The organism is Desulforhopalus glucosivorans (assembly GCF_054397165.1).
Window position 1 is genome coordinate 115,344 of sequence record NZ_AP044854.1, and the last position, 230,686, is coordinate 346,029.

193 protein-coding genes, 3 tRNA genes, 2 pseudogenes and 1 riboswitch (2 of these 199 only partly in view) are annotated in these 230,686 nt (G+C 43.3%); of the genes and pseudogenes, 117 read left to right on the top strand and 81 right to left on the bottom strand.

What is annotated here, in order from left to right:
• On the bottom strand, positions 1 to 655 hold the 5' portion of the coding sequence (gene rfbD / locus ACX6CI_RS00530; protein ID WP_458776225.1) for a dTDP-4-dehydrorhamnose reductase. 227 nt of this gene lie to the left of the window's left edge; only the first 655 of its 882 coding nucleotides appear in the window; the start codon lies at positions 653 to 655; its stop codon lies beyond the left edge, outside the window.
• A complete protein-coding gene (rfbA, locus tag ACX6CI_RS00535) occupies positions 652 to 1,545 on the bottom strand; it encodes a glucose-1-phosphate thymidylyltransferase RfbA (protein WP_458776226.1) in 894 nt (297 codons plus the stop codon). The genes rfbD and rfbA overlap by 4 nt, the downstream gene beginning before the upstream one ends.
• Positions 1,546 to 1,684: 139 nt before the next feature.
• Between rfbA and ACX6CI_RS00540 the strand changes: the two genes are divergently transcribed.
• Both ACX6CI_RS00540 and ACX6CI_RS00545 read left to right on the top strand, forming a co-directional pair.
• Positions 1,685 to 3,046, top strand: coding sequence for a phosphohexomutase domain-containing protein (locus tag ACX6CI_RS00540; protein ID WP_458776227.1), 1,362 nt, complete (start codon positions 1,685 to 1,687; stop codon positions 3,044 to 3,046).
• Between the two features lie 103 nt (positions 3,047 to 3,149).
• Positions 3,150 to 4,559 carry a mannose-1-phosphate guanylyltransferase/mannose-6-phosphate isomerase gene (locus ACX6CI_RS00545; protein ID WP_458776228.1) on the top strand — a complete coding sequence of 470 codons (1,410 nt, stop codon included), beginning with the start codon at positions 3,150 to 3,152 and terminating at the stop codon, positions 4,557 to 4,559.
• Between the two features lie 876 nt (positions 4,560 to 5,435).
• On the opposite strand, the gene ACX6CI_RS00550 is transcribed toward ACX6CI_RS00545, so the two are convergent.
• Together ACX6CI_RS00550 and mtnA are read right to left on the bottom strand one after the other, a co-directional pair.
• The gene (locus tag ACX6CI_RS00550; RefSeq protein ID WP_458776229.1) at positions 5,436 to 5,798 is read right to left on the bottom strand and encodes a PilZ domain-containing protein; all 363 of its coding nucleotides are present in this window, start codon (positions 5,796 to 5,798) and stop codon (positions 5,436 to 5,438) included.
• 31 nt (positions 5,799 to 5,829) lie between these two features.
• Positions 5,830 to 6,942, bottom strand: coding sequence for an S-methyl-5-thioribose-1-phosphate isomerase (gene mtnA / locus ACX6CI_RS00555; protein WP_458776230.1), 1,113 nt, complete (start codon positions 6,940 to 6,942; stop codon positions 5,830 to 5,832).
• Positions 6,943 to 7,319: 377 nt separating this feature from the next.
• Here mtnA and ACX6CI_RS00560 point away from each other — a divergent pair, with 377 nt between their 5' ends.
• The 8 genes from ACX6CI_RS00560 to ACX6CI_RS00595 all read left to right on the top strand — a co-directional run bounded on the left by ACX6CI_RS00560 (position 7,320) and on the right by ACX6CI_RS00595 (position 17,750).
• Positions 7,320 to 8,543 carry an ammonium transporter gene (locus tag ACX6CI_RS00560; protein WP_458776231.1) on the top strand — a complete coding sequence of 408 codons (1,224 nt, stop codon included), beginning with the start codon at positions 7,320 to 7,322 and terminating at the stop codon, positions 8,541 to 8,543.
• A 214-nt stretch (positions 8,544 to 8,757) separates the two neighbouring features.
• On the top strand, positions 8,758 to 9,096 hold the full coding sequence (locus ACX6CI_RS00565) for a P-II family nitrogen regulator (RefSeq protein WP_458776232.1): 339 nt from the start codon (positions 8,758 to 8,760) through the stop codon (positions 9,094 to 9,096).
• Between the two features lie 3 nt (positions 9,097 to 9,099).
• Positions 9,100 to 11,685, top strand: coding sequence for a [protein-PII] uridylyltransferase (gene glnD, locus ACX6CI_RS00570; protein WP_458776233.1), 2,586 nt, complete (start codon positions 9,100 to 9,102; stop codon positions 11,683 to 11,685).
• Positions 11,686 to 11,859: 174 nt separating this feature from the next.
• Positions 11,860 to 13,188: a type I glutamate--ammonia ligase gene (gene glnA / locus ACX6CI_RS00575; protein ID WP_458776234.1), complete on the top strand. Its 1,329-nt coding sequence runs from the start codon at positions 11,860 to 11,862 to the stop codon at positions 13,186 to 13,188.
• Positions 13,189 to 13,374: 186 nt separating this feature from the next.
• Entirely contained in the window at positions 13,375 to 13,857 is a 483-nt protein-coding gene (locus ACX6CI_RS00580; protein ID WP_458776235.1) for a DUF721 domain-containing protein, read from the top strand.
• A 107-nt stretch (positions 13,858 to 13,964) separates the two neighbouring features.
• The gene (cysS, locus tag ACX6CI_RS00585; RefSeq protein ID WP_458776236.1) at positions 13,965 to 16,295 is read left to right on the top strand and encodes a cysteine--tRNA ligase; all 2,331 of its coding nucleotides are present in this window, start codon (positions 13,965 to 13,967) and stop codon (positions 16,293 to 16,295) included.
• A 175-nt stretch (positions 16,296 to 16,470) separates the two neighbouring features.
• Positions 16,471 to 16,547: transfer RNA gene (locus tag ACX6CI_RS00590), tRNA-Arg, on the top strand.
• Between the two features lie 315 nt (positions 16,548 to 16,862).
• Positions 16,863 to 17,750, top strand: a complete 888-nt coding sequence (locus ACX6CI_RS00595) for an HDOD domain-containing protein (protein ID WP_458776237.1) — start codon at positions 16,863 to 16,865, stop codon at positions 17,748 to 17,750.
• A gap of 338 nt (positions 17,751 to 18,088) precedes the next feature.
• Here ACX6CI_RS00595 and ACX6CI_RS00600 read toward each other — a convergent pair whose 3' ends face one another.
• On the bottom strand, positions 18,089 to 20,680 hold the full coding sequence (locus ACX6CI_RS00600) for a PAS domain S-box protein (protein ID WP_458776238.1): 2,592 nt from the start codon (positions 20,678 to 20,680) through the stop codon (positions 18,089 to 18,091).
• A gap of 844 nt (positions 20,681 to 21,524) precedes the next feature.
• Positions 21,525 to 22,544: a CNNM domain-containing protein gene (locus ACX6CI_RS00605; protein WP_458776239.1), complete on the bottom strand. Its 1,020-nt coding sequence runs from the start codon at positions 22,542 to 22,544 to the stop codon at positions 21,525 to 21,527.
• A gap of 543 nt (positions 22,545 to 23,087) precedes the next feature.
• Between ACX6CI_RS00605 and ACX6CI_RS00610 the strand changes: the two genes are divergently transcribed.
• From ACX6CI_RS00610 to ACX6CI_RS00620, 3 genes are all read left to right on the top strand, one after another.
• A complete protein-coding gene (locus ACX6CI_RS00610) occupies positions 23,088 to 25,529 on the top strand; it encodes a bacteriohemerythrin (RefSeq protein ID WP_458776240.1) in 2,442 nt (813 codons plus the stop codon).
• A 74-nt stretch (positions 25,530 to 25,603) separates the two neighbouring features.
• Positions 25,604 to 27,904: an ATP-binding protein gene (locus ACX6CI_RS00615; RefSeq protein ID WP_458776241.1), complete on the top strand. Its 2,301-nt coding sequence runs from the start codon at positions 25,604 to 25,606 to the stop codon at positions 27,902 to 27,904.
• A gap of 41 nt (positions 27,905 to 27,945) precedes the next feature.
• Positions 27,946 to 28,731 carry an alpha/beta fold hydrolase gene (locus tag ACX6CI_RS00620; RefSeq protein ID WP_458776242.1) on the top strand — a complete coding sequence of 262 codons (786 nt, stop codon included), beginning with the start codon at positions 27,946 to 27,948 and terminating at the stop codon, positions 28,729 to 28,731.
• 104 nt (positions 28,732 to 28,835) lie between these two features.
• Here ACX6CI_RS00620 and ACX6CI_RS00625 read toward each other — a convergent pair whose 3' ends face one another.
• A complete protein-coding gene (locus ACX6CI_RS00625; protein WP_458776243.1) occupies positions 28,836 to 30,269 on the bottom strand; it encodes a glycosyltransferase family 2 protein in 1,434 nt (477 codons plus the stop codon).
• Between the two features lie 513 nt (positions 30,270 to 30,782).
• Between ACX6CI_RS00625 and ACX6CI_RS00630 the strand changes: the two genes are divergently transcribed.
• Entirely contained in the window at positions 30,783 to 34,442 is a 3,660-nt protein-coding gene (locus tag ACX6CI_RS00630; protein WP_458776244.1) for a PAS domain S-box protein, read from the top strand.
• A 47-nt stretch (positions 34,443 to 34,489) separates the two neighbouring features.
• On the opposite strand, the gene ACX6CI_RS00635 is transcribed toward ACX6CI_RS00630, so the two are convergent.
• The 4 genes from ACX6CI_RS00635 to ACX6CI_RS00650 are packed head-to-tail and all read right to left on the bottom strand — an operon-like array spanning position 34,490 to position 37,741.
• Positions 34,490 to 35,350, bottom strand: a complete 861-nt coding sequence (locus ACX6CI_RS00635; RefSeq protein WP_458776245.1) for a DMT family transporter — start codon at positions 35,348 to 35,350, stop codon at positions 34,490 to 34,492.
• Positions 35,343 to 36,083, bottom strand: coding sequence for a UPF0280 family protein (locus ACX6CI_RS00640; RefSeq protein ID WP_458776246.1), 741 nt, complete (start codon positions 36,081 to 36,083; stop codon positions 35,343 to 35,345). Before ACX6CI_RS00640 ends, ACX6CI_RS00635 begins: the two co-directional genes overlap by 8 nt.
• 57 nt (positions 36,084 to 36,140) lie before the next feature.
• Complete coding sequence (locus ACX6CI_RS00645; protein WP_458776247.1) at positions 36,141 to 36,551, bottom strand: NIL domain-containing protein; 411 nt, start codon at positions 36,549 to 36,551, stop codon at positions 36,141 to 36,143.
• Positions 36,548 to 37,741: a homocysteine biosynthesis protein gene (locus ACX6CI_RS00650; protein WP_458776248.1), complete on the bottom strand. Its 1,194-nt coding sequence runs from the start codon at positions 37,739 to 37,741 to the stop codon at positions 36,548 to 36,550. Before ACX6CI_RS00650 ends, ACX6CI_RS00645 begins: the two co-directional genes overlap by 4 nt.
• Positions 37,742 to 37,970: 229 nt before the next feature.
• Between ACX6CI_RS00650 and ACX6CI_RS00655 the strand changes: the two genes are divergently transcribed.
• The gene (locus ACX6CI_RS00655; protein WP_458776249.1) at positions 37,971 to 38,126 is read left to right on the top strand and encodes a hypothetical protein; all 156 of its coding nucleotides are present in this window, start codon (positions 37,971 to 37,973) and stop codon (positions 38,124 to 38,126) included.
• 65 nt (positions 38,127 to 38,191) lie between these two features.
• Here the strand turns inward: ACX6CI_RS00655 and ACX6CI_RS00660 are convergent, their stop codons facing one another.
• Positions 38,192 to 38,494, bottom strand: coding sequence for a hypothetical protein (locus ACX6CI_RS00660; protein WP_458776250.1), 303 nt, complete (start codon positions 38,492 to 38,494; stop codon positions 38,192 to 38,194).
• Positions 38,495 to 38,777: 283 nt separating this feature from the next.
• Between ACX6CI_RS00660 and ACX6CI_RS00665 the strand changes: the two genes are divergently transcribed.
• From ACX6CI_RS00665 to ACX6CI_RS00680, 4 genes are all read left to right on the top strand, one after another.
• Positions 38,778 to 39,227, top strand: coding sequence for a hypothetical protein (locus tag ACX6CI_RS00665; protein WP_458776251.1), 450 nt, complete (start codon positions 38,778 to 38,780; stop codon positions 39,225 to 39,227).
• 116 nt (positions 39,228 to 39,343) lie between these two features.
• The gene (locus ACX6CI_RS00670; RefSeq protein WP_458776252.1) at positions 39,344 to 39,550 is read left to right on the top strand and encodes a hypothetical protein; all 207 of its coding nucleotides are present in this window, start codon (positions 39,344 to 39,346) and stop codon (positions 39,548 to 39,550) included.
• Positions 39,551 to 39,565: 15 nt separating this feature from the next.
• Positions 39,566 to 39,901, top strand: a complete 336-nt coding sequence (locus ACX6CI_RS00675) for a hypothetical protein (protein WP_458776253.1) — start codon at positions 39,566 to 39,568, stop codon at positions 39,899 to 39,901.
• Complete coding sequence (locus tag ACX6CI_RS00680) at positions 39,898 to 40,026, top strand: hypothetical protein (RefSeq protein WP_458776254.1); 129 nt, start codon at positions 39,898 to 39,900, stop codon at positions 40,024 to 40,026. The genes ACX6CI_RS00675 and ACX6CI_RS00680 overlap by 4 nt, the downstream gene beginning before the upstream one ends.
• A 273-nt stretch (positions 40,027 to 40,299) precedes the next feature.
• On the opposite strand, the gene ACX6CI_RS00685 is transcribed toward ACX6CI_RS00680, so the two are convergent.
• Positions 40,300 to 40,376: transfer RNA gene (locus ACX6CI_RS00685), tRNA-Met, on the bottom strand.
• Between ACX6CI_RS00685 and ACX6CI_RS00690 the strand changes: the two genes are divergently transcribed.
• Positions 40,340 to 40,528, top strand: a complete 189-nt coding sequence (locus ACX6CI_RS00690) for a hypothetical protein (RefSeq protein ID WP_458776255.1) — start codon at positions 40,340 to 40,342, stop codon at positions 40,526 to 40,528. The two genes, ACX6CI_RS00685 and ACX6CI_RS00690, sit on opposite strands and share 37 nt — an antisense overlap.
• Before the next feature lie 158 nt (positions 40,529 to 40,686).
• Positions 40,687 to 41,826: an aminotransferase class I/II-fold pyridoxal phosphate-dependent enzyme gene (locus tag ACX6CI_RS00695; protein WP_458776256.1), complete on the top strand. Its 1,140-nt coding sequence runs from the start codon at positions 40,687 to 40,689 to the stop codon at positions 41,824 to 41,826.
• Here ACX6CI_RS00695 and ACX6CI_RS00700 read toward each other — a convergent pair.
• The 5 genes from ACX6CI_RS00700 to ACX6CI_RS00720 form a co-directional block, all read right to left on the bottom strand.
• Positions 41,817 to 42,758: a LysR family transcriptional regulator gene (locus ACX6CI_RS00700; RefSeq protein WP_458776257.1), complete on the bottom strand. Its 942-nt coding sequence runs from the start codon at positions 42,756 to 42,758 to the stop codon at positions 41,817 to 41,819. The two genes, ACX6CI_RS00695 and ACX6CI_RS00700, sit on opposite strands and share 10 nt — an antisense overlap.
• Before the next feature lie 642 nt (positions 42,759 to 43,400).
• On the bottom strand, positions 43,401 to 44,951 hold the full coding sequence (locus tag ACX6CI_RS00705) for a sensor histidine kinase (RefSeq protein ID WP_458776258.1): 1,551 nt from the start codon (positions 44,949 to 44,951) through the stop codon (positions 43,401 to 43,403).
• A gap of 19 nt (positions 44,952 to 44,970) precedes the next feature.
• Positions 44,971 to 46,260, bottom strand: a complete 1,290-nt coding sequence (locus ACX6CI_RS00710; RefSeq protein WP_458776259.1) for an OmpP1/FadL family transporter — start codon at positions 46,258 to 46,260, stop codon at positions 44,971 to 44,973.
• Between the two features lie 427 nt (positions 46,261 to 46,687).
• A complete protein-coding gene (locus ACX6CI_RS00715; protein WP_458776260.1) occupies positions 46,688 to 47,080 on the bottom strand; it encodes a PaaI family thioesterase in 393 nt (130 codons plus the stop codon).
• A gap of 141 nt (positions 47,081 to 47,221) precedes the next feature.
• Positions 47,222 to 47,707, bottom strand: a complete 486-nt coding sequence (locus ACX6CI_RS00720) for an RNase H family protein (protein ID WP_458776261.1) — start codon at positions 47,705 to 47,707, stop codon at positions 47,222 to 47,224.
• 153 nt (positions 47,708 to 47,860) lie between these two features.
• A riboswitch (TPP riboswitch) is annotated at positions 47,861 to 47,956 on the top strand.
• A gap of 83 nt (positions 47,957 to 48,039) precedes the next feature.
• Between ACX6CI_RS00720 and thiS the strand changes: the two genes are divergently transcribed.
• The 16 genes from thiS to cobC all read left to right on the top strand — a co-directional run bounded on the left by thiS (position 48,040) and on the right by cobC (position 64,957).
• Positions 48,040 to 48,237: a sulfur carrier protein ThiS gene (gene thiS, locus ACX6CI_RS00725; RefSeq protein ID WP_458776262.1), complete on the top strand. Its 198-nt coding sequence runs from the start codon at positions 48,040 to 48,042 to the stop codon at positions 48,235 to 48,237.
• Positions 48,238 to 48,241: 4 nt separating this feature from the next.
• Positions 48,242 to 49,015 carry a HisA/HisF-related TIM barrel protein gene (locus tag ACX6CI_RS00730; RefSeq protein WP_458776263.1) on the top strand — a complete coding sequence of 258 codons (774 nt, stop codon included), beginning with the start codon at positions 48,242 to 48,244 and terminating at the stop codon, positions 49,013 to 49,015.
• Positions 49,016 to 49,172: 157 nt separating this feature from the next.
• Positions 49,173 to 50,282 carry a 2-iminoacetate synthase ThiH gene (gene thiH, locus ACX6CI_RS00735; RefSeq protein ID WP_458776264.1) on the top strand — a complete coding sequence of 370 codons (1,110 nt, stop codon included), beginning with the start codon at positions 49,173 to 49,175 and terminating at the stop codon, positions 50,280 to 50,282.
• The gene (gene thiF, locus ACX6CI_RS00740) at positions 50,279 to 50,824 is read left to right on the top strand and encodes a sulfur carrier protein ThiS adenylyltransferase ThiF (RefSeq protein ID WP_458776265.1); all 546 of its coding nucleotides are present in this window, start codon (positions 50,279 to 50,281) and stop codon (positions 50,822 to 50,824) included. The genes thiH and thiF overlap by 4 nt, the downstream gene beginning before the upstream one ends.
• Positions 50,808 to 51,455 carry a thiamine phosphate synthase gene (thiE, locus tag ACX6CI_RS00745; RefSeq protein WP_458776266.1) on the top strand — a complete coding sequence of 216 codons (648 nt, stop codon included), beginning with the start codon at positions 50,808 to 50,810 and terminating at the stop codon, positions 51,453 to 51,455. Before thiF ends, thiE begins: the two co-directional genes overlap by 17 nt.
• A gap of 367 nt (positions 51,456 to 51,822) precedes the next feature.
• Positions 51,823 to 52,845, top strand: coding sequence for a molybdopterin-binding protein (locus ACX6CI_RS00750; protein ID WP_458776267.1), 1,023 nt, complete (start codon positions 51,823 to 51,825; stop codon positions 52,843 to 52,845).
• Positions 52,846 to 52,949: 104 nt separating this feature from the next.
• A complete protein-coding gene (locus ACX6CI_RS00755; protein WP_458776268.1) occupies positions 52,950 to 55,664 on the top strand; it encodes a molybdopterin-dependent aldehyde oxidoreductase in 2,715 nt (904 codons plus the stop codon).
• Positions 55,665 to 55,732: 68 nt separating this feature from the next.
• Entirely contained in the window at positions 55,733 to 58,030 is a 2,298-nt protein-coding gene (locus ACX6CI_RS00760) for a pyridine nucleotide-disulfide oxidoreductase/dicluster-binding protein (RefSeq protein ID WP_458778415.1), read from the top strand.
• A complete protein-coding gene (locus ACX6CI_RS00765; protein WP_458776269.1) occupies positions 58,027 to 58,236 on the top strand; it encodes a DVU_1557 family redox protein in 210 nt (69 codons plus the stop codon). The genes ACX6CI_RS00760 and ACX6CI_RS00765 overlap by 4 nt, the downstream gene beginning before the upstream one ends.
• Positions 58,233 to 58,937: a DVU_1556 family methyltransferase gene (trsM, locus tag ACX6CI_RS00770; protein WP_458776270.1), complete on the top strand. Its 705-nt coding sequence runs from the start codon at positions 58,233 to 58,235 to the stop codon at positions 58,935 to 58,937. The genes ACX6CI_RS00765 and trsM overlap by 4 nt, the downstream gene beginning before the upstream one ends.
• The gene (locus tag ACX6CI_RS00775) at positions 58,937 to 59,371 is read left to right on the top strand and encodes a DVU_1555 family C-GCAxxG-C-C protein (protein WP_458776271.1); all 435 of its coding nucleotides are present in this window, start codon (positions 58,937 to 58,939) and stop codon (positions 59,369 to 59,371) included. Before trsM ends, ACX6CI_RS00775 begins: the two co-directional genes overlap by 1 nt.
• Before the next feature lies 1 nt (position 59,372).
• Positions 59,373 to 60,722, top strand: coding sequence for a radical SAM (seleno)protein TrsS (gene trsS / locus ACX6CI_RS00780; RefSeq protein WP_458776272.1), 1,350 nt, complete (start codon positions 59,373 to 59,375; stop codon positions 60,720 to 60,722).
• A gap of 63 nt (positions 60,723 to 60,785) precedes the next feature.
• Entirely contained in the window at positions 60,786 to 62,099 is a 1,314-nt protein-coding gene (locus ACX6CI_RS00785) for a DVU_1553 family AMP-dependent CoA ligase (RefSeq protein WP_458776273.1), read from the top strand.
• A 139-nt stretch (positions 62,100 to 62,238) separates the two neighbouring features.
• Positions 62,239 to 63,258 carry an XdhC family aldehyde oxidoreductase maturation factor gene (locus ACX6CI_RS00790; RefSeq protein WP_458776274.1) on the top strand — a complete coding sequence of 340 codons (1,020 nt, stop codon included), beginning with the start codon at positions 62,239 to 62,241 and terminating at the stop codon, positions 63,256 to 63,258.
• Positions 63,255 to 64,358, top strand: a complete 1,104-nt coding sequence (locus ACX6CI_RS00795; RefSeq protein ID WP_458776276.1) for a DVU_1551 family NTP transferase — start codon at positions 63,255 to 63,257, stop codon at positions 64,356 to 64,358. The genes ACX6CI_RS00790 and ACX6CI_RS00795 overlap by 4 nt, the downstream gene beginning before the upstream one ends.
• Positions 64,355 to 64,957 carry an alpha-ribazole phosphatase gene (gene cobC / locus ACX6CI_RS00800; protein ID WP_458776278.1) on the top strand — a complete coding sequence of 201 codons (603 nt, stop codon included), beginning with the start codon at positions 64,355 to 64,357 and terminating at the stop codon, positions 64,955 to 64,957. The genes ACX6CI_RS00795 and cobC overlap by 4 nt, the downstream gene beginning before the upstream one ends.
• Before the next feature lie 2 nt (positions 64,958 to 64,959).
• Here cobC and ACX6CI_RS00805 read toward each other — a convergent pair whose 3' ends face one another.
• Both ACX6CI_RS00805 and ACX6CI_RS00810 read right to left on the bottom strand, forming a co-directional pair.
• Complete coding sequence (locus ACX6CI_RS00805) at positions 64,960 to 66,201, bottom strand: MFS transporter (protein ID WP_458776279.1); 1,242 nt, start codon at positions 66,199 to 66,201, stop codon at positions 64,960 to 64,962.
• Between the two features lie 193 nt (positions 66,202 to 66,394).
• On the bottom strand, positions 66,395 to 66,823 hold the full coding sequence (locus tag ACX6CI_RS00810) for a phage integrase N-terminal SAM-like domain-containing protein (RefSeq protein ID WP_458776280.1): 429 nt from the start codon (positions 66,821 to 66,823) through the stop codon (positions 66,395 to 66,397).
• Between the two features lie 354 nt (positions 66,824 to 67,177).
• Between ACX6CI_RS00810 and ACX6CI_RS00815 the strand changes: the two genes are divergently transcribed.
• The 13 genes from ACX6CI_RS00815 (at position 67,178) to ACX6CI_RS00875 (ending at position 83,066) form a co-directional block, all read left to right on the top strand.
• Positions 67,178 to 69,724, top strand: coding sequence for a phosphoenolpyruvate carboxylase (locus ACX6CI_RS00815; protein WP_458776281.1), 2,547 nt, complete (start codon positions 67,178 to 67,180; stop codon positions 69,722 to 69,724).
• 230 nt (positions 69,725 to 69,954) lie between these two features.
• Positions 69,955 to 70,284: a hypothetical protein gene (locus ACX6CI_RS00820; RefSeq protein ID WP_458776282.1), complete on the top strand. Its 330-nt coding sequence runs from the start codon at positions 69,955 to 69,957 to the stop codon at positions 70,282 to 70,284.
• Between the two features lie 396 nt (positions 70,285 to 70,680).
• Complete coding sequence (locus ACX6CI_RS00825; RefSeq protein WP_458776283.1) at positions 70,681 to 73,020, top strand: ABC transporter substrate binding protein; 2,340 nt, start codon at positions 70,681 to 70,683, stop codon at positions 73,018 to 73,020.
• Entirely contained in the window at positions 73,017 to 73,424 is a 408-nt protein-coding gene (locus tag ACX6CI_RS00830) for a response regulator (RefSeq protein ID WP_458776284.1), read from the top strand. Before ACX6CI_RS00825 ends, ACX6CI_RS00830 begins: the two co-directional genes overlap by 4 nt.
• A gap of 4 nt (positions 73,425 to 73,428) precedes the next feature.
• On the top strand, positions 73,429 to 75,903 hold the full coding sequence (locus ACX6CI_RS00835; RefSeq protein WP_458776285.1) for a response regulator: 2,475 nt from the start codon (positions 73,429 to 73,431) through the stop codon (positions 75,901 to 75,903).
• A gap of 190 nt (positions 75,904 to 76,093) precedes the next feature.
• The gene (locus ACX6CI_RS00840; protein ID WP_458776286.1) at positions 76,094 to 77,314 is read left to right on the top strand and encodes a pyridoxal phosphate-dependent aminotransferase; all 1,221 of its coding nucleotides are present in this window, start codon (positions 76,094 to 76,096) and stop codon (positions 77,312 to 77,314) included.
• A gap of 95 nt (positions 77,315 to 77,409) precedes the next feature.
• On the top strand, positions 77,410 to 77,835 hold the full coding sequence (locus ACX6CI_RS00845) for a putative signal transducing protein (protein WP_458776287.1): 426 nt from the start codon (positions 77,410 to 77,412) through the stop codon (positions 77,833 to 77,835).
• A 400-nt stretch (positions 77,836 to 78,235) separates the two neighbouring features.
• Positions 78,236 to 78,634 (top strand): DUF1499 domain-containing protein, encoded by a 399-nt coding sequence (locus tag ACX6CI_RS00850; RefSeq protein WP_458776288.1) that lies wholly within the window; start codon positions 78,236 to 78,238, stop codon positions 78,632 to 78,634.
• A gap of 478 nt (positions 78,635 to 79,112) precedes the next feature.
• A complete protein-coding gene (locus ACX6CI_RS00855) occupies positions 79,113 to 79,565 on the top strand; it encodes a DUF302 domain-containing protein (protein ID WP_458776289.1) in 453 nt (150 codons plus the stop codon).
• A 251-nt stretch (positions 79,566 to 79,816) separates the two neighbouring features.
• Positions 79,817 to 80,467: a class I SAM-dependent methyltransferase gene (locus ACX6CI_RS00860; protein ID WP_458776290.1), complete on the top strand. Its 651-nt coding sequence runs from the start codon at positions 79,817 to 79,819 to the stop codon at positions 80,465 to 80,467.
• Between the two features lie 63 nt (positions 80,468 to 80,530).
• Entirely contained in the window at positions 80,531 to 81,448 is a 918-nt protein-coding gene (locus ACX6CI_RS00865) for a homocysteine S-methyltransferase family protein (protein WP_458776291.1), read from the top strand.
• A gap of 56 nt (positions 81,449 to 81,504) precedes the next feature.
• Positions 81,505 to 82,365, top strand: a complete 861-nt coding sequence (locus tag ACX6CI_RS00870; RefSeq protein WP_458776292.1) for an SDR family oxidoreductase — start codon at positions 81,505 to 81,507, stop codon at positions 82,363 to 82,365.
• A 56-nt stretch (positions 82,366 to 82,421) separates the two neighbouring features.
• Positions 82,422 to 83,066, top strand: a complete 645-nt coding sequence (locus ACX6CI_RS00875; RefSeq protein ID WP_458776293.1) for a flavodoxin family protein — start codon at positions 82,422 to 82,424, stop codon at positions 83,064 to 83,066.
• 155 nt (positions 83,067 to 83,221) lie between these two features.
• Here the strand turns inward: ACX6CI_RS00875 and fdhF are convergent, their stop codons facing one another.
• A complete protein-coding gene (gene fdhF / locus ACX6CI_RS00880; RefSeq protein ID WP_458776294.1) occupies positions 83,222 to 85,924 on the bottom strand; it encodes a formate dehydrogenase subunit alpha in 2,703 nt (900 codons plus the stop codon).
• 335 nt (positions 85,925 to 86,259) lie between these two features.
• On the opposite strand from fdhF, the gene ACX6CI_RS00885 reads away from it, so the two are divergent.
• From ACX6CI_RS00885 to ACX6CI_RS00930, 10 genes are all read left to right on the top strand, one after another.
• Positions 86,260 to 86,946, top strand: a complete 687-nt coding sequence (locus ACX6CI_RS00885; RefSeq protein ID WP_458776295.1) for a GntR family transcriptional regulator — start codon at positions 86,260 to 86,262, stop codon at positions 86,944 to 86,946.
• Between the two features lie 119 nt (positions 86,947 to 87,065).
• On the top strand, positions 87,066 to 88,070 hold the full coding sequence (locus ACX6CI_RS00890; protein ID WP_458776296.1) for a Bug family tripartite tricarboxylate transporter substrate binding protein: 1,005 nt from the start codon (positions 87,066 to 87,068) through the stop codon (positions 88,068 to 88,070).
• Between the two features lie 180 nt (positions 88,071 to 88,250).
• Positions 88,251 to 89,021 carry a hypothetical protein gene (locus ACX6CI_RS00895; protein WP_458776297.1) on the top strand — a complete coding sequence of 257 codons (771 nt, stop codon included), beginning with the start codon at positions 88,251 to 88,253 and terminating at the stop codon, positions 89,019 to 89,021.
• A 12-nt stretch (positions 89,022 to 89,033) separates the two neighbouring features.
• The gene (locus ACX6CI_RS00900) at positions 89,034 to 90,563 is read left to right on the top strand and encodes a tripartite tricarboxylate transporter permease (protein WP_458776298.1); all 1,530 of its coding nucleotides are present in this window, start codon (positions 89,034 to 89,036) and stop codon (positions 90,561 to 90,563) included.
• A 76-nt stretch (positions 90,564 to 90,639) separates the two neighbouring features.
• Positions 90,640 to 91,605, top strand: coding sequence for a sugar phosphate isomerase/epimerase family protein (locus tag ACX6CI_RS00905; RefSeq protein ID WP_458776299.1), 966 nt, complete (start codon positions 90,640 to 90,642; stop codon positions 91,603 to 91,605).
• Between the two features lie 18 nt (positions 91,606 to 91,623).
• Positions 91,624 to 92,466, top strand: coding sequence for a sugar phosphate isomerase/epimerase family protein (locus ACX6CI_RS00910; protein WP_458776300.1), 843 nt, complete (start codon positions 91,624 to 91,626; stop codon positions 92,464 to 92,466).
• A 37-nt stretch (positions 92,467 to 92,503) separates the two neighbouring features.
• Positions 92,504 to 92,947: an RpiB/LacA/LacB family sugar-phosphate isomerase gene (locus tag ACX6CI_RS00915; RefSeq protein WP_458776301.1), complete on the top strand. Its 444-nt coding sequence runs from the start codon at positions 92,504 to 92,506 to the stop codon at positions 92,945 to 92,947.
• Positions 92,948 to 92,991: 44 nt separating this feature from the next.
• On the top strand, positions 92,992 to 93,990 hold the full coding sequence (locus ACX6CI_RS00920; protein WP_458776302.1) for a dihydroxyacetone kinase subunit DhaK: 999 nt from the start codon (positions 92,992 to 92,994) through the stop codon (positions 93,988 to 93,990).
• Between the two features lie 157 nt (positions 93,991 to 94,147).
• The gene (gene dhaL, locus ACX6CI_RS00925; protein WP_458776303.1) at positions 94,148 to 94,786 is read left to right on the top strand and encodes a dihydroxyacetone kinase subunit DhaL; all 639 of its coding nucleotides are present in this window, start codon (positions 94,148 to 94,150) and stop codon (positions 94,784 to 94,786) included.
• Positions 94,787 to 94,839: 53 nt separating this feature from the next.
• Entirely contained in the window at positions 94,840 to 95,820 is a 981-nt protein-coding gene (locus tag ACX6CI_RS00930) for an AEC family transporter (protein ID WP_458776304.1), read from the top strand.
• 48 nt (positions 95,821 to 95,868) lie between these two features.
• Here ACX6CI_RS00930 and ACX6CI_RS00935 read toward each other — a convergent pair whose 3' ends face one another.
• Positions 95,869 to 96,453 carry a lysophospholipid acyltransferase family protein gene (locus ACX6CI_RS00935; RefSeq protein ID WP_458776305.1) on the bottom strand — a complete coding sequence of 195 codons (585 nt, stop codon included), beginning with the start codon at positions 96,451 to 96,453 and terminating at the stop codon, positions 95,869 to 95,871.
• An 886-nt stretch (positions 96,454 to 97,339) separates the two neighbouring features.
• Here ACX6CI_RS00935 and ACX6CI_RS00940 point away from each other — a divergent pair.
• The 4 genes from ACX6CI_RS00940 (at position 97,340) to ACX6CI_RS00955 (ending at position 102,632) form a co-directional block, all read left to right on the top strand.
• The gene (locus tag ACX6CI_RS00940) at positions 97,340 to 98,488 is read left to right on the top strand and encodes an iron-containing alcohol dehydrogenase (protein WP_458776306.1); all 1,149 of its coding nucleotides are present in this window, start codon (positions 97,340 to 97,342) and stop codon (positions 98,486 to 98,488) included.
• Positions 98,488 to 99,681: a two-component system sensor histidine kinase NtrB gene (locus ACX6CI_RS00945; protein WP_458776307.1), complete on the top strand. Its 1,194-nt coding sequence runs from the start codon at positions 98,488 to 98,490 to the stop codon at positions 99,679 to 99,681. The genes ACX6CI_RS00940 and ACX6CI_RS00945 overlap by 1 nt, the downstream gene beginning before the upstream one ends.
• Positions 99,681 to 101,015 carry a sigma-54-dependent transcriptional regulator gene (locus ACX6CI_RS00950; protein WP_458776308.1) on the top strand — a complete coding sequence of 445 codons (1,335 nt, stop codon included), beginning with the start codon at positions 99,681 to 99,683 and terminating at the stop codon, positions 101,013 to 101,015. Before ACX6CI_RS00945 ends, ACX6CI_RS00950 begins: the two co-directional genes overlap by 1 nt.
• Before the next feature lie 435 nt (positions 101,016 to 101,450).
• Positions 101,451 to 102,632 carry an iron-containing alcohol dehydrogenase gene (locus ACX6CI_RS00955; RefSeq protein WP_458776309.1) on the top strand — a complete coding sequence of 394 codons (1,182 nt, stop codon included), beginning with the start codon at positions 101,451 to 101,453 and terminating at the stop codon, positions 102,630 to 102,632.
• A gap of 359 nt (positions 102,633 to 102,991) precedes the next feature.
• Here ACX6CI_RS00955 and ACX6CI_RS00960 read toward each other — a convergent pair whose 3' ends face one another.
• The 5 genes from ACX6CI_RS00960 to ACX6CI_RS00980 are packed head-to-tail and all read right to left on the bottom strand — an operon-like array spanning position 102,992 to position 108,517.
• The gene (locus ACX6CI_RS00960; protein WP_458776310.1) at positions 102,992 to 104,038 is read right to left on the bottom strand and encodes a hypothetical protein; all 1,047 of its coding nucleotides are present in this window, start codon (positions 104,036 to 104,038) and stop codon (positions 102,992 to 102,994) included.
• A 13-nt stretch (positions 104,039 to 104,051) separates the two neighbouring features.
• Positions 104,052 to 105,161 carry an HlyD family secretion protein gene (locus tag ACX6CI_RS00965; RefSeq protein WP_458776311.1) on the bottom strand — a complete coding sequence of 370 codons (1,110 nt, stop codon included), beginning with the start codon at positions 105,159 to 105,161 and terminating at the stop codon, positions 104,052 to 104,054.
• Positions 105,162 to 105,205: 44 nt separating this feature from the next.
• Complete coding sequence (locus ACX6CI_RS00970) at positions 105,206 to 105,877, bottom strand: ion channel (RefSeq protein ID WP_458776312.1); 672 nt, start codon at positions 105,875 to 105,877, stop codon at positions 105,206 to 105,208.
• Positions 105,877 to 107,454, bottom strand: coding sequence for an efflux transporter outer membrane subunit (locus ACX6CI_RS00975; RefSeq protein WP_458776313.1), 1,578 nt, complete (start codon positions 107,452 to 107,454; stop codon positions 105,877 to 105,879). The genes ACX6CI_RS00970 and ACX6CI_RS00975 overlap by 1 nt, the downstream gene beginning before the upstream one ends.
• Positions 107,444 to 108,517 carry an AI-2E family transporter gene (locus ACX6CI_RS00980; protein WP_458776314.1) on the bottom strand — a complete coding sequence of 358 codons (1,074 nt, stop codon included), beginning with the start codon at positions 108,515 to 108,517 and terminating at the stop codon, positions 107,444 to 107,446. Before ACX6CI_RS00980 ends, ACX6CI_RS00975 begins: the two co-directional genes overlap by 11 nt.
• Positions 108,518 to 108,932: 415 nt before the next feature.
• Here ACX6CI_RS00980 and ACX6CI_RS00985 point away from each other — a divergent pair, with 415 nt between their 5' ends.
• The 3 genes from ACX6CI_RS00985 (at position 108,933) to ACX6CI_RS00995 (ending at position 113,592) form a co-directional block, all read left to right on the top strand.
• Complete coding sequence (locus ACX6CI_RS00985) at positions 108,933 to 110,531, top strand: phospholipase D family protein (protein ID WP_458776315.1); 1,599 nt, start codon at positions 108,933 to 108,935, stop codon at positions 110,529 to 110,531.
• Positions 110,532 to 110,539: 8 nt separating this feature from the next.
• Complete coding sequence (locus tag ACX6CI_RS00990; protein WP_458776316.1) at positions 110,540 to 111,421, top strand: endonuclease/exonuclease/phosphatase family protein; 882 nt, start codon at positions 110,540 to 110,542, stop codon at positions 111,419 to 111,421.
• Positions 111,422 to 111,507: 86 nt separating this feature from the next.
• Entirely contained in the window at positions 111,508 to 113,592 is a 2,085-nt protein-coding gene (locus tag ACX6CI_RS00995; RefSeq protein ID WP_458776317.1) for an AsmA family protein, read from the top strand.
• A 203-nt stretch (positions 113,593 to 113,795) separates the two neighbouring features.
• On the opposite strand, the gene pgaD is transcribed toward ACX6CI_RS00995, so the two are convergent.
• The 4 genes from pgaD to pgaA are packed head-to-tail and all read right to left on the bottom strand — an operon-like array spanning position 113,796 to position 119,764.
• Positions 113,796 to 114,260 carry a poly-beta-1,6-N-acetyl-D-glucosamine biosynthesis protein PgaD gene (gene pgaD / locus ACX6CI_RS01000; protein WP_458776318.1) on the bottom strand — a complete coding sequence of 155 codons (465 nt, stop codon included), beginning with the start codon at positions 114,258 to 114,260 and terminating at the stop codon, positions 113,796 to 113,798.
• Positions 114,257 to 115,522, bottom strand: coding sequence for a poly-beta-1,6-N-acetyl-D-glucosamine synthase (pgaC, locus tag ACX6CI_RS01005; RefSeq protein WP_458776319.1), 1,266 nt, complete (start codon positions 115,520 to 115,522; stop codon positions 114,257 to 114,259). The genes pgaD and pgaC overlap by 4 nt, the downstream gene beginning before the upstream one ends.
• Positions 115,519 to 117,348: a poly-beta-1,6-N-acetyl-D-glucosamine N-deacetylase PgaB gene (gene pgaB, locus ACX6CI_RS01010; protein ID WP_458776320.1), complete on the bottom strand. Its 1,830-nt coding sequence runs from the start codon at positions 117,346 to 117,348 to the stop codon at positions 115,519 to 115,521. Before pgaB ends, pgaC begins: the two co-directional genes overlap by 4 nt.
• Complete coding sequence (gene pgaA, locus ACX6CI_RS01015; RefSeq protein WP_458776321.1) at positions 117,302 to 119,764, bottom strand: poly-beta-1,6 N-acetyl-D-glucosamine export porin PgaA; 2,463 nt, start codon at positions 119,762 to 119,764, stop codon at positions 117,302 to 117,304. Before pgaA ends, pgaB begins: the two co-directional genes overlap by 47 nt.
• Positions 119,765 to 120,201: 437 nt before the next feature.
• Here pgaA and ACX6CI_RS01020 point away from each other — a divergent pair, with 437 nt between their 5' ends.
• The gene (locus ACX6CI_RS01020) at positions 120,202 to 121,380 is read left to right on the top strand and encodes an aminotransferase-like domain-containing protein (protein WP_458776322.1); all 1,179 of its coding nucleotides are present in this window, start codon (positions 120,202 to 120,204) and stop codon (positions 121,378 to 121,380) included.
• 14 nt (positions 121,381 to 121,394) lie between these two features.
• Here the strand turns inward: ACX6CI_RS01020 and ACX6CI_RS01025 are convergent, their stop codons facing one another.
• Positions 121,395 to 124,076, bottom strand: coding sequence for a hybrid sensor histidine kinase/response regulator (locus ACX6CI_RS01025; protein WP_458776323.1), 2,682 nt, complete (start codon positions 124,074 to 124,076; stop codon positions 121,395 to 121,397).
• Positions 124,077 to 124,640: 564 nt separating this feature from the next.
• Between ACX6CI_RS01025 and ACX6CI_RS01030 the strand changes: the two genes are divergently transcribed.
• Positions 124,641 to 125,855, top strand: a complete 1,215-nt coding sequence (locus ACX6CI_RS01030) for an HD-GYP domain-containing protein (RefSeq protein WP_458776324.1) — start codon at positions 124,641 to 124,643, stop codon at positions 125,853 to 125,855.
• Between the two features lie 52 nt (positions 125,856 to 125,907).
• Here ACX6CI_RS01030 and ACX6CI_RS01035 read toward each other — a convergent pair whose 3' ends face one another.
• Genes ACX6CI_RS01035 through wtpA form a run of 3 tightly spaced genes read right to left on the bottom strand, consistent with a single transcriptional unit; the run spans position 125,908 to position 128,618 of the window.
• Positions 125,908 to 126,678, bottom strand: coding sequence for an ABC transporter permease (locus ACX6CI_RS01035; RefSeq protein ID WP_458776325.1), 771 nt, complete (start codon positions 126,676 to 126,678; stop codon positions 125,908 to 125,910).
• A gap of 9 nt (positions 126,679 to 126,687) precedes the next feature.
• On the bottom strand, positions 126,688 to 127,668 hold the full coding sequence (locus tag ACX6CI_RS01040; RefSeq protein WP_458776326.1) for an ABC transporter ATP-binding protein: 981 nt from the start codon (positions 127,666 to 127,668) through the stop codon (positions 126,688 to 126,690).
• Positions 127,668 to 128,618, bottom strand: coding sequence for a tungstate ABC transporter substrate-binding protein WtpA (gene wtpA, locus ACX6CI_RS01045; RefSeq protein ID WP_458776327.1), 951 nt, complete (start codon positions 128,616 to 128,618; stop codon positions 127,668 to 127,670). The genes ACX6CI_RS01040 and wtpA overlap by 1 nt, the downstream gene beginning before the upstream one ends.
• A gap of 369 nt (positions 128,619 to 128,987) precedes the next feature.
• Between wtpA and ACX6CI_RS01050 the strand changes: the two genes are divergently transcribed.
• A complete protein-coding gene (locus tag ACX6CI_RS01050) occupies positions 128,988 to 129,731 on the top strand; it encodes a class I SAM-dependent methyltransferase (protein WP_458776328.1) in 744 nt (247 codons plus the stop codon).
• Between the two features lie 467 nt (positions 129,732 to 130,198).
• On the opposite strand, the gene ACX6CI_RS01055 is transcribed toward ACX6CI_RS01050, so the two are convergent.
• The 7 genes from ACX6CI_RS01055 to ACX6CI_RS01085 all read right to left on the bottom strand — a co-directional run bounded on the left by ACX6CI_RS01055 (position 130,199) and on the right by ACX6CI_RS01085 (position 135,351).
• Entirely contained in the window at positions 130,199 to 130,462 is a 264-nt protein-coding gene (locus ACX6CI_RS01055; RefSeq protein WP_458776329.1) for a Txe/YoeB family addiction module toxin, read from the bottom strand.
• On the bottom strand, positions 130,459 to 130,701 hold the full coding sequence (locus tag ACX6CI_RS01060) for a type II toxin-antitoxin system Phd/YefM family antitoxin (protein WP_458776330.1): 243 nt from the start codon (positions 130,699 to 130,701) through the stop codon (positions 130,459 to 130,461). Before ACX6CI_RS01060 ends, ACX6CI_RS01055 begins: the two co-directional genes overlap by 4 nt.
• Positions 130,702 to 130,890: 189 nt before the next feature.
• Entirely contained in the window at positions 130,891 to 131,757 is an 867-nt protein-coding gene (locus ACX6CI_RS01065) for a restriction endonuclease (protein ID WP_458776331.1), read from the bottom strand.
• Between the two features lie 197 nt (positions 131,758 to 131,954).
• A complete protein-coding gene (locus ACX6CI_RS01070) occupies positions 131,955 to 132,341 on the bottom strand; it encodes a hypothetical protein (protein ID WP_458776332.1) in 387 nt (128 codons plus the stop codon).
• 211 nt (positions 132,342 to 132,552) lie between these two features.
• Complete coding sequence (locus tag ACX6CI_RS01075; RefSeq protein WP_458776333.1) at positions 132,553 to 133,416, bottom strand: DMT family transporter; 864 nt, start codon at positions 133,414 to 133,416, stop codon at positions 132,553 to 132,555.
• Positions 133,417 to 133,550: 134 nt separating this feature from the next.
• Positions 133,551 to 134,363 (bottom strand): helix-turn-helix domain-containing protein, encoded by an 813-nt coding sequence (locus ACX6CI_RS01080; protein ID WP_458776334.1) that lies wholly within the window; start codon positions 134,361 to 134,363, stop codon positions 133,551 to 133,553.
• Positions 134,364 to 134,562: 199 nt separating this feature from the next.
• Positions 134,563 to 135,351 carry a 4Fe-4S binding protein gene (locus ACX6CI_RS01085; protein ID WP_458776335.1) on the bottom strand — a complete coding sequence of 263 codons (789 nt, stop codon included), beginning with the start codon at positions 135,349 to 135,351 and terminating at the stop codon, positions 134,563 to 134,565.
• A gap of 304 nt (positions 135,352 to 135,655) precedes the next feature.
• Between ACX6CI_RS01085 and ACX6CI_RS01090 the strand changes: the two genes are divergently transcribed.
• Complete coding sequence (locus tag ACX6CI_RS01090) at positions 135,656 to 136,237, top strand: DJ-1/PfpI family protein (RefSeq protein ID WP_458778416.1); 582 nt, start codon at positions 135,656 to 135,658, stop codon at positions 136,235 to 136,237.
• 139 nt (positions 136,238 to 136,376) lie between these two features.
• Here ACX6CI_RS01090 and ACX6CI_RS01095 read toward each other — a convergent pair whose 3' ends face one another.
• Entirely contained in the window at positions 136,377 to 138,110 is a 1,734-nt protein-coding gene (locus tag ACX6CI_RS01095) for an SLC13 family permease (RefSeq protein ID WP_458776336.1), read from the bottom strand.
• A 298-nt stretch (positions 138,111 to 138,408) separates the two neighbouring features.
• Between ACX6CI_RS01095 and ACX6CI_RS01100 the strand changes: the two genes are divergently transcribed.
• The 4 genes from ACX6CI_RS01100 to ACX6CI_RS01115 all read left to right on the top strand — a co-directional run bounded on the left by ACX6CI_RS01100 (position 138,409) and on the right by ACX6CI_RS01115 (position 144,684).
• Positions 138,409 to 139,538, top strand: a protein-coding gene (locus tag ACX6CI_RS01100) for an IS3 family transposase (RefSeq protein ID WP_458776337.1) whose coding sequence is annotated in 2 segments (ribosomal slippage) — positions 138,409 to 138,667 and positions 138,667 to 139,538 — 1,131 coding nt in all. Because the reading frame shifts where the segments join, the coding sequence is not laid out codon by codon here.
• A 547-nt stretch (positions 139,539 to 140,085) separates the two neighbouring features.
• Positions 140,086 to 140,748, top strand: coding sequence for an HAD family hydrolase (locus ACX6CI_RS01105; RefSeq protein ID WP_458776338.1), 663 nt, complete (start codon positions 140,086 to 140,088; stop codon positions 140,746 to 140,748).
• Between the two features lie 77 nt (positions 140,749 to 140,825).
• Positions 140,826 to 143,936 (top strand): hypothetical protein, encoded by a 3,111-nt coding sequence (locus ACX6CI_RS01110; RefSeq protein WP_458776339.1) that lies wholly within the window; start codon positions 140,826 to 140,828, stop codon positions 143,934 to 143,936.
• Between the two features lie 265 nt (positions 143,937 to 144,201).
• On the top strand, positions 144,202 to 144,684 hold the full coding sequence (locus ACX6CI_RS01115) for a hypothetical protein (RefSeq protein ID WP_458776340.1): 483 nt from the start codon (positions 144,202 to 144,204) through the stop codon (positions 144,682 to 144,684).
• Between the two features lie 131 nt (positions 144,685 to 144,815).
• Here the strand turns inward: ACX6CI_RS01115 and ACX6CI_RS01120 are convergent, their stop codons facing one another.
• From ACX6CI_RS01120 to pspA, 9 genes are all read right to left on the bottom strand, one after another.
• Positions 144,816 to 145,601: a DUF362 domain-containing protein gene (locus ACX6CI_RS01120; RefSeq protein ID WP_458776341.1), complete on the bottom strand. Its 786-nt coding sequence runs from the start codon at positions 145,599 to 145,601 to the stop codon at positions 144,816 to 144,818.
• Between the two features lie 136 nt (positions 145,602 to 145,737).
• Entirely contained in the window at positions 145,738 to 146,634 is an 897-nt protein-coding gene (locus ACX6CI_RS01125) for a DMT family transporter (protein WP_458776342.1), read from the bottom strand.
• 296 nt (positions 146,635 to 146,930) lie between these two features.
• On the bottom strand, positions 146,931 to 147,122 hold the full coding sequence (locus ACX6CI_RS01130) for a hypothetical protein (RefSeq protein WP_458776343.1): 192 nt from the start codon (positions 147,120 to 147,122) through the stop codon (positions 146,931 to 146,933).
• A gap of 243 nt (positions 147,123 to 147,365) precedes the next feature.
• Positions 147,366 to 148,016, bottom strand: coding sequence for a GntR family transcriptional regulator (locus ACX6CI_RS01135; protein WP_458776344.1), 651 nt, complete (start codon positions 148,014 to 148,016; stop codon positions 147,366 to 147,368).
• Positions 148,017 to 148,121: 105 nt separating this feature from the next.
• A complete protein-coding gene (locus tag ACX6CI_RS01140) occupies positions 148,122 to 148,874 on the bottom strand; it encodes a sulfite exporter TauE/SafE family protein (protein ID WP_458776345.1) in 753 nt (250 codons plus the stop codon).
• Between the two features lie 304 nt (positions 148,875 to 149,178).
• Positions 149,179 to 149,349: a hypothetical protein gene (locus ACX6CI_RS01145; RefSeq protein WP_458776346.1), complete on the bottom strand. Its 171-nt coding sequence runs from the start codon at positions 149,347 to 149,349 to the stop codon at positions 149,179 to 149,181.
• A 309-nt stretch (positions 149,350 to 149,658) separates the two neighbouring features.
• Positions 149,659 to 150,039 carry an envelope stress response membrane protein PspC gene (pspC, locus tag ACX6CI_RS01150; protein ID WP_458776347.1) on the bottom strand — a complete coding sequence of 127 codons (381 nt, stop codon included), beginning with the start codon at positions 150,037 to 150,039 and terminating at the stop codon, positions 149,659 to 149,661.
• On the bottom strand, positions 150,032 to 150,277 hold the full coding sequence (locus ACX6CI_RS01155; RefSeq protein WP_458776348.1) for an envelope stress response membrane protein PspB: 246 nt from the start codon (positions 150,275 to 150,277) through the stop codon (positions 150,032 to 150,034). The genes pspC and ACX6CI_RS01155 overlap by 8 nt, the downstream gene beginning before the upstream one ends.
• Positions 150,278 to 150,319: 42 nt before the next feature.
• Entirely contained in the window at positions 150,320 to 150,997 is a 678-nt protein-coding gene (gene pspA / locus ACX6CI_RS01160; protein ID WP_458776349.1) for a phage shock protein PspA, read from the bottom strand.
• A 187-nt stretch (positions 150,998 to 151,184) separates the two neighbouring features.
• On the opposite strand from pspA, the gene pspF reads away from it, so the two are divergent.
• Positions 151,185 to 152,204: a phage shock protein operon transcriptional activator gene (gene pspF / locus ACX6CI_RS01165; RefSeq protein ID WP_458776350.1), complete on the top strand. Its 1,020-nt coding sequence runs from the start codon at positions 151,185 to 151,187 to the stop codon at positions 152,202 to 152,204.
• A gap of 6 nt (positions 152,205 to 152,210) precedes the next feature.
• Here the strand turns inward: pspF and aroE are convergent, their stop codons facing one another.
• On the bottom strand, positions 152,211 to 153,080 hold the full coding sequence (aroE, locus tag ACX6CI_RS01170) for a shikimate dehydrogenase (protein ID WP_458776351.1): 870 nt from the start codon (positions 153,078 to 153,080) through the stop codon (positions 152,211 to 152,213).
• Between the two features lie 237 nt (positions 153,081 to 153,317).
• Here aroE and ACX6CI_RS01175 point away from each other — a divergent pair, with 237 nt between their 5' ends.
• The 5 genes from ACX6CI_RS01175 (at position 153,318) to ACX6CI_RS01195 (ending at position 161,975) form a co-directional block, all read left to right on the top strand.
• Positions 153,318 to 153,740 carry an iron-sulfur cluster assembly scaffold protein gene (locus ACX6CI_RS01175; protein ID WP_458776352.1) on the top strand — a complete coding sequence of 141 codons (423 nt, stop codon included), beginning with the start codon at positions 153,318 to 153,320 and terminating at the stop codon, positions 153,738 to 153,740.
• 69 nt (positions 153,741 to 153,809) lie between these two features.
• Positions 153,810 to 155,588: a c-type cytochrome gene (locus ACX6CI_RS01180; protein ID WP_458776353.1), complete on the top strand. Its 1,779-nt coding sequence runs from the start codon at positions 153,810 to 153,812 to the stop codon at positions 155,586 to 155,588.
• Positions 155,588 to 156,655, top strand: coding sequence for a hypothetical protein (locus ACX6CI_RS01185; protein WP_458776354.1), 1,068 nt, complete (start codon positions 155,588 to 155,590; stop codon positions 156,653 to 156,655). Before ACX6CI_RS01180 ends, ACX6CI_RS01185 begins: the two co-directional genes overlap by 1 nt.
• A gap of 290 nt (positions 156,656 to 156,945) precedes the next feature.
• Positions 156,946 to 159,639: a hybrid sensor histidine kinase/response regulator gene (locus ACX6CI_RS01190; protein ID WP_458776355.1), complete on the top strand. Its 2,694-nt coding sequence runs from the start codon at positions 156,946 to 156,948 to the stop codon at positions 159,637 to 159,639.
• A gap of 74 nt (positions 159,640 to 159,713) precedes the next feature.
• Entirely contained in the window at positions 159,714 to 161,975 is a 2,262-nt protein-coding gene (locus ACX6CI_RS01195; RefSeq protein ID WP_458776356.1) for a mechanosensitive ion channel family protein, read from the top strand.
• 260 nt (positions 161,976 to 162,235) lie between these two features.
• Here the strand turns inward: ACX6CI_RS01195 and ACX6CI_RS01200 are convergent, their stop codons facing one another.
• The 7 genes and pseudogenes from ACX6CI_RS01200 to tsaA form a co-directional block, all read right to left on the bottom strand.
• The gene (locus ACX6CI_RS01200; protein ID WP_458776357.1) at positions 162,236 to 162,604 is read right to left on the bottom strand and encodes a hypothetical protein; all 369 of its coding nucleotides are present in this window, start codon (positions 162,602 to 162,604) and stop codon (positions 162,236 to 162,238) included.
• A gap of 56 nt (positions 162,605 to 162,660) precedes the next feature.
• On the bottom strand, positions 162,661 to 163,146 hold the full coding sequence (locus tag ACX6CI_RS01205) for a macro domain-containing protein (RefSeq protein WP_458776358.1): 486 nt from the start codon (positions 163,144 to 163,146) through the stop codon (positions 162,661 to 162,663).
• Positions 163,143 to 163,712 (bottom strand): annotated as a pseudogene (locus ACX6CI_RS01210) (DsbA family oxidoreductase); the annotation flags it as partial. The gene ACX6CI_RS01205 and the pseudogene ACX6CI_RS01210, both read right to left, overlap by 4 nt.
• A 225-nt stretch (positions 163,713 to 163,937) precedes the next feature.
• Entirely contained in the window at positions 163,938 to 164,402 is a 465-nt protein-coding gene (locus tag ACX6CI_RS01215) for a YaiI/YqxD family protein (protein ID WP_458776359.1), read from the bottom strand.
• Positions 164,403 to 164,562: 160 nt separating this feature from the next.
• Positions 164,563 to 164,733, bottom strand: coding sequence for an ankyrin (locus ACX6CI_RS01220; RefSeq protein WP_458776360.1), 171 nt, complete (start codon positions 164,731 to 164,733; stop codon positions 164,563 to 164,565).
• Positions 164,734 to 164,780: 47 nt separating this feature from the next.
• Positions 164,781 to 164,960 (bottom strand): hypothetical protein, encoded by a 180-nt coding sequence (locus tag ACX6CI_RS01225; RefSeq protein ID WP_458776361.1) that lies wholly within the window; start codon positions 164,958 to 164,960, stop codon positions 164,781 to 164,783.
• A 154-nt stretch (positions 164,961 to 165,114) separates the two neighbouring features.
• Positions 165,115 to 165,582: a tRNA (N6-threonylcarbamoyladenosine(37)-N6)-methyltransferase TrmO gene (gene tsaA / locus ACX6CI_RS01230; RefSeq protein ID WP_458776362.1), complete on the bottom strand. Its 468-nt coding sequence runs from the start codon at positions 165,580 to 165,582 to the stop codon at positions 165,115 to 165,117.
• Positions 165,583 to 165,850: 268 nt separating this feature from the next.
• Here tsaA and ACX6CI_RS01235 point away from each other — a divergent pair, with 268 nt between their 5' ends.
• The 7 genes from ACX6CI_RS01235 to ACX6CI_RS01265 all read left to right on the top strand — a co-directional run bounded on the left by ACX6CI_RS01235 (position 165,851) and on the right by ACX6CI_RS01265 (position 176,471).
• A complete protein-coding gene (locus ACX6CI_RS01235; RefSeq protein WP_458776363.1) occupies positions 165,851 to 167,755 on the top strand; it encodes a hypothetical protein in 1,905 nt (634 codons plus the stop codon).
• Positions 167,756 to 167,798: 43 nt separating this feature from the next.
• Positions 167,799 to 169,859: a LamG-like jellyroll fold domain-containing protein gene (locus tag ACX6CI_RS01240; protein WP_458776364.1), complete on the top strand. Its 2,061-nt coding sequence runs from the start codon at positions 167,799 to 167,801 to the stop codon at positions 169,857 to 169,859.
• A gap of 49 nt (positions 169,860 to 169,908) precedes the next feature.
• Entirely contained in the window at positions 169,909 to 171,324 is a 1,416-nt protein-coding gene (locus tag ACX6CI_RS01245) for an MBOAT family O-acyltransferase (protein WP_458776365.1), read from the top strand.
• Between the two features lie 4 nt (positions 171,325 to 171,328).
• Entirely contained in the window at positions 171,329 to 172,990 is a 1,662-nt protein-coding gene (locus tag ACX6CI_RS01250) for an alginate O-acetyltransferase AlgX-related protein (protein WP_458776366.1), read from the top strand.
• A complete protein-coding gene (locus tag ACX6CI_RS01255; protein ID WP_458776367.1) occupies positions 172,977 to 173,999 on the top strand; it encodes an alginate O-acetyltransferase AlgX-related protein in 1,023 nt (340 codons plus the stop codon). Before ACX6CI_RS01250 ends, ACX6CI_RS01255 begins: the two co-directional genes overlap by 14 nt.
• Before the next feature lie 187 nt (positions 174,000 to 174,186).
• Positions 174,187 to 175,551 (top strand): PEP-CTERM-box response regulator transcription factor, encoded by a 1,365-nt coding sequence (gene prsR / locus ACX6CI_RS01260; RefSeq protein WP_458776368.1) that lies wholly within the window; start codon positions 174,187 to 174,189, stop codon positions 175,549 to 175,551.
• Positions 175,552 to 175,871: 320 nt separating this feature from the next.
• On the top strand, positions 175,872 to 176,471 hold the full coding sequence (locus ACX6CI_RS01265) for a PEP-CTERM sorting domain-containing protein (protein ID WP_458776369.1): 600 nt from the start codon (positions 175,872 to 175,874) through the stop codon (positions 176,469 to 176,471).
• 71 nt (positions 176,472 to 176,542) lie between these two features.
• Here ACX6CI_RS01265 and prsK read toward each other — a convergent pair whose 3' ends face one another.
• The 5 genes from prsK to ACX6CI_RS01290 all read right to left on the bottom strand — a co-directional run bounded on the left by prsK (position 176,543) and on the right by ACX6CI_RS01290 (position 181,144).
• Complete coding sequence (gene prsK, locus ACX6CI_RS01270; protein WP_458776370.1) at positions 176,543 to 178,639, bottom strand: XrtA/PEP-CTERM system histidine kinase PrsK; 2,097 nt, start codon at positions 178,637 to 178,639, stop codon at positions 176,543 to 176,545.
• Between the two features lie 269 nt (positions 178,640 to 178,908).
• Positions 178,909 to 179,394, bottom strand: a complete 486-nt coding sequence (locus tag ACX6CI_RS01275) for a methylated-DNA--[protein]-cysteine S-methyltransferase (protein ID WP_458776371.1) — start codon at positions 179,392 to 179,394, stop codon at positions 178,909 to 178,911.
• A 12-nt stretch (positions 179,395 to 179,406) separates the two neighbouring features.
• Positions 179,407 to 180,021 (bottom strand): methyltransferase domain-containing protein, encoded by a 615-nt coding sequence (locus ACX6CI_RS01280; RefSeq protein ID WP_458776372.1) that lies wholly within the window; start codon positions 180,019 to 180,021, stop codon positions 179,407 to 179,409.
• Positions 180,022 to 180,029: 8 nt separating this feature from the next.
• Positions 180,030 to 180,530: a thiol peroxidase gene (tpx, locus tag ACX6CI_RS01285; protein WP_458776373.1), complete on the bottom strand. Its 501-nt coding sequence runs from the start codon at positions 180,528 to 180,530 to the stop codon at positions 180,030 to 180,032.
• A gap of 167 nt (positions 180,531 to 180,697) precedes the next feature.
• Positions 180,698 to 181,144: a DUF3465 domain-containing protein gene (locus ACX6CI_RS01290; protein WP_458776374.1), complete on the bottom strand. Its 447-nt coding sequence runs from the start codon at positions 181,142 to 181,144 to the stop codon at positions 180,698 to 180,700.
• A gap of 316 nt (positions 181,145 to 181,460) precedes the next feature.
• On the opposite strand from ACX6CI_RS01290, the gene ACX6CI_RS01295 reads away from it, so the two are divergent.
• The 5 genes from ACX6CI_RS01295 (at position 181,461) to ACX6CI_RS01315 (ending at position 187,867) form a co-directional block, all read left to right on the top strand.
• Positions 181,461 to 182,555, top strand: coding sequence for a deoxyguanosinetriphosphate triphosphohydrolase (locus tag ACX6CI_RS01295; protein WP_458776375.1), 1,095 nt, complete (start codon positions 181,461 to 181,463; stop codon positions 182,553 to 182,555).
• Between the two features lie 586 nt (positions 182,556 to 183,141).
• On the top strand, positions 183,142 to 185,811 hold the full coding sequence (locus ACX6CI_RS01300; protein ID WP_458776376.1) for a valine--tRNA ligase: 2,670 nt from the start codon (positions 183,142 to 183,144) through the stop codon (positions 185,809 to 185,811).
• 9 nt (positions 185,812 to 185,820) lie between these two features.
• The gene (nadC, locus tag ACX6CI_RS01305) at positions 185,821 to 186,657 is read left to right on the top strand and encodes a carboxylating nicotinate-nucleotide diphosphorylase (protein ID WP_458776377.1); all 837 of its coding nucleotides are present in this window, start codon (positions 185,821 to 185,823) and stop codon (positions 186,655 to 186,657) included.
• A 228-nt stretch (positions 186,658 to 186,885) separates the two neighbouring features.
• Positions 186,886 to 187,698: a hypothetical protein gene (locus ACX6CI_RS01310; protein ID WP_458776378.1), complete on the top strand. Its 813-nt coding sequence runs from the start codon at positions 186,886 to 186,888 to the stop codon at positions 187,696 to 187,698.
• Between the two features lie 93 nt (positions 187,699 to 187,791).
• A tRNA-Phe gene (locus tag ACX6CI_RS01315) sits at positions 187,792 to 187,867 on the top strand.
• Positions 187,868 to 187,927: 60 nt separating this feature from the next.
• On the opposite strand, the gene ACX6CI_RS01320 is transcribed toward ACX6CI_RS01315, so the two are convergent.
• From ACX6CI_RS01320 to ACX6CI_RS01330, 3 genes are read right to left on the bottom strand one after another with little or no spacing between them, the layout of a single operon-like run.
• Entirely contained in the window at positions 187,928 to 188,098 is a 171-nt protein-coding gene (locus tag ACX6CI_RS01320) for a hypothetical protein (RefSeq protein ID WP_458776379.1), read from the bottom strand.
• Complete coding sequence (locus tag ACX6CI_RS01325) at positions 188,037 to 188,450, bottom strand: tyrosine-type recombinase/integrase (protein ID WP_458778417.1); 414 nt, start codon at positions 188,448 to 188,450, stop codon at positions 188,037 to 188,039. The genes ACX6CI_RS01320 and ACX6CI_RS01325 overlap by 62 nt, the downstream gene beginning before the upstream one ends.
• Positions 188,419 to 188,727 (bottom strand): hypothetical protein, encoded by a 309-nt coding sequence (locus tag ACX6CI_RS01330; RefSeq protein WP_458776380.1) that lies wholly within the window; start codon positions 188,725 to 188,727, stop codon positions 188,419 to 188,421. The genes ACX6CI_RS01325 and ACX6CI_RS01330 overlap by 32 nt, the downstream gene beginning before the upstream one ends.
• 289 nt (positions 188,728 to 189,016) lie before the next feature.
• On the opposite strand from ACX6CI_RS01330, the gene ACX6CI_RS01335 reads away from it, so the two are divergent.
• From ACX6CI_RS01335 to ACX6CI_RS01400, 14 genes and pseudogenes are all read left to right on the top strand, one after another.
• Positions 189,017 to 189,205 (top strand): hypothetical protein, encoded by a 189-nt coding sequence (locus ACX6CI_RS01335; RefSeq protein ID WP_458776381.1) that lies wholly within the window; start codon positions 189,017 to 189,019, stop codon positions 189,203 to 189,205.
• Between the two features lie 182 nt (positions 189,206 to 189,387).
• Positions 189,388 to 189,618 carry a helix-turn-helix domain-containing protein gene (locus ACX6CI_RS01340; RefSeq protein WP_458776382.1) on the top strand — a complete coding sequence of 77 codons (231 nt, stop codon included), beginning with the start codon at positions 189,388 to 189,390 and terminating at the stop codon, positions 189,616 to 189,618.
• Positions 189,619 to 189,664: 46 nt separating this feature from the next.
• Positions 189,665 to 189,853, top strand: a pseudogene (locus ACX6CI_RS01345) (DNA-directed RNA polymerase subunit alpha C-terminal domain-containing protein); the annotation flags it as partial.
• Positions 189,854 to 190,000: 147 nt separating this feature from the next.
• Complete coding sequence (locus ACX6CI_RS01350) at positions 190,001 to 191,914, top strand: DNA-directed RNA polymerase subunit alpha C-terminal domain-containing protein (protein ID WP_458778418.1); 1,914 nt, start codon at positions 190,001 to 190,003, stop codon at positions 191,912 to 191,914.
• Positions 191,911 to 193,500 (top strand): phosphoadenosine phosphosulfate reductase domain-containing protein, encoded by a 1,590-nt coding sequence (locus tag ACX6CI_RS01355; protein ID WP_458776383.1) that lies wholly within the window; start codon positions 191,911 to 191,913, stop codon positions 193,498 to 193,500. Before ACX6CI_RS01350 ends, ACX6CI_RS01355 begins: the two co-directional genes overlap by 4 nt.
• A gap of 5 nt (positions 193,501 to 193,505) precedes the next feature.
• Positions 193,506 to 194,387, top strand: a complete 882-nt coding sequence (locus tag ACX6CI_RS01360; protein ID WP_458776384.1) for a DUF4007 family protein — start codon at positions 193,506 to 193,508, stop codon at positions 194,385 to 194,387.
• A 37-nt stretch (positions 194,388 to 194,424) separates the two neighbouring features.
• A complete protein-coding gene (locus tag ACX6CI_RS01365) occupies positions 194,425 to 194,853 on the top strand; it encodes a hypothetical protein (RefSeq protein WP_458776385.1) in 429 nt (142 codons plus the stop codon).
• Between the two features lie 82 nt (positions 194,854 to 194,935).
• Positions 194,936 to 198,721, top strand: coding sequence for a hypothetical protein (locus tag ACX6CI_RS01370; RefSeq protein ID WP_458776386.1), 3,786 nt, complete (start codon positions 194,936 to 194,938; stop codon positions 198,719 to 198,721).
• A gap of 5 nt (positions 198,722 to 198,726) precedes the next feature.
• Positions 198,727 to 201,042, top strand: a complete 2,316-nt coding sequence (locus ACX6CI_RS01375; RefSeq protein ID WP_458776387.1) for a hypothetical protein — start codon at positions 198,727 to 198,729, stop codon at positions 201,040 to 201,042.
• Positions 201,023 to 202,462: a BREX system Lon protease-like protein BrxL gene (gene brxL / locus ACX6CI_RS01380; RefSeq protein ID WP_458776388.1), complete on the top strand. Its 1,440-nt coding sequence runs from the start codon at positions 201,023 to 201,025 to the stop codon at positions 202,460 to 202,462. Before ACX6CI_RS01375 ends, brxL begins: the two co-directional genes overlap by 20 nt.
• Positions 202,463 to 202,483: 21 nt before the next feature.
• A complete protein-coding gene (locus ACX6CI_RS01385) occupies positions 202,484 to 203,062 on the top strand; it encodes a hypothetical protein (protein WP_458776389.1) in 579 nt (192 codons plus the stop codon).
• The gene (locus tag ACX6CI_RS01390; protein ID WP_458776390.1) at positions 203,055 to 203,462 is read left to right on the top strand and encodes a hypothetical protein; all 408 of its coding nucleotides are present in this window, start codon (positions 203,055 to 203,057) and stop codon (positions 203,460 to 203,462) included. Before ACX6CI_RS01385 ends, ACX6CI_RS01390 begins: the two co-directional genes overlap by 8 nt.
• Before the next feature lie 13 nt (positions 203,463 to 203,475).
• Entirely contained in the window at positions 203,476 to 204,759 is a 1,284-nt protein-coding gene (locus tag ACX6CI_RS01395; protein ID WP_458776391.1) for a DGQHR domain-containing protein, read from the top strand.
• A 23-nt stretch (positions 204,760 to 204,782) separates the two neighbouring features.
• On the top strand, positions 204,783 to 206,351 hold the full coding sequence (locus tag ACX6CI_RS01400) for a hypothetical protein (protein WP_458776392.1): 1,569 nt from the start codon (positions 204,783 to 204,785) through the stop codon (positions 206,349 to 206,351).
• Positions 206,352 to 206,502: 151 nt separating this feature from the next.
• Here ACX6CI_RS01400 and ACX6CI_RS01405 read toward each other — a convergent pair whose 3' ends face one another.
• From ACX6CI_RS01405 to tnpA, 4 genes are all read right to left on the bottom strand, one after another.
• Complete coding sequence (locus tag ACX6CI_RS01405) at positions 206,503 to 206,808, bottom strand: hypothetical protein (protein ID WP_458776393.1); 306 nt, start codon at positions 206,806 to 206,808, stop codon at positions 206,503 to 206,505.
• A 453-nt stretch (positions 206,809 to 207,261) separates the two neighbouring features.
• Positions 207,262 to 208,857, bottom strand: coding sequence for an IS66 family transposase (gene tnpC, locus ACX6CI_RS01410; RefSeq protein ID WP_458776394.1), 1,596 nt, complete (start codon positions 208,855 to 208,857; stop codon positions 207,262 to 207,264).
• Positions 208,858 to 208,930: 73 nt separating this feature from the next.
• Positions 208,931 to 209,278 (bottom strand): IS66 family insertion sequence element accessory protein TnpB, encoded by a 348-nt coding sequence (gene tnpB / locus ACX6CI_RS01415; RefSeq protein ID WP_458776395.1) that lies wholly within the window; start codon positions 209,276 to 209,278, stop codon positions 208,931 to 208,933.
• Positions 209,275 to 209,598 carry an IS66 family insertion sequence element accessory protein TnpA gene (gene tnpA / locus ACX6CI_RS01420; RefSeq protein ID WP_458776396.1) on the bottom strand — a complete coding sequence of 108 codons (324 nt, stop codon included), beginning with the start codon at positions 209,596 to 209,598 and terminating at the stop codon, positions 209,275 to 209,277. Before tnpA ends, tnpB begins: the two co-directional genes overlap by 4 nt.
• A gap of 424 nt (positions 209,599 to 210,022) precedes the next feature.
• Between tnpA and ACX6CI_RS01425 the strand changes: the two genes are divergently transcribed.
• The 6 genes from ACX6CI_RS01425 to ACX6CI_RS01450 all read left to right on the top strand — a co-directional run bounded on the left by ACX6CI_RS01425 (position 210,023) and on the right by ACX6CI_RS01450 (position 215,353).
• A complete protein-coding gene (locus ACX6CI_RS01425) occupies positions 210,023 to 210,274 on the top strand; it encodes a FeoA family protein (RefSeq protein WP_458776397.1) in 252 nt (83 codons plus the stop codon).
• The gene (gene feoB / locus ACX6CI_RS01430; RefSeq protein ID WP_458776398.1) at positions 210,261 to 212,399 is read left to right on the top strand and encodes a ferrous iron transport protein B; all 2,139 of its coding nucleotides are present in this window, start codon (positions 210,261 to 210,263) and stop codon (positions 212,397 to 212,399) included. The genes ACX6CI_RS01425 and feoB overlap by 14 nt, the downstream gene beginning before the upstream one ends.
• 455 nt (positions 212,400 to 212,854) lie before the next feature.
• Positions 212,855 to 213,037 (top strand): hypothetical protein, encoded by a 183-nt coding sequence (locus ACX6CI_RS01435; RefSeq protein WP_458776399.1) that lies wholly within the window; start codon positions 212,855 to 212,857, stop codon positions 213,035 to 213,037.
• A 3-nt stretch (positions 213,038 to 213,040) separates the two neighbouring features.
• The gene (locus ACX6CI_RS01440; protein WP_458776400.1) at positions 213,041 to 213,376 is read left to right on the top strand and encodes a PqqD family protein; all 336 of its coding nucleotides are present in this window, start codon (positions 213,041 to 213,043) and stop codon (positions 213,374 to 213,376) included.
• The gene (locus ACX6CI_RS01445) at positions 213,369 to 214,217 is read left to right on the top strand and encodes a hypothetical protein (protein WP_458776401.1); all 849 of its coding nucleotides are present in this window, start codon (positions 213,369 to 213,371) and stop codon (positions 214,215 to 214,217) included. Before ACX6CI_RS01440 ends, ACX6CI_RS01445 begins: the two co-directional genes overlap by 8 nt.
• Positions 214,217 to 215,353: a nucleotidyltransferase domain-containing protein gene (locus ACX6CI_RS01450; RefSeq protein ID WP_458776402.1), complete on the top strand. Its 1,137-nt coding sequence runs from the start codon at positions 214,217 to 214,219 to the stop codon at positions 215,351 to 215,353. Before ACX6CI_RS01445 ends, ACX6CI_RS01450 begins: the two co-directional genes overlap by 1 nt.
• 77 nt (positions 215,354 to 215,430) lie before the next feature.
• Here ACX6CI_RS01450 and ACX6CI_RS01455 read toward each other — a convergent pair whose 3' ends face one another.
• From ACX6CI_RS01455 to ACX6CI_RS01465, 3 genes are all read right to left on the bottom strand, one after another.
• Positions 215,431 to 215,991: a hypothetical protein gene (locus ACX6CI_RS01455; RefSeq protein ID WP_458776403.1), complete on the bottom strand. Its 561-nt coding sequence runs from the start codon at positions 215,989 to 215,991 to the stop codon at positions 215,431 to 215,433.
• A 446-nt stretch (positions 215,992 to 216,437) separates the two neighbouring features.
• A complete protein-coding gene (locus ACX6CI_RS01460; protein ID WP_458776404.1) occupies positions 216,438 to 216,974 on the bottom strand; it encodes a hypothetical protein in 537 nt (178 codons plus the stop codon).
• A gap of 75 nt (positions 216,975 to 217,049) precedes the next feature.
• The gene (locus tag ACX6CI_RS01465; protein WP_458776405.1) at positions 217,050 to 217,520 is read right to left on the bottom strand and encodes a hypothetical protein; all 471 of its coding nucleotides are present in this window, start codon (positions 217,518 to 217,520) and stop codon (positions 217,050 to 217,052) included.
• A 328-nt stretch (positions 217,521 to 217,848) separates the two neighbouring features.
• Here ACX6CI_RS01465 and ACX6CI_RS01470 point away from each other — a divergent pair, with 328 nt between their 5' ends.
• Positions 217,849 to 218,844, top strand: a complete 996-nt coding sequence (locus ACX6CI_RS01470; protein WP_458776406.1) for a type I phosphoribosyltransferase — start codon at positions 217,849 to 217,851, stop codon at positions 218,842 to 218,844.
• Positions 218,845 to 218,877: 33 nt separating this feature from the next.
• Here the strand turns inward: ACX6CI_RS01470 and ACX6CI_RS01475 are convergent, their stop codons facing one another.
• The 5 genes from ACX6CI_RS01475 to ACX6CI_RS01495 form a co-directional block, all read right to left on the bottom strand.
• Positions 218,878 to 220,161 carry a cytosine deaminase gene (locus ACX6CI_RS01475; RefSeq protein ID WP_458776407.1) on the bottom strand — a complete coding sequence of 428 codons (1,284 nt, stop codon included), beginning with the start codon at positions 220,159 to 220,161 and terminating at the stop codon, positions 218,878 to 218,880.
• 20 nt (positions 220,162 to 220,181) lie between these two features.
• The gene (locus ACX6CI_RS01480; protein WP_458776408.1) at positions 220,182 to 221,123 is read right to left on the bottom strand and encodes an ABC transporter permease; all 942 of its coding nucleotides are present in this window, start codon (positions 221,121 to 221,123) and stop codon (positions 220,182 to 220,184) included.
• Positions 221,124 to 222,176 carry an ABC transporter permease gene (locus ACX6CI_RS01485; RefSeq protein ID WP_458776409.1) on the bottom strand — a complete coding sequence of 351 codons (1,053 nt, stop codon included), beginning with the start codon at positions 222,174 to 222,176 and terminating at the stop codon, positions 221,124 to 221,126. It abuts the gene before it with no gap.
• The gene (locus ACX6CI_RS01490; protein ID WP_458776410.1) at positions 222,166 to 223,722 is read right to left on the bottom strand and encodes an ABC transporter ATP-binding protein; all 1,557 of its coding nucleotides are present in this window, start codon (positions 223,720 to 223,722) and stop codon (positions 222,166 to 222,168) included. Before ACX6CI_RS01490 ends, ACX6CI_RS01485 begins: the two co-directional genes overlap by 11 nt.
• A gap of 325 nt (positions 223,723 to 224,047) precedes the next feature.
• On the bottom strand, positions 224,048 to 225,040 hold the full coding sequence (locus ACX6CI_RS01495; RefSeq protein ID WP_458776411.1) for a BMP family protein: 993 nt from the start codon (positions 225,038 to 225,040) through the stop codon (positions 224,048 to 224,050).
• An 877-nt stretch (positions 225,041 to 225,917) separates the two neighbouring features.
• Between ACX6CI_RS01495 and ACX6CI_RS01500 the strand changes: the two genes are divergently transcribed.
• From ACX6CI_RS01500 to ACX6CI_RS01510, 3 genes are all read left to right on the top strand, one after another.
• The gene (locus ACX6CI_RS01500) at positions 225,918 to 227,972 is read left to right on the top strand and encodes a TonB-dependent receptor plug domain-containing protein (protein ID WP_458776412.1); all 2,055 of its coding nucleotides are present in this window, start codon (positions 225,918 to 225,920) and stop codon (positions 227,970 to 227,972) included.
• A 78-nt stretch (positions 227,973 to 228,050) separates the two neighbouring features.
• On the top strand, positions 228,051 to 228,569 hold the full coding sequence (locus ACX6CI_RS01505) for a YfiR family protein (RefSeq protein ID WP_458776413.1): 519 nt from the start codon (positions 228,051 to 228,053) through the stop codon (positions 228,567 to 228,569).
• Between the two features lie 3 nt (positions 228,570 to 228,572).
• A complete protein-coding gene (locus tag ACX6CI_RS01510) occupies positions 228,573 to 230,573 on the top strand; it encodes a response regulator (RefSeq protein ID WP_458776414.1) in 2,001 nt (666 codons plus the stop codon).
• Between the two features lie 79 nt (positions 230,574 to 230,652).
• On the opposite strand, the gene ACX6CI_RS01515 is transcribed toward ACX6CI_RS01510, so the two are convergent.
• A protein-coding gene (locus ACX6CI_RS01515; protein WP_458776415.1) for an ABC transporter permease subunit crosses the window boundary here: on the bottom strand, positions 230,653 to 230,686 show its 3' end. The gene runs 887 nt beyond the window's last position; the window shows 34 of its 921 coding nt (coding positions 888-921); the start codon falls outside the window, past its right edge — the gene reads right to left on this strand; the stop codon is at positions 230,653 to 230,655.

The window sequence follows — 230,686 nt, forward strand, 5'->3', positions numbered from 1 at the left end:
ACCAGGTTGAATAGCCGTCTGATGTGGTATGCATAACTCCGGTTAAATCTGAATTCAGGAGTTTTTGGATCTGCAGGGCGAGGGTGTAGGACCAGGTGAGTGAACCGAACTGGTCGTCGACTACTTTCAGCTCTCTTTTGGGGTCCTGGGTAACCAGTTTAAGCATGGTTTTAAGAAAGTTTTTACCTGTTGCAGAATAGAGCCAGGCTGTTCTGAGAATTACATTGTTGCTACAGTACCGGGTTACAGCTTCTTCTCCTGCAAGTTTACTTTTACCGTATTGCGAAAGTGGATTGGGGGCATCTGTTTCAATATATGGCGCTGGAGCAGGTCTGTTTCCGTCAAAGATGTAATCTGTTGAGACCTGAATAAGGCGACTGCCAAGTCTGTCTGCAGCCTGTGCTAGATATTTGGGTCCATCAGCATTTACCTTCCAGGAGAGGTCGAGTTCAGATTCGCATCCGTCAACGGCTGTGTAGGCAGCGCAATTTACAATCACCTCCGGGCTGACTTCGTTGAGGTAGCTGTCTACATTTTCTTTACTGGTGATGTCAATTTTAGGGATGTCACAGCCGGTTATTTCATTTTCGGCAGCCAGCAGGGAACAACAGTCTGAGCCCAACTGACCTTTTGAACCAATTATGAGTATTTTCATTTCTGCAAATTGTCCTTTTCTTTCTTTTCAGCAATAAATTCGGTTAAATACTGACCATATTGATTTTTTAACATATCAGAGGCCAGGTGGGTCAGTTGGTCAATGTCGATATATCCCAGGTCATAGGCTATTTCTTCTACGCAGGCAACTTTGAGTCCCTGCCTCTCCTGGACAGCCTGTACATAACTTGAGGCCTGTTGTAATGATTCATGGGTTCCGGTATCCAGCCAGCAAAAACCTCGACCAAGGGGTTGTACCTTGAGTTTTCCTCTTTTGAGATATTCATTGTTAATATCTGTGATTTCAAGCTCACCCCTTGCAGATGGTTTGACAGCCTCTGCAATTTCGATCACATCGTTATCGTAAAAGTAGAGGCCGGGAACGGCGTATTTTGATTTTGGATTGGCAGGTTTTTCCTCAATTCCGATAACGTGTCTCTGGTCGTCAAACTCTACAACACCATAGCGTTTTGGATCTTTGACGAGATAGCCGAAAATCAGCCCACCGTCTTTCAGTTGAGAGCTTTGGGTGAGGATACTTGAGAATCCGGGACCGAAGAATATGTTGTCACCGAGGATGAGAGCAACAGAATCGTTACCAATAAATGGTTTGCCGATGATAAATGCCTGTGCAAGTCCTTCGGGCTTAGGTTGCTCCTCGTAGCTGATTTCAAGCCCAAGTTGGCTGCCATCTCCAAAGAGTTCTTTGAAGTGGGGCAGATCATGGGGCGTGGAAATGATAAGAATCTCTCTGATGCCAGCAAGCATGAGTACCGAGAGAGGGTAGTAGATCATTGGTTTATCATACACAGGTATCATCTGTTTACTGATTACCTTAGTGAGCGGATAAAGACGGGTTCCGGAGCCTCCGGCGAGGATAATTCCTTTCATAAGACTATTTTACACAATTTTTGAGGGATTTGTTTGTTTGGTCGTTGATGTTATTTGTGGAATCCGATACATTTTGAGCCAATATCAGTTGCACAAACAAAAGAATATAACGAAGCCCCATCAAAAAGGAAAAGGAAAAATGAGCCAACAACTACTCCCATGCTTTAAGGCCTATGATATTCGGGGCAGGGTACCCGATGAACTGAACCCTGAACTCGCAAGAAAAATAGGTCAAAGCTTTGCTGCTGTATACAGCTTGAAAAAGGTTGTTGTTGGTCGAGATATTCGTCTGTCCAGTGAAAGTCTTGTGGATGCACTTACCCAGGGCCTGCTTGATATGGGATGTGATGTGCTTGATCTGGGGCTAACTGGTACTGAAGAAATGTATCATGCCACCTTCAGTCTTGAAAAAGATGGTGTTGATGGTGGGGTTGTGGTGACTGCCAGTCATAATCCATCCGACTATAATGGAATGAAGTTTGTGATAGAGGGGGCACGCCCCGTAACCGGAGAGTCCGGTCTGCTGGCCATGTCAAATATGATCACTGAAGGGAGCATTCCAGCGCCTGCAAAAGTCCGCGGAGTTTGTGTCCCATTGAGTAGTAAAGACGCCTATGTTCAGCATCTCTTGAGCTATGTTGATACCAAAGGACTGCGGCCCCTTAAAATTGTAGTAAATAGCGGTAATGGTTGTGCCGGCAATGTCATAGATCTACTTGAATCCCATCTACCTTTTACCTTTGTAAAAATTCAGCATGAACCCGATGGGACCTTTCCCCATGGGGTTCCCAACCCTCTACTTCCTGAAAATAGAGAATTAACAACTCAGGCGGTGAAAGAGCATGGCGCAGACCTTGGGATAGCCTGGGATGGTGATTTTGATCGCTGCTTTTTTTGGGATGAAAATGGTGATTTTATAGAAGGGTATTATGTTGTGGGCCTCCTGGCTCAGGCAATGCTTACCAAGGAGGCTGGAGCCACAATTTTGTATGATCCGCGCCTTACCTGGAACAGCTATGAGTTAATCAGTCAAAAAGGTGGTGTGCCCGTTATGACCAAAACCGGTCATGCTTTTATAAAAGAGAGGATGCGTAAAGAAGATGCCCTCTATGGCGGCGAGATGTCAGCCCATCACTATTTCAGGGACTTTGGCTACTGCGATTCGGGAATGATCCCATGGTTGCTTGTTGGGTCACTCTTAAGTGCAGGCGATGGTCTTAAACTGTCGTCTCTTGTAGAGGAGAGAAAAAATGCGTATCCTGTCTCGGGAGAGATCAATAACAGGGTAGATGATCCCGATGCGATAATTGCAGCGATTGAAGAAAAGTATGCAGCAGGAGAGAAGGATTACACCGATGGACTTTCTGTTGAGTTTGACGATTATCGCTTCAATGTTCGCAAGTCAAATACAGAGCCGCTGCTGAGACTCAATGTCGAGACCCGTGGTGACAAACAATTACTTGAAGAGAAGACCCGCGAGTTGTTAAGTCTCATCTGTTGATTTTTTTGCTACACTCCGTGTCGAAGTAATTTTGTGAAGGTATTTATCCTGACTTACCTCCCCGTTGACTGGGGAGAGTCTTTTTTTTATACATGAGGTAAACGTGTCTATTATTCAACCGATTATTCTGGCAGGTGGAACAGGTTCAAGACTTTGGCCCCTTTCTCGGGAGTTGTATCCAAAGCAGTTATTGCGGCTCACCGAGGACACCTCGCTTTTGCAGACCACCTTGTTGCGCGTGGCTAAGATTCCTGGTGTTTTACCTCCAGTAATTGTAGTGGGAGAAGATCACCGGTTTATTACCCTTGCGCAGATAGAAGATCTTCCTGCTATTGGAGACTTTTCGATTTTGTTAGAGTCCGAAGGTAGAAATACAGCCCCCGCAATATGCGGAGCTGCGCACTATTGTAAAGATATGGGCGAAGATGTCGTGTTGCTTGTTCTCCCTGCAGATCACATTGTGGAAAAGGAAGAAAACTTTGTGAAAGCTGTAGAGGATGCGGCCAGGCTTGCGCTCGACGGGGCTGTGGTAACCTTTGGTATTCAGCCCACCTCTCCTGAAACAGGTTATGGTTATATTGAGCAGGGAGAGGGCGTCTCAGTTGCTTCATTTAAAGAGAAACCGGATGAAGAGACAGCGAAAGGCTATCTTGAAAGCGGAAACTATTATTGGAATAGTGGGATGTTTGCTTTTTCACAGAAGACAGTGCTGAGTGAAATTCAAAAATATACTCCCGAGATTTTTGACGCAATGGAAAAGGCTGTGGCAGAAGGAACGAGCGATGGTCATTTCTTCCGTTTTGCAAGTGAGTTTATGGCGAAGTGTCCAAGTGATTCCGTTGATTACGCCCTCATGGAAAAGACTGATAAGGCATCAGTTGTTGTCGCAGACCTGTCCTGGAGTGATATAGGTTCATGGAAAGCGCTGTGGGACGTGCATGAAAAAGATGAGCATGGCAATGTTGTTAAGGGGGATGTCATCTTAACTGAGACCAAAAACTGTTTTGTCAGGTCGGAGAGTCGCCTGGTCACGACCGTGGGCATGGAAGATACTCTGGTTGTGGAAACTTCAGATGCTGTAATTGTTTCACCGCTATCGAGGTCTCAGGATGTTAAAAAAGTAGTGACCAAGTTAAAAGAACAAAAACGGGATGAGTTCAGTGTTCATCTTACTGCCTACCGTCCATGGGGAAGCTATACTGTCCTTGAGGAGCAGGAGCGTTTTCAGATTAAGAAAATAACTGTAAATCCTGGGGCAAAGCTTTCTTTACAAAAACATCATCATCGTAGTGAGCACTGGGTCGTCGTACGTGGTACTGCTGAGGTTACTAATGGTGATGAGGTGTTGCTGCTGCATGAGAATCAGTCGACCTACATCCCCGTTGGAACAAGGCACCGTCTGGCTAATCCTGGAGTGATTGAGCTTGAATTGATTGAGGTGCAAAATGGGAGTTATCTCGGAGAGGATGATATCGTGCGTTTCGATGATGTCTATGGTCGCGAGAATGATTAGAACCCTACTCCGTTAAAGCAGTAAGGTGCAAAATATTTGAAATATATTTTGAAATCGGAATGTTGGAGGGATCTCTAGGGTTCTTATCCCGGCGTTTTTTGCCGGGGCTAGGCCCTACTCCGTTAAAGCAGTAAGGTGCAAAATATTTGAAATATATTTTGAAATCGGAATGTTGGAGGGATCTCCAGGGTTCTTATCCCGGCGTTTTTTGCCGGGGCTAGGCCCTACTCCGTTAAAGCAGTAAGGTGCAAAATATTTGAAATATATTTTGAAATCGGAATGTTGGAGGGATCTCCAGGGTTCTTATCCCGGCGTTTTTTACCGGGGCTAGGCCCTACTCCGTTAAAGCAGTAAGGTGCAAAATATTTGAAATATATTTTGAAATCGGAATGTTGGAGGGATCTCCAGGGTTCTTATCCCGGCGTTTTTTACCGGGGCTAGGCCCTACTCCGTTAAAGCAGTAAGGTGCAAAATATTTGAAATATATTTTGAAATCGGAATGTTGGAGGAATCTCCAGGGTTCTTATCCCGTCGTTTTTTGCCGGGGCTAGGCCCTACTCCGTTAAAGCAGTAAGGTGCAAAATATTTGAAATATATTTTGAAATCGGAATGTTGGAGGAATCTCCAGGGTTCTTATCCCGTCGTTTTTTGCCGGGGCTAGGCCCTACTCCGTTAAAGCAGTAAGGTGCAAAATATTTGAAATATATTTTGAAATCGGAATGTTGGAGGGATCTCCAGGGTTCTTATCCCGGCGTTTTTTGCCGGGGTTAGAACCCTACGTTGGTATGACAGTAATTGAAATTGTGGAATTAAATCATATCTAGAAATCTTATCGTTAGAATACTCTCCCCTCTATTCTGATAGGAGAGAGTATTCTTAGATGTCGGCCTGTTCTTTCTGTCGTTGTCGAAAGGCTTCAACATACTTAGCAAAAATTCGACGACCTTCTTTAGTGATTTTAATAAACGTTATACCTGAGAGATGTCTGCCGTTAAAGGGATTAGCGTGGGTCGTTCGACCCTTTAGTTCAATAAGATCATCCTCAATCCCCACTGTTACAGCAAGAAGTGTGTTTGCATCAAGGGGTTGAACTGTTTCCAGTTTCAAACCATCGACACTCACATCAATAGTTCTGCCCATTGAATACGTTCCTGGGTTGCCTTCGTCGTCAATAACCAGATAGTCCAGAAGGTGCAACGAGTCGTAACGTATAAATTTTCGATGTTCAGCTGGTGTCATCTGTATCTCCAAATTCTTGTCGTGATTAAATTTATGAAGAGCCTTCGGGGAACAGGCTGTGTATTTCTTTTTTTTCGGCTGCTACAACACCACGCTCTGTAATAAGCCCGGTAACAAGTCGAGAAGGGGTGACGTCAAAGCCATAGTTAGCTGCCTTGGTCCCTGGGGCGGACAGTTGCACGGAAATTATTTCGCCACTGTCACTCAGTCCCATAACTGTGGTTATTTCATCCTCCTCCCTTTGTTCTATAGGAATATCATGCCCTTTGTCAAGTTCCCAGTCAATTGTTGATGAGGGGAGGGCAACATAAAAAGGAATATTATTATCTTTTGCAGCAACAGCTTTCAGGTAGGTGCCTATTTTGTTAGCTACGTCGCCCGTATGGGTCGTGCGGTCGCTTCCCACAATGACAATGTCCACCATACCGTGCTGCATCAAGTGGCCACCAGTGTTGTCACAGATAAGGGTGTTGTCTATACCTTCCTGCTGGAGCTCCCATGCAGTGAGTCTTGCTCCCTGATTCCAGGGGCGGGTTTCATCAACCCAAACGTGTACAGGGATACCAGCATCCCGGGCTGCATAAATTGGTGCAGTGGCGCTACCATAATCTACAAAGGCAAGCCAGCCTGCGTTGCAGTGGGTGAGGATGTTTACCGGCTTGCCATTTTTTCGCTTACTTATTTCTTTTATAAGCTCCATGCCATGTTCGCCAATTCTTCTACAGTAATCTGCGTCTTCATCAGCAATTTCACAGGCTGTGGTAAAAGCAATTTTTCTTTTGTCTTCTACGCTAGCTCCTTTTTCCATGGATTTTATGACACGGTCAATGGCCCATTTTAAATTCCTGGCAGTGGGACGACTGTTGTTAAGGTCTATGGCGTAACCTTGTATGTAGTTATCAAACGCAATGCTATCGTCAGGGGCACTGAGTGAGGCAAGGTACATACCAAACCCAGCAGTAGCACCTATCAAACCGGCACCTCGGACTAGCATATCTTTTATGGCTGCTGTCGCCTGTTCCTTGGTGACAAGTGTTTCTATGGAAATTTTATGGGGCAGGATTCTTTGATCGATAATGCAGACTTCTGCCTGATTTTCAGGGTTGGGCCAGATTGTTCTGTGTGGAATGTTGTTAATTTTCATAGTTTTACGGTGTTTGATGTTTTGTTACAGCTGTTTGGGGCGCCTGTCTGGATGTACTTATCTTATTATAATAACAAGCATATTATCTGTGTGAGTTCTTGTAAATATATTCTTTGCATAGTCGGTCTAATCTTTATGGTTCTACATGTGAACGGAGTGGACATAATTGTAATAAAAAACCCACAATGTGACAAAAATGTAATTTACCTCCTTCTTTTTGGTATGAAAGATTCACATAGATACGCTTGTGTCATGTTTCCTGGGAGGGTGATGGTTTTGGCACGAAGGTTGTAAAGGCCACTGGAGGTAAAAATAAAAATGAAATGGTGCGCTGAATTGAAAAGTGCAACACAACAGTAGATTACAGGGAGATTGTAATGGACAAAGCGGATACCGCGTTTATTCTGGCAGCATCTGGGCTTGTATTGCTTATGACCCCGGGGCTTGCCCTTTTTTATGGAGGCATGGTTCGGAGAAAAAATGTGCTCGGCACTATCATGCAGAGCCTCATTCTCATTTCCCTTATTACTATGGAGTGGGTTTATCTCGGTTACTCAATGTCCTTTGGTCCAGATGTGGGTGGTGTTGTAGGGGATCTTTCATGGGTAGGTCTTGCCACGGTAACAAATGAGCCAAGTCCTGACTATGCGACGACAATTCCTCAAACTGTCTTTATGATTTTTCAGTGTATGTTCGCAATTATAACTCCTGCGCTTATCACAGGTGCATTTGCAGAAAGAGTGCGATTTGTACCGTTTCTGGTTTTTACAATTTTCTGGTCAATTCTTGTCTATAACCCTGTGTGTCACTGGGTGTGGGGAAAGGGTGGTTGGCTTGGTGGTCTCGGGGTACTTGATTTTGCAGGCGGTCTTGTTGTTCATGCAACCTGTGGTGCGGCGGCGCTTGCAGGGGTGTTGGTTCTTGGAAATCGTAGAGGTTTTGGCCGCTCGAGTTTTATGCCGCACAATCTTCCCATGACTATGCTTGGTACGGGTATTCTCTGGTTTGGATGGTTTGGGTTTAATGGCGGTTCCGCCCTTGCCGTTGACGGTGTTGCCGCAACAGCCTTTGTTGCAACCCATCTTGGTGGTATGGCTGGTATGTTTATGTGGGTTGTAATGGAATGGATCACCCAGAGAAAAGCGACTACCCTTGGAGCTGCATCGGGAGCCATTGCAGGGCTTGCGACTATAACACCAACCGCGGGTTTTGTTGGTCCGAACAGTGCAATAATTATTGGTTGTCTGGCTGGTATTGTATGTTTTCTTGCTGTAAATGCAAAGACACGAATAGGTCTTGATGACTCCCTTGATGTTGTGGGAATCCATGGAATCGGCGGCATCGTAGGTACACTTTGTCTTGGGATTTTTGCATCCACTTCGGTAAATCCGGGAGGCGTGGATGGTTTGCTCAGCGGGGGCGGTATAGCACAGTTTGGTAAGCAGCTTTTTGGTGTTGTTGTGGTGAGTGGCTACACTTTTATTGTGAGTTGGGTCCTGTTTAAGGTGATACATAGTGTGATGGGGATGCGATTGGAAGATGATGCAGAGGTGCAGGGAATGGACTCTACAGAGCATTCCGAAACTGCCTATAATAACTAACCCTAGGTTAATCCGCCTCTTGCACTATTCGCCTTGTTCGCAGCGAAGGTGGAGTTGCAATGTGCAGATTTTGATCTATTGTGTTACTTTTATCTGGGTTTAGCCTCGATGTGAACTCTGTTGTGTTGTTGTAGGTATTTGATACAGCAGGGTTAATTTCTGTACTCTTGTTTAATTACCTACGAGATTCACTTTAGCCATCAAAAAGGAAACTATGAAAAAGATAGAAGCAATCATAAAGCCATTTAAACTCGATGATGTGAAAGATGCCCTTAACGGTATAGGGATAACCGGTATGACAATGTCCGAGGTCAAGGGCTATGGGCGGCAAAAAGGGCATACCGAAATTTATCGTGGTGCAGAGTATGTAGTCGATTTTATTCCGAAGATAAAGATTGAGATCGTGGTTCCTGCCGATCGGGTTGATGAGGTTGTCGATACTGTACGAGTGGCCGCAAACACGGGTAAAATTGGTGATGGAAAAATCTTTGTCCTCCCCATTGAACGGGTTGTTCGAGTCCGCACAGGTGAAGAAAATCGGGATGCGGTGTAATCGATGATTGAGGACTTTCGCGCTGACCGCGAAGCATTGAAGACGAGTTGGGACACCTCTATGGATGGCGGACAGGTTCTGTCTGGTCATACTGATGCTGTTGACAGGTATATAGAGGAATGTTTTGCCAGGATAGAAATTGATGGGGTGAAGGACGATGTCGCCCTGGTGGCTCTTGGGGGCTATGGTCGAAGAGAGTTCTTTCCCTCATCTGACATCGATTTGATGATTCTCTACAGGCCTCGTGCTAAAAAGAAAATCAGTAAGATTTCTGATGCTGTTCTCTACCCTCTGTGGGATACAGGTCTTGATGTTGGTCATGGTGTTCGTACGGTTACTGAGTCCATTACCCATGCAAAGGAAGAATATTTTTTCCTCGTGGCACTACTTGATGCAAGACTGATCTGCGGTTCTAAGGATCTCTTTGATGAGTTGGTCGCAAAATATCGATCTAATTATGTGGATGGGCATCGCGAGAGTTTTGTCGAGAGGATGAAAGAGTATCGGGGTGACCGTCGGGATCGTTATGGTAGTCATAGTTATTTGTTAGAGCCGCATATCAAGGAAGGTCGCGGCGGGATGCGTGATATCCAGGCGATGATATGGACTGCAAGGGTCGTGTTTGGCTTGAACGGTCTTGAGGATATACAAGGTGCTGGACTATTAGTTGCAGACGAACAGCAGGAATTTCGTGAAGCTATAGATTTTCTTTTTAAGCTCCGCTGCGCCCTGCATTACCTTACTAAAAGAAAAAACGACCAACTCTATTTTGAACATCAATCTGATTTGGCCGTTTTTTTTGGCTATAAGGATACGGCCAGTCTTCTTGGTGTAGAACAGTTTATGCGGGACGTGTACGGCGCCCTGCAGACTGTTACGATTATTACGGACCTCTTTTTTGATCATGTAGATGAGGTCTTGGGTCTTGTGAGTAAGCGAGTCAAGGTTAAGGATAAACTCATCGAAAAAGGTATTGAGATAAAGGCTGGTAAGATACATCTTACCGCTTCAAAGCAGGATGTCCGGGCAAAGCCGCAGATTCTTGTTCGTGTTTTCCTTGCAATGTCTCGAACGGGCCTTGGCTTACATCATCGCTCCCGTAAGCTTGTCGCTTCGCAAGTTGAACTTATCACCGATAAAGAGCGAACTTCGCCACGGTTGTCCAGGACCTTTTTTACCTTGATGATTGAGGCAAAAGATATACTGACGGTGTTGAGCACCATGCTCGAAACCGGTGTGCTTGCAGCTGTCATTCCTGAATATTCACGCATAACCCGCCTCGCCCAGCACGATTTGTATCATATATATACCGTAGAGCGGCATTCACTTCAGGCTGTCTATGAATTGCATGAACTGGTCAGGGAGTGGCCCGCTGTTGTTGAGAATGTCTCGGAGCTCAAGGTGCTGTATCTTTCTGCACTTCTTCATGATATTGGCAAAGGCTCAGGCAGGGATCACTCTATTGAGGGCGCTGAGGTCTCTTCAGTTATAGGCGGCAGGTTTTGTCTCACGGCTGAGGAGTGTGAGGTGTTGAGTTTTGTTGTCAGGTATCACCTCTTCATTCCCGAGAATGCGTTGCGTCGAGATCTTAATGACCCCACTTTCATTCAGCGATGTGCTGAGACCATTGGTGATCAGAATATTCTTGCTATGCTCTATCTACTCTCTGTTGCAGATTCCAAGGCTACGGGCCCATCTGCCTGGAGTGACTGGAAGGCAACACTTATGGAGGATCTCTATCTTAAGGTGTATCCGCATCTTGATCAGTCCCACGGCGGGGTGACAGATGTCGGGGCCCATGAAGAGCAGGGAGTTGAGTGGTTGCGGGAGCAGATCCATTTACAGCTTAATGGCCATGAAGGCTTGAAAATTGATTATAGCGCACTTAATGCCGACTATATACTCACTTTTTCACCTGAAGTTATTGCTGAACATGTTCTTACCCAGCGGGATAAATACCAGCGCATCAGGCAGAAATCCCTCATTGTTGCCAGCGAACATAGAGGCGAGGAGGGTGGCTGGCAGCTGCTCATCATGACAGTGGATCGTCATGGCCTGCTTGCCAAGATCTGTGGTGTGATGACCCTGAATAATCTCACGGTATCAAAGGCACAGATTTTTACCTGGAGTGATGGAACTGTTGTTGATGTAATTGATGTTCGATCGACAGATGGCCTGAGTTTTGCAGAGAAAGATTGGGAGGGGTTGAACGATCATCTCGATTTGGCAATTGAACATCGGATGGGACTCAGTCACCGTTTATATACGAAACTCTCTTCTGGGTTCAGGCGACGTAATCAGATAGTAGGGGATGTTTCGTCTAAGGTTGTCATCGATAATGATGCCTCGGAGGTGTATACGGTTATTGAGGTATACGCCCCTGATATCCTTGGGCAGTTGTATTATGTAACCCAAACCATGGCGGATTTTGGCATAAACATACATAAGGCTTATATAGCAACAGAAGTTGAGCAGCTTATTGATGTGTTTTACGTCTCTGATTCCCAGGGAGGAAAGATTGAAGATGAAGACTTCTGTAAGGAGATAACCCGGGGTGTTCTTCACGCCATAGGCAATTCCGGGATGTAATTAAAATTTTATATGTACCACGGTGTAAAATTGTGTCGTTAAAATGACAAACATGTAATAAAAGTTCAATTACATGTTGCCAAAAATGTCAGAATTGTTATTTTGCTCGTTGTTGGGCGCAGTGTGTAATCAACAATGAGAAAACTATTACCGAATAATAAGGAGATTGTACAAATGACTAGAGAAGAAATAATGCAAATCATTGAAGACGAAAATATTCAGTTCTTTCGTCTCCAGTTTGTCGATATCTTCGGATTTATGAAAAATGTTGCACTTCCAAAAAGCCAGATCGAGAAGGCTTTGGATGGCAATATGATGTTTGATGGTTCTTCCATTGATGGTTTTGTTCGTATCAATGAATCAGATATGTACCTGAAGCCTGACTATGATACCTTCACCGTTCTCCCTTGGAGAAATAAGGAAGGTATTGCTGCAGCCCGTATTATCTGTGATGTACATAAGTCGGACGGAACCCCATTTGAAGGGTGTCCTCGTGTAAATCTCAAGCGCGTTCTTGCTGAAGCAAAAGCACTTGGTTACACCATGAACGTAGGAACTGAAGCTGAATTCTTTCTCTTTGAAAAAGATGAAAACGGAAAAGCGACCACTATAACTAACGATGTTGCTGGTTATTTCTCTCTTGATCCTGAAGACACCGGAAATGATTGTCGTCGTGAAATCATTGAGACCTTGGAAAAAATGGGTTTTGAGATTGAAGCATCTCACCATGAAGTTGCTGAAGGTCAGCATGAGATCAATTTCAAGTATGCTGATGCCCTCGCTGCCGCAGATAACACCGTAACTTTCAAGTGGGTTGTTAAATCCATTGCTGCAAAATATGGTCTGCATGCGACCTTTATGCCAAAGCCAATTTTTGGTATCAACGGTTCCGGTATGCACACCAATCAGTCTCTGTTTAATCTTGATGGAACCAACGCTTTCTTTGATGAATCCGGCCCTCTCCAGCTTTCAAAAGTTGCCTACTCATATATTGCTGGATCATTGAAAAATGCCCGTGCTTTTGCGGCAGTTACCAATCCACTGGTTAACTCTTATAAGCGTCTTGTTCCTGGGTATGAGGCTCCTGTTTACTGTGCATGGTCTGCATCAAACCGTTCAGCACTGGTTCGTATTCCTGCGTCCCGTGGTATTTCCACCAGAACTGAAATTCGTTGTCCAGATCCAACCTGTAACCCATATCTTGCCCTTGCAATGATGTTGAATTCAGGCCTTGATGGTGTAAAGAACAATCTGACACCACCGGATTCTGTAAATAAAGACATCTTCAAGATGACCTCGGATCAGATGGCTGCTGAAGGTATTACCGTATTACCTGCAAACCTCAAAGAGGCGATAGATGAATTTGCTGCAAACCCCATTTCCAAGGAAACACTTGGCGAACACATTTTTTCTAAGTACATCGAGGCAAAAGAAAAAGAGTGGGATCGTTTCAGAACTGCTGTAACAGACTGGGAAATCGAAGAGTATCTTGATGTATATTAGTCTGAGTTTGTAGTCCCTGCCGTAGTTAGCCCGAATTCTTCATACGAAGAATTCGGGTTTTTTGTTTTCAAGGTGTGGCCATTGTTGCCAATTGAATTAATTCTATGTAGAAAGTAATGTTATTTCTGGTTTGACCCAGTTCTGTAGTTCCATGGTTTTCAATATGCCGTTGCTTTAAGGTTGTGAATGGTAAGAAATAAAAAAAACAGCTCTGTGAATGTTGCTGCCCTGTTGCCAAGCCTTGTCCGACACAAGGGCTGGGAAAAACAGCTGGACCTTCATTCTATTTTCCCAGAGTGGAGTACTCTTGCAAACGAGGATTTTGCTGAACATGCACGGCCGTTGAAGATAGAAAGAGATGTCCTGTGGCTTGAGGTGGAAAACTCGGCCTGGTTGCAGCAGTTTCAGTATGGAAAGTATGAACTCCTGGCCGATTTGAATGATTTTCTGCGTTTAGGTCAGTTGAAAGATATTAAGATGGTGCTCCCCTCTAAAAAAGACAAACTGTCTTTTAATCCGGATGAAAAGGGGCAGCCTGTCTGTTTTGAACGTCCTGCTCCAGAGAAAGTCGAAGCATTCCAGGAGCAGGTGAATTGTATTGAGGACGAAAAGTGCAGAGAGGCTCTTATGCAATTCTGGTATTTGTCTAACGCCTGTAAGAAAAAGTAGTGCGTATTGTTTTGGGTATATTTTATAAAAAGAGCGCTACATAGATAAAAAGCGCAGGCTTTTGGAAACAAGATTTCTACATTGCTAAAGAACGATCTAGGTTGATAATGCTACACGATAATATATTAGGTGCTGTAGGTGGAACTCCCCTTGTTCGGATTAATCGTCTTTTTGTAAAAGATGGTGTGTCTATTTACGGGAAGATTGAATCCTCTAACCCCGGTGGTTCTGTTAAGGAGCGGGTTGCTCTGTCAATGATTGAAGCGGGTGAGGCGAGTGGTGAATTAACCAAGGATAAAATTGTTCTTGAGGCAACAAGTGGTAATACCGGTATTGGTCTTGCCATGGTCTGCGCTGCAAAGGGCTATCGTTGTGTTCTGGTCATGCCTGAGTCCGCAAGTATTGAACGTAGAAAGATAATGCTGGCCTACGGGGCGGAGATTCTCTTAACCCCTGCAGATCGCGCAACAGATGGTGCCATTGAAAAATCATATATTATGGCACGGGAGTTTCCCGATAGATACTTTCTGACTGATCAATATAATAACGATGCTAACTGGCGTGCCCATTATAACAATACTGCACCTGAAATCTGGGAGCAAACAGACGGGCAGTTGACCCATGTTGTGGCAACGCTAGGCACATCGGGTACCGTGATGGGTCTTTGTGCATGGTTTCATGAGCACCAGCCCCATGTAAAGGTCATAGCTGTTGAGCCTCATCTGGAGCATAAGATTCAGGGGCTCAAAAACATGAAAGAGTCCTATAAACCAGGTATCTTTGATAAGAATGTCCCCAATGAAATTGTAAATGTAGACGATGAGCCTGCCTTTGATATGGCCCGTGCACTTGCAAGCCAGGAAGGGATTCTAGTCGGTATGAGTAGTGGCGGTGCCATGTCTGCGGCCGTTGATTACGCTGGGTCCCTTGACAAAGGGTTTGTGGTAGTCCTCTTGCCTGATGGCGGTGAGAGGTATCTGTCCACACCGCTTTTTACTCCTCAGGAAAAAGAGAGTCAGAAAAAGAAACGGCTTCGCTTTTTTAACACAATGACCAAGAAAAAAGAGGTCTTTGTTCCCCAAAAAGAAAAGCATATAACCTTTTACTCGTGTGGACCCACCGCCTACGAACAGTCAGATCTCTCGCTTTGCAGAAGGTTCATTGTTTCTGATCTGATCACAAGGACCTTAGAGTCAAAAGACATGCAGGTTGATGCCTACATGAATTTTACAGATATCGACGATAACACCATAGCTGGTGCTGAAAGTGCTGGTAAAGATCTTAAGGAGTTCACTGAAGAGTATATTGATGGCTTCCTCGAAGATATGGACACCCTTGGAGTGAAGAGAGCTAAAGGGTATCCGAAAGCCTCAGAAAATGTCGGCTCTATGATTGAGATCGCCCATGAACTGCTGCATAAGGGATACGCCTATGAAAAGCATGGGTCTATCTACTTTGATATTTCAAAATTTAAGAAATATGGCAAACTTTCAGGCGTTGATCTTAGTAAGATACAGGTGGGTAAAACTGTCGATCTTGATAACTATGAAAAAGATAACCCAAGGGATTTTACCCTTCTTAAACGCTCCACTCTCGGAGAGCTGAAAAAAGGGATCTTTTTCGAAACAGACTGGGGGAATGTAAGACCCAGTTGGCATGTCGAATGTTCAGCCATGGCGACAAGAAACCTCGGTCCAACCATGGATATTCACACTTCCTCGAGGAATTTGATTTTCCCCCACCATGAAAATGAAATTGCTATTGCCGAAGCCTTAACGGGTAAACCTCTTGCAAACTATTGGCTTCATTCTGAACTGGTTATGGCCGATGGTAAAAATATGTCGAGTGATGCTGGCAATAATATCACCCTCAGGGAACTGCTTGCACTGGGATATACCGGTCGTGAAATTCGATTCATGCTTCTTTCGGTACACTATAGAAAGCCACTTAATTTTTCCATTAAGCGCCTTAGTAACGTAAGAACCGCTTTGAGGAGACTTGATGAGTTTACCTGTAAGTTAAACTGTCTGCATTCTGGCCGTCCCCATCCTGAGGTTACTGCATTTGTCTCAACAATGAAGGAGCAGTTCTTCCAGGCAATGGATGATGACCTTAATGTCTCAAAGGGAATGGGAGCAATCTATAACTTTATCAAAAAGGTTAATCCTATTATTCAGATGAACAACCTGGATAAGGATCAGAAACATTATATTCTTGAAAATCTTGATCGCGTCAATAATGTTCTGGGGGTATTCAGGCTGGGAGGGTGTCCGCTGGCACCAGATGTGGATGCTCTGATTCAGAAAAGAGAGCAGGCAAGAGTCGATAAGGACTGGGCAGCGGCGGATCAGGCGAGGCTTGAACTGATAGAAAAAGGCATTGTGGTGATTGATACGATTAATGGCCCTGTCTGGAAAAGAATAAATGATAATGCCTAGATCTGTGTAAACATAGGGTAAGTTGGCTAAATACCTTCGGGAAATTCATCCATATAGCAAGAGAAATGAATTTCCAGGGTACTTGCCTCTAAATTCAAGTTGCTTTTTATAAAACTTTGAGTATTATGTCACTCCTTGAGTTGCTTTGTAACTCATACCCCTCTTCGCATTATATGCGCTCGTAGCTCAGCTGGATAGAGCATCGGCCTTCTAAGCCGAGGGTCACAGGTTCGAATCCTGTCGGGCGTACCATATATATTAAGGGATAACAGTCATTTAGCTGTTGTCCCTTTTTTGTTTCCTACCTTCCTTTGAAAGCTGGCCCTGTCTCTGGCCCTAAAGCTTTATGATGATCGGTGGAGCTCTCAACAAAGGAATCAACAGAATTTTAGATTCTACCATTTTAATTTTGCTGCAAGAAAAACACGTTGTGTTGTACCCCTCCTCTTCAATGTATTTCACTCCCTTAAGTATATATGATAGACTTATTAGGTAACATGAATAGTCACCTATAGACTGCTATTTTTATAGTTTTAGCAGCCGAATCCAAAGCACCAACAGGCTTAAATGACAAATCCAAAACCACTTTCCATTGCCCAACAGGTTGAATCATTTCCTCTAATGCCCATTACAGTTTCAAAGGTAATTGAGGTTACAAATAATCCAGAAAGCTGTGCCAATGATTTAGTAAAAGCTGTTTTGCCTGATCAGACCATGTGCATTGCAATTTTAAAGATGGCAAATTCAGCACTCTATGGCCGGCCTAAAAAAGTTGCATCTCTTGAGACTGCCGTAACAGTCCTTGGGTTTAATGAAGTTCAAAATATCGTTCTTGCTAAGGCCACAGTAGGAGCGTTCAAACAAATCCCCAAGAAATCTAAACAAGATGTAGAGCTTCTCTGGAGTCATTCATTTACATGCGGTCTTTCTGCAAGAATAATTGCAGAGCATATCAACCAAGATTCTGGGCTCTTGTTTATTGCTGGCTTACTACATGATATTGGTAAGCTTGCTATGATGTTAATACTTGAAGATAGATACGAAAGTTCAAGGTGGCTACCAGGGTTGAGTAGCCAGTCAAAACTTGATGCGGAAAAAGAAAATTTCACACTAACCCACGACGAAGTTGGTGGCCGCCTTTTAAAGCATTGGCAGTTTCCTGATAGGCTGATAGAAGCAGTTAACTACCACCACACCCCTGTTCTTGGTCCTGGAGAACACATCTTTCCTTTGATTCTTCAATTAGCAGATTTCTTGTCACTTATGTACGAACATAACGAGGCGGCGGATGAAAAAACATTGAAAGATGCTCTGAGTTGGCATCTTCCGGATTTTGAGGATCACTGGCGCCAGCAAAAATTACCACTGGAGGATATCTCTTTAGAGTCCTGGTACAATTGGCTTAAAGTTGACATCCGTCACGGCAGTGAAATTCTGGATATCCTTGCATTCTAAATCAATTCCAGAGGCCTTGTTTCTATGAAAACTTCTCCACTCTTTAGCTTGATAACTCACAATACCGCTTTGTTGAAGTGCACCGACATGCTGCGTTGAGGTACATTCATTGTTTCGAGTAATTCACAAGGTACTTATCCCGTTTATCGGGTTAGGCTGACCTCTTGTTTATTTTCATGCCTGCAGAGATTTTGGATGTTTCTATTCTGGGAGGTAGTGACGTGATATCTTGCAGCCTGCCTAGCATCTCAACAACCAGATTCCAATATTTACCAGACGAAGAGATAGAACCTTACGTTTATGATTCATGACAAACGAAGACCTTCTATACGGCAATCTCATACTAAAGACAACTGATTCGTATCCAGAACCTCTCTGATGGTTTTGGCCAAATCAGCTTTATTAAGGGGTTTGTAAATAAAGGCTTCTATTCCAACTTGTTTTGCCATCAAATTATTAATTTTATTACTATATCCTGTGCAAATAACAATTGGGATGTCTTGTCTGATTTTCCTCACTTCCATCGAAAGCATATCTCCGGTCATAGAAGGCATCGTCATGTCAGTTATGAGCAGATCGAAGGCCTCTGGCTTTTCCTTAAATAGCTCAAGAGCCTCATAACTACTCGTGCGTATAGTCACTATATATCCAAGACTCTCAAGCATGCGGCTTCCCATTCGAGCCAATGGAGGTTCATCATCGACTAAAAGAATACGCTCTGTTCCTGAGGCGACTGGACTGATTGGGGCAAAATCCTCTTTCCTTTTGCCTGTTACCATAGGAAGTCTGATTGTAAAGGAAGTTTTTTTCGATAGCTCGCTATGCGCCGCGATATCACCGCCATAACTCTCCACGATGCCCTTAACCATCGCCAACCCCAATCCCGAACCTTCTCCAACTCCTTTTGTCGTGAAATACGGTTCGAAAATATTGTCGATGATTGTCGGATCAATTCCTGGTCCATTATCAGTAATAGTGAGTTCAACATACTCACCTGAGGGTATTCTTGAGGTTTCAAGTTCAGAATCTTCTACAACAATATCCCTCAGAGCGATTTCAAGAACGCTACCTGATTTTTCCAACGAATGAATCGCATTGGTACAAATATTCATGACGATTTGGTGCAGCTGTGAATCGTTGCCCATTACCTTTGCTGTGCTATTGATGGTTGTTTTGATGTCAATAGTGGTTGGAGTTGATGGCCGAAGCAGTTTGAGCGTTTCAGCCACAACATCACCTAATTTAACTGGGATGGTCTCTTTTTCTGACTGTCGGGCAAAAGCCAGAATCTGTTGTACAAGTTCTTTTGCTCTATTTGAGGCTGTGAGTACTTCCTCCAGGTCCTCTTTCTGGGATGAACCTGCTGGAGCTTCATCTAGTGCCAGTTCCGTAAAGCCGATAATTGCTGAAAGGATATTGTTAAAATCATGCGCAATACCGCCAGCGAGGTTGCCGATGGATTCCATCTTTTGGGCTTGCTGGAGTTGTTTTTCGAGATGTTCCTTTTCTGCTTCAGCCTGCATAGACTCAGTGATGTCCGTAATTGAACCCGACATGTTCATTGGCTTTCCCTGCTCATCTCTCTCGGCCATACCGCGAACATGAAACCATTTGTACTCACCGCTTTTTGTCCGTAGTCGATGTTTGATATCATAGGGAGTACACTGCTCAAGATGGGCGTCAATTGCCTTTTGAACACGTGGCACATCATCAGGATGGACCCTGGAGAAGAAGGTGTTATACTCATTGGTCAGTTCATCTTCATTAAAACCGAGTAGTTCTTTCCAGCGTGGCGAAAGATAATCCTCATTTGTTACGACGTTCCAATCCCAGATACCGTCGCTGGTACCACGAACTGCTCGAGCAAAACGGGTCTCGCTCTCTAAAAGATCATCCTCAGATTTTTTTCGGTCTGTGATATCTCGGCCTACCGACTGTATCTCTAGTAAGTTTCCTTCTGAATCGAAAATACCGCTATTGCTGAAGTGCATCCAATGAATCTCACCTTTACCCGAACGCACTCTGTTTTCAATCTCTACCGTTGGATTTTTGAATGATAATGCCGATAATTTTTCATTGATAATATCGAGATCATCATCTAAAGGCAATGGCTGCCACTGTGAGCCAATGAGCCTATTTTTGGACATACCAAAAAAATCACAGTAAATATCATTGACAAAACTGAAGTGTCCATCTGGTGTAAAACGACAGACAAGGTCGGTTTGGTTTTCAATTAATGAGCGATAGCGTGCCTCACTTTCCAACAAATCCTTACTGATCGAATTTTGCCTTTTGATAACCAGATATGCAACCAGGAGCGAAGAGAGTATTCCTGCTATCAAGAAAAGGATAGATGTTATTCTTAATCTTCTGTGTGCTCTTTGTGTGTCTGCATTAAATAAAGAAGCTTTGGTTCGTGCGTAGTTGGTTAACCCTACCATTTTTTCTTCTAGCAGAGCGACATGGTCAGCTCCCTTTCCAATGGTAATATTCGCTGCTCTATCACTTTGATTATTATTTACTGAATCAATCACTTCGCCTCGAATGAGTCGCCATGCATCGAACAACTGCCTGGCTTCCTCTTCAAGATATTTTCCTTGTTCACCAAGAATATTATCTCTTACCTCATTGAGATGCTGATACACCTTTTTTTCTTCCTCATCGACGGCCCTAATGAATTCGCGAATTTTTGATGATGATTTAAACAGAACAACATCCTTCATGTTGCGGTGCATTTTTGCAATAGACGTGTTTGCTTGAAGAGCAGCATTTGATACCACCAAAGGATGGTCATATATTGTACGGCTCAGATCAGCAACTCTCTGGATATCGAACAGAACAAATATGCCATAGATGATAAAGATGACAATTAATATGGAAAACCCTAACTTCAAGCCTAGAGTTTGATCTGGCCGTTTTGTTTTGTCCATCCACTGCTCCATTGGTCGATTTTACAATAGCTTTTTGATATCATATCATAAAAAAATTGGTATATGTAATACTACTCTTATGGATTGATAGATTAGGTAACGCGTTGATGACGTTACACTCTCAGTGTGAGCCTATGTGGATGTTTACGACGGGAAGTATGTTTTTCCCAAATCGTCTCCTCCATGAAAGCTCAATTTCAGCTTTCTCGAACAAGCGAATGCCTACTGTTTTTTCTTGTTGTGACAACGGCAGTTGGTCTTTACGACAGAGTGTAACGAAACTGAATCAACGAAGACCTAAGGGATGATATGAATTCAATCCGAACTCTGTGTAACGTTCAGATCAACATAGGGAAGCTATTCTACCGATTAGCGTGAAGAGATAAATCCTGATTTCAATACTCAGTTATTAGATGATACGTCTCACGCCTCCGTGATCGGCGAGCTGCTAGATGAGATGGTCACCGGGAGAACCGATGAACATACGATGGGGAGGGAGCTGCCATTTTTTAGAAAACTCCATAATAAGTTCGGGACTGAAAGTAGCTGTAAACGGCACAAATTCAATGTCGATATCAGGATAAGGTCTGGTGTTGTCATACCTAAAAGTTCATTGGGGTTGTCCTCAAGCATTTGACTGATTGCCTGGTTCACGTAGATCAGCTTTTCTTTAGAGCCACTTGCAAAAGTGTCCTTGCGCCCAATTTTTTCGTTTTGTTTAAAATTTTATCCTCGCCATATTAACTATATGCCTGTGGTAAAATTTATTACAAGCCTCAATCTTGAACGAAAATCCTAGTTTTGCAAAAGGCTCTTTAGTGTTTGTTTTGTCTTACGATTGTCGCTACTGCCGATTTCTAAAACTTGTTTTTGCAAGTTTCTGCATATCTTCAGTAATGTCGGTTTCATCAACAATCTCTTTTCCGAGCAAGGTCTCAATCCCATCCTCCAGGGTGACGATTCCAGATGTCTGGCCATATTGATCTTCCACGAGGAAAATATGCTCTTTACGATCAATAAATTGATCAATCAAATGCAGAACCGGTAAGTCCAAAGGGATTCGGTGGAGAGGTTGAGTAAAATCACCGATTTCCTTATCGCCTGCACCTTCGCGCTCTAATTCAAGGAGATTACGGTTGTTAATTATTCCAATAGCGTTGTCAATTGTACCAGCATACACAGGAATACGAGTAAATCGTTCAGTCAGTTCGTGATTGAGTGCCTGACTCACTGTGGTTGTTGAATCAAATGCGTGAACAACAGACCGAGGTGTGAGGATCTGTTCAGTGGTTGTGGCTTTTAATGCCAGTATGTTTTCAACCAGCTGGTTCTCTTGCTTCCCGAGAACTCCACCTTTGTAGCCAAGAGATGCGAAAGCGACTATTTCTGCTCTGCTTACACTATCTTTATCTTTCTTTTTAAAGAGATTGTTTACAAAACTTGAAAGCCATACCAGTGGATAAACCAGTTTGATCAAAAGTGAAATTAACCTGGCTGCAGGCACTGCGAGACTTCTCCAATATGATGCGCCTAGGGTCTTGGGAATGATTTCAGAGAGGTACAAGATTGCAAGGGTGAGTAGTACGGCGATGAGACTCTCCCACTGTGTACCGAACAGCTGAACAGCCTGAGATCCTACTCCCGCAGCACCCATTGTATGTGCAAACGTGTTGAGAATGAGAATAGCGGAGATCGATTGATCAAGATTGTCCTTGACGCGTTTAAGTCGTTGGCCTCCTCTAGAGTTCTGTTCTATTTTTGACTCAACAAAACTAGGGGTAATTGAGAGCAATACTGCCTCAAGGATTGAACAGATAAAAGATACGCCAATAGCAACGAAGAGGTATAATATGAGCAAGGACATGAATGTATATTTAACTTTTCCTACTGGTTTAGTGAGAAACCCTGCAGTAACTCAGGATTTGTGAAGTTTGAGATGAAAAACTATATAGATAGAGATGATATGTGTCAATACCAGTTAACTACTCTGGCCTTTGTTCTATACACATTAAGATCCTGCACATTTCATTAATACATCAACCCGTCTCCGGGAAGCTGGCAAAGCCTTGTTGATAGACATTGCCCTCTGTCTAACCAATTACCATACGATTTGCTGGAGTATCTCGATACATAACAGCGTAGAGGATTCTGACTAAAGCGATCTTCTCAGTTTTTTTTGTATTCCTCCTCATAAACTGCATATTAAGTAACTTTTCCTGGTCATAAGGTGACGGGATAATTCCATGGACAGTGCATTGTAACAGTATCTCTTTAATGGCCTATTTGACAGGAAAAAAAGAAAAAATTTGAATCTGAAATGTCACTACGATAAACTTATGGTGAGAGAGCTTTGTAGAAGACCAATTATGAAATGTATTTTGACGAAAGAGGGGACCTGATTAAGAAAATGATCACATTAATTAATAAAAACTTAACGTTAAAAATTATATTGGCCCTGGCTGCAATTATCATAATTGCATTTGTAATACTCTGTATTTCCATCATAAATAAACAGAATAGCTTGCTGGGAACCATGAGCGAAACAGTGCAAACCAAACTTGAAGTGAGTGCGAATGAGGCGAGTGAGCATTTCAACTCACTGGAGAAAAATGTTGATTCCGCGCTTTCGACCATGACTGAAGCAACGATTACCAATCTCTCAGTTGCGACGGAAAAATCTCTGTTAACAGAAGAAAAAGATATCCAGATCGGGATGGAGGGTTTGCTTAAAGGTAATGCCAATGCGGTCATTTCTTTACTGGCTAGTATTGTGCCCGATCCGCTCATGGCAAAAGAGTATGACCAGCTACGTAAGTTTAGTCAGGCTGTGGCGCAGACGAAGGAAGTTGTCTATGTCGTTTTCCAGGACGATAAAGGTAATAACCTGCCAAGTTTTCTCAATTTTGTTGATGACCTGGTCCTGTCCTATATTGATAACCGGGAAGAGGATGAGGATGTTGACCGGGTTCTTAACGGCTCTAAAGAGGACCCTAGCGTAATGTTGTTTGAGCATACTGTTGAGTATTTCAATTTGCCCATAGGTAAAATTATTATCTGTATGGACAAGTCGGTGGTGACAAAAGAAATGGCGGCTCTGGCACTACGTTTTGAAAATCTGAGAAAGTCCAATGGGGAGGCTATCCAGAGTGTATTGTCGGGAGAGTCCAGGAAAGTTGTCGAACAGATTCGAGGAGATCTTGATCAGGTTGGTGCGGAAAATGTTAAGGCTCAAGGGGAAACCATTAAAATTGTGCAACAATCACTGGATGAGGTCGTCTCTGACACCACTAAGGTTGTGGTCTACATAGGTATAGCTTGTTTTTTTGGGATTCTGTTTTTGATTTACGTTCTCTTGCGCGTCGTTGTGTTAAGCCCCATGCATACAATAACAGAGGGGCTGCGAGATGCCGCTGAAGGGGAGGGGGATTTAACTAAACGACTTAATAGCCCAAGAATTGACGAAATAGGACTTCTTGCGGGTTGGTTCGATTCCTTTGTTGAACGTCTGAATAATATCATTGTGGAAATAAACGGAAACTCTGAGACGGTGACCAGCTCAGCCCTTGAGGCACTGACAGCTTCAGAGGATATGCATGATGAAGCGACTAACCTCAGTGAAAAAACGTCTAATTTAGCTCAAGCGTCTGAGGAAATGAATGCAAACATGGCCTCCGTTGCTGCTGCAAGTGAGGAAGCGTCAACCAATATTAGCATGGTCGTAGGTACTGCCTCAGATATGCGTAATGCCCTTGAAGGTGTTGCGACCCATTGTGACGAGGCTTCAACTGTATCAAATAAGGCAACAGAGCAGGTTAAAAAGGCAACTGAGAAGGTTACTTTGCTGGGTGGTGCTGCAGATGAGATTAGTAAGGTCACCGAGGTGATTACTGAAATTGCTGACCAGACAAATCTATTGGCACTTAATGCAACGATTGAAGCTGCACGGGCTGGAGATGCAGGTAAAGGTTTTGCTGTGGTTGCCGGAGAAATAAAAAATCTTGCCAACCAAACCCAGGAGGCCACTAAGGAAATTAAGGAAAAAATTGACGGTATTCAGGACTCAACCAGTGAAACCATCGCCGAAGTTGAGGCGATTACAGAAGTAATTGATCAGGTTAATCAGATAATGTCAGATATTTCTAAAGCTATGGTAACCCAGTCTGAAAGTGCCTCCGAGGTCGTTCTGAATATTGAGCAGGCCTCCCTTGGGATTGCAGAAGTTAATGAGAATGTGGCCCAGAGTTCTTCCGTTTCTTCACAAATAGCCCATGAGATGGATGAGGTGAGTTCAATTGCTATCTCAATGTCTAATAGCAGTGTCAACATGAGAGGTAACTCTGAGTCATTAAGTGAACTTGCCAATCAGTTGCGTAGCATGATTAGTACCTTTAAAATTTCAGCAGGCAGTCAGAAGATTGGGGATGCTGGATATGTTGAGGTGGAGCAGAAAGAACTCATCCCGTGGTCTGCAAAACTGTGTATTGGGATAGACAAGATTGATGATCAGCATAAAGAATTGGTGCGCTTGGTAAATCAGCTCCATAGTGCTATGAAGGCTAAGGCTGGAATTCAGGAATCTTCGAAGATTTTAGAGCAGCTGGCAGATTATACTGTGTACCATTTTGGTTTTGAAGAAGAGATTTTTGATGCACATAACTATGAAGACAGGGAAGAACATAAAAAATATCATAGGGCCTTTGTTAAGAAGGTCGTCGATTTCCAAAGCGATCTGAAAGCTGGAAAAGCTGGCTTGTCCATGGACCTGATGCACTTTCTCACCAAGTGGCTCAAGGATCATATCCTTAAAACAGATAAGGCCTACGTCCCGTTTCTCAAAGATAAAGTATAAAACGAACTCTCTATTGTTTTTTCCTGCCTGAATCTCCTGGTAATTGATTTCTGCCAGGAGATTTTTCAGGGAAAATGTTACAGGCTGAATGTCCTATGAGTGCTTCTCTTCGTAACAGTCTTGCTGTAAGATTTCTCCTGACCATTGCTATTATAACATTCGTTGTGATGGGAATTGGCACTCTTATTTCTTTTACTATCACCAATCGTACCATCACTGCATCAACTAAGATTCAGCTGCAACGGCAGGTTGAAGGGGCTATTCAGCATATGGAAATGTGGCTTGAGTCGGAGCGAGTCCAGATTTCCGCTCTTGGAAGAGAAAAAACTTTCTGGCAATCCCTTGGGAGCGATCAGGAGCCAGGGGAAGCGAGGCAACTTGTCGAAAGCAGGCTTTCGTGGCTGGGGCTCTCTTTTGCATATTTTTCCAGTGTAAACTTGTTTGATGCTGCAGGGGAGATTGTGGTGTCTGATCTTCTCGAGGAGGAGTTGCCATTACTGCAGGTCAAACAACCACTCATACAAAGAGCGCTTGCAGGTGAACTGGTAGTAACCCCCGTATTTAAAAGCCAGCATAATGACAGGTATGTTTTCGCGATCTATTCTGCGGTTACCCACCAGGGAGATACTAATGGCGTTTTATACTTTGAGTATGATCTGGTAGCCATAAGTGATCTGTTTTTCAAAGAGCTTAAAACTGGAAGAGAGGGTTACACGTTTGTAATTGACTCCAGTAACGATGTGATTATCCAGCCCGATGAGAAGGTCATATCATCCAACGAACTAGCTACCCAGTTCGGAGATGCAACACAGATTAAAGAACGGTTTCTGAAATATGTTAACGGCAGCAGCGAGATGTTTGCATATGCAGGGACAATTGACTTTCTTGACTGTAGTCTTCTGTTAAATATCCCATATAGTGAAATACTTGAACCAGCAAGGGAACTCGGGAAGGTCAACCTGCTCAATACTGTTGTAACTCTAGTTCTCATTGTTTGTATGATCACTCTTTTATGGCGTAAAGAAATCGCCACTCCCATTGCAGAAATAACCAGAGGCATTGATGAGTTTCACAATGGCAGGTTAGAGTTTCCAGTCAGTACACAATTTAGAAACGAGTTTAAAACTGTTGCAGAGAGTTTCAATTCAATGGCTGTGGATATCGAGGAGTCAACAGTATCAATCGAGCTGCTCAAACAGGAGCAGAGAAATCAGCAGATTATTTTAGACTCAATGATCATTGGAATTCTCATTGTGGATCAGAATGAAAATGCCATGATGATCAACTCTTCACTTCTACGCATACTTGGGAGAGAAGACGAAAAAATTGATATTCGAACCCTGTTTGAGCAGACAAGAGAAGGCTCTCAGATCTTTAGAGACTTGAAAACAAATAAACACCAGGAACTGGAGTTCATTAACGAACAGGGAATTGAGTACAGCCTTCTTCGAGTTGTTCAGTCAATTTCTCTTAGTCGGGTGGAAGTATTTCTCACGATGTTTGTGGATATTACGAGCCAAAAAGCAGCAGAGAAAGAACAGAAACAACTGGAACAAGATATCCAGGCAGCAGGTCGTCTTAAAGCTATTGGTACTCTGGCAGCTGGGGTCTCCCATGAAATTAATACGCCAATACAGTATGTAGGAGATAATGTACGTTTTTTATCAGAGGCGATGGCAGATTTGATGGCAGTGGTTGAAACTTATAAGGCGGAGTTTAAAGATTGTAAGGAGCGAGGTCGTTGCAGTGCGAAGATAAGCGCAATTGAGACCAAAGAGGATGAGGTTGATTTAGAGTTTTTACGGGAAGAGATCCCCTTGTCACTGCAGCAAACTCTTGGTGGTCTTGATAATGTCGCACGAATTGTTCTTGCCATGAAAACGTTCTCCCATCAAGGTGATGAAACCATGGCACCGCTTGATGTTAACATGGCAATAGAGAATACCCTTATTCTTTCTAAAAATGAGTGGAAGCTTTTGGCAAGGGTTGAATATATTGCAGGCAAAAATATTCCTGAGCCTAATTGCTTTGCAGGTGAGATAAATCAGGTCGTGTTGAATCTCATAGTCAATGCCGCCCATGCCATCGAGGCGAAAGGGCTGGAACAGCCACTTGAGACTGAACGGATCACAATAAAAACCTTTGTCGATCAGGGATATGTTTGTATAACAGTCTCCGATACCGGAATCGGAATGACAGAGGATATTAAGGCCAGAATCTTTGAACATTTTTTTACTACTAAAGAGGTCGGGCGAGGGACAGGGCAAGGTTTAACCCTTTCGTATCAGGTTGTTGTCGAAAAGCATAAGGGGCAACTTCTTGTGGAGTCGAGTCCTGGAAATGGTTCAACATTCACGGTCAAACTTCCCCTATAATAGTCCTTATACATTTATCGTTTTTATAGAGAAAGAATACCTTGCAGTTATTTTCACGCACAATGGGAAGCGGTCCGCCGCTGGTGATACTTCATGGCCTTTTTGGCATGTCTGATAACTGGCTTGGTGTAGGTAAAGCGTTGGCAAACCATGGTTTCAACGTTCATCTAGTCGATTTAAGAAATCATGGGCGATCGCCACAACGAGCGCCACACACATATATGGAAATGTGTGCCGATCTTGCTGCCTACTTTATCCAGAAAAATCTTACCAAGGCGATTTTTGTTGGACATTCCATGGGTGGGAAACTCGCCATGGCTTTTGGTTTACTCCATCCGGAGAAACTCTCCCATATCGCTGTGATCGATATCGCACCCTCAGATTATAGTCGACATAGCCCTGGATACCATCTCAATATTATCCATAACCTCATGGCTGTTGATCTTAGTGCGCACACAAGCAGGAAGACGCTGATAGAAGATGTCAGGCGGCGGTTGCATGACTATCGCCTTACCATGTTTCTTGGTAAAAGTGTTGGGCGTGGTGAGGATGGACAATTTTACTGGCGACTTAATTTGCCCGTTTTGCTAGAGAGTTTACCTGATGTTTTAGCTGGTTTTACTACGTTGGATGATTACGCTCCAGCAACAGTACCGACTCTTTTTGTGCGGGGTGAAAAGTCCGATTATATACAAGATAGTAATGAGGGTGATAGACTGAAGTATTTTCCTGATTCTGAAGTCGTGAGTGTTGTTGGGGGCGGACACTGGCTGCATGTAGAACAACCGGATAGGCTAATAGAAAAACTACTCTATTTTATTCAATAGAAAATTATTCAGTAGAAAAGAAGACGCCTCAATTGATCATGTCAAAATCAATAGAGGCGTATCTGCTACAAAACACAAACCATCTATTCCAGCCTGTTGTCCACTTATTTAAGGGGATTTCTTATTTCGGTTAGTGCTGCCAGAACGGCACTAAGTTTTGCTGGTGTTACCTGCCTTTTATGGGTTGCCTGAGGAAGATCCCGGGTAAGCCATCCTGTTTTTTGCATTGTTAACAGGGCGTATGGTGTTATCCAGGCAAGGGCGCAAAAATGAAATACACCATAGCCGTAGGCCCAAAGTGCATCACTCGTTTTATAACGGCTGGCATAGAAAAGTGCTGAAACAGAACTCCACATAGCTCCTCCGCCAACGCTGGCGACAATAAAGGGGACAGGAAAGAGAATGACGAGGCTCAGCAACATACTAAAAAGTATTGGCGAACATGCACACCATAGACACTGGATAACCCATAACACTCTGGCACTTACTCTGTGGTGGCTTCTAAAATTCCCACAGATAAACGTTCCCATTTTGATACTTTCTCTTACATTACTCCTACCCCAGCGAATAAGCATCTTGCAAAGACCTTTGTATTGCTCTGGTACATCTGTGTAAACTGTTGCATTACGCTGGAATAAGACACTTTTCCCTTGGCGCAAAATCAGGTTTGTGATGGCCCGGTCCTCCCCTATATTTGCTTCTTTGCCCAAAAATGTCTGGTTGACCCACTCTTCTAGAACATTCATGACAAGATCAGTTCTGTAGGCCGCAAGAGCGCCAGGTGTGCAAAAAACTGTACGTAATCTACTCTGTGCTGCTCGGACAAACTCAAAGCTGAAAACGAAGCTAACCTCCAGCATACGCGGGATTACAGCGTTTCGGTTAAGGACTCGTACATTTCCTGCAACCGCTCCACAATCGTTGTCCCCTACAAATGGACTGACTAAATTTCGTAAGGTATTTTTTTCAACCACGGAGTCACTGTCTACAGTCACTAACACATCGCCCGTAGCTCTTTTAAATCCTTCGTAAAGCGCCCTTCGTTTTCCTGCATTTGTTAATTGGCGGATGGTCATGACTCTTCCTGGAAATTCTTTTGCCGCCTTCTCAATGTATGACCAGGTGTCATCTTTGCTACCATCATCTATAGCAATGATTTGCAGCTTTTCTTTAGGATAATCACCAGTCGCCAGGCTCCGCAGAGTCTCCTGTACAATTTTACCTTCGTTGTACGCCGGCACAACAACGGTTAGGGGGGGGAGAAGCTCATCTGCAGCACCTGGGACTGGCTTGTAGAGAAACGCGTTATAGGCAAGCCAGAGGTAAAATAGTGTGGTTGCGATAACGATACAAAAACCAAGTATGGCAATTGGGTGTATCCAGGGTGAATTGGCAAGTGTTGAGTGTAATTCCTGCATCATTGCAGGAGAAAGCCATATGGTGGCAAGCCCGAGAAGAGAACAGAAGAAAAAAGAGTATTTAAGAATAGTAATACGACGTTTCTTGAGAAAGTCTTTACAGGACGCAATACTTTGCATACACAACGCTCCTTGGATATATGTTGGGACTTATTTAAATTGTAAATAAAGATCTGTTGACGATCATGGGGCCTCACCATTGTGTTCGCAATTCATACATTATTTAATATTGAAACATTGTGGTTTGGGCCAATGGCAGTAGCAAAAGCATGTTTCATGCCATCCTGCAAAAGTGCGGTAATATGGGGTGATGGGCGTATGCTTGTTAGGTTCTCTGGGCCTGTCGTGCTGAAATTTGCGCAGTAGTGTGCAAAAAATATGCATGATTTCTATGGTTTACCTAATAGACCGGGCCAAATCGATTAGTGGTACAACGTTCAAAGGACAGGGGGCAAGAAATGAGTTTGTATTTGCGACCCTTAAAATCAACCTGGCAGATTCTGTTATTCTTTACGCTGTTGTGATAATATTTTAGAAACTGATGAAATAAGCTGTTATCAGAGTTTTAATATAATGCCTAAACAGCACTGTTTTGTAGATCATAGTCGAGACAACCTTGAGATTTAGATTGAAATGAAAGATAACTCCACCCAAGGCAGTAATGCGTATTCTGATCCTGATCAGGCCATTTGTAGTCATGTGCCAATAGCACTTTTTAAGGCCGACAGAGATGGTCATATTCTGGATTGTAATCCCGCGTTTGTCCTTTTCTTTGGTTATGAGGAAAAGTCAGCCCTTCTTCGTTCCCAAAAGAGCGGTCCCTTGCTCGCATTTATAGCTGAATATCTTAAAGCTGGTAACAATGGAATTGAGTCGTCTGTGCGTCTGAGCGGTAGTGCTCTGGATCAAAAGGGTACGCTGCTTGGAGTAACTGCCTTGTTCTCAATTCAGCGGGATGGAGCAGGGGAAATAACAACCTGCACTGGATCTGTTGAAGCGGCATCAGGTAGAGAGGATGGTTCAGGGATGGATTCTCAACTTCTCAGGATAGTTGTTGAAAAAAGTCCGATTGTGGTTTTGCGCTGGAAAAATATTGAGGGCTGGCCGTTGGTTTTTGTCTCAGAAAATGTCAGTATATTCGGATATTCAGCCAAAGATTTAACCTCCGGGAAGCTTGATTTTGCCTCAATTGTATACCCTGATGATCTGCATCGGGTGGAAATGGAGGTAAAGGATTTTACTGAAAGAAAATTCGATAGTTTTACCCAGGAATATCGTCTTGTCACAAGTTCCGGAGATATTCGGTGGATCAAAGATTTTACCAAAATTGAATGGGGTGATAATAGAGAGCCTCTCTATTATCAGGGGGTTATCTTTGATATTTCAAAAGAAAAAGAATTTGAGGCGGAGCTAAAGCTCTTTAACAGTGCAATTGAAAATGCCACAGATCTCGTGGGGGTTGTAGCCCAGGAAACACAGCAGCATATCTATATGAATCCTGCCGGTATTGAATTGCTTGGTTACGAAACTCTTGATGACATTCTTGGTTTACCAATCTCCTTTTTTCATACAGACGAAGATATGAAATGGATGGAGAGGGAGGTTCTTCCAGTTATCATGAGAAATGAGATATGGAGGGGAGAGAACCGGATTCTACGAAAAGATGGTTCAATTATCCCTGTCCAGCAGAGTTTATTCCTGATTAATGATCCTGATCGTGATAGTAAAATGATTGCGACTCATATTACTGATTTGTCGGCGTATAAAAAGGCTATGGAGGTGATACAACTCAGTGAAGCACGTTTGGAAACACTTCTTGTACTCAATCAAATGAGTGAGGCCAGCATTGAAGAACTTTCGGATTATGCTATAGCTGAGGCAATCAGGCTAACAGGGAGTCAGGCAGGCTATCTTGCCTGGACAGGTGATAGAAAACTGAGTTGCTGGCTGCGAAATTGTGAGGCTACGGAGCCAGATGCAGACCTCATAAAAGTTCCTGTAGATAATACAGAGTATTTCGATACATTACGGGGGGATCGGATCCCATCTCTTGTTAATAATCCTGCTGAAGTGAGGCCAGATGTGAGTTTTTGGCCGGAAAAAGGGCTTACGATTGATCGATACATGAATATCCCCATTTTTGATGGAGCGGATTGTGTCCTGTCAGCCGGCGTTGTTAACAAAAATTCTCCCTATGATGATAAGGATATTCAACAACTGCAGTTGCTTTTGGAGGGGATGTCCAGAATTGTCAGGGAGCGTGAAGATCATGATATCCTTAAGGTCAGCCAGGAACTCCTTGCCGAGGCTCAAACCCTGACAAAGATGGTTGTCTGGGATTACGATGCAGAGGAGGGCGTCTTACGTTGTCCAACGAAGATTTCAAATAGTCTGGGGATTAAAGCCGTGGCAGAAGGTCATATTGATCCAAGGGCAACCTTGGACACCTTTGCTCCTGGAAATGAGATGCTCGCTCAGGATGCTGTGAGTAGGTCCCTTGCGGGTGAGCATGTACGCGAAGAGTTCAGTGTTGTTGATAAAATGGGTCATGAGCGAACCTATCTCGTTTCGATGAAAGCTATTTTTAGCGAAGATAGACATCCTGTACGATTAATTGCCATAGGAAATGATATTACAGAACTCAAGCGCGTAGAGTTTGAATTACGTCAACATAGGGACAGTCTAGAGAACCTGGTAAAGGACCGCACTTCAGCATTAAGTGAAGCAAAGGATCAAGCTGAACAGGCAAATGCCGCAAAATCAGCATTTTTCACCAATATGTCCCATGAACTGCGCACACCGCTCAACTCAATTCTTGGTTTTTGCGGTCTGCTGGAAAGAGACCATACACTCCACAGCGGCCAAAAAGAACAGGTGCAGATGATTCAGAAAAGTGGTGAACACTTGATGGCACTGATCAGTGATGTACTTGATATGGCAAAAATTGAAGCAGATGAGCTTGAAGAGAATCCTATAAATTTTCCTCTGGCCCTCTTTTTAGAAGAGACAGCCGACATGTTCAGACAGCAGGCTAAATCCAAAGGGCTGCAATTTAGAGTTGAACAGGATGTTGAGGGCTTATGTATTCGCTGTGATCGGGATAAACTACGACAGGTGTTGATTAATATTCTTGGTAATGCAATGAAGTTTACCACATCGGGTGAAATTCTTTTGCACGTAGCCCTCCAGGAACATGCGGAGGTTCCGGCTAATGTTCTCAGGTTGATGGTTTCTGATACTGGCAAGGGGATTTGCGCCCTGAAATTACCAACTATATTTACTCCCTTTACGCAAGCGGGCCAGTCTGCAACTGATACCAAGGGGACGGGGTTGGGACTCGCCATTACCAAAGCCTTGATCGATAAAATGGGTGGCGAAATTGAGGTAACCAGTAGAGAAGGAGAAGGAAGTTCCTTTTTTATCACGCTTCCCGTTCGGATCGTTGATTCTGCTGAGGTTGAGACTATTGTCAAGAAACGGGTAGTCGGTCTTGTTCAGGAGAATAATCCCCCCAAAATACTCCTTGTTGAAGACAATGAAATGAGCAGATTGTTTCTCAATAAATTACTCACTGATGTTGGTTTTGATGTTGGTGAGGCGGTTCATGGAGTAGAGGCTATAGAACAATATAGGGCATGGAAACCTGAGTTAATCCTTATGGATATTCGTATGCCGGTGATGGATGGCCTGGAAGCGACCAGACATATTAAAACTCTTTGCCAGTCAGGTGAGGATACACCTATTATAGCTCTTACAGCGCAGGCCTTGAAGGAAGAAATTGCTGCTATTATGTCTGCTGGTTGCGATGACTTTATCCCCAAACCATTTAATGAAGATCGACTTTTTAGTGTGTTGCAGGAACGTCTTGGAGTCGAGTATCTCTATGAAGTGGATGGTCAAGCAGTGGAAACTGCAGTTGCTCAAACTGTTGTAAGTAGTGAGCAAAATGAGATTCTTACAATTGATATTCTTGATACCAGTGGTCCCCTTGAGCAGGTGAGTGGGGATGACGAATTTTACAGGGTGCTACTCACAAAATTCTTAGAAGATTTTACAGATGCAGATAAGGCAATTCAGTTCTTTATTGATGAAAAAGATCTTGAACAAGCGACATTACAGACCCACACAATCAAAGGGTCATCGAGTATAATAGGCGCAAAACGTCTGTCTGCTCAAGCTGCTTTACTTGAACATGCGCTTCGCACAGGGGAGGAAGGCTTGGACGAATTTAAACACTTTACCCAGATCTTACAAAAGACTGTGGGGGTAATTTCAGCCTATATCGAGGGGTGAGTTGAACGTGCTCTGGTCCTGATGCGTTTTGGAACCCGCTCGTTGTGTCATTTTCTGACAATGGTGAGAATCACTGCCACAATGATCATTGAAGCTCCAAGATAGCCAAAGAGGGTGAACTGTTCCCCAAGAAAACAATATGCAGTGATTGCTGCCACTACGGGCTCTATTGTTGCCACGATGGACGCCTTACCCGCCTCAAGTTTTTTAAGTCCCAGGTAGTAACACTGGTTGGCGATAAAGGTTGATACAGAGGCCACAAGGAGCAGTGCTAGCCAGGCGAGGGGACTTTTTGGGCTGAACTGAACAAATGGAAGAATACCAAGGACTCCAATGGGCAGTATGTACAGGAATAAGTTCGCAGAGGAGTATCGGCCAGAAAAGTGTTTACCAATGGTGTAGTAGAGGGAGTAGCAGAAGCCTGCCGTGAGTCCACTGAGAATTGCCAGTGGGGTGAGAGGGAGTGTTGAGTTACTGTTACCCCCACTGTTAGAGATAAGGAAAACACCTGCAATAACTAGGAGAATTGCGGAAATCTTGGTTAGTGTCAGTCTCTCTTTGTAGATAACAAAAGAACAGGCAACAACCCATGCAGGAGCTGTATATAACAATACAGAGGCAAGGGCCGCCCCCCCGGAATTAATTGCATAGAGATAGGAGGTATAAAAAAGAGAGATTCCAAGCAGACCAAAAATGGTTAAGAGAGGAATGTCTCGTAGATTTACCGTAGTCTCTTTTCGGATAAAGGCCTGTGTCGCAAAGAGGCCCCAGGCAATGAGTGCCCGCCAAAAGGCAACTTCCAGGGGGAGAATACCTTCAGAGAAGGCAAGGGATGAAAAAATCCCTATTAAGCCCCAGGAGGACGCCGCCGCAATAATAAAGGTATAACCGAGTAACATGTTATTCATTTTGAAAACCTGACCGTGGATCTCTTGTGATTTTGTTAAGAGTGGTTTTATCCTGATTACGGACGAGTTTTGGTAGATTACCCCAGAGACCTATCTTGGCGTCTTTTACAACGAGAATCCCACGTATTCCTTCAATTTTACCTACTGTATCCAAGACCTGTTCCACGTCGATGTTACTAGAAATCGAATTGCATACCAGTGTTGCCGCAGAATCTGCAAGTGCACCGTCTTTTGCAATAACTGTTGCCAGTTCGCAATCGCCGAAGCTAAGGGAATGTCCCATCTTACTTGAGGAAGAGCAGATGGCCAGGGGGAGTTCTTCTGGGGTTAACTGAAACGCCAACTGGGCCCCGATGGAATTTTTCCCGGCATAAATTCCTATGGTTACGGGGGTGTTTGACATTACATACATGTCGCCTCCATTTTCTACGATGGCTTCGCCGCAACCTGCATTTTTAGCAGCTTTTACCCCAGTCTGAGCTAACGTGCCCGCAACGGAGGCCATGGGCCCGAGGCCTGTCGCATGGGAGGCCTCGGTCATATCGATTGCAATCTGTGGAGCATTTTTTAAGAGATCGACTGGAGTTAAGGACGTTTTGAATTCAGGATGGCGAAGGATATATGTCTCAAGATTTTTTCTCTCCTCTACTATGGCGCTCGTTATGAGTTCAAACTCAGAACCATAGACCTTCAAGTGAGTGTCTTTCCACGAGAATGTTCTAAACCTACGCATTATAGAGAATGCGGGTGATGCGTAACGTTTTTCTCACTGACCTTTACCCGTTGCACCTTAAAATGCAGAGCTGCAAACATCGTAGGGACAATTACTAATGCAGGCGAGACATTCAACGCATTTATCCTCATTGAAACTGACAGTTCTACTTGTCTTGTCAATATAATCTAGAGCCCCGGTGGGGCAGTGGACAATGCAGTTCCCACAGTGGGCACAGCGGTCCGCATCCCACAATAAACCAATATTTCCAGAGTGAATTGTTACATCAAATTCAGAAAGATAAGTGAAACCACGTTCCATGTTTGCTTCTGTTCCGCTGATTTCCAAGGAGAGATATCCCTCCTCTTCCGGGGTGACTTTGGCTCTGTAAATATTGACTACAAGATCGTATTCTTTAATCAATTGGTAAACAATGGGCTTGTCGGTTTCGCTTTTGGGGAAGTAGAGATATACCTTTTTGGTGATCATTTTTTCGGCCCCTTTACTTCCAGCCCATTCATACCTTGACCTAAAGGCAAACGTTGACTGGGTTCTGATATTAAAAATTTTCCATCCTCAATTTCAGCCTTGAGAATGTTGCTGATTTTTTGCGCCTTGTGGTAGGAAGACATGGAGGATACCTTGACTTTTCTTCCGTCCAGTTCAACTTCACCTGAGCGAAGCTGTTCATAGGTGTATCTGGCGAGGATCTTGCCGGTCTTTTGAGGATAATCTACCGAGTAATCAGTGACACAGCCGATGATTTCACTGTCCCGTACCGTTGTTGCTTTAAGAATTTCACTGTTGAGGATAGGAATAGGTATGCCGACCCCAAGAGACAGGGATACACCGTAGCCTTTAAAACTGACGCCCCGGACAAATTCAGGGTCCATGTCTTTCATATTGCCACTTAAGGCAAGGGTTCCAGCCCCTTCAACAGGCACCCCATTTTCACCCCGTTCAACTGCACTGCAATGCTGGGTGCCTTCGGCGTAGACAATCCCTTGTGCTCCTGCAAGCCACACCTTGGTGCCGAGCCCAATGGTCTGATAATGTGGATCATTGAGCAGGGGAGATAATTGCCCCGCCGAAGAGTAGGTCATGTTCCGCATATTCGGCTTAAGGGCTCCCATGTATGTGTAGACAGTTTTATCCGAGGTATTGACTGCAACATTGTAATTTTGATAGCAGTTTCTCGGGTTAGTCATGGTTGCCTGGTTGAGATCATTGATGTCAAAGGTGGTTCTGATCTCTCTTCTGGGGTAATCATCAGTGCCGTAGGAAAGACCAAAGAGTTGCAGTTTTTTGCCTGCAATCAGATCTTCTATAACATGACCTCCACCGTAGCGGAATTCCCCCGGATAATACATGTTTGCAGGATCGTTATGGCGGAGTTGAGTCGCTCCAAGATAGACATCCACTGCCGCTATACCGCAGTACGCCTGGACATCACCAATCCATGCCTCGGTCATGCGTATTTTAGGTGTAGAGTGGCCAAAGTTAAGAACACAGCCGGAGGAACACATAGGACCAAAGGTTGCTGTGGTAACTACATCAATCTCTTTTGCTGCAGCCTCAAGTCCTTTCTTATCCACGTATCCGATGACTTCTTCAGCCGTCAGGACCACCGCTTTACCAGAGGCGATTTTTTCGTTAATTTCGGCGTAGGTTTTGGCCATTGTCTATTTCCTATATCACTTATGGCTACCTTGAAAAATTGGTCCTTTGCCCAACTTCATTGTTGCACTCAAAATTTTATCCTCGGAATATCAGTTATATGCCTGTGGTAAAATTTTTCACGCATCCCGAATTTGAATGAAGGACCTGATTTTTCAAGGTACCCTTATATTTACATTAACAAATGTATCGTCTTTTCGTTGCCATGCAATAGTAATAAGGTAACAGAGCATGAATGAAAAGCAAATAAAACTCCTGGTGCCGTGTACGATTAATGAAATGTTGTATCTCCGGTTTTTTTCTGTGGCTCAGTGGAGAAGGGGGGCGTTGATGGATGTTGACTGGGATGAGTTTGAGTTGCGGAATCTTGTGTACAAAAGGCTGTAAAAGGCTTGAGTCACCAGGGAGAAACTGTCACGTCTCTTCCTGGTGTACTATTCGATATGCTGGACTTAGTCTCCGATACCAGCCTTCATTTTTGTCAGATAGTTATCGATGACATGGAGCGCTTTTGCCTTTTTCTCCTCAGGACTGAAATTTGAGTTGCTGTAGATAGCATCAAGTTTATCAGTGATGGCATCAGAAGAATGACTCAGGTGCTGTTTGAGATGTTCTTCGTACTGTTTGTGTGCTTCATGGTCTGGACAGTACCAGTCATGTCCAGTATCGCTCGTGCTGGCCATAGCAGGGCTGATGAAAAGTGAAACAAAGAAGAGTGAGCAAATTATTCTAGATATGCGAGTGGTTGTTAGCATTATTGCCTCCATATGCATGATGTAGAACGAACAGTTTAGACATAATGTTACAATATGCCCTATAAATAATATTTTGCATATACCCAATATTCTGTTTCCAGAATACTGTCAGTCGCCTCGATCTGTCAATATAATAATTCGCTTAAATACAGAATATTACATTTGGTTGTATGGGGTAGAGTCTGGGGAGTGAACAGCTCGGGAGTATTGGGGCTGAGGTACAACTATGATCTGTAATAAAAATTTATGGGGCTGTCTAAAAATGGTAGAGCGATTATAATATATGGCTATGTTAAACCAAGCATCGATATTCGTCGTTAGCAAGCGAAGATTGCGGCAACTTGCAGCCATGACATGGTACGTGGGAAGCATTGTTCTGCTTTATAAGGCTGCAACATTACTGCTGGAGGCTTTTGCCCTTGTACCGGGTGAAATCTGGCCATTAATAGGTGCAATAATAGGTGTCTTCATTGGGCTTATCAAAGCGACCTATCTTTTTAATACAAGTTGCAGGAAAAATCTGCAAAGAATAAACTCACTTAACACTCCTTATGTCTGGTTGTTTTTCCGTCCAGGTTTTTTTCTTTTTCTCACCCTTATGGTTATAGCAGGTGCAACGTTATCACGGCTTGCCCAAGGTAATTATTCTCTACTTATATCGGTTGCAATTATTGACCTGAGTATTGGTGTTGCACTGTTGATGAGCAGTAGGGTCTTTTGGCTAAAGCATTAATCTAAAAATCAAACAACTTAATCGCCTAAAAACCACTTGACGCAATAACCTAAAAGTGACTGAGCTTAATGGCCTAAAAAATAAAATTACGTATCTCTCTAATAATAGGCCGTACAATGTCGACACCACAAGAAAGACTTGCACAATCTTTAGCCATTTTGAAGAAGCTTCAGGATGAAGGAATTGCCGCAATTCATACAAGAAATATGACACGCACTCATCGAGAGCGCTTGCTAAGTAATCGTTTCATAAAAGAAGTCATTAAGGGATGGTACATTCCTGTGCGCCCTGATGAACCTACTGGTGAAAGCACAGCCTGGTAAGCAAAGGCACTATCCATGATTTCTGATGTTTCTGAAGTTTTACCCAAAATTCTTGAGGGCGGACACAGCACAATAGCTGGGCGGCTTGCTGGAGCATTTCGAAACATAGGAAGAAGTACGATTGCTGATAATATAATCGAAACAATGAAGTCTGCTGGGTACAGTATTGCAGAGAATGACCCGTTTGAAGAAAGGGCAGCTATTGTTTTTGGTGACAGAGAACTTTCTCCATACGTTAACCGAATGCGGATGAACTGGGTAAATATGCGTGATATTATGTTGGAAAAATTCCCGGCACCTCCTACCTCACAGATGCCTATCATTCACTTTCTATTGAAGGATATCGTGTGAGCGAAGAACTTATTGAGCGCGTACGCTCTGGTAGCTGGAGTCCCGAAGACAACTGTAAGGATGAAGAATATGCAGATACTTTGGTCGCGCGGAGTACATGGCTGCTCCAGAAGAAGCAAGCGTAAGAAAAAACATAGAACCATTTGCCAGATTTCTAGCAGAACTTGTTCAAAAAGGAATGGTACAGTAATTGATATTGGATGATCTACCTGGGGCATTCAGGGCTTCTTGATATCTTATTAACTCGGCGGGCACTTGTTTTACAGCCATAGGGCGTTGTTCATACGCTCTTTTGCTACTGGTGGTAGAAATAAACCAAGAGTAGGATATAAGGTAGGTAAATTTTGACAATAAAAAAAGGAGTTAGCCGGAAAACCAGCTAACTCCTTGAAATATCTTGGTAGCGGGGACAGGATTTGAACCTATGACCTTCGGGTTATGAGCCCGACGAGCTACCAGACTGCTCCACCCCGCGTTAAGTTCGGCCACTATACACCCTTAAAAACTATTGTCAACGATTCAAATCGTTATTGTAAATATAGTTTGGCGATAGTTGATTATATCTCTTTTACCCCTGATACTTCCAAAATGAATGGGGTGAATGCCGAGCTGGTCCATGACCGGTAAAAAGACAGGCGTGAGGATAACCTCCATAGGATGTGAAAAAAGTTCTCTTTGGAATTAATGTAATGTGCAGGGAAGGTTGTGTTAGTGTATTTTCAATTCTTCTTACCGAGTCGTTAGATAATTTTCATCAAATTCAGTCTGTACAAGGAACATTCAATATGCGTAATTTTGAACTGGAAGTTCATTTTTCTAAGTGGGAATTTAAGGCCAGACACCATATGACTGCATCGGATGTGGAAAGTATGTCAATGAAAGATCTTATGGCTATAGCAACGCCAAAAGAAAAAGCAGGTTTTGAAGATTTGTGGCTTGGCTACACTGAGACTTGGGGTGATGAAGAGTTACGTCAACGTATTGCTACCACATATTCTTTTATGGCAAAGGAGAATGTGCTCTGTTTTTGTGGCGCTGAAGAAGGAATATATGTGGCAATGCGTGTTCTGCTGCAAAAAGAAGATCATGCAATTGTTGTTGTTCCAAATTACCAGGCGGCAGAAACTTTACCTCTTGAAATATGTGAAGTGACAGGAGTTGCTCTTCAACAAAATAATAATTGGAGTCTCGCTCTAGATGATGTGGCGAAAGCCATTCAGGTCAATACCAAACTGATATCTATTAATTTTCCCAATAATCCAACGGGCGCGACAATGCCTGTAGATGAGCTCAGGGCACTGGTTGCGCTTTGCAGAAAGTATGATATCTACCTGTTTAGCGATGAGGTGTATCGCTTATTGGAGCTTGATGAAAGAAAAAGGATGGTGCAGGTGGCAGACCTGTACGAGAAGGGATTTTCTTTAAATGTTTTGTCTAAAGCCTATGGCTTTCCGGGTCTACGAATAGGGTGGATTGCATCACAGGATAAGGAGATGTTACTTAAATTCGAAAAATACAAACACTATCTGTCTATCTGTAACTCTGCCCCAAGTGAATTTTTTGCAAAAGTTGTGTTGAATCACCGGGAAGAAATTTTGAAGCGTAACCGGAAGAGGTTAGAACACAACTTGAGTGAATTAGAAAATTTTTTTAAAGATTATCCTGATATTTTTGACTGGTATAGACCTGACGGTGGATGCATTGCTTATCCCCGTTATAAAGGAAGGGGAACAGTTGAAGATCTTTGTGAAGCTCTGTTAGAAGAGCACGGATTGTTTCTTCTGCCTGCTTCGATATATCGTTCAGAGTTAATGGACACCCCAAATGATCGTTTTCGTATCGGCTTTGGCAGGCGTAATATTGAAGAGGGCCTTGCTGTGTTTCGTAGGTTTCTTGACAGCACAAATCTAACGCCTCATTCATGATGTACGTGTTTCGTCACCACTTTTTGCAACATTGTTATTAAAAATTTTTGAAATGTTTTTTCAGTGAATGTGGGGACTTTATCCTCTAATTGGATCAAGGAGATTGTGTTGATGATCTCTTTTTTGCCGGTGGAAATGGCTACGAGATTATCTGAATCCATTTGATTGGATGTGATAACCCCAAGACCAACATCGTTTTCAATGGAAGCAAGGACTGCTTGAATACTATCAACCGTTAGAACTGTATTGGTTTTTACAGACTGCCTGGCAAAGTGGTGACTAAACCAGCCATTTATGGCAAGGGAGTTATGGTCATAAGATATAAAATCCTGCTGAATCAAATTTTCATAAGAGAGATCACCCTTAATATGGTGTTGAAAGTAGGTCTTTGAACAGGCAAGGATGATTTCTTCATCCATAATGGCTTCAACGTGATACTGGTCAAGCCTGTCCTGGTATGACTTCTGATTAAGAAAAAGGTCAGTTAAGGCAAAGTTCAACTCCCCTGTGGCCAGCATATTCAGAAGTGTCTCTTGATTTCCCAACTCAAGTGAAAACGTAACAGCTGGATATTTTTTTCTAAACCCACTGATTATCTTAGGCAAATACGCCTTGCCAAACTCAAAAGGTGCTCCCAGGTGTAACATCCCGTGTGGGGTATTCTTGCCGTGGATGAAATGTTTTAAACCATCTTCGAGCTTAAGGAAAAATGGTTCTAGTATCTGGATGAGCTCTTTTGCCTCGGATGTTGGAACGAGTTTGTTGTGTATCCGGGTAAAGAGGCGGGTTTGTATTTCTCCTTCCAGGTTTTTCAGATTTTGGCTGATTGCAGATGGTGTAACATTGAGTTGCCTTGCAGCACCGCTGATACTGTTACACATGTAGATATAGTAGAAGACCTTAAATTTATTCAGATCGACGGTTCTAAGCATGACTTACCCTGTGACTGATTGTGCTTTAAATCAATTTATCCATTAACAATGCTGAATGGTCAATTATAAACCGTAATTACTAGCTGTTAACAGCGGTAGGGAGAGGAGTAAGTATATATCCTTTAATATTTACCTACAGCCGTATCAAAATATACCATGACAAATCTCCAACACGTAGTAACTGAGAAAATTTGAGTACTTGATGGTGAAACAGTGACCGAGATTCAATTTGTAGATATCCCCGTATCAGCCTGGGAGGAAAAGTGGGGATACGACAAGATCCTCAACATTACCCTACCTGATGCAGTATAAAGCATTCACACAACATATTTAAGTGCCGGTGCTGAATATCATAACGCTCTTTTCCTCTATCGTTGGGGGAACGGTGCTAAAGGAGCAAGCAATGGAGAGAAACAACAGCAATTTGACGAAAATTCTGGCCCATTTATGAGCCGTAAGGGTGGTTGCCAGGCGCTGTATTAACCGTGTAATATATCCATCCTGTCTCCGAAAAGGCTATTCATATCTTTGGCTTTCCAGGTTAAAAAAAACAATCCCCATCCAAGTCTTAGTGAATGAGGCTGGATACTTTGCTGCGTGAAAGTAGAAGTTGTTGTGATGTAAGGGATCATGACAACCCCGTTATTCACCATCTTCCTGAGGGATGGAAAAGGTTATTCTGGAACCTTTGCCTGGTGTGGAAATTATTTCAATTCCAGCACCAATTGATTCTAATCGATCACCAAGAGCGGATAAACCGAATCCTTTTTTCAGGTTGAGTGGGTTAAAACCAATGCCGTTGTCTTCAACTTCAATTTTTGCTACTCCTTCTTCTTTGAGGACTACAACTGATGCATAGTTGGCCTTTGAATGCTTTATGCAGTTGATCACAGTTTCCCGTGCGGCTCTATAGAGTGTGACCTTTTGGTAATCATTGAGCTGTAAGGGATGGTCGATAAGATTGATACAATCCATTTCAATCGGGTAACGACCCGATATGTCCTCAACCAGCCAGGCGAGGGCGGCTTCCAGCCCAAAGTCGTAGAGGACAGGTGGGCTTATCTGGAAGGTCAGTGAGCGGGTATCGGCAAGAGCTGTCTCAAGGTATTCCTGTACATTGCCCAGGGCATCATGGCCTGGATTCGTGCAGTTAAAACTCTTGAGATTTGAAATGCTTAAAGCCAGAAGTTGAGTGACGCTATCGTGCAGGTCTTCTGCGATAGCCTTTCTTTCACGTTCTTCTGTCGAGATTAATTCCGCTGAGAGAGTTTCGAGCTTTTTCTCAATATTCATTCGCTCGGCATCCATGAGGTTTTTCTGGATATTTACAAGATGGTTTGTCTTCTCGGCAATGATTGCGTCCCGGTCAAGTATCTGCTGGGTATGTTCAATCTCAATTTGTTCTGCACCTTCAATGAGTTGTTGTACCGCAGGAATAGAATAGAGTATTCGATTCCAGATCCTTGGTATAAAGCCTGGATCTTTAAAGGTGAATTCAAAATCATAAATAGCCTGTCCTGATTCACCGTATCGCTGCGGTCCTTCTTGTACGCAAATAACTTTCCCTTCTATATCAGTTACTCCAGAGAGGCGGGCATAGGATTCAAATACCCCAAGATGCCACATCATACCAAAGTCCTTCATGATGATATCCGGCTTATGGATAAGCCTGACCACTGCGTGACCACGTGTAATAGAGAGGAGTAAGGCTTCTTTGGTTCTATTATATTTATCGTTTTCGCTGACAAGTCTTTTTATGAGTCGATATGGGCCAATGAGCGGGACACCAAGTGCTATTTTCAGGCTCGACTGGGTTTTGTAGAAGGTTGAACCACACTTGTAGGCGAAGCCGGGATCATCAATATATTGCTCAATGGTAGTATACAGGGCCATCATGAACATGTTGGAAAACCAGTAGTCCCTGGTTTCGAGATGGGTGAGCTCAACCAGTTCGCAGTGACCTGTCCGAAGATTCTTTATATAGAACGGGCCCATATCTCTTGTCTCCCGCACAATATTTTGCAGATCGACCTCAGGATGATAGGTCCTGATGCAGTGAATCAGCCATAGGGTATTCATGCCTGACAATTGCTTTGGCATGGGTTCTTGGCTATTGTGCGTAGCGGAGCGATGAACAGTGTCCCACCAGGTTTGGTTATCCGTGGTTGATGAGAGGGATCCTTGGGAGGCCATGGCAGACGAATCCTCTAATTTATAATTGCCAGGCAAGACTTACGATAAGCATCTGATTGGTTTGGCTCTGGGTTCCATTTACAAGAGATGCGGTGCCACTGTTGGATATTTCTCTGTCTTCATAAAAATCATGAGCGTAACTTATTTTCCCCGTGATATTCTTAATCTGCTTCCCTAAACCAACTGTAAGTGTATGTTTGTTAAGTCCGCTGACTCCAGGCTCAAATGTTTCGTCCGGGACCGGATTTTCCTCAAAGATATATCCCGCTGAAAAACGATAACCAGCGTCGGTCTGATAGCTTCCCCCAGCCATATATCCCCAGACATCATCCCAGTTTTTTTCTATGGTTCTGGATGTTTGTCCGGCGATGGGGGCTTCACTTGTAACCGAAAGCTTCTCGTAACATGAATATTGTTCGAGCCTTGTGGCAACTTCAAAGACCCACTTGGGGGAAGGTTTGTATGCCACACCCAAAAAGAGTTGACCAGGAAGGTTGAGTTCTGACTCAGCACCAGTATCAGGGAAGAGGCTGGTTAATAAAGGGCTACTTACGGGCAGAGAAAAACTGACGTCGCCATCAAGCTCAACATCCACTGGACTCCTGTAGGAAGCACCTATTGACCAGCGTTCTGTTGGTGAATAGGTCGCACCGATATTCCAGCCATATCCTGTACCGTCCGCTTCAAAACTCTGCTTTCCGTCTGGCAGACCGACGCTTTGCAGTGGAACCATTTGCTGGAGCGACGCCTCCGTGTAAATAACTCTAAATCCAGTCGCAATTGCAAACTGATCACTGAATTTAAAGCCAAGAGAGGGGTTGATATCCCATGTCACCAACTCAGATTCAGTTGTAATATATTTGAAGACTGTATCGTTGTCGAAATCACTGCCGAGACCAAAACTGTTATTGACGGTAAAACCTAATGAGATGGTGTCTGTTGTCCTGTATGTGGCGGCAAAATGGACAGGAGAGTATATTTTAGAATTTGATTCGTAGGTTTCACCCGTAACGGAGGAATCAAGTGTTTTTTCAGGGCTAAGCAGGGAAAATCCGCCCTCTAGATTGAGGCCTTCAAACTCAAGTTGATGGACCGGATTGTAGTATATCGATGAGATACCTTCCGCATGGCCAATAGTTGCGTTACCAACACCTACGGGGCCCGCACCTTGGGTGAAGTTTGAAAATCCCGCCCCATAACTTGTGCTGCCAATGAAAAGGCAGGTAAGGGTGAGGAGTGCTGTCTTTTTGTTTGTTCGCCTACATTGAGGTGGAGTTTCGCAGGTAGTAAAAGGTTGGAGATTTTTCATAGGTATCAGATGTGAAATGTTTTTATGAACTGTTTCGTCGGAAATGTCTTGTCGCTTTACGGAGTTGATTTTACAGCTAGTTTCAACAACAAAACAGAGAATCTATCTGAATGAGAATGGAATTTCAACTAAAGAAATATTGATTTTGCATGGGGAAAACTTCATTCCTCCCAAAGTGTTCACCATGATAACGGTGGGCTACTTGGATGTGTTCATCATAATTACAGTTGGAACAACTGTTACCAGGGGCGGGCCCGTTTTCTCATGGAGATAGAATAACTCAGCCTCATTCTCAGGCCTGTTAATCCATGCTGGATAACGTGGTGAGATAAGCCAGGTATGGCTATTCTTTTTATATATTGTGGGACGATTTTGATATTAATTCGTGGCAGATGCTTGCTGAGTAAAGACGGCTGTGAAGACTATGTTACAGGACTTTCCAAATCCCTTCAGCAGTTGCAATGAGCCGTTCACCACAGCGTAATTCGCCCTGCATGAAGACTATGGATCGTGTTTTTCTAAGGACTTTGGCTTTACCAAAGAGTAGATCCCCAGGTTTTGATGCAGAGATAAATTTGACGTCAAAGGAAATTGTTGCAGCTCTTCCACCCTCACCAAGTACTCGATGAACAGCTGTTCCCATTCCAGAGTCCATCAGGCTCATGATAAAGCCGCCATGGGTAATACCACCTGGGTTCAAGTGAATGTCTTGTACCATGGTTCTGAATTCGTAGGCAGTTTTAGAAATTGTTCTGAACTCCAGACCGCCGTTGTGTTTCATAAAGCCAACAAGGCTTATTTGTTGAAATGTGTCGTTCATATTTTTGTGGTGATTGTATTGTATATAGTGGAGAATCTCTTACAATCCGGCTGATGATACTTGTATCAGTATTTTTCGATAACCTCAAGGAGGTCAAGACATGATATGGGACTTATATTGCCATTATTTCACTTTGCGGGACTATACAAAAAACTCTGGGTTGGGCTTGGTGGAGTAGTTACGTAGAGCATTGCGGGATGCACGGTCAACCAGGGAGAAAATCAGCTCAATCTTGCTCTTGTTTTTGGCTGGTGCATGGCCTCTTACCTGGTTAAAAGTAAGATCCAAATTATCAGTATATTGGAAAAATTGCTTATAGAGTTCATGGTTGTTCAGTAGTTTTCCGGTTTTTGCGTAGTAGTGGTTTGCTTCCAGTCTTTTTCTTCGCGCGTTCAGTCTGACAATATTTTGGGAATCTGTATATGAGATGATCTCAGTTGCGGATATTTCTGATAAGGCCCATAACAGTGTCTGTAGTTCCAATTTTGTGGAAGAGGTGTCAGCAAATTGTTTAATTTTTATCTGGTCAGTTTGTGGTTCGCCGTCTTCAGGTAATACCAGATATGCCCCATAACCAATCTTTAATTTTGTATTCACACTTCCATCTGTAAAAAGCGATATTTTCATACTACTCCAAAATTCAAGGTGTGAGGTTTAAAAGCGTGAAGTGTGTTTTTTTTGTTAGAGACATGTTTATACTCTGAGCGCTGTGTGAAAACGAATGGGCATCTTCTAGAATATACACGTATTGCAAATTTTACAGGAGACTGTTACATACATAGTCATCGCTAGGGGTGCTTCTTGCTGAGAGGAAAAATCCAACCCTTGGAACCTGATCCGACTAATATCGGCGAAGGAAAGCGGCGTTATAAAAATCATCGTATCTGATCTATATATAATGATAAAGCCGCTTTTCCAGTAATTAGGAAGGCGGCTTTTTTTATTGTAATGGAGGATAAATGAACATTCGTGTTAATGGCAAGGTTGAAACTGTTGACCCGTGCACCATCGCTGAACTTGTGAAGGCAAAGGGCTTGGCCGCCCAGTCACTTGTGGTGGAACATAATCGTGAAATTGTAAAACAAGCGCAGTGGACAGAGGTGTCTCTTCAAGAAGATGACCAACTGGAATTGCTCAGTTTTGTAGGAGGAGGTTGAGAAGATGCAGGATACAAAATTAGTTCTTGGAGGGGTGGAATTTGATAGTCGCCTACTCACCGGAACCGGAAAGTTCAGTTCAAACAGTCAGATCCCTGCTATGCTTGAGGCAAGTGGCTCAGGGATGATCACAGTGGCACTTCGTCGTATCGATCTCTCTTCGCCTGTTGAAAATATTCTCGAATTCATACCAAAGCATGTGACCTTATTACCCAATACGTCAGGGGCGCGTACAGCGGATGAGGCTGTACGGGTAGCTCGTATTGCAAGGGAAGCCGGCTGCGGGAAGTTTATTAAGATAGAGGTTATCACAGATATGAAGTACCTGATGCCGGACAATATTGAAACCTTGAAGGCCACCGAGATTTTGGCAAAAGAGGATTTTATTGTTCTTCCCTATGTGATGCCAGATCTTCCTCTTGCAAAACGTCTGGAGGGAGCAGGTGCTGCTGCTGTAATGCCCCTTGGATCGCCTATTGGTACGAATCGAGGTCTGGAAACAAAATCGATGATTGCCCAGCTCATTGAAAACTGTAGTCTGCCTATTGTCGTCGATGCAGGAATTGGCAGGCCTTCCCAGGCAGCAGAGGCCATGGAAATGGGTGCGGATGCAGTGCTTGTGAATACTGCAATTGCCACTGCTCAGGACCCGGAAGCTATGGGACGTGCCTTTGGCCTTGCTGTTCAGGCTGGTAGAATGGCATATCTTGCTGAGATTGCAGGTGAGAGTCACTTAGCCAAGGCGTCATCTCCGTTAACAGGCTTTTTAGCACCTTAGAAATTCAATTCTTGTTTTTTATGATTGAATTTTGTGAAGGTACGTATCCAGGCTTATTTTCCCGTTCACCGGGGTTAGATTGATTTTTTATGTGAAAAGTATCCGGAGCGTCTAAGGTCTAATTCTCGAATGTAAGTACTATACCTGAGGAATTGCTGTGTCATTTTATAATATTGTTAAAGAGTATGAGGACTTCGATTTTCAGTCGTTTTTCGCATCGGTGCAAAATGCTGATATTGAGCGGATCCTGGCCAAAGAGAAATTAACAAACCTCGATTTTCTCATGCTGCTGAGTGAAAAGGCGGCGGATTATCTTGAGCCAATGGCTGCTAAAGCTCAGAAGTTGACTATTCAGTATTTTGGTCGAACAATTCAAATGTTCATTCCACTCTATATCTCAAACTACTGTTCAAATGAGTGTACTTACTGTGGCTTCAACTTGAAGAATAAGATAAAGAGAAGAAAGCTGACCATTGAAGAAATCGAGGTGGAGGCCCGTGAAATTGCCAAGACCGGTATTCAGCATCTGTTGCTCCTCACAGGTGAGGCAAAAGAGGTGACTCCGACGGCCTATCTGGTGGAGGCGGTTCGCTGCCTGAAAAAATATTTCGCCTCGGTATCCATTGAGATATTTCCAATGGATGAGCCGGATTATCGGCAGCTTAAAGAAGCAGGCGCTGACGGTCTTACTCTCTATCAAGAGGTGTATGATCAAAAAATGTATAAAAGCGTTCACCTCGCAGGTCAGAAAAGTAACTATGAATATCGCATTAATGGGCCGGAACGAGGAGCAAAGGCGGGGTTTCGGGTGGTTAATTTAGGGAGCCTCCTGGGGCTTGGTGAGATGAGGAGTGAGGCGTTTTTCACAGGGCTCCATGGGCGCTATCTTGACGATAACTATCTTGAAACTGAGGTCGCTTTTTCCTTACCCAGGTTTAATCCAGCTGAAGGTGACTTTAGTCCTGAGAACTGTGTTGATGACAAAACCTTTGTACAGTTTCTCTGTGCCTTTCGTCTATTTATGCCAAGGGCTGGTATTTCTGTATCAACGCGGGAGTCTGCTGCCTTTCGGGATAATCTCATCCCTCTTGGCGTCACCCGTTTTTCAGCAGGATCATGTACTGGGGTAGGCGGCTATGTGGACGAAGATCAGTCTTCGACACCGCAGTTTGAAATAACCGATGAGCGCAGCGTCGAAGAAGTCGCTGATGCTATTGTTAAACATGGATATCAACCGGTGTATAAAGATTGGGATCTCATCGCATGAGGGTCGGGATAGCAGGTGTTGGCGGAATTGGCTCAAATGTGGCTGTAAACCTTGTTCGCAGTGGTGTCACAAAGTTTACCATTGCCGATTTTGATACTGTGGAGCGTTCCAACCTTAATCGACAATTTTATTTTGAAGATCAGATAGGTGAGCCCAAGGTTGCCATGCTCATGGAGAACCTGCTTCGTATCAATCCCAGTGTTGATATCAAGGTGTTTCCTGAGCGTTTGGACAATTTCAACATTGTTGATGTTTTCAGTGATTGTTCCTTAATAGTAGAGGGCTTTGACGGTAGTGGTGACAAGAAAATGTTGTTGGAATTATTTGCAGGCGACAGTCGTACCATTGTTTCAGCAAGTGGTATTGCCGGGAGCTGCGTGGATAATCTTACAAGCCGCAGGTTAGGGAATAGTTGGATCGTTGGCGATTTTGTAAGCGATTGCAATGATGCCAAACTGTATGCCCATAAAGTCATTGCCGTAGCAGCGATAATGACAGATAAAATATTAACAGAATGTGGTCACTATGATGGAAAAGAGTAGTAAACAAATCCTTGCAGAGGGTATCTACGGGATAACTGCGGAACGGTTTTCTTTGGGGAGAACTAATCTGGAAGTGGTGAAGGAGATGATCCGCGGCGGCATTACAACAATCCAATACCGAGAGAAAAAGCATCAAAAACATGTCGGGGAGATGCTGGTTGAATGCCAGCAGATCCGAGAACTCACAAGAAAGCATGGTGTCACCTTTATAATAAATGACCATGTGGACCTTGCTCTTTTAGTGGATGCGGATGGTGTCCATGTGGGGCAGGAGGATCTTCCGGTTGCGGCTGTTCGAAGTCTTATGGGAGATGATAAGATCATTGGGCTTTCAACCCACAACCCAGAGCAGGCAAGAGAGGCTGTTAAGGTGGGTGCAGATTATATTGGTGTTGGCCCGATTTACACCACCGAGACAAAAGAAGATGTATGTGCCGCTGTGGGACTGGAATACCTTGAATACGTTGCTGCAAACTGTCCGCTGCCCTTTGTCGCCATTGGTGGCATCAAAGAACATAACATTGGCGAGATTGTCTCCCGCGGAGCAAAGACAATTTGTCTGGTCACTGAGATTGTGGGCAGTGAAGATATTTATTCCACCGTTGTTGGCCTGCATCGTCAGCTGAAGTAGTAAAAGTTCCTTCCTTTTCTGCCAACTTGTTTTGCTCGTTGGCAGAGTCATATAGTTGCTGTTTTTTGTCCTCTATTTCCCTTCAGTTGTTCTTCTTATTCAATCTATTTCTACTCTCTGTTATAGCCTCGTGGGTCATAATGAACCACAAGATTCATGGATTTGTGTGTCAAAATGACCCCGGCTGTTAGTGGCCTGAACTGTTTTATGTCAGGCAATGTCATGTTTGGTCATTTTAAGAAAAAAACAGAGAGAAAAAAACGTTAGGGGTAATTTAGTAAGGCTAATTTTTGCCTCAACATATCCTGTAATATGCTTGTTTTGCATATCTACATCAACTTGTTATTACAAAATAAAGGGCAGTAGAATGAAGGCAATTCCCGTAGAACAATCTGTAGGTACAGTACTCTGCCATGACATTACTCGAATAGTGGTTGGAGAATCTAAAGGACCAGCGTTTCGGCGTGGTCATGTGGTCACTGATGAAGATATTCCGACCCTGCTCGATATTGGTAAGGCCAATCTCTATGTCTTTGATCCCAAAGATGGATATGTCCATGAAGATGATGCAGCTATTCGTCTTGCAGGAGCCGCCGCCGGCTCAAATCTCACCTTTACAGGCCCCACGGAAGGCAAGGTAACTCTCACCGCTGCAATCGACGGTCTTTTGTCTATAAATGTTCCGGCATTAACTGATCTGAACTGCATTGAAGATGTAACATTTGCCACAGTCCACAATCATCAGTTTGTTAAAAAAGGCAGGGCTCTTGCCGGCACCAGAGTGATTCCACTGGCGGTTCCTGAAGAGATTCTTGTCCAGGCGGAAAGTCTGTGTGAAAAAGTTGGTCCTGTCATTGAGATAAAGCCCTTAATGGCTGCCCGGGTGGGAGTTGTTACCACTGGTAGTGAAGTCTACTCAGGCCGAATAAAAGATGGTTTTGGTCCGGTACTGCAAAGAAAATTTCGTAATCTTGGTTCAACCATTGAAGATCAGGTCTTTGTCTCTGACGAGGTGGAGATGACAGTTAATGCCATACACTCGTTTAAAGAGCAGGGTGTTGATCTTATTGCGGTGACTGGAGGTATGAGTGTTGACCCGGATGACCAGACACCAACTGCAATCAGGGCCACCGGAGCAGATGTAGTCAGTTATGGAGCACCAACGTATCCGGGAGCCATGTTTATGCTGGCTTATCTGGGTGGCATTCCTGTGGTTGGTTTGCCTGGCTGTGTCATGTATCACAAGGCCAGCATCTTTGATTTAGTCATTCCACGTATCCTTGCGGGTGAGAAAATAACACGCCGTGACATAGTTGCATTTGGTCATGGTGGATTCTGTGAAGGTTGTGACACTTGCCGATACCCCATTTGCGGGTTTGGGAAAATATGACGCCTAAAATTTGTAGTCATACAATATGAAGTTTGACATTCAATCTTTAGTTGATACACGCAATTCGCGTATATGAAGTGTAAATTGAAAACGGAGGATCGAACATGATCAAGAAGGAACTTGTTGTAAATGGTGTTATGCATAAAATGGTTGTTAATGCAGAAGACACCCTATCAACTGTTATTCGTGAAAATCTTGGAATGACAGGCACAAAGGTCGGTTGTAATGAAGGTCAGTGTGGTGCCTGTAGTCTGATTATGGATGGTAAGGTTATACGGTCTTGTGGTCTTAAAATAAGACGTATTAAGGATGGCGCAAACATAACTACCATCGAAGGTATCGGTACTCCTGATAACCTCCATCCAATTCAAATGGCATGGGTTGCACACGGTGGTGCACAGTGCGGTTTCTGTAGCCCCGGTTTTATCGTTTCCGCAAAAGGCCTGCTTGATACCAACCCAAGTCCAACCAGAGAAGAGGTTCGTGACTGGTTTAACAAGCATCGTAACGCCTGTCGTTGTACAGGTTACAAGCAGCTTGTTGATGCGACCATGGATGCGGCAAAAGTTCTCCGTGGCGAAATGACCATGGAAGAGTTGTCATTTAAGATTCCTGAAGATGGTCGTATCTGGGGAACGAATTACCCACGTCCTTCAGCGGTTGCGAAAGTTACCGGTACCTGTGACTATGGTGCAGATCTCGGTTTGAAAATGCCAGAAGAGACGCTGAAGTGCGCACTGGTTCAGGCGGAAGTGTCCCACGCCAAGATTCACGCTATCGATACTGCTGAAGCAGGGCTCATGCCGGGTGTTGTGAAGATTGTTACAGCCAAAGACATCAAAGGTAAAAACCGTATCACCGGACTTATCACCTTTCCTACAAATAAGGGTGATGGTTGGGATCGTCCTATTCTATGTGATGATAAGGTGTTCCAGTATGGTGATGCACTTGCAATCGTTTGTGCACATACCGAAGAGCAGGCAAAAGCTGCTGCGGCAAAGGTAAAAGTTGAACTGGAAGCTCTGCCAGAATACATGAGTGCTCCAGCTGCCATGGCTGATGATGCAATTGAGATTCATCCAGGTACTCCAAACGTATATTTCACTCAGAAAATTGCCAAAGGTGAAGAAACCACCCCCATTTTTGATTCAGCTGATGTTGTTGTTGAGGGTGATTACTTCACAACAAGACAGCCACATATGCCAATTGAGCCGGATGTCGGTTTTGCCTATATGAATGACGAAGGAAAGCTGGTTATCCACTCCAAGTCCATTGGTCTGCATCTGCATCTGTACATGATCGCTCCAGGCCTCGGTGTTGATCCTGAAAATATGGTCCTGGTTCAAAACCCTGCAGGTGGAACCTTTGGTTATAAGTTTAGCCCAACCATGGAAGCCCTGGTTGGTGCGGCGTGTCTTGCAACCGGGCAGCCTGTATACCTCGGTTATGACTGGTACCAGCAACAAACATATACCGGTAAGCGTTCACCACAGTTTACTTCTGTTCGTTTGGCTGCTGACAAAGAAGGCAAAATTCTTGGTCTGGAAAGTGATTGGACCGTGGATCATGGGCCATACTCTGAGTTTGGTGATCTACTCACTATTCGTGGCGCTCAGTTTATTGGTGCAGGTTATAACATTGATCACATCCGTGGTGAAGGGCGTACTGTGTGTACCAACCACGCATGGGGATCTGCATTCCGTGGATACGGCGGACCTGAAGCTGAATTTCCGTCTGAATCACTGATGGATGAACTTGCTGAAAAGCTTGGTATGGACCCATTCGACCTCCGTTACAAAAACGTCTATCGTCAGGGTTCCACCACTCCAAGTGGCCAGGATCCTGAGGTATATTCCCTACCTGAAATGATGGATATGATCAAGCCTAAGTATGACGCTGCTAAAGCTAGAGTTGCTGCAGAATCAACAGATGCTGTTAAGCGCGGTGTTGGCCTTGCTGTTTCAGTATACGGCGCAGGTCTTGATGGCCCTGATAGTTCTGAAGCAGACGTGGCACTCAATCCTGATGGTACTGTCACTGTGTACAGTTGCTGGCATGACCATGGTCAGGGGGCTGATATTGGAACCCTCGGTACAGCCCATGAAGCTCTGCGTCCACTGAACCTTACTCCAGACCAGATCAAACTGGTTCTGACAGATACCAGTCAAACCCCTAATGCGGGTCCTGCAGGTGGTAGTCGCTCCCAGGTCATGGTCGGTCAGGCGATTAAAAATGGTTGTGAACAACTCATTGAAGCGATGACCAAGACGGATGGTACCTTCCGCAGTTATGACGAGATGACAGCTGAGAAGTTAGAACTTCGCTATAATGGTAAATTCACTGCGCCTGCCAAAGAGATCGATGAAAACGGTCAGGGAAGTCCATTTGCCTGCTATATGTACGGTGTGTTCCTCGCTGAAGTTGCGGTAGAAATTGCCACAGGTAAGACCACCGTTGAGAAGATGACCATGGTTGCCGATGTTGGTAAAGTGAACAACTTCCTCGTGGTCGATGGTCAGATTTATGGTGGTTTGGCTCAGGGTATCGGTTATGCCCTGACTGAAGACTATGATGATATTAAGAAACACTCAACCATGGTTGGTGCTGGTTTCCCATACGCAAAAATGATCCCGGATGATATGGAGATTATGTATGTTGAAACTCCACGTGGTGATGGTCCTTTTGGTGCATCGGGTGTTGGCGAAATTCCAATTTGTGGTCCAGCCCCTGCCGTTCTTAACGCCATCTACAATGCTTGCGGTGTGCGTATTAAAGAATTACCTGCTCTCCCAGAGAAGGTACTTGCCGGCCTGAAGTAAGTTGGAGTAAGTAGCTGCCTTCGGACACTTTCTGTGTCCGGAGGTTTTTTTGCGTTTGTATCTTATCAATATTTAAAAATTCAGGTTTAGGTATGGATCAGAAGGATCTTCGCGACTGGGAAGCACGCTGTACTCAGGAAGAACCAACCGCCTGTAAGGCAGGATGCCCACTAGGGGTTGATGCCAAAGGTTTTGTACAGGAAATTGGTAAGGGAAATCTTGCTGCGGCAAGGGCAATCCTGGAAAAAAGTACACCCCTTGCAGGCATTGTCGCGAGGATGTGTGAAGCCCCATGTGAGAAATATTGTTTACGAAAGGGCCTGGGCGGTTCTGTTGCAATCGGCGCCCTTGAGCGAATGTGTATAAAAGCAGTACCCGCCAAATCCAAGTTTTTACGTTTGCCGCCACGTCCTAAAAAGGTGGCTGTTGTGGGCAGTGGTCCAAGTAGTCTGACCGTAGCCTTTGATCTTGGTAAAAAAGGTTACCCGGTAACTGTCTTTCATCTTCCTGGCGGACCCGGTTCCTGGCTTCGAAACGTTGCAGAGCCAGTTCTTAGTACTGAAACACTGGAGCAGGAACTTACCAGACTAGCGACCCTTGGTGTTACGTATCAAGTGGCTGAATCCCTGGATGACTCTATACTAAAAGGATCCGAATTTGATGCCATCTATATAGGTCAGGATGATGTTGTTGCAAAAGAATTACTGGCTAAGGTTGGCAGGTGTGATCCAACCACTCGGGTCATCAAAGGAACACGATGGTTCACAGGTGGAGAGAGTGCAGAAGACCACGAATACAGGTTTATAGCAGATGTCTCAGAGGGAAGAGAGGCAGCAGTATCAATTGACAGGTTTTTGCAGGGTGCATCGCTTACCGCAGCACGGGTTCCGCTGCGCCATGGAAAAACTGATTTGTATACATCCCTTGACGGAATAACTCCCAAAGAAACGATTGTTGCAGCAAGTGACACTGGTTACACACTCGATGAAGCAAAACTTGAAGCTATGCGGTGCATAGAGTGTGAGTGTCTTGAGTGCGTTAAACGCTGCGAATTCTTAAAAGATTATGGTGCGTATCCAAAGACCTATGCAAGACGGATTTATAATAATTCGGCGATAGTCCGAGGCAATCACCAGGCCAACACATTTATCAATTCATGTTCGTTGTGCAGGCAGTGTGAAACGGTGTGTCCCAATGATTTTTCCATGGCAGATCTGTGTCTTGAAGCACGCAGGACCATGGTTGTTGAAGATCGTATGCCTCCTTCAGCCCAATGGTTTGCCCTTGAAGAAATGCGCTCTGCAAGAACAGAAGCCGCTTTAGTTCGCCATGCACCTCAGAAAACTTCCAGCACAAGGCTGTTTTATCCAGGCTGTCAACTGGCGGGAATACGACCTGCGCAGACACAGCGTCTGTACAGTTATTTGCAGGAGTTGGAACCGGACACAGGGTTCTGGCTTGACTGCTGTGGTGCTCCCGGTCACTGGGCAGGAAGAGTTGAAGAGCTTGGGGGTATTGTACAGGAATTAAAAAAGACCTGGTGCGAAATGGGAGAACCTCTGGTTCTTACGGCGTGTTCCAGCTGTCTGAAAATGTTCCGCGATCACATACCGGAGATGACGGTTGAATCTGTCTGGACAGTTGTTCAAGAGCAGCCACCAGTATCAGCAAAAGCAGGTATTGCCATGGCACTATCCGACCCTTGTACTTCACGAGATGATTATACAACCCAAAGAGCTGTACGAGACATGCTTGGTTCTTTTGGCCAGCCCCTCTCGGATCTTCATAATTCGGGTGAGATGACAGAGTGTTGCGGTTTTGGCGGACTCATGGAAAATGCCAATCCGGAGGTTGCTAAAAAAGTGACAACCGCGCGCGTGAAACAGACTGAAAACGAAATGCTCACCTACTGTGCCATGTGTCGTGATCAATTGGCAAGGGCAGGAAAGCCTGTATCCCATGTGCTGGACCTGTTATTTCCTGATTGTTCCCATCCAGCAAAAGAACCGTCTGCAACGATATCGGCAAGAAGGGAAAACAGAAGAGAGCTGAAAAATCAGATTCTAAATGAATTAGGGGAAGAAGGGCGAGTAGCAAAAGTGTGGGAAGGTGTGATCCTTCATTTTGATTCAAAGGTGAAAGCCCTTCTTGAAGAGAGAAGGATCTTGCAAGACGATATCCGTCAGGTACTTCATATGGCAAAAGAACAAAAGGCATCGCTTGTTCATGGAGGAAGTGAGAGTAGAATAGCCTCTGCTAAGCTTGGGCAGGTAACCTTCTGGGTAGAGTATAGGGAAGAAGGTGGGGAGTACCATATTCAAAGCTGTTGGTCCCATCGCATGACAATAGTAGGAGGTCACTCATGAAACTCAGTTTTTTACCCCCGGATATGGACTGGACCTGTGAACCTTGTGGTGAAAAACTGCAGCCGGGTGAAGTCGAACTCAAGTACGTCGGCGCTGTGTTTAGGGTTGAACTGCCGGTTTGTCCACAGTGTAGAAAGGTACTCATCCCTGAAGACCTCGCCCTTGGTCGGATGCTTGAGGTGGAGCAACTACTCGAAGATAAATGAAACCACTCTATCTGAGCCAACCGGTACGACAAAGCCTGGGCAGTTGCCTGAGACCCGGAGGGACAAAGCTTACTCAACGGGCTATTGAGTTCTTAGGTCCCCAAATAGGTCCTGTTATTGTGGATGGAGGTTGCGGGGCTGGGACTGGTTTAAGGGTTTTGTCTGAACTGGGATATGCTGCCTTCGGTCTTGATCTTGAGATGGGTTTGTTGTCAGAGGCCAAAGAGATCGGTGCTCCTCTTACCCAGGCGGATCTCTCCCTGTTGCCGTTACAGAGCAGTAGCGTGGACACTGTTTTTTGTGAATGTGCATGGAATCTTACGAAAAAAACTGAGACCCTGTCAGAATTCTACAGGGTGCTGAAACCAGGTGGAACTCTGGTGCTGAGCGATATATATCTTCGCACACCTGGCACGGGCAATAATGGTGACAGTTGGCCTGTTACGTCCTGTTTTTCCTTTGCAACCGGACTTACAGCAGTACGTGAAATGGTTCTGGAAAACGGCTTTCACGTGGAGCTTCTGGAAGATAATATTCAGCTTTTCAAACAGACTGCTGCTGAGTTTGTTTTTGCCCATGGTTCATTGCAAACCTTCTGGAATGCGGTTCTAGGTAATGAACATATGGCGGAGCGAGCCTGTAGTCTATCTGCCAGCACGAGGCCTTCTCTTTTTCTGCTTATAGCAAAACGGAGTAAATAATGAATGAATACGATATAGACATTCTGCGACTTGCCGGAGCGGGGTACTGCTGTTCTCAAATTGTCGTGCAGTTAGGTTTAGAAGTTCAAGGTACTGTGAACCCGGGTCTTGTAAAAGCAATGGCCGGTTTATGCCACGGTTTTCCAGCAATGGATGGCAGTTGCGGGGCTGTCAGCGGCGCTGCCTGTCTTGTCGCTTACTATGGTGGTAAAGGGTCACCGGATGAGGACGAAAGTGATCGTCTTCCCCTGATGCTCTCAGAACTCTCAGGGTGGTTCAAAGAGTACGCTACTTCCAGATTCAAAGGGATCAGATGTTCTGATATTGTTGAAGATGGGCAGCTTGATGCAGCCATTTGTGGTGGTCTTGTCGGTGAGTGCTATGGTAAGGCTTTGACAATTCTTGTGGAAAATGGCTTTGACCTGGAGGCTTGAGATGGCAGAGTTTATTCAAAATGTTGAGAGTGTCTGCCCCGAATGTCTCCAGCGGCTTACCGGTCATTTAGTACAAAGTGGTGATAAGATAGTCCTGGAAAAGAGTTGCTTTGAGCATGGTTCCTTTTCCACCACTGTCTGGAAGGGTGAACCGTTCTTTGACTCATGGTACCGGCCTAAGTTTCCATACTTTGGGGGAGAGCGACGACAGACAGGGAAAGGCTGTCCGTACGACTGTGGTCTTTGTGAACATCATACCCAGCGAACCTGTACTGCTCTGGTCGAAATAACCTCACGGTGTAACCTGCAGTGTCCGGTCTGTTTTGCCGATGCAGGGGGCACAGAGCTGGATGTTGATCTTGAAACTCTTGCCCAGATGTTTGAGTCAATTGTTGCCCAGACTGGTGGTTGTAATTTGCAACTCTCAGGTGGGGAGCCCACAGTTCGAAAAGATCTTGCCCTGATTGTACGGATGGCAAGGGAGGCGGGGATTGATTTTGTGCAACTCAACACCAATGGTTTGGCTCTCGCAAGGGACCCTGAACTTGCAACTGAGCTTAAAGAGGCTGGGTTATCCTCAGTCTTTTTACAGTTTGACGGTGTAGATGATGATGTATTTTTTCCACTCCGCGGGCAACCACTGTTTGAAGTAAAATGTCAGGCCATAGAGCATTTGAGTGCTGCGGATATTGGAATTGTTCTTGTGCCAACGGTTGTTCGGGGAGTAAATGATCATCAACTCTGGGACATTGTTCGCTTTGGACTTGAGCGCCAGCCCCATGTACGTGGTGTACATTTTCAACCCATCAGCTATTTTGGCAGGTTTCCTGAAGAATTCACTCCTGATCATGTGACTCTTCCTGAGATAATGACGGGTGTAGCGCAGCAGAGTGGCAGTACGATACATGCTGAAGATTTTCGTCCGCCGGGTTGTGAGCATGCTCTTTGTTCTTTTTCTGCAAAATATTTAATGCGGGAAGATGGGGAGTTAATGAAGCTTGGCAGCGATAGCTGCGATTGTAAGCCAAAACCTGCTGAGGAGGGGGCTTTGACCTCCATTGGCGTCACAGCACGACAGTGGGGATCGGCACCAGTGCTCAGTGACAATGCAGAGCAGCCCATGGATGATTTAAGCAAATTTTTACAACGGGCACGCACCCATATATTTTCAATTTCCGGCATGGCCTTTCAGGATTGCTGGAGTCTAAATCTTGATCGGCTGCAGGGGTGCTGTATCCATGTGGCCCAGCCGGGAGGCAAGCTCATCCCATTTTGCAGCTTTAACCTTACAGCAAGAAACGGTCGTCCCTTGCACCGTCCCACTGGTCAGCAAACGAGTCTGGTGGCATGAGAATATGAGAGCCAAATGGAGAGCTAGGTGGAGAGCTAGGTGGAGAGCTAGGTGGAGAGCTACATGGAGAGCAAGATGGTAACAATTGCACGGACAACAGTGGATTCGATGGTGGCAGATAGGTTGCATCTTTCATCTTCTTATACAAGAAAAGAGTTGGAAGACACTCAGATGAGCCTTGTGCGAAAGACAGTCTCCTACGCTCGTAATAACAGTTCTCTTTATGGGAAACGTTTCGCAAATACAGATGTTAACAGTTTTAAAACCATTGGTGATCTGGAGCACCTCCCTTTTCTTACTGCAAAGGATGTGATCGATCACGGGCATCTGCTCCACTGTGTTTCCCAGAGTCAGGTAGCTCGCATTATCACCATGCACACCTCGGGAAGTACCGGAAAACCAAAACGGTATTCTTTTACAGCAGCTGATCTGGCGGCGACATCTGAGTTCTTTCTCCGTGGTATGGCAAGTCTTGTAACTGAGACAGATCGGGTGCTGGTTCTTATGCCCTTTGAAACAGAGGCGAGTGTCGGGGAGCTGTTAATTGGAGCCTTATCGCGAGGGGGGATTTTTGCTAAGGGGTTCTGGCCGCCCCCTGAGGCCGTAATGACATCTGGGCTGATAGCAAAAGAAAAAATTACCTGCGTGGTAGGCTTACCTCAACATTTACTCGCCCTTTCTGAGGTTGTTCCCCATGGAAAACTGAGATCCATGCTGCTCGCCTCTGATTACGCCCCGAAGTCATTGCGGGATCGGATTGAGGAAAATTGCGGTTGCGAAACGTTTTTACATTACGGTGCAACTGAGTCGGGGCTTGGCGGGGCAGTGGAGTGTGGAGAGCACTGCGGTTTACATATCCGTGAGTCTGATCTGTTACTGGAAATAATCGATAGAAAAACAGGACGGCAGGTAGCTGATGGCGAGGTGGGGGAGGTTGTGTTCACAACCCTTGGTCGTGAGGCTATGCCTCTTATCCGTTATCGAACAGGGGATTTTGCCTATCTCGATAGAAGTAAGTGTAACTGTGGTGGTGTTACTGCACGGCTTTGCGCCATTAGGGGCAGGCTAAATGAGTGTCGTCTGGCTGATGGATCACTGCTCCATCATCAGAGTCTTGATGATATCCTCTTTCAGGTGCCTGGGCTTTTGGACTATCGAGCCACATTGGATCATAAGGGTGTTGACAGATTATCTATTGAATATATGTCATCAGCACATCACAGAAGCATTGCTGATACCATGCATCAGTTAATATCAACTATCTCTGAAATATCCGGTGCTGAAGCAATGGGGATGTTGCACGTTGATAATTTTACACATGTAAAACGTTTTGCACCGTCTCACACGCTTAAACGAACCATCCTCGATTTACGCTAATTAAAAAACGTAAGTTATATTGGGGACGGGAAGAGTTTGTATATTGACAAAGTTTTTGGGATTGAAGTAGTAACGTTAAACTGGTTCAGTCAAGTACCCAAAAGTTCATGGACATCTGAACTATAGAAGGAGATGTGGAATGCAGTATATACTCGACAGCCTGATCTCAACCCTTGAGCAGGGTGAAACCGCTGTTATAGGAGCAATCGTACGGAGTTCCGGTTCTGCTCCGAGGACATCCGGGGCCAGAATGCTCGTTCGTCTTGATGGAACTCTGGTGGGAACCCTTGGTGGTGGCGCTCTTGAAGGCGGCTGTCTTATGCGGGCAAAAGAGCTTATGACAGGTGCCCATGGGGAAACATTTGCCGAGTTGCACTTTGATCTCACTAATGCTTCTGCTGCGGCGGAGGGTATGGTCTGTGGTGGAGAGGTTTCTGTGCTTCTCCAGAAAATAACACCAGCTGAGCTGGCCAGTTTCGTACAAATGCGTGATGATTTTTATCGGGGTATCCCGGCCATGCTGGTAACGGGGCTGCCGACGGACGGCCTTGGGCCTCAAATGTATTTTCTCCATGGTTCGACGGATTGTGATTTGCTGGTTCCCCTCCGAAATGAAATCCAGCGAAAGAACAGGCGCTCAAAGTTTATTATTAGCCACGAAGAACAAGACTATTTTGTCGAACCACTTATCAACCCTGGGACGGTTTACCTTCTTGGTGCAGGCCATGTGGCCCTGGCAACCGCTCATCTAGCAACCTTTACCGGTTTTGAAGTAGTGGTTATAGATGACCGTGAAGAGTTCTCTAATAGAGATCGTTATCCCGATGCTAAAGAGGTGATTGTACTGGAGAGTTTTGATAACTGCTTACCACAACTAGGGCCGGATGATTTTGTTGTGATCGTGACCCGTGGCCATCTCCATGACAGGGATGTTCTGGCCGAGGCTCTTCGAACTAATGCAGGGTATATTGGTATGATAGGTTCCGCAAAGAAGCGAAAAGGTGTTTACGCATCTCTTCTTAAAGAAGGCTTTACCCAGGAAGATTTGGAGCGGGTCTATAGCCCAATTGGACTGTCCATTGGGGGTGATACTCCAGAGGAGATCGGACTTTCCATCGTTGCAGAAATGATCAAAGTTAGAGCAGAGATGAAAGTGTGAAGATTGGAACTGTAATTTTATCCGGGGGCTATTCGTCCAGAATGGATGGGTTTAAACCACTCATGAAGCTTGGGAAGAAGCATCTGCTTGAGCATGTGGTTGAGCTGTTTCGTGGGGCTGGGGTCGATAAAATTGTTGCTGTTACAGGTCACAAGAAAGGTGAGGTAAAGGCTGAAGCTGAAAGGCTCGGTATTAAATCCACTCATAATAAAGATTACGATAGTGGCATGTTCTCATCCGTTTGTGCAGGCGCAAAACAGATGAAGCAGGTGGATGCATTTTTTGTTCTGCCAGTGGATATACCCCTTATTCGTCCTTCTACTGTTTCTACTCTTATAAAGCAAAAGTGTGAAAAGTATGTGGTTTATCCCACCTTTTTAGGGGAGCGAGGCCATCCTCCGCTTATCCCTGCAAAGCTCATTGCCCCAATACTTCAATATAACGGTAAAGGTGGGCTGAAAGGCTTGCTAGAGCAACATTCAAGCCTTGATGTACCTGTCTGGGATGAAGGAATACTTCTGGACGCGGACACTCCAAAAGACTTTTCGGTTCTCAAAAAAAGGCTGTCTCAGATGGATATGGGGAGCCGGGCTGAGGTGAAGGCACTGAGCCAGCTGGCGATGAGGAAAAGAGGTCAGGATCATGGCATGGCTGTGGCAGACATTGCCTGCAAGATTGGCAAAGCGATGAACAAAAAAGGCTACAGTCTTGATATGGAGCTTCTATATAATAGTGCACTCCTCCATGACATTGCTAAAGGGAAGTCACACCACGAGGAAAAGGGCGCAGAGTTGCTCACTGAGCTGGGTTTGAACCGTTTGGCAGATATTGTTGAGGCCCACCGGGATGCTACATTACCAAAGTCGGGAAGATTGACGGAAAAAGAACTGGTCTGCCTGGCCGATAAAGTCGTGAGAGGAACAAACAGGATGCCTGTGCAAAGTCGTTTTGGTGAAAAACTTCAGATATACGCAAAAGATACTGAGGCGTGTAATGCCATTAAGAAAAGACTGGCCCGGGCAAAAGAGCTTGAAACTGTTGTCGTAGATTGTATCGGTTGTTCCCTTGAAAAACTGCTTGATATAGGGAAGCGCAGGTGAAGACAATCTATTTGATTCGTCATGGTGAGATAGATGCAGGAAAGCCGAGGAGGTTTATTGGCAGGTCGGACTTGCAACTGACGGGTAGGGGAAGAGGGCAGATTGCGGAATTGAGTAATTTTCTTGGGGGTATGTCTTTTGATCGAATGTTCTGTAGCCCCCTCATTCGTTGCAGGGATACTGCTGAAATTATAGCAGAAAATCTGAATGTGGGCCTGGATGTTGAACCTGGTCTTGCTGAGATTAATCTCGGTTGCTGGGAAGGGCTTACCATATCAGAAATAAAAGAAAAATTCCCCGGAGAATATGAAAAAAGGGGAGAAGATATGGCCGGCTACAGGCCACCCGGTGGGGAAAGTTTTACTGATCTGCTCTTGCGGAGTAAGCAAGTATTACAGCATATCATAGAAGAGACTGTTTCACAGTCTGTAGTGGTCTCCCACGCCGGTGTTAACCGTGTTCTGTTGTGCCATATCCTTGGTATGCCTTTGCAAAATATGTTTAGATTAGAGCAGGGGTATGGTTGTTATAATATCCTTCATGTAATAGATAATTCTATTAAGTTGGCGAGTCTTAACTCATGCCTAACATCCCGGTAATGTTAAGGAAGTTGAGAAAGTATCGTTCTTGCTGAAAATGAAAAAGTGGTGAGGAGGATTGCCGCAATCAGGTAGAGGCATAGGTAGAAAAAGAGTTGCTGCCCGTTGATTCCCCCGTCTATTAAGATGCCAAAGAGTATTGGTGACGCCGCAGTGCTTAATACCGCCAGTGAAGTGATAAGTGCGCGTATGGAGCCAAGATGTTTGGTCCCGTATACTTCGGCCCACAAACTATTCACTATTGGATTTGCAGAACCTATGGAGAGGCCGAGCAGCATCATCAGCAGATAGGCGAGCCATTCCCCTGAGTTAAAGGCACAGAGGACAATCCCCAGTAACATAGGGACCGGATAGAACTTAAACAACTGCACCCCGCTAAAACGGTCCACAAGAGCTCCGACATACATTGAAGAAAACCAGTGTGCGATGCCATAAAACACGAAACCACTGGCAAACATGTGCGGTGTCCAGCCCATTTCGGGGAGGATAAAGCCCTGATGAATAAAGATTCCTGTAATGATAAATGGGGCTGCAAGAATGGCCGGTAGAGCAAGCCAGAACCTGTAGTCTTTGAGCAGGGTTCTTCGTGAACCTTGTTGTTTTGGTACGTGCTGTTTCTTTTGACCAGAAGATACCGTTTCCTCCCTATATTTATCCAGACTACTTTGACGTAATAGTAGGAGGGCTATGGGAAGAAAAATAAAGGGTATTGTGAGGCCAACTATCAGCCAGCTTTTCTGCCAGCCAAATGAGGCGATGAGTAACAGGGCAAAAGAGGGCAGCAGTATCTCTCCTAAAGGAACGCCGGTGCTGGCAATACTCACAGCCTTGCCCCGGTGTATTGTAAACTCCCGTGCCATGGTCGTGATGCCTGTATGGGGTAATAACCCCTGACCAAAAAACCTGAGCATAAAGAGACAGACAATGAGTCCTGTAAGTGTTGTGGTCTGGGATAGACTGACGGCACCAATAAAAAGGCCGGTTCCACTCAAGACAACAAACCAGTGCAGTGGCACCCTGTCTATGGTAGCTCCGACCCACATAAGTAGAAGTCCACTGGCAAGGGTGGCTGTGGAGTAGGCAGATCCATACTCTGTTGCAGAGAGCCCCAGAGAGTCCTGAAAACTCTCACCGAACCAGCTTATAAAAAAGGATTGGCCGAAATTACCCCAGAAAACTGTGAGCATTCCAAACATCAACAGAGGCCAGGAACGTTTAATAAAATGAAAATAGTCGTGAATCATTGATTTGCTTAGTGGGGTTATAAATGTGGTGTATGAAGAGAACTCTGCCTTGCAAACAGTGGACTGGGGTTCAAGCTATAGCACATAGGTTTTAGTACCATACTCAGGAAAAGCTGTCATAAAAAAAACAAGAAATTGAGTGTTGGAAAACTTGCCGATATCGCACCATTTCCATGGTATTTATCCAGCTATACTAAAAAATTCCGTTTGTCGGGTTAGATAAATAGACCTTTCCATAGCCCTCGGCTAAATCCCTTCTGTGAAGTTCTTTGACTTGCTTGATGTGTAGACGTAATTCTTGGTTTTGTATACACGGCAAAAAGGTAACCCTATCTTTACCTCCTTTTCCCCCAAGGTCGAAAATTTGGCATTGTCCAAAATTGATATCCTGTCTGCGGAGTTGAATACACTCCATGAGTCGAATACTAGATCTATAGATCAGCTTAGCCATTAAAAGATGAGGTCCATTTATTTCGGCAAGAAGGTTCAGTATTTCCGCTTCCGTTAGTACAGTAGGTGGGTGGCGTTTTTTATCAAAAAAATAGATGTAACGTAAAATCCATTGGCAATATGTTTTTTCTGTTGAACGAGCGTAATGGCAGTACCTCAGGGTCTCACGCACTTAATTCATTAATTTTACTTGAGGATTTGGGGTAATTGTGTGTTGCCTTCCATAACATTAACCCGATGGCCAAATAGGTCCAGAAATGTTATATTGTGATCATGAAAAAACATATATTCAACAGAAGACTAAACCGAGTTTTATACATTTTTTAATGTCAAAAAAATAAGTATATCCAGAAGCATAGTAAAAGGTTCTAGAGGGGTCACAAGAGATTGTCGCTTCTGGCCAAAATCTAAAGTGAAGCCCATGAAGGAGCAAATAGAACGTTCGCTTGTCTTTGCTTTAAGCATTAATACAGTTATTGAATGAAGACTCCTTGTACCTCCCCCCCCCTAAAAGAGGTAGTCGTCCATGAACAGCTCTCCGAGAGAAAAAGAATATAAAAGATCCGTAGAAAATAAATTTAATATTTATAACAGTTTATTTTTGAGCCTGCCGTTTCAGAAAATCACAAACGTAGGCATCCTTATTCCTTTACTGAAACAAGAGTGCAGAAAGGGACTTGAGGCAGGGAAAGAACCATTGGAAATATTGGATTCTTTTTTCAGGCTTCACACAAGTTTTGATAGTGAAGAAGAGAAAATTGATTTCATGTTTCGGGTAATCCAGTTTGTTGAACGGCAGGTGGTGCTGTTTGATAGCGCTGAAGATGCGGCATTTGCTCAATTGCTGAAAGATGGCGACTACATGTCGCTCCCAACGTGTATTGAAATTGCACAATTAAAAAAGGATACAGACTTTCTGCATGAGAAGATGTCTGATTTTAGCGTTCGAATCGTATTTACCGCACATCCTACCCAGTTTTACCCTCGATCAGTCCTTGATATCATTGAAAAGTTAAGAGTTCTTGTTCGTGAAAATAAGATAGATGAAATTGATCTTACTCTGCAGCAGCTAGGGCTAACATCAATCATGAATGCAAAAAAACCGACACCGCTGGATGAAGCGAAAAATATCATCTATTTTTTACGTAGTGTCTACTATGACGCGGTGGGAGATTTGTATGCCCGCATCAAAGAAAATTTGCCCACCGATAATTTTGAAAATCCCGATATAATTCAGCTTGGATTCTGGCCTGGTGGAGACCGGGACGGTAATCCCTTTGTCACTGCCAGGACCACCGAACTTGTGGCGGATGAGCTACGAATGACATTAATGAAATGTTATTACCATGAAATTAAAGGTTTGGAGCAGAAACTTACTTTCAAAGAGGTGGAGGAGGATATTGCCCGCTTGAAAGCACAACTCTATCTAACGATGTTTGATCCTTTGAAAACTCTATCGGTAGATGACATACTCAATCAGCTTAATCGGATTAAAGAGTTATTACTGCATAATTTCAATGGTTTGTATATTGGAGAGTTGGAGCGCTTTATCGATAAAGTAAAGATTTTCAAAACACATTTTGCAACGATTGATATCCGGCAGAATCACGTTGAGCATGAAAAAACAATTACACACATTCTTAAAAATGAAAATCGGATCAGTAACAGCCTGAAAGAACTATCAAAAGATGATTTAGTTTCAATTCTTGTTCATGAGAGATTTGATCTACATCCCGATGATTTCACAGACGAGATGGTCAAGGATACGCTTTTAACCATTCAGCAAATCAAATCAATACAGGAAAAAAATGGAGAGGCTGGATGCAACCGGTATATCATCAGCAATTCTGAAAATATTTTCTCTGTCTTGTACGTTTTTGCCCTGCTGAGATGGTGTGGCTGGCAAGATACAACAATACCCGTTGATATCGTTCCATTGTTTGAATCAATGGACGGTATGAAACATTCAGAATCGATCATGCAGGAGCTGTTTGATATTCCTGAATACAGGGGCCATGTCAAAAGTCGCAATGACATGCAAAACATCATGCTTGGATTCTCTGACGGAACAAAAGATGGCGGATTTTTGCAGGCTAACTGGTCTATATTTAAAACGAAAGAACAGTTGTCAGCCGTCTGTAATCGTTATGATATCAAGGTTATCTTTTTTGATGGCAGGGGTGGACCTCCCGCACGGGGTGGCGGGAAGACGCACCGGTTTTATGCATCTCAAAGCCGGAGGATTGCTAACCATGCCATCCAACTCACCATCCAGGGCCAGACGATCACCAGCCAGTACGGCACCCGAGCCCATTTTATTCATAATTGTGAACAATTATTGACAGCTGGTCTGTCACACGGATTATCTGGGGAAGAGGTTGATATCTATAAAAAATCCCGGGATATTTTAGAAAGATTGGCAGAAATCAGCTATGAAAAATATGTGGAACTCAAAGAGCATAAACAGTTTCTGCCATATCTGGAGCACAAGAGTACGTTAAAATATTATGGTATGGCTAATATCGGCAGCCGACCTGCCAAAAGAGGTACAACAGAGAAGCTTACATTACAGGATTTAAGAGCGATTTCTTTTGTGGGGTCATGGAGCCAACTCAGGCAAAATGTGCCTGGTTATTTTGGTATTGGAACAGCCTTGAAAGCGTTGGTCGATGATGTTGGCATCGACATGTTGCAGGAATTATACAGGGAGGTTCCATTCTTCAAAGCTTTGATTCTCAACAGTATGATGTCCATGTCAAAATGTTATTTTAACCTAACTTCATATATAAAAAGGGATGAAGAATACAAAGATTTCTGGAATATTTTATTCGATGAATTTGAACTATCAAAACAGATGGTTCTCCTTGTATCCAAAAACCGATTCCTGATGGAGGAGGAACCGATCTCAAATCGGTCAATTGAAATCAGAGAAGATATTGTTCTGCCACTACTGACAATCCAGCAGTATGCATTCCAGAAAATTCACGAAAAATCGGAAGCTACTGAGTCGTATGAAAAAATAATTCACCGTTCATTGTACGGCAATATCAACGCCAGCAGGAACTCTGCATGAGTATCACATGAACGGAGTAGGCTGCTGCCGCAGTCAATTTCCTCAGCTGAGTTGTTAAAGCAGTTGCCCATATGGCTCTGGCGCTGTCGAGTACCTCCAATGTACTTGATCTGTTCCACGCTGCGAAATCCACATATCAATTACGGATGGAGTCGACTGCGATTCTCCCGGCTCAACAGCGCCCGTTATGCTACGATTAGAAAGTCAATCCCGACTGGAGGTAAATCGCTGTGAGAAAAATAATTGGTTGTCTCGTGAGAAGTCTACCTGTCGCAGCAGGGCTTATTGGCATCGGATATGTAATTGTCTTGTTTATCATTAAAAACCCACAACAATTTGACTTTGCTCTTTTTGTTGTGGGAGCAATACCAATAACAATATTCCTGCCAAGTGTTTTCAGCCAATCAAAAAGTGGAGCTTTACATACTCCAAAAGTAATCTTCCGAAAAGTTGAGTCTCTTGAAATCAAAGAAAAACAGATATCAGAAGACATATTTCCAGCGCTAAGTTACGTTCTTGCAGGATTTTTGGTTTGGATATTCAGTTGGTTAATATATTAAGACAATTAAGCATAACGACTAAGGATAGGAATTGACCAACAATATATGGCAACAGTAAAAGGCAGGATAAAGCGTTAATAGGTGTCCGTGGATTTCCACAGATGTCTTAGACACTTGTGTGCTTTTCCCGGAGAAGTAAATGCATATTGCCGTATGCAGGGGAACTATGTCGTCTCTTTTATTGGCAATGATATGGTAAACTATACAAGTTAGAGAAAAACAGATTCCCTGTTAATTTTTCCCATGGATTCTTGAAGTATGGGCAAAATTCTGCATAATATATAAGAGTGGAAAATTATAAAGGTCTTTCCTGTGATGGGAAACCTGTTTTTGACATCGATAATGACAGGAGTTCTTAACACAAAATCTTTACGGGTAATATCAGCAAGGCTCTGTATGAAAAGATCGCAGCTTGGTGTTGTATATAAAGATTTTAGAATTGTTTTGTGTATCTGTCTGCTATTTGTTGTCACCCTCAGTTTGTTCCTTAACGCAACCTCTGTTTTTGCCGCCAAGTCAGATTCTCAATCCCACGTTCTGTTATTTAATTCTTACCACAAAGGGTATATGTGGAGTGATGAAATCACCCGCGGTGTTGAGGAAAATATAGCAGATTCCGGTGTTGTTTTACATGTGGAATACATGGACACCAAAAGACATTTTAATGAAGAATATCTTTCACTTCTTAGTGAACTTCTCTCTCTTAAGCACAGTAAATATCAGTATGATGTGATCATTGTTTCTGATAATAATGCCTTTGATTTTATAAAGGATCGCGGAAAAGAAATTTTTGGTGATACCCCCATTGTTTTTTGTGGACTGAACTATTTCACCACAGATGATATTAGTGGGATGGAGCATGTAACCGGGGTAAATGAGCAAGCTGATCTTGATCGTAATATCGATTTGATCAAGCTGTTGCACCCGGATCGTCACAAGCTTGTTGTTATCACGGATAGCACCATAACCGGTGAAAAAATCCAAAAGGAAATACTTCGTATACAGGATGCGGGCACCCATAGTGAACTTGAGTTGGAACTTGTCTATGATGTTACTACAACCGAACTCATTGAAAAACTGAACTCCTTAGATGAACAGACATCTGTTCTGTTTACCTTCTTTTTCAGGGACCGCGAAGGTGTGTTTTTGGAATATGATGAGAGTATTGCATTGGTGCTGGAGAGTACTGAGGTTCCTGTTTATGTGAGCTGGAAGTTCAGTATGCGGGAAGGGGTTATGGGTGGTTATCTCACCAGTGGCTATGATCAGGGTGTTGAAGCAGTTGAAAAGGTAAATCAGCTCCTTGCTGGTGTCTCTATTGAGGATATACCTGTTACCTGGAAAAGCCCCACACGGTTTTGTCTCGATTATGGGAGTTTAAAAAGATTCAATGTCGCCTTTGGTAATATTCCGGCAGATGCGGATATCTTAAATATTCCACTGACATTTGTTCAGGAATATAAAGCACTCATAGTCAAAATTGGAATTATTATCGGTGTGCTCATACTGCTGATAATTGTACTTGCCTACGGTCTCATACGCTCAAAGCGTGCAGAAGATACGCTACGTAAAGCTGAAAATTTTATTTCAAACATTATCAACTCCATGCCGTCGGTGTTGGTGGGAGTGGATTCTAGTGGTAAGGTTACCCATTGGAACAGCAGGGCAAAGGCTGAAACGGGAATGACCTGTAATGAGGCTCTTGGTCAGCCGTTAGAGCTGGCTTTTCCAAGGCTTGGCTCTGAAATGGAACGGGTACGTGATGCGATGAGCAGTCGTGAAGTTGTACTGCAACCAAGAAAATCCCACAATACAGATAATGAGACCTGCTATGAAGATGTGACGGTATATCCCCTTGTGTCAAATGGTATTGAAGGTGCAGTTATCAGGCTTGATGATGTTACCGAAAAGGTACGTCTTGAAGAGATGATGGTACAGAGTGAAAAGATGCTCTCCGTAGGCGGTCTTGCTGCTGGTATGGCCCACGAAATAAATAATCCGCTTGCAGGAATGATCCAGACCGCAAATGTGATGAAGGACCGGCTTACCAATGAGAATATGGCAGCTAATATACGCGCAGCAGAAGCCGCAGGTGTTGAGCTTACAGTAATCCACGAATATATGTTGTCCCGCGGTATCCCTAAGATGCTTGATCGTATTTGTGAATCCGGGGCCCGTGCAGCAGAAATTGTCTCCAATATGCTCCAGTTTGCGCGTAAAAGTTCCAGTACTGTTTCAACCCATGATCTGCCAGAGATACTTGACCAGTGTCTGGAGCTTGCGGGAAGTGATTATGATCTGAAAAAACGATATGATTTTCGTCAGATTACCGTGGTTAAAAAGTATCAGGAAAACCTCCCTCCAATCCCGTGCGAAAAAAGTAAAATTCAGCAAGTCATACTCAATATTCTGCGTAATGGTGCTGAAGCCATGCAGGACAATCAGAGCCAGGTAAACGATGAGCATATTTTTACTCTGCAGGTGACGCAGACCGATCCTGATTGGATTTGTCTTGAGATAGAAGATAATGGCCCAGGTATGGAGGAGGCTATTCGTAAACGGGTTTTTGAACCATTTTTCACAACGAAGGCGGTGGATATGGGAACGGGGCTTGGCCTTAGTGTTTCCTACTTTATAGTCACCGAAAATCATGATGGCCGGATGAAGGTGGAATCCGTTGTGGGGCAGGGTGCTCGCTTTATTATCGAGCTTCCTGTGAAGGGTAAAAGAGTATGACTAGCGTAGCTCCGACAATACTGATCCTCGATGACGACGATGCTGTACGGGAGAGTTTTCAATACTATTTTGAAGACCTAGGCTGGGATGTTCGTGAAGCAGAAACTGCAGAAAAGGCGCTGGAAGCAGTAAAACAGGACCCACCGGGAGGTGTCGTTGTTGATATCAGGTTACCGGGTATGGACGGTAATAGTTTTATTCTGGAACTTGAAAAAACGCACCCCAATGTTGTCTGTGTTATCTGTACTGGCTCACCCGAGTATCAACCTCCAGAAGCTGTACTTTCACGGCCACAGGTTTATAGCAAGGTTTTTGCAAAACCGGTGACGGACCTGGAGAAACTTGCGGAGTCGATTATGCAGCATATAAGCCATTGCAATAATAGGCCATTTCATGGGGAGTGATAAGTTGATAAAGATCCTTATGGTTGATGATGAGGAAGTCTTAAGGGAATCAGTTGCTGATTTTTTAGAAGATAGGGATTTTCAAGTTATCACTGCTGAAAATGGTTTTCAAGCTCTGGAATTGTTTGAAAAGGAACAACCAGACCTGATTTTAAGTGATCTGCGTATGCCTGAGATGGATGGGCTGGAACTGTTGCAGAAAATAAGTAAAGTTTCGCCTGAAACGCCCTTTATCGTTGTCTCCGGAACCGGGAGGATTAGTGATACGGTCCAGGCATTACAACTGGGTGCGTGGGACTATATCTTGAAACCGGTACAGGATATGAACATCATCATCCATGCGGTTGATAAATGCCTCGAACGTTCACAACTCCAACGTCAAAATAAGAGTTATCAGGAGGATCTTGAGGCACTTGTCTGGGAGCGAACAGGAGAACTGGAAAAAGCCAACACCCATCTTGAAACCATTAATGCCCGCCTGAAAAAAGTACTTCAAACGACCAAGAACCTGTCGGTGTGTACAGATGTTGTTCGGTTTGGTTCGACTCTGCTTGAAGAATTCGCCGAACATATGGCTGCAACAGGGGGGAGTCTTTTTCTTAGTGAACCTGATGGACTACGCCTTATACACAGTCTTGACGTGGAACATGTTCCCTCGTTTTTACCCTTTCCTCTCCTTGAAAATTCGATTCTCAAAAAGGTGATGGATGCCAACAAACCGTTCCTGAATGAAAATATAAGTCAGGAATCAATGGTGGTAACAAGTGGCTGGCAGGGGTACCGGGATGGATCTATGTTAATATTTCCTCTCCAGGGTGATAGTGGAGAGGTGATTGGTATACTCACCTTGCATAATAAAACGTTTCCACCCTTTGTAGAGCAGGATCTGGAAATTGGGACCATCCTCGCATCATATAGTTGTGAAACCCTTCGGGCAATCTATGCCACTGAAAATCTACGCTCCAGTGAATCCCGGTTTCGTGAACTTGCTGAGATGCTGCCGGAAGCAGTCATCGAGGTTGATTTGAACTTTATGGTCAACTATGTCAATGTTCGGGCGGTGGAGCTTTTTGGATACTCAGAATTTGAGTTTCTCACCCATTTCAACATTTTAGAACTGGTGGATGAAGATCAGCGGGAACTTGCGAGTCTGGCACTTACTGAGCCGTCTGAAACATCTGGTGATAAACCTATTGAATATAGAGCGCTTAGAAAAAATGGAGAAGGTTTTCCGGTTCTCTTGCATTGTGCAGTTGTAAAGGACAATGGTTTGCCAGTGGGCTATCGATCTGTCATTGTTGATATTACGAAAATAAAACAGGCAAATGAAGAGCGGGCACGCTTGGAGGAACAGTATCATCAGGCGCAGAAGGTTGAGTCCATAGGGCGTCTGGCTGGAGGTGTGGCACATGATTTAAACAATCTTTTGACTCCGGTTCTAGGTTATGGTCAGCTCATGTATAATGATTTTGACGAGACAGATAAACGAAAAGGTTATCTTGAGCAGATGATGCGTGCAAGCGAAAGAGCACGGGATTTAGTGGGACAACTCCTTGCCTTTAGTCGAAAGCAGACCCTGCAGTATCAGCCACTTAACGTCAATAATGTAATAGAACGATTTAGCAAGCTTCTGCGCCGTACTATCCGTGAAGATATAGAGTTGATATTCAAGCTCGATGATGGCCTTAAAACAGTTGAAGCGGATATGGGGCAGATAGAGCAGGTGTTGATGAATCTTAGTGTTAATGCTGCCGATGCGATGCCAGGCGGCGGCAGTCTCACCTTTGAGACAGCTATGGTGGATTGCCATGAAGATATGGTCCGCTGTGGTCTGAATTCGGCAAACAAACATATGGTGCTGATGGTTCGCGATACAGGGTGTGGAATGGAGGGTGACCTTCTTGATCATATCTTTGAACCGTTTTTCTCAACCAAAGGTGATAAGGGTACGGGCCTTGGACTTGCAACGGTTTATGGTATTGTTTCCCAACATGGAGGGCACACCAAGGTTGAAAGTGAGGTTGGTAATGGGACAACCTTTAAAATATTTCTCCCTGTAGTTGATATGGTCAAAGCCAAAGCCCAGGATAGCAGTAAGGAGTTGAAAAGCTTTAATGGTAGCGAAGAGATTATGCTTGTCGAAGATGATCTGGTAGTAAAAGAGATGGTCGAAGAGCTGTTAGGGCAACTCGGTTATACGATTCGGGCGGTTGGGAATGCTCCCGATGCCTTGAAGATACTTGAAAAAGAAACAGTTGATCTGCTGTTGACCGATGTTATCTTGCCAGGCCTCAATGGTAAAGAGTTGTTTGTGTACGCCAGATCTCTACATCCTGAACTGAAGGTTCTGTATATGTCTGGTTATGCCGATGAGATAATCGGGGAAGGGGGTGTCTTAGATGATGATGTTGCCTTTATTCAAAAACCCTTTACCATAGATACACTTGCCGCTAAGGTGCGCACCGTGCTCGATCAGTAATGAGACGCTTGCAAAAGTTGTTTTGCTCCAATATTTTCGCAAAATGCTCATATTGTTTAAATTTTTTCCACTCCTAAGCTGTATCCTTGTTCTATTCCTTGCTTCGTTTCCTGCAAAAGTGTAACTCTTCAGATATAGATAATTTGGCTTGTTCTTATATTGGTGGAGTCGGTGGATTCGAAGGATTTGTATGAGTATAAACGAGATGGAGAAACGTATGAAGTTGGCAGACAGGGTTGAAAACCTCGGTGTAGAAACGGCATTTATGGTGGCGGCTCAGGCAGCGCAGCATTCAGCAGCAGGCAACAGGGTGTACCCTTTTCATCTGGGTGACATGAACCTGCCTACCCCTGCAAATATCATAGAAGCGGCCCATAAAGCAATGCGGGATGGAAAAAACGGCTATACACCAAATGCGGGTATTCCTCAACTGCGTGAAGCGTTGGCAGTAGAGTTTAATCGTAGCCGGAAAACAGCATACACTCCTGACAATGTGGCGGTACAGCCAGGTGGTAAGCCGGTCATCTCAAAATTCCTTTTAGCACTCATGAATCCAGGCGATGAGGTGCTCTATCCAAACCCGGGTTTTCCTATTTACGAGTCCCAGATTCGTTTCCATGGTGGTAGAGCTGTTCCATATCCTATTATTCCAGGAGAGACGAATTTCTCCTTTGATCTGGATGCTCTGGAAGCTGCAATTACGGAGCGAACGAAGCTTCTCATCGTAAATGATCTACACAATCCAACCAGTGCCGAATGTAGTGCCGAGGATCGTAAACGAATAGCTGAAATTGCAGTGAAATATGACCTTAAGGTTCTGGTTGATGAAGCCTATTTTGATGTGCGCTATGAAGGACAATCAACCTCTCTTATTATGGAACCTGGTATGGTTGAGCGCAGCGTAATCCTCCACACCTTTTCTAAAAAATATGCAATGACCGGTTGGCGTGTAGGGGCAGCACTTGGACCAAAGTCGATCATTGATGTAATCACTAAACTCAATGTCAATGACGAGTCCTGTACCAGCCATAGCAACCAGTATGCAGCCTGTGAGGCGCTGACAGGCAGTCAGTCGGGTGCAGCGGAGATACTCGCGACCCTTAAAGGTAGAAGAGACTGTGCCGTTGACCTGCTGAACAGTATTGAGGGGATAAGCTGTTATCGCCCAAATGCCACCTTTTACCTCTACCCTGATGTGACAGAGGCTATGACGAATTGTGGTTATACAGACTACCAACCTTTTCTTGATGATGTTCTTACGAATACAGGGGTCTCTCTTTGTGCTAGAACTCATTTTGGGACCTCGCTTAATGGAGAAGATCGTAAATATCTGAGGCTTGCATATTCAGGCATTAATCTTGATCAAATTGAAGAAGGTTTGAGTAAGTTGAAAGAGTTTTTGCAGCGATAGGATAGCAGGGTGTAACAGGTCTGTTGTTATGCGCTCTATATTAACAATGTGATAAACAACGACTCAAAACTTGTGCATGTAATGTCATAGAATAAATGTCCAAATTTAAAACCGTCATAAGCTATTTTGACCTCCCATTAGCGGAATTAGCCAAAGCTAAACTCGAATCTGAAGGTATTCCCTGCTTTCTGTTAAATAAACATCATGTGGGGATGAACTGGATGTATTCCAATGCACTTGGTGGGGTTAAGGTACAGGTACACACTGAAAATTTTGAAAGAGCGATGGACATATTAACCACTGATGAGTCAGCCATTCTCTCAGAAATAGATCAGGAATTTCCTGAAGTTGAGAAAAACGATATATGTAGAAAATGTGGTTCAGCTAATCTTAGTTACATTAATCTGTCAAGAAAAGCGGGTGCGCTGTTTTTACTGTTGAGTCTTCCACTGTTTCTTTTCGGAATTCGCTACAAATGCAAAGATTGTGGCCATAAAATGAAACCAATGCAAAAGTCATAGGAAGGCGTTTGGTCCACTTTCCTGCGCTTTATTTGGATTGGCTGAAGTATGAAAAGAATTGGTGCTGATCAAATTGAGTGTTGTATAGAGAATATGAAAAAAACTATGTCTTTTTTTAAGTATAAGTCTCTGTAGTTGGCTTGGCTGGAAACTCGGAGCTTCTATGGGTGGTATCATGACAGCATATTGGGTTAGTTTTGCTGGTAGCCTGATCGGTGTTTTCTTGGGGGTTTTTGTAAATCGACGGTTTCTCGATTATTGATCACTGAGACTGCGATCAAAAATAGCAGCAATTATGTGAGTCTCTTTATGCAGGCACTGCAATTGAAGGAGCAGGGTAATGACAAGACAAATTCAAGTTGTACTTTTGAGCTTAATACTTCTTACAGGATGTTCATCGATGTCACCAAAATTAGGAGTTGAAAATGGGCAATTGACTCCATGCTCGACTAAACCAAATTGTGTAAATAGTTTTGCAGAAAACACAAAGCAGTACATCGATCCCATTGTGATGGCGGGCACGGCATCAGAGGTGAAAACGGGTATCCTGAACATTCTTAATGGGTTGAAAAACGCCAAGATTATAACAACTGAAGATAATTATATTCGAGCTGAGTTTACATCTAAAATTTTTCGGTTTGTAGATGATGTGGAGTTTTATTTTCCAAGTACAGACACAAATGAAATAACCATACATGTTCGATCAGGGTCAAGGGTCGGACATTCTGATTTTAATGTGAATCGAAAACGCATTGAAATGATGCGAGAGAAACTGACAACACTTAACAACGAAAACTAAATCCTAACCAGTTGGTGGCTTTGTTTGCTGGTTATCCTGGTCGTGCGGAACCAGAGGCTAGTATCACTGCGCTAAAAAAATGTAAAAAATACATTGTAACGATGGCGTATCTGGAATTCTGAGGTGGTCTTGTGTGTTCTCTCCATCTCTTTTTTTGATTGTTTTTTGGAGTTATTAACAATTTGTTAACAAAGTTATCAGCAGGTTATCAACAGGCTTATTCACATCTTTATCAACACTTTTTTCAAAGGCGGATCTACTGAGAAAGATTTCTGTTTTGCACACTACATCTTCATAATAGACAAGAGGCACTTGCCAGATAGGAAATGGTAAGTAATATAACCTAAGCTGTCGAATCATACCGGGGCGTTTTGGGTGTCATACTGTAAAAAATCCTGTGTGCCTTACGTCGTAAATTCATAACTAATATTGAGCCGCTCGTTAGGTAAAACATCTACCAATGAAAAAGGAGGATACAATGAAGCAATTAATACTCACTATTCTGGTGGTATTCACAATGGCTGTTTCCAGTTATGCCGCCGAAGGCATGATTGACGTTAAAAGTATGTCCGGAGTGACTGAGACAGGTGATACATTAGAACGAATCCTGAAAGAGAAGGGCATGACCATCTTTAATAGGGTTAAACACTCTGAAGCAGCTAAAGCTGTGGGAGTTGAACTACCAGATACAGAGCTTATTATTTTTGGCAATCCAAAAGTAGGAAGTCCTCTTATGATGTGTCAGTTAAGCGTTGCTATTGATCTACCGCAAAAAGCTTTAATCTGGAGTGATAAAGATGGTCAAACATGGATATCATATAATGATCCAAGGTATTTGCAAAAAAGGCATGATCTCTCAAATTGTGAAGGGGTGATTGTGAAAATAGAAAAAGCACTTGCAGGTATTACAAAGGCTGCAGCCACACAATAGACAGTATGTCAACAGTTGTACAGGGACACATACTGCAGGCCCATATTCTGTACGTCTTGCTACTTCCTTCTTGCATAAAAGTCTCACCGGAAACCTGTTACGCTAATTTTCAAGGTTATCGGTGAGTTTGTTGTTTAATAGTACTTATATTATGTAACAATTTTATGCTCTAGACAGATTAGTGGACACTCCCTAGGTCTTGTAGCTGAATTCACTGCTTAAGAAGTGTAAACATGTATTGTAGAGAACAGATGATATCTTCACATAGTCTTCAAACCATAAGTGCATATGATAAGAACTCTGAAAAATATGCCGAGAAGTTCGATGATTACGAAATCTATCAAAGAAGAATTACTGATTTTCAACAAAAGTATATTGCACAAGGATCGCATATCCTGGATTTAGGTTGCGGCCCTGCTAATAATATCAGAACGATCTTAGAACAGGATCAAACCTGTTCATTCGACGGTATTGATCTTTCTGAGAAGTTTATTCAAATTGCCAAACAACGTTTTCCGCAATTCACCTTCCTGCAACAGGATATCAGTAATTTAAATGTTGAGTCACAATATGCAGTTATCATTGCCTCTTTTTGTATCGTTCACCTGACAAATGAAGAGACTGCAAAGGTTTTCAAAAGCATTGGGAAGCATCTGACCTCAGATGGATATCTTTATTTGAGCTATATGAATGGCACCCGTTCAGGATTTGAATCTGCGTCTTTTTCCAAAGAAGAAATATTTTTCAATTACTATCAAGATCAGTTTATTATCGAATTACTCAGTAAAAACGACATTGAAATTGTAGAGATAGGCAAGGAAGAATACATTGAGTCTGATGGCTCGATTACTGTGGATTCATTTGTTTATGCAAGGAAAATAAAAAAACGTGAGTATTTATAGAATATACCTCCGGAAAATAGAGGATGAGGCAAGGTTTTTAGATAAGAGTGAAGGGAGTTATTGATGACGGCGGGAAAGATTACCATTTTAGATGGTGGTATGGGAAGGGAGCTTGAAAAACGTGGAGCGCCGTTTAAACAACCTGAGTGGTCTGCATTGGCGATGATGGCTGCGCCAGAGCTTGTAAAAGATGTGCATAAGGCCTTTATCTTAGGCGGGGCTGCAGTGATAATGACCAACAGTTACGCCCTGGTACCATTTCATATCGGTGAAGAAAGATTCAAAGACCAGGGTCTGGCTTTGGCTGCGTCTGCCGGAGAGATGGCACGGGCAGCAGTTAATGAATCGCAGACTGCTACTCGTGTTGCCGCTTCTATTCCTCCACTGTTCGGTTCATACCGTGCAGATCTGTATCAGCCTGAGCGCTTGGTTGAAGTGGCAACACCTTTAATTGAAGGCCTTAGCAGCTATGTGGACTTATGGCTCTGTGAAACACAGAGTTTAATTGACGAGCCCATCCGTATCAAGTCATTGATAGATGGGTTGGATAAAGAAAAAAAGCCGTTCTGGGTTGCTTTTACCCTGGAAGATGTACAGCCAACTGATGAGCCTTGCTTGCGTTCAGGTGAAACGGTAGAAGATGCTGTTAAGGCCATGGTGGGTATCGGGGTTGATGCTATTTTATTTAACTGTTGCCAGCCGGAAGTGATCAGTCAGGGCATTAAGACAACCAGGCATGTGTTGTCACCTCTGGGTGCTGAAAATATCGAGATCGGAGCCTATGCAAATGCATTTCCACCGCAACTTGCGGATGCAACAGCAAATGAAGTGATGAATGAATTACGTGAAGATTTAACTCCAATATCATATCTGGATTGGGCAGAGCAATGGGTTCAAGATGGGGCGACTTTAATTGGTGGTTGTTGCGGAATTGGTCCTGAGCATATAGCATTGTTGTCAGAAAAATTGATTGAACGTTAACATCTCAGTTAGTCAAAATGTGAAACATTGTAAATATAACGTAAGGTGATCGCCCTATGGAAAGATTACTCGTTGCAGGGGCAACAGGATATCTTGGAAGACATATTGTTGAACATTTAGTTGCTCAACACTTCAAGCCCAATGTTTTGGTTCGAAATACTGCGAAATTTGAAAGCTTTGGCTTGCCGGTCAACAAGTTGATTCAAGGGGAGGTGACAGATAGTGCTTCATTGCGCAATTGTTGCGATGGTATTGACGTTGTCATTTCATCCGTTGGCATAACGAGACAGTCTGACGGGCTTACCTATATGGATGTTGATTATCAGGCCAATGTAAATCTGTTGAATGAAGCCAGGAAAAGTGGGGTGAAAAAGTTCATTTACGTGTCGGTCTTAAACGGAGAAAAGCTTACAGCGCTTAATATTTGTGCTGCTAAAGAAAAATTCGTTGAGGAGCTAAAACAGTCAGGTTTAGAGTACTGTATAATCCGTCCCAATGGCTTTTTTTCTGATATGTCTGAGTTCTATAATATGGCGCAAAGGGGGCGGATATATCTGTTTGGAGATGGCAGTTTGAAATCGAACCCTATCCATGGGGGTGATTTGGCTCAAGTGTGCATTGATGCTGTAGCCCTGGATGAAACTGAAATAGAGGTTGGCGGCCCCCAGACGTTACGCCAGGTCGAAATAGCTGAACTGGCCTTTGAAGCGGTGGGTAAACCAGTTAAGATCAGCTATATTCCAGACTGGGGAAGACGCTTGGCTCTGAAACTTTTAAAACTGATACTGAGCAAACAGAAGTACGGACCTGTCGAGTTTTTTATGAGCGTTATGGCTCTTGAAATGAAAGCACCAGAGTATGGAGAGCAAACCCTGAAAGACTATTTTATAAGCCTGAAAAACAAAGCAAGTTTATAATCTGCTGTTAACCCGCTTACTATCCAATGAGGGTAGGGGACAACCTGGAAAAACAGATGAAATTATCACCCATATCGTCACTAATGGATCCTGCTGTAACCTTAAAACCTGAAAATAAAGTTGTCGGGTTTAGTGGGAGCCCCAGAGTAAATGGTAACTCCGATATATTGCTTAAAGCAATCATGTCTGAAATATCTAAAGCGAACATTATCTCTGAGTATATCAATTTAACCAAGGTGCAGTTTCAGGGTTGTATAGGCTGTGAAAAATGTCGAAAAGATAAAATTTGTACAGGCTTGTTGGATGGTATGTCATCAATCTATGAACGCATTATTTCATCCAGAGGTCTTGTCCTGGTTTCACCGACCCATAACTATAATATTACATCATGGATGAAAGCCTTCATTGATCGTCTCTATTGTTTTTATAATTTTGAAAATACGGTACCGAGAAGCTGGTCCAGTCAGCTGGCAGGGCAGGGGCGTAAGGCTATAATCGTTGGGATATGTGAACAGGAAAACAAAGAGGATATGGGGTTTACACTTGAAGCAATGAGAACACCCCTTAAAGCCCTTGGCTATGATGTTATTGGAGAGCAGGCAGTGTATAGAATTTTTAATAAGGGAAAAGTGAAAGGCGATCAAGAAGCAATCGAACGGGCACAGGAACTGAGTCGGCAATTAGCGCTGGAACTTACGTAAGAGTTGTTATAATCATCAATGAGCGTTCGTTGCTTGAGGATGACGCTATTGCAGTGAAGATCCTTTGCGGTTCCGATTACTCCATCGCCGAAAAAAAAGGATACGCAGAACCCCTTTTGGAAGGTTTTAAAAAGGGGTTCTTGCTGGTACTCTCTTTATGCAGGTTCTGTGAATTTTTCTACTTTGACAGCGCAGGATTTATACTCAGGCGTTCCGGCAATTGGGCATCGGTGTTCTGATGTGAGATCATTGGTGAGTGCATTATCATGATGGAAGGTCATAAACACATTGCCATCCTGTGATCGGTTGGTCACCTTAGCCCGCACTTTTACTTCTCCACGTCTCGACGAAACGAGCACCCAGTTACGATCTTTGATACCCAGATTCTCAGCATCTCCCGGGCTGATTTCAACCCGTTCAGCTGGAACAATCTGGGCGATTCCGTGGGACCTTCGGGTCATCGAACCATTATTGTAATGCTCTCTGATCCGGCCTGTGATGAGAACCAGTGGATATTTATCATCAGCAATTTCCCCGGAGCCGATATGGTCAAGAGCAAGGAATTGGGCGCGGCCACCGGCCCTTGAAAAAAGGTCGGTATAAAGAGTCGTGGTGCCGGGATGATTCTTGTCCGGGCACGGCCACTGGATACCTTTTTCTTCAAGGCGGTCGTAGCTGATTCCACCATAGATGGGAACAAGTGAGGCAATTTCATCCATGATATCTGCAGGACTATCATAACTCATTGGATATCCCATGAGTGTTGAAATCTTACACATTGATTCCCATTCTGCCATTCCTGCAAGGGGCTCAATCGCTTTACGAACCCGTTGTACCCGGCGTTCACCATTGGTGAATGTGCCGTCTTTTTCGGCAAAACTTGCTCCAGGCAGAATAACATCTGCAAAGCGGGTTGTTTCGGTATGGAAGAGTTCCTGTACCACAAGAAAATCAACAGCTTTCAAGGCGGCTCTTACATGGTGGAGATCAGGGTCAGTTTGAGCCGGATCTTCTCCAAGAATGAAAATACCTTTGAAGGTGCCTTTTACGCACTCGTCGAGCATTTCAATTGATTTAAGACCGGGGGCTTTGGGGATTGTAACGTTCCACGCCTTGCCAAATTTTTCACGAATTTTTTCGTCAGTGACAGCCTGGTAACCTGGCAGAGTTGAGGGGATTGGACCAAGGTCCGTTGCTCCCTGAACATTGTTCTGACCGCGAAGTGCCATGATACCGGTTGATGGGCGACCGATATGACCACAGACCAGAGCCAGGTTGGAAAGAGCCATCGCGTTTTCGGTGCCCGTCCTGTGCTCCGTGACACCCAGGCCATAAACGATCATGGCTTTATCTGCATGGGAATACATGCGAGCAGATTCGATTACCTTTTCAGGGGTAACACCGGTAAGTTTTTCAACTCGTTCAAGATCGTATTCCGTTACTTTTATACGAAGTTCTTCTATATCTTCAGTGCGTTCAGCAATGAATTCTTTGTTTTCCCAGCCATTTTCAAGGATAACGTTGATGAGCCCATTGATGAGAGCAATGTTACTTCCCACCTTAAGGTTCATCCATACGTCAGCACGTTCAGCCATCCATGTTTTTCGTGGATCACTGACAATGAGTTCAGCACCGTTTTTCAATGCCTTCTTCAGATAGAGGCCAACGATGGGATGGGCCTCCGTTGGATTTGAACCAAAGAGGAAAATTGTATTGATACCTGGCATCTGAGCCAGGGAGTTTGTTGCAGCACCAGCACCTAATGTTGTGGACAGACCGGCCACGGTTGGAGCGTGTCAGACTCGTGCGCAGTTGTCAACGTTGTTCGTCCCCACTGCTGTTCGTACCCACTTTGCAAGAAGGTAATTTTCTTCGTTGGTACATCTTGAAGATGAAAAACCACCCACAGTGTCAGGGCCGTGTTCTTGTATTATTTGATTGAATTTATTTGCCACAAGTTCTAGGGCTTCGTCCCAGGAGGCCTCTCTAAAACCATCACCTTCTTTTATAAGTGGTGTGGTTATTCTATCTTTACTGTGAACAAAATCGTAACCGTAACGCCCTTTGATACACAGGTTTCCCTGGTTAACAGGAGCGTCATAATCAGAATCAACGCCGATTACTTTTCCGTCGTGGACTTTTAGAAAGAAGTTACAGCCTGTACCGCAATAGGAACAGGTTGTTTTAACTCTTTGTACCTCTGCAGATCTTCCAAGACCTCGGCTCTTTCTGTCGGTAAGTGCACCGGTAGGACAGGCGGAAACACATTGGCCGCAGAATTCGCAATTTTGTAACGAGCGGGGTTTGTTGAACGCTGTATCCGGCATTGCGGTAAAACCACGGCTGGTCATATCTATTGTGCCGGCCATTACAACCTCATTACAAATCCTTGTACAACGACCGCAAACGATACATTTATTGGGTTCAAAGGTGATGAAAGGATTGTCTTGTTTAATAGGCAGGTCCCATTTTTCACCGGGGAATTTATCAAGCGAGGCGCCGTATAAATATGCCATTTCCTGGAGGTCACACTTTCCAGTGGCCTCGCAGCACATACAATCGTTGGGATGATTTGAGAGCAGTAGCTCTATGATTGTTTTGCGCAGGCGGCTGAGTTTTGGGCTCTCTGTGGTAACGACCATTTTGTCAGTAGCCGGGGTCGTACAGGATGTCAGGGGTTTTGGGACTCCTGCCACTTCGACGATACAGAGACGGCATGCCCCAAACGGTTGCAACCGTTCGTCATGGCACATGGTCGGGATATATATACCAGCCTCCCGACATACCTCTAAAATTGTTTGCCCTTGAAGAAAGTTGACCTCACGGTCATTTATCTCCATACTCAGTTTTTGATCCATACTAACGATCTCCCGAAAAGGTTAAAACAACAATGATCAAAGCTATTTAATAGGTGAAAAAATGAACAATATTCATTTGAAAAGAGACGATACCATACCATTACTTTATGTAATATGCAAATGTTGCATAATAGTCTCACCGATAAAAAAGTGAATGAATAATGTCCAAAATCCAATGGCTGCAAATGTACGTTACCAGTTTGTTGCGAATCAATTGCGGGACTGAATGTGTAAATTTTTAGAATAATTGTTGACAGGTTGCCATTTAAAATGAATATTGTATTTTGTATTCAAAATACAATTCAATCTTAACATTACTTAAATGTTTATCGCTTATGGAAAATCTTGGCACCAAATACGAAAACCTTGATCAGCAGGTATACCAGGTAGTTAAGCAGATGATTGAGGAAAGAAAAATGCTTCCCGGGGAAAAAATTCCCCAGGAAAAACTGGCCAAAGAGCTTGGTATCAGTAGAACTCCGCTGATTAGTGCCCTGAAATTTTTAGAACATGAAAAGCTTGTTGAGGTAAAACCACGGCGGGGATTTTTTGTTCGTCTCTTCTCTATTGAGGAGATGATCTCAATCTTTGAAATACGCGAAGTATTAGAAGGCTTATCTGCAAGACGGGCTGCTAAGTATATAACTGATAAAGATGTGACTGCCCTTCGCGCTATTTTTGAGCCGTTTAAAGAGAGTGAAAATACCATTGATCTTCACGCTTATTCCAAAGCTGACAAACACTTTCATACCTTCATTGCAGAAATTGGTTCCCGTGAATTTCTTACCACGATTCTGCAGACCCTGAATATCGTCTCCCTGGCCTATCAAAATGTTGCCAGTGAAGGGTTGATCAGGGAGCCGAGTAAAACAATCCATGATCACTTAAAAATCGTAGAGGCTATCTGTACTCACGATCCGGAAAAAGCCGAGGAAGCCATGCGCTGCCATCTTCGGAAAACCATATTGCAGTTAAAAGAAAAGGCACCCGAGCAATCCAGTTTGTCCCATGGTGGGGAGTAAGAATCAAAAGACTTCAGGAGGTGACCACTTTTTAAGAGGTGTAGGAGGGGATATGTGGCAGACAAAATAGTTGGCTGTCGCAAATTGCATACGTAACCAGTTGTCAGAGGAGAAGTAAAATGAAAAGAATATTAGCAATCATGTTTGTTGTTTTTTTCGCCTTCACTACCGGGGCTATCGCTGCAAAGAAGTTTCCTAGTAGAAATATAACGGATGTTGTTGTTTGGGGAGCAGGTGGTGGAACAGATACCTGTAACCGCATAATTACCGCAGAAATGGCAAAAGTTCTTGGTGTGAATATTAACGTAATCAATAAGACCGGTGGTGTTGCCGGTTCTGTTGGTATGAGTCATGCCTATAAGATGAAGCATGATGGTTACACCCTGTGTGGATTGTCAGAGTCTAATGTTACTGCCGGTGTTCAAGGTGGTTGGGATCAAAAATTTGACGTTTGGGATACCTTTATAGTGGGTGGATCGCCGGATGTTATTTCTGTTACTCCTGATACTCCGTATAAAACTTTAAAAGACCTGATTGAAGCTGCTAAAGCTAATCCTGGTAGCATCAAAGCTGCAGCAAGTGGCGCAGGTTCTATCCATCACTTGAATCTTCTCGCAGTTGAGAACGGTTCTGGTGCTAAATTCAGTTTTATTCCTTACAAAGGTTCCAGCCCTGCACAAAACGCGGCTATGACTGGTGAAGTAAACGTTGTTGTTACCTCTCTTGCGGAGCAGCAGCAGCTTCTTCGTGGTGGTAAGCTTCGCGCACTTGGAATGTTGATTCCAGATTCTTTTGATGTAGAAGGTCTTGGAACCATTCCTTCTTCTTTTGATTCCTATCCAGGTCTCTCTGAGTATCTGCCAATTTCACAGGCAATCGGTTTTGCAGTACCTGCTGATGCTCCTGAAGAAGCAAAGGCTGTACTTGTTGATGCATTTAACAAGGCGATGGCTACCGATAAGGTAAAAGGTTGGGCAAAAGAGAATTACTACCTGCTTTCCGGTAAGACCGGTGCAGAGTCTAAAGCTGTTTTTGACGCCCTTGAGTCTAATTTCGCATGGACTCTCTGGGAGCTTGGCGCTGCTAAAGTTAATCCTGAGACCTTAGGGATTCCAAAGCCGTAATCTTAGGGTCATCGAAAGAAAAGCTGCTTTCCTCATGGGAAAGCAGTTTTGAATTACTTGGTTGAGTTTGTTGGATTGGGGCTTGTCTGCTCGGGGAAGTTCTAACACTCGTTTGTTGATGAAAAAGTAGTGATGGGTTGTTGCAGCGCTTAAATTTATTGAAGGTGAGAAGTAAACGTCATGATGGAAAAAGACCAATTGCGAAAAGCCGATATTTTCTCAGGCTCTCTAATCGCTTTACTGGGATTATTTATAATCAGTCAGGCCTTCACGATGCCGATGAAGGATTCATGGGGTGGGGTGCAGAATGTTTGGTATGTCTCTCCTGCACTTTTTCCACTGCTTGTCGGTGGAATGCTCACCTTTCTTGGTCTTGTGCTTATCTCTATCGCCTTTAGGACTGTAGGAGCGGTAGGTGTTAAAAGTGTGTTGGCTTTTTTGGCAAGTAGTTCTTTTGTTCAGTTTTTAAGGCAGCCAGAGGTCATTCGATTCTATGGGGTTGTCGCTAACCTGATGGTCTTTGTTTTTGTCCTGGTGCCACGTGTTGACTTTTTTCTGGGAGCAGTACTTTTTCTATTAATCAGCTTTTTCATGTTTTACCTACAAAACCCTGTACTTCTTTTGAAGATACTTTGGTTTACCCTGTCAGCTGCTGCATTTCTTGGTCTCTTCTTTCTTCTCGGTCTGGGAGAATCTGTGTTTGCTGGTCTTGAGTTTGCTCAGGACTGGATCGTTGTGGGTAGTATCATCAGCTTATGTGTCTTTGTTGGGCGCAGTGTCAGGGGGCAGGAAGAAGTTGTAAGAAAATACAAACGCAGCATGATAATAGCTTTTGTTGCTCCGCTTACGATTGGGGTGATTTTTAAATACTTTCTGTTGGTACCAATGCCATTCGAAGGGCTGATTGTTCAGCTGCTTGACGGTATCTGGTATGCAGATATGTGGTCGTAAGGGGGACATGATATGATGATTTTAGAACGACTCGGTAGTTTTTTTGGAATTGTGGGAGGGATTATTTCCGATCCGGTTTCAATTGCTATACTTTTTGGTTCTGTATTCTTAGGCATCTTGTTTGGTGCGATGCCGGGGTTGACTTCGACTCTGGGGGTGGCACTGCTTACAGCGCTCACCTACAGTATGGATACCCCCATGGCTATGATTTGCCTTCTCGCCATTTATGTGGGTGGTACCTATGGTGGGTCCTATGCCTCTATTCTTATAAACATTCCAGGAACAGCTGCCTCTGCCGCCACCGCTCTTGATGGCTATCCCCTTGCCTGTAAGGGTGAGGGTGGAAGAGCCATTGGGCTCACTACCACTGCATCAGCCATTGGCACAATCATTAGTATGCTCTTTGTGGTGAGTATTTCACCACTTATTTCAAAATTTGCGCTGGAATTCACATCCTTTGAATTCTTTCTGCTGGCCTTTTTTGGTATTTTAATCTCTGGAACACTTACAGCACCCGACCTCGTTATTAAGGGATGGATCGCAGGTTTTCTGGGCCTATTCCTCGCCTGTATTGGTAGGGATCAGCTCCAGTTTTACCCCCGCTTTACCTTTGGAATTCCTGAACTGGATAGTGGGATTGAGGTGGTTCCGGTTCTTATTGGTGCCTTTGGTATTCCTCAGATTATTGAAGTGCTGCGTAACAAAACACAGATGGCTAAAGCCAAAAAACTGCAGCGTATCTTACCTGAAATAGGCACAGTGATTCGCAATATTCCTGCTATCTGCAGATCCGCACTCATCGGTGTTGGTATTGGTGCAGTCCCTGGTATCGGTGAGGACATTGCCGGTTGGGTATCATATGGAACTGCAAAAAATACCTCAAAAGAGCCTGAAAAATTCGGTAAAGGTGAGATCAAGGGACTCCTTGCAAGTGAAACGGCAAACAACGCCTGCGTGGGTGGAGCGATGATACCTCTGCTTAACCTGGGTATCCCGGGAAGCCCGCCTGCGGCTATGCTTTTGGGTGCCCTGATGCTTCATGGCGTGACGCCGGGGCCAATGATTTCTTTTGAACATCCGACCTTTATCCTTGAAGTGGCTGCCATCTTGTTGCTTGCCTCCATGGCAATGTGGATGACCGGAATGGTGCTTGCCAAGCAGGTGGTCAAGGTGCTGCAGATACCAACTGAGCTGTTCATGCCGATTATTGGTGTTCTCTGTATCATTGGCTCTTACTCACTTGGCCTGAACATCTTTAATCTTTACCTCATGCTACCGGTGGGGATCATCTGCTATTTCCTCACCAATATGGGCTATCCCATAGCGCCTCTGGTAATTGGGGTTATTCTCGGCCCCATGGCTGATGAAAATCTACGTCGCGCATTGATGGTTTCACAGGGAAGTTTTATGCCGATTTTTGAACGGCCTGTATCACTCATACTTTTTATTATCATTGTCTGGACAATTTGCAGTCAATTCGGCTGGTATAAACGAGGCTTTGCGGCCCTAAAGAGTAAATTAGCGAGAGCCTCAGAAAACTAGAGGATCAAGCCCATGTCCGGTCAAGACCGGTATATGTAACACGTGAGAATTCACGAACCAATCTGGAGATTTAAATATGTTAAAACTTGCAATTATCACGAGCTTTCTGTCCCAGACCAAAGACAGATTTCATGAATATAATTCGCCTCTTAATGTTGAAGATAAATTCAAACTTATGACCGAGATTGACGGCTATAAGGGTGTTGAGATTGTCTATCCATATGAGGTCAAAGACGCGACTGAAACAAAGGCTATCTTAGGTAAATATAACCTCGAAGTTGCAGCGGTAAACGTTAATGTTAAAGCAGAACCCGAGTTTCGTAATGGTGGACTCACCTCCCTTGATCCCGGAATTCGTGCAAAAGCCGTACAGTTTATAAAAAACGCAAAAGACTTTGCAGCAGACGTTGGCGCAGACAAGGTGACCTGCTGTCCCTTAGGTGATGGATATGAATTCTCATTTCAGTATGATTACGCCACTGCCTGGAAAAACTTGATTGAAACTTTTTCAGAGGCAGGAAGTTATAGGCAGGATATTCCATTGTTTATTGAGTACAAGCCCAGCGAAACTCGAGGGTCCTGCTTTGTCGATACTGCCGCCAAGGCTCTTTGCCTCTTAAATGACATGCAGGTTGATGCTATGGGAGTAACCCTTGATTTTGGTCACTCCATGTATGGTCAAGAGAATCCTGCGGAAGCAGTAGCGCTTCTTGAGGCGAGTCGTTTTGCCTACTACGTCCATATCAATGATAATGATGGTAAGTGGGATTGGGATTATTTTTGCGGAACCAAGCACTTCCTGGAATATGTCGAGTTTCTCTATTACCTGAAAAAGTATAAGTATAACGATTATTTTACCTCAGACACCTCTCCGACCAGATGGGATATTAGGGGTACCTTTGAAGCAAACAGTCGTATGACCCTCAAAATATGGGACCTGCTTGATAAGATCGATCTACCTCACCTTGAGTCATTAATGGCCGGTGGAGATTATCTTGCAACCTGGCGTTTTATAGAGTCTGAAATTTTTAAATTAAAATAGTGGTCCCAGGAGAATAGAGTGGTGAATTCTTTAATTGTCAGTACCGCCATCTACGATGGATATAGTTTTGAGGAGGCCTTTGCGTCTTTACAAAAACTCGGTGTGAAGTGTGTTGAACTGGCCTTTATTGGCGGTTACACCGAAGCCTTTACAGAAGATTATTTCTGCCCGGAAAATGTTGATCTTATTGTAGAGCAGATGAAAAAGACTGGCCTTACCTGTACCTCGTTTAGCTCCCATGTGGATCTAACTGCAGGCGGTATTGTTGAAATTTTTAAAAAGAGGATGGATTTCGCTAAATCAGTTGGTGCTGCAACCATCGTAACAAATGCAGCCCCTGTTGCTAAAGCGGATGTCTTCTATAAAAATATGGAAGAACTCGCAGGACATGCCGAGAAACTTGAGTTGATGATTGGCCTTGAAAATCCTGGAGATGGTGCTGCCAATGTTGTTAATCAGGGCGAGGGGTCCACAGAAGTCATTGAAAAAATCGGTAGCAAGTGGGTGGGTGTTAACTATGACTTCGGCAATCTGGTTTCCCACTGTTTTGAAAAGGTGCAACCGGAAGAAGATTATCTGGCCTGTCGTGAAAAGATTGTACACTATCACATAAAGGATGTTCAAAAGGATGCTGGAGGATGGCACTTTACTCCAATTGGGGCTGGATCAATTGATTATGCCTCTGTTCTGGCGGATATCGCGAAAAATGAACCAAATACTCCCGTCTCCCTTGAAATTCCACTGAGACTGCGTCGTGACACAAAGGCTCAACCGTCAAGACTCGAGACTGCTGTACCTCTTGAGACGATTGAATCAGTGCTGAGAGAATCCATAACATTTGTTGAAAAAACTATGGCTTAGAATGTTGTTTTGTATGTAATTTTTAGGAGAAAATGTCGTGAAAACTATAGCTATTGGTTGCGACCCAAACGCAACTGACTTGAAGGTTGTCCTTATGAAGCATTTGGCAGAAAAGGGCTATACCTGCGCGGATTTTGGTAGTGATGATCCCATTTATGCCAATGTTGCAATTGATGTTGCAGAGGCTGTCGCTGCAGGAAAACATGATAGAGGAATTCTGCTTTGTGGTACAGGGATCGGAGTGTGTCTTGCGGCAAACAAGGTGCAGGGAGCCTATGCTGCAACCTGTGCAGACCCGTATTCTGCTGAACGCTCTGTTCTCAGTAACAACTGTAATATTATGACCATTGGTTCTCAGGTAACAGGTCCTGAGGTTGCCAAAAAACTTGTTGATATCTGGATTGAGGCTGAATATGTCCCCGGTGGACGTTCGGAACCAAAAATCCAACGGATTGTTGATTACGCAAACGATAAAAAATGATGGTGTTTACCATAGTCCTATTTTTTTCGTAAGGAGAACGAGCGATGAAAAAATTTATTAATGATCCGTATGATACGGTTGATGAAATGGTCGAAGGCTTTGCCCTGGCCCATGAGAATACGATCAGAAAAATTGATGGTGTAAGAACACTTGCCTGTAAATCAGCCCCGGTGAAGGGGAAGGTTGGTTTGGTTTCAGGTGGAGGTTCAGGCCACAAACCAGCATTTATTGGCTATCTGGGCGAGGGGTTGCTGGATGCTGTGGCTGTTGGAGAGATATTCACATCCCCACCACCTAATGCTTGCCTGGAAGCTGCAAAGGCTGCTGATAGCGGTGAGGGGGTCTTGATTCTCCTTGGCAACTATGCGGGCGATGTTATGAATTTTCAACTTGCAGCTGATCTTGCCCAGGCTGGGGGGATTAAAGTCTTACAATCTGTTTCAACCGACGACGTTTCTTCTGCGCCAAAGGGTGAAGAAGACAGGCGTCGCGGAGTTGTAGGTTCACTGCTTTGCTGGAAGGCTGCTGGTGCAAAGGCTGCTGCCGGAGGGACGCTTGAGGAGTGTAAGGAGATTGCTGACAGGGTGAACAGCAAGACCAGAACCATAGGTGTTGCCCTTTCTCCATGTACAGTTCCAGCGAAAGGTACTCCGACTTTTACCCTTGAAGATGATGAGATGGAATATGGTGTTGGTCATCACGGTGAGGCGGGCATTGAAAAAACAAAGCTCACCAGTGTTGATGAAGTTGTAGACAGGATGGTTAAGCAGATTGTTGAGGATCTGCCATTTACATCAGGAAATAAGCTGGCCCTAATGATCAATGGCCTTGGCGGGACGCCCCAGTGCGAACTATATCTTGCATACAGAAAGGCCAGGGAGTTGGTTGAAAAAGCGGGTATGTCAGTTGAGATCTCCATGGTGGGAGAATTTTTCACCGGCCTTGAAATGGGTGGATTTTCTGTGACACTGAGCCAGCTTGACGATGAAACCACACAACTGTTGAAGGCTCCGGCTAACACCTGTATGTATAAAGTAATTTAGTGTTCTTACAGGAATGGCTTTCACACCTAACTCTTTGTAGCGCTACAAGTTTTTTCCTCGGTATATTAAATATATGCCTATGGAAAAATCTATTCGCGCGCCTCGATTTAGATGTGAAATCATATCCCTGTATATTCACTACCCAGGAGGAATATAAATGGCAGAACAGATTACAGCCGTACAGTTTCATACGGCATTAATAGGATTATGCGATACAATAGAAGAGCAAAAAGAGTATCTTTCAGACCTTGATGGTGCCATTGGCGATGGAGACCATGGCGTGAACATGGCAAAGTGTTTCCGAGGGGTTAAGAAGAATCTCGAAGCGCTTGAGGTAACCGATGTTGCTTCAGTTATGAACTGTGTGGGGATGGAGGTTATGAATTCTGTAGGTGGTGCCATGGGAGCTCTGTATGGGACTCTGTTTCTTAAAATGGCTACATCATCAGTTGCTAAGAATGAAGTGGGCCTGGAGGAATTTGCTGCAATGCTCACAGAGGCACTGAACGGTATTCTTACCATCGGCAAAGCTACAGTCGGCGATAAGACACTTGTGGACACTCTGACTCCTGCTGTTGAGGCGGTTGTGAGTGCAAGCGAGAATGGAAAAACTCTCACTGAAGCATTGACTGATTTTGAAGCTGCTGCAAAAAACGGAATGGAGTCCACTAAAGATCTTATCGCAAAAATTGGACGCGCCTCCCGTCTTGGAGAGCGAACGATAGGACATCAGGATGCTGGGGCTACCAGTTGCTTTTTTATCCTGCAGTCCCTCGCAAAATCGACTCAAGCATAACCAACTAAACTGCGTAGAAAATTTCTGCGCAGTTTGAATAAAGAGGATGTTGCATGGATAGGCTGTTTTTTTCACTTGGACTCATTGCAAGCGGCCTGACCCTTGGGTATGTCATTCAACTTATGGATAGAAACGGTACAGTTACACTGCCGCTGTCCATCGAACTACTACGAAAGACGCTGCAAAAAATAGGGTTGCTGTTCTTTATGCCCATTTCCTTTCTCGCAGCTGTCTGGGCCGTTTCTTTTGGTGATATTCGTGTTGCTTTTCTTCCCCTTGTTGGCGTATTTGCTCTAACTGTTGGTGGTCTTTTAGGACTATTGTTTGCAAAAATCATGAAGCAGCCGGACAAACAGACCGGCGTACTTTTCTGTTGTGGTTCCTTTACTAATATTGGAGCCATCGGTGGACTTGTCTGCTTTATGTTTTTGGGGGAGGCCGGTTTTGCTCTTATCGCGCTCTACAAGATGTTTGAAGAAATTGTCTACTACACCATCGGTTTTCCCATAGCACGATTTTACTCTGGTGATAGAGGGGAGCAGCGCACTCTCTTTGGACGAATTGTGGGGGTGGTCAAAGACCCTTTTGTTGCGACCGCCTTAAGTGCCTTTGGTATTGGCCTGACACTCAATCTTCTAGGTGTTACACGACCCGTATTTCTTGAAACTGTAACGGCGGTATCTGTTCCGGTGGGCACCTTTGTTCTCATCGTTTCCATCGGCCTTGGAATGCGCTTTTCAAGGGTTGGTAAGTATATACCTGTCTCAACAGGAATTTGTGTCATTAAATTCTTTCTTGTTCCCTCTCTTGCCTGTCTTTTTGCCTACCTTCTTAACTTTCACCTGGTGGCGGAGGGACTTCCCTTTAAAGTCGTTCTGGTACTCAGCTCCATGCCGGTTGCTTTTAACGCTTTGGTTGCTTCCTCAATCTACGATCTGGACCTTGATATGGCGAACAGTTGCTGGTTAATAACAACGGGTTCGCTCCTGGTTGTTATGCCTTGTCTTTATTTTATCCTTTCTGCTCTCAATTAGTCTGAGGGCCTCTCAGGTTACGCGATGAAGCTAGACTTGCTGAAGCTCTTATTCCGTATCACACTGTCCAGAGTGCTTTCCTGAAATTCCAGAATATAACGAGCGAATTTGAGCAATATCCGTTTCAGCATCCCCTGTTGGCTCAAAGGTTGATAAAAACCCACCCTTTTTATTGGCGTAATCAAGAAAAGCAAGAGCAATAGGGACTTTTGCACCAAGAGCTATGTAGTAGAACCCGGTTCTCCATTTATCTACCTTAGAGCGTGTGCCTTCAGGTGGTACTGCAATGACTAAACGTTCACTTTCATTAAATTTTTCAATGGTTTGCTCAACGACATTGTTTGCGGAGGATCGTATTATAGGGATTCCACCCATCCACCTCATAATGGGCCCACGCCAACCTTTAAATAGTGAGTCTTTTCCCATCCAGTGCATGTCAAAGCCATAGACAAAGGCCATTGATAGAGATATAGGGAAATCCCAGTTGCTGGTATGTGGGACGGCGATTAATACATATTTAGGCGCTGCAGGGGCGTCTCCTTCTAACGTCCATCCGGCAAGTTTTAGCGAAAATTTACATATAGGGGTGACAATAGCGCGAAATATCTTGGAATTGTACATCGTTGGATTCACAAAATACACCTGTGGTAAAGATAAAATGGCTCTTTTTTGTAATGAGTTACCTTGAAGGATAGCCCTGCCCTGCAAGTGCCAAGAAATCATTTACCTGACAGTGTTTGAGGTTATCACTTAAGTCACATAGTTGAAATGATTAATTCGTACAAATATATCCGAAGGTCTTGGTCACCCTATGAGTTGGGGTTGCATAATACTCTGGAAAAGCTTTGCGAGATATTTCATATCTGACAAAATCAGAATTGTAATCAAGGTAATCCAGCTTTGAGTCATTACACCATTTCTACAGGTACCAAGAAGTGTTTTTATTTTTAAATTGAGCATCTTTCTTGAGCTGGGTGATTAAGAAAATATATTTTGATTAAGGCTTGAAAGTCATGCATAGTCGATGCATCATCTATTAGATGTAACTTGATTACTGGCCTCAAAAGCGTTCTGGTTTTGGTATGGTATTAGCCTGGATTCAAGATTGTATTGAATATGGGCCAGTAGCTGTTTGAATTCTTGGAATCGTAGAGGTTCTTTTGTTGATTACATCCAGCGAGAGGTGTAGGTTAATGTGTCATTATGACCCGTTTGGATTTGGCCGGATTTCGTTAAGTTGTTGATAGTGGGTCGTTGTGATTTATGGAATGTTAATTGCTATTACTGCTTTATACATTCACTCGAAGTCTGCGCTTATCTGAAGTCTGCGCTTATCTGAAGGCTCTGCTTATTTGAAGTCAGCCTTTAGTTGGAATGAATGTATTAAAGGTATTGACCCTGATGCACGTTTCTTAGTTGGGGTAAGAGTCATAGCTGATTGTTTTTTGGAAAAATTGTTTTTGAAGTTAAACGAGAATGTAACTTGTTATTAAAGCTGCTTTTCTAAACGAGAGCTAATATGGATATTACGAAATTTGCCATTCCAGAGATGATATTTGGCAGGGGAAGTCTAAACCATGCTGGACAGTGTGCTTTGAGATTGGGTGCTAAAAAAGTATTCCTTGTGAGTGATGAAGGCATTGAGGAGGCTGGCTGGGTACAACGTTTAATGGATATCCTCAAAAAAGAGGGGATTGAGTGGATATATTACCCTGGAGTAAGTTCTAATCCCAGGGATTATCAGGTGGAGCAGGGGGCAGAATTTTATACCAAAAATAATTGTGACGTTATCATTGCGATGGGGGGTGGAAGTGCCCTTGATACTGCAAAAGGTATTGCTATTATAGCAAGTAATGGTGGAAAAATTCGCGATTATGAAGGAGCAAACAGGGTGCATCGCCCACTTCCACCCATGGTCCTTATTACAACCACTGCGGGCTCAGGGTCTGATATCTCCCAGTTCTGTATTATTACAGATGTTGAGCGTTCGGTGAAGATGTCCATCATCACAAGAACCCTTGTTCCTAATATCTCCATTATTGACCCGCTGATACTCAGGACTAAAAGTGAGACTCAGATCATTCAGTCGGCAGTGGATGCTTTAGCCCATGCAATCGAATCCTATACCTCAACTATTGCCTCTCCATTTACAGAGATGCAGTCACTGAAGGCAATAGATCTGATTATCCGTAATCTTCCCCATGCGGTGGAGACCAGATCCCTTGATTCGCTGGAGCAACTGAGTATTGCCTCGGTCTCTGCTTCCATGGCATTTAGTAATGCAAGTCTTGGTGCAGAACATGCCCTTGCCCATTCGCTTGGCGGGCACTTTGATATGCACCATGGCGTCATTCACCCAATATTGCTCACAGCTATTATGCGGTATAATCTAGACTGGGCAGAAGAAAAATTTTCAAATATTGGTCGTGTGATTCTTAATAAAGACCTGGGCTCTGCTAAAGACAATGCTGTTCGGGGTATTGAAAAATTGGATGAATTTTTTGCCTCCTTTAATGTGCCTCTAAAGTTACGGGATGAAATTAAAGATGAGGATAAACATTTTCTGGAACCGATCTGCCGAATGGCAGTAAACGACGCGTGTAATCTCACCAACCCTCGGCCAGCATCCTGGCGCGAGCTTATGGCAGTATGTGAAGAGGCCTGGTAATGAAATCGATAGCATCACTTGAGGACCTGGTAGGTATTGAGCACTGTAAGCTCGGATTTTACCAGGACCTTCAGCAGAAAGTAGAACAACTTAAAACGTCCAATGATGAGTTAGAGAAGAAGCGTCAGGAAATTCAGGCAGTACTGGATGGGATCACCGATCTGATGCTGGTGCTCTCTGATGACCTGAAAATTCAGCGGGTTAACCATGTTTTTACTGAATGGTTTCCTGGAGTAGATCCCATTGGGAAGTATTGTTATCACGTGTTTCGAGGAAAAACATCAAAGTGTACAGATTGTCCTGCAATTCGTTCGCTTGATCTCCATGAAATTGTAAAGGACTACTGCATCTATAAGGTGGATGGCAGGTATAGGCATTTTGATATAATTGCCTCACCACTTAAAACCGGCCCCACTGGTGAACGTAATGTTCTGCTCTTTAAGCGTGATGTGACGAGGGATAAGGAGTTGCAGGCTCAGTTTAATCAGGCTGAAAAAATGGCTACAGTCGGCGCACTTGCAGCGGGTGTAGCCCATGAGATTAATAATCCACTAGCAGCGATAAGTGGTTTCGCCGAAGGTTTGCAGCGGAGAATAAAAAAAATTAAAGATACGGTGGAACCGGATATTGTTGAGGATTTTAATGAATATACCGAGACCATTGTAAAAGAATGTTTTCGCTGCAGGGATATTGTTCAGACCCTGCTCACCTTTAGTCGTCCCATCGCGTCCCCCTTAGGGCCTGTGGATATTAATAAGTGTGTAAGTGATACTCTATTTATTTTAAAACACCATTTTAAGGAACAACGAGGAGTTGCGCTTAAAACCAATTTTGGTGCGAATCTACCCATAATAATGGGTGACGAATCCCAGCTAAAACAGGTGATCATCAATTTATTCAGTAATGCCTTTGATGCAACAGGGGAAGGTGGCGAAATCTCTGTGAGCACACAGGTAAAAGAAGATGGCGGTGTGGAGCTCATTGTTGAAGATAGCGGTTGTGGAATCGACGCAGAGCATCTGGATAAACTGTTCGAACCGTTTTTCACCACCAAAAAAGTTGGTCAGGGAGTAGGGATTGGTCTTTCAACCTGTTATGCAATAGTCAATAAACACAATGGTGAAATTAACGTGACCAGTCAGCCGGGTCAGGGATCTACTTTTAAGGTAACACTTCCAGAGGTTGGGCTGTAATGAAAGGGGAAAAATGTACAATCCTGGTTATTGATGATGAACAATCGATCAGGCGTTTGTTAGAAAAAGAGCTGGAAACAAGTACAAGAGATGTCCTTACCGCAGGTACTGGCAAAGAGGCAAGGGCTATTCTTAAAAGTCACTGGGTAGATGTTATTGTAATGGACCTGCGTTTGCCGGATGTGGAAGATCTTGAGTTGTTGATCAAGACCAAAGAGTTGGTGGCTTACGTTGAAGTCATCATGATTACGGGACATGGTGATGTTGATAGCGCTGTTGAGGCAATGAAGTATGGGGCCTACGATTTTATACAGAAACCTTTTAATCTTGAACGGTTAGAGCTGGTAATTGAAAAGGCCCACCAGCGTGTGTTACTTAAAAGAGAGAACTCAATTCTAAAACATAACCGTGATCTAAATAGAGAACAGGTTCAGTTTATTGGTAAATCGGAGGCAATTCGCGACATAAAATTTTTAATCAATAAGGTCGCTCCTGCAAGAATCCCTGTTCTCATAACGGGGGAGTCTGGTTCAGGAAAAGATGTTGTTGCCACAATGATCCACCATAGATCCGCTTGCTCAAGCCGTGAGCTTATTATAAAGAACTGTGCATCTCTGCAAAAAGAACTTGCCCGCAGTGAGTTGTTTGGCCATGCTAAAGGCTCATTTACTGGAGCCAATGAATCAAGGGAAGGGCTCATGTCCTATGCCCATGAAAGCACCTTGTTCCTTGATGAAATCGGTGAATTATCCATGGGGGTACAGGCTTCATTGCTTCGCGTACTTGAGTCTCAAAGCTATAGGCGGGTTGGTGAAAAACTTGAAAGAAAAGCTAATGTACGACTTCTTTTCGCCACAAATCGAAACCTGGCTGAAGAGGTGGAAGCCGGGCGCTTTAATGAGGCTTTTTACCACAGGATAAATGCCTTTAACATTGAGATCCCCCCCTTAAAAGAGCGTAAGGAGGATCTACCGTTGTTGGTGGATTACTTTCTTGCTCGCCTGAGCCCCGATAACAGCTCCTATAAGATTGTAGATCGGGCTATGAACTGTATTCTACGATACCCATGGCCAGGTAATATACGTGAACTTCGCAATGTTATTGAGCGCTCCATAATACTTGCTGAAAACAACATTATAACAGAGCGGTGCCTTCCAAGAGAATTGGTTTCAGCAGCCGATGAATCCCATGCGGCCCTGTCCCTTGATCAGGTAGAACAAAAACACATTCTAAAGATGCTCCAGTTTTTTGATGGAAATCGGCAAAAGACTGCTGAAATCCTAGGCATTAGCAGAAAAACCCTCTATCGAAAACTTGCCCAGTATTCTTCTTGATAATTAATTTCCTTTCTTCCTCATCAGGTTAGATCTCTATAGTCATCACAATTCGGAGGTGACTGTCTTTATTATATAAATATAGATAGTTATGCTGTTTTACGATGCTTTGAATGTTGAGGGTCAATATGACCCGTTGACGGTTTTGTGTGTTTCTTTTTGACCCATCTCCTCTGAAACTGTTGCTATGTAACGTTTTTGGAAACCAACTGGTGACTGTGGCATGGGGAAGACATCTTTTTCAGTGGGTAATTATGGGACATTTTGTCCACGCACTGATTTTGTTGTGCTCTTAAGTGACTGTAATGTCGTTTTAATATCATGTGGCACGACCTTTGCTTTACAGTATACGTGTTAAGGAAAAACCTACACCTTAGAAGTTTGGTTGTTAAAGATGTACACTAAACCCTAATTCAAAGAAGGAAGGTATTAATTATGGCTATTCGTGAAGAAGTCTACGGTTACTTTATTCCTAGTGTTACTCTTATTGGAATTGGCGCTGCTAAAGAAATCCCTGCAAAAATTGCAGCGTTGGGCGGAACCAAACCCCTTATTGTTACCGATAAAGGAATCACTGCTGCAGGTATCACCAAAGAGATCACTGATCTTCTTGATGCAGCAAGCATGAAATATGTTGTATATGATGAAACCATTCCTAATCCTACTGACATCAACGTACATGATGGTGTTGAAGTATATAATAAGAACAAGTGTGACAGTCTTATTACTCTTGGTGGTGGTAGCTCCCATGATTGTGGTAAGGGTGTTGGACTGGTTGTTGCTAACGGTGGAAAAATTCAGGATTATGAGGGTGTGGATCAGTCAACCAAGCCTATGCCTCCATATGTTGCAGTAAACACTACTGCAGGTACCGCTTCTGAAATGACTCGCTTCTGTATCATCACCGATACCTCCAGAAAAGTTAAAATGGCTATCGTTGATTGGCGTTGTACCCCAGGTATCGCTCTTGATGATCCACTCCTTATGATGGGTATGCCACCAGCACTTACCGCTGCTACCGGTATGGATGCACTGACCCACGCTGTTGAAGCTTATGTTTCTACAATTGCAACTCCAATGACTGATTCAGCTGCTGAAAAAGCAATTGAACTCATTGCACAGCATTTACGTCCTGCAGTTGCTAATGGACAGGACATCGTAGCTCGTGAAGGTATGTGTTACGCGCAGTACCTTGCTGGTATGGCATTTAACAATGCAAGTCTTGGTCACGTACATGCTATGGCGCATCAGCTTGGTGGTTTCTATGATCTGCCACACGGTGAGTGCAACGCGATTTTACTTCCACACGTTAGCAAGTTTAACCTGATTGCCAAGATGGATCGTTTTGCAAAAATTGCTGTACTCTTAGGTGAAGATATTGTTGGTCTTTCCACCCGCGAGGCAGCTGATGTTGCACTTGAAGCCATCAAGACGCTTTCCACCGATATCGGTATTCCTGCGGGTCTCATCGCTCTTGGTGAGAAGTATGGCAAGAAAGTTGATGCTAAAGATATAGATACCATGACCGTCAACGCACAAAAAGATGCGTGCGGCATGACTAATCCTCGCACCCCAAGTGATGAGGATGTTAAAGAGATTTATAGGGCGGCCCTATAATATTGTAGTTTGATTCGTTGCGTTGTGGAGGGGCTCAGATTGGCTGAGCCCCTTTTTTTATTGCTTGTTGCTTGAGTGATGCAGGCAAAGTATAGAGCCGTCCTCCACCTCCCCGCCTTTCCTAAGTATCTTCCCTGTATACATCAATATAAGCTGACACTTTATGTGTTATCACTGTCGGTTCTGCTGTTCTTTTTCGTGTCTATGTTTGTGAAAACTAATTCATCAGTACTTGTAATGATATTCCTTTAATTTCAGAAACTCATTGGATGCGTATTAAAAAAAGGAAGATAGTACGGCACCCCACGTAACTACTGATACCTTCAATACGTTTCGAATTTAAATCAAGACCGGGTAGATCAAATGAGAAGTTTTCGATAGAGCCAGCGCATAAGGCTTCTGCGTGGCCTGGAAATATGTTCAACCACAATAAGTGCACCGAGGGTGAACATCCCTGCAAACAATACCTGGGCTATGCGCAGGTAAAAGTTGGTGCCGGCAGACTGGTCAACACCAGTAGAGCTTCCAAGAAGAACCAGAAAGGTTGTCAGGCCGGAGCTGAATGCCGCGGTATGTTGTGATCCTCCAAATATCTTTGAACTAAAAAAGAGAAAGAATACAGAAGAGAGGATGATAAGAAATGGATAAGTTGGAACGGCTACAAGAAGATTGTAAGCGATAATAACAGCTATACCGCCAATGCAGGTTGCAGTGGCGTTGGCTTTCATAACAACAACAGATGCGTTTGTGTTGGGGGTTCCCGCCATGAAACAGATATAGATCATCGCTAGAGCATATTGGGAGAGGTTAAGAGCAAAGAAAATGATAACCGCACTGGTTGCCACAATTGTGCTGGTCATTGCTAAGCGTATTCTCTCGCTGTCGTCTGGAAGTACGGGGGGCTGAGGTGGCGTGGGGGGGGGATGTTCTGTTGGCGGTAGCGCTAAACTGTTTGGAAACAGCAGGTGGAAGAACCAGGCAAAGAATAGTCCGGCTGACATATTCATCAGCAGGTAGTGGGCAATAACGTGTGAAACGGCAAGTCCTGAAAAACTCATGATGGGTATCATCGTCACAGCCAGAGTCATAAACAGGGTGGACATGGGCGGAGCCGTCGGAGTGTCATTATAATAAATGATAAAGAAGATCAGACCATACAGGGGAATACAGAGTAAAGGATATTGCAGGAAGAATTCTGCAATGATGATTCCTATGATTAGAGAGTAGGCGAGCCGTAAAATGAGCTCTAATGCCATTTTCCAACCAGGCCACCCCGGCATCGCCAGAAATAAAAAGGTAAATATTGGTGTTAGAAAAAAGAGCATCCATGCAGCACCATAGGCCACCACAACCGAAGTGGTAAGACCTATGCTTAATCTCATAATCTTTAAGGTTCTAAGTTGCATGTAATCGTGCGTTCTAATAGATGTGAGAAAAAAAACTGATAAGACGTATCCAGATCTTACCAAGAGTATTCAGAATAGTATTTGAACCTGTATAGACTATAATGTTGGCCTGACCTCCAACGCGTTTGAACCCTTTTGATTCGTCGTCCGTAAACGTGATGAGAACTGGAATGTGCTGAGCCTGTCGCAGCCAGCCCTGGGTTGGCTCAACTGTTGTGAGGCTTCCAAGGGTGTTTCCCACGTTGTCAGATACACCGTAGCCAACACTCTGAACTTCTCCTTTAAAAACATGGCCAGGGGCTGCATCGAGTACAATCTCAACGGGGTTGCCCTTTTCTATGTTGATAAGGCTGTTCTCTCTCATATCCGCTTGAATCCAGATTGATTTAGTTGAAATAAAGGTCATAAGTGGTGACCCCGTACTCGCGTACTGTCCAACATCTATGGTGAGGTTAGTTATAACCCCATCGGAAGGAGCGGCAATAAAGCTGCGTTGTAGATCAAGTTCAGCAATTTCGAGGGCTGCGATTGCAACCTTTACCTGAGCATTGTCTTTGCCTGTGTTTCCTAGTTTGCTCTTTGCTTTTACCAGTTCAGATCTGGCGCTGGCAAGTTGTGCCTTGCTTGCCTCAATGCGGGAACGTGCATCATCTGCTCTTGAAACAGAGGCTGCACCTTTTTTAGAGAGACCAATGATGCGCTCACCCTTTACTTTGGCATTTTTCAGGTTGGCTTCAGCTTCTGCCACACGTGCCTGGGCTGTTGTAACACCTGACATATCAACGGCTGACGCCTGGGTCGCCTTTTCAAGATCTGCTTTAGATTTTTGCACCGCAAGTTGATATTTCGATGAGTCAATTACTGCCAGGATCTGCTCATTTGAGACGATCTGGTTGTTTTTAACATTGACCTCAGTGAGAACTCCTGATACCTGTGGGACAATAGGTACAACATAGGCTTCAATGCGTCCGTTGCTGGTGTAGGGCGTGTATTTATCTGCCAGAATATGTCCGGTGAAAATGAGCAAACATATAAAAAGTGTGATTCCGGTCCATGTTTTTACCGGATTTTTCTCTGCGGATATCTGGTCGTTGTTATCTGTTTTGGCGTTGTCTTCTGACATAATCGTAGTTGTGTTGTTTCTCTTATTAATAGATGGTTATCAGCTTATTTTTTAGCCTTAGACGATGCATAGGTACCAACCAGCCAGGCAATGACGACCGCCGTAAAAAATTGACCAACAATTGCTTCTAATTGACAGAGTGAACTGGCTTCAAGAGTCTGGGGTGTAATATCTCCATAGCCCAGAGTGGTTAGTGTAACGATGCTGAAATATATAAAAATACCAAACTTATGAGCATCATGGGTGTTCAGCAAGGTGCCTGCGTATGATCCCGGAATCATTTCGTCGAGTAGTGCGTAGAGGGCTCCCCAAAAAAGACCAATAATGAGATAGAGGCACAGTGTTGCTATGATGGTGTTAAGCGAAACGGTTTCGAATTTACTGATTTGTGTGGCAAAAACTAAGACCAAAAGACCGAGATAAAGACTGAGTAATATGTAGGATAATATTCTGCCATGGCCGATAAGATCATATAAGGCACACCAATAGAGTACAAGAACGGGAAGAAGAAAAATCATTGCTGTAGTTCTAATACCTTGTTCCTTTCTTATTGCAGAGACACTAAGCAGCAAAGAGATGGACAAACATAGATGGGCAAGTATGGAAAGAGATGGAAAGTTGGACAAAAAGGGGCTGCCAAATATGTAGAGCAGCAGAAAGAAAAGTAAGTTTCTAAAGCCATACTTTTCGGTGAATGTCTGTTGCGCGGTGCCCATTATTCTTTTTCCCCGGATTGTGTAATGGGGAGTTGGTTCCCCCAGTCTGTTCTTGAAGACATTTCGTTTTGTATTTCTTTAGATAGGTTGCCCTGCTGTCTCGATATTTCCCAGCCACCACCAAAGGCTTTGTAGAGTGCAACAACAGAGGTGGCGATTTCTCCCTGGGTCTGTGCGTACTGATCCTGCTTGGTGGTGAGCGACCTGGTTGCATCGAGAACCCGCTGGTAATCGGAAAGTCCTTCCTGGTATTGGAGCATGGAAAGTTCTGTGGATTTTTTAGATGTTGTTATTCCCTCAAGCAGATACTTTGCCTGATCGATGGTATATGAAAGGGTACTGATAGCATCTTCAACTTCTCTTGCAGCATTAAGGACGCTGTTCTGATATGCGAGGAGCGCTTGCTGGTATCTGGCATCCTGAACACGAACCTCATTTTTCAATCGTCCATAATGGAATAGGTTCCATTGAAAAGATGGACCAAAACTATATGAAAAACTATTGGAGTTAAATATATCGCCAAGGCTGTTTGTACCTCTATCGTTTGCACTCCAACCGACGGATCCAAACAGGGTGAAACTTGGAAATAGTTCTGTCCTGGCAATTCCTATCTGCGCAGCTTGTGCTGCTGCCTGCATTTCCTGGCGTCGGATGTCGGGTCGTCTGCGCAGGAGGTCTGCGGGGATTTCCATTGCCATGGCCTGTTCCATTTTGGGGATTCCATTGGGTTCGCCCAAAATCGTTGGAATCTTTGCGGGCAACTCTCCAATAAGAACGGCAAGACTGTTTGCGTATGTAGTTCGTATTGCCTTAAGGGAGGGAATTGTAGCTTTAGTGGATGAGAGTAAGGTCTTGGCCTGGAGCACATCAAGCTCGGTTACCACTCCTGCTTCAAGCTGAAGATTAACGAGTGCGAGAGAGTTTTCCTGTAATTCTGAGTTTTTATGGGCCAGTCGTATCCGCTCATCGATGGTGCGAATGTTAATGTATGTTCTTGCAACTTCTGCTGTTAAGCTTATCAGAAGGTCATCGTAATCAGCAATAAAGGAGAGGAGACTCGCGTCTGCTGATTGCACCCCACGTCGGAATTTACCCCAAAAATCAATTTCCCAACCGAGATCAAAGCCAACTGAAGCAGTATTATAATACCTGTCGTCGGCAGGACCGGTAGAACCAATGCTGGAAAGGTCACCATTCATTTCCTGGTATTGTGGATAGAGATTACCCTGCACCACATCCAACTGGGCACGGGCCTCCAATATACGAACTGCAGCACTTTGGAGGGTAAGATTTCTGGAGTAGGTTAATTCGATGAGCTTGTTTAATGTTGCATCATCAAAAGAGGTCCACCAGGCTGCCTGTTGATCAGAGGATGGATACTTAAAGAGTTCGCTCTCTTTTGCACTCCATTCAAGAGGAAGTTTCACCTCTGGGGTCGTGTGGTCGGGGCCAAGCATCGTACAACCACTTTGCATAAGAACTAAAAATGAAATAGTGATCCAACGGAATAGTCTTAAACGGACTGTTTCGGGCCACCGGTTTTTGTGGCTGCTGTGTGGTGCGATTTTATTCAACATCAGTTACTTCCTCATTGATCCAGGACATAAAGAGAGTATAGCTTATTGCTACTATGACGGCGCCTACGAAAAGGCCGATAATACCAGAGAGCATCATCCCCCCGAGTGCGCCTATCAGGATCACGAGCATTGGAGCGTCAACGCCTCGTCCCATAAGCACAGGCTTTAAGAACCCGTCACAACCGCTGACGACCAAGGCCCAGATGAGAAAAATGACGGCAGGTGTTGTATCAGCAAAATTGAAAACCCAGCCTGCGATAGGGCCCAAAACAATTATTGGTGGAAGTTGTATTATTGCAAAAATCAGAACAAAAACGCCCCAGAGTCCGGCAGCAGGAACTCCAACCAGAACCATGCCGATGACGGAAAGGATGGCTTGAATAAACGCAACCCCAATGACACCCTGCATAACGCCACGAATAGTAGCAGTTGAAAGAGTATGGAATTCGGGTCCTTTTTTACCTGCGATTCTGCCTATGATCTTATGAGCTATCTCATTTCCCTTATCTGCTGTTGCCAGAAGCGCTGCAGATATGGCAATTGATATAATAAACATGAATACTGTTTTTAACCCACCTCCTGCCTTTGCCAGTATGAGAGTTGCGAAGTCTTTTATCTGTGGGCTGAATTTTTGCAATGCTACCTCAATATTAGTAGAAGCAAGAGTCCACGACTTATAGAGAGGTTCTCCTATAACAGGCCAATCTGCGACTTTGGCTGGCGGTGGAGGAACGGTGAGTTGCGATTCTTCAACTAGAGTAAGAACAGCTTGAACAGCATCTATGGATGAGGTGATTAGAAGAACGGAAGGGACGATCAGGGCTGCAATCACAATAAGGGCATAGAGGGTGGATATCATCTTCCTTTTGCCGCCCATCTTCCTTGAAAGCAAACCAATGAGTGGCTCCATCGCAACAGCAATGATTATTCCCCAGGCGACAGGCATGATAAAAGGGGAAATAATACGAAAGGTCGCTACAATCATTATTCCAATTGCTACGAGCCTGATGACCATGTCTATGGTCGCATTATGTTTTGACTCCTTACTTGTTGCTTGTGTCATAGATTTTACTTGAGGTTAGGGTTAGTGTGTGAGCCCTCTGAGAAAAAACGACGAGATAAAATTAATCTCTGTAAACTATGGTTTGGTCATTAAATCTTATAAACTCTTTGGTAGACGATTGGTCGTCTTGTCCTCACGTATATATAGTGCTGAATGATGTATTCTTTAAAAGTGAAGATGTTTGTAAATAAATAACATTTCACACAAAAGGTTCTCATTGTATGCTACTATCTGTACTATGCTACAAAATAGACCAATTTTTCAACAGCTCAATTTGTTTTTCAGGAATTAAATGCGAAATGTATGAGTTGTGTTGTGATTCTTTTACTTCACCCTACATGAAATAACTCCTATGGTTACGGTGTGAAATTGCCCTACTCAGGCAAGGGAACTGATAGAAAATGGAGAGTTTTATATGGTAGTGATCAGTCGATTAAGCTCATTTTTCGTGAGAACTATTTTTCTTGTTATGTCGGCGTTGTCTTGCCTGTTAGGGGGCTGTGCGACGCTTCCTCCAAATAATCATGAAGAGATCAGTATCGCTCCGACAGATACAGGGAATACAACGCTAGGTAAGCGGATTACATTGCGAATAGCCGAGAACAAGCCAGGCGAGAATCAGTCCGGAGTAATTCTACTGGCTGATGGTATTGATGCATTTGCCGCTCGTGTAGCTCTCGCGCAAGGGGCCGAACGAACAATTGATGCACAATACTATATGATTCACGCCGATTTGACCGGAGCTCTGTTTACTCATCAGCTCATTGAGGCTGCTGATCGGGGAGTGAAGGTTCGTTTATTAATCGACGATATGGATCTGGAAAACAGGGATGAGGGATTGTCAGCCCTTGATCATCACCCCAATGTTGAATTGCGGATTTTCAATCCTTTTAGTCGGAACACACTCCGTCTATGGCAGTATTTGAGCAGGCTTGGTTCAGTTACCCGGAGGATGCACAATAAGTCTTTTACTGTGGATAACATGGTGACTGTTGTTGGTGGGCGAAATATTGGTAATGAGTATTTTGACGCCGATCCGGAACTTGCTTTTGGAGATCTTGATATGCTTGCCATCGGTCCTGTTGTACAGGATATTTCAAATTCGTTTGATGAATATTGGAACAGCAGTCTCGCCTATCCCGTAGACGTGCTCCGTCCAGATCTTGTTACGAGTAAAGATTTAAAAACATCCCGCAAGAAACTTGAAAACTATTTATCCTCGGATGATGTTCAACAATACATCCGCAAACTTAAAGGAAATACGCTCGTTGAGAGAGTGGGGAACGGTAGTCAACCTTTATACTGGGGACCGGCGGTCGCTTTAGCTGACAATCCGGAAAAACTGGAAAGCTATAGCACCACCAGAGAGTATTCAATGGCGCCCAGCCTCCATCCATTTTTTCAAAATCTTAAAAGTGAACTCATCATTTTTTCTCCCTACTTTGTCCCTGGTGTTGAAGGGACAAAACACTTAAGTGAATTAAGTCGCAGGGGCGTCAAGGTTAGAATCCTGACTAATTCTCTTGCCTCAACTGATGTAGGAGTTGTTCATTCAGGATACGCAAAATATCGACGGGCATTGCTTCGGGCAGGCGTTGAACTGTATGAAGTAAATAAAAAGATGGAGCGAGATCAAAGGAAGGAGAAAAAGGGAGAAACCGGGAGCTCGAAAGCCAGTTTACATGCAAAGTCCTTCGTTCTTGATCGGCAGAATGTCTTTGTAGGCTCGCTCAATTTTGATCCCAGGTCCGTTACAGAGAACACCGAAGTCGGGATCATGCTCACCTCCGATGTAGTTGCCGAAGGTATGGTAGAGGCATTCGATCTAATCGTTAAAAAAGCAGCATTTCGTTTGGAACTGAAAAAAGACAATCAAGGTCTGGAGTATATTATCTGGCACGGGATGGAAAATGGTAAGGAGCGAACCTGGGCGCATGAGCCTCATACCGGATTCCTGCGTCGTTTAGGTATAGGATTATTGAAGTTTGTACCATTCATTGAGTCTCAACTGTAGAGGGCTAAATGCGCTATTTTCAGTTCAGCTCATATGTCTTGCTTCTACTTATCACTTTGGCGGGCTGTGCCAGGATTCCTGTGGAAACCCAATTTGTATCTGTGCACAGTGGTTTCAAAGAGATTCGTAATGCAGGAGTGTGTGATAATAAAAGCTTTAAAACTGATGGAGAAAAAAAAGAAGCTGCCCAGGACGGTCTTTTCGCAGATCGTATTCCGATACTAAGTTGGAATATTTATAAAGGGCTGGAAAAAGGTTGGCAGGAAGATCTGCAGACTTTTGGAGGAAAGAGTGATCTTGTACTTCTGCAGGAAGCTCTTTTTAGTCCTCTATTTGAATCTTTTTTTGAGGAATATGGGTTCAGCTGGAATTTTAATAGCGCCTTCAGGTACAACGGTTTTGAAAGCGGGGTGCTCCTTGCCTCGCGTGTTGTTCCTCTACAAAGTTGCGGTTTACGCAGGAGTGAGCCAATAATAAGAATCCCAAAAACTATTGTGGTGAGTAGCTTTGCCATTAAGAACTCCACTAAACAGCTCTTGGTTGCCAATGTGCATGCCATTAATTTTACCTTGGGAACCGTTGCCTACAAAGAGCAATTCGAAACCTTAGAGAAGGTACTCGAGGTGCACAGTGGCCCTCTATTGCTTGCAGGGGATTTTAATGACTGGAGTGATGAGCGGAGCTTGATTATTGCCCGTTTGGCCGAGGCCCTGTCATTGACTGTATTACCCTTTATGCAAGACGATGACAGGACAAGATTTTTCGGTGAGCCGGTAGATCATATTTTCTACCGGGGCCTTGAACCAGTTCAGTTTGATGTACATTCGGTCAGGTCGTCTGATCATAACCCAATATTTGTGGCATTTCGGGTAAAAGATGAGTTGAAATAGATGTTTTGTGACCTGTTAGGTGGGGTCGGTGTCTTGGTACTCTATGAATAATATTCGTTATCAATGAAACACACTGTGAGGGTAGAATGAGAAAAGTACTACGCTGGTTGCTTGCAATTGTCTTGGGGGCTATTTTGTGTCTTGTTTTATTTCTTGGAATTGTGACAGCCTTTGCCATCCCCATTGAACTCACCCGCTTTAAAGCTCCCCTTGAAGATATGGCAGCAAAGTTACTCGGCAGACCTGTAAAGATTGAAGGATCTGTTGTTGTGGCAACCTCCTTAAATCCCACGTTTACCTTAAAAGGTTTGCGTATTCAAAATCCCCCCAAATTTGCCCAACCAGATTTTCTACTCATGAAGGAGGTTCGGCTTCAAGTTAGTGTGCTGCCTCTTTTCGGGAAAAAAATTCATATCCCTGAATTTAAAGTCCATGGTCTTGCAGTGACCCTGGAGGAAAATGAGCAGGGCGATGTGAATTGGATCTTTAGCCCTGAAAAGAGAGTTGACACGCTTGAAAACACCAATCCGCCTGCAGATATTTCGAAACCGACTGTTGCAGAAAGAGAGACGAACACCGATATTGCTGAGAAGGGCAAAGCAGCCGTGAATCTTGCTAATGATACCTTTGTTGTAGGAAAACTTGATTTTCAGAAAATTGAAGTTTCTTTCTATGGAAACGATAAAGAACAACCGTCCAGATTTATTCTATCAAGTTGTGAAGGGGCAATGGCTGTCGGACAACCCATGCGTCTTGATATAGAGGGAAAGGCTGGAGAACATCCGTACACAGTTGATGTTTCGCTGGCCTCTCTTGAAGAGTTCATCAGTGATAATAAAACATGGGTTGATATTAATCTTGAGATAGCCAAAACATCTTTTGACCTGAGCGGTAATCTTGATCTGGCAACAGCTGCACAGTCTTTGACACTTTCAGCTTCGGTGGGAGGCTCCAATCTCTCTACCCTCGGCGATCTGTTTTTCCTGGACCTGCCACCTTTTGCACCATATGTGGTTACAACACAGCTCCATCTTACAGAGAATGTTGCTGAACTGCAGGAATTGAAGGTAAAGACTGGGGTAAGTAGCCTAACCGGTTATGCTCGGATTGAGCGTGAAGAAGCTAATATTACAGCCAATATAGATTTACATTCTCCTCTTATACAGGTGGATGATTTTGTGTTTGATGAATGGTCCTGGCAGGATGAAGAGGTTCAGGGCGAGAAGGAAGAGCTAAATGAGGATGCGGATTCAGAAGTAGTCGCAACAACAGATGAAAAACCGGTGCAGGGAGAAAATAAAAAGCTTATTGATCCACAGGTGTTGAAACGCTTTGACTGCACTTTACATGTTGTTGCAGACAAGGTTGAATCAGGAAAGGATTTTCTTGGTAGCGGGGAGATGAAGGCTAGCTTGAAGGATGGTAGAATAAGTGTAGACCCTTTATCGATAACCTTACCCGGTGGCGCCATTGAATTTTCTGCATCACTCAAACCAGGGGATGAAAAATCAGAAGGATCAATAAAGGTTCTGATTGAAAATTTCGATATCGGGATTCTCGTCCGACGCTCTCAACCTGATTCAGATATGGGCGGCAACGTTAATCTAAACATGGATTTGAGCTCTACGGCTGGCTCAATCTCTGAGCTGATGGGTGCAGGGAATGGTTACTTTGATTTCTCTGGTGACCTGACTAACTTTAAGTCCGGTATTATTGATCTTTGGGCGGTGAATCTTGTTTCTGCAATACTCTCAACTGGTGAAGAAAATCAGTCCAATATTAACTGTGCGGTTGGGCGCTGGTCCGCAGAGAGTGGAGTCCTCACTTCGGAAGCTTTTTTTGTTGATACCAGCAAAATTCGTATTTGTGCAGAGGGCGAGGTCAACCTTAAGGAAGAAAACATCAATATTAAAGTTGCTCCACAAGCAAAACGGGCTGAATTTTTTAGTCTTGCAACTCCTGTTAAATTGAAAGGATCGTTTTCAGATTTGAATGTCAAGGTTGGAAAGGGTGCTATATTCGGCACTGCTGTTAAAATAATCATCAGTCCTGTTACAACCCCACTTAAACGAATGTTTAACAATAAGATTCCCCGCGACGGTAGTGATGTCTGCGGGATGGAGTTAGGGCCGGAAAACCGTGAAGAAATTATTGTTCCGGGTTGTAGATAGGGTGCCTTAGCTCTAGCCCAAATTTTTCATGAAAAGCATCTGTAGGTAGAAGAAATACTTTGGCATGTAGTCTGTACCTGAGACAAAATATTACCTTCACCCTTGGGGCGAATCGGAATGATCAGCTATTTGAGCCAATGCAGGTGTGGATCAATATTGAGTTGTCTTCGTGGCGATTGTGATAGTCTTGTGATGTCTTGTGCTTAGGTGGGTGTAGTAACTGAAAGAATCTGGCCTGTATCGTCTATGCTGACGGTGACAATTTTTTCTTTGCGCCATTTTCTCACATCTTCCTCACTGCACCCATAGGATTTCACTTCTTTTCTCAACCTTAGCTGGGGGACGTTGATACCTTCAAGACGCTGTGTACGTCTAAGAAGGAGTAGGTTTGATATGGCCCATGCAGTTATAAATGTGAGGACGCTGCCGCTAAAGAGAAAGCTGATTCTAAGGTTCTTTGCAAACAGCGCCCAGTCTAAATCGTTAAGCGGATCAGTATCGAATTCGTGCAAAACACCATATGTGAGTTGCAGGATAAAATCCCCACAGAGGTATATAATCAGAAACCATGCCAGCAGAGTGAGAACTATGTCGCGCAGAACTATAAGCAGTGGAAGCTTTTTCGTTGATTGTATACGATAGTTCTGATTTCTAGATATGCGATTCATCGTACTCCTCTGTCCGGGCTCACCCAGGTGGCAAGTTTCTTTCGGCCTGTAAAAATTGCCTTGTATAGACCGACTACGGCAGTTACAGCCATTATAGCCCAGTATGCCATCGGGTACCAGATCATCCAGAAGTAGTATTGAAAGACACGTGGTTCATACCTATACTCCAGTATCATTGAAACAAGAGACTGGAGCATAAAGGTCATACCCAGTAAAACCGCCCAGTGAGATGGTACAATATCTTCTAGCCCGGTCTGGCCACTATAACCAAAAACAATTTCAATAAGGCTGAAAATGATGGTGATGATGACGCAGTGCGCCCAGATAATACTCATTCCATATTCAATGAGGATAGGGAGCATTCGTCTGCCTCGTTTCGTGAAAAAAGAGAAACCATACTTCATTGCAGCCTCTGCTGACCCTTGTGCCCAACGCAAACGCTGATTCCATAATCCTCTGAGGGTCTCTGGCATCAGTATCCAGCAAACTGCAGTGGGTTCATACAGCACATACCAGCCAGCTCGTTGCAGCTTCCAGGTAACGTCAATATCATCGGTTACCATATCCGGGCTCCAGTAGCCCACATCATGTAAAGCCCTTTTACGAAAGGCGGCGATGACGCCAGCCATGGTAAAAATTTTACCATAGTTCATCTGGGTGCGCTTAATGAGGCCGATAATCGTGGTAAATTCACCGACCTGGAGTTTGCCGAGCAGGGTGCGTCGGTTTCTGATTCGGGGGTTACCGGTAACACCTCCAATCTGTGGCCGCATCTGCAGGCGGGAGGCAAGCCAGGCAACGGCATTAGGCTCAAGCAGGGCGTCACCGTCGATGCAAATGAGGTATTTTCCATCGGCAAGTAAAGCACCTGTCCTGAGAGCTAATGCTTTTCCTTTGTTTTCAGCAAGGTGCACGACTCTTAAGAAAGAATATTTTTTTGAGAGAAGATTGAGCTTTTCTGCGGTGCTATCTCTACTGCCGTCATTAATGGCAATGGCCTCCCATTCTCCGGGATAGTCTGTTTTTTCCAGGGCTGCAATTGTTTCGTCTATCTGTTCTTCTTCGTTATGGCAGGGAATGAGTATAGATACCTTTGGTGTATACGCGAGTTCTGGCTGGTTATCCGGTCCTGACCTTTGCCTCTCCCTTAGGATATAAAACAGTAGTCCGCCGACCATCCATATCCAGGACATGGCAAAAGGATAGAGGAATACGATTTCTTTTGCGAAACGAAAAATATGAGTTAAGAAATCACTTGTCATTTTGGAATAAAGGGATAACTGCGTGTTGATATAACGGGGATGATGTCATTTTCTCTGGGGTTGTTATGGGTAAAATCATCAAAACTGTAGCCATAGTCAATTATACCATGCGCCTGTAGTTGTCTCAGTTGTGTTGTCAGCTCTTGTGACGTTTTATCTGCATTGAAATTGACCATGACTGGAGCGTAGGGAGGCACCTTTTTAAGTAGTTTAAGTTCAACAATTTTTTCTCCAATCTGAGACGCTTTATCTATCGTCTTCGCATCAACCATTATGTAGTCGAAGTATATCAGAAGTTTCTTCAAAGTATGAGCATCATTATGCTCGATTACTGATAGTGGAATGAGAAGACCGATGTCAAGAAAGGGTTGCCAGTACTGGAAGGCCTCGACAGCTCCTAAAACGGTTTGTAGTGCAGTTGATTTTGTCTCTTTTATCAGCTGCTGTCTGTAGTGTCTGGTAAAGTTGGGGTTCCACGTTGGTGGTGGATCAGATAGTAGTGTACTTGAACCTGCAGTGTCTAGGAGAAGAGACAGAAAATTCGAGTGATCAAGTAGTAGGCCACTGCAAGGGGCAGAGCGGCCCATGTCACTTAAAAATTGAACAATTTCTTCTTGTTGGACAGATTGGAATAGTTGCTCCGACAGGGTGATATGAACTTCGGTTCCGGCCCGTCTGTTGGTATGCCAGGTTAAGCGCAATAGTCTGTCTTGAATTGTTGGCAGGACCTTGTTTCTAAAGATAGTGGCTATCTTTTCATCTTTTTCTATAACCGGATCAAGATAAATTCTGCCCGGGGAAATGTTTTTTACTCGCTCAAGAAATGTACTAAACAAGATTTCTTGAGAATCATTTTCCTCTAAGATGTCTGTAGTCTTAATTTGGGCAAATCGTCTGAGTGGTGGACGATTGGGATCGAAAAATGAGTACTTAAACGAGCCGGTTTCAGGGTTGAGTGTAGGGTAGGCCCTTGGAATGCTGTTCAGCTGATTGAGGCTTGCCGCAACAGGGTCAAGGGTGAGGGTGATCGGCATGCCGACTTCCCTGGCAACATCAATTGCGAGTTGATTATAGCGGCCAAAGGGCCAAACCATTGCCCTGGGGGATCTGCCTGTTTTTTCTTCTATTAGCCTGTTGTTTTTTTTCAGATCTTGGGTGATTCGTTTTTTCATCGCAACATCTGATTCATAATCATCTGTTGTAGAGTCATATATATGGGTGATGGTAGCGGGCAGAATATCACCATATTCATCGGCTAATAGGCCTTTGTGCAGGTTAAACGAGTGGGATGCAATCTCAACAAGATCTGAGTTTGAAATTGCACGGATTTGTTCCCAGGAAAGAAATGTTTCTCTGGCGACATACGTATCACCATACAGCACCATTTCTCCTTCTGCTTTCGTCATCCAGCTCCCTACAAGTGCAAGCAATGCCGGATAATTATAGGCTTTTAGCAGAGGAAGGACATGGGTGTAAAAATTACTGTAACCATCATCCCAGCAGAGGAGAACAGCTTTGTCGGGCAGGGGGGTCGTACCTTTTTCTGCATCAATAAGCTGATCAATACTGACCGGATTGTAACCATTGGCATGTAACCATTCAAAGTGGTTCACAAGGGTTTCAATGGTTATATCATCGCTTGACAGGGAGGTATTGCTGCTTGCAACACCATGATAGGCAATTGCATGAAATGTGGAGGCGCCCGCCGTTACCTGTAGCACCATGAGTGACATGGCAATAGCAGAAACAAGAATTAAGAGGCTTTTGATATGGAGTTGTTTAAAACCTTGCATGAATAAGAAAAGTAAATTTGTAATAAGGTTCATCTTCACCGTCATACCTGTTTTGCCCAATTTCTGTTCCTAGATCAGTTTCAATCCATGGATAGTAGTTGTATCGTACATTATAACCGATACTCGCAGTGGGGCCGGTACTGTAATTTTCCTGGGAATAGAGACCTAGACTCCCAGATAGCTTTTGAACAAGCGATTTTTCGTAGGATCTGTAGATAATATGTTCTGCTGTTACCCTGCCTTTAGTGCTGAAATCGGATTCCGGGTTAAAATATGGGGCATCATCTCTCGTGTTGCTGGAGCCGTAAAGATCAAGGCCCAAGTCGAGGTCAAATCTCGGGATATCAATAACACGCTCCGTAAAACGCATACTGCTCTCAATTCGATCGTTATCATCGGTAAACCATCCGGCACCGATACTAAAAAAGAGTGATCTGCTCTCATGCCACCTGTAGGCGCCGGAACCGAGTAATCTCTCTTCACGAATACCGTAGTGTAGAGCTCGTAGTGGTGTGGCATCAGAAAATCGTTCTCCCTGCAGGCTGATTGACCAGTGATCATCTGGCGTCCAGTTTCCGCGGAGTAGTCCACCAACTTCATCGAGTGTCGACTCGTTGTATTGGAGCAGGGAGAGTAGGGAAATTTCATCTCCTATATATTCCACTCCTCCACCGTAGGTGGTTCGAGATTCTTCACCCTCAAGCAGTTCACTCCAGGCATAGCCAGCCTGCATGCTTAAATGGAGGTGATGATTGATTGGGGCGGAGATAAGTTCACTGGTAGCTTTGATTCCGTCACCAGACTGCTCCGGACCTTCCGCGTAAGATAATTCAAGATCTGCCCAAAAATTTGGTAACTGAGCAAAGCGTAGATCTTGATCCAGCCTGATCGTTGACCGTTCAAGCGGACTGTCCTCCTGCAAGGTACTATATATTTGATGAGCCTCTTCGTACCGGTGCAATCGGATGTCGCTCTGTGCCATACCTGCAAGTGCATTGGTGTTATCGGGGTTGAGCTTGCTGGCGGTTTGAAAAAGTGTGTAGGCCTTTCTGGGCCAGTTTCTGGCAAGTGCTGATTCTCCTGCAACGTGATTGAGCCAGTTATTCGCTGGTGCCTGCTTTTTTAGTGCACCTATTTTTAGCCATGCCTCTTCAAGCTGATCTCCGTAGAGCCGTGCCTGGCAGGCAATTGTTTCAAGATCAAGTCGTTCATCATTTCTGTATTGAACTGATGAATCGGTAAAGGATTTGAATTTTGGTGTATTTTGAAGCCTTGTGTCGATAAGATCATAGGCTTGTGTAAATTGTTCACTTTCGATAAGCGCATAAAAGTGAGTCAGATCAGTTTGATAATCCTTTGGAACATCCTGCGGTAACAAGGTTAATAATTCGAGGGCCTCATCTGGTCTATGTAGAGCAAGCAGTGCTTCTGCAGCAGATCGTGTTACATAGTTGGGAACAGGCTCTGTATTTTCACGTAGTTGAGTAAAAAGTTCGTAGCTCCTCGCTGGTTCACGTAGATTTGTATGGGCTACAACCAGGTCATATAAAATACTTTGTTTAAGATGTTGGTGTTCGGGCTCGTTTCCGATGAGTGCAAGCGCTTCCTGCAATAGATTATAGCCTTTTTGCGCATAGCTCAGAGACTCTGCAGCGTCTTTGGAGCCATGGGAACTCCACCTGAGTAACAGTGCTGCCTTTCCCTGAAGATATGTTACTTTTCTGGTTGTCTCTTCTTTTATCTTAGGGTCCAGTGGGTACAGCGATGCAGCATATGGCGCTCCAAGATGTACAAGCGCATCAGCTCTTCCCAGCAGAGCTTCTGGGTCTGAAGGTGTTATTGCAAGAATTTTCTGATAGTTGGCAAGGGCTACAATCCACTTCTCAGTCGCTGTATAAAGGTAGCCTGCAACCTTCAACAAGTTTTGATCTTTAGGGAATGCTGCAAGAGACTTTTCTAACTCTGAATTGGCCTCTTCATAACGCTGGGTGTCGACCAATAATTGGATTCTCTTGGTTTGTACTGCGAGGCTGTCTCTAGACTTCTCTGGCATGTCGGCCAGAAATATTAAGGCCTTTTCACTCTGGCCAAGGCTACGGTAACTGGAGAGGATGGAGATCAGAACATATTCGGGGTAGGCAGTGCGGGGATAACTATAAAATAAGTCGATAGCTTTTTGGTGTTCACCGCTCCACACATAGACGACAATAAGATCACTTATGAGAGGAACATTACCTGGTTCTGTTTTCAGATAGGAGTTAAGTTTATCAATACTTTCTGTTGTTTTTCCCTCTCGAGCAAGGCGCACCGCGTGCTCTCTCAACTCATCGATACTTGCTGTACCCAAAACGTTATGTGCAGGGAATAGCAGAAGGGCGATGATTATGAGAATGGGTAGAAAGAGAATGTGCGCTGAATAAAAGGCGTTTTTGAGAGTTCTGAAAGACATAGATTTATCGCAGAGGCAGATCATTACGTATTATTGTATCAACCATTGTTTCCATATCTCTGTTGGCAGCCTGGAATACATATATCATGTACCGTAATTGGAGTCTTGGAGTCCTTTTTTTGTATTACTGTAAGGCTTTTTCCTAAACCATTTGCTGGGAATATAGCAGAAAGATAATGATATAACATAATTAAAAATGATTTTTCTGGCTACTTTCTATCAACACTGTTGCAAAATAGAAGTGGAGATCTTTCTGAATCTGAATCGTAAAATTAAAAACATCACCGAAGCTCTTCGTGTGAAAAAAGGAGAGTGACAATAGGCCACAAATGTACATGATGTTTACCTCCATTTGAAATGGTGGTAGAGTGCTGTTCTTTATCTCATTTATTCTATCATATTTGTTTTGTCTGAGTCTTAATTCGTCGAGGTGCAACATGGAAGAATTATTTGCAGAGCGTATTCAAGGAGTACCGCGTTCATTTATCCGGGAAATATTAAAAGCATCACTTAATCCGGAAGTGATTTCATTTGCCGGTGGTCTGCCAAATCCTGCGTTTTTTCCAGTAAAAGAAATTGAAGCAGCAACAACAGCTGTCTTTAATCGTGATGGCGCGAGTGTCCTGCAATATAGCAACTCAGAGGGGGAAATTGGGCTGAGGGAGTATATTTCTAATCGTTATAAAGAGAAAAAGGGCCTCGATATACCTGCAGAAAACATAATTATTACCAACGGCTCCCAGCAGGGGATTGATCTGCTTGCCAAGGTTTTTTTGAATTCTGGGGATTCTGTTCTCATTGAAGAACCTGGTTATTTAGGCGCTATCCAGTCACTTTCCCTGTATAAGCCTCGGTTTTGTCCAGTACCTGTTGATGAGCGCGGAATGGAGGTGGATGCTCTTGAAAAAAGGAGCAGTGAGTCGGGTGCTAAGATGCTTTACATGGTACCGTCTTTTCAAAACCCTTCCGGTATTACATACTCCAATACAAACCGTAGGGGTGTCGCAGCTGTTGCCGAAAAAAACGGTTTTATCCTGATTGAGGATGACCCATACGGGGAACTGAGATTTTCGGGGGAAGATGCGGACTCATTTGTTACATATCTGCCGGAACAGACTGTTCTGCTTGGCTCTTTTTCAAAAGTTGTAGCTCCTGGTTTTCGCCTTGGCTGGATCGCGGCACCAACTTGGATATATGAAAAGCTTCTCATTGCCAAACAAGCAGCAGATTTGCACACCTCAAGTTTTACCCAGAGAATAATTCTTGAATTCCTGCAAACCCATAATCTCGATGACCATATTGCTAAAATCACTGAAGTGTATGGTAAGCAATGTCAGGCGATGATTGATGCAATAGAACGTTTTTTTCCTGATACTATCACTATAACCAGACCCGAAGGAGGTATGTTTCTCTGGGGGAAATTGCCAGCAGGAAAAGACTCCATGGCCTTGTTTGAAGAAGCTGTGCAGGAAAAGGTTGTCTTTGTTCCCGGCGATCCTTTTTACACAGCAAAAGGGAGTACGAATAGTTTCAGGATGAATTATTCATGTGTTGATCCTGATACAATCGTCGTGGGTGTTGAAAGAATGGCTAAGGCCATCAAACGTTTTTGGTAACTTTTCAAAAAAACCTAGTACTGTTTCTTTGACATGCTGGGTTTGTTATCTAAAACAGTGCGGATCTTGCTGGACATGGATTGCAGAGAAAATGGTTTTTGTAAAAAGTTGATACCTTCATCAAGTACACCCTGCTGGGCAATGATATCCGCGGTATATCCAGACATGAAGAGGCAGCAAATGTTTGGATATTGTGTGATGACCTTGTCTGCCAGATCTCGACCATTCATTTTGGGCATGATCACATCAGTGAGAAGAAGGTCAATGTTCTCACTATTTTGATGTACATAAAGAACCGCCTCTTCAGGGTCATTCATCGCAACAACTGTATATCCAAGTTCTGAGAGCATCTGCTCACTCACCTTGAGTAATTCAAACTCATCTTCAACCAGAAGTATGGATTCGGTGCCACGTTGGATGTTGTTGGTTGATGGGATCAAGGCTTGCTCTTGATCACCTGTATATCTGGGCAGGTAAATATTAAAGGATGTTCCTTGATCCACCTCGCTGTAGATATTTATAAAACCTCCGTTTTGTATGACGATTCCCTGCACTGTTGCCAGACCAAGACCTGATCCTTTTTTTGCCATTCCTTTTGTGGTGAAAAATGGTTCAAATATCTGCTGCTGTGTCTCTGCATCCATACCACAACCGCTATCACTTACAGATATACGGACAAAATCTCCCGGCAGGAAGTCTGACATGTTAGCATAATATTGTTGATCCAGAGTGACGTTTTGAGTTTGGACAATGATCCTGCCCAGACCGTCAATTGCATCCCGGGCATTGAGACAGAGATTGGTTATAATCTGTGCCATCTGGTCAGGGTCTATCTTTACACTCCACAAATCCGTTGATGAGGAACGTGTTAGATCGATACGTTCACTGATGAGGCTTTTTAACATGTTGAGCGTTTCGTCCAGCAGCAGATTGATGTCGACAACCTGAGGTGCAATTGTTTGCTTTCTTGCAAAGGCGAGGAGTTGGCGGGTTAGGTTGGCTGAATGATCGGCCGCTTTTTTAATATCAACAAAGAAGTCGTAAAACTTGTCAGTTTTATCCATTTGCATGAGTGCAATTTCTGACTTGCCTATGATAACAGAGAGGATGTTATTAAAGTCATGGGCAACACCACCTGCAAGTTTTCCTACAGCTTCAATTTTTTGAGACTGGGCCAGCTGGGTTTGCAAAGTCGCTCGCTCTTCTTCTGCCTTAATTCTGTTGTCGATATCGTTTATGTGGGACTCAACTCGCAATGGTTTGCCATTATCGTCTCGAATAAGTGTGATATCTATGGAAACCCAGAGCGGTTCACCCCCTCGTTTCTTGAGTTGAAGTTCCTTATTTCTGAGCCGGTCACATTCTAGGAGTTCTTTCAGTAATAGGGTTCGATCTTCAGGTTTGACGTACATGGAATTTTGAACGTTGTCTGTTTCTTTGAGCATTGCCTCAAGAGAGGAGTAACCCAACATCTGAATAAAGGCGGGATTGGCATGGAGTACGGTACCATCCATCTCAACTTGAATAATGCCAACAAGTGAGTTCTCGAAAATTGATCGATATTTATCCTCACTGTCTTTTAAGCCATGAAGTGTAGAATTGAGGTTTGTTATCATCAGGTTAAAGGCTTTAGAGAGTTTACCTATCTCATCTTCTGATTGTATTTTAAGCTCAGGTATATCCATATTGCCCGATGACAACTCCTGTGCGTGGTCAGCCAGGGTTTGTAGAGGCTTGGTGAGGTGATTCATGGCAAATATTATTGCAAATCCAACAAGAGTGGCAAAAACTATTGTGATTGTAAGCAGGATTTTAACCATGTTGACTGCTGGGGCAAAGAGCTCAGATTCTGGAAGTACTGAAGCCACTGCCCAACCGGTAAGAGGTACGGGAAAAAAGAGAGCCACCATCGCCCTGTTGTCCTCAACAAAGGTGTAAATACCTGATTTACCGGCAACCATCATTCTTCCAAGCTTATTAAGCATCGGATTGTCGAGTTCTGTGATCTTTGACTCCATGATGAAAGATTCATGAGGATGATAAATATACGTTCCATCGTCGGCTATTATAAAGCCGTAGCCAGTGTCTCCAGTTTTGAGATCCTTGGCAATATGTTGGATGTAAGTCAAAGAAATTCCGGCACCAATAAGGCCAAGTGGCTTCCCATCATCACTCAGGATGGGTGATACCATGAAAATGGTTGGAATACCGGTCGTCCTAGAGATAAGCGGTGGCGTGAGTTGTGTCGGCCCACCAGCCATTATCGACTGAAAGTAGGGTCTGCTGTTGATATTACCTTTGTGAATACTGTAGTTATCTCCTTCCTGGATTATTGTGTGATATTCCCCCTTACTATTGGCTGCATAAATATCGACGAATATGTCTGAGTGATTGGCATGGAGTTTTTTATGTCTGTAGAGGTTCTGACGATCGAGTAATTCGAAGTTTTCATTAATGTTTTTTGCAGCAGGGGTGGAAGCCATAGTTTCAGGTTCTAGCACTATGGTTGCCAACCAGCGGTTAATGGATTCAGCGCTTTTCTCAACAGATGAAAGCATGCTTTTGGAAAGCTCTTCTTCAATGACATTTTTAAAATAGAAGTAGGCACCAGAACTTACTGAAACGAGTCCCGTAAGGATAATGGGCATGAGCCAGATAAATAATTTTGCCCGTAAGGAGAGAAATTGTTTAAACATTTGAGTTCTTCTCATCAGTATAACAAAGCGGACCTTAAACACGAAACAAGAGTGAAACGCTGATATTACGATAAATTCCTTATTAGTTTAGGCCGTATGATTCTGAAAATCAAACGGATAATAGGTAGGCACTGTAGTGATGGAGGCTTGAGGATGTTAGGTTCTGGAAGGCAAAAGGAGGACTAGAGAGGTTAATAAAGAGAATCCTGTTGAATAAATGGTGCGAAAGTTGTGTCAAGTGGGTATTTTTTGTTCAAGTAGTAGAACATATTATGCGGAGTGTTATGCTTCTAAAGGTAATATATATGAACCAAATATTTGTATTAAATTTACTGAGTTGGTAAAATTAGAATTGTTTGTGTAGAAAAACAAATCTACTCTTTGTCAAGTTATAGAATATTTTTTTTTCATCATTTTTATAGAAATAAACATAGTTATAGAATCACCTGTTACCTGCATGACGACAGTTTGATAAGGTGAGCGGACTCAAGAAATGAGGGTGTCCGAATGAGTGTCCGAATTATGTGTGCATTGTCAGCGTGATATTTTACTTGGAAGAGAGCTATGGAAATCGATTTTGGTCAATTTATTAATGCCTTATCTGATACAGTAGATCTTGTGGGCATAGATGAACTCTATCATAGTAAAAGAGTTGCTTTTATGGCCGCTGAATGTGTGAAAACTTTTGGTGGCAATAGATCTCAGCAACTCAAGGTATTTAGGCAGGGTCTTTTACACGATTGTGGTGTTTCCTCCACCAAAGTTCATGATTTACTCGTCAACGAGTTTGAATGGCAGGATGCTGAAATGCACTGCCTGGTCGGGGCTAATCGGATGAGGACTTTTGCCCCTCTTGAGGAGTACGCTGAAGTTATCAGATATCACCATACACGTTGGGAAGATTTACGACATGCGAACATTGATGAGGAGGTTAAAGTGAATGCGAATCTAATTTATCTTCTTGACAGGGTGGATGCGCTGAGCGGTGTTGCTTGTGCCGAGAATAGATTGTCTTGCAGGAAAGAGGTGTGTGAAAAAATTGTGACCTATCGGGATTCACATTTTAAGCCAGAACTTGTGGATGCGTTGCTGAGTACCGCTGAAAAAGAGGCGTTCTGGATAACACAGGAGAGTAGTCATCTGACCGACTATCTTAGATTGAACTCCATTAAGTATGAGAATATTCTTCTTAATAATGGACAACTCAAGGATATGGCACGAATATTTGCCCAAGTGGTTGATGCAAAAAGTCCATATACGGCTGAACATTCTTTTGGTGTGTCGAGGTTGGCGGGTTTTCTCAGTCAACAGTGCCAGCTCGATGAAGAAACGTGCACAAAGATTGAGGTGGCAGGACTACTGCATGATCTAGGCAAGCTACAGGTGCCTGACCGAATACTTGATCATGATGGTGGTCTGGATGATGATTCTCTGGCGGTTATGCGCCATCATAGTTATGTAACCTATATAATTTTGAGTAAGATCGGTGGACTTGAGGATATAACCGTTTGGGCCTCAGATCACCACGAGAAGCTTGATGGCAGCGGGTACCCGTTTAAAAAAGTGGCAGATGAACTCCCTGTTGAGTCGAGAATTATAATGGTGGCTGATATCTTTCAGGCTCTAGCCCAGGATAGGCCGTATCGAAAATCCCTCACCGCAGAAAATATCGTAGAAAATTTAGAAAGTGATGTTGAAAAGGGCAAGCTGGATAAAGAGATAGTCAGGATAGTGGCCTCTGATCCTGTCGAGAGTTATTCTAAGGCCGTTAGCTGGTGATCACTCTTAGAAAAGAGCATGTATTGGTGCGGGGCTAAATTAAAAAAATCGATCATGTCTTCTGTCTGTTATTGATACCTCGAATCAATAAGAAGGTGGTCATGGAAAATGTTATCATTACAGCCGCGACGGGGGCCGAAAAGGCAAGGCCATAGCTGTTAAAGCGGTCGTATATGAGTACTGGTGCAATCATTGGGTGGTAGGCGATAATTACTACGGCACCGAACTCTCCAAGTCCTCGACTCCACATCATTAGCATTCCGTTGATAATATCTTTTTTTGCATTGGGTAGTACAACACGAAAAAACACTGAAAAACGTCCCGCTCCAAGAGTTCGCGCTACATTTTCAAGCTTAGGATCAACATTCTTAAACCCCTCTTTGGCACCGTTGATGAGAAATGGTGAGGAGAGGAACATCATGGCGAGCATAATTCCTGTCTCGGTGTCGATAATTTGAACCCCAATGGAGTCGAAAAACTTTTTCATCCCTCCTTGGTTAAATGCCATCAGCAGGGCAATTCCGGCTGCTGTATGGGGGATCATAACAGGAATATCTATTATGCTTTCTATGATCGATTTGCCGAAGAAATGATTCCGAGCAACAAAATAGGCAAGGGGTAGGCCAAAAAGAAGAGTCAGACAGGTACCAAGAAACGAAACTTTCATGGTCAAGATGACAGAGCGTATGATTTCCATATCGGAAAAGGACTCTATCAAACCGCTCCAGCCAACACCGCTGAAAAGACCTACCAGAGGAATAATTATGAAAAGCAGAACAACAGATGAGAGAATAAAAAAGGTAATATTAAACAGATACTTCATCGAAAATTCCTATTCCCTGAAGCGGGAAATTGCAGACTTGGGAAAACTGAGATGAACTAAAGTACCAATCTGGGTAATGGCTGGATCGTAGAGCTGTTTGGGGATTTTTGTAAAAACAGGACAACCGTCCACATCGAAAAGGATCTTGAAATGATCCGTATCTTCTTTTATCTCAAGACAATGGCCGCTGATGTTGTAGTCCCGACTGAGAGGTTTGCGGCTGATGCCTACCAGTGTCGGGTTTATTGAAAAATAGAGCCCCTTGGGATCAGAGTCGATCAGTCTGTCGGGAAGAATGTTTTTAAAACCAAGAAATTTGGCAACGGGAATGGTGCGGGGCTGTTGGAGAACATCTTGGACCGACCCCTCTTGAACCAGTTCACCATTTATCATGATACCTATTTTGTCAGCCAGGTAAGCCGCTTCACGAAAATTATGGGTCACATGAACCACAGTAATGTGAAAACGGTGATTGAGTCCCTTTAGATTCTCCATAATAGTATTTCTAAAACTGGGGTCAATGGCACTGAGAGGTTCATCTAAAAGTAGGATGTCGGGACGGGAGTAGATGGCTCTTGCAAGGGCTACCCGTTGTCTTTCACCACCGCTTAAGTGATGAATGTTTCGGTAAAGAAGATTTCCCAGATCGAGGAAAGCAATTAATTCATCCCATCCAGTATCCGTTGTTTTTTTATGATAACGATCGGAGAAACGTATGTTTTTGATAACCGACATGTTCGGGAAAAGAGCAAAGTCCTGGTAAACAAAACCGATTTTGCGTTTCTCCGGCAAGATATTGGTGATATCCCATTCGTTATAACAAATTGTACCTGTATGTTTCTGGAGCCCGGCAATGGTTTCAAGCAAAAGTGTTTTTCCACTGCCGGTTCTTCCAAGAATCACAAAGTACTCGTGGTCCTGTACCGTCAAAGAGACTTCCTTTAAGGTGAAGGACCCTTTTTGCAGGTATATATTACTCAGTGAAAGCATTATTTCAGAATGGAAGCATCCCCGGTGATAACAGCTGGAGCGATAACGCCCTGACCATTGTCAGTCATTATCTTTTGTCCCTGCTCTGAAAGAACGTAATTAACAAACAGAACAGCGCCTTTCTTATTTACAGGTGAATTGTTGTTTTCTGCCACAGTGATGCCATAAACCATGGGGCCACCTTTTTTTGTAATCCACTCACCAGGTTTTTTACCATTAATCTGGAAGGTTGCTGTTTTGTATTGATCGGCAAATTTGGCACTTTTCAGCGATACTTCTTCTGGTAATTCCAGATATTTCAAATGATGCTGTTCTGCCACAGACTTGTAGATGTAGAGGTAATCGTACATTCCGGCTTCGATAAGTCCTAAAAGGTCGGTTTCTTTTGGGCGGACAATAACTTTACTGCTATCCTCTTCACCCGTTTGGTAGGACTCTCCATAGCCGAACAGTTTGTCAAAAAGACCTGGAGTCTTGTAGTACGTTTCAGCAAGTTGGGTAACCAGCATGGAGCGGTAGCCACAAGGGTCCATATTGGGATCGGAATGACCAACTTTTACGCCATCTTTTAGGAAAATTTCTGTCCAGTTCTCAGCTGTGATCTCATCAGCATATTTGGCTTTTTCGGTAAAAGCGATGGCCATTTCATTGGTTGCAAACTGAGCGTTGAATTTAGCGTGGTTTGGGATCATCAGGTTATCGATTACTTTATAATCTGCACTGGCCATGACATCAGCAGGCTTGTTAATATCAGTAATTTTTCTGGCGGCAGCACGGCTACCGGAGGCTTCCCGCTGTACATCGTACTCCGGGTATTCGGCTTCAAACGCCTTTTCAATTTCACCAAAAGGAACAGACAGGCTACCTGCATGGTAAATCACAATCTTTTCCTTGGCATAGGCAGTTGTGGCCATTGCTAATATTGCTAGTGTAATTACAATTTTTTTCATTTCTTTTCTCCTGCTAACATGGTTTTTGTATGTTTAAAAATATTGCTCATCAGAGAACATATGGTTGCCTGTAATCCTTCAAAGATATAAATAAATATATTCAGTTACATTTGGTTCATATGCACAAATAGTCTGTTCTAACAAAATGATCAAAAAAAACAATACATAACATTCGTTTCTTTGAGAAATTCTATCAAATTAAATAAGCTTTGATCGATATTGGGATGCAACGGTTTAAAGAAGCAGAAAAAATACTCATCTGTACTCACTTGCCATTGCAGATAAACGGTATTGATCGAAGTTTGTTTGTGTACTATGACGAATCAATAAAAAAATATGAAACATCTTGGGAGCGAACTGGACGGGGTGATGGCAAGATCAATATTAGACAAAGATAAAGACCCACTTGGCACTATGCTGAGTGACTTTTACTGTGGTGATTCAGAGGCCTTTCTCAATGTTTGGTCCTCAACGCTTGAAATGTCCACCATGCAGGGAACTACAATGTTTCGCGGCGTTGAGAGTATGAATGAGGTCGAAAAATGTGCTCTAGCAGCCTGTCGGGGACGGATTCTCGATGTCGGTGCAGGAGCAGGTTGCCATAGCCTTGTTCTGCAGTCGCGAAATCTGGATGTCGATGCCATTGATATCTCCCCCGGCTGTGTAGAAGTAATGGGGAGAAGAGGTGTCACAAATTCGCGTCTTGGTAATATTTGGGATCTAGGAAATACGAGTTCTCGTTCCCATTATGATACAGTACTCATGTTAATGAATGGGATAGGAATATCAGGTTCTCTCGATGGTCTGAACCTCTTCATACAGAACCTTGATTCTCTACTCGCACCGGATGGACAGCTACTTGTGGATTCAACAGACCTGACTGGGGCATTCATACAGAAAGGTGAGGCAGTCTATACTGATGAGGGTGGCTATTGCGGTGAAACTGATTTTGTTATGATATACAAAGGATTGCGATCCGATCCTTTCAGTTGGCTGTATGTGGATTTCGAGTTGTTATGTACCATCTGCAGTTTCCACGGATTTCAGTGCGACAAACTCATTGAAACAGATGAAAACCAGTTTCTGGCAAGGATATATCGCGGCCTTGATTGAGGCTGAGAATGTTGTTGTTTCATACTTAATCGCTTACCAATATCTTCTTCTCTTAAATCTTCTTAATTCAAGTTTGTTCCTTATTGTAGAAGGTAATCGCACTGTTGACCTGCACTGTGTTTAGTGCAATCAAGCGCAGCTTTTTTGTGATAAATACGGTGTCAGATCGGATACATTGTTCTGCTGCGTAGTCTGCGTGAACATTGAATTCACTGGATTTTTCCTAAGAGCATGTGCGACTGCAAGCAATGGCGGTATTGCCGCACCAAGGTTCGGGAGCTGGTAAAGCTCGGTACGTTTCTGCGAACCGCTATCTCTGCTGGTCTAAGCAGGAAAGGTCCATGGCGACTGTCTCGCACTTTGGCTACCCAATAGGGCATGACTAATCAATGGCTCAAGGAGCAGGGTTTGCTTTCTGTCAAAGACCTGTGGGTAAACATCCATTACCCGGCTACCCGATTATGTGATTATTCATAGTGTGTCCACATTCGAAGAACTTTAACAACTTTTTCTTCACGAAGTATCTGATAAACTATTCGATGCTGTATATTAATTCTACGAGAGTATGCTCCCAATAAATCACCAATTAGTTTTTCATATGGAGGAGGATTTTGAAATGGGTTTTCTTTGAGTATGTCAATTAAGGAAAGTGCTTTATTTTTGAGACCAGAGCTTGCTAATTTCTTTGCATCTTTTTGAGCCGGCTTTGTAAAAACAATCTGCCACGTCACCAGTCAATGTCCTCGGAGCAATCTTCAATGGGAGTTTTAATTCCTTCAATTATAGATTCTCTCATTCCAGGTATATTTACAAGGAACAATGTTTCTTGTATTGCTCTCCAGTCACTTTCGGAGAGAAGAACAGCATTTCCACGCTTACCGGTAATTGTAATGGGTTCATGAGTTGAGGAAGTTTCATCAATTAATCGGTATAAATTTTTTCTTGCTTCTGTTGCAGATAATGTTGCCATGTTGCACCTTTAATTTTTTGTTTAAACAAAAGGTACGCCATTCCGTACGTATTGTCAAGGTTTTACACATAACGCTGAGTTCACGGGCCGCCTGATTTGAAGCCAATTAATTTGGATATAATTTGCACTATTTTGGTGCCAATAAACCTGAAACAACCGACACCTCAGGCGGTCCGGTGGAAAGGCTGATTAAATGTCATTGAACCAAGATTTTATAATGGTTACTTCTTCTCGTATTTCAACGGCGACACCTAAACTTAATTCTTTAAGTTGTTCAGCAAAGTCGTTACCATCTACTAGATCAATAGGAGGAGCACCGTCTCTATGTGCTTCACGCTTAGCATCGCGAGTGAATGTGCCAGTTGTTATGAATAACCCTTTGTCTGCCCGTCCAATCATTGCACCACGGAAATCTCTGATAGCGGATGACGAAACAGAGCCTGAATAGCGCTTGCATTGAAAAACAACGTGAAATGAAAGAACACCACCGAGTTTGATAACACCTACACCATCAATGCCACCATCTCCAACTTTGCCTGTAACCTCAACATTTACAAAACCAAGCTGTCTTAAAAAACGTTGGGTTAGGCGCTCGAATGCACTTGGGGCCATGCTTTTTAGAACATCAATCAGTTCTTCTTCCCATGTAAGTTCTGTTATTTCCTCGGACTCTTTCAGTGATGAGTTTGTGGAATTGTTGGAAGTAGAGGGCTTTGTGTTTTCTTTTTCTACCCCAGATAGATTTTTAACAATTTTCTTTGCTTCTTGCTTGTCGATGCTTTGGGTGTTCAACCCTTGATAAGTTAATGCCCATAAGGCTCTACCTGTATTTTCAATAAGCCCTAGACGTTTTAAATAGTTTCTTGCCCATGCTGACCGATAAGAGAGTTTTGACGTATTCCCGCGATGTATATCTTCCACCTGTTCATCACTAAGTTTTAGTATCTCAATGACCTTCTCTTCGACCTCATTATTTGTGCCAGAACCGCCAAGTTGATGAAGAGCTTGAAGAACAGGATTAAACAATTCATCATATTTATATTTGAATAGTTCCACAGTTCTCCTTTTTAAACATTTAACATGCATGTTATATTGCCCGCTACCTTGGCAGCGGTAACATATTTTGTTTTATAATTCAATAATTAGCGGATAATTTATGTTAGAGCGATTCCCATAACCAGCGGGCCACCGACCTTGACCGTCAGGCCGCAAACGTTCTTTCCGTCTGCGTTTATGGGCTGGTTAGGCGAATGTTATCTGTCTTGTAATAGCCACTTTTTTGCATCGTCTAAATTCCTAAAAATTTGTATTGATTGTGCGAGTCCCTCGATTTCTGAAAAAATTTGGTACATTCTTGTCATCCCAAAAGACAGATCAGAACTTACAACATAGGCTATTTTTACATTTCCTCTACTAATATCAATGTCTTTCCGTATAGCAATTACTCCTTTTACAAAATTACTGTCGATTGAATCAAAATCTAGTTTTCGCAAATCCCATATTGTACTTACATCAGGGGGGTACTCTATTGATGAAATTATTTCATTAATTGTTTGCTTAAACATTTCCATCGTCGCCGGACTTTCTACAGTTGCGATTAATATATTGAGGTCACGTAAATATTCCAATTTGATAGGCATATTTCCTCCCTAAAGCCTAACTAAGTTATTGTACAGAAACTGGTTAACACTCTTTCTGGATGTTATACAGAAGAAGGCTGTGTTAGGCAAGGGACCATGGTACCACGGCATCTTTGGCCACCAGGCAAGAGGGCAAGAAGTGCGAGTAACGTATATACTTAATTAAGAAAAACCTAGTCTAATTGAAATTAAAGAGTCTTTTCCATCAAGTTTATGTCTTGCCCAGTTTTGAAAGAGTAAATTTACCACTAATAGACGCTATGACAATGATACACATACCAACTATGACTTGGGGTGAGATTGTTTGGCGATGAACAATCGCCACCAGGAGTACTGCAAGGGGAGGTGTCAGGTAGCTCAAAAATCCGATGATAACCATATTACCGCCATTGATAGCCCTGTTCCAAAGGAAAAAGGAAAGACCCAATGGTATAGCACCAAGATAAGCGGCACTGAGAAGTGCTGACGTGGATGGTAGGTTATGGGGCATGGTGAATAGAAAGAGTACGGCTGATGCAAGGGCGGTTAAAATTGTGAAACCGGTCATCGGCTCTATTTTGAGTCTAAAGAGTGGAAGGCCAACAGAAAAACTTGACCATATAACACCGCAGATAAGGGCAAGCAGATACCCTTGCATATGTGTAGATTCAAACGAGATTTCTTTACCAGCGCCAATTACAAGAGCTGCTCCGCAGAACCCGATAATTGCAGCACCTAGAATGGATGGCGCAAGCCTCTTGAGCTGTAGAATGGAGGAAAATACCACGATCCACAGTGACCATGTGGTTGCGAGTATTGCTCCTTCAGCAAGGGGGGCTCTTTCAAGAGCCATATAGTAGATATAATGATAAAGAAATATGCCGCCAAAACCAAAGAGGCAGGCTTGTATACTCGGGAAATGTACCTTTAAACTTTTACCTAAAAGTATGTCCTGGATGTAGAGAAAAAATGCTGCTATGGAAAAACTGTAGAACATCAGTTCTTCTGTGGATAATTCATTCAGGCCAGAACCGGTTGCTGCCGGAAGACTCGCCCAACAAAGAATAGCACCTAATGCGTATATATAATGTTTCACCTGTCCCTTTTCCTCGTTTAAGAAATATTAACTTTGAGTAAAGAGTAAATGACTTGGGCTGAGCCGTCTTGAACAAAATTGACAATTGGAAAAAACAGGAAAAATATGTGATAAAGTTGAGAAGGAGAAGCTATTTAGCCGTTATTTTGTCCACTGTATATACCGGGTGTAACCCCGTAACGCTTTTTAAAACGTCTCGTGAGATGGCTCTGATCTGAAAAACCGGCGAGTAGTGCAGCATCGGTGAGATTATGCCCTAGGTCAATGAGGTCTCTTGCTCGTTCAAGTCGTAGCTGGATGAAGTAGGCATGGGGTGACATGCCTAGTGTATTTTTGAATAAACGTATCACATGGAATGGAGTACACTCCACAAGGTTACCAAGTGTATTTAGAGAAACTTCACAGGCAAGATGACTTTTCATATACTCAAGGATTTGTTCTATTCTTTTGTTTTTAGAAATGAAGAGTGATTTCTGCAAACATTGTGTTGATTGCGGGTCAGCAAGTTTGGTAAAAAGCTTGACTGCTCGCTCTTGGATAAACAGCTTCTCCTGATTTGTAACGACAGCTTCATGGAGCAACAGGGCGTTCTGCCAAAATCTTTTGTCACTAAATACTTTTGTTGGAAGGTTGAACTTCTCTGTTGCTGTTCCCGAAACAAGCCGCTCCAGATATCTGAAAAAATCTTCTTCCAAGTACAGGCTTCTTAGATGTCGTTTGCCATTTGCTGATGGTTGGTTTGAGTGGACTACACCAGGCTCAATGACACTTACAGTGCCGGGTTGAAGAATAGATGACTGCCCTTGTACCTGATACAGCTCTCCACCCTCGGAGTTAAGCCACAGCACATGTCCGGAATGGATGTGGTTCTCAAATGCAAAATCATTAGAGCATGAGAGTGCATTTAAGCCGGGAAGAGGTGGTGATGTGTAATACAGTTTTTTCAATGTGTGGAAAATATCCGTAAAATTCTTCTGTCGTAAAAGTACCTGTGATTAACCAGTTGGATGAAAACGGTTATGTTATCGTTTTCACCAACCAGATAATTCCTAAGAAGATACACATCAATTCTTCAAATGCATACGGCTATCTTGTTTTCCATCTCAAATGGTCTGAAATATCGAAATACCACATTAACCTTTTGATTTAGATAAAGAGTTCAGGCTCTTTTCGTGTTTGGCAGTTGGTGTGGAGCGCTTCTGCTTTTTCTGCCATTGGAGTGTTGGTAATGGTAATGCATGTAACTGGGCAGGTTTTGATGCAGGCGCAGCAAAAGGTGCAGTCTTCTGGATTAATCTCAATTGTATCTTTTAGTTGTATAGCTCCGGTGGGGCATACGGCAAGACACTCTTCACACTGGGTACAGTTTTCGGTGTCAACGATGGGAGCAAAAGGCAGATTAGGCATCCCATCTTTATAGGGGATATTTCCGGGGACAGTAACTGGTGCAGCTGTTTGGGACTCCGTCAGTTTTTGCATTACCTTTGTGCCAAAATCATGGGCAATACTCAGATCAATCTCGTCCGGGCGGTCGTTTGCTATTGGTAGTTCTGCTGTAGCAAAAGAATGTTCTCCTATAAAAGCAGATGCTGCAATAACGTTAAATGATTGCGCTTCTACTATATCTTTTAGCTCAATAAGGGCGTCTTCAAATTCTCGGTTACCATAGAGTACAACAAGGATCGCAGGGGAATTATTACCTGTAATATTGTTTAATCTCTCCCGTGCGACAGGTGCTACTCTTCCTGCATAGACTGGGACTGCTATAATTGCCAGTTCATTTGCTGCAACCGTTGCCTTGACCTGGCTTGGCTGGGTGAGATTAATCTGTTGTACAGATTGGTTAGTTGTGGCTCCTGCACAAATTGCCAGGGCGATTTTTTGGGAGGTTTGAGTCGGTGAATAAAATACAGTTTTGATGGCTGATATATCCATGTTGTATCCTTGAAATGTTTTAGGTATATGTTCAATATGGAGTTGCTAATGTAGTGTCCTCTGGGTAATAATTCAAGAAATATTGGGCGATAGTATTGTTTTCTGATGAATTATTATAATTTTCTTTTGGAAGCTCAGCTTACTTGACCTTTAAGGAATCAGCTCCAATAGTAATTTTTGTAATTTTTGTAATTTTTGGATTGTATAAATGCGTATGGTTGTCCAACAAGAAAATTGTATGGAGAGCCAGCGAGTTGTTCTTGGTATAGATATCGAATTAACCATTACACTAGAGGTGAAAACTATGTCTGGGAAAAAACTACTGATGATTGTTGGTGACTATGTTGAAGATTATGAAGTGATGGTACCATTTCAGGCATTGTCCATGCTGGGGTATGAGGTTGATGCCGTCTGTCCGGATAAGAAAGGGGGCGACTTTGTCCGAACTTCAATCCACGATTTTGAAGGAGATCAGACCTACAGCGAGAAAAGAGGGCACAACTTTGTTTTGAATGCTGATTTTAGCGAGGTAAAAACAGACAACTATATCGGACTTGTGATTCCTGGAGGTCGCGCTCCTGAGTATTTACGCCTCGATGAGAATGTTCTTTCAATTGTTAAAGAGTTTGCCGAGGTAAGAAAACCAATTGCTGCAATATGCCACGGTGCACAGTTGTTGTCAGCCGCTGGAGTTCTGCAGGGCCGAGAATGTTCAGCCTATCCAGCATGTGCCCCTGAAGTGACTTCCGCTGGAGGAAAATATGTTGCCATTGACATTGATGCGGCACACACCGAAGATAATTTGATTACAGCTCCAGCCTGGCCGGCACACCCTGCCTGGCTGGCTGCCTTTGTGAAAAAACTCGGGGCAAAAATTGAAATTTAGCGGGTAGGGGAAGCCAACCAGTTACTCTTGGATAAGCCTGGGGTAATTGTGCTAATACGAGACTTCACAGATCATTATTTTATATGAGAAGACATCCTTATATAGAATAATGATCTGTTGTTTGGTTACTCGCTGACGCTTATTGGCCTGCAGTTACCCAGTCTGGGACAACACCAAGTTCAATACCAAAGAGTGGTATAACAATAGCAAAGGTGATTGCCACGGCAAGAAAAATACCAAGGATATTCAGACCGAATCCGCTCTTTACCATCTGGGGTATCGTCACATAGCCTGAGCCGAACACGATGGCATTAGGTGGAGTTGCCACCGGAAGCATAAAGGCACAGGATGCAGCAATTGCAGCCGGAATAATAAGAAGAAGCGGGTTTTGTCCAAGGCCTATGGCGATTGCTGATAGAATAGGCATAACCATAGCTGACGTTGCTGTGTTTGAGGTCAGTTCAGTGAGAAAGATGATAAGGGTCGCTACAGCCAGAACGAGCACTAAAATCGGCGCAGTATCAAGTAGGCCCACCTGGCTGCCTATCCAGTTTGCAAGTTGAGTAGCTTTAAAACCGGCAGCCATAGAAAGACCACCCCCAAAGAGAATAAGAACTCCCCATGGCATTTTAGCTGCCCAGGTCCAGTTCATTACAAATTCATTCTTTTTAATATTAATTGGAATGGCAAAGAGTATAAGTGCTCCAGCCATGGCGATGGTGGCGTCCGTTATCAGTTTTGGATCGGGAAATAAGAAACCAATATTTTTTCTAAATATCCAGCCAAGTGCAGTCATGCAAAATACGATCGCTGTCCAACGTTCTCCGGCACTCATACTTCCCATGAGCTTAAGTTCCTGATTAATCATATCTTTACCACCGGGAACTTTCTTCAACTTCATCGGGTTGGCCACTTTAATGAGCCATAACCAGCAGAGTGGTAGAAAGATAACAACCAGAGGAACACCTACGAGCATCCAGTTGGCAAAAGTAATTTCATAACCGTAGGTCTTGGTCAGGTAACCAGCAAGAACAGTATTGGGTGGGGTGCCAATCAGGGTCGCGATTCCACCAATTGAAGCTGCATAGGCAATACCGAGCATCAGGTTGAGACCAAAGGCAAATTTCTCCGGTGAAAAATCAATATAGGAATCAAGACCGTCCTTTTTGCCTTCTGCAATGACGTGATGAATAATAGCGAGACCGATAGGCATCATCATAACAGTGGTTGCTGTATTGGAGACAAAGGCGGACAGTGCGGCGGTTGCAACCATAAAACCAAAAATAAGTCTGCTGGGGGAAAAACCTACAATTTTCACGATATTCATCGCAACACGCCGGTGCAGGTTCCATCTCTGCATGGCGAGGGCTATAATAAAGCCTCCCATGAAGAGAAAGATAAGATGGCTGGCATAGGGGGCTGCTGCTGCCTTGGTGTGCATTATACCAAGAAGAGGAAACAGTACGATTGGTAGAAGACTGGTTGCCGGAATGGGTATTGCCTCGGTCATCCACCAGGTGGCCATAAGAAGCGCGACCGCTGCCATTTTCTGAGCAGCAGGTTCCATCCCGCCAGGGGTAGGCAATATGAGCATGAGAATGAACAGTAATGGGCCAAAGAGTAAACCGGCTTTTTGACGCCTGGTGTAAGCATGTGGCTCTTCCTCATTAACACCGCCTGGTCCTGTGCGCAGTCTTTGTGTGTGCTCTGCCGGGGCTTCTTCCAGCCTTTCAACGGGATGAGTTTCATCCTCTTCTCTGTGAAATGTACTCTCTTTTCTGGACTGTTTGATCATCTCCAAGGGTCTGAATAGGACGAGAGCCTTGGTTTCGTCATGCATCTGCCATAGACGATCTAAAAATAGTGTCGACATTGGTCATTTCTCCTTCAGGTAGCTATCAACCTATGGGTTGTTATTTCCTCCTGCTGTTATCGAGTCTGCAATCCTGTGTAGCGTGGTAAGGCAAGGTGCTATGTCTCTTCCTCCTGTTGTTGTAAACTTTTATGACAATTGGTTTAATACCATTTGCATCCTGGGGGTTATTTAAGGTTTTGAGTTGAAATATGTTGAGTGAATATCTAGAGCTGGCTCCGTAAATTTGAACAAGCTGTTAAGTGGAATACCTGCTACATATTGAATGACCAGATGGTCACAATTATGGAGCACAACAATGGCAAAGAGAGGACGTAGAAAACATTCAGGTGCCTTTAAAGCGAAAGTAGCTTTGGCAGCTATGGCTGGAGATAAAACTGTTGCTGAATTGGCGCAGCAATATGAAGTCCATCCAAACCAGATTACTCAATGGAAAAAGCAACTTAATGATCAGGCAGCTGATATCTTCGACAAAGGCAAAAAGGTCGAGCCGGAAATAGACATAAAGACCTTGCATGCTAAGATTGGCCAATTGACGCTTGAGAATGATTTTTTAGAAGGGGCGCTCACAAAGGCGGGGTTGCTGAGCGCAAAAAAATGATTGACCGCAAGCACCAGCTATCTATAAGCCGCCAGGCGAAGCTGCTGAATATATGCCGAGGCAGTGTGTATTACCAGGCAAAACCTACTAGTAATGCAGATCTTGAGCTTATGCGTAGGATAGATGAGTTGCACTTGGAGCATCCCTTCATGGGAGCTCGAATGTTGCGTGACCAGCTTAATAGATTGGGTTTCAAGGTTGGTCGTAGACATGTCAGTACACTGATGAAGAAGATGGGAATCGAAGCCCTTTATCAAAAACCTCGAACGAGTAAGAAGCACCCAACCCATAAGATCTATCCTTATCTGCTGAGAGGTAAAGTCATTAACCGCGCCAATCAGGTGTGGGCGCTTGACACAACGTATATTCCAATGGCTAAGGGATATGTATATTTGATAGCTGTTGTTGATTGGGCAAGTCGTAAAGTACTTGCGGCAAAGGTTGCCATTACCCTGGAGGCTGTTCATGCAGTTGAAGTACTACAAGAAGCCTTCCATCGGCACGGCAAGCCTGAGATCATCAATACAGATCAGGGTAGTCAGTTTACTGCGTATGAATTTGTTCAGGCTGTAAAAGATGCGGGTTGTCAAATCAGTATGGATGGAAAAGGTGCCTGGAGAGACAATATCTTTGTTGAAAGATTATGGAGAACAGTAAAATACGAACGAGTATACCTCTATGCTTATGAGTCAGTTAAGGAGGCACGGATGTCAATTATGCAGTATCTTGCCTGGTATAATCAATCGAGGCCGCATTCAAGCTTGGAGAAAATGACACCAGACGAGGCATATGGAACTATGCTGCCGGCGGTACCCTTGGCAGCATAAAGTAGGCAGGGATTCCACCTAAGGAACACCAGGTAATTGTTCAAACAAACTGAACCACTTCTATCTATTCATTATTAGGTATGAAAAACATACCGCAACTGGAGGTGAGTGGCAACTTTTATAGTTAAGTTGAAATGGTACAAATTGCACAATATAGTGTAAGTTCTTGTTTGTTCGAATTAATTATATCTGTAGTGGCCTGGTATTAATATGAAAAACATATAATATTAATGTGTCATATATTTATAATTTTATGAGGTCCACTGCTCTTGGTTCTGGCTGTAGGTAAGGTTATTGGTGTGGTGTTTGTGTAGTCCAGGGCCGGTGTGCATCTTATTTGATGGGGGTAGAGTGTAGAAGGGATGATCTCACCTCTGTAAACAGGACAACAAGCCAGAAACAGTAGTATGGTTATTGATTGTCTGTTTTTTTGTATAGTTTTTCCAGAGCGGAGTACTCATGTAGCTATCCTGGTTAGAGAGGTGTATACAATAAATGAGTGATTGTTGGATTGAAATACAAAAAGTGAACATGAGAAAGAGAAACTATGAATACAAGCGATGAAGCCACTGTGAAAGCAGTTTTTTGGGATATAGATGGTACCCTTATAGACAGTGAGGAGCTCCACTACCAGGTCATTGCCGACTGGTGTGAGGATCTTGGTTTTCCCCTTAAAAAAGAAGATAACGACTCGCTTCTTGGGAAATCCATGGTTGAAAAGTGGGAGATCCTCTCTTTAAAGTATCCCCTTAAATCAGATGAAATGAGTTTTAAGGAGGAGTGTGCCAATAGATATTGTGCAGCGGTGAGCCTGGATCTTGAGCGAAGGGACCTCACTGCAATTTTCCGTGATGTGGCAAAATCATCAATTCCTCAAGCCTGTGTCTCAAATGGTGATATGGTCGTCGTTGATGCAAATTTAAAGGTTCTAGGGCTTTCAGATTTGGTATCTTTTAATATTTCAGGGGACGATGTTAAAAATGGTAAGCCCGACCCTGAGCCATATCTTGCTGCTGCAAAAAGGCTGGGTCTCCAGGCTGCTGATTGTCTGGTGGTAGAGGACTCAGTTGTAGGCGTTGCTGCGGGTGTCGCTGCCGGTATGAAGGTTGTTGCCTGGCCCGAGGCGGGTACTTCAAAAGATAACTATTTAAAGGCTGACTATTTTGTGACCTGTCCGGAAGAGTTTCCGTATCACCTTATAGCTTTATAGAGTTTTACGGTAAGATTGGTAGGTTAACCCGATAGTGTGGAAAATACGTTTTTACAACAGATTCAGCAACGTTACTTATGACGACAAAGTATTCCAGAATATTTTTTGATAAAGGCGATTATCAGCTTTTGCAAATTGTGGAGGATGTGCTGGAGGGTGGTAGTGAGTCGAAAACGCTCAGGTCATTGCTTGTTGAGCATATGCACCCCCATGGCATCAAGGAGATGGCCGCTTCCCGTGGACTTCGTATTGCCTATGCGACCGTATCTCTTCTCGGTTCATTTAATAAGGGGTTGTCGGGAGATAGGTTGAAGGCTCTGCGTTCTCTTCGAGATGAGGTGTTTTTATCATCAAACACCTACTATCAAAAGAATACAGCCAGGGTACTTCTTCAGATAATGAAAGAGCTGGTACGATGCAGGAGTAATGAGTTACAGCAGTTAAAGCTGGCCCATGATTTCCGTATTGTTTCTACCGGGTCCCCCTTGAAGGTGAGGGCTGAACTGTGCAAATATCATCTCGTTGAAATGCCAGAAGAATGGAATCAGGTAGCCTTTGATGATCATGTGCATGATGCTAACACCAAGGGACGTAAATCACCAACACACCTGATAATGGATGCCTGGATTAAGGGTATTCGATTTTTAACAGTCGTTTATTACAACTACGTCCAGCCTAAAGTTATAGAGGAATTAATTGAAGCAAGCAGTTTGCTTGGCATTAAAGTGCAGGTTGGAATTGAGATGTCCACCAGGTTCCGGGATAAGTATGCACGTTTTACCTGGGAGCCTCGCGGTTTTAATGACAATAGATCCCTGATCAAATTTCTTCGTGACGACGGAGTTAAGGCTCTCCTGGATGAGGGGCGGGAGGTGTCGAGTTATCAGCAGAAGTATGTTTTTGATGTGCTGACGGTCTTTAATAGTCGTCATCGCAGTGTAGTAAAGGATGAGTTCGCAATTAACCTGGAGCCATTAGATCCCCGTGAGTTTAAAACATTTGTTGGTACGGGCCAGCCATCAATATTACACCTTGCTCGCTTTATACATAATGCGATACAGGCTGAACTGGCAGGTAGTAGCGGGGATTCAGGATCTCATAAAGATGTGGCTCAATCACCTTCAGTTACAACTATTATAGACCGATTTCTTCTCCCCATACATAACCCTGAAGTGCATAATCCCACTGTTCCAGCCCAGAGTGATACGCTACCTAAGTTACTACAGTGTGGTCTGAAAGAGTTGTTACAGCGACTTCTGTCCCTGCACTCTAATTCAAATTTCACTCTCAATCTGAGTAACCTTTCCATTCAGGATACCCTGGAACTTCTCTATGCAGGTTCGGGGCTGGTTACCCATGTGGAGGCGTACAACCTGAAGAATGCAACCCATGGCATGAGTTCAGGGGTAACAGTTGCCGGAGGAAAACAGCTGGGGGAAACTGTTGATCTGAAAAGCCCGAATTCTCACTATAAACTTGTGGGAGAATTGCAAAGAGCCCTCAATGATGACAATGTTATCAGTCTAAAAAGAGTGATTCGTGCAATTATCTGGGACCACGAAGAGCAGCAGCTTAGCATGCGTGCTGGGCTAAAACGGTTGGTCGTGGGGGACGAGGAGCGTGCAAGCCTTGCTGCAGAAGTTGCAAAGATGCAAGTGAGAAAACTTGAGCTTATAGATATTCTTTATGATCTCGAAGCCTTACATAATTTTTATAAAAAACGAACACTTGGCTCACGGATTGGCTCAGGGTCAACCGGTCAGGCTGAGCACCAGTATGGAATGGGGCTGGTTGTTTTGGACACAATACCGGCTCGGGCTCGAAAAGTTTTTCGGCGGGCTAAGGTACAGGGGGGGCTTGTTATTCCTGTCAGTGCCCTGCTCACTAAAAACTCCCACTCCAGGCAATATATCCTGCCTGTAGCTTCAGGTAAAATCGGCTTTGTAAAACGATTTCTACCAATTAAGAACAAAAATACCAGCTTGTGGACGGATTGGACGCTGGATGGCTATACCCTCCATGATGGTGAGTCTGGCAACATTGCGAAACTTGGTGGCTTAACTGGGCGTCATACCACGTATAGACAACATAATGGGAAAGAAAACCAGATTAGTCTGCGGGAGCGGTGGAAGTATCTTGACACCAATGTAAAAAATGTACTCAAGGTGACCCTGGGGTTTATTCCAGCCTTTCTTACCTTTAGTTTAACCAAGGACTGGTGGCTGCTTGCCTACCTGGGGGCGTTCATCTGGTTTGGCATCACTGGTTCGAGAAATATCATACAGTCGGTGCTTGGGGGCGGAGGATTACGTCGCTCACCACTCTTGCCCTGGAACTCTCTTGTGAGTTGGAGCAGGATCTCTGATTCTTTGCTGTACACAGGCTTTTCAGTTCCCTTACTAGATTTTCTGGTGAAAACCGTTTTGTTGGATAATACCTTTAATGTAACAACGAGTACCAACCCGATTCTGCTCTATTCTGTGATGGGTCTTGCCAATGGTATTTATATCTCCAGCCATAATGCGATACGGGGATTACCGAAGGCGGCAACTGTTGGGAATTTTTTTAGGTCTATACTCGCTATTCCCATGGCTATTTTGCTCAATACTTTGATTGGTACAGTATTGGGGGGCGTTGGTGTACCAGATGTAACAGGTGCCCTGCAAAAATGGGCGGCTATTATCTCAAAATTCGCCTCTGATTGTGTGGCTGCGATAATTGAGGGTCTTGCTGATCGTCAGACTAATGTCAAAGCTCGTCTTGCTGCCTACAAGACGAAAATTTCACAGGTTTTTACAGTTTTTTCAAGACTCGATCTTCTCTTTCCGGAAGAAGATGTTCTTGAGATGCTGCAGTCGCCAAAAATCATGATGAAGACCCTCAATGATGAGGCGCAGGAGTTAGAGACACTGACCATCGTTAATGCCCTTGATCTGATGTATTTCTGGATGTATAAACCACGCGCTCAAAAGGCTCTGGTTACAATGATTGAGGATATGTCTGATGAGGAATGGCTCATTTTTTACAGGTCTCAGTTGGTGTTGAAACGACATAGAGAGATTAGCCAGATCTTCGTCGATGGACTGGTTGGTAAACATTTTTCGAAAGCTCTTTCATTTTATCTGGATCAGTCTGAGCAGTATCTACGAGATCTACAGGTTCTCGGGGACAAACGAGCAACAACCTAGTGCCTTACTTCTGAAAGCCTGTCATACATAACAGGTTGTGTTTTGTTTGTTGTAGATTTCGCTGAGATCTGATCGATATGAGATGCTTACCTAATATTTATTTTATACCGTAACGTATTGATTACAAATGATAATCATTATCGATAGAAGTTGATAATTACATAAAAACAATGTCTTAGCTTGATTTTTCATATTTTTCTCCATACAATTAATTACACAGGGTGGCGTATCCAGCGCATTCGGGGGGATTACTTGGAGATTAGATATGGCTATCAGGAGAAAATCGAGAAAAATAGTTAACTTGAAAGACGTGGCCTTTGAAAGAGACATGGAAAAGGCAAAAGATGAGTTAACAGATTACTTTGTTAAGAAAAATAGACAGGTCAAAGCCGCTCAACTGGAAACTGCTTTTAGGAGCAGTTTGAGAAAGCGTCTGTTTTCGGTGACAGAGGCAAAAAGACTGACTGAGTATCTTGCCATTAAGTTTGATATTAGGCGTCCTGCCATCCAATATGCCCAGGCGGGTTATCTCGCACCTGGAGCTACGGTCAAAAATAATAGTAATAAGGCGGAGAAAAAAGTGGAATTAAGACAAATTAAAAGAAAATCAGAGGGTATTTTTGTTGAACTCTTTCAAAGATTACAGGCCGCAGTACAGGATAATTTGCTCGATTATAATGGTGCAAGGGTACTCGTGCGGGAAACAGTTGACTATTATCCTGTAGCTCAGGATAAATTAAGAAGATAGAAATCAGACCGATACATTTGTACGCAAGTTGTCGTTGGCAATGAAGCGGTAGAAGTGCTGTCGGTCTGTTGCCAGTTCCAAGTGTTCTGTTTTATTGATTATTCTAACTGCTGTGAGAATATAAGTAAAGTTTATATTGTCACAGGTTCTTGCCGGATGCCAGCTGCAACATGCTCGATTTCCGCCCAGTTAAGTCCCAGAAAATCACACGCCTTCTGGTCCACCGTCCAAGGGTTGTATCCTGCAATAATTTTTCCAACAGGCGGGTTGCAGTGGGGGCCACCAAGATGATATTCCGCCATTCCAATACTACAATCCATGATTGATACGTCTGGACTAATGTGCAGGCTAAGATCTATAAGAGACTGTTGCATGTTCTGATGGAAAGCCGCCTTTTTCCACGATCCATAGCTTCCAGAGTAGTGGCTGGGTGGGACAAAACCCATCATGTTTTTAATTGTCCCTGTTACTCGTGCGAGGGAGTGGGCTTTCAGTACGGGAACGGAGATTATGTAGTGTGTAAAGGCAATTTCTGGCAGGTAGATTTCCTTTAGAAATGTACCTCTCTCATCTGAAACACGCTGAACTGGTTCATGGTTCAGGTCTATGAGGTCTATGTTATATTTCTCTGCAAGATCTGTGTAACCGAGTGTTTCAAACACCTCCTGTGTCTCCATGTTAGCGGCTCCACAGCCTTCGGCAATCACCACTTTGGCGGTTGAGTGGTGTAGCACATACTCCAGTACAGCTTCACAACATTCAGGTGATGTGGTTATGGGGTGCGGGGAGTTGTTTATGAGGTTGGGTTTAATCAGTATTGCATTTTGCCCCGCAATCGATTCGTGGGCACTGATGTTGTCGAGTGCCTCCGTGATAGATTGTTTAAATGATACAAAGTCTACGCTTGTAAATTCCATAGTTGTTTCCGTACTTGTTATTCTATCTCACACGTCTATTGTCCATACAGCATTTCGAAATCTAATTTCTACTACAGGTATTACTACTTTCATATCTTAGCAAGGTTTTGTTCTGTAGTGGAATGTAAACAATATTTCATTTTTTTTGTTCGATTTTGCTGGTGACCCCCATATAGATGGCAGCAAGGGTAATGGCAAGGCCGGTCCAGTTGAGGAGGCTTGTTGGACGGTCAAACAGCAGGACATCCCAGGTAAAAGAGAGAGCAGGTTGTAAAAGTAATATCAGTCCAGCCCGTGATGGTGGGATGAGGGGTAGAGCATTAGCGATGAGGACCCAGCCAACTGTCTGGCTGAAGAGACCAAGACAGACGAGAGCCGTGAGGCTTTGGAGATTAGGAATACTAAATGAGTCTCCGCTATATATCATCTTTATTGCAAGAAAGATGGCGGTGCATGCAGAGACGAGCATAAGAGAGAAAAATGGGCTCTGCTTGTCATTTGATTGAATTTTTCTAAGGCTGAGCAGGAAGACCGTGTAACAGACTGCAGTAAGTAAACCGAAGATTATGCCGGTTATGTAATTATCTCCCAAGGTACTTGATAGAACATCGACAATGAGTAGTAGCCCAATAACCGCGAGGGGTATGGCAAGGTAGAATCTGCCACGACTTTTTTCTTTGAAGAAGAAGATTCCAATTCCGGCGAGTAGAAAAACCTGAAAATTACCAAGTAAAGTGGAAAGACCTGGGCCAATATACTCAATGCTTTGATGCCAAAAAAACAGATCCAGTGCAAAGGTAAACCCGCAAAAAACAATATACCACAGCAGGGCTGGTTTGGTTTTTTTGAAATCTTTGAACCATAGTGAGGCGCACAAGAGAAATATCGAACCAAAAAAGACCCTGTAGAAACCAGAGGTTGTTGGGGAAACATCAGAGATCTTGACAAAAACCGCTGAAAAACTAATCAGGATGGCTCCAAGAGATATCTTTATAGTTGGTATTGGTAGATGCCGAAGATCTTTACGAGCCATGGTGGACGTTACAGTGATAAGAGTGATTGGTTAAGATAAGAGGTGTGACGCGTGTTGTTGGGTTATTTCTTGCCCGGGATTGCAGGACTTCCCCATACCAGTTGTAATTGTCGATACTGCTTTATTTATACATAATCAGCAATCAATAAAGTTAGCCAATTGAAAAACTGATTGCAGATGAGTTCAGAAAATATAGGTCGGACCGGTGGGGTGGTTTCAGTGGGGGGCTGGTATCTCAGAGGTATCCGGGGGATTGTAAAACATGAAATCCCCCGGGAAAAAGCAATTACAATATTTTACCTTGGCGAAGTGTGGCAAGGTTGCTGCTTTTCATTTTCAAAGAAAGTTGCAATTCTCCGAAAGAACCGTGCCAGGAACCTCAGGATTTCTTCATCATGCATGTGGTGGCATTTTCGGCAAAGAACATCGAGTTCTTCAAGGCTTAACTCTTTTTTCTCAGTACCTAAATTATACGTATTTTTGTTCATAGTTTCCTCCTTATCGATTATCGATAATTTGAGAGAGCAATTCTCTCCACAATGTAAATACTCTGTAACTCCTTGATCACCTAAAGTAATGCAAGGTTCCCTCCTCCCCAGGGGGATGTTTTCCAAAAATGAGCCTTTAGCAAATGGCTCAAACGGTTCAAACGGTTCAAATGGTTCAAATGGTTCAAACGATAGCTTAAGTCTTACATTGGTAATTTCTGTTTCTTTAAGAACCAGAGGATATCAGTCTTCATTGGCATTGCTCCAGAATATTCCAATTTGTCGGTAATGTTCAGCTAAAAAACGTCCTGCATTTTCCCGGTGCTCTCGTTTGAGTGAGGCTACAATTGGTGGATGCAGTGAATATAATTTTTCCAGTGGCATGGCTGTCTCGAGTATGGTCGCAGCAACCTGTAATTGAATTCTTAGAGAATCCCAGATGGCCAGCATGCTCATGTTTTTGGAGTAGCGGACTATCGTTCTATGAAAAAGATTGTCGGCAAGAGTAAATGCTTGGATGTCATTCTCTTCCACCGATTGTTTCATTGTATTCAGGTGCAGTGTCAGCTCGCCTATCAACTGAGCCAGGTCTACGTTGGCTAAAATTAAGCAGTGTCCCTCCAGTGCCTCCCGAACCTGATGGGCTTCTTCTATTTCTTTGTGGCTAAATGTTTTTATCAACGCTCCCACGTGGGGAATGTGCTCCACATAGCCAAGGGCCTGTAAACTGCGTATTGCTTCACGAACAGGTGCCTGGCTGGTCCCAAACTCTTCTGCGATTTGCAGTTCTTTTAACCTGTCCCCAGGGCTCAACGTACCATCCATGATTCTGTCAATGAGGATGGACTTAATCTGTTCTGTGAGGCTTTGTCTCTGAATAACTCTCTTTCCCATGTCATCTCCTTTATCTATTATCGATAATATATACTTGTGTTTGGTTTGTCAACATAAAGTGTGTAGGTGGGAATGGTGAACAATTGGAGCCTTGGGTGATTCGAGTTAAAAAAAGGCTCTAATAACGATATAAAACCCTAGAATCAGCATAAAAATAAAAAAGAGTTGTCTAAAGAGTGCATCTGATATTCGGTGGCGAATTCGTACACCAACTAGCATTCCAATGTAGGCGGGAACAAAAGAGAGAGCAGAGAGCTGTAGTAGCTCTGTTGTGAGTAGTTCGTTTTTTTGCAGGGCAAAGGCAAGGGTTGTACTTGAGGTGAGAAAAAGGAGTCCCATGGTCTGTACAAGTCGGTGGCGACCCAAATCGAGGCTCTGGAGGTAGAGAACACCAGGAATAACTGACGAGCCGGTCATTCCTGTCAGTAGACCGTTAATGGCACCCACCAGGGGGGAGAGCCACTTTTCAGCTTTTTCAGGTTTGGGAAGTTTTTGTGCTGCCAGCCCAAAGGCTGAATAAGTAAGAAGAATTACCCCCAGTAAACCTGAAAAGAATGAAATGTCGATTATTGCAAGAAAACCTGCACCGATCCAGATGGTTATAAAAGTTGCCAGCAAAAATGTCCAACTCCGTTTAAATGTGTATTTAAGGTGCCCTCCAAAGAGCCCCTGTTGGATGTTGGTGAGGATAGAAGGCAGAAGAATTATCGCCATTCCTTCTCGTATGCCTATGGTTGCGGTAATAAGAGCGAGGGCGATAGTTGGCAGGCCTGTACCGATGACTCCTTTAACAATTCCTCCAAGAAGAAATGCGAAGATCAGCAGGGTAATTGTTTCTGTACTCCAGGTGGGTGGCATCGTTTTGTAATCGTAGTCATTGTTTAACCGGGCATATCGTTTGTTTGCTGCGATTAGTGATACCAGCTATAGGAGATGTCTTCTATAAAATAGTTACAAATAGAGTGAGTTTTGGTTACAACCTGCAATTTAAATTCCTGTGGCGCTGGTGCTGTCGACAGGGCTCGTGCGGTTATGGATAGAGAGCACTCTATTTGTGAAGAGGCGTAGAAAAAAGAGCTAATTCGCGTGAAAAAATGAATTCCTGACCGAAAAAATAAAAAAGAGTTAGGCTGAGATACTCAGGATACTAGAGGTGATCTTCCTATAACGATTTTACTGCAGGGTCTTGCTCCAGTGGATTTTTGCTGACCGATTCACTCCAGATACTAATGGGTTCACTGTCATAGGGTGTTTCGTAGATGAGGACGTTACGGATTTCTGCGCAGACAAAGACAATAAAAAGCAGTGCAAAATAGTGAATAAACTGGTTCATGATTTTCTCCTGGTGAAACGTGTTGCATTAATAATTTACGGCTCTCTTAAAAGAGAGAGCGATATACATAATGCATAAAAGAGTGTAAATCATCTTTAAATATTATAAGTTCGACTGATAACGAAGTCTAGTTTTTTTGATAGGTGTTAGGTTTTCACCCACCCGTTTATACAGGTTTTTAGGTGGGTGAAATTAAGGCGAGGGTGCTTTCAATTCGAGAAAGACACTGGGGTGTAGCGCTTATCTGTTGTTTTCATATATAAATTTCGTGAGAGATACTTCTCTTCGATTATTATCGGTTCGCCCGAGTTAAGAGTTAAAACGTCGTTCCCAATCGTATTCCCGAGCGGTAACTTCGTCCTCCATTCTGCGAATTCTTCTGTCGAGGTCTCTGAACTTTTTTTTCAGCCTATGTGCTGCAGTGCGTGGTGAGTTGACATAGGAATCGTAAAATTCACGTTCCCCTTCAGAGGTGATCGGCTTGATCGGTTTTGGTTTCATGAAAAAGGCTGCAACTAAATACACCCCAATGACAGGCCAAAAACCACTAAAAATAAAGAAGACGACCATGCCCATTCGAATCCAGAATAGGGAAAAGTCAAAATATTCTGATATTCCTTTACATACCCCAAGAAAGACACCATCTCTCGCCCGGTAGATTCCTCCCTGTTTATCGTAATAATTACTCATTGTTTCCTTCCTTCTCCTTGTTGTCCATAAGGATAGTTTCAAGTGATTCTATTCGTTCTTCCATGCGCCCAAGTCCCTGATAGATCTCCTGGATTGTCTGGGCCTCGTCCTTATCCCCGGCTCCAGTCGCTTGATTTCTGCTTCTGGTTTTAAGGACAATCAGGATGGTGCCGCAAATGAGTGCAGCGAGGGCCACAATGGAACCAAAGACAATTGATACAATGATAATGTTGATCATGGGTAAAACTCCAATTTTTGCAAAAATCTCTGGTGGGTTACATTATGCCGCTTCATTATTTTTACTGTATTGAGCCGCCTTGATGTTTGCAAGTTCCTTTTCAATTTCATCATCCATGGCAAGGTCTTCAAATTCTTCGGCTACCGTAGGCTTTTGTGCCATGTTGACCATATCTGCTTCAGCTTCCATCTGTTCGATTCTGCTCTCAAGTTTGTCAAATCGGGCCATGGTATCGGCGCTATCACTACGACGGATGTCCTGCTGAGCCCGCTTTTTACCAGAGGCACGTTTATGGCGTTGAACGAGCATGCGTTTTTTCTCTTTAGCGCTTTTTAACTTTTCTTCCAGTTCTACGATATCCTCATGGTACTGCTGGAGGAGATCCTTGTAATTTGCAAGTTCAGTCTCAAGTGCTTCAGCGCTTTCACTGAAACGGCGTCGTTCCATGAGCGCTTCCCGGGCAAGATCATCCCTGCCTTTCTCAACAGCAAGTGCCGCCCTATCACTCCAGAGGGAAACCTTCTCTTTTACGCCCTCAAATTTACGTTCAATTTTTTTGCGTCCGGCGATAACTCCGGCACACGAAGATTTAAGCTCTATCAAGGTGTCTTCCATCTCATGGATCATAAGTTTGATCATCTTTTCAGGGTCTTCAGCCTTATCGAGCATTGAGTTTATGTTTGAACTAACGATATCTCTAAAACGTGTAAAAACTCCCATGGTATCCTCCTGGGTTTGGTTTGTATGGTCATTTTATATTAAGCAGTATGTGTGCCTGTTTTATGAAATTTTTAAAATAACGGAATTACATGGGCTTGGGTTGTTGCATTAGTGGGGTTGTGTGGTTATTGTGACGACTAGTTGGTTATGTGAGCCATAAGTAGGTTAAATTAACCTGGTGTAGCGTGTGCGATCAAGTAAGGAGGCCATTGGCCAGTCGGAATCATTTCTAGAATTTCAGGAGAAACTCTCACGGGTCGCTCCGGTTGAACGTCCTGTTCTGCTATTAGGTGAGCGCGGGACAGGAAAAGAACTTGGGGCTAAACGTCTGCATTTTCTCTCCAAGCGCTGGGATGGACCCTTTATAACCCTTAACTGTGCGACTCTTTCTCCGCATCTGATAGAATCGGAGCTTTTTGGCCATGAAAAGGGTGCCTTTACAGGGGCCGACAGGAAAAGTGCTGGCAGGTTTGAATTGGCTGATGGAGGGACCTTATTCCTCGATGAGGTTGGTTCAATTCCCCTTGAGGCCCAGGAAAAAATATTGAGGGTTGTCGAGTACGGTTTTTTTGAGAGGGTTGGGGGAGAAACACCGGTTGAGGTGGATGTCCGCATAGTTTGCGCCACTAATGCTGATCTTATGGTGATGGCAGAAAAGGGAGAATTTAAAAAAGATCTCCTGGACAGGCTTTCCTTTGAAGTGTTGTTTTTACCACCTCTCAGGTTTCGGAGAGAGGATGTAATGTTGCTAGCAAACTATTTTGGCTCACGTATGTCCTATGAGCTTGGCAGAAGTGGTGTTGTTGATTTTTCTGGTGAGACAGTTGCAGCCCTTGAAAAATACAGTTGGCCTGGAAACATACGTGAATTGAAGAATGTGGTCGAGCGAGCTGTATATCAGGCTGAAAGCAGTTATATCTCCTCTGTTGTGTTTGATCCTTTTGTTTCTCCCTTTGCAAATAAATTGGCAGGGGAAGATCATGGGAGTGTGTCTTCTATAAACGGGCCAGAAAGTGAAGATGGTCACCAGATATCCGGCTCATCTCTTTCACTTGAAGAATCAATTCGCAATGTGGAAATAACAATGATACGGGATGCCTTACAACTGCATCGCCATAACCAAAAGAAAACTGCTTCTCATCTAGGTTTGAGTTACGATCAACTGAGGGGCAGGCTGCGTAAGTATGGTGATGAGGTGTTCTTGTAGGCAATACTACTGTCTTTTAAGCATTAGTTGCTGCACATGCTCTTGCATTTCCTTAACCGGAGGCTTTACACCTGTCCATATGGTAAAGGCGGCAACCCCCTGATATATAAGCATGCCAAGCCCCGGTACGGTGGTGCAGCCTTTAGCTTTTGCCACTTGTAATAGTTTTGTTTCATGGGGGTTATAGACAATGTCTGCCACGATATGATCCGGAAGAATAAGGGATGCATCAATGGGCAGTAGATCAACATCCGGATGCATTCCAATACTCGTGCTGTTGATAACGACATCACAACCTGTCAAAACCTTTTTCTGGTCGGCGTTCTCTGCAGGTACTGCTTCTGCACAAGGGCGGATTTTCTTATTTATCTCTGATGCGAGTGTCGCGGCTTTTGACGCGGTTCTGTTGGAGATGAAAATCTTCTCTGCGCCTTTAAAGGCAAGAGTCATAGCGATTGCCCGGGCAGCGCCGCCACAACCAATGATAAAAAAACGTTTTCCCTGAACTGAAATTGAGGCTTCTTCTTCAAGGGACTGAATAAATCCCTCACCATCGGTGTTAAAGCCTTTTGTTTTACCATCTATAAAACAAATGGTATTGACCGCTCCTATAGTTGCTGCAACCGGGTCGAGTTCATCAAGGTGATCTACTATATTTATCTTGTGTGGGACTGTGACGTTCATGCCCCCCATATTCATTTTCGAAAGCCCTTTAAATACAGTTCCCAAATTTTCAGTTGAGACTTCAACAGGGAAATAGCAGCTATCCATATCGAGCTTTTTAAAGGCAAGATTATGCATGGGGGGAGATATGGTGTGGCCGAGAGGGTTACCGAGGAGAACATAGAGCTTTGTTGCAGTTGTAAGAGATTTCATCTTTTTATCGTCAGGTTGTGGTCGTGAAAAATGGTGTAAGATTTGGAATTGCTATTGTTATTACCAGAAAATCAGTGGTGGGCCAAGTAAAAGAGCGTCAATTCTGACCTGTCTTTTCCTGAGTTGGATGACGGATTTTTAACCATTTATAGGCCATTTTATGGTACATGGAAGGGGCAGAGGTGAGTGGAAAATTTTTTCTAAATGATGTTATTAACAACGTAAATGGTTCTTTCTATGTCTTTTATGAGTATTGGTGTTGCGTTTCTTGTGTTGTTGGCAGTGGCTATGACCTGGTTTTTTATCTACTATTATGCAAACCCGGTTTTGGATACTCCGGATGGTATTGCGAAGGTTGTCGGCAATTGCGGCGACACCATGGAGATTGGACTAAAGTTTAAGGATGGTCATGTTGCTGAAACCCACCATTGGACTAACGGCTGTTCCTTTAGTAAACACTGCGTGGAAGCGGCCGCAGTCCTTGCCAAAAATAAGAGTATTGACGAGCTGAAAAAAATAAACATGATCACCATTATGGATGTGACAGGTACCTTGCCAGATACACATCTGCACTGTGCACAGCTTGCAGAAATAACCTTGCAAAAGAGTCTTGAAAACTATTTGACTGGCGGTCCTAAAGAGAGTGACACATTGTCGTAATTGAAAACCATTCTTATTTACAGTATTTTATCAGAAAATTAAATTGTTTATATACGTAGAGGAGGAATTATGAATTATCCTGTCTGGTATCTGCCGGAAACAGGAGGCGGTTTACTCATTGCCTTAATCGCTGTTCTGCATGTTTTTGTCTCTCACTTTGCTGTGGGTGGAGGGCTCTATCTGATTTATGCAGAGAAGAAGGGGCTGAAAGAAAAAAGTCCGGCTATTCTTGAGTTTGTAAAAAAACATGCAAGATTTTTTCTGCTTTTGACCATGGTGTTCGGCTCCATTACAGGAGTTGGTATCTGGTTTATTATCGCCCTCGTCAGCCCGGCGGCAACGTCATATCTGATTCATAATTTTGTCTTTGGCTGGGCGGCGGAGTGGGTCTTTTTTGTGGTGGAGATCGCCGCAGCCTTTGTCTATTTTTATACCTTTGGAAAAATGAATTCTGCCACCCATATTAAGGTTGGCTGGGTCTATTTTATTGCCGCATGGATGTCACTGTTTCTTATCAACGGTATTATTGGAGTTATGCTGACTCCTGGGCTTTGGGCTGAAAATCTTGATTTTTGGGTAGGTTTTTTTAACCCTAGTTTCTGGCCATCGCTTTTATTTCGTACCTTTATCGCCATTATGATAGCCGCCTGTTACGGCTATTTTAGCGCATCATTTGTAACGGATGTTGAGGTGCGTGAGTCCATGACCCGTTTTTCTGCAAAGTGGGCAATTATCAGTCTTCTGCTGATGATCCCATCTGCGATATGGTACATTTCAGTCCTGCCGGAGCCAGCTCTTGATCTAGTGATGGGTAAGTCTCCAACCATTTCAGGTATTATGCCCTGGGGTCTTGTGGGTCTTATCGGTGTTCTTGTTGTGATGCTTGCAGCAGGGTTGTTTCGTCCTGAGTTTAATAAGAAACCCGTGGCTATTGTATCCCTCTGTTTTGCCCTGGCTGTTATGGGAAGTTTTGAGTGGATTCGGGAGGCTGCCAGACGGCCCTATGTCATCAATGAGGTCATGTATTCCAACGGCATATTGAAAAATGATGTTGAAAGACTGAGTGGTGAAGGGTTTCTGAAAAATGCTCTCTGGGTCGAAAACAAGGAAGTACATAGTGATAATATGTTGCAGGCGGGGGAAGAGATCTTCATCCAGCAGTGTTACATCTGTCACACTGTGAATGGCATTAATAATGATATAGTGGCGGCCAGTAAGAGTATGAGTTATCGCGCTCTTACGAAATATATTGATAAGATTCACGAACGTCGCTATTTCATGCCTCCATTTGTGGGCAATGAGATGGAAGTGCGGGCCCTGGCTGCCTATATAGCAGGAAGCCTGCACGGAAAAGATATAACCGAACCAGAGGAAAAAGGTTCCGCAGATCTTGGCGCTGCAGGCCTTGCCCTTTTTGAAGAGCATTGTTCGTCGTGCCATGGCGCGGAGGATCTGACTCCCGCTTTTGAAGGTGTGGCTAAGGAAGACATCCCTGAAATGCTTCTTACACTGGATGAAATCTCAGATGAGATGGAGCCGTTCTCAGGAACAGATAAAGAGGTGCAGGATCTATCTCTATATCTTGATTCACTGAATAATCCGTTACCGACAGAAACCTCTGATACTAATGATATGGCAGGTCCTCTTCTTTTTGAGGATCATTGCTCATCCTGCCACGAATTTGATGAGATGAAAGGGATTGTTGAGGGGCAGGGAAAAGAAGAAATTGTGAATATGCTTGGAAGTTTAAATGAAATTTCAGATGAAATGGAACCCTTCTCAGGAACTGCTGAAGAGGCGGATGTGTTAGCTGAATTCTTAGCAGGTGGAAATGGAGGTGCTCAATAATGGAAACTATCATTATTCCACAAGCGGACATGATACCTGTGAGCTGGGGTTGGTTTCAGTTCCTGTTGTTGCTCACCTTTCCCCTTCATCTGCTTGCAATGAATGCGATGCTTGGTGGCTTGGCCATAGGTATAGTGCAACATATGAGAGGAGGCGAGGTTCGAAGAAGACTTGCCCATCGAATTGCTATCGCGTTACCCCTTGTAATCGCCTTTGTTGTTAATTTTGGAGTGGCCCCACTGTTGTTTCTTCAGGTTCTGTATGGGCAATTTGTCTACTCTAGTTCAGTTCTTATGGGGTCGTTCTGGATTCTGATTATCCCCATACTCATTGTTGGTTATTATGGGGCTTATCTCTATGATTTTAAATTTAAAAGTCTGGGCTTTTTTGGGCCGATAATTGCGATAGTTGTGTTCTGTTTTCTTCTTGTGATTGGCTTTTTCTTTTCCAATAATATGCTTCTGATGAGTTTGCCTGAACGATTTTCTGATTATTTCGCCCAGAAAAATGGAACCATACTCGCGTATGATCATGTAACATTTTGGCCAAGATATCTACATATGGTCTGTGGGGCTCTTGCCGTTGGTGGGCTCTTTGTTGCTATGCTTGGCCGTTTTAAACGATATGAAGACCGTGAACTGGCACGCCATAGTGAACGTCTGGGGATGATGACCTTTCTGGTATTGACCCTGGCAAATGTAGGTGTTGGAGTCTGGTATTTGATTTCTTTACCCAAAGAACAGATGATGCTGTTTATGGGTGGCAATATTGTGGCTACCGTTGTATTTGCACTTGGCCTCATTGCCGTACTTGGTGCCCTATATGTGGCTTTTAAGGGTAAGTTCTGGCTCACATTTTTCCATGCTGTTCTGGTTGTGGTGCTTATGACGTTTATGCGAAGCTGGTTACGAAGTGATTATCTCAGTGAGTATTTTACCTTGGATCAGCTACAGGTGGTGCCCCAGTATCAACCGTTTATAATGTTTTTAGTAACCCTCCTGGGAGGCGTTGTCTGTATTGCCTGGTTACTAAAGAAAACAGCAGACACATTCGCCTCACCTAAGTAACAGATTCTCTATCTTCTGAAATCCAGGTCTCTTTGTTGTCTCAAAGAGATCTGGATTGTGTAGCTGTTACCTCTCTTATCTCCCGTTTCGCATCCTTTTCGTATCGTTTCTCGGTCTATAAAATTGACCAATCATTCATTTTTAACTTGAATAGTGATGGAGACGGTATAACATAAAATAGAACCTTTGCAGTTAAGGCTCTGTATCCCCCTCGGTAGAAGTCTATGCTTTTGTGATTACAGCTGATATAGGAGAGCGCCCTGCGTTACTTTTTAACTCACACTCAAACTATGCCGTTACCTGTTGAAGACTTATCAGTAAGTGGCAGTGCTATTCAAAAGATTCTTTACTACGGTTGTGTCACTTTCTCTTTACTATTCTTTCTTGTCTTCCGACCCTTGTTTCTTGTGGCGGGAGAGCAACACAATGTTCTCATACTCAACTCCTTCCATCACGGAGAACAGTTTCAGGATGATATGGTCTATGAGCTTGAGCGTTACCTGAATACGCACTTGCCTGGAACCATGGTTTTTCAGGAATATATGGATTCAAAGCGTTTTCAAGTAGGTCCTGCGCAAGAGCAGTTATTCATAGAGCTGTATGGTTATAAGTACAGAGATAAGAAGCCTGATGTGCTTGTTGTTTTGGATAATGTTGCCTTGCATTTTGCATTGAAACACCGTGAACTACTCTTTCCATCCATTCCTATTGTGTTTTTAGGTATTAACGGTTTTGATGACAACACCCTGGGTGGACATACCAATATAACAGGGATCGTTGAAGCTGTTGACTATCAAAAGAATTTTGATCTGATACAGAGCCTGCATCCCCATGTGAAAAACGTAATTGGTATAGTAGACTCTTCACTTACCGGTAGCCTGCTGTTGGAGGAGTTTCGCCGTTTTAAAGTGCCGGAACGAAGTGGTTGGGATAAACTCGAATTTGCTGGATTACCCCTTGAAGATCTTCGAGAGGAATTATCTCATTTCTCTACTGAAGATACGGTCTTGATACCGATTTCCTATTTTTTAATGCCTGATGGCAGGATGCTGACAAGTGAAGAATCAAATGGCTTTTTCAATAAAAGCGGTTTCCCTACATATTCAGGGTACGGCAGTTATGTGGATGCTGGGCTTTTAGGAGGAGCTGTCATGGATGGTACAGTCCACGGGCGGCTAGGGGCAGAGGTTATTCTGCAAATTTTGCAGGGTACTCCAGCAGATGATATACCAGTCTTGCGCAACAGTCAGGTGACCTATAAGTTTGATTATGCCCAGCTCGCGCGGTTTGGCATCAAAAAAAATGATTTGCCTGATGGTGTTATTTTCGTCAATGGTCCCAGGCGTTATCAAAAAGATTTTCAGAAAATTATCTGGACCGGGAGCATTGTCTGTCTGATACTAGCCATGATAATTACCTTTCTTATACGGAGTATGATTGCGAGGAAAAAGGCGGAAAAGAGGTTAAGGGAAAGGGAAACACATCTTGCGACCCTGCTTGAAACCATACCTGATCTTGTCTGGCTTAAAGATGTAGATGGTGTATATCTGGCCTGCAACTTGAGATTTGAGCGATTCTATGGTGCAAAACAGGCAGAGATTATAGGGAAAACTGATTACGATTTTGTCGATAGGAAGCAGGCTGATTTTTTTAGAAAGCATGATAAGGCGGCCATTGTGGCCGGGGGCCCATGTTCAAATGAAGAAGAAGTCGTTTACGCCGATGATGGCCACACAGAGCTGCTCGAAACCCTGAAAACCCCAATGTTTAATAGATTTGGGGAGGTGATAGGTGTTCTTGGAGTAGGTAGGGATATTACCGAAAGAAAGAAGATGGAAATGAAGCTGCAGCAGTCCCAGAAAATGGAAGCCATTGGGACATTGGCTGGTGGAATTGCCCACGACTTTAACAATATATTAACTGCTACCATAGGATTCTCAGAACTTGCCTATGAGGTCGCAGAACCGGATACCACTGTTTCAGAGTGTCTTAGACAGGTTATAGGGGCCAGTGAACGTGCAAAGGATCTTGTGGAACAGATTTTGGCCTTTAGCAGGCAGGGTAGTAGTGAGGTCGCACCCTTAGATATGAAACGAGTGGTGGAAAAAGCTGTTAGTTTTCTAAGACCATCTCTACCCACAACAATAACAATTGAAACGAAGATTGATTCTGAGACAGGTATTGTCTCCGGAGATGCCACCCAGCTGCACCAGATCCTGGTGAACCTGTGTACAAATGCATTCCATGCAATGGAGCAGGATGGGGGGACTCTTACCATTTTACTCACGCAGGTAAAGCTCTTACAAGAGGCCTTGCCCCAGGAATGGGATGTGGAGCCAGGGGATTATGTGCTGCTTTCTGTTGAAGATACCGGGGTTGGTATCGGCAAAGAGGAAAAAGAACGTATTTTTGATCCCTATTTTACGACCAAGGAACCGGGTAAAGGTACTGGGATGGGGCTTTCTATTGTGCATGGAATAGTAACAAGTATGGCCGGTTTTGTTGCTGTTGAGAGTGTTCTGGGAAGGGGAACAATCATTAAAGTGTATCTGCCGGTTAAAGATCCGGAAGAACTGATAGAAAACTCCTTTGATGAAACCATCCCCCTTGGCAATGAAAAAATACTCTTTGTGGACGATGAGAAAATGCTGGCTGATTTAGCCGGTAAGATGCTAAAAAGATTAGGATATCATGTAACTATTTGTACGAGCAGTGTAGAGGCCCTCGATATTTTTCGTGAGAGGGCTGAGGATTTTGATCTGGTGTTAACAGACCAGACCATGCCGATAATGGATGGGGCCAGGTTGTCCATTAATATGTTGCAGATACGAGCAGATATTCCCATAGTGCTTTGCACGGGATATAGTTCTGTTATTTCAGAAAAAAGAGCAAAGGACCTTGGTATAAAAGAGCTCGTCTTCAAACCACTTCGGACAAAGGAAATTGCTCAGGTGCTCAGAAGAGTTTTAGGTGAAGCGTCGTAAGCGTTATAGCTAGTGAGTCTTTTCCAAGTGGCTCGGGCGTTTGATGTATAATTATTATCACAGGAGATGTGGAAATGAATCGTAAAGTATTAACCGTTTTTTGGGTTGTTCTCAGCCTATGGTTACTGCTTCCAGCACTGTCTTTTGGGGCTGAAAGTGAAGGGGGGGATGATTCTGCACAGATAGAAAGCGTGGAAGTCGATTCTGCCATGATGGATGACGCAAATGTTGCAAATATTCCAAATGTTCCGAGGAAACGTTTTTTAACAAGCTGGCTCCACATGTTGGATGGTGGGACTGAAGATAAAGATGCAGCGGCCAGCGTACTTGCTTTTGGGCCAAAGGTTCCAGGGGATATTGCCCGGGTTTTAAATAAAACAGGTGGAGACACCGGGTTTTTAGGCTTTCTTTTTGTCCTGGTTAAAGCTGTTGTTGCCATCGCTCTTGGTTTTCTTTTGAGTTTCTTTCTGAAAAAAATGTTTGGTGAGCGCCTCGATAATATTAAACATCTTGCTCCTCCTGAAGGCGAGGGTGGAACAAAACTTGTAGCTGGGCTTTTACGCAGTCTCCCGGACATGGCCTCGCTTTTTGTCCTTGCCGTTTGTTCAACCCTATCATTTCTTGTTATCGCAGGAGATACTCCCCTCGAGGGCAGGATGCTGTATCAGCTCATCTTAGGTGTTGTGCTGATATATTTTCTCTTCAGGGTTATTGCAGAATTACTCTTTGCACCCAATGATCCTGCGGTTCGTCTGGTTGCTATCGATGAGTCGCTTGTTAAATATCTCCATGTCGCGTTCTCAGTTACATTGACAGTACTTGGTTCAGCACTTCTTGTTGGGCGTGGTTTTAAAGAGCTGGGCGCCCAACCCCAGACTCTTGCCTGGATCGCCATAGTGCTTGGCTCAATTATCCTTGCCATTATGGCAGGTCTCGTTGTTTTTCTACGCAGTGCGGTGTCTCAATATTACCAACAAGAGGTCGACGGGGCTTCCGTTGGTTGGATGCGGCAGCAGTTTGCGTCATACTGGCATTTACCTGCGCTCCTGTATGTTGCAATAGTATGGATCGTTTGGGTGGGACAAGTGTCCACTGGTACTGCAGCCGGTAACGGGTCGTTTATAGTAAGTGTTCTTGTTGTTCCACTCTTTTTTGTTCTCAGTTATTGCTTTAGACTCTTAATTGCCGCTGTGGTCGACTCCTTAGGTCTCGGTAAGATGGGTGTAAACGCCCAAGATGATGAGGAAGGTCCCACCGAGGAGGAGATTAAGGACAACAATCGAAAGCTGGCTCGTAAGGTTCATTCATTTTTTAACTATTTACTCGGCTTTATTCTCTTCTCATGGCTTTGCAGTCTCTGGGGATATAATTTCCCATTTGCCCACCAGGCAATGAAGGCTATCTTTGAGTCACTGGTCACTGTGGGACTGGCTCTCATTTGCTGGCGCTACGCCTCATCGTATATTGAAGCCAAAATGGCGGAGAACGAGGTGGATGAGGTAGACGAGAACAAGGATATGGATGACGAGTTTGGTGGTGCCGCTCCCAGAGGGCGTAGTCACACTCTGTTACCACTTTTGCGTAAGGTCCTTGGTTCTACGCTGGTCTTGATGGTTGGTTTGATTGTGATTTCCTCGCTTGGCGTAAATATAGGACCGCTATTGGCCGGAGCTGGTGTTTTAGGGCTTGCTATTGGTTTTGGAGCTCAGAAACTTGTCTCAGATATACTTTCCGGGTTCTTTTTTCTCCTCGATGACGCCTTTCGGGTGGGGGAATATATTCAGGCGGGAAAAATTCGTGGAACCGTAGAATCAATTACCCTTAGAAATGTTCTTTTGCGTCATCACCTGGGTATGCTCCAAGTGGTTCCCCATAGTGATCTCGGGGCAATCACAAACTATATGAGAGGTGGAATAGTTATCAAATTTCCTCTCGAATTTCCATATGATACCGATATTGACAAGGTCAGAAAGATAATAAAGAAAGTCGGTCAGACGATGCTCACAGACGAGGAAATCGGCGAAGATTTTCTCCAGCCTGTAAAATCCCAGGGTGTCAATGAAATTACAAATTCTGTTATGGTTATACGGGTTAAGTTTACCGCGAAACCTGGTAAGCAGTTTGTGATCAAGCGTGAAGCATTCAGGCGGATAACAGAGGCGCTGAATGCCAAAGGAATCTACTATGCCCATCGTAAGGTCATCGTTGATTTTCCAACTGATGCACCTAAGGCAGCATTAACTGAGGAAACCCGAAAGAAAGCTCTGGAGGCAGGCGCTGCTGCTGTGGTTGCAGAAGAGGTCATGGCCCCAAAAGTTGAAGAAACCAAAGAGTAGTGATGTGTTTATTTTGCCTGTAAAAATGGGCTAATGCGCATATCCCACAAGTAGTACTGCGTTATTCATACAACGTAGTACTACTTGCTCTGGATCATTGATATACCTTTTAACATTGCGAACTTTAAATTACTTCCAGATAAGTGAACGTACTGAGACCTTCGAGGTACTTATCCCGTTTATCTGGGTAAGAGAACTCCTTGATTCAAAAAACTAAGCTTTGTCTCGATCTACGAGAGTCTACCTGATAGCATTTACTATTACGGCAACTCAACTGTAATGGTCTTGCCACCATAGAGGTGTACAGAGTCGTGTGCCCGGACTGTCACTTCTTTAATCTCTGGTGGAATCTGTACGCCTGAGAGACTACGACTAAAAGGTTGCTCTGAGACATGAGGGTGATGCAGGGTGCGGGTTCCGTAGACTACTCCCTTATTGTCTCGTATCTCCCAGCTGTCTGCGTAATGATCCCATCCCTCATCACCATGTGAAACTGTCACCTCAAAGTGGAATGAACCGGGATTCTCTGGTGTGACTTTTACTGCTGTAACATCAGCTTTTCCCGCATAAACAGGAGTCGAAAGGATAACGATAATACATAGAATAAGAACATATACTGTGTATCTCATGTCACACCTCATACGGTCGTAAAGATTAGAGCATATGGAGAACTGATGACTGCCAGCTATCGCTGATAATTGACGAGAGTATGGTGTTCTCCTGCGAGTTCCTGGTCTATAATCTGTTCTATTCTGCTCCAGTCTCCTCCAGCAAGCCCTGCACCTATTTTTGGATAACCAATACGTTTTCCTGTGAATTCCTTCTTAACCCTTCTAAACAGGTTTTTTACGGCATCATAGTCAACAAGTGGCGGAGGTCCGGAGTGATGAAACTGTGTGTAACCGTTTACTATGGTTATGCTATGGTTATTTTCTGTGATGGTTGCTGAGGAAAAGAACCCCAATTTATTTCTGTCCCCCCTGTTAGTCATTAGATCAGCAGCGAAGGCTTCGGGAAACTGTTTTTGAATGGAGTCGGCAATACCTGCTCCCATGGTGCAGAAACAGTTACAGCCATGTACGATAATGTCAAAATTTCCTTGAAGGGCTAGAGTAATGAGGTTTCCTTCACGTATCTGCTTGTGCGGTTGGTCTAAAGTAATTTCAGTCACGATAGCTTTTTCTGAGGCACATTGTATAGCGCCATCAGCTCTTCAAATATTTCATAGTTTTGAGCCCCGGTCAGTTTGTGCTGGCCCATGATAAACGTTGGTACTGCAGTTACTGATTTTAGTCTGGAGTCTGCCCAGTCACGGTCCACACGCTGCTTATAGCTTCTGTTATTGAGGACCTCTTCTGCCTCCTCTCTGTTAAGGCCAACTTTTTCAGCGATTGTAAGGAGCTCAGGTTGTAATGCCAGATTAATACCATCTGCAAAGTAAGCGTGGAAGGCTGCCATGTGAAATGCGTCTCCGTATCCCTTATCCTCGGCCCATAAACCGAGTTCCTGAGCGAGTCTTGAGTTGTAGGTTTTGGGTCTGGCATTAAATGGCAGGTCAAGGCTCTGGGCTGTTTTCCGTAACTGTGTAATCATCTGTCCTATGCGTTCTTCAGATGTATTAAACAAATCAGTCAGCAGGGTACCCTCTTCAGGGGTCTCAGGGTGCAGGGGGAAGGTTCGCCATGTGACTGAGATGTCAAAGTTTTGTTTCAGCTTTTCAATACGCCCGGTAATGAAGTAGCAGTAGGGTCATATATAGTCAGAAAATATTTCCAGAGCATGTGTCGTGGTCATTGTGCATCCCCAGTATTTGTATATTACTGATGGCTTAGAGCCTTTTTTTCTTTGTAGTTTTAGCCTGTTTGATTTTACATTAAGTGCAGATTCCGGAGTTGGCAATAGGAGAGAGTCGTACAGGGTTGAAATATGGGGAGGGGAGATATTCTTCTGAAGAATACATATTCATTGCTTTAGACTCTTGGTAAGTATGCGGTCCAGAGCATTTGCAAAGGTTTGTTGATCTTTTTTGGTAAGTGGTGGAGGGCCACCGGTTTCAAGGCCGTTTGCTCTCAGATTATCCATGAAATCGCGCATACTGAGTCTGTCAGCTATATTCTCTTTGGTGTATAATTGTCCCCGAGGATTAAGAGCCTGACAATTTTTCTCAAGAACTTCAGCAGCCAGTGGGATATCACCAGTAATAACAAGGTCGTTATTACTCATATGTTCCACAATGTAATGATCGGCAACATCATCTCCTGCTGGAACAAGTACAGAGGTGATAATTGGTGATGGAGGGGTGCGAAGTACCTTGTTGGCAACTAAGGTAATAGGGGTTTGGGTTCGCTTTCCTGCACGAAAGAGGATCTCTTTGGCAGCATTGGGGAATGCGTCTGCGTCAACCCAGATTGTGAATGTGTTTTTCATGTAGAGTAAAAAAACCTCCCAGTTGCCATGGGTGGCAGATGGGAGGTTATAACTTCTATAGTATGTCGCCCCGATAAACGGGATAAGTGCCTTGAAGATCTCTCTACACTACCTGTTTTTTAACGAAAGCCCATCAGGAGTAAGGCACTAATCAGCCTTGTTACTCTTCGTAACCTTTACCGTTACAGGTAGGGCAGACTTGATCTGGCGTACAGTTCATATCGTCAGCGTCATCACTAGTTCCGCTCCACTCTGAACTTGTCTCACAAACTCCTTCAATGATTTTCTTACCTTGGCATGTTGGACATGGTGGGCGTTTTTCTTCAGTCATCTAGTTCTCCTTTAGCATGAATGTGGGTTGGTTATACAATACAACTCTTAAGGAGTATCTTCCTCAAGATAGTTTTCTAATTTTTTAAGAAGTGAATCAGGAAGCTCTTTGTTGTACATGAAAGCTTCTGCTTCCTCACCGCTAATCTGCTCTTTTATCTCAAGGGGAAGAGAGCGTAGCACTGCTACACGTTTTGGGTCCGGTTTCTCAGTTTTATTGTTATCCATTGCTTTCCCGTATTGAGTAGTCTGTCGTCTGCCATGCAAGGTACATGAGCTACTATACGACCTGTTATATGTCCTGTATAAATTGTATTTTCTTTGCCCTTATGTCAACAGTAATGATAACTTTTTTTGAAAAACCAGATGAAAAAGTGTTTTATCAGACAAAACGGTCATCAGATCTTTTTTGGGCGACTTCATCAGTTGTTGCTTTCATCCATCCAGAACGACTGTTCTTAACAGCATCGAAGGATGCAATATATGGTTTGATATCAAGTAGAGGCGTGCCCTCAAGTATGTCAATCCCGCGAACTTTTACCAGGTTTTTCTCTACGCCAACCAACTCTACGATGGATAAGCCTATGTGATTAGGTCGTAAAGGGGACCTTGTGGAAAAAACTCCCCGGGGGGTTGTGTCCATAAATGGTGTCACTGTGAGAGACGTTCTTGCCGCTTTGTGGAATGAATAGAGAAGGTAGATATGGCTGAAGCCTTCGAGGTCGGCCAGTCCTTCTGTGTACTCAGGGGCGAGTTCAATGGTGCCAATTGTGTCTTTAGCACCCTTTGGCTGGATAGGCATGTCCTTGAGGTTTGTGAAGGGACTGTGAATTGTTCCAATTGCCTGCATTACTGTCCTCTGGATGAGTTATTGTGCTAGGTTCTGATGGAGAGGCTCTTAACCCCAAGATTTATAATATATCTGACTGCTTGTAGTATACAAGCTTTCATCAGATAGCTCAGTTTATAATGTAAGAATTACAAAGCGTGAGTTAAACGGGGAATTCACCATCATATCTTTGTAAAATATCGACCAGTTATAGTATACAAACCGAAGCCTTTTGGCTATAGTGGATCGCTAAATCGACAAAAATGACCTCTTAAAACCAAGGATTGAGATGATTGCTGTTAGCGAATTAAATGGAGAATTAGAAGAGGAGAGCAGATTCTTTCCTAAGTTTCTTGTTGCTCTGTTGGCGTGTGTTGTCACGTGTGCAGGGTATTATGCCTTTGTGGTGAATACTGCGCGTGTAGAGGTGGATATAGAGGTGTCTCAAACGAGTCGGTTTGCTATCTATTGGGCTGAAGAAGGTCAGGGCTATTCGCAGAACAATATGGCCACAGTTCGTGCCCATGCTGGTAAACGCAACTATTCATTCTACCTCACCAATCTCTCCAAAATTCACCGGCTTCGAATCGATCCTCACACTTATCTTGGTGAAGCTACTATCAAGCAGTTGCAAGTTGCTCAAGAGGGCTATGAGCCAATTATACTCAGTAATTCTGATGAATTCAAACGGCTGGTTCCTTTGAATCAAATTGAGACAACTCGGGTCGACGCAAATGGTTTATGGCTGCGTTCGACAGGCCAGGATCCATATTTTGAACTGACTATTTCGCCTCAGAAGATCGGTTTTAATACATTGTGGTTGCTGGTTCGTATGCTTGGGGTTGCACTCATAACCTTAGTGATCGTGTATTCTCTTGCACCACTGGTTGAGAAACTCAAGATAGTGCCAATTTTACTTTTTGGTGTCTGGATTCTTATTCTTGTGATGGCGGGGATAAGCAAAGAGAATGTCCATCCAGATGAGTACGTTCATATAGCTGCAACATCATATTATGCCGAAAACTGGTTGCCGCCTGTTGTGGATGATCCCTCAGTTCGAAATACCTACAGCGTTTATGGTGTGTCCCGTCTCAATTATGGGGAAATATATTATTTTTTCTCAGGTAAAACCTATAAGGTTTTACAGTTTTTTCAGATGCCTGCAACATTTGCGTACAGGTTTTTCAATGTTGCTCTTTTTGGAATCATTTTTTTCCTCTCGGTTCGAAGTGTGTATGCTAGGATTGCAGCCATACCTTTTCTTGTGAGTTCCCAGGTGTGGTATATCTTCTCGTATTGCGGGTCTGATGCATTTGCTCTCTTTATCGCGTTTTTAGCCACCTACTTTCTCATTAACCCTGAGAGTCTTTTACATAAATACCTGAAGGGTGGGGGCGCTTGGTTTCAGTTTGGCGCTGCAATGATATTGGCTGTTTTTTTCGGTACAGTTTTCATCCTGAAAATGAACTACTATCCCTTTGTTGGGCTGGTATATCTGATTCTTGGGGTACGCATATTCTTTACTGAGGACTATTCCTGGCAGAAGAAAGATGCTGTCAGGCGTCTTATTATAATAACTCTTTTAGGTGCCAGTTTTCTCGGGATTCGGATGAGTGCTGATTACGTGGTGAATGGTTTCGATAGAAATGATAAAATTGCCGCACTACAGGAAGAGTTAAGTCATTATAAGTATAAAAAAAGTACACCTCCTGAAGAGAGGGTCCCTACAATATATATGAAGGACAGGGGGGTGGCCTTTAAGGACCTGATTTCAAAGTATCACTGGGGCATCACGACAATCCAGTCTAGTTTCGGTGTGTTCGGCTACCTGTCAATCACGAGCCCTCATCACTATTATACCATCGTCAAGTGGGCAGGTTCTGCGCTGCTCTTATTCATTCTCATCTCAAGTTTAACTCGAGGTGGAATTATGGGGGCAGGAGTTACCTCAGTTGTCTGCGGTCTTTCGCTGGTGCTGATTCTTGCAGCTATTTATCGTTCCTGGGTGGTTGATTTTCAGCCCCAGGGACGTTACCTGTTTCCAATAATTCCAATGTTTGGAATTGTATTGGGCCATAATATAGCAGCAATAAATAAGAGAGTTTTAGTATTATTGGTAGGAATAATGTTTATGCTTGGACTTTACAGTTATATTTTTCAAGGCTTGCTCAAGATTCCAAGGCTGCCATACTAATTTGCTTAAGAAGGTATTTATCCCGTTCATCGGGCTTAGAATTATGAAACATATAATATTGCGTCTTTCACTGTTAGCTCTTTTCATCTTTGTCTTAGTTTCTGCTGGCCAGGTCGTTGCAGGTACGGGTGCAGGCAAAAGTTTGCAGGATTGGACCGGGAAGCATTCGAGGCTCGTTTGGGTGCAGGATCAAGGAGATGGTTCTGATACCTTTGCCCGCAGTAAAAACCTTGCTCTGTACGGATACGATTCGCTGGATGGAAAAGGTGAACGTCTCCTTGTTAATGGTAATCGGAATTTCTATAAACCGATATTTACCCCTGACGGCCAGAAGGTTATTTTTAGTGATCGAAGAGATCGGCAGATGTTTGTCCTGGACTGGGATTCCGGGAAGGTTGAAAAACTTGGTTCTGGGGTTGCTGTCGCTGTCTGGAAAGATACAAAAACGAGTTTTTTCCTGAAAAAGAGCACTCTCTGGGTCTACTGTTTTGATGGTTTGCAGCCTGAGAATACATATGGCACCGGTCAGCCGCTTTATAGATTCCCTCTTGGAAAGCCTAAAAAGAAAGAGTTGATCTGGGATAAGAGTAACATGGCCTGGTCCAACGTTCAGTTATCCAGAGATGGTGAAGTCTTGGGTGGGCTCTTCCCTTGGCCCCATGGAGGTTTCATTCATCCGGAAAATAAAGAATTTAAGCGGTTGGGTAGAGGGTGCTGGACTTCTTTAAGTCCCGACAACTCAAAACTGCTTTGGATTTTTGATGGATTACATCGGAATATTCAGATCCATGACCTGGAAAAACAGGAGAGTTGGAAGGTCAATATTAACAGTGCACCTGGTGTGGGGGGCTTTGAGGTTTATCACCCCAGATGGTCCAATCATTCCCGTTATTTTGTCATTACTGGCCCCTATGAAAAGGGTGAGGGTGGAAATAAGCTCAGGGGTGGGGGCGAGAAGGTTGAGGTGTATGTCGGTCGTTTTGATCGCAATGTTAAAAAGGTAGAGGATTGGATTCAGGTCACAAACAATAAACGTGCTGATTTTTACCCGGATCTTTGGGTAGATGGAGGGGGAGAGTATAGTCTTTCCGACCAGGAACCTGCAGAAACTGTAAAAAAAGACAGCCTGGCCTGGCCTCTGGACAGCAGCAATGTGTTGTATGTCTGGGAAGATATGAAAGCGAGTAATCAGCTTGCTGAAACAAGTCCGGTTGGCTTCTATCAGTGTAATCTTACCCTGAGAGGAAAGGCATTATTCACAAGAGACCTTACTCTCAACACATCAGGAGGGTGGGGCGATACTGGTGATGCTGGTGCGAAAATTGGAATGGCTCTTGCCAAATCCAAGCAAGTGACGTTTGAAATAGTAGCTACACCCGACAAAGTGCAGAAGGGAGAGGTAATATCACTACAGGGTTCTGAAGGTTCTCGTTTGTCAATTCAGCAGAATGGTGATTCCCTTATCGTTGAAAACAGTGTGGCGCAAAAAGATACTCAACGCCTTTACTGGGATGGAGTCTTCTCAGCCCATGAAATAAGCCATTTGGTCATAAGTGTATATGATGGGCAGATGGAAGTTTTTAGAAACGCCAAAAGTTTGGGAACAAAAAAAATACACATTGATTTTTCTTTGTATAACGAGAGTCAATTGATTCTTGGTGATAGTTCAGGGAACTGGGATGGTACTCTTGCTCAGATAGCACTGTATCAGGTTCCTTTAACACCCCGGCAGCTTGAAACAAATAGTCGTTATGCCTTTAATAAGTATAACGTAAATAAGCCTGTACAGCGGCTGGTGGTTGAGGCTTCTCTTCTTGAGACAACTGAAATTCCTGCCCCTGATTCCATAGGAGCATACCGCCGTGCTCTGGTCGTTAATAGCTATGGGGTTGATACCGTTGTTGAAGGGGAATATGCCGAAGAAAAAATTGTTATAGCTGAATGGGCAGTACTTGATAGACAGATTGTTAAAAAGTATTCTGATGATGTTATGAGTGAACGACTTGTTTTGGAGCTATTTGATGACCATCCGGAACTCGAAGGTGAACGGCAGATGATGGATATTTTTGAGCCTGATCTCTCTATGTACTATCGTTTGAATTAAACTTAAGGACCCTTTCTGGGGTTGGTTTAGCCCACATTTACGCTATTTTATGGTTTTTTCGTCTCATATTTTTCTCTTTTATTTTCTGCCTGCTGCGCTGTTGTTGTATTACAGTATGCCAAGACGGGGGAAAAATCTGGTATTGACTGTCATTAGTTATATTTTCTATGGCTGGTCAAATCCGCTTTTTACTCTGTTAATGTTCTTTTCAACATTGGTGGACTATTGTTGTGGTCTGGTCATCGGAACCACCCCCGATAATCAACAGAGAAAACGAAAGATTGCGCTCTTTGTTTCCATCGCAGCAAACCTTTCTTTGCTTGGATTTTTTAAGTACACAGGGTTTGCCCTTGAAAGCTATAATCAGCTTTTCACTGTATTAGGAGTCGAAGGAGCCGAGCCTGTTCATGTACTCAAGTTTTTGCTTCCCTTAGGGATTAGTTTCTACACCTTCCAGTCAATGAGTTACACCATTGACCTCTACCGCCGAGATGGGACCTATATAAAAAACTTCCTGGATTTTGCCTGTTTTGTCTCTATGTTTCCTCAACTTGTTGCAGGCCCAATTATCAGATTTCAGGAAGTGGCAGATCAACTGGCTGGTCGGGTACATTCTCTTGAAAAATTTTCCAGAGGGGTGGCGTTTTTTTCCATGGGGATGGCAAAAAAAGTTCTGCTTGCAAATTCGTGTGGAAAAATTGCTGACATGGCTTTTTCTGCCGGCAGCTTAAGTGTCATTGATAGCTGGTTTGGTGTTGTTGCGTACAGTTTTCAGATTTACTTTGATTTCAGTGGTTACTCCGATATGGCGATTGGTTTGGGGCTGATGTTTGGCTTTGTGTTTGCTAAAAACTTTGACTCACCCTACCTCTCCGCCTCCATCACTGAGTTTTGGCGTCGCTGGCATATCTCACTTTCAACCTGGTTGCGAGAATACTTATATATTCCTTTAGGCGGTAATAGAAAGGGTGGTGGCAGGACTGCTGTTAATCTTGCCATTGTAATGCTCTTAGGCGGGCTGTGGCACGGTGCTTCCTGGAACTTTGTAATATGGGGTGGAATCCATGGTGTTTTACTTGGTTCAGAGAGACTTTTGGGGAGGAGGCCGTTTTACCACTTCCTGCCGAGGTTTTTAAGAATAGGAATGACGTTTGTTTTCGTTCTTATCGCATGGGTCTTTTTTCGTGCGGAAACTTTTTCACTGGCACTTGACTATCTCGGTTCTATGTTTGGTTTTGTCACAGTTCCAGATTCATCGCTTTTGTTGAGCGGTTTGCTCTATTCTCCATATCATCTGATTTCGATGGCTATAGCTTCTGTTGTTGTATGGAAAATGCCCCAGACCTGGGATTATACGAAAGAATTGTCTGTGGCGAAGGCATTAAGTATTGTGGTGGTATTCATTGTCTCTGTTGCAGTGCTGAGTATGCAGTCATATAATCCATTTATCTATTTTAACTTCTAGAACTATGGGTAAAGAAAAACTAAGCAGAGAAGCTATTGCGCATATTGAAATAGGCTCGACTGTGGTTTTTAAAAACACAGCCTGGCTTTTGTGCGCTTTTTTTCTGGTTTCAATTTTCTCCGTTCCTCTCATCCAGTATGGGGTCAAATCTGCGGGCCCTGTTGTCAGTGATGCCTGGTCTGTAGCCCAGGTAGAACCAAAAGAAGATGACTCACTTTTTAATCGAATAGATCAGAAGAATACCTACTTCCTCAAAGGCCTTGATGTACTGGAAACACGCCTTGAGGAGGAAAGCTTTTTACGATCGATGTTCCTGCCTCCGCTACAATCATTGCTGTTAAATGTTCTCGGTCAGGGAAATGAAAAGGTTGTGGCAGGTAAAGGAGGGTGGTTGTTTTTTCGACCTGGAATAGATGCTATCACTGGCCAACCGTTTCTAGACGAGAGTCAGCAGCAAATGCGATATGAAGGTCATGAACTCTGGGAAAAACCTGTTCAGCCGGATCCGCTTCTGGCGATAACCGATTTTCACAGACAACTTCAAGACATAGGAATTGAACTTATTCTTGTACCCGTACCAATTAAACCATCTATTCACGCAGAAAAAATTTCATCCTATGATTTGAAGAGTCCTCCTAACAATCGAAGTTGGAACGATTTCCTGGCAAGACTGAAAGAAAACAATATTACGGTTTTTGATGGTCGTTCCATATTAACGGACTATGCAAAAAAACATGGACAGGCGTACCTTACAACGGATACGCACTGGCTTCCTGGCGCGATGGATTATGTTGCAAAAACTCTTGCTACAGAGATTGCCGTTGAGTTTTCTGATTTGACCGGTACGGGTGATTACATTGTACAGCCAACTACCTTGGAGGGGGAAGGGGATGTTTCCAGAATGCTTACCCTTCCAGCAACTGCTCCTCGTCACCTGCAGTCAGTTGAGATACAACAGGTCATGAATAGAGAAAATGAACTCTGGCAACCAGAACGTAATGCCGAAATTCTGCTTCTTGGAGATTCGTTTACTAATATATACTCTACCATGTCACTTGGGTGGGGACGAAGTGCAGGTTTTGCTGAACATGTAAGTTACTATTTAAAATCGCCCTTGGATCTTATTGGTAAAAATGACAGCGGTGCATATGTGACCCGTGAAATTTTAAGTCAGGAGCTTGCAAGGGGAAGAGACAGGCTTGCTGGTAAAAAGCTGGTCATCTGGGAGTTTGCTGAACGAGAGTTAAGCCTTGGTGACTGGAAGTTGATTGACCTGACCCTCGGTTCGGCATCTGAAAATGGTTTTTTTGCTGCTGAGCCAGGAATGAGCAGCCATGTGGAGGCTGTGGTGGGTGCAATTTCAAGATCACCACGACCTGGATCTGTTCCCTATCGTGATAACATTTTGACAATACATCTTGTTGACCTCAAAGGAGAAGATGTTAGTTTAGAGACAGATCAGGCCTTAGTCTACGGCTTGGGGATGAAAGATAACCAGTTGACTGACATGGCGAATCTTCGGCCAGGAGATAGTGTGAGTATGACTCTCACAGCCTGGGAAGAGGTTGAAGGAGAGTATGGAAGTTTTCGTCGAAGTCCACTCGATGATGCAATGCTGGAACTTGAACTGCCAAATTGGGGAGTTATAAAAAATGAGAAAAACTAAAGCTGTAATCTTTCTGACACTCTTGCTGAGTGCCGGAATGGTCTTTGCCGCACCATTATTAAAAGAAGTGTGTATTGATCTGGCGCAGAAAAATGAAGGTAAAAGTGCAGTTGAAGGAGCTGATGGCTGGTTGTTTTTAAAGGACGAGCTCATTCACTTGAGTTCTGGTCGTTTCTGGGGAGAGGATGCTGCACAGGTATCGCGCTCAAAAAAGAAAGAATACGCCGACCCACTGCCTGCTATTATACGTTATAACGAGGCGCTGGCAGATAAGGGGGTGACGTTGTACCTTATGCCGGTTCCCCCGAAGGCGCTGGTTTACCCTGATAAACTTGTAGATGGTGTTGTTCCGGGTGGTGTTGAAGAAGAACGTGCACTCTACACAGAGTTTTATAGACAACTTCGTGAAAGTGGAGTGAACGTTATAGATCTTCTTCCTGAGTTGACGCTGCAGGCGGCAGAGAAAAATGTGTACTGTAAGACCGATACACATTTTTCAGGTGACGGGCTGGCTCTTTTTGCCGCAGAAGCTGCTAAGGCTTTACGGGCTGAAGCATGGTACGAATCTTTACCGCAACAGGAGTTTGTCAAAACAGACCAGAATGTTTCAATTGTTGGAGATCTCAGCCAGATGCTTGGTAAAACCGATACAGAGGAGCTTACCCTGTCACTTGTAACAAGCAAGGCCACAGGTTCCGCTGTTATAAGCGATGAAAACAGTCCGGTCGTGCTTCTCGGGGATAGCCATACGCTGGTTTTCAGTGCCGGTGGTGATCTTCACGCCAAAAGTGCTGGTTTGTTTGATCACCTCTCAGCTGATCTTGGTTTCCCTCTTGACCTTTTGGGAGTTCGTGGATCCGGAATAACTCCTGCCAGGGTAAAACTGTTTCAAAGATCAAAAAAGAATCCAGACTACCTGAGTGGAAAGAAAGCTGTAATCTGGTGTTTTACTGCAAGAGAATTTACCGGGACAGGTGGCTGGAGAGAGATTCCTGTTGCTGGTAAATAATGATGTAAGTTGATTGTTGACCCATTGCATTGATTGCCCCTCTAAGGAGGGGCATTTTTGTTAGTATTGCCTGACATTTAATAGCCTTTATGGTATCGTTTGTTATTGCTAGGAGTCACTCATGTGATTTTTATTCGCATTGTTGATACGTGTACCCCACAATTTTTAGCTTAATTGGAATAGGTAAATGAAGAAAAAGCTTCTGATAATTGAAGATGAAAAGTCCGTTGCCAAACAACTCCGCTGGGGCTTGGATAAAGAATATGAGATAACCATTGCATCAGACCCTGAAAAGGCAAGACCTCTACTACAATCAGGTGCATTCCCCGTTGTTACTTTGGATTTGGGTCTACCTCCTTCTCCCGATACACCAGAGCAGGGGCTTGCTCTTCTAAAAGAAATTTCAAGCATCTCCCACCCTATCCATGTCATTGTGATAACGGGAAACGCAGAAGAAGAAAATGCTATTACTGCTGTAGGGTTGGGGGCTGCTGATTTTTACGCCAAACCAATTGACTTAAAAATATTAAAAATCATACTGGACCGTACCTATCGAACATATGAATTGGAAGAAGCGAATCGGAAACTGCAGGAAAAAAGCAGCCAGGGAGGTTCTCTTTGTGGAATGATAGGTATATCTCCGGTAATGGTTGAAATGTTTAATCGTTTAAAACAAGCGAGTAAAACCGATTACCCAGTACTTATCACAGGAAGTACTGGTACCGGTAAAGAGATGGCTGCCAAGGCCTTGCACAGCCTCAGTGATAGAGGAGAACGGCCTCTTATAATCATTAACTGTGGAGCCATTCCTGAAAATCTCATCGAAAGTGAGTTGTTCGGTCATGAAAAAGGTGCTTTTACAGGAGCGTCAAAACGCCAAATTGGGAAATTTGAACAGGCAAACAGTGGGACGATTTTTCTGGATGAAATAGGTGAGCTCCCCCTGCACTTGCAGGTTAAACTTTTGCGGGTTATTCAAGAGTCTACTGTTGACAGACTCGGTGGGACTAAAACAATCACTGTGGACGTACGCATTGTTGCAGCAACTAATATCGATTTGGAGCAGGCAGCTAAAGACAAAACCTTTCGTGAAGACCTGCTCTACCGCCTTAACGTAGTTCCTATAAGAATGCCCGATTTAAAGGAACGGTCAGAAGATATTTTACTCCTGGCACATCGTTTTTTAAAGGAAGAAGGGAATAATTTAGGAAGGGCACAGATATCATTTTCCCCATCTGCTCTAAGCGCTATGGTAAGTCATTCTTGGCCAGGTAATGTTCGTGAACTACAAAATCGCGTGCGAAGGGCTTTGGGAACTTCTGCTGGTAATACGTTGCAATCAAATGAATTGGAGTTGGAGTGTTTTGCATTGGAAGGTGGTGATGAAAAACTCTCTACCCTCAAAGAAGCTCGCGAAAGGGCGGAAAAAGAGGTTATGCAAAAGGCTCTTGGGCTAAGCGGTAATAACATCAGTCAGGCAGCGAAAATGCTCGAAGTAAGTCGTCCTACACTGCATGATCTTCTCAAGAAACACGGGATGGGCGCGAATTAACCTTCATTGCCTTAGGTCGTTTGCAATTCACTTATTATGTAAAAAAAACCGACATCTCTATGGAACCATATGGAAATGATTCCGGCACAATCTTTGAGCTTTTCTCATTTTATCAGTAATATTAGCCTCTTTGATAAAAGGCTCTAGTTTTTGGGATACCTGGTTGTTTAGTTGTATGTCGATTTACTTTACATCTTGTCTGGACTAATAAATCGTTGATGTATATGTTCTTTGTTAACAGTATGTTGCGTGTGTGGCACGAACTATGCATAGTCTCTTCGTGAAATGAAGTTCGTTATTTTTAAACTTAGGAGAGAAAAGTGAAAAAAATTATTTTAACTACAGCCCTATCTGTTTTTGTTTTGGCTGGTACTGCAAGCGCTAGTTTGTTCACCAATACCGTAGATGTGAATGTTACCCTTGCAGAGGGGCCCTTTGCAGGAATAGTTTACTCAAGTACTGAGACCTACTATCATCAGACCCCCGTAGACTTTGAAGTCCCATGGGATATTGTAAATAGTGCCTCATTGACGATTTCAGGTTATTGGATTGATGGGAATAATGATAGCGTCGCGGTAGAAGGAACTACTGTAGGGACATTAACCGCGGGTGGCACTTATGATGTAAATTGGAGTTGGTCTTCTTGGTCATGGGTGACTAGTAATTATATTCCCTCAATTTCAACATTTGATATTGCATCAACTTTTTCAACTTGGTCGACTGGTGATGATTTTGCTGTGACTCTCGCGTCAAATGGTAGTTGGGGTGATGCGATTCTTCAGATTAATCAGTCAACATTTAATCTTGATTATGACAACCAAACTGCCCCTGTTCCTGAGCCTTCCACCATGTTGCTTTTTGGCACGGGTATTTTAGGTCTAGTTGGGTATAGCCGTAAGCGCTCGAATAAAAAAGCGTAATATACAACGGCGTTGATTAGAAGTCTCCCTTGAGAATAATCTCAAGGGGGATTTTTTATGTGAGTGTAAGATTATTCGACACTGCTTTTGCTTAGTAGCTGTATCGTGAATTTTGCTCCTTTCTCGGGTATATTCTCAGCCTGAATAGTACCCCTCATATTTGAGATGAGTTTTTTTACCTGCCAAAGTCCTATTCCACTCCCACCCTCTTTCGTTGTTTTAAATGGTTCAAAAAGTGCTTCCGGTAGAAGACTCTCATTTATTCCAGGACCATCGTCTAATATTTCTATATTCACGCTATCTTGCATGGTGTTCATTTGAGTCTTAATTTGTACGTCCCCTCTGTTTCCCTGTGCCTGAGAAGCATTGAGCAGTAGATTTTCCATAATCGAATTGAGTAATATCGGATCACAAAAAACGTGGAGATTTTCATTAGACTCTATGTGAAACTCGATGTGAGGTAATCTCTTTTCCATACGCTGGATACATTCAGATAGGACTGGTTTCAATTGGACTGTTTGTAAGTCTGGAGTCTTTTCATCTTTAAGTGCTATTAACCTCTCTTCAACCCGCTTCATTCGTTTCAACGTATCGTCCACGAGTTCCAGCATATCCTTCTGAAACTCCGGTTCATGAATATGCTCCGGGGCATTTGCCTGTAGAAGCGAAAGCATAGTTGCAGCGTTTTTAATGTCATGGAGTACAAAGGCAGAGAGTTTGTTCCAGGCCTGTTCCTCACGTGCTTTTGCAAGTTTTTCTGCCATGCGTATGGCAAGCAGGGTTGCAGCTGTCTGGCTTCCAAGCGCTGAAAGCAGGTCGAAGTCATCGTAACTGTACTCCCCGCCTGTGTATTCAGCACCTAAACCGATCAGCCCGCAGATATGATTGTTAATTGAAATCGGGGTGATGATTTTTAGTTGAAGGGATTCCATAAGGTCTCTATTCTGATCCTTTACTTCTTTCCACTCTGCTAACTGCTCTTTTTCATCGAGATAAAAATAGGAGTTTTCTTTGAGGTGGTTCACAAGAATTCCGCCTGAACGTATAGTCGTTATGTCTCTATCCTTGAAATCACCAGGGCTGGAGACAAGTTTGAAGTCTTGACTATTTTCAGAATCACCCAGCCAGATAAATATTTCAGCCGTATAGAGGCTTTCTTGCAATATTATATGTAACGCCTGTACAACCTCCTCTTCAGTTTGCGCACCTTCGAGGCTTTCTGAGAGATGTAACCACTCGTCTCTATATTCATATTTGTTGGTGTAAAAATGTGTGCTGATGAAAAAGTGCGCGCGTCGACGTATTTTACCTGAAAAACCGAAAAGCATTACACCGACTATTCCTGTAACGACCAGGAGCCATTTGATGACAAAAGACATCTCGAGGCTGAACATATTCATCACAAGAGATATGAAACCAAAGGCTAAAAAATATACTGCAAGGAGAGTTGGAAATACAAAGGAGTAGACTGCTTTTCGAGAGATAAAAATTTTTCTGTTGAGCAGCCTGTTGTTGGTAACATCGTAAACCATCATTGCCCAGCCAAGGCATAACAGGGTAAACAGAAGAAGAAAGTGTTCTTTATACACCACCATATAGGTCAGTCTGTAAGAAGAACTCCATGCAAGAACACCGCAAATAAGAAAGCTACCGACGATCAGGAATTTGTATCTCCAACGCTCTGCTTTTCTCATGGATCTCCAGAATTCTTCAATTTTCCATGAGCTGTACAGGACGATGAAAAGAACTAAAATACTTAAACAATAGACCGCGCCGTATTTAGGCAGGCCGATGTTTGTAGCAAAGAACTCGAAAATCAATTGTGTTTCTATGATGTAACCGGTCAGGATCAAAAAAAATGATCCTGAAAGTATTTCAAACAAAAAATTATTTTTAATCGCTGTTTCTGGAGTCTCGAGATTCTGGCGCAACCGTTTTGCTAGAGACAGCCAGATAAGAATAAAGACGGCTTCAGAGAAAAAAATGAGTTCTCCTGTCTGGTAATAAAAATGATAGGCAAAGTAGAGGTACTCACTGGCAAGAAGTGGTAGGAAAAATAGTGCCTGGACAAGGGATATGGCTAAATGGCCATCGTCATTTTTTTTACGAAAATGTAGAAAGGTCGATAGAAACAGTACAATGTTCAGACCGTAGAATACAATTATCATATCTGAATACCAGGCTCGTGATGAGTTGACCGCCAGTGCTGTCTTTTCGTTAGGGTTGGGGTGGCGGTGAAATCTATATTAATTGAAGCGTCTGTATCTATAATTTTCCTAAGCATAGGAAAAGAAACAGATATATGAATAATTTGTTTTGCAGCGAATGTGTAGTTTAATTTGAAGAATGTTGCAGGACGTTTCTTCTATGAGTATTTGAATGGGAAAAGCGAGTGGAAGGGGCGGGGCTGTTATTGCTTAAATTAGGATGAAGACGGTCACGTGAGGTTGGACTGCTCGATGTGTAATAATTGCTGTTTTACCTCAAGGCCTCCACCAAAACCTGTGAGTGTTCCATTTTTTCCAATAACGCGATGGCATGGGATGATGATTGGGATAGGGTTTTTTCCATTGGCCATACCTACTGCGCGGTATCCTTTGGGGTTATTGATCTGCTCTGCGATTTCTGCATAACTCCGTGTACTGCCGTAGGGTATTTTCGTAAGCGCTTGCCAGACTTTTTTTTGAAAGCTGGTGCCGGTGGGATCGATGTTTACGCTAAAGGATTTCCTCGCACCTGTAAAATATTCATCCAACTGAGATCTCGCTTGTGCAAATACCTTGCTGTTCATGGAGTAGTCGGCTGTATCTGCCATTGTCCATGCGTTTTCAAAGCGAATTTCTGTTAACACACCTTCCTTGCCAAGTAAAAGCAGATCTCCGATTGGAGTGTTGTGGATGCAGTAGTAGGTCGTCATAGACATTGTATACTTTGATCAGCCATGAAATGATTTTTGAGCGATCAGTTGGACCACAGCTCCTAAGCCCTTGTGTAATTTGCCTTCCTGGACATTACGCTCAAGCTCGAGACCATGAAGAATTGTTAATGGGGAGATCTCCTCTGTAATTTCGCTGAGATTCATTAATAATTCAACGATTGGTGGTCCACCTGTTCCATATTGTAGTTGCTTTGGAGTGTACCCTTCCAATACGTATATCCCCCCTTGTTTCAAACTATAAACCACTGACTGATGTACAGTTTTTCGTAAAGGCGGTGGCAGATGACAAAAAATGGAAATAATTGCGTCATACTGGTTTGGAGTAAAAGTAAACCTCGATAGATCATCGACAACGGTCGTAACCTCAACACCGTGTTGCTCTGCAAGTCTCTGGGCCTTTTTCATGGCAACAGTCGATGAATCAACCGCAGTCACCTCAAAACCTTGACGGGCAAGAAACACACTGTTACGACCCTCTCCGTCTGCCATGCAAAGTACATTACCGCCAGTGGGTATATATTTCAGCGAAGCCGCTAAAAAATCGTTGGGATCAGTGCCATAGGCGTAACCTGGTTCACTATAGCGCTGATCCCATTTTTTTGTGTCACTCATCTAAGCTTTTAACCTATAGCTTTTAGCGCACTTTCATAGTCTGGTTCCTGGGTGATCTCCGGAACCTGTTCTACATACTTAACAGTACCTGTTGCATCAACGACCACAACGGCACGGGCAAGCAGACCTGCAAGGGGGCCAGTGGTGATAGTTTGGCCGTACGCTTCGCCAAAGGCTGCAGATCTGAACACTGAAACAGGGACGACATCTTTTAATCCTTCAGCTTCACAGAATCTGCCATGGGCAAAGGGGAGATCTGCCGAAACACATAGGACAACAGCGTTATCAACATTGCTGGCTTCACTGTTAAAACGTCTGGTTGATGCCGCACAAATCCCCGTATCAATAGATGGGAAAATATTGAGAACAACTGTTTTACCAGAATAATCTTTTAGGCCTACCTCAGCGAGTTCAGTTGTCACGACGCTAAACTCAGGAGCTTTGCTTCCTACGGCAGGGAGGGCTCCGATGGTTTCAATTTCATTTCCCTTCAAAGTGATTTTTGCCATGTCATTCTCCTGTTATATAGATGTTTAAAATATTTTGGAATTACTGCAGTTAGCAGATAGTAATTCTTATTGTTCTTATAGTTGTCAAGTAGTAGCTGATGAAAAACGAAGGATCCTGAATAACCACACTATAGTGTTAAGCGTTACTAAACGAGCATGATAAACTTCTATTTGTAGGTCTTTCCCTTATGTTTCAGCCATCCTTCCGGGTGTTTTTTTCTGGGGTCGTGATGGGTCCAGTGAACCACGCCACCCTTATTGTTATACTCGTATTCTCCGTTAAAGATGACTTCATCCCCTTTTTTAAGAGAGTTGATTCTGGGTGCAAGGTCTATGTTGTGGGCAATGAGAATAGTAAGATCCTTAGAAATTTTGATGATGAATTTTTGATGCTTTGCTCCATGGAGGTCATCTGGAAGTATTTTGACAACAACTCCTCTTCCCATTACCTGTACAGACTCTTTCTTGTTGTTATAGGCTTGTTCTATTGCAGTGCTATTTTTAGCAGACGGCAATGGTGTAGAATTATTTTTTGTGTAGTAGTCGGCAATAAAAAAAAGTAAAGCAATAAGGAGTAATATTATTGCTCTCTGTGGGCTAATTTTCTTTCTCATGGAGGTCTGTCAGGTAAAATTTTTTAATTTTGTGCAATAGGTGTTTTTGAAAGTTGTTAAGGCGCTACGTTCCTCAAAATTACTATAATAAATGTACCTGAAAAGTGTAAGCTAATAATATTACAGTCTAATGTGTTTTCTCATCTGAATGTAGATTTGTGGCTATGAACATACAATTACCTCCCATGTAATGAAAATGCATGGGTAAGTAGTTGAAATCATAAGTCGGGCATGGTTTAACTAGGTGTAGTGGTGTGGGGATTTCATCAGGATATGTGATGGCCTCTCAATCGAGACAATCAGCCAGCAGAGAATAATGTCATTTGTACCGGTTATAGGAACATCTATTAAGGATCAGCTTGAGCTGAGAGAAGAAAAGATATTATCACCTTTTGCCGCTCTCAATAAAAACTCTTCAGGCAGGCATGTTGAGGAAGAAGAAGATGTCGCAGATATACGACTTTCATTTCAGCGTGATCGCGATCGTATCACTCATTCAAAAACATTTAGACGATTAAAGCATAAAACCCAGGTCTTTCTCGCTCCCACTGGTGATCACTACAGAACCCGCCTGACACATGTTCTCGAAGTTTCACAGATTGCACGCACTATCGCCTCAGCGTTGTGCCTCAACGAGCCACTTACTGAAGCCATTGCGCTTGGCCATGACTTAGGGCACACCCCATTTGGTCATGCGGGGGAAGCAACTCTTAATGATCTGCATCCCAGTGGCTTTCGCCATTATGTGCATAGTTTACGGGTTGTGGATTTTTTAGAAAATGGTGGAAAAGGGCTTAATCTTACCTTTGAAGTTAGAAATGGAATTGTTCGTCACTCAAAGGGGAGAGCCGATATCCTGCCGAGTGATAAGTCAGAAATTGCAGTGACTCTTGAAGGGCAGGTCGTTCGTCTTGCGGATATCATTGCCTATGTTAACCATGACTTAGATGATGCCCTGCGAGCGGAAATACTAAAAGAAACGGATCTGCCTGCTGCGATAAACAATGTCGTAGGAGAGAGGCATTCAATACGTATTGGTGCAATGGTACGAGATCTCATCGTGGAAACCCTGGCAGCAGACGATGGAAATTTGCATATCAGTGATACAATGCTTGAGGCAATAACAAATCTGAGATCATTTCTTTATGATAATGTGTACACCTATTATAAGGTGCACAATGAATTTACTAAGGCCCAGAGAATAATCCGCGATTTATATAATTATTTCCTGGAAAATGGGCTAGTTCGCATACAAAAAGGAGAGTGGGTGGTCGGTGCAGGTAGTGATGGTTGGGCCGATGATAAAGAAGCCCATCGCACGGTATGTGATTACATTGCAGGTATGACAGACAGGTACGCACTTTCAGTGTATGAACAGGTGTTTTTACCCAAGCCTTGGAGTGTCAAATAAACGTTATCTTTTTTGTCTTTTTGTTGGGCAAGAGCAGGTAGCCGTACCCTCAGGATGGATACCATCATCATTGAGAGAATCACACATTTTCTCAACTTCTGCTAATGGGGCCACAAGAATTATTCAATTTTTCTCCGCAGGCTTTCGAATCATGGGGTTGTATGTATTTGAAATGAGGACTTCCTGATTTCTCTGATCACTCGGTGTGAGTGATGAAAGCACCGGGGTACACCTTTTGTCTTTGCGGTGCCGATCATTTATTACAGGTTCAGCTTAGTTGTTAGCCAGAGGGATTCGCCGGTGTTGCTTTCTGCACCTGCGTTTTTGATAAAGAGGTCTTATTGTGTCCTCGGTGGAAAGTACAGTTTGTAAGCCTTGCCTGTCCAGCGTAGTGATTGAATTATCTGCAGGTCGTAGTCACGTTGTAGGCTTTTTTGATCATAAATCTCAAAATATTATAAAAAAAGAGCTGCTTTTTTCCCACAATGACCGATAACTGTTGAATTCTCGCTGTATCATAGTATTTTTCCAAATTGGTGCGCCCAAAAGGTATGATTAATAAATCTATATAAAAGAGTAGTACATTATGACTATAAAAGACGAAAAGCTATTGAGTAAGGGATATGAATTTGCCGCCGTTGAAGAAAAATGGCTGGAGCAGTGGCAGCAGAGCGGCAGTTTCGCAGCTAAAATGGAGGATGGAAAACCCTCCCATTCAATAGTTATTCCTCCACCCAATGTAACGGGTGTTCTCCATGTTGGGCATGCGTTGAATAATACTCTCCAGGATATCCTGACACGCTATAAGAGAATGTGCGGAGATAATACCGTCTGGGTGCCCGGGACAGATCATGCAGGTATTGCCACTCAAAATGTTGTGGAACGACAGCTGGCCACCGAGGGGAAAACCCGTGATGACCTTGGTCGTGATGCGTTTATTGAAAAGGTTTGGGAGTGGAGAAAAGAAAAAGGTGGAACCATCATTCATCAGCTCAAAAAACTTGGAGCTTCCTGCGATTGGGAGAGAGAGCGTTTTACCATGGATGAAGGTTTGTCCGATGCTGTTAAAGAAGTGTTTGTACGCCTCTACAAAGAAGGGCTGATCTACAAGGGCGACTACATTGTAAACTGGTGCCCCAGATGCCACACTGCGCTTGCCGATGATGAAGTTGAGCATGAAGATACAAAGGGCAAGTTGTACCATATTCGTTACCCATATGCTGATGGTTCTGGTTCTGTTGTTGTTGCCACAACCAGACCGGAAACCATGCTGGGAGATACTGGTGTTGCCGTACATCCAAAGGACGAACGCTATCAGCATTTAGCCGAAATAGGTATTAAGCTGCCGCTCACTGACAGAATTCTGCCAGTTGTTTTTGATGATCATGTTGATCGCGAATTTGGTACTGGTGCACTAAAAGTTACTCCTTCCCATGATCGTGACGATTATGAAATTGGTCTCAGGCACTCTCTTCCACGTCTTAAGGTAATGGACGATAAGGGTGTGATGAATGAAGCGGCCGGTGAGTACTGCGGGCTTGATCGTTTTGAGTGTAGAAAGAAGATTGTGGAAGACCTTAAAACACAAGGTTTTCTTGAAGAGATCGAAGAGTATGATCACGCTGTTGGTCACTGTTATCGTTGTAAGACCGTAAGCGAGCCAACCACGTCCCTGCAATGGTTTGTTTCTGTGAAGCCCCTTGCTGCGAAAGCTGTTGACGCAGTACAAGACGGACGCATTAATATTTATCCTAAGACCTGGTATAATACCTTTTACAGTTGGATGGACAATATCAGGGATTGGTGTATTTCCAGACAGATTTGGTGGGGGCACCGAATCCCAGCCTGGACCTGTAATGACTGTGGTGAACTCATGGTCGAGACCGCAGCTCCTGATTCATGTTCTCAATGTTCATCAAAGAACTTAACCCAGGAAACAGACGTTCTCGACACCTGGTTTTCTTCTGCTTTGTGGCCATTTTCAACAATGGGTTGGCCAGAGAACACGAAAGAACTTCAAACGTTCTATCCAACCTCAGTGCTCATCACAAGCTTTGATATCCTCTTTTTCTGGGTTGCCAGGATGATGATGATGGGTCTGCACTTTATGGATGAGGTGCCCTTTAAGGATGTGTATCTCCACGCCCTTGTTCGGGATAAGCATGGCAAAAAAATGTCCAAGTCCACAGGTAATGTCATCGATCCCCTTGTTGTGATGAAAGAGTATGGTACCGATGCCATGCGCTTTACCCTGACAGCCTTTGCAGCCCAGGGAAGAGAGATTAAACTCGATGAGGACAGGATTGAAGGGTATCGCCATTTTATAAATAAGATTTGGAATGCAGCGCGTTTTGCCCTTATGCATGTTTCAGACTGCGATGATTCAATCAAATCTGTTGTAAATAATCCAAAAGATTTGCCTCTGGTACACCAATGGATTCTCAGTAGAACTGCAGCGACTATTAAGAATGTTCGTTTAGCCCTTGATGAGTATCGATTCAATGATGTGGCATCTGTAAACTACCATTTTATCTGGCACGAGTTCTGTGACTGGTATCTGGAGTGGATTAAGGCGGATCTTTTCAGCGATGACCTTACAGCAAAACAACAGGCTCAGGGTGGATTACTTGTTGTCCTTGAAACAATTTTAAAACTCATTCATCCGATCACACCATTTGTTTCCGAAGAGATCTGGTCAGCCCTGCCGGGTGAAAGAGAGCTGCTTGTAACAAGTTCGTTTCCTGAACTGCAACCAGCGTGGGAAAACGATAAGGTTGACGCAGAGATGGAGACTGTCATGGGGATAATCACGGGAATCCGAAATATTCGTTCAGAGGCGGATATCCATCCATCTACTAAGATTGATGCACTCATCCTGTGTGCTGATGCGACCCAAGTTGAGCTGCTTAAGGCTCATAAGGCAGCAGTTTCAGATATGACACGGCTCAGCAGCTTCACAGTGAGCCATGACGCTGCAAAACCAGATGATGCAGCAACGTACATTTACCATGATATGGAGATTTTTGTGCCCCTTAAAGGCCTTGTGGATGTTCAGGCTGAACTTGATAAGCTTGCAAGGGAAGAAAAGAAAATAGATGGAAAATATAAGCAGATAGCTGGAAAGCTTTCCAATGAAAAATTTCTTGCCAATGCACCAGATGCTGTGGTGGAAAAGGTTCAGCAGGAAAAGGCCGCTTTAGATGCAAAGCTTGCTAAGATTGCAGAAGCAAAAGAACGTCTCAAGAAAATGGCATAGGAATCACGAATGGATAAGAACATGTTGCATGAAATGATTCGTGGTTTCCTCCGTGAGGATGTTGGTCGTGGTGATTTAACCAGCGAGTCTATTTTTTATAAGGGTGAGACCGGAACTGCAAAACTGGTGGCCAGAGAAGAGTTCGTTGTTGGTGGCATGGAAAGAGTTGCTTCTGAAGTGTTTAAGGTACAAAATTCTCAAATCGTGACTTCATCGGCAGTTGCTGATGGTACGGTGGCAAAAAAAGGTATGGTGTTGCTCGAGGTCAGTGGTTCTGTCGTTGATCTGCTTAAAGCTGAGCGGGTAGCTCTTAACCTTGTCCAGAGAATTTGTGGTATTGCGACTCTTACCCGTGAATTTGTAGATAAGGTGCAGGGCACAAACGTTAAAATCACTGACACACGAAAAACAACTCCAGGCTTACGCGTTTTAGAAAAATATGCAGTTCGCGTGGGGGGTGGGGCAAATCATAGATTTAATCTCACTGATGGTGTGATGATAAAGGACAATCATATTGCAGCCTGCGGCTCAATCAAGGATGCGGTGTTGCGGGTTCGGGAGGAAATCCCACACACTATACGCATAGAGGTGGAAACTGACACCATAGAGCAGGTTGGGGAGTGTCTTGAGTGTGGTGTTGATATAATAATGCTCGATAATATGACCAACGAGATGATGATAGAAGCAGTTCAACTCATTGGCGGGAAAGCGTTGGTCGAGGCCTCTGGTGGGGTAAATCTGGGTTCAGTAGCGGGAATTGCAAAGACAGGTGTGGATATTATTTCCATAGGTGCCTTAACTCACTCAGCTCTTTCTTGTGATATCGGTATGGATTGGTCTTTTTAAAGTTTGACCTCCAGTGCCGGGCTGTTTAAGGTTGTAATCAGTTAGATGAAGCCTGGTCATGTAATGAATAGGCCTCTGAAACTTCATGTTGATACACGGAGTTATGTGTTTTGCTTAGCTAGAAAAAACTTGATTAATTGCTTTAATCTATGCGATACTAGCCTGTGAGTAGAATAAATTGTCTTATTTTACCTAAGTTTAAATCTTCGTTTAAAGAGGGTTACCCCCATGCGTTGTCCAAAATGTGGATACATTTCATTCGACCTTGTTGATGAGTGTCTGAAGTGTAAAAAAAATATCCAGTCTGCATCAGAGGTCTTGCAGGGAGCAGTTCCTAATATCCCGGCCCCAAGTTTTTTGAAATTTAATGCTGATCGTCATGATACTCATGATGATCACGCTGATTTTTCCGATGAGATCTCATCAATGGAATCAGACTTTTCCGATGACGATTCTGACTTTCTATCTGATGATGTAGATTTTTCAGATGATGGTGCTGGCGAAATCGAAATTCCTTCGCAGGGTATTGAGGTAGGTGGTTTTGAGGAAGAAGAGACCATCGTCACTTTAGACGATGATGGTCCTGAAGGTGAAATTGAAGTGGACCTCAGTCAATTTGAGGAAGTCTCTGATCCCGAAGCCGCTTTTCTCTCAGATGATTCAGATGTGAGCCTTGATTCTGATGACGATATGCTAGAAATTTCTGTCCCTGATGAGCTGGCGGATATGTCAGATCTCGATCCTCCGACAGTGGTGCTGGGTGAAGATGATGATCTTGATTTTGACCTCGACGCAGGAGCTGTAGATCTGGATCTCGATGACCTTAATTTTGATCTTGCCTTAGATGATGTTGATGATACGGAAACGAGCGGATCTGATCCTGTCCAGGAAACTGTCCTTTCTTTAGATGATATTGATTTCTCTGATACTTTAGCTGAAGATACTGGAGCAGATGGAACTGATAAAGGGTCAATGGATATGGATGCGGATCTGGATTTTGATCTGGATCTTGGTGGATTATCCATCCATAAAGACATTTAATTTGAGATAAAGTAATAAAGTGAAAATAAATAGAGAAAATCTATTGACACTCTAAGTCAATTTGGGTAAATAGACGTCTCCAAACGATGAGGCGCCGGGATAGCTCAGTCGGTAGAGCAACGGACTGAAAATCCGTGTGTCCCTGGTTCGATTCCTGGTCCCGGCACCATTCGTTTGAAAAAGATATCAAGCCCTTACAGCCTTTCAACTGTAAGGGCTTTTTTCTTGTCTAGAGACCTGTGTGTTGATTTGTGTGTGACTTTTTTCTTGCAGCCTCATAATCCCTGATTGCTTGCTTTTCAGTTTCATTAAAAGTGTGCAGGTAAATCTCTGTTGTCTTACGGTTTTCGTGACCGAGTATTTTCTGAATAGTACCAATGGGCGTGTTGATACTTTCCATTAGTGATGCCCCCTGCATGTCGTAGAGCATGGAATCTGAAATAAGGGACTCCTGCTATAGCACAGAGGGACTTCATTATCTTTTTTCTGTCTCCGTAAGGTCCTTCTTTCCAGCAACCTTCTTTACGACTGTAATACCTGTGCCAAAAGACCCATGGATGCATATCCGTTCTAGCTGTGAAACGCTCAGTTAAGATCGTGTAGAGCTTATCCGTCATCCAGATTCGTCTTGGGGGCAAATGGCCACCACTTTTTTTCCGTGTGTAGAGCGTCACATATCTGCTCTTAAAACTAATGTCATCCCAGATAAGTCTATTGATTTCACTTACCCGAGCAAGTGTCTCTCTGATTATCTTTCGTGGCGAGTCCTATCACTTTGTCAATTTGTTTCATTGGTGGGACGTATTTAATTGTTTTATCCACAGGCAAAAAAGGAATACCTTTAGTTGGATCATTCGGAATAATACCTTTGTTGAATCCAAAATTGAACGTAGCCCTCAGATAACGCAATTCTTTGTTCGCAACATAGTTAGACACTTCACTACGCTCAATAATTAATTTTTCAATATCAAGCGTAGTGATTTCTGAACATACTAATTTGCCACAAATACGAGCCCAGCGACGAGCCATGTATGTATACTCTTGATAATCTCTTTCAGAGTTGCCCGTTACTTTTCCTATTCGGAGTTAAAGGCAGTCCGTGTGCAAAAGATCATGGAAATTGATTGTGAGCTCCATGAGCACCGGGAAATTCGACCAGCTTTCTCAGTGGCGAAAATAGTCGAGGCTCAGTGGTGGGAGTAATGTAGTAAGTTCTTCAATATCAGTAAAATAAATTGCAATCAATTCGTATATAAACAAATTGTGAATCAGCCTACTGGCCCAAAGTCAGTGGGCTTTTTTGTTTTAGGAGGATTAAATGAATTTTGAAGCAATAGAAAGAGAGAAACAACGAGTCCTAGAAATAATAGAAGATCTAGAAGTCGACAGTCTTCTTTGGAGTTGCGGGCATGAACTGAGTTGTTTTGATTTAAAGGTGACAGAAGTGATCAACTACAACACTCTTGAACTACACGTGTCATGTCCAATATGTGGGTGTGAGATATGAGTCTCTCAGTGTTAGGAGTTTATCCGTTTTTGCAGCTTTCGATCCCGTATTTTCAGAAATCTACAACTTTCAGATTCTTCTCTTTTTTACCCTTCTTGACATTTAACGCTTGTTATAATAAATGTTATACTGTCTTACGTAACCTTTCTGAATTTATTGAATTAATTACTTACGGTAAGTGAATGACGAAACTTGAAATATCCAGTGAGTACGCAAGGCTTGTGAAGAAAGTCCGAAACACTATTGGCTGTAGTCAGGAGGACTTGGCCCGGGAATTAGGAGTAAGTTTTGCCACTGTTAATAGGTGGGAGAATCAACAGTCAAAGCCTTCACGTTTGGCTTGGGGGCAATTTAAGCTGTTTTGTGAGGAGATGGTCGCACAAGGTAAGTTATCAAAACTTCCCAAGTTCTAATGCGATAAAAGGCTGAAATATTTTGAATGGTTTTAGAGTGTGACTCATGGAAAATGCTCAGCAGAAGGATGAACATGATTCTCTGAAAATACTTGTGACGGAGGCAGCGTTGTCTGTCCGTGCCACCAATGTACTTTTGAAAAACTGTTCATCCTTAACAGATCCAAATTTGCAGACAGAAGAAGCAATACGTGAATTGCCTAATTGTGGTAAAAAAACTGCAAATGAGATAGTACAATTTCTCAATGCCATACGTTCAGTGGGTCAACTGAAACCACCCCCATCGATTCAGGAGCAATTAGCTATATCGCCCTCTGAGTCTAGCCTTCAGCTTCTTCCTTTGTTCTCCTCAAGAGGTATTGTTGGTTTTCTTGTAGAGGATTTGCATTATGATTTTCAAGGAAAAATCCGTCTCAAAGACATCGTTTTGACTGTTCGTACTTCAAAAGTGTTAAATAAACTCGGGTTTCAAACTATTGGCGAAGTAATGTTAACGTCTGGATCATCATTGCTCTCTGAAAAGAATTTTGGTCGAAGGAGCCTTAACGAATTAAAAGGAATTGTAACATCCTTATGTTTGACTGGTGTTCCAGTTGCTGTCGATTCTGATGCTGATGTCGAGCCAATTGATTATGAAAGCTACGATAGTATGGTTGAAAGCTTCGTTCGGCAGTGCATAAAGAACGTGAGAAATCAGGACCTTTTTCTAAAGCGGTTTTGTTTTCGAGAAGGGAAGAGTCCTATCTTGGAAGAACTTGGTGAGTATTTTGGAATAACCCGTGAACGTGCACGGCAGATTCTGAAAAAAGGATTTATTAAATTACAGATTAAGGCGAACGTTGATAAACTGAATGTATTCTCAGAACAACTCAGTACAATCATTTCTCAAGGTGGTGGTCTTATTGAACTTGGATCCCTTGCATTTGCTCTTCAAAAATCCTTCGATTGGCCCACTCCACCATATAGCCTAGCCTTAGGGCAGTTTCTTCTTCTTTGGTATCCCGAAGAAAATTTTAAGAATGATTCAGACGTTATCTCGGTTGAAACTGAGTGCTTGTCTTGTGATCGGCCACTCCAAATAATCAGAAAGCTTGATTTCGAGGGTTCAGAATCCTACCACGTACAAGTAATCTCCAAAAAGATTAGTGAATATTGCACAAATAATTGTTCTCAACAAATAATCACCTCTTTTCACCGAGCATTCATTGAACAACTCATTCAAAAGAGTGATGCCCAGTTTGTTTTACATGATGATGTCGTGCTTCCATACGATAAATGGAAACTAAGATATTGTGATAATCTCGAAGAGGCTGCCTGTTATGCTTTAGAAGGATATGGCAAGCCTATGCACTTTACTGAAATTGCAAAAGCGATTCGTAACTTGAATGGAAATTTCAATGAGATAGGTGATCGTCATGTCCATAATGCTATCATGCGCTATGACTCTATCGAAATTATAAATCGAGGTACTTATGGGCTGAAGTCATGGGGTGTGGGTGGTTATCGTTCAGTCTCAACTGCTATCGAGCAATTGATTGATGACAATGGGCTCCCTATGCGGCGGATCAACATTATCAAACAACTTCAAGGTGAGTTCACAGAAGGTAATATTACAGCTGCTTTAACAGCCGATTCGAGGTTTACAAGCCTTGGCGATGGATTGTATGACAGACCTGAGACTTGGAAAGACAGATCCATTCAAAGTCTTCTGGCTTTATTGCCGGAATCGGTAGCAACTTTTACCAGCTATCTAATAAGTCGAAACAATAATACATCCTACAAATTAGTAATGGGGTATATTTTTATCCGCAGTATGGATGAAGCGGGTAGTATCTATGTCTCTAAATTAAAGGATATGTTTTATAATTTTTACCGTTCTAGATCTAAAAAAGGCTGGGTCGTCGAGGATGATTCTTCTGCTATGAGTAGAATCACAGAATTCTCCCCAACTGAGATCAAAAATAGGGTCTGCCCAAAACCATTAGATAGTTTTTTGAAGTCAGGTTTTTTTCATTCATACTCTCAACAGGGTATAAGAATTAAAATACCAAAAAACCTCTATATAGAATTACAACAAGGTGAAACGAGGGACTCCGTACTTATCACCATTCTTAAGGCAATAGATGAATATTTTTCAACAATCAACCCAGTTTCAATACCAATCGTGACAAATATAAATCAACAAAAATCGGAACCGAATCAGGAATTACAAAAAGAGAAGTCTGTATTGGATGCAGAAAACCAGCCTTCCTCTATCACAATTAGAAGCAAGAGAAGAGGGAAGATCAGGCTATGAGTAAGGCAAAAGGAAAAAGGGCTTATTGGTGTGATACTTGTCATGTCCCTGTGCTAGGGAGCAAATGTCTAGCTTGTGGTGGAGGATCTCGTGATCTATGTGCTGCATCATTGGTACCAGTTTTTCGTCCAGAGATCCATTACCTTAAAAGGTTAGTGCCGCAATCTCTTTACCCCCTTCTAAAAGAAGGAGAGATCTGGGTTTCTCCAGGTAGTTATTGCTATTATTGTCAGGGCCAGTTGCTTTTTAAACTATCTGCAAAGACTGAAATGGTAACCAACGTCCTAGAGGCAGGAGAACTGAAACCTCTGGCAAGGACTAGACAGCAATGGTTGGAACTGTTGCAAAAGGCTAATAAGAAATACATAGAAGATTTACAATATGAAGCGGAGACTTTTATTCGCCAAACAGTTGCTGATAATGAAAATAAGGTTTTATTTGTCTCTTTTTCTGGTGGCAAAGATTCTTCTGTAACTTCACACTTGGTGATGAATGGGCTAGGGCGCAGTGATGTACTCCATATATTTGCTGACACTACAATAGAGTTTCCTGATACATATCAGTATGTTAAGGATTTTCAGGAGCTACATCCTTTAACTCCTCTTATGCAGAGTAGTTCTAATTTAGATTTTTTCCAAACATCAAAAAACATAGGTCCCCCGAGCCGTATATTGCGATGGTGTTGTACGACCCATAAAACAAATCCTTTAGCTAAATTGATTGATAGTATGAGTCCGGAGCAAGGAGTGCTGGCTTTTGATGGAGTGCGCCGTTCGGAATCAGTGCGTCGGTCGAAATATCCTCGTGTTTCTACAAAACATAAAATTGCAGGGGAACTTCTTGCCAGCCCTATTATAGATTGGACAGATATTCAGGTATGGCTCTATCTTTTAATCCATGAATTGCCATTTAACCATGCATACAAAAAAGGTTTTAGGAGGGTTGGTTGCCTTTATTGTCCATTTAATAGTGCTTGGTCGCAGGAGATGATTGGAGTCCGCTATCCACAGAAGAGTAAAAAATGGCAGACTTTTCTTAGTGAGCAGGCAGAACGAATGCAACATCCAAATCCTGAAATATTTACAGATCAAGGTTGGCGGGCTCGTGCAGGTGGCCGTGGTTTGGATCATTACAAATCAGCTATTGAATCGCAACCATGCAAACTGTCAGATGATGCTGTTATGTACCAGCTATTGAGTGGCGATATATCTTTAGTCAGGCATTTTTTGAGACCCCTTGGGCCTCAGTCTCAGCTTAGTAGTCAGGAATTTGCTGAGACATTTTTGATTCACGATTTCAAAACCCAGGAAATTTTGGCCAGTGTCGAGATTGCCTATGTTGATAAGGCTATACGGGTAAACTATTTGATTAAAAAAAATCGGAGATTATTCCAACAGCGAGTAGAGAAACAAATAAAAAAATTACAAACTTGTATCTTTTGTGGTGCATGTGGTGCTAAATGCAAAAAAAATGCTTTAACCTCAGAAGATCAATTCTATGTAGATAATAGTAAATGTGTCAGTTGTTTAGCTTGTGTTAAACACATTTGTCCAGTTCTCGACTCTTTAACTAAAAGAGGAAAATAGTAAGTATGGCAAAGTTTGAATTTGGTTTTGAAGAAGCATGGTTTCGTCTCATATTAAAAAAGTTACCTGAGAACCCCGATCTATTTTTGCCAAAATCGGTTGAGAAAGCTCAATCTTTATTGCGCGTTGGAAAACTAAAGGTTGGAGCTGCAAGGGCTTGGGCTGAGTCGGCAGGGATTGTATGCAAAAATAAAGGTGGTTTCCAACTCACTCCTTTAGGTCAAATCATAGCTAACCATGATCCTGAGTTGGAGGAAGATGGGATCTGGTGGGCAATACATTATAATCTTGCTAAATCATCCTCTCCTGCTTGGTTTTATGCATTTTATTTCAATGAATTCGGCCTAGATTCTTTCAGTCGTGATGATTTTGAAAAGGCCGTTCGTGGCTACTGGGATGTTAATCACGACAAGCCTATGACTGATAGTGTATTTCACAAACTTACCTTTTCGCCATTTAAACAGGCCTTCGAGGGAACGCGACTGGGCGATGAATTTGGATTTTTTCTAACTACAGAAGAGGGCAATTACCTCCGGCAGACTGATGAAGCTCCAAGTGTGCCAAAGGCAATCCTAGCTTATGCTTTACTTGATTGGGCTTCTGGACAACAACGTACTTCAGTCCATTTGGAAAAACTATTCGAATCCGGAGGCTTGGGACGAATTTTTCGCTTTGAACGGGAAGTAATTGATAGCTTGCTTGTTGATATAGGAGAGTATTACCAAAAACAAGTGGCTTGGATCAGCCATACGGCAGGGTTAAACTCAATCTCTATTATGGATATCACACCTCTTTCATTAGTAAGTGCCTATTATCATGAACTAGATGGGGAAGAGCCTATAGATGCTTTGGATATGGGCAAAAAGGAAGTGGAAAAAATGAAGTAGAGCAGGCTGGTAGGGCTCTTTTTTCTAGAGGAACATTATGGATATCTTAGAAGGGTTGCTTGAAAAAATTCACCAATACAAGGAACATCGCTATAAAGTATTGCTAATCATAAGAGGTCCTATGGACAACTTATTCACTCCCGCATTACTTGATGAGTTTGCCGATATTGCCAACGCAATAACTATCAATTTCCAGGAGCGATATCAAGGAAGATTAAATGAGTTTTTCATATGGCAGGATATTCGTAATGAACTTTGCGAAATGGCTAATCTCCAGACTACTGTCGTCACGGATTTAGAACCCCTGTATGCCAAGTGGCCAGTTAGTGAGAGATTATCTTTTTTGCGAAACCTTCTTGTGAGTGAGCCTAAATATCCTTTGGTTTTTCTTCTTAATTGCCAAGAGGATTTGAGTGATTTGATAGCGATAACTGAAAATAACAGAGGCCTTATTTGGGCGCCCTAATTAAAACGCTATTTGCTGTAACAAAATTTTAAATAACCTTTCATTAAGACTGATGTATCGTGAAAGAAAGTGGAGAGCAAGAATGACAATCCAAAATTTAAGTGATTTTATTCATATTTCACCTGGATTTAAGGCCGCTGTAAATTTACAGAATGACCGTGATAATCTTGAGAAAGTTGCAGGGTTTATCCCAACTGAAGTTGCACGAGAAATTATTCTAGATTTGGCCAAGAAACTGCATCCGACAAGTGACCTTCGCTCTAGGATTGTCATGGGCACATATGGAACGGGGAAAAGTCATCTTGCCCTTGTGCTTTTGAATTTTTTCGTTAGGAGCTTAGGTAATGAGCAGCTACAAAAAGTCATTGATAAGCTTGATCCAGATACCAAAGAAATTCTAAATCATTATCGAGGGTTAGTTCCAAATAAATTCCTTATTGTAAACCTTTATGGTGATGTTGGTAATATAGCTGACGGTCTGATGATGGGGTTGCGTAAAGCTCTAGAAAAAGAAGGGTTAGAGTACCTCTTACCAACCTCCGCTTTTGATGCTGCCTTATCTAGAATTGATGATATTGAACAGAATTACTCTGATAGTTTCATCCTACTAAAAAAAGAACTTGAGGAAAATCAGGATGAGCAGAACCGAATGTCTGTGGAAGAATTGAAGACTCGGTTAAGGAATTATCAGAAAAAAGCATTTGATCTATTTCGAAAAATTCACCCCGTTTGTTCGTCTGGGGGGCGTTTTGAATATACTACGATGCTTTCAGCAAATGACTTTTATACCAGTGTTGTTAAAGAGCTGAAGGAGCATCATGGGTTTTCCGGGATTGTTGTATTTTGGGATGAATTTGGCCATAAAATGGGAGAAGTGGTTAAGGACCCCACAGGCAAAGAAGGTCTTGTACTGCAAGAGTTTGCTGAGCGATGTAACAATAGTGGAGAAGATCAGCTTCATTTCTATCTATTTTGCCATCGTTCGTTGAAGGAGTATCATGATATCTCAATGAATGCCTCAGGAGCAAATAACCAGCAACTTGAGGATGATTTACGTAAAATTGAAGGACGGTTTAAGCAATACATCATGAAGAGTACAGATGTAGAAACTTTCCAGCTGATTGATGGAGTAATAGTTGCTGATGAGTCAGCACTTGGTTGGCAAACGTTGACATCTAATCATGATATCTATTTCGATTCGCTCGTTCAAGAAACCGCACGTTTGAAGTATTTTACTGGCTTTACACCAGAGGAGTTGAAAGCAACGGTTATATTGGGAACTTATCCTTTGCACCCAATGGCTGTTTATAGTTTGCCTGCTATATCTGAAAAAGTTGCCCAGAATAACCGAACTTTATTTACATGTCTTTGCGAAGATGAACCTGGAAGTTTTAATCGTTTTCTTGCGAAAGCAGTGTGCAACTCAGAAGCTTCTTGTCCACCAATGTTTACGGTGGATAAACTTTGGGATTATTTTTCTAACGATGTGAAGCAGCATGAACGTACCCGCTCAGTTCACCGTGATTTTGAACATCTTCGAACAAGGCTTGAAGATTATGATAGTTTAGGTTTACGAATCTTAAAAGCAGTTTCTGTCTTTCGGGTAACCAACCCAGCTAGAGTCAAAGTCACAGAAGAAATTCTCATTTATTCACTGGATATACCTACAGCTGAACAACCCGTTTTTACAAAAGAGTTAGCTCGCCACTCCGATCTGCAAAATGAGAATCATATATTGATGAAACTGCAAGCTGATGGCTCATATCGCCCAGCTGTGAGCAGTGCTACTGAATCTCTTATGGAAAAGGTTCGTAAACTTCTTAACGATACCCCAGAAAAATTAGGACAGAGTCCAGTTCAATATCTAAAGTCACTCTGGTCAGTTCTCCCTGTCAATGAAAGTTATGAAGCAACCAGCTATGGTGATGAATATGGCGTAGCTCGTAAGATGTTAATTGAACCAGTCAGTATGGCTCAATTAAAAGAAAAACTACATATTTTAACTAAAAATCTTGGTACTGGGCTGTATCATGATGGAATTCTGTTAGTAGTGCTTTGTGCAAGCAGTAGTGAAATCGATGAAGCTAAAAATATCGCTGTTACGGAATTGGCGGACAATAATTACTCACAAGTAGTTCTAGGTATACCAAAAGATCCTGTACAAGTTTTTAATTTGCTCAAAGAACATCAAGCGCTGAACTACCTTAAAAACAACGAGGCTAGTTTATATGCTGAAGGTGGTGAGTTATACGAGGAATGGCGTGTTTGGGATGATGATAAATCGGCCCAACTTACTGATATGATAGGTGACCTCTTTGGACCTGAAAAGCAACTGTTGGACTACTACTGGCAAGGTCAGTCACAAAAGGTCCTTAATGCGCGACAAATAAAAAAATTAACATCAAAAGTGATGACCGATGTTTTTCCTGATTGTCCTAATATACATGAACCAAAACTTACACATGATGATTTTGGTGGTAATTGGGGATATCGAAAGGACTGTCGTGATATAATCATCAAACTTTCGGGCAAAGGTGCAGCAGAGAAACTTTGGAATGAAACAGCGAATGCTCCCAAGCACATTATTACGCAGATTTTTAAAAGTAATGGATTGTTAAAGAAGAATCAGACTGGTGAGTTTGTCATTGAAAAACCAGATATCAACTCTTTTAAGGGTGCATACAATACCTGGGAATGTATTGAAAAATATATTCAAAAAGCTCGAACTCAACCTGTGAAAATGGATAACCTTGTACGTACATTAAGAAAGCCACCGTTTGGAGTGAAATGTAGGGCTATGCCATTGTTTTTTGCAGCAGTAGCCCACAACGAACTATCTCTGGGGAACATTTCTTTCGAGTTTCAACGAAATTCAACTAACATTGAAAAAATAACAGTTATTGAAAGTGATACGTTGGAAAAGGTATTCACTTCTCCTGAAAAGTATAAACTGATTTATGTGAATGTAAGCTCTAACCAAAAAGCGCTTACTAATGGCCTTGCAGAATTATTTGATGTTTCTTTTACCCCAGCAGACCCCTCGCTTGAAAGGGTGAGGAAAGTTGGGGTTGCTATAGGAGAGTGGTGGCGTACACTTCCAGTGCATGCACATGTCACCGATGAGGTATCTGATGGTGCCTGGCAGCTACGAGAACATATTTTCAAACCTTTAGCTGAGTTAGATCCTAATATTGACCATATACTGCTCAAAGATTTTTTTGAACATGTTTTTGATGAAGCAAAGAAGATTACCCCCAAGCAGATTGTCGAGGGAATTAAACCCTATAAGGAGGAGCTAGAAAATCTTCTCGATGCCTTGAAAAAAAGAGTTTTATCAGAATGTGAATCAGTTTTTGGGGAAGAGTCCAATCCCGGTCAAGGTATAACGACCTGGTTTACTAGCCTATCACCCGAAAAACAGAGCCATGTCTATGTAGGTGAGACTGCCAGTTTAGTGGATTTATGTAGAGAAAATTCGCCAATCACAGATGAAATTCTATTGAAAATTGCAGAGAAAATTACAGGTCTCAATATCACATCCTGGAGCGATGATCTTGTCGTAAAATTTGGGGCCAAACTAGAATCAGCTAGAGATTATGTCGATTCATTCATTCCTCCTGACCCTAATCCTGATCCTGATCCAGAGCCTATAGCTCCCCCACCAAATGGACAGGGTCGTTTAAGTGTTTTTCTAAAGGGTAAAAAGAACGACCGGACTTTTGAGTTACTAGAAGAGCTCTCTCCAAATGGACAAGCTTTGGAGAATGTTCTGAATTCAACAATTGAGCAGTTTGGCAAGGGATTGAATGAGCAGGAGAAAATCGCTGTTATTTATCGTGTTGTAAGTAGAAATGTCTTTGGAGCATAAATGCTATGATAGAGATTATCTGCGACCAATATGGACTCTATGCCGCAAAGGACTCTGATAGACTGGTTGTTGAAAAGGACCAGTTTGAAATTGAGCTAGAGATGATTCATTCTCATGCAAAATCAGGAAATTCTTTGTGTGTGGTTGTTCGTAATCCGCTTCTTTTTAGGTATTTTGACGCAGCGATTAAATACGGCGCACAAAAACGAATTGTTGATCCTGTTAAAATGTTGGCTGAAGAACTAGAGCAGACAGTGGTTCCACAATATTTGAAAAATCAGCCAAATTGGGTTGTAGAGCTGAAATTAATCGAAAAAGCAAAGAAGCAACTAACTAAAGGAGAATCTATTGAGAGATGGCTTAAAAGAACTCTTTTGGGAGATGTATGGAGTAAAGACATTCCTCGTTCACAAAATGAATTGTCAGCTCTTTTTGAATACTTAATTAGTCATGATGAACATGCTCTACACATCCTGACCTTGCAGTTATTGAAGGAACAGCTGCTGAAATGGTCTGGAATGAATCAGGATTATGCAGATTTGTTAACCTGGTTGTGTCATGCGCCATTCAAGCGTGCCAAATTCATCATTTGGGAGCAGCTGTTATCTCTATATCCTCAGGACAAAGTTGCGGATTGGTTGCAACAAGATAATATATGGTTCGAATTGTCTCAATTCCCAAGCCGTATTAAGCTTCCCGCCATAACTACTTCTTTACAAGTACCTGAGAGCATAGCTGCTTTTGCTCGAGATTTTCTTAAAGAACAATGGATCAAATCTCAAGATTTAGCAATTCAATTTATTTCAGGAAAGTTAGAATTTGAAAAGAATTTTCTGTTAGAACAGCTCCATTTTCAGCTCCATACTGAAAATCCATTAATGCTATCGTCCTATAAAGCATTGCTTGCTTTAGAATTACCAGAAGTAACTTCTGTTGCAAAACAACTTGTTCCTACAAAAAAACCATCAATTATTTCTGCTGAAGACCCTGTATCTGATGTGCAAACATGGTTAGAAAACGAATATTTACCGTTTTATAATTCTTGCTCAATTCTTGGCCAAATTAACGAGACTGAACAATATTTGGTGAAATTTGAAGAGTGGCTTGCCAAACACTATCAGAAAATGTTGTTTGATGGTGAAGGCATGGCATATAGACAGATAGCAGAATTAAAAAAAATAAGTAACACTGACCCCGTCTTGATGGTTGTATTTGATGGATTAGACTATCTTTGTGCCTGTGAGGAATTATTACCTTTGATGCGTGCAAATGATTTATTTCCAGTCGATGAACCTAAACCCTATTTCTCATTTCTTCCATCACAAACAGAAATTGCTAAGCCCGTTTTGGTTGCAGGAAAAACCAAGGAACAAATACCTGAAGAGGGATCTTCAGCAGCTTTTTATAAAGAATTATTGAAAGAATGTATTGGTGTGTCAGAAAGTGATATTCGTTCCAAAACAGATAAAGATGGCTCCTTGCTAGAGCTTATCCAAGAGCCTGCCAAGGTTTATCTATATTTAGATAACCAACTTGATCGTGAGTATTTGCATAGCTCTTTGAGGCAATATTTACGAAAACGAAAGTATAAAGAATATGTCCTTAAAAAAGCGGAGGAAATTGTCCATTGTGTTAGAGATTATAAAGATATGTATGGCAAGTATCTGAAAGTTGTTATTTGTAGTGATCATGGCTACACGGTTATTCCTAAATCGGCAGAAATAATCAAAGAGCCGGTTAATGGGAAAATGAGAACTAGAACGCTGCACAAACACACGTCAGAAGACTTAGTTAAACTAGATTTACAGTGCGTATGGCAACTTACTCCAGCACTCTTTGGTTTAAGTGAGGAAATGGTTTTACCCAAAGGATACACATGTTTTAAAAGCAGACCCCTTGGGGCAACTCACGGGGGATGTTCTCCTCAAGAGATGGCCGTCCCTTGGTTTGTTTTTAGCAACGAGCGCCCTGTTTCTGCAAAATCTCTAAGTTTCGCATTGGAAGGAGAGATTTTCCGTAAACGATCAGTGAATCAACTTGTTTTGCATATTTCAAATCCAAATAAGTATCAAATAAAGCTTGTTGATTTAGATGTAAGTGGAGCGGATATTTCTACTAGTCTACCTGTTCTAATAAGCTCAACTAGTGCCCAGAAAGTTAACGCTTCTGTCGATGCAAGCAGTGTAGTTGATGGAAACGTTCAGTTTGTTATCCGGTATCGATTGAAAAGTATAACGGGTGAACTTGAAGAAAGCATAGAAATAACAAAACCAACTAAAGGTTCAATGTCTACAGAGTTTGATGATGACTTCGATATCTGAAACTGAAATAAACCAAGAATATCTTGATGAGAAGATTGCCAACTCATTTCCGGATGTATGTGTTCACAAAGGTTTGGCAGCCAAAGCAGGTCTTTCGGGACGTGTAATTCCTGCATTTGTCTCTGACTGGCTTGTTAGTAGGTATAGTGATGGGGCCGGTGGAGTGAATAGTGATGGCATGCAACAATTCATCGCAAAATATTTACCCGATAAAAAGCAAAAAGAGACATTGATGTATGATCTTCGTAATGGTACCCCATTGAAGATATTAGACTCTTTTAGTGTAAAAGTTCACCCAACAAAAGGAACTCTTCAATTAAAGATTCCTTCACTAGACTTAAATGGAATTGTTAAAGACTCAATAGTTGATGAGAATCCTCTGTTATTAATGGGGAATGTTTGGGGTAGTGGGACATTGACTTGGATGCCGTCAAAGGACAAAGATGATAAATTCGATGTTGTAATGACGAATTTCAATCCCATGCAAGCGGCAAGTATTGACCTTGAATATTTCCTTTCACAACGTAAAGAATTTAGTTTGGAAGAATGGCTAGCAGTATTGTCTAGAACGATGGGGTATGACGAAAGGAAATATTCAACGAGACAAAAACTATTGATCTTTACCAGATTGATACCGCTGATAGAACCTAGAGTAAATATGATGGAGTTAGCTCCCAAAGGGACTGGGAAATCATATATTTATAGTCAGTTATCTAGGCATGCATGGCTTATTAGTGGGGGGGTTGTAACTCGAGCCCAATTATTTTACGATATGGGCCGGCAACAGGCTGGCATTATATCCAACTACAACGCTGTAATACTTGACGAAATCCAAACAATAAAATTAAGCAATGAAGGTGAAATTGTAGGTGCTCTGAAAGGCTACTTAGAGTCAGGAGAATATCGGGTAATGGGTTTCCATGGCTCTTCAGATGCTGGTTTTGTAATATTGGGAAATATCCCCATTGTCGATGGACGCCCTCGTGACGCTAATTTTTTTTCTGAGTTACCTAGATGGTTGAATGGGCATGAGGCTACAGCACTTCTTGATCGTTTTCACGCATTGGTACCTGGTTGGGAGCTCCCAAGAATACAATCAACATCGCTGTGCCAATCTAACGCTTTACGAGCAGATTATTTCGGTGAAGTTCTCTATTCACTGAGATCAAGCCAAGAACATATGACTTTTGTTAAAGATCATATGCAATCCTATGGGGATTTGAGAGATACTAGAGCCGTTCAGCGTTTAGCCTGTGGGTATCTAAAACTTCTTTTCCCTGACCTGGAAACGGTTTCGTTGACAGAGTTTAATGATTTTTGCTTACAGCCTGCAATTGATTTAAGGTCCAATATTCGTAGGCAAATGGCATTGTTGGATCCTGAGTTTTCGCCCAAAATTGCTGAAATCAGTGTTTGTTGAAATTAAGATATTGATCAATATATGAAAAAACTCCCTCTTCAAAAATGTTTATTTTTTTTATTTGTACCCGGACTTATTATTGGATTTGTGGCAGGGCAAATAAGCGCAAACTGTTTTCTTTCTTTTGAATATACAGTTATTAAAAGCAACTTTAAGGAGGCCAAAACATTTATAGAGGTTTTATACTTTTTTCTTGCATCGTTACTGCTTCCGTTAGCGTATTTTCAATATATAGGGGATAAGGATGAAGCTAAAAAGGGAGATGTTCAGTATGCGCATAAATTATATCAAATTTTTGTAGCTGAACTGTTACCTAAATGTGATGAATATACTTCAGCAAAACTTCAATCTTTAAATACGTCGAATACAGCTGGAATTAAAGATTTCAATCAGTTGTTGAATGATTTAGACGCTTTTTCCGCTGCATTTGTTCATGGCATTGCAGATTCAGAATCAGGCAAAGCAATGTTTGGAGAAGTTTATTGCGATCAAATAAAGAAATTCCGAACTACTCTGAGTCGGATTTCACCTGGTAACTACCGAGATGGTTTGGAAAACACATTTACACTTTTCGACAAATGGAGTGGCGAGCATGGCTAGAGGTCTAGACTTCTATAATGATGATAATAATGTAGAGTGGGTTGAGGTTGACTTCCCTAATACGGAAAGTGAGTTACTCCCCGCTGACACAGGAGTGTATAGATTTGTTTGTCACCATATAGCTGATAAGCAAACGTTATTTATAGAAGATACTATGACTTCATCATATGGCGAAAACGTAAGGTCTTGTTATTTTCACCACTCATCAGTCAATACAGACCCTTTAGCCAAACTGAAAGAGCTTTATAATACTCAAGGTTTATTCTTTGAACATTTTCTTTGTGATGCCGAAGAAGCAAAAAAACAAAGACACTTGTTTGTAACGAGATTTAGGCCTCACTATAATTGTATTAAATTTATCATAGAAACTAATCCTATAAATAATCCATTTGAGCTCTAGTAAGGGAAAGTCCATGGAATCATTGTTTTTACCAACAGTACGAGGTCAAATAGGAGATTGGGTATATTATTCTTCTGTCATGCCAATAAAAGAAGTGGCAAGTAGAGTCTCATATGTGAAAAATGTTCACTCTTCTGAGGTACTTTCAGACTTATTACAAAGAAGTATTAAAGATAAACGTAAAGTTGAGATATCTGATTATCTCTCAAAAACAGATGCTCGTTTTTTTAACTCCTTAGTCTTGGCTGTGTACGGTAGTAATCCTGAATGGTATCCTGCATCAATAGCCTCTTCGGAAACTGGCTCCGTTGATGTCAATGGGGATGTAGGTCTTCTAAAGTTTTCAGGGGAAGAAGAAATTATACCAATCGATGGTCAGCATCGGTTGGCTGGTATAAAAACGTTATTTGCGCGATATGAAAATAACGAAATATCACCAAAGGAGGAGTTTCCTTTTACTGATGATATGATCCCGGTAATTTTCATTGCGCATAGAAAAGAAAGTGAAGCCTTCAGGCTCAGAACAAGAAGGTTATTTACAACATTAAATAAATATGCGGTAAAGGTAAATAGATACGAAATAATATCACTTGATGAAGATGATCCTATGGCCATTACCACGAGGTGGTTGGTTGAGAATGATTCAAGATTCTTTGAGGGGCGAATTAAATTTAAGGGCGGAGCAAATATTTCTCTTGAGGATGGCTGTTTAACATCTATAGAAAATCTTTATGATGTGATAACTATTTTGTTTACAAAGGTTTATAAGATAGGAACTGTAAAGCAATTAACAACTGGTAAAAGGCCTTCCGATACTCTGATTAAAGAGTATAGAGAGTATGCTTTGCAATTTTTTGAATGTTTAGCTGAAAATTATCAGGAAATAGAGAAATATTACTCAGATGAAAATTTTGAAAAATACGCTACCCGTCAGAGAGAAAAAGGTCATCTTCTTTTTAGGCCTGTAGGGTTGAAACTATTTGTAAATTTAATATCAAAATTCGAGGATAAAGATATTGCTGAAAGGTTTTCACAGATTAAAGGAGTACCCTACAATTTATATGATAAACCCTATTATGGTCTCCTGATGAGTGAACAAGGCAGAATGCAAGATGGCAATGAGGCTAAGGTGAGAAACTTAATATTTCATGCGCTTGGGTGCCCAGTAAATAGAAATGAAATTAAGAGCGCAAAGTCTGGATTGTCTATCCTGACTGGGCAACCAGTTGGAAAAATCACGAATAATATGCTTCCTGATTCATTAGATCGGTTACGTCAGATAAAGCGAGTGATCTAGTGGCATATAGTAGTAAATCACCAATGGAAAAATTGTTTGCTTGGGTAAAGCATAAGGTCGAGGGGGGGATAAAAAAAAGGAAAAATCCAAGACAAAGCAAAAAGACTATTAATAAAAATGATGAAGCTTGTTCGAAGAGACATATTGTAGAAAAAACAGATGCTTCAGGCATGGTGTGTGACTTCGACAAAACTTCAAATCTCCAAGATTCGCTCAGTATCCAGAAATTAGAAGATATTGTCGACTTGGCAGAAACAAATAGTGGCTGCTCTCTCACTGATTTTGTCTTGAAATATCACAAGGGTCTTTTACTATCCAACAAAACCTTAACTAAGGTTGTTCGGCAAATGATAGACGATGGAATTTTTGACTATTCAAGTGGGGCATTATTGATATCACCACAAGTGAATATGAAAAAAAACCTTTGTGATTTTCTCCTAAAATATCCAGAAATCAAAAAGCAACCAAACCAGTACAAAAAAGAAAAAGACAATAAAATAGCACTGAACCCACAAAAAGAGATAGTTTTATCGAATGACAAGAAGCTGCAATCAGCTAGTGTAGAGTGGGCTTCATTTGTTAGGGATTCGAGTTTGACCGTGCGTGAGGCTAATATAGTAATAACTAGCTTCAAAACGGTTAAAGAGTTTCTAAGCGCAAAAAATACTGATTTTTTATCTCTTCCTGACTGTGGACCCACAACTGCACGTAAGTTTTGTAAGTTTAAACTGATTTGTGAAAATAGTTTAAACGAGTTAGTAACGTCTTCACATGGGGGGGAGGCTGTCTTAAGTGATCCAAGAATGGTACCTTCAAACCATGTGAAAGTTACCCAAGAGTGCTCTCCTGAGTCAACGTTAATTGATCGCTACTCTTTATTTAAGAAAAAGCATGGTCGGATTCCCACAACTAATGAACTCGGAATTAAACCTTCATGTGAATTACGCAAAGTCATTAATGGTTATGGTGGCTATAAGCAATACATTTTTGTCAGAGAGGAACTGAAGCACGAGGACTTGGTTGATGAATTTAGGGGATTATACGAGAAGCATAGCGAAATGTCCCCCTATAAAATTTTAGAAAATTATGGGAAATATCCAGCATGGTTATATGTACGATCTTTTGGAAATCTAAAAGAACTCCTAAAAACTGTTCAAGTTGCTAATGAGCCTGTAGTACAGAATTCGCCTACCTCAAAATATACTTCTCACAATAAATCTGTCGAAGGTAGCAAACCTATTTATGTAGAAGTAGATTCGACTGATGACAGAGACCCGCTAAACGAAAGTTGGCAAGATACAGTGCTTTCATTCAATTTATCTATTCGTGCAATGAGAGCTCTCGTTGACAATTTCAGCTCTTTAGAGGAGTTTGTTAACACTTCCAATCAAGATATAGATAAAATGAAGAGATGTGGTGGGGTAACTAAATCAGAAATTATTAATTTTAAAAATTTAAACTATCGTCCAGTTCAGCATAAAACTCCTACCAGAAATGGGAGGGAAATCATTATCGACGAGGATATGGTTGAAGGTGATACGGAACCTATCATTTTCAAGAAAAAAAAGAGACGAAAGATTATATTAGACTAAGAAATCCTTGATTAAGTAAGGCAAGAAATAACGAATATAAAGAGTTTTGCGAAGCCTCGCGAATACGTATTCTTAAACCTTACTCCTGTATTGATTGACCTATTTCGAAAAACATTCCCAGTTTCCCTCACGGTTTTTGAGAGGATAGAGATTACCAACTGTCGTCTTGGTCTTGAGATTTGGTATCGACTTTATTTTCTTCAGCTTGAAGTGATTCAGTTTTGTCAGAATTATTATCGCTGGTGGTATTATCCTCGGCAGTCGAATGCCTGTAGCCTCTTTTAGGCCCTGAATCAATATCTTTGTTGTCCTCAGCATGGAGCATTTGGTAGGTTTTAGAGTTTTTATACTGCTGATATTTAAGAGCTGAGCTGCTGGCGAAAGATGTCCCAGATGAAAATTTCCAAACAGCTACCACTATGATCAGCACTGCTACAATGTATTTGCTATGAATCATAATCGACCTCATGGATTGAGTTAGTAAAACGTAAAAGTTACCGCGAAAAGGAGAGACGATTACTCGCTCTGTTGGACTCCTTTTTTATCACAGTTCAATATCTTAAACTTTGTCTTTGTGTGTGCATCTGTGTGTTACTTTTTATCCAAAATTGATGTCTGGATAGAAAAAACGTCTTAATATAGAAAATAGATTGTTCGTATTTTCAACAAGTTGCAAATAGAGTGTCAATCAGCATTCAAAATTGACCCCCTATCAGCGTCCAAAACTGACCCCCCAAGAGTCACAAAACATGTTGTTCATTTCACCATTAATCTAGAGTTTAGCAACCAAGGTAGCACAAGTTTTTCTCCCGTAACAAACGGAGCCAGTACGAGTCAAGAGTGTACATATGCGCTTATTCCGTGGGGAAGATTGAGTAGAAAGCTAGATTGGATTGCTGGTAACCGCCTATTAAACGACACTGAGGTCTTTAACTGGAGATATCTGCTCCGCTGACACCTTTGATGGCAGCAGAGCTTTGTGGTCTTCGGTGCTTACTGCCAGTGGCAGATTCTCAAAAAGAAATCTGAGGTATCTGTACGCGTCAAGTTTATTAGCCTTGGCAGTTTCAATAAGTGTGTAAATTGCAGCGCTGGCTCGAGCTCCTTCTGGTGTTCCAGCAAAAAGCCAGTTTTTACGACCAACAACAAATGGACGAATAGCGTTCTCAGCTAGGTTGTTATCAGGGCTTACATCTCCATGATGGATATAGGCAACAAGCCTATGCCATTGCTTTAGTGTATAGCTAACAGCTTTACCCAAGAGGCTTTTCGGAGTGACAGTAAGGGATTTCTTTTCTAGCCATTTACGAAATTTTTCAAGATTAGGCAGCGCTTCTGTTTCACGCAATAAGACAAGTTCTCTACCAGAAAGTCCCAGCTTCTTTCCTTTTTTCTCAACGCCATATAAAGTCTGGATATGTTTTAAAGCAACAGTTGAACTGCCAGGCCTGGCATTTTTAGGTCTCGCCTTTTCTGCCTCCATAAACTTTCTTCTGGCATGAGCCCAACATCCCACATGGATCACGCCTTTTTTATTATCGAGAAAGTTGTAACCAGAATACCCGTCAGTTTGTACCGCTCTCTGATAATCGCGCAAAAATGTATTGGCAATCTCTCCAGCCCTACCGGGGTGATATTGGTACAATACACTTGGAGATTCCGGCGGACCACCTCGAAATACCCACATGTATGATTTGGTTGTCGGTGAACGATTTGGTTCTTTCAGAACCTGAACCGTTGTCTCATCTACATTGATAAGAGGTCCCGACAAGATCTCGCTGTGAAGCAAACTCAGTAACGGTTGGCAATGCTCAGCAACCTTCATTGCCCAGTTACACATGGTTGCTCGACCAAGATCGACACCTAACCGGGTGAACTGTTTTTCCTGGCGGTAAAAGGGCAGTGCATCTTCAAACTTTGCAGTAAGAATATGGGCAAGAAGCCCACCACTTGCGATTCCTTTTGGGATTATTTGAGGCGGAACGGGAGCAATTTTTACTGTAGCTCCTTCGTCTTCAATACCTTCGCAGGATTTACAACTGTATTTTGGTCTGATATGCCTGATAACCCGGATAATGGCAGGAATAAGATCAAGCTTTTCACAAGTTTCCTCGCCTATTTTGCTGAGCTGGGAACCGCATGAGCAGACCTTTTCTTCTTCAAGTATATCATGAATCACCTCTACACGAGGTAAAGCATCCGGCAAAGGTTTTCTACCTTGCTTTTTCCTAGAGTGGGCAGCTATCTCAACAGGCTCCTCATCAGCTTCTTTTTCAACATCCTCAGGCTCTGGCATATCAAACAGCGGCAATTGAGGACTTTTACCTTTAAACACCTCACTTTTTGGACCAAACAACTCCGCATAAGCGCGACGCAGTTCCTCGCGTAGCAAATCAATCTGCTTGTGAAAAGCGTCATGTTCTTTCTGTTGTTTGTCTTGCAACTCGAGGATTATTTTCTTGAGTTCAACAGGATCATCCGGCAATGTCGAAGTGTCTAAATTCATAGACAAAACATTACCAAAAACCGGATAAAAATTCAAGGTATTAGAGGAATAGTCAGCAGGTTAAGATACTGTTTTAGCCAACTTTTTTGTAGCTCAGTTGTCGGTGCGCATGATCAAGATCAAGACCATCCAGTAGCCAGCCAAGTGCTTTGGAACTTATCTCTAGAACCTCGTGTTCAGACTCAGGCCACCTGAAGATTTCTTCCTCAAGTCTTTTCATCCAAATACAGAAACCATTGTTTGCCCAGTAGAGAATCTTAACTATATTCCGTTTACGATTACAAAATGCGAACAAGCTGCCTGAAAACAAATCGAGTTCAAAATGCTCTTCAACAAGGAGCGATAATCCGTTAACTGATTTTCTCATGTCAGTTGCGCCAACGGCTATATAAACATCACCTCTAGCACGCCATTGTTTCATAGCTGTTCCAGAGTTGTTATTATTTGCGACAAAGCTATTGTTGAAAATTCCTTTTCAACTTTAATGGAAAATCGCCCGCCACCCAAGCTGACGATAATCCCTGCATTACCTTCTTCAGGAACTTTAGGTCTGCCAGAAGGTATAGTTAGGGGATAGAAAACCTGATTCTTTGAATCAGACTCCCTGAGCTTTCTTTTCCAGTAACCAAATGTTGAAACAGCTATATTGTGCTTTGCACAGTAATCCACTTGCTTCAAATCACTTTTGTCACATGCGTCAATGTGATCTTGCCAGAAAGCTTTACTTCGATTTCTTCCCATAATATGCCTCCAGGTTAAGGGTTGACATAAATGGAACATTTTATTGTTGGCCTGTGAAGATGGGGTTTAATAAGCGCTTACGATTGCTGCAAAAAGTATCATTCAAATTCCATCCGTTATCTCTCCTTTGTGAAATTGGAGGCAATAATATAGATAATATTTTAATTGCCAGGATATTTGACAGTGGAGAAGTTTTAAAATCAAACAAAGTGGGAATAGAAATGTAGCACACTTCTGGCCTGTGAAGTTAGGGGTGCCTTATAAAATCTGTTGCATCTAAAAAACTACTCTGTTACATTCCCTCTCCATTGATAAATCAACCGGACGTTTGATTGGTTTATGAGCAGGCTTGGCTTGAAATCATATCAATGAAACGTTCGACAAACAATTTCACAAAATTCTTCTCAGACAAAGGACAGCCATTATGCCCAAAAGCACAAATCTAACAGAAATCAGAAGAGATAGGACGTACCAGGTGGCTGGTTTCGTTGATAAGTCAACAGATTATGCCGAAAAACTGTATAAAATGGGATTTGTAGAAGGGACACCGGTTGAATTGGCTCCGGTAAAATTATCAGACCCGATGGTCATTCAGATTCGAGGTAGCCGCATTGCTCTTAGAAAAAGTGAAGCACAACAGATTTTAGTACAGGAGTTATACGATGCACAAGATTGAAAGAATAGCCATAGCAGGAGTGCCCAACTGCGGAAAGACTAGCCTCTTTAACAGTTTAACTGGATCTCGACAGAAAGTAGGAAACTGGCCTGGTGTAACAGTTGAAAAAATAGAAGGACGTTTCCCTCTCCAGGGAACTACTATTGACCTCGTCGATCTTCCTGGTACCTACAATTTGAGTCCAGATACTGAAGATCAAAAAATTGCAGAACGTGTGATACGTGAAGGTGAATACGACTTGATCCTCAATGTTGTGGATGCAACGAGTCTATCAAGAAACCTTTTTTTGACTATGGATCTAAAGGAAAGAACGAGTCAAATTATTATTCTCCTCAACATGGTGGATGTGGCGGAGAAGGAAGGGATTGAAATTGATGTAGAACTGTTAAGTAAAGAACTTGGGCTCCCTGTTATTCCAGTGGTAGCGGTAAATAAAGAATCGGTCGCCAAGGCGCTGAAACTCGTTGAGAGTACCATTCAAAATCTCCCCGAACACGATACTCATGTCTCAATGGTCGAGGTGATTGACTCTGTTAGTAAATATGCCTCCATCGACAAGATACACGCTCGTGTTGTCATGGAGAAAAAGGACAGAAATGAGAGCATCACCAACAAGATAGACAATATTGTAATGCACCGTTTTGCAGCAATTCCTATTTTTCTTGTATCAATGTTTATTACCTTCTGGTTTGCCATAGGTTTTGGTTCAGTGTTTATAGATTTTTTTGATATTATCGGCGGTCTTGTTTTTGTGGATGTACCAGCCGTTTTTTTAACATATCTAGGAAGCCCTGAGTGGTTACTCGTAATGGCAGGAGGTGTTGGTGCAGGATGTCAGACAGTTGCCACCTTTGTGCCTGTCGTGTTCTTTATGTTTCTTGCTTTAGCCATTCTTGAAAATCTTGGATACATGGCAAGAGTTGGTGTCGTCGCCGACAGAATCATGCGAAAGATCGGACTGCCCGGGTCTGCTTTTATTCCCATGGTTGTAGGTTTTGGCTGCACAGTGCCTGCAGTTATGGCAGCACGCACTTTGACCAACAAAAGAGATCGTTTTATGACAATTTTCATGGCTCCTTTCATGTCATGCGGAGCCAGGCTGCCAGTTTATGCACTCTTTTGTGCAGCTCTTTTTGGTGCGTATTCCGGATTTGCAGTATTCATGATTTATCTCATAGGGCTGGCCATGGCAATTCTCACTGGGTATTTCCTGAAGAACACTCTTTTCAAAGGCACTCCCTCACATTTTGTTATGGATCTGCCACTGTATCATGCTCCTCAGTTTGGTGATGTGTTTAAAAGTGCATGGCTGAGTATGAAAAATTTCGTCAAGAAAGCAGGTAGGATCGTTGTCATTGCAGTCTTTGTTCTCAGTGTACTGAACTCAATTGGGATTGAGGATGGGGCTATCTCTTTTGGCAACGAAGACTCACAAAATTCAATACTTGCTTACGGTGGCAAAGCAATAGCACCAGTTTTTGAGCCTATGGGTATAAGTAGGGAGAATTGGCCTGCATCAGTGGCGCTCTTCACCGGTCTATTTGCAAAAGAAGCCATTGTTGGTACGCTTAACTCTCTGTATGCTTCAATGGATATCAATCCTTCGGCTAAAACAGTAGAACAAGAGGAGAGTGCTGGTTTAGACGTTGCGGGATCAATCACGGAAGCGTTTACCACTGTGGGCGAAGGCGTAGTTGGATTAATCACGTCCTTTGATGTTTTGGGTGTTAGCCTTATTGCTGCTGATCAGGAAGCCATCTCGGAAGAGATTGGTGCGGATACTTCTGTTTATAAACATATTGCAACACACTTTACGGTTTTCTCGGCCTTTGCGTATCTGCTCTTTGTCCTAATGTATTTCCCATGTCTGGCTGTAATAGGAGCGGCTCGGCAAGAGATGGGAGGGTTTTATGCAGGTGTGATGGCAATATACAGCACTATTTTGGCCTGGGCTGTAGCAACTCTTTTTTATCAGGTCGCAGAAGGTCATAGCGTATTGCTTATAATCCTTTCGTTGATCATGCTTGTAGGTATTTATGGTGGTCTTTATATAGTTGGGAAGCGAGAAAAAATGTCTAACAACAACGTATTTGCCATACCTATAAGAAAAAGCTGTTGTGAATAGTTACCAGCATAATATAGACAAGCGCTTGGTCCCGGCACCATTCGTTTGAAAAAAATATCAGGCCCTTACAGCTTTTTAGCTGTAAGGGCTTTTTCTTGTCTTTTTGTCCTGCATTAGTTTGAAGCGAGTGTGCGAGACTTCGTGATTCTTACCAATTTAAATATGTATGAGCAGAAGTATAATCAGCGCGCTCTACCTGTTCCAGTCCAGAAATACAATGTATGTGATAGTGTTTGGCGATGAAGGCTTGCCATGATTCGAAGATCCGGTTCTGGATTTTTGAAAATTCATGACGTCAATGGATACGTTCGTTGTAAACAGTCTTGAACAGGGGGGGGAGAAGTCGTCTTTACACATTGAATGAGTTCCTCATCATTTTGGGTTAGACAAAATTTCTTGAAAGGACGGTCTAAAGAAGATAGGTTGCTGAACATTGATGTTGGTGGAAGGAACTTATGCAAACGTTAGGGCTTGCTTGCATATGGATTCCCTGTCATCTGGTTGTAGAAGGTAAAGGCAAGTACATTACGATGGATATCGACAAAATTGCCGATTTGATCATGAAGGGGAAGAGTGGCAGGTTGATGAACAGGCGAGTGCCCCAGGGTTTTTCGCACTGTATAGATCTATCCTGTTGAACAATGAGTAAAATATCACCTTCTCAAAGTTACAATAATTTTAACCAGCAATATGCAGCAATGAACAGTTCTGAAAAACTCAGTCATAATCCTGAATATAGAGTGGAAAAATTTGATGATGAAATCCTGCTCTATGCCATGTCCAGTACTAAGGGGGTGTATCTCAATGATACGGCCCATCTCGTATGGCAGATGTGTGGTCAGGGACACTCCGTAGAAGAGATTGTTTCGCTTTTAGAAGATGCTTACCCGGATCAAAGACAAATCGTTCGCAGCGATGTGTATTCAGCTATAGAATCACTCAAAGAACACAATGCACTTGTGCGTACTGATGTCTGATTCTGGTCGCGCTTGGGTTGGTTTTGGTCAGGAGTGTGTTGGCATAGACTGGAGCGGACCAGACGCACTTCATCTTATTGATTTCCTCTGCTGTGACTTAAAAACAAGTAAACCTGCCCCGTCTCGTGCTCTTCTCCAACTCCATGTTGAAAAAGAGAGGTCCCACTATGTGCTGACTAAAAACGACAAGGAAAATTTATACACAGGGGATGATTACTATGAACTGGCCTATGCGCTTATCAACGAGATAATATACCAGGTCATAGTTGATAATAGCGATGGTCTTGCTATTCACGCAGCAGCTGTAAGTACAAGCGCCGGTGGAATCCTTCTGCCGGGGCAGAGCGGTTCTGGCAAGAGCACGTTTACCGCCTGGCTATTGTCCTGTGGCTGCAACTATCTTACAGATGAACTGGTTGTTCTTGATGTTGAGTCAAGAGCAATTGACTCCTTTACACGACCCATCTCCTTTAAGTCGGGCTCAGTTCCTGTCGTTAAAGCCATTGCAGAGTTCGAACCATCTTCTGTAATTGAAGGGCCAAATGGTTTGATGGTGCCCCACCGGGTATTCAAGTCAAATTATTCCCAGATGCGCCCACAACTGTCTCTGATTCTATTTCCAAAGTATCAGAAAGATTGTAAAACTGAAATCACCAGATTGCCAGGGGCTCTTGGTTGTGCTCAGCTCATTGAGTGCTATGTGAATGCCCGGAATATTGAAAACCATGGAATTAGTCGTCTGTCAGAGATAATGAGAGCAACCCCTGTCTACCAGCTTACCTACAGTAGCTTTAACGGTTTGCATGACGCGCTGCGAGATGAGTTTCCTACAATATTCTAATGGATAGTAGACCCACTTCAGATCATATTCTGCACCTCTGCGCCAGAAGCCGTATGGGGGAAAATCAATATAGCCAGCTGGTGAGTGTCTGTAAGAGAACTGAGGCGTGGGACGATCTATTGCATCAGGCGGAGGTTCATGGTCTTGCACCACTCTTGTACCATCATTTGGCTTCGATATCAGGAGATGTTGATATCCCCGTCTCTTTAATGAGAGGATTGAAAATTCTATCTCTTCGTCATAGTGGGGCTAACAGAATCCTTCAGGGTTGTCTTAGGGAGATTCTTCAAAAGCTTGAGTCAGAGAACGTCAGGTGTTTGGTGTTAAAAGGGGCTGCCCTGTCACAGACCGTGTACCCAGAGATTGGCTATCGCCCTATGAGGGACATAGATCTCCTTTTTCATAAAAACGATGTGCATAGAGCTCATAATGTATTACAGCAAATGGGGTATTGTAGTTCCCAGGAAGAGTTACCAAAGGATTATTACCACTTACCGCCTTTACTTAAGGAGGTTCAGGGTATGCCGGTCTGTGTTGAGTTACATTCCGGTATTTTTCCAGATGATCCTCCATATTATAAACAGCCTGATTTTGACACCCTGTATAACAACCGGCAGGAATTTGATGTTGATGGTGTTATCGCTTTCTGTTTTGCAAACGAAGAGATGTTGTGGCATGTCTTTCAGCATGGTTTCCGGGCTCCTCTCACCTACGAGAGAACGAGACTTGTTGCCCTTGCCGATCTTGTAAGCCTTGTAGAGGATCGTGTGGATGACATAGATTGGCGGAAAGTATCTCTCAACTATCCAAACCTTATTAATGCACTGTCACTTTTTCACCAGCTCTGCCCCTGGAGTGAGAAGGTCTTAGCTACAGGGGTAGTCCCGATGATCGAACAACCAGCTGATACCTGCATTTACTATAACGGATGGCCGTCTCCGCAATCAGGTAAACAGCTCCATTCTCTAAAAGGGCTTGCAATAGCGGTAAGAGAGACACTGGTTCCCTCTCAGTGGTGGGCGATGATGTACTATGGTTGTAATGGGGAAATACTCTCTTTGATCTGGTGCAGAGCGGTAAGTCATCCAATGCACCTTTTGCGCTGGCTGAAGTTGTATATTATTCGGAGAAGGTAGTGTCGTCTAGAGGAAGAACAGAAGGCAGGGGAGAGATATAATATCTCCCCTCGCTTGCAGCAAGGGGAGGGAGACTGCTATTTGTTGTAGTACATTGTAACTGAGGTGGCGCCGCAATTAGGTGGAGCGAAAACGGAGGCGCGGTTTGCATTGTTTTCCTTTGTGCCTGGTGCGAAGTCGGTACCACAGAAATAGAAAGCCTGATTGTGGTTGCTTGTATTTCCATCCGCACCGTGGGTGACAGCAGCGTTGGGTACAACCAACTCTCCACATCCACCGTTAAATTCAAATTTCACCTGACCACCGTAAGAAGCGCCAGTGGCATTAAGCCATGTGAATCGTTTGTCGTTTCCGGCAAAGCTTCGTAGGCTATATGTTTCAGATGCGTTGAAACCACCGGTTGAAACAGCTTCAGTCGCCTCAGCAGTTCCAGTTACTTCTGCAGCCACAGGTGCTGCTCCGCTTGTTGCTGCATGGGCAGGGAGGTTTATTCCTCCCACGATTGGTTTTGTCCATCTTTCAGGTAACACACTGCATCCCGCTAGTACACCAACACCAGCAGCAATCTTCTTGACTGCAGTTCTTCGATCCTGATTTTCAATAGTGTTTTCCTGGCAATTTTCACTTTGAGTTGTCATTAACACTTTCCTTGATTGAAATATTAAATCTACATTTTGATACAAATTGAGCATGGATTAGCACGCTCACGCTAATAATTCTATATATTTAAAGGTTTTTGAACAGATATATCAAGATAATTTGACATTTTTTTGTATCCATCGTGCAGTTTTTTTGATGGTAGATAGTGAACCTGACAACAAAAAGTATTTTTAAAGTAAGGTTTTCTTGTCGATCGTATTGAATTGTCAGAGAAAAAAAATCAGGTAGACACGTTATATTAGATATATGTAGTACAGATATGATGCTTTTTTAAGTGTTTATTATTATTGAATTAAACAGATTCTGTTGCTTGTTGATTCACTCTTGGATAATTGTAGAGAAGAAGGAGCCTGTAGCATAATCTTAAAAAGGGTAAAGGGTGCCGATAGTAAAAATGAGCCAACCAGTGGCTCATCAACTTTAATTATTGCTGCTGGGAGGTGCTTGCTGGGAACCCGAACTTTTTTCTAAAGCTCTCTAGGTTTTTTCGATTCTCTGTTCCTGTGGGGGAGTGTAGGTAGTCATTTACTACGTCAGTAAATTCGAAGCTCGGTAATGAATAGTCTTTGTCGAGCTCTATTGTGTTTCGGCCATATTCAATTGCTTGCAGGTTTGCTGATTGTAGATCACGTTCTCCGGTTTCGATGTTTTGAACAAAGTCACCACGGGCGATAACTATACAATTGGCATCATCGAGTTTTGAAGATATGAAAACTCCCACGTCTTGAATAATGTTGGCTTCTATAATACGCTTGGCCTCGTCCTCAGAGTTTGCTCCTTTGCTCGAGTCAATTTGATTAATCAGAGGGTACACACTGGATTGCGGCATAACTCTAGGGCCTGCCTTACTTAAAACACCTAAATCTGTGCCACAGATGAGATCATAAGTGGTTTCAGCGTGCAGTACTCCAGCAGCTGCAGCGAAAACAAGGGATAGAAGCGACAAAATTGTTATTTGCAAGGTGCACACTCGTGTATGTTTTTGGCCAGTGGTATTGGGCATTTTAAATATTTTGTGTTTTTGAGTCTTCCAGGGCTACTTGTGTATGAGAAGTTCTGTGCAACCAAGATTCTTGAAAATAGTATCACCAGTTTCCAGTGAACTCTTGATGATGACATGTGTGTTTGCATTACTTTTAATTTCAGAAATCATATTTGTTAATTCCTGTTTATCATGACTCAGTAGAGAAAGTATCATGTAAGATCTGTTGTCCTTTTGTCTTACCTTTACACGCTCGATAGTAATTCCAAACTTTTCTAACTCCATTTGGATTTGTTCAGCTGAAGTTGTTTGACTCGGTTCAAGATACATTTTGCCATAGCATCTATACAAGGAAAGTGTCTCTGTACTGTCGAACTCTTTTGATTGAACCATTGTACTAATTTCTTGATGTACCTTCTCCATGGTCGCGGAATCCGGGATGATGGGTTGTCGAGCCAGGGTGTTGCCTGCAAAAAATAGATAGCAGGTGAGTATTGTTAGAAGGGGTACAGCACGATTTGTCATGGAGCAAGTCCTATTGTGATGTCAGTATTTTGTTGAGGTACATTTTTTTTAATCCGTTCAGTTAAATGTACAGTTGTGAATAGACCTTGTCCACTTCACTTTCTTGCAGGTTTGGTGCTCAGTGTTTTCTCGGGTAATTGTAACATATTAGATTTTTACCTTGAGCAGAACATAAAGGAAGATAGGAAAATATGAAAAATGTCTGAATTCTATTCTCCATAAAGTGTATAGTCGTGTCTGAGTTAGTTAAAAAAAAGTCGGATGGTAGTGGTGAGTTATATGCCATTTCGTATATCTGAAATGAGAAGTTTACCCATAGGTTTGTATCGTGAAAAAAGATGCCACACTCACTGAAGTCAGTCGAGAAGAGAGTAGTGTAGTTTATCAGATATTTGACGATGTTGAGACAAAGGTGGATCGTTATATACTCTCAACACCTGAAACCAGAGCCATATGCAATGATCCGTTGGTGATGGGTTATGAATACACTGAAAAGCTGGAATCCGCATGTGCGAGCTTTTTTCGACTCACTGCAGGGACTACTCCTTTGTCACTTCAAGAGAACCGTTCCGTGGTGTTTAATATTCTTCGTGGTGGTTTGAATTTTGGTCTTCGTGGTGCGTTGGCTAAAGCCTTTAACTGGAACATACATGGTTCCGCTTTTGTTACAGCTCAGAGGGCAAGAACAGAGGCCGATTCTGAGCAGTGGCATATCACAGAAGATGATTACAAGAAGATCAGCTTTCCTGAAAAGGCCCAAATTATTATCGGTGATGTGGTTGCAACCGGGACAAGTTTACGCCATGGCTTGGATATCATGATTAAGGAAGCCATCTCCCATGGAACAGAGCTTGGTTCAATCCTCTTTTTTACCATCGGCGGTCCAGTAAGTGAAAAGCGGCTGATTGAGGCGGATACGGTTTGTAGAAAACATTTTCCGAATTACGAGGGAACCCATGTCTGTTACATTGAGGGGCGTTTTTTCGTGCCGACTAAACAGTCTAAGGTTTCCATTAAAATAACCGGAACAGACCTTATGCGGTGTCACTCGCTCATGGCACCGGAATTTATTGAATCTCAATATGTCTCACCTTCATATCCCTTGGAGAGATGCACCATTTACGATGCAGGCTCAAGGGCGTTTCAGGTGTCTGAATACCGGGACGATGTCATTGACTATTGGCAGAAGGTTTTGGCTTTAGCCGGGACAATGACCTTTACGGAGATGATGACTGAGCGCTTCCCGGAGCTTGATAGCTCCAGGTTTGGAGAGGTCTCCCTTGAGCAGGTTGCCAAAGAGCAGTTGAATAAACTTGCTCTGTAGGTGAGACAATAGTTTGTTTACGAAACACTGGGGTCAGTGCAGGTCGGCTTGCTGAAATGTCACTTCCTGTACTGATTCACCCAGCTGAACTGTACTTTTTACCGGTGGTGTGGAGGAAATAATTTGCCCTTTCCTAAAGACATAGAGTCTTGCCGGTTTTAATCTGATCGCCTCCCTGGCATCTGCTGCCTGCAATACAACAAAGTCGGCCTGGTTACCAACGTCAATTCCATAACCCTCAAGATTGAGCACAGCAGCACTGCGGCTGGTCACCATCTCAAGGAGTGTCGTTGCCTGGGATGCCCCCATCATTTGCAGACAGTGCGCACCCATATGGGCCACTTCGAGCATGTCGTGACTCCCCATGGGGTACCAGGGATCCATTACACAATCGTGGCCAAACGCAACATTAACACCCGCGTCAAGTAGTTCCGGAACCCGTGTGAGGCCTCGGCGTTTGGGGTAGCTGTCGTGGCGTCCCTGAAGGTGAATGTTAACCAGTGGGTTACAGATTGTCTGGATACCAGACTCTGCCATGAGCGGTAGTAATTTAGAGACATAATAGTTATCCATGGAATGCATGGAGGTTAAATGAGAAGCCGTGACCCTGCCACCAAGGCCCATTCTCTGGGTTTCCAGCGTAAGGTGTTCAATATGTCTTGAGAGCGGGTCGTCACTTTCATCACAGTGCATATCAACAAGCAGGCCACGGGACTCGGCAACTCCCATCAGCCAGCTTGTGGCGTCTGAGCCTTCTTGCATGCTACGTTCAAAGTGAGGAATTCCACCAACCACATCCACTCCCTTATCCAGAGCCCTCAGGAGGAGTTCTTTACCGTCAGGACTCCGCAAAACACCATTTTGCGGGAAGGCTGTGATCTGGATATCAACCCACTGGGCCATTTCTTTTCGGAGGTCAACAAGTACATCTACAGCCAGCAATTCAGGGTCAGTGACATCAACATGGGTGCGGATTATAAGGGTGCCCTTGGCAATTGACCAGTTGAGCAGTTGCAGGGCTCGCTGTCTGATGGTTGCGGCGGTAAGTTGTGGTTTAAGCTCATCCCAAAGCTGTATCCCTTCAAGCAGAGTACCACTCTGGTTATATCTGGGCATGCCTAAGGTTAAAGGTGCATCCAGATGAAAATGACTGTCGACAAAGGGAGGTGTGAGTAGGCAGCCACTCACATCCAGCTCTTGTATGGCCGGACCGTTTATGGTTTCGTCAATCGCGACAAAGCGGCCATCTTCTATTGCAATGTCAACCGTATGTTCTTTGTCTGGTAGGGTTGCGTTTTTTATAAGATATTCAAACATAGTCTCTACTGGCAGCTTTTTTAGCGCTCTCCCTTTCGAAATGGAATAAGTAGGGCCTTGGGGTAAGCGGATCTACGGGACATGATGATAAGAGCAATGATGGAAAATACATAGGGCATCATCAGATAAAACTGATAGGGGACGAGCATGCCCGCCTGTTGCTGTACCCGCATCTGAAGTGCATCAAAGGCTGCAAAGATGATGGTGCCAAGCAGTGCTTTTCCAGGGTTCCATGAAGCGAAAACCACAAGGGCTATACATATCCAGCCCCGTCCGTTGACCATGCCGATATAAAAGGCGTCAAAGGCCGACATAGTGAGAAAGGCTCCACCAATTGCCATAAAGGCACTGCCAAGCATAACAGCCCAGGTGCGTATGGCAAAAACTGAAAGGCCCTGGGATTCTACCGCCAGGGGGTTTTCGCCAGTCATACAGAGTGCGAGACCTGCAGGCGTTTTTCGTAAGAAATAAGCAACTCCAATAACAGTCAAAAATGCAAGAATAGTCATTGGTGACTGGGTAAAAACAACCTTACCTAAAAAAGGGATATCACTGAGAAGTGGTATCTCCATTGGTTGAAATGGTGTGATTTTTGGTGGTGTTGTAACATTTGGCAACAACATCCGAAAAACGAAGGACGAAATAGCGGTTGCAAGCATGGTGATGCCAAGACCCGTTACATGCTGGGATAAACCAAGGTGAACGGTGAAAAATGCGTGGAGCAAGCCGAACATCGCGCCTACAAATGCTGCAACACATACACCGGTCCAGAGATCGCCGCCAAAATAGACCCAGGTCCAGCCGGTCATGCAGCCAGCGGCCATAATACCTTCTATGCCAAGGTTGAGAACACCGGCGCGCTCACAAATCAGCTCACCAATGGTTCCAAATATAAGGGGTGTAGCCATTCGAACGGTAGCTGCCCAGAAGCCGGCTTCAAAAAATAGTTGAATGATATCCATTTATGATCTCCACCGAATTCTGTATTTAATGAGCATCATACTGACAAGTACGGCAAGTAGCGATACGGCTGTGGCAACATCTGCAATATAGTTGGATATGTTGAGTGAGCGGCTCATGGAATCGGCTCCGATAGAAAGCACAGCAATAAAAAGAGCGGAAAGTAGAACCCCAAGAGGGTGCAGGGATGCGAGCATGGCGACCACAATCCCGGAATATCCAAAACCGGGTGAGAGATCAAGTGTCAGGTAACCTTTGAGCCCGCATAGCTCTGAGACTCCTGCAAATCCGGCAAGCCCTCCTGAGATAAGTGCCGTTCGAATGATAACCGAGTTAACAGGGATGCCCGCAAATGTACTTGCCTTAGGGGAGTGACCAACAGCGCGGATCTCAAAGCCCCAGGTGGTAAAGCGCATGAGGGCCCAGATTCCAACTGCAGTGACAATGGCAATAACAAGGCCCCAGTGTAATCTGGTTTTGGCAAGCATCGGGGCAATAATAGCCGAATCAGCAACAGGGGCAGCCTGGGGCCAGCCCATGGCCATGGGATCTTTCCAGGGGCCAAACACCAGCCAGTTGACAAAGAGCAGCACAATAAAATTAAGGAGCAGGGTGGTTACAACCTCATCAACTGCAAACTTGGTTTTGAGAATGGTGGGACCAAGAAGCAGCAGGCCACCAGCAAGGGCTCCAATTATAAAGAGAAATGGAATCATAACTACAGGTGGCAGGTCAATCACACCCGTGCCGAGCCATGTGGCCATGCAGGCTCCAGCATAAAGCTGGCCCTCTGCACCAATGTTCCACAATTTTGCCCGAAAAGCGACAGCCACGGCAAGCCCACAAAAGATAAGAGGAATTGTCCTGGTGAGTGTTTCTGAAATGGCAAAACGAGATCCCAGAGATCCTTTAATGAGGAGCGCAATGGCTTCAAAGGGTGATGCTCCAGCCCAGATGATGAGGACAGAGCAGAACAGTAAGGCGATGAAACCGGCGCTGAGCGGAACCATTGCCTTAAGAGCCAGTGTTGGGTTTTCACGGGGTTCAAGCCTCATTAGCGGTCTCCTTGAGCAACATGCTGTGGATGATATCTCGGTGACCACTCATGGCAAGGCCCAGTTCTGCGGCTGTCGTTCTGCCAGGATCAATAGCTGGTGAAAGGTTGCCCTGGTACATAACCTGGATTGTGTCAGCAACGCTGAATAGTTCATCCAGGTCTTCTGAGATCATAATGACTCCCGCACCATTTCTACATGCTTCAATAAGCTGGCAGTGAACAAAGGCTGTTGCTCCAACATCAAGCCCCCAGGTGGGTTGATTGGCGACTATTACCTGTGGTTTTTCTGAGAGTACTCTTGATAAGATCAGTTTCTGCATGTTCCCGCCAGACATGGTTCTGGCGCTGCTGTTTGGGCCACCACAACGCACATCAAAGGTGTTGGTGAGTTCTTCTGTGTGTCGACTCAGGGCCTTGTTTTGCAATAACCCAAAGTGGCTAAACTCTTTTTTCCAGTACTTCTCAAGGGCTATGTTCTCAATGACAGTCATGTCGCCAATAACCCCTGTCTCGGTTCTATCTTCGGGGATTCTGCCAACACCATTTTTAAGCATTTTTAAAGGGTGTGGTTTATCTATTCGTTTGCCTCCTAGAATCAGTTCTCCCGAGGAAGGTGTAAGGAGGCCAGATATCAGATCTGCCAGATGGCCTTGGCCGTTGCCAGAGACACCGGCAATGCCAACAATCTCGCCCCTTTGTAGGGTAAGGGTAAGATCCCTTAAGAGGTTGTAGCCTTGTTTATCTGTGGCGTGGATCGCATTTAATTCGAGCAGTACGTCTCCCGGTTTTGAATCTTTCCTGGAAACTTTCGGCAATTCACCACCCACCATCTCCTGGGCTAGTTTATCGGCTGTAGTCTGACTTGTTTTACTTTGGTAAATCGTTTTCCCATGGCGCAGAACGAGACACCTGTCACTCACAGCCATCACTTCCCTCAGTTTATGGGTGATGAAGATTATGGCGAGCCCTTCTTCCACTAGAAGTTTCAGTGTTGCAAAGAGGTGGTCACTTTCCTGAGGGGTGAGTACTGCTGTAGGTTCATCAAGAATAAGAATACTGGTGTCCCTGTAGAGCGCCTTGAGGATTTCCACCCGCTGTCGTTCACCCACCGACAAGGAGCTGACTCTGGTGTTTGGGTTAACTCCGATTTCATACTGCTCTGAGAGACGTTGTATCTTATTGATTGCCGTACTCTTTTTTCGGCGAAGTGAAAATAAGGATTCAGTCCCAAGGGTAATATTGTCGAGCACCGTCATGTTGTCGGCAAGGGTGAAATGCTGATGGACCATGCCAAGGCCTGCTTCTAGAGATTCCCTGGGTGAGCCTGGAGTAAGTGGCTTGCCGTTTATTTCAATGCTCCCCTGGTCTGAGACATAGTGGCCAAACAGAATATTCATGAGGGTGGTTTTTCCAGCCCCGTTTTCTCCTAAGAGGGCAAGAATTTCTCCACGGTTCAGTTCCAGATCAATGTTATCGTTGGCCGTCAGCTTGCCAAATGATTTGCTGATACCGCTTAAGCGGAGAAGAGGGGGGTTTTGATTCATGGCCGTTACTCGAAGGCGTCGGCGGCTTTATTGCTTGCCGCCGACGAGAATGAAGATGAGAAAACTAGTTTAGTACCTTACTCAGGAAAACCTGTCATAAAAAACAAGAAACTCAGGAATTGTTTTTGAAATCCTAAGTTCAGTCCTACCACCAGATAGCGAACGTAGTGAGACCTTCGAGGCACTTATACCCCCTTGTGGGGTGTTAGTACCTTACTCGGGAAAACCTGTCATAAAAAACAGGTAGCGTAGACTCCGAGAAACTGAGTTGAGGTACATTCAGTGTTTAGAGTAATTTACAAGGTACTTATCCGGTTTACCGGGGTTAGAAGGTAGATTTAGGCTCTGTATCATTAATTTCTACAACGAAAGAACCGTCTTTGATTGAAGCTGCAGTTGCAGCAACCTTTTCCTTTATGTCTGCAGTCAGTTTATCGTCAAACTCATAGTATGGGGAGAGAGATGCTCCACCTTTTCCCATCATAGTCCATTCCTTGTAATCTTCAGCTGCGAAGGTTCCGGCTTTGACCATTTCTATGGCATGGCTAATGGCTGGTTCCATATGCCACAGAGCAGAAGCAACCACAACATTGGTTCCGTTTTCTTCTTTATTCATATCATTAACGTTACCAAAGGCGACAATACCTTTCTCGCGTGCAGCATCAACAACACCGGCACGTTCGGCATATAAAACGTCTACTCCCGCTTCAACCTGAGCGTAAGCAAATTCTTTTGCCTTTGGAGGATCATACCATGAGCCAATAAAAGATACCTTGAATTGAACTGCTGGATTCACAGTTTGTGCACCAGCCATAAACGCATTGAAGAGACGGTTAACTTCTCCAATTGGGTAACCGCCGACCATGCCAATTTTATTGGTTTTGGTTTGGGTGCCGGCAATCATGCCCATGAGGTAGCAGGGCTCATGGATGTAATTATCAAATACTGACATATTTTTGCCATAGGGGCCAAAAGAGTCTCCCATAAGTAGTGCGACTTCCGGGTAATCGTCTGCAACCTTATGGACATCCCGGGATATACCAAATGCTTCGCCTACAATGAGAGCGACTCCAGATTCTGCATATTCACGAAGAACACGTATGTAGTCAGTATTGGATACTTTTTCGGAAAAAACGTACTCAATCTCACCTTGTTCAGAAAGAGACTGCAGTGCTTTATGCAGGCAGGCATCCCATTTTTGCTGGATTGGCTGGGTGTAAATGCCAGCTACTTTGATTTTGGCAGCCAAAATGGTGCCAGGCAGGCAAAACAGGGCCACAAGCAGGGTGAAACAGATTAATGAAAACGGTTTTCTCATGATTCCTCTCCTCAATTATTGAGATTAATATAATACATATTTGCTCTATTCGATCTGCTGCAACATACATTGAATAAACCCCATAAAACAATGTTTGATAGTAAGAGCCGCTTGCAAAAGTGTCTTTTATCCCAATCTTTTCGTTTTGTTTAAAAATTTTATCCTCGGAATATTATAGATATGCCTGTGGTAAAATTTTTCAGATGCCTCAATCTTGAACGAAAATACTATTTTTGCAAAAGGCTCAGTAAGTAATGTCAATAACAACAGTAACGCGTCTTTGGCATTAGGGGCTGGAGATTCATATCAAGAAAGATGCCAGACTCCCCAGGGGGGGAAGATGGCTCTGCAAAGCATTTGATATCTCACGGCAAATGTCCTGAGCGGAGGATTATCCTCGCAGGCGTATTGGGAGAAGGTGTAAAAATTCCCTTCAAAACCCCTTACATTAATGTTGTATAGCTACCTGTAATTCACAAAAACGTATAGGCGATCGTTGTTTCAAGTAAGGTGGGTGAGCTCCCTTACAAATCAGGATACTTAAAAAGTGTACAGAGGCATAAAAACTCTTGAGTAACGAATACATTTGACCTGAAGACTTATTTTTTGAGAAGATAGGTCAACAAATAAATAGCAAAAGGTAGATAGAGCGTGTCGAAATGTACGGGTTTGTTTGTCGCGTCTCGATCCCTATTGGGTGTGGGATAGGTGTGTAGTAAGTCTGATACGATAATGGTGTTAATTTGTCAGGTTTAGAGTTTTCTTTAGTTTACCGTAATTTGGTAGTTTTTTAGAAACCATTTGCTATTTTTTGTTATAATACTATATTTGGCGGACTTTTCTTCATTTAAGCTGTTATCTCTACGAAATAATTCATATGCGATACAAATCTGTTCATTATTTAATGTCTTTTGGTGCTGTAGCTGCTTTGTCTCTAGTCAGTCAACTTGTTGTGATGCCGGCAAACGCGGCTGCAACTGGCAACGACGGGGATGCTATTCAATATTTGAAGAGCCTTTCTATTGAAGATTTACTCCAGGCAGAGATCACATCTGTTTCCAAAAAAACAGAATCTTTGTTTACGGCTGCTGCCGCAGTCACAGTTATTACCCAGGAAGATATTGAGCGTTCAGGGGCTCGCAGCATTCCAGAAGCACTTCGGATGGTTCCAGGACTTGATGTCTCAAACATTGACGCCTCCCGCTACGCCATTGGCGCGCGGGGTTTTAACGAATATTTTGAAACAAAACTGCTGGTTCTGGTAGATGGACGATCGATGTATACACCTCTGTATTCAGGTGTGTATTGGAATTCTCTTGATATGGTAATGCAGGATATTGATCGAATAGAAGTTATTAAAGGGCCTGGCGCAACTGTATGGGGGGCAAATGCGGTAAACGGGGTTATTAATATCATCACCAAAGATAGTTCTGAGACCCATGGTGGGATGGTCTCAGCGACGGTTGGAAACTTTGATCAGCCGGATATCTCTGTTCGCTATGGTGGAGCGATAGGGGAGAAAACAGATTATCGTATTTATGCCAAAGGCTATGAAAGATCGCATTTTGACGGCTTGACGACAGATGATGCCAATGATGCGTCCAGTTCTCTTCGGACAGGATTTCGTTTGGATAAGCAGCAGTCTGGTGATGATACTTTTTCTTTTCAAGGTGAAGTGTTTGACGGTGAGGCTGATGCGGAGGTTGTTCTTACCGGTTATCTCTCATCCCCTTTTGTTCGTATTACTGAAGCTACCGAGACATATTCAGGGGGACATCTGCTCGGTTCATGGGAACATCGCATTTCTGAGACGGCCAACACCACTGTACAAATTTACTATGACCGCTCAGACCGGGATAGTATTGTAGCTACAGAAAAAAGAGATACCCTCGATTTTGATTTTAAAAACCAGCTTCAGCTCTTTGACGATCATGATGTCGTTTGGGGGGCTGGGTATCGTTGGACCCAGGATGAGCTTGAGGGTTCTGTAACCACAGATTTTTCACCAGAAAGTAGAACAGATGAGCTGTGGAGTACCTTTATTCAAGACGATATAAATGTAGTAACGGACTTTGCATGGGTCACATTGGGTACAAAGCTGGAGCATAATGATTATACAGGTTTTGAAGTCCAGCCAAGCATTCGGTTTCGACTGCAGCCGGATCCAAAGCAGCTGATCTGGGCTGCAGTATCGCGGGCGGTTCGTACTCCATCCCGGGCTGAATCAGATGTTGAAGTCAATTTAGGTACAACGACAGATGGCAAGGGCAACCTCGCCGTCCTGCGCCTTGAGGGGAGTGATGATTTTGAGTCAGAAACCCTGATTGCATATGAACTAGGCTATCGCTGGCAACCTCAACGCTCACTTTCATTTGATGTAGCTACATTCTATAATGATTACGATGAGATTCGAACCATCGAACCTCAAATGTCACCATATGTCGATTTAGATGGTATACCGGTTTATGTAATGCCTTCAGAATTTGACAATAAGGCTGAAGGTGAATCATACGGGATCGAAATTCAAAGTACATGGCAACCGATCGACAGCGTGAAGTTTATCGGTTCATATTCTTACATAGAACTTGAGCTTACGCACAGCTCGAACTCTGCTCGTGCTGGTCAATCTTTTGCAAGTGAGGAGTATGCTCCAACTCACCAGTTTCAATTGAGGAACTATTGGGATTTGTTCCCCAGTCTATCCCTTAACTCTGAACTATACTATGTGAGTTCTCTTGGAAAGGGAGAGATAGACTCATACCTGCGGTTCGACACACTGTTGAGTTGGCAGGCGCTGGATAATTTAGGTCTTACCATAGGAGCTGAGAACCTTTTTGGTTCAAGTCATCAGGAATTCTTTAACAGTCAATCTAATATTGTCGCTTCTGAAGTACCGCGGACCTATTGGATGAAAGCAACTTGCTGGTTTTAACGGCTCAAGGTATAAGGCTTAGTAATGCAAGTTGTTCCCTCTACATATTGGTTTAATCTGGTCAGACGTAGGTTTCTTATGTTCCTGACACTGCTTTTTTGCGTCTTTTTCCCGGCTCATTATGCATTCGCTCAGGATGTAAATGAAGAGCAGATTAAAGCGGTGTTTCTCTATAATCTTACACATTTTGTCACTTGGCCCGAAGGGTCTGCTGAAAGTGCTTCAGGTTTTGAGATCGGCGTCTTTGGTGATAGGCGTTTTAGATCGACGTTGAGTAAAACAGTGGAGACAGAAACTAAGGACGGTAGGCACTTTGTTGTGGAAGAAATTACTAATATCTCCGATATAACAGATCGTTGTCGGATTATATTTGTTTCTGGTGCTACGGGTGAAAGATGGGATGAGATTCTGGTAAAGGTGGACGGTTTACCGATTTTGACTGTTTCCGATCAAAAGGATTTTACTCGCAGTGGCGGCATGGTTAGTCTCATTCGTCAAAACAAAAAAATTCAGATCGAAGTAAACTATAAGGCTGTGCAGGAGGCCGGGCTCAGTATGAGTGCAAAGTTGCTTCGTCTTGCACGGGTTGTGGAATAGGCCATGGTGCGCTTAAAGAAATATGGGAACTGGCCCGTTAAAAATAAACTGTCACTTATCGTCCTGGTGACATCCGGACTGTTGATTGCTGTAATGCTTACAGGGGTCACCATAGAAAAAGTATTCAGTTATCGGGCAAAATCACAAAACCATAGTATGATTTTAGCTGAAATAATTGGGGAAAATTCCACAGCAGCTCTATCTTTTAGTGATAAGGTCACTGCACAGGAAATATTATCAGCATTAAAGGCAGAATCTGATGTTCTGGAGGTGGCACTCTACAGCAGTGACGAATCTCTGTTTGCCAGGTTTGTTCACAAAGGTTACTGGAGTAATGATAGTTCTCTATGGTTTGCCAAAGAATACACTCCCAGCGAATTAAAACCTGCAATTGGATTTAATGCCCCATGGTTCACGACCCAGAAGAGTATTAGGCTCGAAGGTAAGGTCATTGGACGTATCGTCTTACGGATTGATCTCACTACCCTCAACACCCAGTTATACTACTTTGTCATTTCCATGACAGTTTTCAGTATGGTTCTTTTGGCAATTGCAACAGCTGCGTGTCTGAAATTGAATCAGGCCATCCTTGATCCGGTCATACAGCTCGCTGAGACCATGCAGCATGTCTCTACAACAGGCCGTTATGATGTGAATGCAGCCAAGAGATATGACGATGAGATTGGTGTTCTCGTGGACGGGTTTAACAGTATGCTGGAGGGTATTGCAAAGCGTGATGATGAACTCGCTGCCTATAGGAATGATTTACAGAATCTGGTGAGTCTCAGAACAGAGGAGCTGGAAGTCGCCAATAGCCAGCTCAAGCATGAAATTGAAGAACGACAAGAGATGCAGAAAAAACTTGTTCATGCTGAAAAAATGGAGGCAATTGGTACACTTGCCGGAGGCGTTGCCCATGATCTGAATAATATACTTTCAGGGGTCGTGACCTATCCGGATCTTTTACTGATGCAACTGCCCCCCGACTCTAATTTTATTGAACCCCTTGAGACGATTCGTGATTCCGGGCGACGGGCGGCGGCTATCGTTCAGGACTTACTTACTCTTGCCAGAAGAGGCGTGAAGGTAGAGGAAGTCTTTGAATTTCAAGAGCTCATTGATCAGTATCTCCGAAGTCTTGAGTTTAGGGAATTGCAAAACGAGCATCCCAATGTCTCTGTAAATTTTGCAATGAAAGAGGATACATTTTATATCAAAGGATCTCCGGTTCACATCTCCAAGACTGTTATGAATCTTGTGTCAAATGCGATGGAGGCTATTCGAAGCCGGGGTGAAGTCGATATTGAACTTGAAAAAGTCATTTTAGATACACAGCCCGTTAATTTTGTAAAATGGAGAGCTGGAGAATATATCCAGGTTACCGTACGCGATACTGGTGTTGGTATTGATGCTGATAGTCTCGATAGGATTTATGAACCTTTTTTCTCCCATAAGGTGATGGGAAAAAGTGGAACGGGGCTTGGGATGTCGGTAGTCTGGGGTACTGTTGAGGATCATGAAGGGACAATCATGCTTACAAGTAGTCCCGGCATTGGTACAACCTTTACGCTACTTTTCCCTTCGGTGCCGGAACCCAAAAAGCAGATAAGAAAACAGGTCACCGAGCCAAGTACTGGCGTTGGAGAAATTATTCTGGTAGTTGATGACTCTAAGGAACAACGTCTGATAGCGGCGGATATCCTGCGGCATCTGGAGTACCGGGTTGTAACTCTACCTAGTGGAGAGGAGGCTGTGGAATTCCTAAAGGGCAATGATGTTGATTTGATAATTCTCGATATGTTGATGGAACCGGGATTAAGCGGTATCGAAACCTATAAAAAGATTACAGAGTTTAAGGCAGAACAAAAAGCCATTATTGCCAGTGGTTATTCCCAGACCGCATCAATAGAAGAAGCCCATGGACTTGGTATTTCTGATTTTATTGTAAAACCTTACTCAGTTGAGCGGTTAAGTGAAAGTCTGCAAAAGGTGCTGGCAGGATAGATCTGCAAATGAGCTTGTCGTCAATAGAGTACAATGAGGCGGTATCCTTAAAAGTCATTAAGGATACCGCCTTTTTTTACTATTTCTCTTTTTCAATTAATCCTTTCACAAAC

What these genes read in the sequence shown, in the direction of transcription:
- rfbA (WP_458776226.1), bottom strand. Translation starts at nt 1,545, where the DNA reads ATGAAAGGAATTATCCTCGCCGGAGGCTCCGGAACCCGTCTTTATCCG.
- ACX6CI_RS00540 (WP_458776227.1), top strand. Translation starts at nt 1,685, where the DNA reads ATGAGCCAACAACTACTCCCATGCTTTAAGGCCTATGATATTCGGGGC.
- ACX6CI_RS00550 (WP_458776229.1), bottom strand. Translation starts at nt 5,798, where the DNA reads ATGACACCAGCTGAACATCGAAAATTTATACGTTACGACTCGTTGCAC.
- mtnA (WP_458776230.1), bottom strand. Translation starts at nt 6,942, where the DNA reads ATGAAAATTAACAACATTCCACACAGAACAATCTGGCCCAACCCTGAA.
- ACX6CI_RS00560 (WP_458776231.1), top strand. Translation starts at nt 7,320, where the DNA reads ATGGACAAAGCGGATACCGCGTTTATTCTGGCAGCATCTGGGCTTGTA.
- ACX6CI_RS00565 (WP_458776232.1), top strand. Translation starts at nt 8,758, where the DNA reads ATGAAAAAGATAGAAGCAATCATAAAGCCATTTAAACTCGATGATGTG.
- glnD (WP_458776233.1), top strand. Translation starts at nt 9,100, where the DNA reads ATGATTGAGGACTTTCGCGCTGACCGCGAAGCATTGAAGACGAGTTGG.
- glnA (WP_458776234.1), top strand. Translation starts at nt 11,860, where the DNA reads ATGACTAGAGAAGAAATAATGCAAATCATTGAAGACGAAAATATTCAG.
- ACX6CI_RS00580 (WP_458776235.1), top strand. Translation starts at nt 13,375, where the DNA reads ATGGTAAGAAATAAAAAAAACAGCTCTGTGAATGTTGCTGCCCTGTTG.
- cysS (WP_458776236.1), top strand. Translation starts at nt 13,965, where the DNA reads ATGCTACACGATAATATATTAGGTGCTGTAGGTGGAACTCCCCTTGTT.
- ACX6CI_RS00595 (WP_458776237.1), top strand. Translation starts at nt 16,863, where the DNA reads ATGACAAATCCAAAACCACTTTCCATTGCCCAACAGGTTGAATCATTT.
- ACX6CI_RS00600 (WP_458776238.1), bottom strand. Translation starts at nt 20,680, where the DNA reads ATGGACAAAACAAAACGGCCAGATCAAACTCTAGGCTTGAAGTTAGGG.
- ACX6CI_RS00605 (WP_458776239.1), bottom strand. Translation starts at nt 22,544, where the DNA reads ATGTCCTTGCTCATATTATACCTCTTCGTTGCTATTGGCGTATCTTTT.
- ACX6CI_RS00610 (WP_458776240.1), top strand. Translation starts at nt 23,088, where the DNA reads ATGATCACATTAATTAATAAAAACTTAACGTTAAAAATTATATTGGCC.
- ACX6CI_RS00615 (WP_458776241.1), top strand. Translation starts at nt 25,604, where the DNA reads ATGTTACAGGCTGAATGTCCTATGAGTGCTTCTCTTCGTAACAGTCTT.
- ACX6CI_RS00625 (WP_458776243.1), bottom strand. Translation starts at nt 30,269, where the DNA reads ATGCAAAGTATTGCGTCCTGTAAAGACTTTCTCAAGAAACGTCGTATT.
- ACX6CI_RS00630 (WP_458776244.1), top strand. Translation starts at nt 30,783, where the DNA reads ATGAAAGATAACTCCACCCAAGGCAGTAATGCGTATTCTGATCCTGAT.
- ACX6CI_RS00635 (WP_458776245.1), bottom strand. Translation starts at nt 35,350, where the DNA reads ATGAATAACATGTTACTCGGTTATACCTTTATTATTGCGGCGGCGTCC.
- ACX6CI_RS00640 (WP_458776246.1), bottom strand. Translation starts at nt 36,083, where the DNA reads ATGCGTAGGTTTAGAACATTCTCGTGGAAAGACACTCACTTGAAGGTC.
- ACX6CI_RS00645 (WP_458776247.1), bottom strand. Translation starts at nt 36,551, where the DNA reads ATGATCACCAAAAAGGTATATCTCTACTTCCCCAAAAGCGAAACCGAC.
- ACX6CI_RS00650 (WP_458776248.1), bottom strand. Translation starts at nt 37,741, where the DNA reads ATGGCCAAAACCTACGCCGAAATTAACGAAAAAATCGCCTCTGGTAAA.
- ACX6CI_RS00655 (WP_458776249.1), top strand. Translation starts at nt 37,971, where the DNA reads ATGAATGAAAAGCAAATAAAACTCCTGGTGCCGTGTACGATTAATGAA.
- ACX6CI_RS00660 (WP_458776250.1), bottom strand. Translation starts at nt 38,494, where the DNA reads ATGCTAACAACCACTCGCATATCTAGAATAATTTGCTCACTCTTCTTT.
- ACX6CI_RS00665 (WP_458776251.1), top strand. Translation starts at nt 38,778, where the DNA reads ATGGCTATGTTAAACCAAGCATCGATATTCGTCGTTAGCAAGCGAAGA.
- ACX6CI_RS00670 (WP_458776252.1), top strand. Translation starts at nt 39,344, where the DNA reads ATGTCGACACCACAAGAAAGACTTGCACAATCTTTAGCCATTTTGAAG.
- ACX6CI_RS00675 (WP_458776253.1), top strand. Translation starts at nt 39,566, where the DNA reads ATGATTTCTGATGTTTCTGAAGTTTTACCCAAAATTCTTGAGGGCGGA.
- ACX6CI_RS00690 (WP_458776255.1), top strand. Translation starts at nt 40,340, where the DNA reads ATGAGCCCGACGAGCTACCAGACTGCTCCACCCCGCGTTAAGTTCGGC.
- ACX6CI_RS00695 (WP_458776256.1), top strand. Translation starts at nt 40,687, where the DNA reads ATGCGTAATTTTGAACTGGAAGTTCATTTTTCTAAGTGGGAATTTAAG.
- ACX6CI_RS00700 (WP_458776257.1), bottom strand. Translation starts at nt 42,758, where the DNA reads ATGCTTAGAACCGTCGATCTGAATAAATTTAAGGTCTTCTACTATATC.
- ACX6CI_RS00705 (WP_458776258.1), bottom strand. Translation starts at nt 44,951, where the DNA reads ATGGCCTCCCAAGGATCCCTCTCATCAACCACGGATAACCAAACCTGG.
- ACX6CI_RS00710 (WP_458776259.1), bottom strand. Translation starts at nt 46,260, where the DNA reads ATGAAAAATCTCCAACCTTTTACTACCTGCGAAACTCCACCTCAATGT.
- ACX6CI_RS00715 (WP_458776260.1), bottom strand. Translation starts at nt 47,080, where the DNA reads ATGAACGACACATTTCAACAAATAAGCCTTGTTGGCTTTATGAAACAC.
- ACX6CI_RS00720 (WP_458776261.1), bottom strand. Translation starts at nt 47,707, where the DNA reads ATGAAAATATCGCTTTTTACAGATGGAAGTGTGAATACAAAATTAAAG.
- thiS (WP_458776262.1), top strand. Translation starts at nt 48,040, where the DNA reads ATGAACATTCGTGTTAATGGCAAGGTTGAAACTGTTGACCCGTGCACC.
- ACX6CI_RS00730 (WP_458776263.1), top strand. Translation starts at nt 48,242, where the DNA reads ATGCAGGATACAAAATTAGTTCTTGGAGGGGTGGAATTTGATAGTCGC.
- thiF (WP_458776265.1), top strand. Translation starts at nt 50,279, where the DNA reads ATGAGGGTCGGGATAGCAGGTGTTGGCGGAATTGGCTCAAATGTGGCT.
- thiE (WP_458776266.1), top strand. Translation starts at nt 50,808, where the DNA reads ATGATGGAAAAGAGTAGTAAACAAATCCTTGCAGAGGGTATCTACGGG.
- ACX6CI_RS00750 (WP_458776267.1), top strand. Translation starts at nt 51,823, where the DNA reads ATGAAGGCAATTCCCGTAGAACAATCTGTAGGTACAGTACTCTGCCAT.
- ACX6CI_RS00755 (WP_458776268.1), top strand. Translation starts at nt 52,950, where the DNA reads ATGATCAAGAAGGAACTTGTTGTAAATGGTGTTATGCATAAAATGGTT.
- ACX6CI_RS00765 (WP_458776269.1), top strand. Translation starts at nt 58,027, where the DNA reads ATGAAACTCAGTTTTTTACCCCCGGATATGGACTGGACCTGTGAACCT.
- trsM (WP_458776270.1), top strand. Translation starts at nt 58,233, where the DNA reads ATGAAACCACTCTATCTGAGCCAACCGGTACGACAAAGCCTGGGCAGT.
- ACX6CI_RS00775 (WP_458776271.1), top strand. Translation starts at nt 58,937, where the DNA reads ATGAATGAATACGATATAGACATTCTGCGACTTGCCGGAGCGGGGTAC.
- trsS (WP_458776272.1), top strand. Translation starts at nt 59,373, where the DNA reads ATGGCAGAGTTTATTCAAAATGTTGAGAGTGTCTGCCCCGAATGTCTC.
- ACX6CI_RS00785 (WP_458776273.1), top strand. Translation starts at nt 60,786, where the DNA reads ATGGAGAGCAAGATGGTAACAATTGCACGGACAACAGTGGATTCGATG.
- ACX6CI_RS00790 (WP_458776274.1), top strand. Translation starts at nt 62,239, where the DNA reads ATGCAGTATATACTCGACAGCCTGATCTCAACCCTTGAGCAGGGTGAA.
- ACX6CI_RS00805 (WP_458776279.1), bottom strand. Translation starts at nt 66,201, where the DNA reads ATGATTCACGACTATTTTCATTTTATTAAACGTTCCTGGCCTCTGTTG.
- ACX6CI_RS00815 (WP_458776281.1), top strand. Translation starts at nt 67,178, where the DNA reads ATGAACAGCTCTCCGAGAGAAAAAGAATATAAAAGATCCGTAGAAAAT.
- ACX6CI_RS00825 (WP_458776283.1), top strand. Translation starts at nt 70,681, where the DNA reads ATGAAAAGATCGCAGCTTGGTGTTGTATATAAAGATTTTAGAATTGTT.
- ACX6CI_RS00830 (WP_458776284.1), top strand. Translation starts at nt 73,017, where the DNA reads ATGACTAGCGTAGCTCCGACAATACTGATCCTCGATGACGACGATGCT.
- ACX6CI_RS00840 (WP_458776286.1), top strand. Translation starts at nt 76,094, where the DNA reads ATGAGTATAAACGAGATGGAGAAACGTATGAAGTTGGCAGACAGGGTT.
- ACX6CI_RS00845 (WP_458776287.1), top strand. Translation starts at nt 77,410, where the DNA reads ATGTCCAAATTTAAAACCGTCATAAGCTATTTTGACCTCCCATTAGCG.
- ACX6CI_RS00850 (WP_458776288.1), top strand. Translation starts at nt 78,236, where the DNA reads ATGTCACCAAAATTAGGAGTTGAAAATGGGCAATTGACTCCATGCTCG.
- ACX6CI_RS00855 (WP_458776289.1), top strand. Translation starts at nt 79,113, where the DNA reads ATGAAGCAATTAATACTCACTATTCTGGTGGTATTCACAATGGCTGTT.
- ACX6CI_RS00860 (WP_458776290.1), top strand. Translation starts at nt 79,817, where the DNA reads ATGATATCTTCACATAGTCTTCAAACCATAAGTGCATATGATAAGAAC.
- ACX6CI_RS00865 (WP_458776291.1), top strand. Translation starts at nt 80,531, where the DNA reads ATGACGGCGGGAAAGATTACCATTTTAGATGGTGGTATGGGAAGGGAG.
- ACX6CI_RS00870 (WP_458776292.1), top strand. Translation starts at nt 81,505, where the DNA reads ATGGAAAGATTACTCGTTGCAGGGGCAACAGGATATCTTGGAAGACAT.
- ACX6CI_RS00875 (WP_458776293.1), top strand. Translation starts at nt 82,422, where the DNA reads ATGAAATTATCACCCATATCGTCACTAATGGATCCTGCTGTAACCTTA.
- ACX6CI_RS00885 (WP_458776295.1), top strand. Translation starts at nt 86,260, where the DNA reads ATGGAAAATCTTGGCACCAAATACGAAAACCTTGATCAGCAGGTATAC.
- ACX6CI_RS00890 (WP_458776296.1), top strand. Translation starts at nt 87,066, where the DNA reads ATGAAAAGAATATTAGCAATCATGTTTGTTGTTTTTTTCGCCTTCACT.
- ACX6CI_RS00895 (WP_458776297.1), top strand. Translation starts at nt 88,251, where the DNA reads ATGATGGAAAAAGACCAATTGCGAAAAGCCGATATTTTCTCAGGCTCT.
- ACX6CI_RS00900 (WP_458776298.1), top strand. Translation starts at nt 89,034, where the DNA reads ATGATGATTTTAGAACGACTCGGTAGTTTTTTTGGAATTGTGGGAGGG.
- ACX6CI_RS00905 (WP_458776299.1), top strand. Translation starts at nt 90,640, where the DNA reads ATGTTAAAACTTGCAATTATCACGAGCTTTCTGTCCCAGACCAAAGAC.
- ACX6CI_RS00920 (WP_458776302.1), top strand. Translation starts at nt 92,992, where the DNA reads ATGAAAAAATTTATTAATGATCCGTATGATACGGTTGATGAAATGGTC.
- dhaL (WP_458776303.1), top strand. Translation starts at nt 94,148, where the DNA reads ATGGCAGAACAGATTACAGCCGTACAGTTTCATACGGCATTAATAGGA.
- ACX6CI_RS00930 (WP_458776304.1), top strand. Translation starts at nt 94,840, where the DNA reads ATGGATAGGCTGTTTTTTTCACTTGGACTCATTGCAAGCGGCCTGACC.
- ACX6CI_RS00940 (WP_458776306.1), top strand. Translation starts at nt 97,340, where the DNA reads ATGGATATTACGAAATTTGCCATTCCAGAGATGATATTTGGCAGGGGA.
- ACX6CI_RS00945 (WP_458776307.1), top strand. Translation starts at nt 98,488, where the DNA reads ATGAAATCGATAGCATCACTTGAGGACCTGGTAGGTATTGAGCACTGT.
- ACX6CI_RS00950 (WP_458776308.1), top strand. Translation starts at nt 99,681, where the DNA reads ATGAAAGGGGAAAAATGTACAATCCTGGTTATTGATGATGAACAATCG.
- ACX6CI_RS00955 (WP_458776309.1), top strand. Translation starts at nt 101,451, where the DNA reads ATGGCTATTCGTGAAGAAGTCTACGGTTACTTTATTCCTAGTGTTACT.
- ACX6CI_RS00960 (WP_458776310.1), bottom strand. Translation starts at nt 104,038, where the DNA reads ATGCAACTTAGAACCTTAAAGATTATGAGATTAAGCATAGGTCTTACC.
- ACX6CI_RS00965 (WP_458776311.1), bottom strand. Translation starts at nt 105,161, where the DNA reads ATGTCAGAAGACAACGCCAAAACAGATAACAACGACCAGATATCCGCA.
- ACX6CI_RS00970 (WP_458776312.1), bottom strand. Translation starts at nt 105,877, where the DNA reads ATGGGCACCGCGCAACAGACATTCACCGAAAAGTATGGCTTTAGAAAC.
- ACX6CI_RS00975 (WP_458776313.1), bottom strand. Translation starts at nt 107,454, where the DNA reads ATGTTGAATAAAATCGCACCACACAGCAGCCACAAAAACCGGTGGCCC.
- ACX6CI_RS00980 (WP_458776314.1), bottom strand. Translation starts at nt 108,517, where the DNA reads ATGACACAAGCAACAAGTAAGGAGTCAAAACATAATGCGACCATAGAC.
- ACX6CI_RS00985 (WP_458776315.1), top strand. Translation starts at nt 108,933, where the DNA reads ATGGTAGTGATCAGTCGATTAAGCTCATTTTTCGTGAGAACTATTTTT.
- ACX6CI_RS00990 (WP_458776316.1), top strand. Translation starts at nt 110,540, where the DNA reads ATGCGCTATTTTCAGTTCAGCTCATATGTCTTGCTTCTACTTATCACT.
- ACX6CI_RS00995 (WP_458776317.1), top strand. Translation starts at nt 111,508, where the DNA reads ATGAGAAAAGTACTACGCTGGTTGCTTGCAATTGTCTTGGGGGCTATT.
- pgaD (WP_458776318.1), bottom strand. Translation starts at nt 114,260, where the DNA reads ATGAATCGCATATCTAGAAATCAGAACTATCGTATACAATCAACGAAA.
- pgaC (WP_458776319.1), bottom strand. Translation starts at nt 115,522, where the DNA reads ATGACAAGTGATTTCTTAACTCATATTTTTCGTTTCGCAAAAGAAATC.
- pgaB (WP_458776320.1), bottom strand. Translation starts at nt 117,348, where the DNA reads ATGAACCTTATTACAAATTTACTTTTCTTATTCATGCAAGGTTTTAAA.
- pgaA (WP_458776321.1), bottom strand. Translation starts at nt 119,764, where the DNA reads ATGTCTTTCAGAACTCTCAAAAACGCCTTTTATTCAGCGCACATTCTC.
- ACX6CI_RS01020 (WP_458776322.1), top strand. Translation starts at nt 120,202, where the DNA reads ATGGAAGAATTATTTGCAGAGCGTATTCAAGGAGTACCGCGTTCATTT.
- ACX6CI_RS01025 (WP_458776323.1), bottom strand. Translation starts at nt 124,076, where the DNA reads ATGTTTAAACAATTTCTCTCCTTACGGGCAAAATTATTTATCTGGCTC.
- ACX6CI_RS01030 (WP_458776324.1), top strand. Translation starts at nt 124,641, where the DNA reads ATGGAAATCGATTTTGGTCAATTTATTAATGCCTTATCTGATACAGTA.
- ACX6CI_RS01035 (WP_458776325.1), bottom strand. Translation starts at nt 126,678, where the DNA reads ATGAAGTATCTGTTTAATATTACCTTTTTTATTCTCTCATCTGTTGTT.
- ACX6CI_RS01040 (WP_458776326.1), bottom strand. Translation starts at nt 127,668, where the DNA reads ATGCTTTCACTGAGTAATATATACCTGCAAAAAGGGTCCTTCACCTTA.
- wtpA (WP_458776327.1), bottom strand. Translation starts at nt 128,618, where the DNA reads ATGAAAAAAATTGTAATTACACTAGCAATATTAGCAATGGCCACAACT.
- ACX6CI_RS01050 (WP_458776328.1), top strand. Translation starts at nt 128,988, where the DNA reads ATGGCAAGATCAATATTAGACAAAGATAAAGACCCACTTGGCACTATG.
- ACX6CI_RS01060 (WP_458776330.1), bottom strand. Translation starts at nt 130,701, where the DNA reads ATGGCAACATTATCTGCAACAGAAGCAAGAAAAAATTTATACCGATTA.
- ACX6CI_RS01070 (WP_458776332.1), bottom strand. Translation starts at nt 132,341, where the DNA reads ATGCCTATCAAATTGGAATATTTACGTGACCTCAATATATTAATCGCA.
- ACX6CI_RS01085 (WP_458776335.1), bottom strand. Translation starts at nt 135,351, where the DNA reads ATGGATATATCAGCCATCAAAACTGTATTTTATTCACCGACTCAAACC.
- ACX6CI_RS01090 (WP_458778416.1), top strand. Translation starts at nt 135,656, where the DNA reads ATGTCTGGGAAAAAACTACTGATGATTGTTGGTGACTATGTTGAAGAT.
- ACX6CI_RS01095 (WP_458776336.1), bottom strand. Translation starts at nt 138,110, where the DNA reads ATGTCGACACTATTTTTAGATCGTCTATGGCAGATGCATGACGAAACC.
- ACX6CI_RS01105 (WP_458776338.1), top strand. Translation starts at nt 140,086, where the DNA reads ATGAATACAAGCGATGAAGCCACTGTGAAAGCAGTTTTTTGGGATATA.
- ACX6CI_RS01110 (WP_458776339.1), top strand. Translation starts at nt 140,826, where the DNA reads ATGACGACAAAGTATTCCAGAATATTTTTTGATAAAGGCGATTATCAG.
- ACX6CI_RS01115 (WP_458776340.1), top strand. Translation starts at nt 144,202, where the DNA reads ATGGCTATCAGGAGAAAATCGAGAAAAATAGTTAACTTGAAAGACGTG.
- ACX6CI_RS01120 (WP_458776341.1), bottom strand. Translation starts at nt 145,601, where the DNA reads ATGGAATTTACAAGCGTAGACTTTGTATCATTTAAACAATCTATCACG.
- ACX6CI_RS01125 (WP_458776342.1), bottom strand. Translation starts at nt 146,634, where the DNA reads ATGGCTCGTAAAGATCTTCGGCATCTACCAATACCAACTATAAAGATA.
- ACX6CI_RS01130 (WP_458776343.1), bottom strand. Translation starts at nt 147,122, where the DNA reads ATGAACAAAAATACGTATAATTTAGGTACTGAGAAAAAAGAGTTAAGC.
- ACX6CI_RS01135 (WP_458776344.1), bottom strand. Translation starts at nt 148,016, where the DNA reads ATGGGAAAGAGAGTTATTCAGAGACAAAGCCTCACAGAACAGATTAAG.
- ACX6CI_RS01140 (WP_458776345.1), bottom strand. Translation starts at nt 148,874, where the DNA reads ATGCCACCCACCTGGAGTACAGAAACAATTACCCTGCTGATCTTCGCA.
- ACX6CI_RS01145 (WP_458776346.1), bottom strand. Translation starts at nt 149,349, where the DNA reads ATGAACCAGTTTATTCACTATTTTGCACTGCTTTTTATTGTCTTTGTC.
- pspC (WP_458776347.1), bottom strand. Translation starts at nt 150,039, where the DNA reads ATGAGTAATTATTACGATAAACAGGGAGGAATCTACCGGGCGAGAGAT.
- ACX6CI_RS01155 (WP_458776348.1), bottom strand. Translation starts at nt 150,277, where the DNA reads ATGATCAACATTATCATTGTATCAATTGTCTTTGGTTCCATTGTGGCC.
- pspA (WP_458776349.1), bottom strand. Translation starts at nt 150,997, where the DNA reads ATGGGAGTTTTTACACGTTTTAGAGATATCGTTAGTTCAAACATAAAC.
- aroE (WP_458776351.1), bottom strand. Translation starts at nt 153,080, where the DNA reads ATGAAATCTCTTACAACTGCAACAAAGCTCTATGTTCTCCTCGGTAAC.
- ACX6CI_RS01175 (WP_458776352.1), top strand. Translation starts at nt 153,318, where the DNA reads ATGTCTTTTATGAGTATTGGTGTTGCGTTTCTTGTGTTGTTGGCAGTG.
- ACX6CI_RS01180 (WP_458776353.1), top strand. Translation starts at nt 153,810, where the DNA reads ATGAATTATCCTGTCTGGTATCTGCCGGAAACAGGAGGCGGTTTACTC.
- ACX6CI_RS01185 (WP_458776354.1), top strand. Translation starts at nt 155,588, where the DNA reads ATGGAAACTATCATTATTCCACAAGCGGACATGATACCTGTGAGCTGG.
- ACX6CI_RS01190 (WP_458776355.1), top strand. Translation starts at nt 156,946, where the DNA reads ATGCCGTTACCTGTTGAAGACTTATCAGTAAGTGGCAGTGCTATTCAA.
- ACX6CI_RS01195 (WP_458776356.1), top strand. Translation starts at nt 159,714, where the DNA reads ATGAATCGTAAAGTATTAACCGTTTTTTGGGTTGTTCTCAGCCTATGG.
- ACX6CI_RS01200 (WP_458776357.1), bottom strand. Translation starts at nt 162,604, where the DNA reads ATGAGATACACAGTATATGTTCTTATTCTATGTATTATCGTTATCCTT.
- ACX6CI_RS01215 (WP_458776359.1), bottom strand. Translation starts at nt 164,402, where the DNA reads ATGAAAAACACATTCACAATCTGGGTTGACGCAGACGCATTCCCCAAT.
- ACX6CI_RS01220 (WP_458776360.1), bottom strand. Translation starts at nt 164,733, where the DNA reads ATGACTGAAGAAAAACGCCCACCATGTCCAACATGCCAAGGTAAGAAA.
- ACX6CI_RS01225 (WP_458776361.1), bottom strand. Translation starts at nt 164,960, where the DNA reads ATGGATAACAATAAAACTGAGAAACCGGACCCAAAACGTGTAGCAGTG.
- tsaA (WP_458776362.1), bottom strand. Translation starts at nt 165,582, where the DNA reads ATGCAGGCAATTGGAACAATTCACAGTCCCTTCACAAACCTCAAGGAC.
- ACX6CI_RS01235 (WP_458776363.1), top strand. Translation starts at nt 165,851, where the DNA reads ATGATTGCTGTTAGCGAATTAAATGGAGAATTAGAAGAGGAGAGCAGA.
- ACX6CI_RS01240 (WP_458776364.1), top strand. Translation starts at nt 167,799, where the DNA reads ATGAAACATATAATATTGCGTCTTTCACTGTTAGCTCTTTTCATCTTT.
- ACX6CI_RS01245 (WP_458776365.1), top strand. Translation starts at nt 169,909, where the DNA reads ATGGTTTTTTCGTCTCATATTTTTCTCTTTTATTTTCTGCCTGCTGCG.
- ACX6CI_RS01250 (WP_458776366.1), top strand. Translation starts at nt 171,329, where the DNA reads ATGGGTAAAGAAAAACTAAGCAGAGAAGCTATTGCGCATATTGAAATA.
- ACX6CI_RS01255 (WP_458776367.1), top strand. Translation starts at nt 172,977, where the DNA reads ATGAGAAAAACTAAAGCTGTAATCTTTCTGACACTCTTGCTGAGTGCC.
- prsR (WP_458776368.1), top strand. Translation starts at nt 174,187, where the DNA reads ATGAAGAAAAAGCTTCTGATAATTGAAGATGAAAAGTCCGTTGCCAAA.
- prsK (WP_458776370.1), bottom strand. Translation starts at nt 178,639, where the DNA reads ATGATAATTGTATTCTACGGTCTGAACATTGTACTGTTTCTATCGACC.
- ACX6CI_RS01275 (WP_458776371.1), bottom strand. Translation starts at nt 179,394, where the DNA reads ATGTCTATGACGACCTACTACTGCATCCACAACACTCCAATCGGAGAT.
- ACX6CI_RS01280 (WP_458776372.1), bottom strand. Translation starts at nt 180,021, where the DNA reads ATGAGTGACACAAAAAAATGGGATCAGCGCTATAGTGAACCAGGTTAC.
- tpx (WP_458776373.1), bottom strand. Translation starts at nt 180,530, where the DNA reads ATGGCAAAAATCACTTTGAAGGGAAATGAAATTGAAACCATCGGAGCC.
- ACX6CI_RS01290 (WP_458776374.1), bottom strand. Translation starts at nt 181,144, where the DNA reads ATGAGAAAGAAAATTAGCCCACAGAGAGCAATAATATTACTCCTTATT.
- ACX6CI_RS01295 (WP_458776375.1), top strand. Translation starts at nt 181,461, where the DNA reads ATGTCATTTGTACCGGTTATAGGAACATCTATTAAGGATCAGCTTGAG.
- ACX6CI_RS01300 (WP_458776376.1), top strand. Translation starts at nt 183,142, where the DNA reads ATGACTATAAAAGACGAAAAGCTATTGAGTAAGGGATATGAATTTGCC.
- nadC (WP_458776377.1), top strand. Translation starts at nt 185,821, where the DNA reads ATGGATAAGAACATGTTGCATGAAATGATTCGTGGTTTCCTCCGTGAG.
- ACX6CI_RS01310 (WP_458776378.1), top strand. Translation starts at nt 186,886, where the DNA reads ATGCGTTGTCCAAAATGTGGATACATTTCATTCGACCTTGTTGATGAG.
- ACX6CI_RS01320 (WP_458776379.1), bottom strand. Translation starts at nt 188,098, where the DNA reads ATGGAAAGTATCAACACGCCCATTGGTACTATTCAGAAAATACTCGGT.
- ACX6CI_RS01330 (WP_458776380.1), bottom strand. Translation starts at nt 188,727, where the DNA reads ATGGCTCGTCGCTGGGCTCGTATTTGTGGCAAATTAGTATGTTCAGAA.
- ACX6CI_RS01335 (WP_458776381.1), top strand. Translation starts at nt 189,017, where the DNA reads ATGAATTTTGAAGCAATAGAAAGAGAGAAACAACGAGTCCTAGAAATA.
- ACX6CI_RS01340 (WP_458776382.1), top strand. Translation starts at nt 189,388, where the DNA reads ATGACGAAACTTGAAATATCCAGTGAGTACGCAAGGCTTGTGAAGAAA.
- ACX6CI_RS01355 (WP_458776383.1), top strand. Translation starts at nt 191,911, where the DNA reads ATGAGTAAGGCAAAAGGAAAAAGGGCTTATTGGTGTGATACTTGTCAT.
- ACX6CI_RS01360 (WP_458776384.1), top strand. Translation starts at nt 193,506, where the DNA reads ATGGCAAAGTTTGAATTTGGTTTTGAAGAAGCATGGTTTCGTCTCATA.
- ACX6CI_RS01365 (WP_458776385.1), top strand. Translation starts at nt 194,425, where the DNA reads ATGGATATCTTAGAAGGGTTGCTTGAAAAAATTCACCAATACAAGGAA.
- ACX6CI_RS01370 (WP_458776386.1), top strand. Translation starts at nt 194,936, where the DNA reads ATGACAATCCAAAATTTAAGTGATTTTATTCATATTTCACCTGGATTT.
- ACX6CI_RS01375 (WP_458776387.1), top strand. Translation starts at nt 198,727, where the DNA reads ATGATAGAGATTATCTGCGACCAATATGGACTCTATGCCGCAAAGGAC.
- brxL (WP_458776388.1), top strand. Translation starts at nt 201,023, where the DNA reads ATGATGACTTCGATATCTGAAACTGAAATAAACCAAGAATATCTTGAT.
- ACX6CI_RS01385 (WP_458776389.1), top strand. Translation starts at nt 202,484, where the DNA reads ATGAAAAAACTCCCTCTTCAAAAATGTTTATTTTTTTTATTTGTACCC.
- ACX6CI_RS01390 (WP_458776390.1), top strand. Translation starts at nt 203,055, where the DNA reads ATGGCTAGAGGTCTAGACTTCTATAATGATGATAATAATGTAGAGTGG.
- ACX6CI_RS01395 (WP_458776391.1), top strand. Translation starts at nt 203,476, where the DNA reads ATGGAATCATTGTTTTTACCAACAGTACGAGGTCAAATAGGAGATTGG.
- ACX6CI_RS01400 (WP_458776392.1), top strand. Translation starts at nt 204,783, where the DNA reads ATGGAAAAATTGTTTGCTTGGGTAAAGCATAAGGTCGAGGGGGGGATA.
- ACX6CI_RS01405 (WP_458776393.1), bottom strand. Translation starts at nt 206,808, where the DNA reads ATGATTCATAGCAAATACATTGTAGCAGTGCTGATCATAGTGGTAGCT.
- tnpC (WP_458776394.1), bottom strand. Translation starts at nt 208,857, where the DNA reads ATGAATTTAGACACTTCGACATTGCCGGATGATCCTGTTGAACTCAAG.
- tnpB (WP_458776395.1), bottom strand. Translation starts at nt 209,278, where the DNA reads ATGAAACAATGGCGTGCTAGAGGTGATGTTTATATAGCCGTTGGCGCA.
- tnpA (WP_458776396.1), bottom strand. Translation starts at nt 209,598, where the DNA reads ATGGGAAGAAATCGAAGTAAAGCTTTCTGGCAAGATCACATTGACGCA.
- ACX6CI_RS01425 (WP_458776397.1), top strand. Translation starts at nt 210,023, where the DNA reads ATGCCCAAAAGCACAAATCTAACAGAAATCAGAAGAGATAGGACGTAC.
- feoB (WP_458776398.1), top strand. Translation starts at nt 210,261, where the DNA reads ATGCACAAGATTGAAAGAATAGCCATAGCAGGAGTGCCCAACTGCGGA.
- ACX6CI_RS01435 (WP_458776399.1), top strand. Translation starts at nt 212,855, where the DNA reads ATGCAAACGTTAGGGCTTGCTTGCATATGGATTCCCTGTCATCTGGTT.
- ACX6CI_RS01440 (WP_458776400.1), top strand. Translation starts at nt 213,041, where the DNA reads ATGAGTAAAATATCACCTTCTCAAAGTTACAATAATTTTAACCAGCAA.
- ACX6CI_RS01445 (WP_458776401.1), top strand. Translation starts at nt 213,369, where the DNA reads ATGTCTGATTCTGGTCGCGCTTGGGTTGGTTTTGGTCAGGAGTGTGTT.
- ACX6CI_RS01450 (WP_458776402.1), top strand. Translation starts at nt 214,217, where the DNA reads ATGGATAGTAGACCCACTTCAGATCATATTCTGCACCTCTGCGCCAGA.
- ACX6CI_RS01455 (WP_458776403.1), bottom strand. Translation starts at nt 215,991, where the DNA reads ATGACAACTCAAAGTGAAAATTGCCAGGAAAACACTATTGAAAATCAG.
- ACX6CI_RS01465 (WP_458776405.1), bottom strand. Translation starts at nt 217,520, where the DNA reads ATGACAAATCGTGCTGTACCCCTTCTAACAATACTCACCTGCTATCTA.
- ACX6CI_RS01475 (WP_458776407.1), bottom strand. Translation starts at nt 220,161, where the DNA reads ATGTTTGAATATCTTATAAAAAACGCAACCCTACCAGACAAAGAACAT.
- ACX6CI_RS01480 (WP_458776408.1), bottom strand. Translation starts at nt 221,123, where the DNA reads ATGGATATCATTCAACTATTTTTTGAAGCCGGCTTCTGGGCAGCTACC.
- ACX6CI_RS01485 (WP_458776409.1), bottom strand. Translation starts at nt 222,176, where the DNA reads ATGAGGCTTGAACCCCGTGAAAACCCAACACTGGCTCTTAAGGCAATG.
- ACX6CI_RS01490 (WP_458776410.1), bottom strand. Translation starts at nt 223,722, where the DNA reads ATGAATCAAAACCCCCCTCTTCTCCGCTTAAGCGGTATCAGCAAATCA.
- ACX6CI_RS01495 (WP_458776411.1), bottom strand. Translation starts at nt 225,040, where the DNA reads ATGAGAAAACCGTTTTCATTAATCTGTTTCACCCTGCTTGTGGCCCTG.
- ACX6CI_RS01500 (WP_458776412.1), top strand. Translation starts at nt 225,918, where the DNA reads ATGCGATACAAATCTGTTCATTATTTAATGTCTTTTGGTGCTGTAGCT.
- ACX6CI_RS01505 (WP_458776413.1), top strand. Translation starts at nt 228,051, where the DNA reads ATGTTCCTGACACTGCTTTTTTGCGTCTTTTTCCCGGCTCATTATGCA.
- ACX6CI_RS01510 (WP_458776414.1), top strand. Translation starts at nt 228,573, where the DNA reads ATGGTGCGCTTAAAGAAATATGGGAACTGGCCCGTTAAAAATAAACTG.